We start from the raw sequence: 183,189 nt of genomic DNA on the forward strand, positions 1-183,189 counted from the left end.
CCCAAAATCACCGCGATCATGGGCGGCTTGAATATTTTTTTCAGGATATCTTTTGCGGTAAAACAAACGCCCTTTCCCCCGCACGATAGTTCCATCCCGTCCCGCGCGATTTCCACAAAGCCGAGGCTGTTCATAAAAGTGGTGTTCGCCACGTAGTAGAAAAGCGCGAATATCAGCGCGTCGTCCCCAAAGATCGCCGTGGCCACCGGAAGCCCGATAAACACCGAATTGGAAAATGAAAACAGCGCCGTAAAAACGCCGCGCTGTGTTTTTTCGATTTTTGCAATTTTGATAACCAGCTTTGCAATAAGCCACGTTATCCCGATGGCCAGAAAGGAAGCGAGGATATAAATCCACGAATCCGCAAGGGTTTCCGCAGTGAAGCTTGTCAAAAACGCCGTCACCGCCGTACACGGCAGCGTCACATTCACAATCAGGTTACTGATGAAATTCGTGACGGTTTTGCCCGCCCAGCCCTTCCATGAGACAAAATATCCGACAGCTATGATGATAACCACCATAAGCACTGCCTGTATCGCCTCAAAAATCATTATTTCCTACCCCATCGGAACCGGCGCTTTCGTCGATCCATGAAAAAATTTTTTAAGAACCCGGTTTCTTCTTTTGAATATACCGGCGGGGCTTCCCGCCTTCGGACAGGGCAAACCTCTCTCCATTGATATACAGGAAACAGCAAAACTCCCCCCGTATGAGCGAATGCGCTTTTCCGGCGGCGCTACACGAGCGCGTTATAGATCGCGCGCACCGCCTTCTCAAAGTCGTCGTTCTCCACGCCCACGATGATGTTGATTTCACTCGAACCCTGGTCGATCATGCGCACGTTTACGTGGCTTTGGGCAAGCGCCGCAAACAGCTTTGCCGAAACGCCCACCTGACGGATCATGCCGCGGCCCACCGTCGCGATGATCGCCATGTTAGAGGAAACCTCCACGCTGTCCGGCTGGCAGACCGAGTGGATTTCGTCGATCAGCTCCTCGATGCAGTGGCGGATACGGACGTCTGCCACCACGATGGATATCGTATCGATGGAGGAGGGCATATGCTCGAACGACAGCCCGAATTTTTCAAGGCAGGTAAGCACCTTGCGGCCAAAGCCGATCTCTGTATTCATGCCGTCCTTTTCAATGGTAATGACGGTAAAATTCTTTTTGCCCGCAATTCCCGTAATGCCGTCCGAAGCGCCGTCCCGACCTTCGATGGCGGGTATAATCATGGTGCCGTTGTTTTCCGGGTCGTTGGTGTTTTTCACGTTGATGGGAATCGCCGCCTCGAGCACGGGGAAAATGCTGTCCTCGTGCAGCACGGTCGCGCCCATGTATGCAAGCTCCCGGAGCTCGCGGTAAGTCACTACGTCAATCTTTTTCGGGTTTTCCACAATGCGCGGGTCGGCCATCATGAAGCCGGAAACGTCCGTCCAGTTTTCATACAAATCCGCGTTTGCCGCGCGCGCCACAATGGAGCCCGTGATGTCGCTGCCGCCGCGCGAGAAGGTTTTGATCTTCCCGTCGGGCAGGCTGCCGTAAAAACCCGGGATCACCGCGCGTTCATGCAGCTTTAAAGCCCCCGGCAGTATGGACAGCGTTTTCTTCGCGTCATAGTTCCCGGCCTCGTCAAAAAAGATGACGTCCGCCGCGTCGACAAAATCATACCCCAGCAAATCCGCAATTAAAAGCCCGTTCAGGTATTCCCCGCGGGAAGCCGCATAGTCTTCGTTCGCGCCCGTTTTAATCGCGTTGTACATTTTTTCAAGGTGTTCCTCAATTTTGATGGAAAGACCGAGCTCGTCGCGGATATCCGTATAGCGGCGCACAATCTGGTCATAAATTTCCTGCGTCTCCTCGAAATGCATCGCCGCGTCCTGCAGGGAATACAGCAGGTCCGTCACCTTAACGTCGTCCTTGAACCGTTTCCCCGGCGCGGAAGGAACGACAAATTTCCTTGCCTCGTCCGCCTCCACAATCTGCTTCATTTTCAGGATTTGCTCTGCGGATGCAAGCGAGCTCCCGCCAAACTTCGTAACCTTGACTGCCATGTTCATTCCCCCACCGATTTATTCTCTTCCGGCGCTGCCGGTTCTTCTTCCACTGCATAGGGCGCAATCAGCCGCCCTTCGAGGTAATACCGTTTTTCTTCCGCTTCCCCAAGCGAAAACGTCTTTTTGGGCAATACGCCGCATTTTACGATCAGGTCGAAAAATTCGGATTTTTCCATCGCCTCAAAATAAAAGCCGAGGTTGTCATACTGCCGCGATAGCTCCATAAAGGCTTCGTCGCCGTGGATATAATCCAGCTTTACGGACGGGTTTTCGCGGATATAATCCTCGAACACCTCCTGCACCTCCCCCACCACCAGCGGATGCCCGGGGTTCTCGATGATGATGCGCCCCGCGCCGTCGTGGTACAGGAACGGAATCTGGTAGGTGCCGTCGTGCTCGATTTCGCTGCGCCAGCGTCCGAACACCAGCTTTGCCTTTTTGCCCTTTTCGCGCAGGCGCTCCACAATATACTGCACGCAGCCCGCCGCGTTGACGCCGAACAGCACGCGGTGTATGGGCATAAATTCCACCGCGCGGTCGCGCAGGTTAATGATCTCGCACAGCGCATACCGGAGCGGATGGTCTTCTTGTTCCTCCGCGGAAAGCGTTTCCTTCGTTTCCTCCCAGATGGTCTTGGCCGTGGCGAGCGAATGGTTCCCGTCGCCCACGCAGAACAGCATATTATCCCGGCGCGGAAGGCTTTGCAGCGCATCCGTAAGGTCTTCAAGCATTTTGGGATTGTTCACAAGCCAGCCTTCGATGTGGCCGCCGTCCATCATCAGGTCAAAATCATAAAGCTTCGGAAGCGTATTCCTCTGCATGTGCAGCGGGCCGATCACGCTGTCTTTTTCATCGTCCATCAGCAGCATCACATGCGGCAGCTCCACCGCCGCGCCGCGCCGTATTTCCGCACGCGGGGGAATGCGCGTGAGCACCGTCTGCTCCGTCGCCCGCAGGAGCGGTTTATTCTCAATCCTGTAATCATACTGTTCAAGGTCCATCGCCAGCAGGATGCCCTTGCGCACCTTGCCGCCGATCTGCCGCTCGGTTAAAACCACCCCTTCGGGCAGTTCCTGCAAAATCCCCTCTTCAAGGTATGCGTGCATGGTTTCCTTCATATCCGCAATATGGTCATGGACATTTTCATCCTCGAGATAAATTTCGGGAAGCGTAATATGCAGCGTAGACGGCGCGTTTCCCACGAACCGCTCCACCGCCTTCCAGTAATCCGGCTGGGACGTAAACTGGTCGCATGCGATACAGGCCCATTTTGCAAGGTTGACATTCTCCGCCGGCAAAAGCACGCGCGGTATTTTGAATCCCTGCTCTTTTTTTTCTTCCATGGTTTCCTCCACTTTCCTGTCTCCCCACCGGTCAATTCGGCATAAAGTTACCGATACAATAGTATAATATTTTAAGGCTGCTTTTTCAAGCGGAACACATAAAAAAAGCGCCCGAACGAGCCATTCCGGGCGCTTTTTTACAGATTGTTTACTTCTTCCCGCCTAATTGACGAGCGGTTTCCCGTCCGCATCTGCCGGAATGCTGCCAACAAGGATCATAATTCCTTCCACAAGGCCCCAGATTGCGGAAATCCACGTTGTGATGCCGAATGTCACAATGCCGAGAATCCCGAGGACGAGCTGCGCGATTGCCTTGGACTGGAACCCGAGGTAGAAGTTATGGATACCCAGCCAGCCGAGGAAGATGCCGAGGATGCCCGCCGCAATTTTGGATTTTCCCATCTGCGGCGCGCCCGCCTGCGCCTGCTGGGGCTGCCCGCTCTTCGGGACCACGCCCGCGCCGCAGGTAACGCACACCACGGCCTCCGGGTCCGTTTTCCCGCCGCAGTTCCAACAGTAATCGTGTCCTTTTCCAACGGGAACGCCGCAGCCCATGCACACCGTTTCGCCGGGCTGGAGCTGTCTCCCGCAATTCCTGCAATATTTAAATTCCGCCATTTGAAAAACCTCCTTAACACGCGGGCCTTCCCGCATGCTTTTCCTTTCATGGTTTTAGTATATGGGCGGAAAATCCGCAAGTCAACGGCCTTAAGGTTATCTTCATAAACTCTTAAGGGGTTCGACCTTTTTCACCATAAAACGATGGAAAAAAGCCCGGAACAGTTCTTATTTTCCGGTTTGCATAGAACTAATGTGCTTTTTATCTGAAAATATAGAAATACAACATTTTTGTTTCCGCTATCCCACCGCTGGCGGCGGCCGCCAGCGGAATAAAAAAGCGGCTTTCGCCGCTCAATTCATTTTTGCTTTTTTAGATAGTCTTTTAAAATTGTCTCAATCAAATTAGACAAGTTGCGGTTTTCCTTTTCGGCACAAACGCGCAAATCGCGAATCATTTTTTCGTCTAATCTGATGCTCAATACTTTCTTTTCAACACCCATGACTATCTCCTGTTTACATTCTACATACAAAGTATTACAATAATCAAAGATTACATTGTATTACTTTGTAATTTTAATATTCCTGTAATCGGAGATTAACATGAAAAAATATACCTGCTGTTTCACGGGCCCCGGCCCGGAAAGGCTCCCGTTCTCCATGACGTGCCGCAGCCTGCGGCGCGACTTCCTGTATGAACGCATCCTTTCCGCCATCGTCGAAAAAAGGAAGCACGACCATTGCCGCACCTTCCTGTGCGGCATGGACCAGGGCGCGGATTTGCTCTGCGCGCAGGCCGTCCTTGAATTGAAGGAGGAGTTCTGCGCCTCTATACGGCTTGCCTGCGTCCTTACTTATCCCGGCCAGGCGGAGGACTGGCCCAAAAAGGCGCGGGAGCAATATCAAAGCATCCTTGAACGCGCCGACAGGCGCATTGTGCTCCAGGACGAGGAAACAAACGGCTGTTTACTCGCGCAAAAGCGTTTCATGATAAAGCGTTCCTCCCACCTGATCGCCGTGTCGAACGGCATATACGGCGGCCTGCCCGCCTACGCCGTGGACTATGCCCGCAAACGCGGCCTTTCCATCACGGTCATCGAGCCCGCTCTGCCTTCGGGCCATATACTATGATAATCAAAAATTCCTTTTCCCTGTCCCGCGGTTGTGCTGCAGCGGAAAGGGGCGTTTTCCCATGTTTATCGGGGGAAGATTATTGACATGGAACGTATAAAAAAAACACGCGTATGAAACGCGTGTTTTTTTATTCCTTGCTTAATTTATGGTTTGATATAGGCAAAGCCTTCCTGCTGTTTTTTAATGAGCTCCACCGCCCCCGCCGGAACGACTTCCACAAACGGGATCAACGCGCTCTCCCGGATTCCCGCGCCCGCAAGCGCATTCCTGCACGCCGTGAATTTAACGGTGTCGAGCGCAAGGTCGCGAATCGTGTCATAGCGCCCGTCCTTTTTTGCCTGCTCCTCGCACAGGTCCTTCACCGCTTCGCCGTTGGCCACAACTTCAATGGTGAAATCCGTACCTGTCTGTTCGCCGTATTGCATAATATTCCCCGCGTTTTTAAGCGCAAGGTCCCATTTTTTCGATTCGTCCACATGTATCACTGCTTTCATCACGGTTTCCCTTCCTTTTCAGCGTTCCCCTTCTTAGATACTTATTGATAAGCATTTTGCAGGGGTTTTAACCCGCATGGGAAAAATTTTAATTGTCCCTCCCGGGATGGACAATTAAAAAACGCCCGCCCTTTACGGCGGTCAGGGCCTTCGGCCGAGGTTCTCCAATATCTCGTGGTAACGCTTCGTGGCAAGCGCGCTCGGTTTTCCCTTTTTGCAAAAGGACAGTTTTGCCAGCTTCGGGACGACGCGCTCCACCACCACCTGCCCCTCCGCAAGCTTATCCTCCAGGGCGCAAAGCGCCTCAAGGAAACGTTCGTCCTTTTTGGCGCGGTCATAGAACGAAAGGACATACACATATACGAACAGGTTGTAATTGCGAAACGGATATTCCACCTGCATGAACAGCGTACCCATTCCGTAGTGGCACGGGCCGACGGGCTTTCGGACCGTCCAGTGCCAGAGCAGGAATTCCGCCGCGCGGTCAAGAGCGGGTTCCTTATTCAGGTATTCGCTGAACCGGAACGCGGAGAGTGCGGTAAGCGTAGGAAAGGGATTGGAATACTCCGTCTCCGGGCCACGCCCAAAGCTGTATTTGTTACACTTCCACCCGCCGTCCTCCTGCTGCGTATCCAAAAGGTGCCGGAACGTCTTTTGCATCCGCGGGTCCGCGGCATAGCCCATACGGCACAGCGCCTCCGCAATATGGATGGTCTGGCACGGGTAAATCCCGCCCGTGGGATAGACCTTAAAGCGCCCGTCCTCCTGCCACGCACTGAAAAACAGCTCCGCCATTTGCTTCATCAGCGGGTCTTCGGGCTCCATTCCAAGCTCCAGTAAAAACATAGCGCTCTCGAGGGCCGACCACGGCGCGCCCTTCAAAAGCCGCCTGTCCGGCGTCGTCCAGAGATCGGCCCCGTTATCGTGCCGGTGTGAAAGGATCGCTTCCGCGTCCGGTAAATATTGTTTTTCTATCGCCATGTTTCCTCCTGCCCCGCATCCATATCAAACACGCTCATTTGTCCGGCGCGGTCTGATTTCGCCGCCCGCTGCGCCACCTTATCGCCTTGCAGCAGCGTGCCGCACAGCATGGGCGCATGCGGGTCGTAGCTTTCCATATTCTTTTTCACGGTTTCGTCCGACACATTGGCGTAGCAATACCGGCAGCCGTTGCCGCACGTATCATATGCGCCGACATCCACGCTTTTTACACAATAACAATCGCTGCGCTGGCCGGGGTCTTTTTTCAGGCGGTAGCGGTATCCCGTGATTCTCGAGATCAACGCGTCGTCAATACACTTTGCGGGGGGCACGCCCGCCGCGGCAAGGTCCAGAGTTCCGCATGCCGATACTTCAATGCCGTTTCTCCGCCCGATTTCCGCAAACTCCCGCGCAAGCGCGATTTGTTCTCCCGCCGCAACGGCGGAAACGCCGTGCGCCGCCATGCACTTCCTGATTTTTGGATAGAGGTCAATAAAGCTCAGCTTACACTGCTCCGTATATCCCTGAAGCGCCTCCGCCGTTTTTGTAAAAAATTCAAGGTGCGCCTCCGCCGTGTAGGCTTCGTTCAGCAATACGGGACTGTACCGCCACACCGCCCGCGGCGGGCCAACCTTTTCCGCAAGGTGCCGAAACGTGGTAATAAGCCGTTCCTTGGGCGGAAGCGCGCATTCCATTTCGTTTCCATATGGATTGAGCGTAAATTGCACATAATAGGGATAACTCCCCAAGCAATCGAGTTTTTCGAGCATTGGCTCCGCGTTTTTGGTCCAGAAAACGATACAGTCCACCACTTCCGGCGAAAGGGGCACCCGGCTCACCTGATGGTAATTCATCGGGTTACGCACCAAAACAAAACCGTCCGCAAGGCGGTTCAAAAACCATTCAAAGTAAAAACGCGGGATATCCGTGCGCCTGCTTGCGCTGATAATCATAGGCTTGCGCTCCTTTTCCTTATTATACCAAAAAAGCGCCTGCAAGGCGCCGTTTCGCATATTTTTAATGGTTTTTCCGCAATCGGCTTCGTTTTCCCCCTGGATATCTGAAACAAGGAAGCGCAATGGCTTCCTTGTTGTAAAATACAGCAATGCTATTCTACCTGTTTCACACAGGGCCGATTACCCCCAGTTCCAGCAGGGCGTGGCAAATCCCGTCATGATCGTTATCCAGCGTAGTACGCGCCGCCAGCCGCCTGATCTCTGTCGGGGCGTTGCCCATCGCGACGCCGCAGCCCGCGAATTGCAGCATTTCCAGGTCATTATACTGGTCCCCGAACGCGATCACGTTTTCCACGTCAATGTTCCTCAGCCCGCACAGGGTCTTAATCGCCGTTGCCTTGTTCACGCGGTTTTCCATGATCTCCAGCAGGATCGGGGACGATTTTGCAACCGAACATCCGGGGAACCGTTCCCTGACCTTTTCCTCGATCTGCAAAATTTTCCCTTCGGCGCATATGCAGAGCACCTTATTGATTTCCGCATCTTCCGGCAAATCGCCAAGGCTTCCCTGCCGCGCCTGCGCCTGCACGGCTTCCTCCTCGCGCCGTATGCGGGGGTCCTGTTTATCCCTGACAATCCATTCATCCGAAGTAAACAGGTTCCAGCTCAGGTCGAACCGCTGCTCTTCCAGGTACCGCAAAATTTCTCCTGCCTGGCGCTTGTCCATGCCGCAGTGGTATAACGTCCTCCTGTTTTCGTCGAGGATCAGCCCGCCGCTGTACGCGACGACCGGGCAGCTAAAGCCGTTTTGTTCAAGGATCGGCCAGATCGCCGCCGGGCTTCGCGCGGAAACGATAACAAAGGGAATCCCCCGCCGTCCGAGCGCGCGGATCGCTTCAAGCGTACGGCGTGTGACCTTGTTCTCCGTATTCAGCAGGGTGCCGTCAATGTCGCTGAACACCGCCTTATATTGTTTCATAACGCCTCCCGCGGCATTGCCGCAAATGCAACAATGGCCTCCCGCAGGCGCGGAAGGCCGTTTTGATTCCATAAAACATCCTCAGGCAAACGGATTCACGAAATAATGCCCCGCAGTGAGGGACTCCACAAGCACAATGGTGCCGATAACCGCGGTATAGATCGCGAAGCCGTAAAGCTTATATTTGCTAATCAGCTTGAGCATGAATTTAATGGCGATAAAGCCGCACACCGCCGCAACGATGGTGCCCACAATCACCGCGGGGACGGAAACATCGCCCATACCCGTTTCCGTAAGGTCCTTCACGCCGAACACCACACCGCCAAGGATTGCCGGAATGGACATCAGGAACGCGAACTTCGCGGCCCGCTCGCGGCCCACGCCCGAAAACAGGCCGCCCGCAATCGTCGACCCGGAGCGCGAAAGGCCGGGCAAAATCGCCGCCGCCTGCATCAGGCCCATTGCCATAGCCTGCGGGAGTTCTACCCCGCGTTTATGCTCGATGCGCTGCGCAACCAGCTCGCACGCGACAAGCACGCCCGTCGTCGCGTAAAACCCGAACGCAAGATATTTTCCATCCAGCACATTCGCAAACGTATCGGGGGCCACCTTTTCCGCAATCAGCGTGACCACAACCGCCGGGATGGTCGCAAGGATCAGCATTCCCAGCTTGTTCTTGACGGGATGCGTAATGATCGCCACAATTTCCGGCCAAAGCACGATAAACACCGCCACAAGCGTGCCCACATGCAGCATCACGTCGTAAAAAATCGGCACCTCGCCCACACCGAGCAGCGCCTGCATTAAATTGAGGTGCCCCGAGCTTGAAACGGGCAGGAATTCCGTAAACCCCTGGACTGCCCCTAAAATAATCGTATCCAAAAAACCCATAGTTCTGCTCCTTACATAGTAGCCTCTTTAACCGATAATGAGTTCCTCCAGCCATTTCATTATAACAGGCCTCCCCGGTTTTCACAACCGCGCTTGCGAAAGAATCCATTACAGATTATAATAATATGGTTCTTTATTTATAATGATTATAACGAGGAGTTTTTCATGAAATTAGGGGTTGTCGGACTGCCGAATGTCGGCAAAAGCACACTTTTTAACGCGCTCACGCAGGCGGGCGCGCAAAGCGCGAATTATCCGTTCTGCACCATCGAGCCGAATTACGGCATCGTTTCCGTGCCGGACGCGCGCATGGATTACCTGGCGGAGATTTACCATCCGCAAAAATTCACGCCCGCGCAGATCGAATTTGTGGATATCGCGGGGCTGGTGAAGGGCGCGAGCAAGGGCGAGGGCCTGGGCAATAAATTTTTGTCGCACATCCGCGAGGTGGACGCGATCATCGAGGTGGTGCGCTGTTTCGAGGACGACAACATTACCCATGTGGACGGCAGCATCGACCCGCTGCGCGACGTGACCACCATCAATTACGAGTTGATTTTCGCGGACATGGAAACCGTGCAGAAGCGGCTCGACAAGGCCGTGAAAATGCAAAAAACGGGCGACAAAAAATTCAAACTCGAGGCCGGGGTATGCGAAACGATCCTCGCGGAGCTTGAAAAGGGAAACTTTGCGCGAAACATTGAATTTGACGAGGAACAGGCGGAAATCATGCGTTCCATGTTCCTGTTGACGGACAAGCCCATCATTTACGTAGGCAACATCGCGGAAGACCAGGTGGGCAGGGACGACCTTCCCGTTTTACAGCCGCTGCTTGATTACGCGGCCGAACATAACAGCGAGGTTGTAACCATTTCCGCAAAAATCGAGGAAGACCTCGCCGAAATGGACGATGAGGAAAAAGCCTTGTTCATCGAAGAGCTGGGCATCGGGGAATCCGGTCTTTCCAAATTGATTAAGAAATCCTATTCGCTCCTTAGCCTCATCAGCTACCTCACCGCGGGGGAAAAGGAAGTGCGCGCGTGGACCATCACCAGGGGAACAAAAGCGCCGCAGGCCGCGGGCAAAATCCACAGTGATTTCGAGCGCGGGTTCATCAAGGCCGAGATTATCGCCTTTGACACGCTGAAAAACGAATGCAACGGCGATATGCAGGCCGCCAAGGAAAAGGGACTTGTGCGCCAGGAGGGCAAGGAATACGTCATACAGGACGGCGACGTTGTTCTCTTCCGGTTCAACGTATAACGCGCCGAGGCACGCTTTTTTGCTTCGCTTCCCCATGCAAATCCATTCGCTGGCAGCAGGCTGTTCCCGGAGTAATCCTCCGGGGGCAGCTTTTTTGTTCCTTGCCGCGTCAGGGGCGTTCTGCTATGATAATGTTAAACTGGCTTTATGCCGCCACATCTTCATTCCCATTTTCAAAATTATCTCACGCTTCGCAAAGGAGGCCGGATATGAAAAAAGCCGTATTGATCCCGAATTGTCTGGTAATCGCGCTTTCCCCGCTGCTTTTATTGCTGCTGATGGGCTTCATCAACGCCTCCATGCGCGGGGCCATAGAAAGCGCCGATGCCGATTCTTTTTCCATCGTTTACTTGAATTATGCCCTGGGAATCATTCAATATGTTGTTTTGGGCGTGCTTGCTTATTACATCTGCACGCTCCGGTTCCAAAAGGCGTTCCTGGTTCCCTTCATCGTTGCGGTTGTTTATTTGGTGCTGATCGCCGCCCTCTATCCTGTCGTGCCGTTTGTATGGAGAACCTTTACGGCGACCGGCCTTCCGGCCCTGCTTGCGGCCGTCTATTTCCTCAAGCTTATTTTCTCGCTCCGCAGGCGCCCGTCCGGCGCCTGATCGTCCGACATCAAAAGACCCGTGCGGATTCGGCGGACTGCCCGTATATCGACAGCGGCTGCAAAGGAGAAAGCCATGGAAGAATTGCTGGAAGACGTTTTTATACCTGAACGGGAAATCATCTTAAGCAGGCCCTTTTGCGTACGCGGGCAGGACGCGGTGCTCGCGGCGCTCACCTCGGGCGGCGGCAAAAACAGCCTGTGGCTCTTTTATCACCGTCCCATCCCGCAATGGTTTTTAGACGGCGGCGGGTTTGAAGCGACCACCCACCGCGAGGAACAGGAATACACCTTGCTGGATACGCAGGTAAACAATTTCTGGCCGCAGTCCCTTTGCGTGCAGGGAAAGACTCTTTCTTTCACCTCGAGCGGCACAGTCCCCCTGTTGCCCGACAGCCGCAGGGAACATATGATATTCCAGCATTTCGCGGAAAAGGGCGTTTGTTTCGGGAACCTCGCGCAATATCCGGCGGCCTCCGTCTCCGTTATGCACTGTGAATTTGACGGCGACGGAATATTTTCCGCGTTCGACCCTTCCCGTCCCCTCGGCCTGTCCCTTACCGCAGGGGCGGGAAACAGGGAGCTTCCCATCGGCAAAACGCACGTCATGGCGGTGGACGGGGGCCCGGCGAACGGGCGGTTTTCCTTTCCCGGCGAGGACGGAACGGAATGCGGCTATTACCTGGACGGCCTTTTCCTGTACGAGCCGCCAAAGCCCGACCCGCAGCAGGAACGGGAAGCCAAGGCGCGGATGCGCGCGCAGGGCCTTACGGAAGGACAGATCGCGGATATCCGCAAAATTGAGCTTGACGCCTGCCCCAAGGGGCATAAGCTCCTGGTCCTCGAATACGAAGCGGAAGGGGATACGCAGCTCAACTTTTACACAAAGGCCTTCCTTGACAGTCCGCTGGAAACCGCAAACGGAGCGGCGTCCATCTTCGTCCTCGTTCCCGGCCACGAAAAAGGCATGCACGGCTTAAGGCGGCAGACCTGCACGCTCGGCCCCGTACCGCAGGATTTAACCGGACCCGTGGAAATCGAGCTGTTTTCCCGCTGCGAGTCCTTCCCCGGGGAAACCATTGTAATCAAATAAAAAACAGGGGGATAAGCCTCCTGTTTTTGTTGAACGTAAATCCGCCGTTTTTTTGCAGCGGAAATTTTTATTTCCCCGCGCGCAGCTTGTCGCCCACCGACCCGCCGGGATGCGTCAGGTAAAATTGCTCTTTGGTAAACCCATTATGCCGCATCACGGTAAAGGCGATCGCATCCCACACCGCAATCGTCGCCACAATGCTGCCCGAAGCGATCAGCTTCCACGGGCAGGGCTCGCGCTCCACCACAATTTTCAGCAGGATATCGCAGTTTTTGCCCAATATGGAATTTTCGTCTTCCGTTACGCCGATAATCACCGCGCCCTTTTCCCTGCACACGGGAATATAGTTCACGATCTCGCCCGTATTTCCACCCTTGGTGAACAGCACCACCACGTCGCCCTTTTGGATTGCCCCCATGCCGCCGTGGATGGAATTTGCGGGCGACAGGAAAAAGGACGGCACCTCCACCACGCTCAGGGTATGCGCGATTTTCTGCGCCGCCATCCCCGACGTGCCGCAGCCCGCCGTAATCACCTTTTTGCTGTTCGGTTTTACCGTGCGCAAGAGATCGACGATCCGGTCTAGAACGTCCCTGTCCACCGTTGTCAAAAGGGAATCCAGCGTGTCGCGCTCAATGCGCAGAACCTCTTCGTATGATTGATCGTATTTTGCCATGAAGCCGCTCCTTTCAGGTCACCGCATTTCTTTTTTAATCGTTTTCAGGCGCTTCATCACATCGTTTCCGCCCCTGCCAAAATAATCGTGCAGCGTTTCATATTCCGCATACAGCCGGTCGTACACATCCGCATGGGCAGGATTCGGCGTATATACGGTGTCTTTCAGCTTTCCCATTGCGTCCGCCGCGTCGAATACGTTCCCATACCCGCCCTTTTCCGCGCCTGCCGCAACCGCGCCGTAAATTGCCGCGCCCAGCGCAGGCCCCTGCGGGCTGCCCGAAATCCGTATCCTCTTTTTAATGATGTCGGCGTAAAGCTGCATCATAAAAGCCGATTTTTCCGCAATGCCCCCCGCGGCGTAATATTCGTCTACCCGCACCCCGTGTTTTTCAAAGTTTTCGATAATTTTCCGCGCGCCGAAGGCCGTCGCCTCCACAAGCGCCCGGTACATCTCTTCCGGCTTCGTCTGGAGCGTCATGCCCAGCATCATTCCGGTAAGGTCCACATCCACAAGCACGCTGCGGTTGCCGTTCCACCAGTCGAGCGCCAGCAGGCCGCTTTCCCCCGGCTTCAGCCCGGCGGCAAGCTCCTGCATATAGGTATGGATATTTTTCCCCTGCCGTTCCGCTTCTTCAAAATACCCCGCCGGAACGCAGTTTTCCACAAACCATGCAAAGTGGTCGCCCACGCACGACTGCCCGCCTTCATAGCCATAGAACCCCGGCAGCATGCCGTCCTCCACATATCCGCAGATTCCCGGCACCGCGCACTCCTCTTTGCCGAGCAGCATCATGCACGTCGACGTTCCCATGATCGCCAGCACAATCCCCGGGCCGCCGATCCGTACCGCGGGCATACAGACGTGGGCGTCGGTGTTGGCGACCGCGACCGCCGTGCCTTCCGCAAGCCCCGTCTTTTCCGCCATCTCCTTCGTGAGGTATCCTGCGCACGTATCGTGCGGATAAACCTTCCGCGCCAGCTTTTCATCCACCACATGCTTAAGCCGCGGATCGAGCGCCGCAAAGAAATCATCCGGCGGATAACCGTCCTTTTTGTGCCAGATGGCCTTATATCCGGCAATGCACGCGCTCCGTTTCTCCACGCCCGTCAGCTGCCAGACAATCCAGTCCGCCGCTTCGATAAAGCGGTCCATTTTTTCGTAAATGCGGGGGGCTTCGTCCAGCACCTGCCAAATTTTGGGAAACGTCCATTCCGAGGAGATTTTCCCGCCGTAACGCGCGATCCATTTTTCCTTGCGCGCATGCGCGGTTTCGTTCAGCCGGTTGGCATATTCCTGCGCCGCATGGTGCTTCCACAGCTTGGCGTAGGCGTGCGGCTCGTCCTCGTATTCCGGCAGGAAGCAAAGCGGCGTTCCGTCCGCAAGGGTGGGAAGCACCGTGCAGGCCGTGCAGTCGATCCCGATCCCGATAACGTCCTCTTTTTTCACCCCGCTTTCTGCAAGCACCTCGGGAATCGTGCCGTAAAGCACCTCAAGATAGTCGCGCGGGTGCTGGAGCGCCCAGTCCACGCCCAGTTTTTTCCCGGAGGGAAGCGTATCGTCCATAACGGCGTGGGGATAATCGAGCACGCTCTGCGCGACCTCTTCCCCCGTCGCCGCGTCCACCAGCACAGCCCTTCCCGAAAGCGAGCCGAAATCTATTCCGATTGTGTATTTTGACATCGTTTATCTCCTTTTATGCCGTGCAGCGGAAAATGCAAGGGACCCCTTCCCCTGCATCTTCCACGGTACAATAAAGCCATATTTCAGGGAGGAAACCTGTTTTCCGGTTATTTCCCGGTGGCAACCCATGTGTTGCCGTTTTCCTGGCTGTCCACGCAGGCGTTGAAGAACCTTACGCCGTCCGCGCCCATATCGATCGTCGGATATCCATAGCTGTCCTCGTCGATTGCTTTGCCGTCCATCTTGTCGTAAATCGCGTCGGTAAAGGATTTGTAAATGTTGGCGAACGCCTCTGTCAGCCCTTCCGGATGGCCTTTCGGCGTGCGGACATATTTCAGGGATTCCGGCTGGCAGTATGCGCTCCCGCGCGAGATAACCTGCATCGGCTGGTTGCGCAGGCGCAGGGTCAGGTAGTTGTTGTTCTCCTGCCAGAACTCAATCGAGCCTTTTTCGCCGAGCAGCATCACCTTGAACGCATTGTCGTAGCCAATCGCCACCTGCGATCCCCAGAAAAACCCGGAAGCGCCGTTGTCATATTTCACGATTACCTGGAAATTGTTGTCCAGCATGGTTCCCTTGCCAATCGCCTCGAGGTTTGCGAGCACCTTTTCCACCCGCAGGCCCGTTACAAAGTGAACCCAGTTTTCCATGTGGGAACCGATATCGCCGATGGCCGCCCCGCGCCCAGACAGTTCGGGAACCGACCGCCATGTTTTCGTCTCCTCCGTTTCCTTCTCGAGCGCGTCCACCAGCCAGTCCTGCGGATATTCCACAACCACGGTGCGCAGCTCGCCGATCACGCCCCTGCGGTAAAGCGCCCGCGCCTCGCGCGACACAAGGTGCCCGGTGAAGGTGTGGGTCAGGCAGAAAAGCACGTTGTTTTCCTGCGCGGTCTTTTTCAGGTCTTCCGCTTCCTGCGGCGTAAGGCATAACGGCTTGTCGCACGCCACATTGATTCCTTTTTCCATAAACGCCTTCGCGGCCGGGTAGTGGTACGCGTTCGGCGTGCAGATCACAGCAAAATCGATGCCGTCCGGCCTTCGCGCCTCCTGCTCCGCCATATCCTCATGGGAATGATAGATGCGGTCCGTCGCGACGCCGAATTCCGCGCCCTCTTTTTGGGAGGTTGCGAAATCGTGCGAAAACGCGCCGCACACAAGCTCCGCGTCCCTGTTGAGGCAAAGGGCGTTCCTGTGGATTACGCCGACGCTCGTGGGCGCGCCCCCGCCCACCATGCCATATCTGAGTTTCCGTTTCTTTTCCACCATTTTCGTTGCTCCTTTTCCTTTGTTCGAATCCGCGCCCGCGGCGCGGTTTGTTTATTTGTCCAGCAGCCGCCGGCCGACCGCGCCGCCCGGATGGATCACCGCAAATTTTTCCTTGGAGAAGCCGTTGCGGTCCATCACGCAGATTGCGATTGCGTCCATCACGGCAATCACGGTAAGGGTGCTCGCCGTGGCCAGCATGTTGAATTTATCGGGCTCGCTTTCCACGTGGATTTTCAGCAAAAGGTCGCTGCTGTTCGCAAGCTCCGAATCCTCGTTTTCCGTCACCGCGACGATTTTCGCGCCCCGGCTTTTAAGCCCGGGAACCAGCTGCGTAATCTCCGGCGTGGCCCCGCCCTTGGAAAGCAGGATCGCCACGTCGCCTTCCCGTACGGTTCCCATTCCGCCGTGCACCGCGTCGGCCGGGCTCATAAAAGCGGCCGGGCAATCGACGCAATTCAGCGTATGCGCAATTTTTTTCGCCGCCGCGCCCGATGTGCCGCAGCCCGCGGTCACAACGCGTCCTTCCAGCGCGCACAGCATCTCCACCAGCTGTTCCGCCGCATCCATATCCAGCTTTTCAAAAATATTCCCGACGGATTCGCTTTCCTGCCGGAGCGTACTGCGCATTGATTCTTTCACCGTTGCCATCGTTTCCTCCTTATTGCCCGTAATAGGCGTCCGCGCCAAATTTACGGTTGTAATGTTTTTTTAACAGCTCGTCGTCCACCAGCGGCGCCTGCCCGGGGATTTGCCCGTCGGTCAGGAACGCCATTTTTGCCACGTTTTCCAGCACGACCGCGTTATGCAGCGCATCCAGCGCGGAATTGCCCCACACAAACGGCCCATGGCAGCGCACCAGCACCGCGCGCATGACGTCCGGGTCAAGCTCCCGGAAGGTTTCCACAATCACTTTCCCGGTGTTTTTTTCGTACTCCCGGCCAATCTCTTCCTTTGTCATCTTGCGGGTGCAGGGGATATCTCCTTTAAAATAATCCGCGTGCGTCGTGCCATAGCAGGGAATGGCCCTTCCCATCTGCGCCCACACCGTCGCATAGGTGGAGTGCGTGTGCACGATACCCCGCACGTTTTTGAAATTCCGGTAGATTTCAAGGTGCGTGTCGAGGTCTGTCGAGGGGTTGCATTCCCCCTCCACCACGTTTCCGTCAAGGTCCAGGACCGTCAGGTGCTGGGGTTCCATGATGTTATATTCCACGCCGCTGCCCTTGATGACCACCAGCTTTTTTTCCGGGTCAAACCCCGAAACGTTTCCCCATGTGAGGATCGCCAGGTGCTCCGAGCTCAAAAGCTTATTCGCTTTCAACACTTCTTCTTTCAGTTGCTCTAACATAAGTTTATCCTGTCCTTTGCTGTATTCCCGTTCATACCACGATGTTGTTTGCCTTTACCTTCTGTGAGAACTGCGCAAACGCAACCGCCGCGACGAGTACGATTCCCTTGATGACCTGCTGTACATAATCGTTGATATTGTTCATAACCATGCCCGTTGAAAGCGTACCCATAATGACTACGCCAACGATCACAAGCCAGATGTTGCCCTTGCCGCCCGCGATGCTGACGCCGCCCAGGACGACCGCCGTGATCGCATCCATTTCATAGCCCGTGCCCGCGCTTGGCTGGCCGCTGTTGGTCCGCGCCAGCAGCATGAGGCCCGCGAGGCCGGAGAGCAGTCCGCTCACCGTATAGACAAGGTATTTGATTTTTGTTACGCCTACGCCCGAAAGGCGGCTCGCTTCTTCGTTTCCGCCCACACCGTAGATGTAACGGCCCGTCCGCGTTTTCATAAGGATAAACGCGCCCACAAGGAACACGGCCGCCATCAGGATCACCGGATAGGGAATCGGCCCGACCGACCCCTGCGCAAAATATTTGAATCCCTCGTCGAAGCCATAAACCGGAACGCCGTTTGAAATCAGGTAGGCCACCCCGCGCAGGGAGGTCATGACGCCCAGCGTCCCGATGAGCGGGGGGATGTTGAACACATTGACGCAAATGCCGTTGACGAAACCGAACCCGGCGGCGAGCAGCAGGCAGATGACGACCGCGCCGAAGATCGGGACCCCCGCAACCATCAGCACCGCGCCGAGCACGCTGACCACGCCCGCGATGGAGCCGACCGAGAGGTCGATGCCACCCGTCAGCATAACGAACGTCATGCCGACCGATATAATGCCCGTTACCGCCACCTGCCGCAGGATCGTAAACAGGGTGCTCGCGCTCAGGAATTTATCGGATGCGATGGAAAATATAACCATCAGCGCCACAAGGACGATTACAATGCCATAATCCAGCAAATAGTTGACCATGGTCTTTCTTCTATCATTTATCATTGTTATTCCCCTCCAAAACCAATTTGCTGGAAGCATACTCCAGTATTTTCTCCTGGGAGAATTCCTCCCGGCCGAGCTCGGCCACATGGTACCCGTTGCTCATGACGGCGATGCGGTCCGACATGCCGATCAGCTCCGGCATTTCCGAGCTAATCATGATAATCGCCTTGCCGTCGTCGGCCAGCGCGCGCATCAGGGTATAAATCTCCTGTTTCGCGCCCACGTCGATGCCGCGGGTCGGCTCGTCAAAAATCAGGATATCGCAGTTGATCGCCATCATTTTCGCAAGCACAACCTTTTGCTGGTTCCCGCCCGAAAGGTTTTTGACCAGCTGCGTATCGGCCGGCGTTTTGATTTTCAGTTCGCGGATATACTGATCCGAATATTCCGTTTCCCGCTTTTTGCTGAGATACGGTTTTTTATTTGCTACCTCGTCGAGTACGCCGATGGAAATATTTTGTTTCACGGACATTTCCATAATCAGCCCCTGGTTTTTCCTGTCTTCGGGTATGAGGCCGATTCCGGCCCTGAGGGCCGCGGCGGGCGACTTGGGTTTATATTCTTTTCCTTTTAATGTAATTTTTCCGCCGGTAATTTTATCGGCGCCGAAAATTGCCCGCGCAAGCTCGGTGCGTCCCGCGCCGATCAGGCCGCCAAATCCGAGGATTTCCCCCTTCCGCAGGGAAAAGCTCACATCGTGGAGCCTCGTTCCATTGAGGTTTTCCACCTTTAAAACTTCCTCGCCGGGCCGCTGCGCCGCCCGCGGGTAATTTTCCCCGAGCTCCCGGCCCACCATATATGCAATCAGCTGCTTTTTATCCAGCTCCTCCGTTTTTTTCGTCACGACATATTTTCCGTCGCAGAACACCGTAATGCTGTCGCTCAGTTCAAAAATTTCTTCCAGGCGGTGCGAAATATAAATAATCGTCGCGCCCTCCGCCTTCAGTTTTTCAATAATCCTGAAAAATATCTTCGTTTCCTTCAGCGTAAGCGGCGCCGTCGGTTCATCCATAATAAACAGCTTCGCGCTTTGCGATACCGCCTTCAGGATTTCCACGATCTGCTGCTGGGCGATTCCAAGCGCCTCCACCTTTTCCCTGGGGTTCAGGTCCACGCCGATTTCCTCGCACAATTCGCGCGTCCGTCGGTTCATGGCCTCGCTGTCCCGGACCACGCCCTTCATCAGCTCGTGCCCGTAAAACAGGTTTTCCGCAATAGACAGGTAGGGGATCAGCGTAAATTCCTGGTATATCGCGCGGATTCCCGCCTCCATTGCCTGGTGCGGCGTCATTTTATCATAGGCCTTCCCGTCAAATTCAAAGCCGCCCTTCGTCGGGTGGATCGCCCCGGTCAGCACCTTAATCAGCGTCGATTTTCCCGCCCCGTTTTCCCCGCAGATCGCGTGGATTTCCCCTTTCCGTACGGAAAACGAAATGTCGTCCAGCGCCTTTACGCCGGAATAGTATTTCGACAGGTGGTCGATCTTCAGTAAGTCCATTCTCTTTCTCCCTTCCGGCCGGTCCAATGCCGGCGTCCCGCCCCGCGTCTTTCGCACGGGGCGGTTGATACGCCGGTTTCTGCTTACCCTTCCGCCAAAACCTGGGCCTGGGTGATCGGTTCCATTTCGAGGGGAACCTGTACCTGTTCCGCCGGGAGCCCGTCCTTCAGGTATTCGAGCGCCATCAGCACCGCGTTATAGCCGCTCTCGTAAGGATGCAGGTCCGCCGTGCCGCGGTAAATGCTGTTTTCCTGCTTCATGTAGCCCACCGCCTCGTCGGTCTTGTCGCCCGAAAAGATCGCGCGGTCGTCGCCGGAAATTCCCGCGTTTTCAAACGCCTGGAACGCGCCTACGCCGCCGGAGTCGTTGCAGGCCACGACCACGTTGAGGTCGGGATGCTGGAGCAGCAGGTTTTCCGTAACGCTGAGGCCGAGCTCGGGCGTGTTCGCGTGCTGCCGCGCGACGATTTCAACGTCCGGGCAGCCCTTTTCGATTGTCGCCACAATTGCGTCCCCGCGGGCGATGGAGGACTGGATGTTGTCTTCCGCCAAAACCGCAACCTTGCCTTTTCCGCCGAGGTTTTCATTGATCCAGTCGACCGCGTTCTGCCCGATGACCGCGCCGTATGCGGCATCGTCCAGCACGATCCCCGCCGTCGCTGCGTCTGCCGTCTGGGCGATCGTTACGCTTGCGATTCCTTCGTCCGTCGCCTTGTTCAGTACCGTTTCAAGCGCCGTTCCGTCAATCGGGTTGAAAACCAGCGCGTTATAGCCGCTCTCGATTATGTTTTCCACGTCCGCGACCTGCTGGTCCACGTCGCTGCCCGCGTTTAAGGATACGAATTCAATCCCGTTGTCTTTGCACGCCGCTTCAAAGCCGTCTTTTACCATCGCGACCCACGGGTTGGCGAGCTCCGAGCCGGAGAACGCCATTTTGTATTGCGATTCCCCGCCCCCGTCCGCCGTTTCCGCCGGGGCGCTTTCCGCCGCCGAAGCCGAGGCTTCCGCCGAAGCGCTTTCAGACGGCGCCGCAGGCTGCTGCGCGCAGGCCGTGAACATTAAAATGCCAACCACTAAAATTGCCAGCATACAAACAAACTTCTTTTTCATGTTTACCTCCAATTTTTCCCTTTAAGATTTTTTATATAGACCCGATTCGTACGCAATCGGGGGTATATCGGGCAATAGGAAAGACACCCTGCTTTTCATCAGGGCTTTGCCGTTTTAAAATGATGTTTGGAATTCGGTTAGGGTTCGGTTCTACTTATTTGCAATAATCGCGGAAATCGTCTTTTTGATCCTGGGTTTATATTTTTCCGCATCCCTTGTTATCATACCCATATAGAGGGTTTCAACAATCGCGTGTTCCGCGGCCCTCCGCGCGATTTCATCGTGCCCGGCCGTCATGTCGGTCGTGGCCGTGAAAAGCTTGATGTCCGCATATTTCGCCAGCTTTGATTTTTCAAAGTGCACGATACAAATTGTTTTTGCGCCGTTTTCCCGCGCGATCCTTGTCGCGTCCACAACGACGCGCGTATCGCCCGAAAAGGAAATGCCGACCACTACGTCGTCTTCCCCCAGCAGGCTTGCCGTCGCCAGCATCAAAGCCGTATCGCTGTAGGCCGTGCAGTTGATCCCGATCCGGGCAAACTTCATCTGGGCCGCTTCGCACACGAGGTGCGCGTCCCCTACGCCGAAGAAATGGATTGCCTTTGCATTGCGCATCGCTTCCAGCGCCTTGTCATAATCGTCGTTATATAATGTAAGCGTATCTTTCAGCGTCCGCTCGTAATACCAGATAATTTTCTGGAAAATCGTCCGCAGGTCGTCCTCTTTTGAAATCCGGTATGCGCCGTGGTCGTAGGTGTATGTGGTGACGTCCGCAAGCTGCTGCTTGAGGTCGGCAAAGCCCTCCACCCCCAGCCTCCGGCAGAAACGCAGGATGGAAGCGTCGCTGCATCCCGCCTTCTCGGCATATTCCGCCATGGTATAATTGGTGACGTTTTCCCCTTCGTCCAGCAGGATATCCGCAACGGCTTTTTCCGATTTGGACAGGGAAGGATACAGGAAACGGACCTTTACAAAAATATCATTATCAATCGATGTCATACAGACGTCCACCTTTTTATTGTTATTCTTAATTATATTCGTGAATGGATGGATAATGTCCTTCTTAACTTCGACTTCATAATATCAACTTCTAGTTGAAGTGTCAATACTTTTTTATAATTTTGAAGTTTATTTTGAATTATTTTTGTTTTGCACGTCTCTATATTTCTTGAATTTTTCTTTTATTACAGCCAATTTATCCGTATTTGCTTTCGGTTTCTTCATGGTTTCTCCTCGTCATTTTACTTCATTTTTTATATTTTATTTTGAAGTTTCACTTCATTTTTTTATATAAAATCTGTCGCAAGTCCTTTTGAAATAGCGCGCTTTTTTCTTCCGGCATAACGCGCGCGCGGCGGGTTTCCCCGCCGTTTCCATGCGCCTCATTCCCGCCCCCTTGGGGCGGCATTTCCCTTTTTCGTCCCTTCGTCCGGGAATTCCACGCGGTACGGGTTTAAAACAGAATGTGATATCTTTTCCCAATATACACATTTCCCTTGTTATACAGGCCCATCATGTGTTACTATTGGAAAAAGGGGTGGTGGAAAATATGCCCTTCTGTCCAAATTGCAAAACCGAATACGACGAAGGCTATACCGTGTGCGCCGACTGCGGCGCGCGCCTTACGGATAAACTCCCGCGCGAGGCAGGGAAACCCCCGCATGCGCCGGAGGAAAAAACCGTCCGGTATGCCCCCATGAAGCGCACCTTTCTCGTTTCCACACAGGGGCCGGTTGAAAGCGCCATGATTACCGATATCCTTGGCCAGCATGGCATCCGTGCGTTTGTGCAACAAAAGGAAGCCGGAAATTACCTTAATGTTTATTCCGGATTTTCTATCTATGGCGAAGAAATTTATGTGGACGAGGCGGACTATGAAGCCGCCGCGGCGCTTGCCGGGGAATTTTTGTCCCAGCCGGAAACAGCCGTGGACCTTCCGGAAAAGAATCCGGGTCGGCGGCGCGTGCGCATCCTGATCGGATCGTTCGTTGCTGTCTGGCTTGTTTTTCTTGTCATTACGCTTGTCTTCTTGTCCAAATAATATCCAGCGGAGGCGAAAACAATGCCTTTTTGTCCGAATTGCAGAACCGAATATGATGAGGGCTATACCGTATGCGCCGACTGCGGCGCGCGCCTGGTGGAGCGGCTCCCCGCAAAGCCGGACGAAGGGCCTCCCCCGGCCTATGGCGATGAAGCAAACCGCGTGTTCCTCGTTTCCACATGCAGCCGCGAATCGGGCGCCATGCTCGTCGGCCTGCTGAACGATAACGCCATTCCCGCGTTTGTGCGCGAACCGCAGGGGGTTGCGCAGGAAGAACCGCCGGGGGGATGCGATATTTTTGTGGACCGGATGGATTACGATTCCGCCATAGAGCTTGCCGCTTCCATCCTGGAGGACGGCTGCGCCGGGGCTTCGCAGGAAGAGCCGGAAGAAGAGCAGGCCTCGCCCGACCCGGCCCGGCATATCCGCATCTGGATTACAGCCGCCATTGTCACGGCGCTCATTGTCTGTGCCGTTCTTTTTTCCAATTAACCATTACCCAACCTGAAAGGATGATCTCTTATGGAAAAACGTGTCCTGCTCGCGTCCACAGCGAGCGCTGTTGAAACCGCAATGATCGTAGACGTTCTCGGCCAGAACAAAATCCCCGTCGTCACACAGCCCAGGGACTTCTTCGGCCAGGCGCTCGACGCTTATATGGGTTCGTCCCCGCAGGGGGACGACATCTTTGTTTCCGAAGCAGATTTTCCCGCCGCGCAGGATGCGGTGGAAGGCATGATTTCCGGCGAAAAATAAATATTGCTGTCGAGGTATTTTTGCGGTCCTTTAGGTTAGCATTTGCTAACCTATTATTTTTATACTATGTTTCTTCCCGGAAGCGGCCGGGAGATCACGGAAAACCTCGAGCGGGATGGCCGGGGAAAACGCTTATCCCGCGGCGTCCCTCCTTCACCGGGATTAAATTACGCCGATTTCCCGGGCCTTCGCCACGGCGTCGGCCGCATTCGATACGCCCAACTTCTGGTAGGCGAGGAAAAGATGCGTCTTGACCGTGCGCACGGAAAGACCGGTTTCGTTTGCGATATCCGTATTTTTATAACCCCTGGCCAAATATTCAATCATGCATTTTTGCTGCCTGGATAATTTTTGGAGGGGCTCCGGCGGCGCGGGCAGCCCCTTCCGGCGGCCCGCCTGCTCCTGCGCGGCGATGTATATTTCGTTCACATAACGCGCTGAAAACCCATAGTCTTTTTCGTTTCGTTCCACCTGTGAAAGGCATTTTTTCAAAACGGGAACGACCGCCGCCCCTTCGATGGAAACCGGCCTTAAAAACCCATACGGATGCAGGGCACCGATGACCCCGAGCATCGTTTCGGCGGCCTCGTCCGGCCGGGACGAGCGGTACAGGCAGACGGACAGCAGCACATCGGCCTCGGCTACGTCGATCACCCTGTCAAAATCAACCGCCAGCAGCTTGACGCGGCGGCAGTAATCCATAGCGTCCGCAATCCGGTCGAGGGCAATCAGGGCGCGTATGGTGGCAAGGTATTGGTACATCCGGTACAGCATCAGGTGGTCTTCCCGGTGCACAAAATATTCGTCCAGCCATTCCTCCGCGGCCGCCCGGTTGCCGCTCCAGAGGGCCATGTCCGTTTTAAGCGCCTTGAAATTCGGCGCTAAATAAAGCGCGTCCTTTTGCACCAGTATTTTTTCAATCTTATCGTGCAGGTCCAGGGCTTCCGCGTCCCTTCCCATCGCGTAAAGCGTCGTCCAGCGGTGCGCAAGGGTGGCAAACAGCACCTCGTCAGACGTGGTCTCGTCTATCTCCCGTTCCGCCTTGTCGCAGAAGGGAAGCGCGTCCTTCCATTGGTTTTTCTCATAGGCAAAGCCGGATTGGATCAGGAGCATTGCGGTCTTGAAATATTTCTTGAAAATGGTGCCCACCGACCGTTCGAGCTTCTCTTCAAAGCCGTCGTACAGCGAAAACTCCGAATAGTCCCGCAGGCAGCGGTGCGCAAAGGGCATATTGACCGTAATGGAAGCCCCCTGCTGTCCCCCGTGGCGTATTTTAACCGGCGGCAGCTTGCCGTATTGCCGGATCATGTCCATAAATTTCCTCCGCGGGTCGAGCGTGCACACAAGGATCGTAAGCTCGAGGAATTCGGGATACCGCAGGGCAATCCGTTTGAGGCTGCCGTAAAGCCGGTCCAGCGCTTCCTGCATTTTATCCGCGTAGCCCGTCAGGTAATAATACCAGACAGCGGAAATGTTGAGGTAGGGATATTTTTGGTACGCTTCGAGGGGGATTTTGCTGATATACGACCCCACGCCGCCCACATACGCGCTGATGGAGCGGTTGTTGGCAAACCCCGTATATTGGGATTCGCCGTATATCTGGTAGGAAAGGAATTTGATATGCCCGCCGAGGATCGCATAGTGCCGGGCCGTATACAAATCGCCTTTTTTACTGTAATATTCGGCGGCCGTTTTATAAAGCTTGCGTTTGTCGATCCGGGATTTCTCCTGCTGTTTCCGCAAAAAATCCAGGAACAGGGCGTGGAAACGGTAAAGGTCGTCCCCGATCCTGCTTAAAAACAGGTTCCTGCGCAGTATGCCGGAAATGGCCGCCCGGGGCTCTTTTTTCCCCGTCAGCCGCCGGAACAATTCCGTAGAAAAATCGCTGACGACGCTCACCTTCATCAGCATATCCTTATCCGCTTGCGCAAGGCCTTCCCAGATTTGTTTTTCCATATAGCCGTGCAGGATGTCGCTGCCCTCCCGTTCAAAATCGGGCAGCTGCCTGTTTGCGGCAAGCGTGCTGACGGCAATGGCCCAGCCGCCCGTATGCTCCAGGACAATATCCGCTTCCTCTTGCGTAATTTCGTGCCCCGCAAGGCGGAACAGCTCCAGAATCTCCGTTTTGGTAAACACGAGGCTGTCCGCGCCGAAGAAGCCCGCGCGGTCCCCGAATACGTCGGCAACCTGCGGGGGCATATCGGTCCGGCTAATCATAATAAACCGGTATTCGGCGGGCAGCCGCCTGATGAAATACGGCAGGGATTCAAGGATATCTTCCTGGGTAATGGAATGCAGGTCGTCAAGGACGATATACACGGGCCGCCCCGGCGACGTAATTTGCATCGTCAGGAGCATGGCATACTCCACCGGCGCGCTGGAAAAAGCCCCGCCCGTATCGAACGCTTCCGCGCCGCCGTCCGGCTGCGTATGCGTCACCGCGGAGCAAAGCAGCCTGTAAAACAGCTCCGGGTTGTTGTCGTATTCGTCGAGCGATATCCATACGTGGCGCGCGCCGCTTCTTTGCAGCCATAAATTCGCCGTAACCGTTTTCCCGTACCCGGCCGGCGCCTGGATATAAAGAAGCCGTTCGCGGCACATTTCGTCAATCTTGTCCAGCACCCCGCCCCGGCCGGTACATACCTCCGGCAGCGAGGACGGAATATATTTTTCACTGCTGAAATCCATATGGCTCACCTCTTAAAATCGCTTGGGACTGTGTTTTTGGAATTGTCCTTATTATACCATAAAAATCCGGTTAAATTTCAAAAACCTAATACCGGTTGGATTTACTTTCTCACGGCCAGGCCATAAAATTATACTATCTATCGGAAGCCATATGTAAACGTACTGTTACCTATTTCCAATTTATATTGCTTATATTGCGCGGCATTGGGGACGCATTAAACCGCCTACAACGGAGGATGGAAGAATGAAATGTAAAAAGAGCAGGCTGGGACTTATGATGTTCCTGATACTGGCGCTTGTGTTTGTGGGAACCACGGCGTTTGCCGTAGTCGGGAGCCAGATGTTTACCTGGGAGCCGGAGACGCCTTTCGCCGGGGGAAACCAGGGTTCCCCCGTTGTCCGGCCGGACGGGACAGTTTACCAGGGCGTGGATTTTTCGATCCCCGATGACCTGGAGTTCCACTTTACGACGGGACCGTACTCCCACTGGACAGCCGATCCGGGCCAGCCGGGCTACCAGAGTTGGGGACCCGCGGAGAATTTGGAGGGATATGGCAATTATTTAGATCGCTACCTGACCAAGTCGCAGCTGGACGAGATGCAGGCGACAGACCCGGAGGCACAGTTAGCTTTTAATTGGAGCATCCAGTATGACCCGGACAAAAGTCCGTATGAAGCCCGCCAAAGCGAAGCGCCGGGGGATTTGTCCTTCGGGTTTCCCATACCGACCGAAGCGGAGGTAAAAGTGCATGCCGACTTCGTTTGGAAACTTCCGGAAAAGGTGCCCGGCGAGAAGCAAGACCCGCCCGAGAGGACGCTCGAAAGCGACGTCATCTCGACCACCGTCCCCGTTGGGAAGGGCCGTCCGGCCGTCTGGGGAGAGATGAAGGCAAAGCTTGAGGATAATACCGACTTCACGTTCATTCCAATGAACGACCTTTCCCTCACCGTGGGCGATACGACCGTGAGGAGCCCCTACGCGGACGGGGACCCGGAAGGGCGGATCGACTTCGGCTACGACCGGATGCAGGCGGGCGCTTACGTGTGCACCTACTACAGCCTGGCGGGCCAAAGCGACAGGTCCGTGCCCGAAAACTTTGTCGCAGTGACGGTTTATGTGAAAGACGCGGACGGGGACAGGGTGGACCTTGGCTCCAAAATGTTCACGGCCGTGCCGCTGAACCTGTTCGGCGGCCGGACGAACAGCACGGAGGCCCAGGCCGCGCTTAACGTGGTGCCTTGGAACGAACCGTGCGACCCGCCGACAATCGCGAGCACGACCCCCGCATTGAAGGGAGAACCCAACCTTTCCAAGCTGGAGCCCGGCGTGTATACGCTGTTGGCAGATTCGGCCGCGAACGGTTATAACGAGGCTTCTACGGGCAACGTAATCGGCTCGATCACAGTAATGGGGATCACGGGGGTTTCCGTCGATCCCGCGTCCTCCTCCGTTGAAAAGGGCGGAACACGGCAGTTTACGGCAAACGTGGATGTTTTGGAAACCGATCAGGACAAGCTAGGCGACAAAACCGTCACGTGGTCGGTTTCGGGCCAGAAATCCAGGGATACGAAGATCGACCCCAAAACGGGATTGCTTGCCGTCGGCGAAGATGAAAAGGCCGGTACGGCGCTTACCGTAACGGCGGAAAGCGTTTTCGACAACAACGGCCAGGGCAGGAAACAGGGCGAGGCGCAGGTGACAGTCACCGAGCCCGACCACAGCGTAACCAACGGCACATCGGAAATACAGCCGGGCCATGACGGGCACTGGGAATTTTCCGGTAAATTTGCCAACCTGAGCAGGCTGAGCCTGAACGGCACGGATTTTACGATCATTCCCGAAAGCGCGACGAAGGCGCAGCTGAAATATCCGGGTTATAACGGCGTCGCGGGCATCGCGGAGGAAGGCAGCGTAAAGGTGACGCTGTATAAGGAATTCCTTGCCACCCTGCCCGCCGGGGAATATAAGCTGGAGGCCGCGTTTGACGACGGCGGGGTGCAGAACATCGGTTCCGCACAGTTCACCGTGATAAGGGAAGAAACACAGCCGACCGCAACGGCGACGGCAGCACCAACAGCCACGACGGCGCCAACCGGCGCTCCTAAAACGGGCGACGAAACAAACGTTTGGCTGTGGCTTGTCCTTGCGGCGGCAGGAAGCGCAGGGATCATCTGGTTTGTGCATCGGAACAAAAAAGCGGAAGCGCCGAAATAAAACGAACGCGTCATACAGGCAAAAGGGGCCTTTTGACAGGATCGGCAATCGGCGCGGCCCGAAACGGGCGCGGTAAAAATTTTTCACAGGGGGCTATAAAATGAAAAAGGGAAAGAAGAGCAAAATGACGCTGGGGATTATCCTCATATTGGTCCTTATGTTTGTGGGGAGCACGGTGCTTGCCGCGGGCGAGGACCCGCGTATGTTCACTTGGTCGCCGAACCCGATCATCGCCGGCGGGGACACCTTAAGGAGTGTCGTTTTCAATCCGCCGGAAGAGATGGTATTCTTTAACGACGAATACGTGCCCGTCTACGACACGGACAACACCACCATAATAGACTGGAAACTCGAAAGGACTACGTTCACCAAGTCGCTGAAAGACTTGAGGGATATGTACGCGACGGACGCGGGGGCGGACCCGAGCTTTGTATGGGAATACCCGAACCCGACGTACCCGGGACAGACGCTTAATTTCAAAAACGACAACAAAGACCCGGACGATCCATTTGCCGGCAAGACCTATTTCCTGGTACCGCAGCCGACATTCGAGATGTCCCTGAAGGTCAGGTATTACCTTCCCAGGCCGTCGGTATGGAACAGCGATGACCCCAACCCAACCGACCCGAGCGCCTTGGGGAAGAACCCCGGCCGCAGCAACTTCGCGGCGTTCAACTACGGCGGAGACCTTCCCGACACAGGCGTCGTGACCCAGGTTTCCGTCGATAAGGGGCAGCCCATCCTCTCCGGCACCTGGCCCCAGACAAACGAGCCGCTCCAGAATATGATCGAGATGAACAACCTGGCGATGCCCGCGGGCGCGACGGATATACCCGATCCCAACAGCCCGTATACGCTGAAGGACAAAACATGGTACCGCAACGGCTTTTATGTGTACGCGGCCAAGAGCGTCGCGGGCGAGGGCTCGGGCTCGCAGTACGAAGTTCCGGTGGACGTTACGGTCTATGTGGAAGACGGGGGCCAGCGCGTAGACCTGGGCGCGGAGGAGATGATGCCCGCTGTGATCAACGATATTAACGGGAAGGCTTTTCCCGCTCCCGACCAGTATACAAAGTTTGACCTTCCAACGGTTCCCTTTGACGGGGCGGCGCTCTCCAAGCTGAAGCCCGGCGAGTACACGCTGCTGGCCGATACGGGGGCCAATATGAACAACGAGGCGACGCATGGGCAGGAGATTGGCACGCTTAAGGTGGCGGGCATATCGAAGGTTTCCGTCGATCCCGCGTCCTCGTCCGTTGAAAAGGGAGCGGCGCAGCAGTTTACGGCAAACGTGGACGTTGTGGAGACCGATCAGGACAAGGTGGGCGACAAATCTGTCGTATGGTCGGTTTCCGGCCAGAAATCCAGGGATACGAAGATCGATCCACAGACCGGGCTGCTGACCGTCAGCGCGGACGAACAGGCAGGCACGATTACCGTGACGGCGGAAAGCGTTTTCGACAATAACGGCCAGGACAAGGTGCGCGGCGAGGCGAAGGTGACGGTCATCGAGCCGGACCACAGCGTGACCAACGGCACAACGGAAATACGGCCGGGCCAGGACGGGCATTGGGAATTTTCCGGTACATTCTCCAACTTAAGAAGGCTGAGCCTGAACGGCACGGATTTTACGATCATTCCCGAAAGCGCAACGAAGGCGCAGCTGAAATACCCGGGTTATAACGGCGTCGCGGGGATCGCCGAGGAAGACAGCGTGAAGGTAACGCTGTATAAGCAATTTCTCGCCACCCTGCCCGCGGGAGAATATAAGCTGGAAGCATTTTTTGACGACGGCGGGGTGCAGAACATCGGCTTTGCGCAGTTCACCGTCGTAAAAGAAGAAACACAGCCGACCGCAACGGCGACGGCGGCACCGGCAGCCACGACGGCGCCAACCCCAACGGCGCCAACCGGCGCTCCTAAAACGGGCGACGAAACAAACGTTTGGCTGTGGCTTGTCCTTGCGGCGGCAAGCGCGTGTGCATTGCTTATGGTGGCACAAAAAAAGGCAGTCGTGAATAAAAAATAATTCCGGGCAAGACACGCGCCATAGCGGGAACAGCTTCCGGGGCATATTTCCTGCAACAGAAATCATATCAACAAGGGGGTGTCATCGTATGCCGCCTCTCACGGAATCGGAATAAAGAACCTGCACTGGAGGGACACAAAAATGAAACGCAAAAAGAACAAACTGGGACTTATCTTGATCCTCATCCTGGCGCTAACCTTCGTGGGGACCACGGTGGTCGCCGCGGCGGACGGGGACACGCCCGCGTTTACCTGGGACCCGGAAACGATCATCGCCGGCGACAGGGACGCCATTATTGGCGATAATAAGGACGCCAGGACCGTCATATTCTCCTGCCCGGAAAAAATGGTGTTCGAAGCGAAGTACGACTTGCCAGTCACCAACGGGCAAGGCGAGGTAATAGACTGGCTGCCCGAGGCGACGTCGGCGTTTTTTACCATGACGCCGGATGACGTATATAACAAGCTGCCTGTGGCCGCGGAGCCGAGCACTATATGGCACTATATGTCTGCTCAGCAACCGGAGCCAACGCAGACCATCGGACAATACGGCACCGACGGCAAAGCGTGGCATGCCTTCAGCGTACCGGACTACTACAAGGTCTGGGTGGACGTCCAGTACAAGTGGTCCGGCATGCCGACGGATAGTCAGGAGTATCGGTGGGCGAAGTACCATACGGAGGGCATTATCACCGTCGAAAAAGGGCAGCCGGTCCTCAGCGACCACTTGCACCAGGCGGTCAACAGGGACACGCATGATGAATATAATATGAACCACCTGACCATTCAGGCGGGCGCGCAGCAGATAAACGCCCCCGACAAGTATGAGAGGTTCTACACAACCTGGCACCGCGACCCGCATGGCCTTTATGTGACTGCGAACAAGACCGCCGCGGGCCATGGCGATGATAATTATATTTTGATTATGCAGGGGGGGGGCGCCTCCTCTTGACGTTACGGTTTACGTGGAGGACGAGGACAAAGGCAGGGTGGTGCTGGGCGCCAAATCCTTTGCGATAGACCTGATCAATGGTTACGACGGGGAGAATGTAGGTTTTCAAGAGTATAAGCTTCCCACGGTTGACGTTGACCCTGCGAAGCTCAGCAGCCTCAGGCCCGGCGTGTACGTTCTGAAGGCCGATGCGGCGGCGAATAAGTTCAACGACGCGACGACGAGCGAGATCGGCGAACTGACGGTAGTGGGCGTGTCGAAGGTCACTGTCGAGCCCGCGTCGCTGTCCGTGGAAAAAGGGGAAACACAGCAGCAGAAGTTTACGGCGACCGTGTACGTTGTGGAATCAGACCAGGATAAGGTGGATAAGAAAACCGTCACATGGTCGGTTTCCGGCCAGAAGTCCAGGGATACGAAGATCGATCCACAGACCGGGCTGCTGACCGTCGGCGAGGACGAGAAGGCGGGAACGATCACCGTGACGGCGGAAAGCGTTTTCGACAACTATGGCCAGGGAAAGACAAAAGGCAAGGCGCAGGTGACGGTCACCGAGCCGGACCACAGCGTAACCAATGATACGCCGGAAGTGCAGCCGGGCCAGGACGGGCACTGGGAATTTGCGGGGAAATTTGCCAACCTGAGCAGGCTGAGCCTGAACGGCACGGATTTTACAATCGTGCCGAAAAGCGAAACGAAGGCGCAGCTGAAATACCCGGGCTATAGCGGCGTCGCGGGCATCGCGGAGGAAGGCAGCGTGAAAGTGACGCTGAATAAGGAATTCCTTGCCACCCTGCCCGCCGGGAAATATAAGCTGGAAGCATTTTTCAACGACGGCGGGGTGCAGAACGTTGGTTCCACGCAGTTCACCGTGATCGGGGAAGAAACGCAGCCGACCGCAACGACGACGGCGGCACCGACCGCAACGACAGCACCAACAGCCACGACGGGGCCGACAGTCACGGCAGCACCGACAACCACGACAGCACCGGCAGTTGCGACGGCGGCACCGACCCCAACGGCGCCAACCGGCGCCCCCCAAACGGGCGACGAAACGAACATATGGCCGTGGGTAATACTGGTTGTTGCTGCGGGAGCGGCAATCCTGGCTGTCGTAATCTACCGAAGGAAAAGACATACAAAATAAAGACCTGTCCTTTTCGAATGGATGGCGGGAACCAAAACAGGAGGAAAAAGCATGAGGAAAAAACACATAATCTTGACAGCGGTCCTGATTCTGGCGCTCGCGCTGGCGGCGTGTACGCCGCAGCCCACAGAGGGCGGCGCAGCGCCGTCTGCACCGGCCCCCGCGGAAACGGTGCAGGCAGAAGAAGAAAATACGGCGGCGGAATTCGACGCTTCTTCCAAGCTGCCGACGGAGCAGACCATCGCCGCGCAGGACGGCGTGTACGCGCTGCTTGATTTCACGGACGAGCAGGAAAAGGAATTCGCGCAAAAAGGGCTTTTGGCCGCGCCGGACGAACTGGAACTCAAGGACGATACCGGAAAAGTGGTATGGAGCCAGAAGGCGTACGACTTCCTGGACGCCGAAGCGCCGGATACGGCAAACCCCAGCCTGTGGCGCAACGCGCAGCTCAATCATCTATACGGGCTGTTCGAGGTGGCGGACGGCGTCTACCAGGTGCGCGGGTACGACATGACAAATATCACGTTCATCGAGGGAGATACGGGCTGGATCGTGTTCGATCCGCTGATGAGCACGGAATGTTCGGCGGCGGCGAAAGCGCTGGTAGACGAAACACTGGGCGAGCGGCCGGTTACGGGCATCGTCATGAGCCATCCGCACGTGGACCACTACGGCGGCATCAAGGGCATTATTACGGAAGAGCAGGCGGCGGATATTCCCATCATCGTGCCCGAAGGGTTCCACGAGCACGCGGTCAGCGAAAACGTATATGCGGGCAACGCCATGGGGCGGCGCGCGGGCTACCAATACGGCACCATCCTTGAGCCGGGGGAGGCCGGTTCCCTTTCCATCGGCATCGGCATGGGGCAGTCCAAGGGAACCGTTTCCTATATTACGCCCAACGACACGATCACCAAAACCGGCGAGACGCGCACGGTGGACGGCGTGGAAATGGAATTCCAGATGACGCCGGGCACGGAAGCGCCCGCCGAGATGAACACGTGGTTCCCGCAGAAAAACGCGCTGTGGCTGGCGGAAAACTGCACGGGCACGCTGCACAACCTGTATACGCTGCGCGGCGCGGAGGTGCGCGACGGCAACGCGTGGGCGGAATACATCATGGAAGCCATCACGCGCTACGGCGACAAGGCCGAAGTGGTGTTCCAGGCGCACAACTGGCCGCACTGGGGCAACGATTTTATCAACGAATACATGCAGAACACGGCGGCCATGTACAAGTTCATCAATGACCAGACGCTGATGTATTTAAACCAGGGTTACACGTCGGACGAAATTTCAAATATGATTCAGCTGCCCGAAGCATTGGAAAAGAACTGGTACACGCGGCAGTATTACGGCACGGTGGCGCACAACTCCAAGGCGGTTTATCAGAAATACATGGGTTGGTACGACGCGAACCCGGTAAACTTAAACCCGCTTGCGCCGTCCGACAGCGCCCAAAAGTATGTGGAATACCTTGGCGATACGGAGGAAGTACTGAGGAAGGCAAAGGAGGACTTTGATAACGGGGAATACCAGTGGGTGGCGGAGATCACGAACGTGCTGGTGTTCGCCGACCCGGGAAACGAACAGGCGCGCTACCTTTGCGCCGACGCGCTGGAACAGCTTGCATACCAGGCGGAATCCGGCACGTGGCGAAACGCCTACCTCTCGGGGGCGAAGGAACTGCGGGACGGTACGACGAACGATCCGGACAAAAAGGCCAACGCCAGCGCCGATTTGCAGCGCGCGATGACGCCGGACATGATGTTCGACCAGATGGGCATCCTGCTGGACGCGAACGCCGCGCAGGATTTGAACCTCAAAATCAACTTCAACATCACGGACGAAGAGCCGTACCTTGTGACCGTGGATTCGGGCGTACTCCTGTACCAGAAGGGCGCGCAGGCGGATGACGCGGACGCGACGCTCACGCTGCCGCGCGCGGCGATGTTTGCCATCCTCGCCAAAGACGCGGAGCAGCAAAAGCAGAATATCACCATCGAAGGAGACCGGGACGTGATCGGCAAGCTGACGGAGCACATGGTGACCTACGACTTTTTCTTCAACATCGTGGAGCCGTAATCCGCGGCCTGCGGCGCTCTGCAAGTTGAGGGAGCCAAAATTTTTTCACAATAAAAAAAGAGGAAAGGCATCCCCCTTTCCTCTTTTTCATTGCTTTACTCCACCTTCTTCACGGGGAACTGTATCTCCGTCATCCATTCGGCTTCGGTTTCCTTGTTCCAGATGCCGTCGATATAGCTTTCGCGCGGCTCGCCGCACAGCTCATACCCGTTCTGTGCAATCCATTCCGCAACGAACGCGTGGGCCGGGGCAAAGGTGTCGTAGCCTCCGTAATGCCTGACGCACACCGCCTCCGGCACCTCGGGAATGGTTTTAAAGGTCACGAGGTCCGAATCCTCCTTTGCTTCCACCACCGCCTCGCACATCTCCATATCGATATCCGTTTCGCGGTATTCGCCGTCGCGGCAGATATTGAAGCAGTACGCGGGCTCCGCGCATTCGCAGCCGAGGCGCATCATCTCCGGGCCCATCACGTTCGGCATCAGGTCAAACAGCGCCCCGTGGTCCGGGATCACCCGGCGCATAGACGCGACGGTGCATCCCGGGATTCTTTTGATAACCGGTTCATATTCCTGCATGGCTTCTCCTGTTCCGTACAGCAGGAAATGTTCAAGCCTCGCGGCCTTGCCGTTTTCCTCCGCAATCCGGTCCCCGATTTCCTGCTGCTTGCGCACAATGCGGCGGTAAAGCTCCCCGCTGCCGGGCGCAAGCTCGATCATCCCCAATATTTCCGGCAGGGAAAACCCCATTCGTTTGAACTCGAGGATGCGCCGCAGGCGCACCGCCTGTTCGTGTCCGTAATAGCGGTAGCCTGTTTCGCGGTCCACATAGCCGGGCGCAAGCAGGCCGACCTCGTCGTAATGCCGCAGGGTTTTGGGCGTAACCTGATAAATTTTCGAGAACATCCCGATGCTGTACATTGTTAAAATTCCCTTTCAAACGCGCGTGTTTAACGGGTGATATCAGTGTAAACCTTCCCGCACGGGGAGAGTCAAGCTTTTTTCGTCAAAAAAATCCGGCGCTTTCCCACGCCGGATTCGGGTATCCCTTTTCATTCGTTTGGGGGAAGCGCATTTTTGTTTTTATATGCCCGCCATTCCTTTTGGAATGAAAAGGTTCCCAGCATGCCGCACACAAGCGCATAGCCGAACACCACAATCAAAATCCATTCCATCACGCCAAGCTGTATAAAATAGGCGCTTATCCCGTTTGAAAGTACAAACAGCACCAGCAGGACCAGCGCGCACACGCGGCTCTGCTTAAAATACATGCCCAGCGTAAGGCCGCCCACCAGCGCCACGCTGATCAGCGCCAGCGCGCCGTAAAACGACATGGAAATGAGCGCGTTGAGGCACAGGAACGCCCCGCCCAGCACGCCCCATATAATATAAGATTTCGTTTTCTGCGAGGTCTGTTCCCGCCAAAAGGTTTTCTGGTCCATATGTTTATTCTACCATATTTTTATGGGATAGTCATATAAAAAAACGGCCCCGTCCGCAATGGATGGAGCCGTTCCCCTTTTCCAGGTAATATACTTTGCTATTTCTCGCAATGCCGCCTTTTCCGCACCACTACGGCCGTTCCTGCCACGATCGCCGCTCCCGCAGCCACCGCCAGCAGGATGTACGGCGCCATATCCGCCGTATCGCCCGTCTTTGGCGTGCCCGCCGTTGACGGCGTTTCCGTGCCGCCCGCTTCCGTCATGCTTCCCTTTTCGGCCAGCGCGTATTTACTGAAGTGTTCTGTCTGGATGTAGGCCATGCCCTTATCCTCTGTCACTCCGTATTCCGCCGTGGTCTTATCGTCATTAATACGGTGCACCGCCAGCTTCGCCGTATCATATCCTTCCGGTACCGGGATGCCCACTACCACCGGGCCTTCCGGCTGTATCGCGTTTCCTTCCGCATCCACCAGCGTGATGTCGTACAGCACGAATTTGCCCGCCTTATCCTTCAGCAGTTCCTTTGCGTCCGCATACGCCGCGTCTGTTTCCGCAACCGGTTGCACAACCAGGCGCGCGCCTTCCGGCACCGCCGTGGTGTCCGCGTGCAGCGTTACCCCTGTCGTCGGACACTGGTAATAAACGTCCTTTTCAACGGGCTGGGGTTCGCCCGTCGCCGGGATCACCGTATCGGCAAGGCTGACCTCCTGTGCCAGCGCTTCATCGCTGAAATATTTCCCGCAATCCGGGCAATACCAATATTCAATATTTCCGGGCTCTATTGCCGTCGCTTCTTTTGCATCCACCCTGACGGCATGATGGGTATGCGTAATGATTTCATCTCCCGCCGCAACCGCAGACCCGTTGACCGCCACTTCGCCGCCGCCTTCATTTTTTACGGTAATGCCGTCCGGCATACCGGAAAGGCTTACATCGCCGGACAGGATATTGATTTCATCTCCCGCCGCGGCGGAAGCGGCTTTTTGGCCAATCCCTTCCGCGCCGACAACGTATGCCGTCTCGCCCGTGCCTGCCGCGGTAAATTTCGCTACCGTGTTGTCTTCCCCCGCCGGGACATAATCGGTGGGGTTCGCCTCATGCGTCCCGCCGGTGACCGCCAGGGCAGACGTTTTATCTTCTACGGTGCCCAGCGTTCCAAGGATACTGCCGCCCGTGGACGTTCCTCCGGCCACCGTGATACTCCCGGTTTTCCCGTTTTGGCCCTGCACCACAAAGGGCATTGCCTCCGCGTTCACAGCAGCAGTCGAACCTTCCGGGAATGTAATACTGCCTTCATTTCCGTCGCCGGTTACCTTCGCCACTACGCCGTATTTTCCTTCGAGCGTACCGCCGTTGACGATCGTCTCTCCATACGATATGACCGCCCCGGCAGCGCCGCCGTTGAACGTGCCGCCGTTGATTTCCGTTGTCGCTCCGGCTGTCGTGCTGATTGCCGCATTATACGCCGCGCTGCCCGCGCCGTTGCAGGCAAACGTACCGCCCTCGATGGTCAGGTTATAGCCCGCATTGTTGACCGCCGCCAGATACTGGCCGCCGCTGTAAATAACCGATCCGCTGCCCTTGATGGTCAGGTTCCCCAGGTTCGCGATCACGATGCTCGGCCCCGTGATGGTTTTTCCGTTCAGGTCAAGGATCATGCGGGGCTGCCCCGCGCCCAGGGAATATTCGCCGAAGTTAATATTTTGGCCCTGCCCCATCCCGATATTTTTAAGCAGGGTAACCGTATATGTCCCGTCGCCGTTCGCCGCAATGCTTGCCGCGCCTTCGCCCCATGCGGCTATAATTTCCTCATTTGTGGTTCCGGGCTTAAACGTAAACGTTGCCGCATCCTCCGCCGTATCCCCGCTGTTTGCCGCCAACAAGGGCGCAGGAGCCGCAAACATGGCCGGCCCTGTTGGTATGTCCGCAGACCCCGGCTCAGTTGTCTTATCCGGCTCTGCCGAAGGTTTTTCCTCCGGTTCTTCTCCGTCCATTACAGGCGTGGCGTCACATTCGCCCTCGTGCCCCGCTTCAAGGACGCATCCCTCCGTAAGCGCGCATCCCTCCGGGACGCTTTGGGATTCCTGTGCCGTCGGCGCGCTTTCCGTTTCCTCCCCGGCGAACGCGACGCCGCCGAAAAGCGTCAGCACAATTGCCATGCACAAAACAATACCCAGCCATGCTTTGCATTTATACTTTTTCATACAACACTCACTCCCTATTTATTATTTTATATTCACTGTCTTTTTTACTTTTTCGTTGACCACGTTTCGTTTATCTTTTATACTTTATATATCGGGATATATTTGCCAGCCCGGCCAAACCTTCTTTTCCAATCTAAATTCGCTGTGTCATTTTTTAATTCGCGGCGCAGCGGCGTGTTTATTGCGATAATATACATTTCATAAATAAAAACCGCGCAAGAATCAGGGAAATCTCCCACAAAAATAAATTTTTTTACTGATTTTGCCGATTTTTGTCAAAAAGTGATAATTTTGTCTTGTAATAATTGACAAAAATGGCTTCGAGATGCTATTCTGTCCTAGTAGGGTAATATAATTTTGTACCTTATAAAATTAGTTAATGTATATTATCGCAACAAAAAAGCAGGGGGGAACTTTCGTTCCGGCCTGCTTTTTATATGACCGCAATAATCCAGATTTCTTATACTACCATTTTTCATCCTTTCGTGCAACACGGTTTGTTTTTTGCAAAGCAAAAATCCTTCCCCATACGGAAGGCGCAGGGCTTGGGCGCGGCGTGATTGCCGGATTGCGTGTTTTCCAAAAACGTGCTATGCTTTGCAAAAGGAGGTGCATGCCAATGGGCGAACTCTCAAAATGCATCAACATCGGAAGCGTGCTGGAAGAACAGCTTGAGCAGGCTGGAATCCATACGCCGGAAGAATTGGAAAAGGCCGGAAGCCGCGACGCATGGCTGCGCATCAAGGCGGCCGATCCTTCCGCGTGCCTCAACCGCCTGTACGCGCTGGAAGGCGCAATACGCGGTGTGCGCTGGCACAGCCTTCCGCCCGAAGTAAAAACGGAACTCAAGGATTTTTACCAAAAAATGAAATAAGCGAAACCAAAACAGGATGCCCCGCGAAGCGGCATCCTGTTTTTCGTTCCCGTCTTACATACCCCGCATTGCCGCGTCATACGTGCCTGATGTCCGTATGGTCCGAAATTTCGGAGCTCAGCGTTTCAATATCATCCACGGAAAGCCCGTGGATATCCCCGTGCCCCGTGCACCGCGCAAACACCCGCAGCTCCTCCGCCGAAGCGTTGAGGAAATTTGCCACGCGCTGCGCTCCCTTGTCCACCAAAAGCCGCGCGCGCAGTTCCGGGTCCTGTGTGGCAATGCCCATCGGGCAGGTGCCCTTGTGGCACACGCGGTACCGCTGGCACGCAAGCGCGATCAGCGGCGCCGACGCCATGGCAACCGCGTCCGCGCCCATGGCGAGCGCCTTCACAAAGTCGCGGCTGGTGCGCAGGCCCCCGGTAATCACAAGGTCGATATCGAGTCCGTTTTCCCGCAGGAATTTCTTCGCGCGGTAAAGCGCGTACACCGTCGGCACGCTGCTCGCGTCCTTCAGGAATTTAGGCGAGGACCCCGTCGCCCCGCCGCGCCCGTCCACCGTCACAAAATCGGGGTGTGCGGGCGCAAGGAACGCAAGGTCTTTTTCAATGTGCCCCGCCGCGATTTTCACGCCCACGGGCCGTCCGCCGCTGCGTTCCCGCAGCTCCGACACCAGCCGTTGCAGGTCGTCCGGCGTATTGACCTCTTCAAAGCGGGACGGGCTCACCACGTCCTGCCCCACCGGCTTCCCGCGCAGTGCCGCAATTTCGGGCGTTACCTTGCCGCCGGGTAAATGACCCCCCATTCCCGGCTTGGTCCCCTGCCCGATTTTAATTTCAATTGCATCCGCGCCGCGCAGGTTCTCATCCGTCACGCAATAACGGTTGGGCACATACTCAAAGATATACCGGTACGCCTCCGCCTTTTCCTCCGGAAGGATGCCGCCCTCACCGCTGCATATGGCGGTTTTTGCCATTGCGCTTCCCTTTGCAAGGGCAATCTTGGTCTCCCGCGAAAGCGCGCCAAAACTCATGTGCGAAATATAGACCGGGCTTTCAAGCACCATCGGCTTCCGGGCGTTCCTGCCGATGACGGTGCGCAGGCTGACCGGCGCGCCGTCATCAAGCGGCGGGGTTGCAAGCTGCGCGCCCAGGAGCACGATGTCGTCAAAGCCGGGCACTGCCATTTGCGTATTCATGGGCTCGGTAATCGATTCGCCCGTTTCCGCAAGCGCGTGGATTTCGTCTAAAAGGCCGCCGTCATGATGCACGAACTCCTCCGGCCATGCAAGCGGGTCCGGGGCGCTTTTTTCCGGTTTTTCCGCGGCCGCGGGCGGCGCAGCCGCTTCCCCGTCCCGGCCTTTGTACATCGCCTTCGGCCCCATACACACGGGGCATTCCCAGCTGTCGGGGAGCTCGGAAAATAAAACGCCTTCCGCGTCCTCGTCATAGGTATTGCCGCAAAGCGCGCAAATATATTTTGCCACGATCTTCAATCCTCCCCCGGGTTCAGCCGATTAGTAGTTTTCCGCTTTGATCTGGAAATATGCCTGCGGGTGCGCGCACACCGGGCACATCTGCGGCGCCTTCGGCCCGATCACAATATGGCCGCAGTTTGCGCACTGCCAAATCCTGTCGCCGTCGCGCGAGAACACCAGCCCGTTTTCGAGGTTCTCCACCAGCTTACGGTAACGCTCCTCGTGCTCCTTCTCGATCTTCCCGACCATCTCGAACAGGAACGCAATGCGGTCAAAGCCTTCCTCTTTTGCTTCCTTGGCGAAGGTGGCGTACATATCCGTCCATTCGTAATTTTCACCGTCCGCCGCATCCTTGAGGTTCGCAGCCGTATCCGGGATATCGCCCTCGTGCAAAAGCTTAAACCAGATTTTCGCGTGCTCCTTTTCGTTTCCGGCCGTCTCCTCAAAAATAGAGGCAATTTGGTTCAGGCCCTCTTTCCGCGCCTTGGACGCATAATAGGTATATTTGTTCCTCGCCTGTGATTCCCCCGCAAATGCCGCCTGCAGGTTCGCTTCCGTTTTTGTTCCCTTTAAATTTTCCATTCTGATCGACCCCTTTTCTTTAATTTGTTTTCTTTATCTTGCAGCCGGGGCAGAGCCCGGCAAATACAATCTCATGCCCGTCCACGTCAAACCCGTGCTTATCCGTGATCCTGTCTTCCAGCCCGGAAAAATACGGCATATCCACGTCAAACACCCTGCCGCATTCCCGGCAGCGGATGTGGTAGTGCCTGTGCGTCACGGGATCAAAGCAATCCGCCCCATCCGGTATTTTCACGTGGGCAATTATTCCCTCGTTCGTCATTTTATTGAGGTTCCGGTATACCGTCGCCTTGCTGATTGCCGGGTGCTCCTGCGCAACCATGGCATACACCTCTTCTGCCGTCGGGTGATGCATTTTTTTCAGCTGTTCGAGTATGATGTTTTTCTGTAATGTATTGCGTGTTTTCATTTCCGTTTCCTTATCGATAATTATTATCAATTAATATTATATATCATTAATTTCATCTTGTCAAGCGTGGTTCCATATTATTTTTAAAAAACAAAAAAGGCTGTCCGGCCGTATAGGGCCGGGCAGCCTGGAGCTTTTCTGCCCACAAGGAATTTTTTATTCTTCTCCGCCGTCCATATGCATTGCGTCGCAGAAGGGTTTGTTGGCAGAGTTTCCGCACCGGCAGAGGGTCACGCGGTTCCTGACCTCGTATACCGTTCCGTCCTCGGCTTCGATCTCGATGCCGCCGCGCACCCAAAGCGGGCCGTGCATGCCTTCCGGCTCGTCCTCGACCACCGCAATTTCTTTGGGCAGCTTTGGCTCGATCTTTTTGCCGTCTTTTACGGCCGTAAGCCGCCCGGACGGGCAGTTGCATGCCTGCCTTACGGCGGTCTCCCCGGTTTCCGCATCGTTAATCAGCCGCCACGTGCTTCCCGCCGCGTCGCAGAACCGCGCGACCGCGCACAGGCCCTCCGCGTCCATCAGGTCCATTCCGTCGCCGCGGTAAACGATCGCCGCTTCGTCGTAGCTTATATTATCCGCCGTTTCCGTGCCGTCAAAGCCGTGCATGTGGCTGCCGTCGCAGAAGGGTTTGTTCTTGGAGTTTCCGCACCGGCACAAATGATATGTTTCCTCGGTTTCAAACTCCCTGCCGTCCACCCAGTGCGTGGATTCGCCCGCGCCGTCCGCGCCGATCTTCATTTCCTTCAGGGGCACGTTCCCCGTGACCTCATACGGTCCGTCCTTCAATACTTTGATCCGCATACGCTTTCGCTCTCCATATCGTTTTTATTTTTACCTATAACCGTGGAGAAAGCAAGGTAAACATGGAGTCTTGACGCAGGGCCGCGGACAAAAAAAACAGGAGCCGCGCCCGGTTTCCCGTCCGCAGCCCCCGCAGCTTTGTTTCGTTACTTTTTCGCAATCACTTTTTTAGCCGCCGCGGCGATGTCCTCCGCACGCATGCGGAACTTTTCCATCAGGAAGGGCATCCTGCCCACCTCGCCGAAGTGGTCCTGTATCCCGATATATTCCATGGGCACGGGGTACTCCCGGGCAAACGCCTCCGCAAGCGCGCTTCCCAGCCCGCCCACAACATTGTGGTTTTCACAGCTTACCGCGCAGCCCGTTTTCCGCACGGAAGCGATTGCCGTTTCCGTATCGACCGGTTTTAATGTATGCACATTGATTACCTCGGCGCTGGTTCCCTCTTTTTCAAGCAGCGCCGCCGCCTTCATGGCTTCCCCGGCTTCAATGCCCGTGGCGAACAGTGTCACGTCCGTCCCCGCGCGCATCACGTCCGCTTTCATCAGTTGGAACCGATATTCCGGGTCCGTGAAATAGCTCTGGGCCGGGGCCTTGCGGAACAGCCGGATATAGACGGGGCCTTCGTACGCAAAAATTTCAGGCATGGCCTTGGCCAGCTGGTCCCCGTCTACCGGCTCGAAAATAACCATTCCGGGAATGGAGCGCATCACGCCCACATCCTCCACACTCATGTGCGTGCCTCCGTTAAGCTCCGCGCTGATGCCCGGGTCTGTCCCCACAATTTTCACGTTCCGCTTTGCATAAGCAATGGAGATTGCCGCCTGGTCGCAGATGCGCCGCGTCACAAACGGGCAGAACGAGAAAATAAACGGCTTGAAGCCATAGCTCGAGAGTCCGGCCGCGATACACGCCATATTCGCCTCGGCAATGCCGACGTCAAGCGCGCGTTCGGGAAATTCCTGCTGCAGGCCGAGCGTCCCGTTCGCCCGCGCGAGGTCCGCGTCCAGCACCATCACCGTTTCATCCCTGCGCATTTCTTCTTTCAAAAGCCCGGCGAGTACCGCCCGCATTTCCATTGTTTCATACATGTCAGTGCACCTCCCCGAGTTCTTCGAGCGCCCGCCGGCGCATTTCCGGGCTGATTTCCACATTATGGTTGTTTTCCCATTTTTCTTCCAGGAACGATACGCCCTTGCCCTTCCACGTATGCAGCAAAATCATGCTTGGTTTGCCTTTCTGCGTCTTTGCGAGGGTGATTGCGCTGTCGATCGCCTCCACATCGTGGCCGTCCGCTTCGTATACATTCCAGCCGAACGAGCGCCATTTGTCCGCAAGCGGCTCGAGCGCGTTGACGTCGGCAACCTTCCCGTCAATCTGCATCTTATTGTAGTCCGTAAAGGCAATCAGGCGTTCCAGCTTTTTGTGGGCCGCATACATCGCCGCCTCCCACACAAGCCCTTCGTCTGATTCCCCGTCGCCGATGACCGCGTAGGTATAAGCGCCGTCGCCTTTAATCCGGGAACCGAGCGCCACGCCCACCGCGCAGGAAAACCCCTGCCCGAGCGACCCGGTTGTCATATCCACGCCCGGGGTGCGGTTCATGTCCGCATGGCTCGGGAGGTTCGTATTCGGCTTGTTGAGCGTATACAGCCATTCCCGGTCAAAATATCCCTTATCTGCCAGCACGGCATACAGCGCCGGACCGGCATGCCCCTTGGAAAGCACCAGCCTGTCGCGGCCTTCCATCCGGGGATTTTCGGGGTCCACGTTCATCGCCCTGTAATATAGCACTACCAGCGCATCCACGATCGACATGCTTCCGCCTACGTGTCCCACGCCGAGCTCCCCGATTTCGTCAATCGTCAGGTAGCGTATCTGCCTGCACTTATCCTTCAGCTGTTCCTTTACTTCACGTTCCATTCTCTTTCCCTTTCCGCCATATTATTCCGCTATTTTCAGGAGGACCTTCAGCGCTTCCCTGCGGATCACCATATCCATCGCCTTTTCGATTTCCTCAAGGGGCAGGATATGCGAATAATAATCCTCCGGCCGCACCTTTCCTTCCTGGATATACCTGATGTTTTCATCCATTACGTCGTATTCCCCATAAGGGAAATTCAGCATATGCAGCCGCGTATTGTTTTTGAGCCTGCTTACGTCGACCAGCAGGTCGTTATTTTTCAATACGCCCATCGAGCCGACGACGCCGTACGGCTTCAGGTATTGCGACGCCTGGATCACCACGCTCGAAAGGCCGACGGCGTCGATTGCAACATCGAACAGCTTTCCTGCCAGCGCCCCGGAAACGTCCTGTTTCAGGAAATTGACCGTCCCGCACACCTTCGCCACGCGCACCGCGTTTTCAAGCCGGTCTTCCTGCCCGTCTACCATTACAACGCTTGCCGCGCCCAGCATCCGGCAATAGGTCGCCACCGCGGTTCCCATCGGGCCCGCGCCGAAAATAAGCACGTCCTTGCCCGGGCCCACGCCAAAATTGCGCGCCGCGCTGAGGCTCTCGCTGAGCGAAAGGAGCATTGCCCCATGCTTAAAATCAAAATCGCGCGGCACCTGGTGGAATTTCTTATAGAAAGGCAGTTCCCCTGTCGTAAAGCCGTCCTCAAGCATCGCCTTATGGTCTGCCGCAAGTCCGTATTCCGCCATGCCGCCATAGGTTTTGGAATATCCGTTTCCCACATCCGGGCGGAGGTTGTTGTGGATAAAGCGGTCGCCCTTTTTGATGTAGCGCACCTTTTTTCCCACATCCACCACCTCTCCCGTCCCTTCGTGCCCGAGGATGGTGGGATAGGGCTGCATGCCTTCCTCTTCGGACAGCGTGCCGCGGATAATGTTGAGGTCGCTTCCGTTGCAGAAGCCGCAGTAGTGTATCTTAAGCAGCACTTCATAGTCCGTGCATTCGGGAACGGGCACGTCGTGCACAATTTTCACTTTGTTCGGCCCCGTGACCGCAACCGCCTTCATTGTTTTCGTCATTTCCGGTCTCCTTCCAGTATCCTGCACACGCCTTCCCTGCGCGGCGCGGCCGCGGGCGGCTCCCCGTCGGCATGCCCCACCGCAAGCGCGCCGCACACATCATGGTCCTGCGGGAGTCCAAGCTCTTTTTGTAAAAAGCGTTTCAATCCCGCGTCGCCGTTCAGCCACGTAAGCTGGTTGATCCAGCACGCCCCCAGGCCGAGGGCGTGGGCCGCGAGCAGCATATTTTCGATTGCCGCCGCGCTGTCTGCCATGGCATTTGTGTAACCGATTACATTTGAAACGATAATTAAAACGGGCGCAGAGTAATAAAATACATAATCCTCCTTTGCGCTGTTCCGTTTTGCCGCGAGCTTCGCGGGATACGCATCCCCGGAAAATTCCGTCCGCAGGAACGCTTCCTTCACCCGGCGGTTCAGTTCGGGCAAAAGCCCGCTCCCGCGCAGCGCGGTAAAGCGCCAGCTTTGGCTATTGCTTCCGCTGGGGGCAAAGGAGCCCGCGCGGAGAATCTCTCCAAGCTGTTCCCTTCCAACCTGCTCTTCTGTAAATTTCCGCACGCTCCTGCGCGAGCAGATCAAATCAATCATGGCTCCCATATCGTTTGTTCTTCTCCATCCTGCGGTTGCGCACCGACCTCATGGCAATGGCAATTTCAACCGCCTCCTCCGCTTCCAGCAGGGCTTCGTCCGGCAGCTTTACGCCAAAATGGAATTCCATCATGGCAAGCTGCTGCTGGAACAGCATCCCCCGTCCGTCGATGGTGGGCATTCCGCGCTTCTTCGCCGCCCCGAGGAACGTCGTCATGGGGTAAAGCACGTCCGCCGCGACGCAGCCCTGTGGAAACCGGGAAACGAATTCGAGCGAATCAAAATCCCGTCCATGCCCGCTCCCAAGGGAGGTGCACTGCACCGCAAGGGTAATTTCCGGGGCCACGGCGCAAAGGAAATCGTTTTCCAGGGGGCCGTAGCTGCAATCCACCCCATAAAGCCGCGCCAGCGTATCCGCAATGTATTGCGCTTTTTCAACCGTGCGGTTTACCACGGTGACGCTGCCGATCCCATATTCGCACAGGCTCGCCGCAATCGGCCCGGAAACCGCGCCCGCGCCAATCATCAGCACATTCCTGCCCCGCAGGGTGTCCGCCAGTTCGTTTTTGATGGAAAGCGCCATGCCTTCCCCGTCAAGGCCCTTGCCGACCAGCCTGCCATTCACAATATTGACGTGGTTGACGCAGCGGAACGCCTCGCTTGCGGGGTCGCATTCGTCAAGATAGTCGAGGATGTCCGTCTTGTGCGGCATCGTAATGTCAAACCCTTTTGCGTCAAGCGTTTTCGCCGCCTCAATAAATTTTCCGAGCTCTCCTTTTTTCACAACGGCCGGCATGCACACCGCATTCAGGTTCGCGAATTCATACATCGCGTTGTGCAGGTATGCGGCGCAGCCCTGGTCCAGCGGGTCGCCGATCTGGAAAAAAAGCTGGGTATCTGTGTTGTATTTCACTCTCATCGGTCTTACCTGATTTCCTTATTTAAAATTTTCAGCCTCAATTTCCGCGATCCGGTCAATCTGTTTTTTCAGGTTATTTTTGCGGGTCTCTTCAAAGTTTTCCGCAAATCCTGTGTTGATAAACGTTTCCGCCATTTGCAGCGTCATGTATTCGCCGAGGATATATACGCCGAGGCACAGCACGTTACAATCGTTAATCAGCCGGCAGTGCTGCGCCGAAAAAACGCTTTCACAGACCGCCGCGTATACGCCCTTGAACTTATTTGCCGTAAGGGAAACGCCCATACCCGTGCCGCAGAAGAGTATCCCGCGTTCCGCTTCGCCGCTTTGGATGGCGCGCGCCACCTCGCTGCCCGCCTGGGAATGCGCCTTGGGCTCGTCCGGGTCCTTCGTCCCGTAGTCGATCACCTCATGCCCGTCCCCGCGCAGCTTTTTTACGACCGCTTCCTTCAGCCGGAACCCAAATTTGTCGTTTGAAATTGCAACCTTCATAATTGCCTCCTAAAAATAAAATTGATAAAAGGGGCTTTACGCTCCAATTTTAACCAGTGTTTTCATCACCTGTTCCGCATGGTTTACCGTATAATCGAACGCCTCCTGGATTTGTTCAAATTCAAAAATCCCGGGGTCCACGCCTTCCAGGCTGATCTGCCCCGAATCGAGGGCCTTTATGGCGATGGGAAACATATTCCGGTAACGGTATATCGGGCGGATATCCGCCTCTTTTACCATCAGGCCCATCAAGTCGAGCTCCACAGGTTCCGTCACGTTGCCGACAAGGACAATATGCCCGCCCCGGGCCGCAAGCGCCCCGGCCTGCTGTACGGTTTTCGGGTTCCCGGCGGTTTCCAGCACCGCCTGGGCGCCCATTCCGTCCGTTTCTTCCAGCACAATCCCCGGCACGTCGCATTCCTGCGGATTCAGGGCGTAATCCGCGCCCAGCCCGCGGGCGCGCCGGAGCCGCGAATCGATCAGGTCGGTGATGAAGATTTTTGCCGCCCCCATTGCGCGGCAGGCCAGCATGGCCATGATGCCGATGGGGCCCGCACCGAGAATCACGACATTCTTTCCCAGGGCCACCCTGCCCGTTTTGGCCGCGTGCAGGCCCACCGCAAGCGGCTCGATCATCGCCCCCCCGATATCGGAAATGTTGTCTGTCAGCTTATGGATCATGCGTTCCGGATACCGCAGGTACCGCCGGAAACAACCGTCGTAGGGCGGGGAGGAAATAAACTGCATATCCGGGCAAAGGTTATATTTTCCGTTCCGGCAATACCAGCACTGCCCGCAGGGCACCCCCGGCTCGATCGCCACGCGGTCGCCCACATGGAGGCCGCGGACGCCCGGCCCGGTTTCCACCACCGCCGCCGAGCATTCGTGCCCGAGGACAAACGGCCTGTCGATTACCTTTTTACCAATCTTCCCGTATTGGAAAAAATGGACGTCCGATCCGCAGATGCCGACATACAGCGGCTTTACGACAACCTCTCCTTCTCCCGCCCTGGGCATTTCGCACGGACTGATTTCAATGGTTCCAAGTCCCGTCATTTGCGCCTGTTCGTTTTTCATCCCATGCTCCTTTTCAGCCGATTTTTACGCCGCGCGAATCCGACTTTGTCGTAAGGATCACCACAATCAATATGATCCCGTTGAACACCGCCTCGATCCAGAACGGCAGCCCGAGAAGGCTCAGCCCGTTAAAGCCGATGGCCAGCATCAGGATCGATACCAGCAGTCCGAGCACGTTGAACTGCCCGGCCTTGTGCGTCGTGATGCTGAGGAACACCGCCGCGTATGCGGGCATCAAATAGGATGGGCCGGTGGCCGGTTTTGCGGAGCCGGACTGCCCCAGCAGCATCAGCGCCCCCAGCGAAACGAAGAAGCCCGCCAGCATGAACGACATGATTTTAAGGCCCTTTGTGCGGATGCCCGAAAGGTAGGACGCCCGTGGCGCAAGGCCGGTCGCATACATTTGCTTTCCCATCGGCGTATGCTCCAGGAAATAAAACAGCCCGAACGCGCACGCGACAATAATCCAGATGGAAATATTGATGTTGAGGAATTTTTCCTTGGCGATGAACTGGAGTACCTCGGGGATGTTGCCCGTAATGGTGTGTCCGTCCGAAAGCGCCATGATAAGCCCATACATCACAAGCCCCATGCCCAGCGTAACCACCGTGGAATTCATTTTCAAAAAGATGGACAGCGCGCCGTTCACAAAGCCCATCAAAAGCCCGGAGCCAATGACCGCGAGAATGACGGCCGGGGCCGGCGCGCCCGTCTGCGCGACCACCGCGCCCACCATGGCGCAGAAGCCGAGCATATACCCGAGCGAGAAATCAAATTCGCCCGCAATCAGGGGGGACAGCGCCCCCAGCGCCACGCACAGGACGCCCACCTGCCCGACAATCAGCGCCGACCAGTTCTGCGCCGTCAGGAACGACGGGGACATCAGCCCGAAAAACGCCACAAACGCCGCGATAATAACCAAAAGGCCAAATCTGGAAAAAAAGTTCCATGTTTTATATTGAACGAATTGTTCCTGTCCGAGTTCCTTATTCATGCGTAACACCACCTTGCAATTGCCTGTCTTGTGAGCGTGCCGTCCTCCTGCTTCATTTCATGCACGATCTCTCCCTGCCGCAGCACGACCACCCGCGTGCACAGGCTCGCGAGCTGTTCCGGTTCGGTCGAAAAAATCACGATGGAAACGCCCATCGCGGACGCGTTCCTGATATCGGCAAAAATCTTTTTCCGCGCCGCAGGGTCCACTCCGTAGGTCGGGTCGTCCATAACGAACACGTCGGGGTGCAACTGCAGCCATTTCCCGATGATCGCTTTCTGCTGGTTCCCGCCCGAAAATTTTTCGAACGGCATATCGATAATCCGTGGACGCACGTCGAACTCCAGGATCGCCTCCTGCATCACCTGCCGCGCAAGTTTCCCTTTATGCCAGAACCGTTTTTCATTGGGAAGCAGCATGTTGTCGCGCAGGGATTCCGACATCACGCCGCCCTGCCGGAAACGGTCGGTCGGCTGGAGCATAATGCCCGCGCGGATCGCGCGCTGGGGCGTCATCTTCCGCGGAAGGCTCCGCCCCTTAACGGCGATTTCCCCGCCGCTGCGGCTCAGGCCGCCGCCGAGCACCATCGGCAGCTCGTTGACGCCGCTGCCCTGGATTCCCACAAAGCCCACGATTTCGCCGCGCCCGACCTCAAAACTGATTCCGTTGAGGTTTTGCGCGCAGAGTCCTTTTACGGAAAGGCTCGCGCCCGCATAATCGTCTTCCGCGTCCCGTCCGCAAAGCTCCCACAGCCGCTGCAGGGCTTCCCCGTCCTGCTTTGCGCATGCTTCATCCACAGGCGACTGGTCGCTGCGCAGCATTTTTGAAATAATAAAATCGTCGTCCGTTTCCTGCATCGCGCCCGTATAAATCAGCTCGCCGCCATTGAGGATCGTCACCTTGTCACAGATGGAGCGCACCTCCTTCAAACGGTGCGTAACCATAATCACCGGGATGCCCATATCGGCAACCTTGCGCACATACCCGAGGAATTTTTCCGCGTCCGCTTCCGGAATGGACGCGTCCGCCTCGTCGAGGATCAGCGCCTTCACCTTCTTCAGGTCGTCGCCCTTGCCAAGCGCGATCGCCATGGAAACCATGCCGCGTTCCGCCGCCGACAACTCGGCCACGCGCATCCGCGGCGTGAGTCCTATTTTGTAAAATTCAAACAGTTCTTCCGTATAACGGAAAAGGGCTTTCCAATCAATCCGTCCGCCCGTTTTTTTGGGATAGCCTTTAAAAAGCGCCACCGACTCCGCCACCGACAGCACGTCGATCAGCGGGGATTCCTGGTGCACCACCGTAATCCCTTCCTCGCGCGACATCATGGGCGTATCAAATTTCCCGAAATGCTTCCCGTCCACCAAAATATCCGCGCCTTTTCCCGCGTCGGGCTGGTAAATCCCGGTCAGCACCTTTACCAGCGTGGATTTTCCGCTGCCGTTCGCACCCAGCACCGCATGGACCTCTCCCGGTTCAAAACCGATCGATACATTGTCAAGAGCCGTGACTCCCGGGAATGTAACCGTTACGTTTTTCAGTTCAATAGACACAATCCATCCCCCCTATCTGCTTTCAGGCTGCTTTTGTACCAGCCTTCTTTGTGCCTTGGTGCTTTTGTTCACCAGGAATATCGCAACAATAAGAATGCCGCCGTTATACACAAATTCTGCCCACGACGGCGCGCCGATCATCTGGATTCCATTGGTCCCGACCCCGAGCAAAACAATCGCCAGCAAAAGGCCCGGAACATTGTAGGTTCCGAGCGAAAAAGACGTTGCCGCCAGGAATACGATGGCGTACGCCGGCATCAGCAGCGAAAACCCGAACGACGGGTTCGCCGCGCCCGACTGCCCGAGCTGGAACACCGCCGCAAGGCCGGTAAACGCCGCGGAAAGCACAAACGCCAGGATGCGCACCTTATCCGTATTGATACCCGCCATAAAGGCCACCTTCTGCGAACCGCCCACCGCGTAGAGGCTCCTGCCGAAGGTCGTATGGTTGAGCACAAAATACATGACCACCGCAAGCCCGATCAAAATCCAGAAGGAATACCCGATCCCAAGGAACTTGCCCTGTCCCATCTCCGTAATGAAATCCGGGATGCCGCTCGAGTGCACCTCGCCGTTGCTGATGGCCTGGGTAAGGCCGTTCATCAGCATCCCCACGCCCAGCGTGGAAATGAAAGAGTTGACCTTGAATTTCACGGTGAGGACCCCGCTCACAAGGCCGAACGCCGCGCCTGCCAGCACCATCGCCGCGATGACCACAAAGGCGTTCGCGCCGTTTTCCGAAAGGATAGCGCCCAGCATCATGCAGAACGACACCATATATCCGAGGGAAAGGTCGAATTCCCCCAAAATCAGGATCGACATCGCCCCGAGCGCCATGCATCCCGTCGTCACCTGTACGATCAGCAGGTTCGACCAGTTTTGCCCCGTCAGGAACGTGGGCGACGCAATGCTGAAAATCACGACCAGTGCCGCAAACACGATCAGCATGTAATAATTTTTGACCGAGCCCCTTCCTGAGGCTGCGTGTCCTTTCACGTTCTCATTCATAATCGCTTTCCTCGCAAATTCTCGTGCGGTGTTCCCGCTCTATTTCCGCGCAGGCAGCGCCTGCCTGCGTTTCATTCTTCTTTGCAAAAAAGACCCGGGCAGAAGGCCGCTTTCCGGCCTTCTGCGCAAAAGTCTTCCATATCTGTTTTTATTTCCAAAGCTCCAGGAATTTGTCTTTGTAGTCAAAGCTCGTCGCCCAGTTGCCCGCCTCGTCCGGCAGGTTGCCCGCGTCGATTACGCAGTAGGGTGTGTTTTCACCGTGGGGGGAATACAGCTCCTGGTCGTTCAGGAGACGGATAATCTGGTCCGCAAGGCCCCAGCCCATGTATTCCATGTCGTATGCCGCGGAGGCCGCTGCGCTGCCCGCGCGGATCAGCTCCTGCATCTGCGCCGTACCGAGTACGGAGCAAACCTTTACATCCGTATAGCCTGCTGTGGAGAGGGCCTCCGTCACCTCGATCGCCGCCGGGTCATACGGAAGGAAGATGTATTTGGTGTCCGGATTGGCCTGTAAATAACCGATTACCTGCCTGTTCAGCGTATCGCCGACCTGGCCGCCCGTGAAATACATCACGTCGCTGATTTCCATATCGGATTCATTTAAGGATTCGAGCACGCCCGCCTCCGTCATCATGCAGGACGGATATTCCTTTGCGCCGAATACGGCCACCTTGCCTTCATTGCCCGCATCCGCAACGATCCAGTCCGCGATGGCGACGCCGATTGCCTTATAGTCCACGCCGACGTCCAGCAGGAAGTCAAGCTGGCCTTCCTCAAGCTCTGCGGGTGTGTTCGGGTCGTCCGTGCCGTTTGATCCGCTTACCACCGGGATGCCCGCGTCCGCGGCCGCCTTCAGGCCCTGCTGTACGCTCGCCGCATCCACGGAGAAGCAGCAGATTACATCCGCGCCCCACGAAACCGCATCCATAATGCCCTTGTTCTGGTCAGCCGGATTTCCTTTTCCGTTATACCACTGCACTTCCCAGCCGAAGTTCTTACCGGCGTCTTCCACGCCCTGTGCCGGAACAACCGGCCCGTCGAGGGCGGAATCGCTCGGAACCAGCGCAACCTTAATGCCTTCCGGTGCTTTTGCCGGTTCCGTGGGGCCGCCGAATTCCACCGGGTTCGGCTGTACCGCCGCCGCGCCGCGGGCCGCCCAATCAATCCCGCCCGCCGCTTCCGGTGAGGAACCGGCGCTCTCTTCCGCCGCCTGCGTTTCACTTGGCTGTTCCGAAGCTTCCACGCTTTCGGACGGGCTTGCCGCCGTGCTTTCCTCAGCCTGCGGCGCACCGCAAGCCGCCAGCGAAATCACCAGCGCACACATCAGTACTACTGCCAAAACTTTTTTCATTTCATTCTCTCCTTAACTGGTATTTTGACTTCCGCATTTTCCGCGGAAACTTGATTGTATTGTAGGTTTTATCGGCATTTCTCAATTTTGTAATCGCTTACAAAATTGGGTCTTGTAATACATTTTTAAATTCCCAAGCCGGAATTTTTATTATCTCAAATTACTTTAATAAAGCAACTTCGAGACTGTCGTCCGATCTGTTTTCAGTTTAATAAAATGTAAAGGGTTTCATTTCTTTGGATTAAATGTATTATACACTAGGAATTTTTAAAAATCAATACCTTTTCGTGAAATTTTTCGCAGCCTGAAAAGCCTTTCCTGCCGCGGGAAATTACAGTTCCGGAATAGGGGCGCACGATTCGCGCTCTAAAATTTTCGGTTCAAAGACGACGACCCTTTCGGCGGGCTCGCCCTTTACAATATGCAGGAGGGTATGCGCGGCCGCCTCCCCCATTTCCTGCGCGTACTGCGCCACCGTGGTCAGGGCGGGATAAACGCCGAGGGAAATCGGCGAGCCGCTGAACCCGATCACCGAAATATCGTCCGGGATTTTCAGCTTGCTCGCATGCACCGCGCGGTATACGCCCACGGCGATCTGGTCGCCGGCGGCAAAAATGGCCGTAGGTTTTTCGTTCAGCTGCAGCAGCTGCAGGGCCCCGTCGTAGCCGCCGGAAAAATGGGGTTCCACCGTGATGCGGTACTTGTTCTGCACCGGTATCCCATAATCCCTCATCGCCTGTTCAAAGCCCTTTTTCTTGTAATAATAGGTGGTATACGCTTCGTCCCCGTTCAAAAAGGCGATCCGCGTATGCCCCTTGCGGATCAGGTATTCGGCGGCCAGGTATGCGCCCCTCGCTTCGTCGGCATGGATAGTGTAGAGGCTTTCCCCCTCGATGGGATAGTCGAGCGTAATGATCGGAATCTGCCGCGACGCCCCCCGGATCATATCGTTGCTCGACGCCCCGATCTGCCGCGCGCCCATCAGCACGATTCCTTCCACGCGCTTACGCAACATCATGTTGATATACGAGCGTTCCTTATCCGGGTCGGCGTCCGTAAGGCACACCATGATGTTGTAGGAATATTTTTCGAGCTCCTTGGAAAAGCTGTCCACGATGGACGGCGCAAAGGTATTGGTAATGTCCGGAATCAGAAAACCGAATACATTCGTATTCTTGGTAACGAGTCCCCGCGCGAGCGCGTTGGGCGCATAGTGAAGCTTTTTAATCGCCCGTTCGACCTCCGCTTTCCGTCTTTCGGAGACCTTTTCCGGGTTATTCAGCACCCGCGAGACCGTCGCCGTGGAAACCCCGGCCTCCCTTGCTATATCGTTAATCGTTGCCGCCATTCTTCCGCATCCTTTTATCGTTTACTTTGTCTAGTTATACCATTTTTTCGATTGACTTTCAATATAAAGTGTGCTAAGTTTATAAAAAAATGTAATCGCTTACTTTATTTGATTCAAGGAGAGAAAAATGAATATTCAGGGTGTATTGGGTCCGATTAAAACGGAAGATTTAGGGTATACGTTAATGCACGAGCACATCCTTGCCGCCAACCACACGATGCGCAAGGTGTGGCCCGAATGGTACAACCACGAACAGTTCCTGGAATTTGCGGTCCGCATGATCGCCCGCGCGAAGGCGCAGGGCGTAAAAACGCTTGTGGACATGACTCCGTTCCAGCTTGGCCGGGATATCCACGTAATCCGCGAGGTTGCGGAAAAGGCGGAGATCAATGTAATCGCCTGCACGGGCTACCACTATTTTGAAGACCTTTGCCTGGTCGACAAGGGGTCCGGATTCCTCGCGGAACGCCTGGTCCTCGATATTGAAAAAGGCATCGAGGACACGGACAGCAAGGCGGGCATCATCAAATGCTCGACGGACAGGGCTGGCATCACCGACTTCACCCGCAGGATCATGATGGCGGCGGTCATCGCCCATAAGGCGACGGGCGCGCCCATTTCCACCCACACCGCCTCCATGCAGAACGCAATCGACCAGATGGACTTCTTTGAAGCCGAAGGGGTGGACCTTGGCAAGGTTATCATCGGCCACATCGGCGATATCGACGACGTCGGGTTCCTCGAATCCGTCGCGGACCGCGGGTGCTTTATCGGGCACGACCGGTTCGGCGTGGATACGCGCCATCCGGATATGCTTTCCTCCGCAAAGCGCGCGGAAAACGTCGTGCAGCTGTGGAAGGACGGTTATCTCGGCAAGGTGGTGTTCAGCCACGACGCTTCCTGCTACCTCGATTACTGGGAAGGCCGGGAAAACATGGGCAATCCGTGGGAAACCACGCGCAATACAGACCTTGAAACGTGGCAGTTCCAGTTCGACTACATCAGCCGCCATACGCTTCCCCTGCTGCGCGATGCGGGCATGACCGATGCGGAAATCAATACCATCCTCGTCGATACGCCCCGGCGTATTTTTGAAGGCAGATAAAACAGGCCGACAAAAAAACAGACTGCTTTTGCAGCCTGTTTTTTATTTCCGCTGATTACCGCCGCAGCCGAAGGTCCGTGCCGTCCAGCATCAGCACCGCGCATTCGCGCGATTCGAGCCGCGACGAAATGCGTTCGCCGTACCTTCCCTGCAAATCGTCCACATTGGTCGCGACGGCGGTATGCCGCCCCGCCTCGAGCCTGCGGTTTAAGAGGTCGAACAAATATTCCGTGGTTACGTTCTGCGTCATCGGCTCCGTTCCGAGGTCGTCGACCAGCAGCAGCTGCGCGTCCTGCAAAAAGGAGAGGGGCATTTCCTCGCCCATGCGGTGCCTGAAGAACGCGCCGAACAGCTCGCCCGCACGAATGAGGCACACGTCGATCCCGCGTTTCTTTGCCGCCGATGCCACGCACCGCAGCAAATAGGATTTCCCAAGGCCCGCCTTGCCGCGCAAAAGAAGGTTCAGGCGTGGGGTGTCCGGAAAGGCGTCCACATATTTTTTACAGATTCCGTATGCAAGCTCCGCCAGGGCCCGCTGTGTTTTGCCCATGGCAAGCTCTTTTTCCCCGTCGAACACAGACATATCCGCACGCTCGAAGCTCTCCGTGAGCGCGTCCACGTCGGCCGCGCCATAGATGCTTTGATAGACCTCCCGCAAAAAGCAGGCGCAGTATTTCCTGCCCACAAGGCCCGTATCCCGGCACGCGGGGCACGCATAGGGAATGAGCAGCCCTTTGGCCCGGGCAATTTCATCCTGCCTGCGCCCAAGCTCCGCGATCTCCCCGTCAAATCCGGCGGCGTCCTCCGCCAAAAAAGCGCGTTTCAGCTTTTCCGCAAGCAGCGCGCGCTTCTGTTCCTCGAGCTTCATAATTTCCGCGTCGTTCTTCATCCGGCGCTCGTTTTCCTGGTCTATCTTCGCATGCCGGAAGGAAAAGTCCTCCAGCAGGTCGATCACGGTCTTATTCGCCATACAGCCGCTCCATATCCGCATACGCTTCCTGCTCGCGCTTCTTCTTTTCCTCGTCGGTATATTCGCGTTCCACCGCGACCGGCGTTTTTGCGAACAGGTTGCTCAGGTTTTGCTTCTGCGCCTTTTCCAGCGTATCCACGCCTTCCTCCGCCCAGCGGTTCAGCACCTTCATCATGTATTCAAACGGCCGGTCTTTGAGGGAACTGTATTCCGCCGCGTATAAAAGCACATCGTGCGAGAGCCCCTTTTCCTGGGTCAGCCGCAAATAGGTCCGGCGGTCGGCCTCGCCGATCGTCCGCTCTACCCCCGCGCTCTCATAAACCTGCGCGATCTTGCGGTCGATGGTGTTTTGCTTGCGCAGATATTTTTTGATCTCCTCCTCGGTTCCAAGGCCCTGCTGCTTCCAGTCTTTCAGGAATCCGTCCACAGACTCGAACCGGCGGCTGCCGATCTTCACAGACTGCGCGCACGCAAGCAGGATGATCTGCTGCGGAAATCCCGCCGACCGCCATTCATCGTAAAACTGCTCGTGCTTGGGGGCGACCACGATACGCGAATATTTGAGCGCGGTCAATATCTCCTTGATATTCGCGCGGCGTTCCTTTTGCGCGGTATAAAATTCACTGATTTTGCGGGAGGACGTAATGCCCCTGTCATACAGGGAACGCAGGATCGCATCGAGGTATTTAAAGGGCTGGTCCTTGGAAAATTCCTTGCCCTTCATCACGAACTCAATCGCCTCGTGCGTGAAGCCCCATTTTTCCGTCCATTTGTTGTAAAGGTCCATCTCGGTCTTGCCCGGATATTTGCCATGAAGGCCCATCAGCCGCATCAGCCGGTTTGCGCCGCCCGAAACCGCCTTGTATCCTTCAATTTTCTGCTGCGCCTTTTCGAGGGTATTAATCCCCTCCTCGCTCCAGCCCTCGGCCACCTTGTCGAGGTACGCCACGCTGATACGGTTGCCGCGTTCGGCCACGCAGTATTCCACCAGCGCGAGCACCACTTCCTGCGGCAGGCCGAACACGTCGGTATAATCGTAAATTTTATTCAGCTCCGCGGGCGAAAGATCGCGGTTCAAAACCGTGCGCAGCATGTTGTTGAAATTCTGCATCTCATAAAGGGGCGCGCGCCGCTTTTTCGGCTCGTCCTCCCTTGTGGTGCTGTCGGGCATTACGAACGCGTACTTTGCGCCGCTTTTTGTCATCTGACCCTTGAGGCACCAGTAATTGAGCGCGGCCTCGATCTGCGAAGCCGTCATATGCAATTCCGCTTCGAGCTCCACATCAGAAAGCTGCGTGCCCGCATTCGCAAGGCACAGCCCATACAGGTAGACCTTTACATAATCCGCCGGCGCGTCGCACATATATTTTTTTAAAAATATGGTGGGAACGGGCGTTGTCGCCTGTTCGTCCAGCGTGAATTTAATCATTGCCTGCGCTTCCTTACCCCTGCTTTTTCGGCTTGCAGAATTCTACGACCGCCTCGTTCACCTTGTCCGGCTTTTCCTCGTTTACAAAAAATCCGCAATTCCGAACGGTAAGCGAGCTTGCCGAAGCAAGCGGGAATTGGAGGAATTCGTTTTTCTGGCCGCCCGTAATCTTGTCCTCCGCACCGAGGATCACAAGCATCGGGTTTTTTACGGCATGGATATTTTGTTTGATTTCATCGTCAATAAAATTGCCCACGCACATCTTCGCGATCACCTTGTAGTCGCGGTCCATGAGGCCCATCGCATATTCCTTTGCGACCTCCTCCGTGACGAGCGTGCGGTCGAAATAGCAATCCTCGAGCACGCCGCGGATCGCGTTTTCCGAAAGCATCATTTTTCCCGCCGTCATGCCCAGGATGGAGGGCAGCCCCTTTGTTTTGGCAACGCCTCCGCCGTTTGACGTAAGCATGGGCGAAATAAACACCAGGCGTCCCGCGCGGTTCACATTATGCGCCACAAAATCCAGCACATAGGCCGTCGCTTCCCCAAATGCGCAGAAGTGCGCCGCCGGGAGCTCTTTCACGTTCATGAAGGATTCGAGCGCGAGCGCAAACTCCTCGATACTATAACTCATCTGCGGTTTTCCGGAAAATCCGTGGCCCGGGAGGTCGATTGCGTAAACATGGAAGGATTTCGCGAGTTCCGCAAAATTGTTGCGCCATGCGTAAAGGGACTGGCCGATCCCGTGTACCAGGATCAGCGGTTCGCCTTCCCCCGCCTCAAGATAATGCAAAGGCAGGCGGATATCTTCCACTTCCTCTTTTCCATGGTCGTCAATATATGTATCGAATTCCACTTCGGCGTATTCGCCCACGTGCTCCCTGTTGAGAAATTTTTTGATGCTGATCGGTTCAAACACTACTGCTTCCTCCCAATATTGATGCAGGCATTCCTGTCAATTATTCGTTTCCACGAGTATTTATTATTTTAGCATATCTGATTAGATTTTTGTAGCTATTTTGAGACGGTTTTTTCAAAGCGTACGCGTGCAGTGCAAAAAGGATTTCTCCCACGCGTTTTCCGGGCGGGATATGAAGCTCGCGCATCACGTCGTCTCCGTTCACGGCAAGCTGCCGGAGCGAGAGGGGCGCGTCCTTTTCCCGCAGCTCACGCAGCGTCTCCCGCCACTTCCCGGCGGAAAGCGCAGGGGCCCCCATGCCCGAGCCGCAAAAGTCTGCTTCCCGCACATCCGCGAGACGTAAAAACTGCCCTTCCCCGAGCTTCACGATCATGCGTACCACCGCCTTGCGTTTCGCGCGGTTGTCGAGGTCAAACATATGCGCCCCAACCAGCGCGCATACCTCGTCCACGGTTTCCCTGTCAAAGCGCAGTTCCCGCAGCGCGGCCCCGGCCAGCGCCGCGCCCGCCCGGTCGTGCCCGTACATCTTTCCCGTTTCGCGGAATACAGGCGGTTTGCCGAGGTCGTGCAGCAGGGCCGCGAGCCGCGTGACAAGGTCGGGCGGGGCGCACGCGCACGTGCGCAGCGAATGCTCCATCACGTCATACGCGTGGTATTGCGTATTTTGCCCCATGCCGTCCCCTTCCGTAAGCGCGGGGACAATGTAGGAGAACGCGCCCAGTTCTTTCAGCATATGCAGGCCGCAAAGCACGCCCTCCTTGTTTCCGTATTTCGTATCCGCCATGAGGATTTTCACAAATTCGTCGCGAATCCGCTCTTTGGAAATATCCGCCAGCCCGCGGACGTGCGCCCTTGCGCATTCCCACGTACCCGGTTCCACCGCAAAGCCAAGCTCGGCGGCAAAGCGCACCATGCGCAGGATACGCAGCGCATCCTGCGTGAGCGTCTGCGGCGTTACCTGCTCAATCGTTTTATCCTTTACCGCTTGAAGCCCGCGCCCGGTGGGGTCCGTAATACCGCCGTCCGCGTCCATATAAAGCGCGTTTACCGTAAAATCACGGCGGAGGGCGTCCTCGCGGATGTCATCCGTAAAGCGCACCGTTTCGGGCGTATGCGCGCCCCCGCGGCCATAATTGTCACAGCGGAAGGCAGTATATTCATACACGTAAAGCGCATCCCTAAAACGCTGCTTTACCACCACCGTTCCAAGCCCAAACGCCCGTTCCTCGAGAACCAGCTCGGGCGCGGGCAGCGCGCAGAGCGCCTGCGGCGGCGCGGGAGAGGTAAGGTCGAGGTCCGTCCCCGCAAGCCCGAGCAGGGTGTTGCGGGGATAGCCGCCCACAAGGTAACAGGGGGGCAGGCCCGCTTCGCTCCATATTTCAAAAAAACGTTCAATATGTGCTTCCATTTTTGCGCTCTATTCTTCTCCTTGTGGGCGGAACATTAACGAAGTTCTTTTTTGCGGAACAAAAAAGAACCGCTGGACTATCTCAATTTGCCCGTCGCCTCCGGCTCGGCTAAATTGGATATTCCATGTGCCACAAGGCAACAAGGGGGCAGGCCCGCTTCGCTCCATATTTCAAAAAAACGTTCGATGTGTGTTTCCATAAATTTAAATAACAGATAATAAGTAATAGATAATAGTAAATGTGTCCGCCAAGGGCGGACGAAACATATCTGCTGGCACCTTCCCTATTCCTTATTACTTCTTACTTATTACTTGCCTTTCGTATCCCCCTCGAACACATACTCCGCCGCGCCCGTCATAAAGGCGCGTCCATCCGGCGCAAGCTCAATGTGCAGCGCGCCCGGCTGTACATGCATATCGATCTCGTTTGCGGCAAGCCCCTTTTTGAAAAGAACCGCCGCGCATCCGGTTGCGCCCGTCCCGCAGGCGAGCGTCCTGCCCGCGCCGCGTTCCCATGTGCGCATATGCGCGGTGTGTCCGTCCACAAGCTGCACAAAGTTCACGTTTGTCCCCCGCGGGAAGAGCGGGTCTTTTTCAATCCGCGGCCCGAGGCCGTCGATGTCCGCACCTTCGAGGTCCTCCACCAGCACCAGCGTATGCGGAACGCCGCAGAGCACGCTCGCCGCCCGCAGGCCGCACACCTCAAAATCCAGCGGGTCGTCCGCCAGGACGGGGATATCGCCGCCCGCAAAGGACGGAATTCCCATATCCACGCGCACCGCCGCCACCTCGCCGTTTTCTACGATAAGCTGGGGTTTTACCACGCCCGCAAGCGTCTCGATGGCCATATCCGGCGTTTTTACAATCCCCTTATCATATACATAGCGGGCAAAACAGCGCACGCCGTTCCCGCACATCTCCGCTTCCGATCCGTCTGAATTGATGATGCGCATTTTCACATCCGCAATTTCGCTCGGCTCCACCAAAAGCAGGCCGTCCGCGCCCACCGCAAGGCGCCGCCTGCATAAATCGCGCGCCAGTCCGGCAGGGTCCGCCGCTTGCCCTTCAATCACAATAAAATCATTTCCGAGTCCGTGCATTTTTGTAATATGCATTCTTTACACCTCGCTGACCATTCGCCTGTTTTTTATCTTCCAATCTTTCCCGCCGGAAATATACATTATAAATTCGTTCCCGCGCATCCATCCGCACCCTTCGGGGCCATAAGCTGTGTCCTGCCCTTCGGGGCCATAAGCTGTGTCCTGCCCTTCGGGGCCCCCGGGCGGCTCGAACGCAGTGAGGCGCCCGGGGTGAGGCGGAACCGGCCGCAAGGCGAGTTTTCCCGCTTCGCGGGGAAACGAGGACAAGGCCGTGTTCCGCCGAATGTGAATTCTTCTTTAACTTCTCATATTATATCACATTCCTTTCGCATTTTATGGTACAATAGATTAAAATCAGAAGTTTCTGCTTTACGGGGTAACCATCATATGTACATGAGACCTTCGCGCCGGAAGAAGCGGCGCAGACTCACAAACCTCATCATATTAATTGCAATCATCGCGGCTGCGGCAGTGGGCGTGTTTTTCCTTTTGTCCAATTTTACGGATATCGAGCTGTTCAGCCCACCGCTGAAGGAAATCGAAACCGTTTTGCCTGAAAGCGCTGTGGCAAACGAAAACGGCATCCTTTACGAAGAGGATGGCTCCCTTTATTTAAAAGACCAGAAGGGCGGCGCCCTGTGGGATTTGAAGCTGGAGCCCGCAGACGCAAGGTTTGCCCAGTCTCCTTCCCTGATCTGCACATGGGCGCAGGCCAACCTGCAGGTGCTTTCCTACGCCAGGGAACAGCTTTTCACCGCATCGGTCGCCTCCGACATTATGGATGTGCGCTGCGGGAAAGAAACGGTTGCCGTTTTAACGGGCGCGGCGGACGAAGCAGGCCAGACGCTTTATTACCTTACCCTCTTTAACAGCAAGGGTACGCAGACGGGGCAGATCGAGTTCAAAACGCGCCAGGTGATCGATTTTGGGTTCACCGGGGACAGCGACATGCTTTGGTCGCTTTCGCTCGATACCTCAAGCGTCGTTCCCATTTCCTATATTTCCACCTACAAGGCGGACGGTTCGCCCACCAGCAGCATCGAAAACAACACCCAGGTGATCGAGCGCGTATATGTCACCTCGGATACGATCTTTGCTTCCGGCACCAACAACCTCTTTTCCTACAACTATTTCGGCGAAAAGCAGGGCGAAGCATTGATCTACGGGTGGAAGCCCGAGGTGTCGAGCATCGGAGGCAGCACGCTCGAGCTTGCCTATGTGCCGCGCGGCTCGGCCGTTTCACTGGAGGCGGCAAAGCTGTTCTCCAACGACCTTGCGGAGCGGATATTCTACCTTCCGCAGAACACCTTTGCAGTTGCGGTCACGCAAAATCAATTTTACGCATATACGCCCAACGCGGTCATGACATACCAGCTTTCGGGCGAGCTTGTGAAAACGACAAAATTGGATTATACTTTAACGGCTGCAAAACAGCTTTCCGATACCCTCGCCGCCTGCTGGGACAAGGAAGGCAAATGCTACCTGATGCAGCTGAATTAAACCGGAGGACGCATGGATATCATCAACCTCAATTGGATCATACTATTCCTGATCGCAATCTATATTTTGCAGGGGCTCCACAAGGGCTTCCTGATTTCGGTCGCAAACACGGTGGGAATGGCCGTTTCGTGGCTCGTTGGCTTCCTGTTTTCCCCCCTTATGTCGCAGGCCATTGCAAAGGGCTCTTTTTACAACTTCCTCTTTTATTTCACCAACGGGGTCGACCAATTGCAGGCGTCGGGCAACCTTGCGGTTACCTCCCTCTCGCAAACGCAGATCGGCGATATCGTATCGACTGCGGGGCTCCCCTTCCCCTTCGACCAGCTGGTCTCGAGCAATATGACCAACCAGGTGTTCGAGGCGCAGGGCTTCCATACCGTATCGGAATATTTCGGCTACACCATCACCAATGTCGTGGTGAATATTTTCTCGTTCCTGGTCATCTACCTGATTGCCCGCATCGTGATTTCGCTGCTCGTTAATGCGGTCAATTATGCATCCCCGCTCCCCGTTTTGCGCAAATGCGATTCCCTTGCGGGCGGTGCGGTGGGCGTGCTGCGCGGCTTCCTCGGCATGTTCGCGCTGTTCATGATTATCCCCGTGATCCTGATTTCCATGCCTGCGGATTTCATCACCCCGATCCTGAACGATTCCCCGATGGCCACATTCTTCTATGAATCAAACTTCCTGCTCGGCGGCATTTCAGGCGTGATATAGGCGGATTCCGCTTTTTTCCGGGCCCTGCTGTGGATGCGGGGCCTTTTTTTGCGCCTTCTTCCATGCCGCATGCTTGACAGGGGCTGCTTTTTTCACTAAAATGGTTCACAAATGAACCATTTCTTTTTTTGGGGATAAACCATGAACGAATATGACGAAAAGAATTTACGGCCGCTGCTGTTTTTAAGCCGCAAGCTGAAAAAGCTCTATGAGAAGGAATGCGCGGAGGCGGGAAGCGCCTTCGGGCTTACGCAAAGCGAAATAGACGTGCTTCTTTTCCTTGCGAATAACAAAGGCTTCGATACGGCGATGGACATTGTCCGCTACCGTTCCGTTTCCAAGGCGCTCGTTTCCAAGGCCGTGGATTCCCTCACGGCGCGCGGGTACCTGAAAACGCATATAAACCCGGCGGACAGGCGGTATACGCACCTTGTAATCACGGATAAGGCCGCAGGGGCGGTGCGCGCCCTGCAAGGGGCGCAGGACGCGTTCGCAGGGCTTTTGAAAGACGAAACCACGCCGGAGGAACGAGCCGTAATCGCGGCTGTAATGGGCCGCCTGTACCGAAAATTTGAAAATGACTGAGGAAACAAAAATGGCAAACCAAATTGAAACCGACCTCGGGCAGGGCAGCGTCGGCAGGCTCCTGCTCCGGCTGGCGGTGCCCACGGTAACCGCGCAGGTCGTCAACGTACTGTACAATATGGTGGACCGGATGTATATCGGCCACATTGAGGGAATCGGCGCGCAGGCGCTCACGGGGGTGGGCGTTTGTATGCCGCTGATTATGATTATCTCCGCTTTTGCCGCGCTCGCGGGCATGGGCGGGTCCCCCCGCGCGTCCATTATGATGGGCCGGGGCGACCATCCGGCCGCGGAAAAGATACTCGGCAACTGCACAACCCTGATGCTGGTTATTGCGGGCGTGCTGACGGCGGTGTTCCTTGTGTTCGGGCGGGATATGCTGCTCGCGTTCGGGGCCAGCGGCGACACCATCGGCTATGCGATGCAGTATATGCCCATTTACGCCTGCGGTACGGCGTTTGTGCAGATCGCGCTCGGCCTCAATTCCTTCATCACAGCGCAGGGCTTTGCGAAAACAAGTATGTTCACGGTGCTGATCGGCGCCGTCATCAACATTATCCTCGACCCCATCTTTATTTTTACGCTGGATATGGGCGTCGCGGGCGCGGCCGCCGCAACGGTAATCTCGCAGGCGGTTTCCTGCATCTGGGTGCTGTCCTTCCTTGCGGGCAGGCGCGCGGTGATCCGTTTGCGTCCGAAAAACATGAGGCTCCGGGCTTCCGTAATCCTGCCATGCATCCTGCTTGGCCTGTCGCCCTTCATCATGCAGTCCACGGAAAGCATTATCGCCGTGTGCTTCAATGCGTCCTTGCAGGTATACGGCGGAGACATCGCCGTCGGGGCCATGACCATCCTCACGACGGTGATGCAGTTTTCCATGCTGCCCCTGATGGGGCTTTCGCAGGGTGCGCAGCCCATTATCAGCTTTAATTTCGGCGCGCGCAGCGCACAGCGGGTAAAACAAGCCTTCCGGCTCCTTTTGATTGTCAGCGTCGCCTATTCCGCGGCATTGTGGGCGCTCGCCATGCTCGCGCCGCAGGTGCTCGTCTCCATTTTCACACACGACCCGGCGCTTTCGCAGGCGGCGGTTTACGCCATGCGCATTTATATGGGCGTATCCCTGCTGTTTGGCGTGCAGATCGCGTGCCAGCAGACCTTCATCGCCATCGGCAATGCAAAAACGTCGCTGTTCCTCGCAATCCTGCGCAAGATCATCCTGCTGATCCCGCTCATATACATCATGCCGCACCTCCTCGCGGACCCGGTAACGGCGGTTTTCTCCGCGGAGCCCGTAGCGGACGCAATTGCCGTGGCGACAACCGCCGTCCTGTTTGCCGTCCAGTTCAGGCAGGCAATGAAACGGCTTGGCAGCGAAGCGCCGCAAGACCCGCCGCGCGCAGGCGCTCCCGCACGGCAAAATACATAACAATAAATCACGACGAAAGGTGTTCCCCGACATGGCAATAGCGGAGCAAAGGAGCGAATCTGTTTTTCCAGCTTGTTGCCAAGCGCTACGAGAAAAACTCGACGATCCTGACCTCCAATAAAGCTTTCTCGGCATGGAACGAAACATTTTCGGATATTACGATCGCTTCGGCGATCCTTGACAGGATATTGCATCACTGCCAGGTTGTCAGCATCAAAGGGGAAAGTTACCGTTTGAAGGAGCTCAAAGAAATTATGCGTCAAAGGCAGCAGGTTTTGAATACTTTATTCACCACCGAGTCTTGATTTTTTTGCCTTTTACCTACAATTTTTAACCGCTATAAACTTCATTTTTACTCCGCGATTGACAGTCCGAAAACCATGCAAAAAGCAGCCCTTAAAATGCCAAAAACCCGCTCATAGAGCGGGTTTTCAGACAAATTTTGGCGGAGAAGGAGGGATTTGAACCCTCGCGCCGATTACCTCAGCCTACTCCCTTAGCAGGGGAGCCCCTTCAGCCGTACTTGGGTACTTCTCCAACTGAATTCATGAACCTTTCTTTTGTTTTATTCGACTGCCTCCGCACATTGGCGGAGAGAGTGGGATAGCGCGAACTTCGCCTTCGGCTCGTTCTTGGCCTTCGGCTCGTTCTTGCATGAACCCACGCGGTTTCAAATCCCTAAAATTACCGGGACACAGATGCGCGTTGGTCCATCTTCCCGACGCCCTCCCATAAATGGCGGAGAGAGTGGGATTCGAACCCACGGATGGGGTAAACCATCGCCGGTTTTCAAGACCGGTGCCTTAAACCAACTCGACCATCTCTCCATCCAAATACGCTTTAATAGTATAGCAAACAGGGAGCCGCGTTGTCAAGCAAATCCCCTCCAATTTACTCCCTCTCAATATCCGGAATGCCCAATGTATTCTTCCACATTTTCCTTTGTAATCACCGGGCACTCAAGCTCGATATAATCCGGGATTTTTTCCCCCTCCATCACCTTCACACCCGCAAAAATACCTGCCGGCATGGGAATGGGGTACGCCACCACCGCGTCGATATCCCCCGCCTGCACCGCGCCGAGCGCCGACTCCTGCGCGTCAATGCTCACGATGGGAATATCCCTTCCCGCAGCCTTGAGCGCCTGGATAATTCCCATCGTCATTACGTCCGATTGGCTGAAAATCGCGTCGATATCGCCGTCGTCCGGAAACCTTTGCAGGAGGTCTTCCATTTCCCCGAGCCCGCGGGTCTGCAAAAAATCCGCGTACGGCGCGGCGATCACCTCGATCTCCGTGCCCGCAATTCCCTGTGCAAAGCCGATATGCCTGTCGTTGGTGTTGGAGGCGGCGGGCGCGCCCTGTATTTCCACAACCTTTCCCCTGCCGCCAAGGAGCTCCGTCATGGCTTCCCCCGCTTTTTGGCCGATTTTCATATCGTCCGCCTTAACCACGGATTCATAATCCGCGGGCACATAGCGGTCCACGCACACCACGGGAATTCCCGCCGCCTTCAGGCGTTCAAACGCGGGCACCATCGCCTCTTTTTCCACCGGATCGATCACCAATACGTCAATCCCCCTGGCAATATAATCGTCGATCAGCGCGCTCTGCGTCACCGGGTCTCCGTCCCCGTTGCCGATCAAATAATCCATATTCGGAAAATACTTTTCCAGCGTTTCCTCGGCCATTACCTTCGTGCCGCCGCCATAGGGAAACCGCATAGAGGAAACGATCACTCCCATGGTGCCGGTGTATTCGCCAAGCGCTTTTTCCGGCACAAGGGACCCGGCCGCCGCCTCGCTGCAATAAATACCGAAATCAACGGGCGCCCCGTCCACGGTGTAAAGCACGGTCTCTTCCTCCCCCGCCGGCCTGTTCACCGGCGATTGGGTCATGTGCCCGCAGGATACCAGAAGCAGGACCGCCATGGTAAGAAGTGCGGTTACGGTTCGTTTCATAGCCCCCTCCACGCTTCCTTGATGCGCTGTCTGAGCCCCTTGGTGGAAAGCAGGATTGCAAGGATGATAATGACTCCCTTGACGATCTGCTGGATATAGGTCGGGACGCCCGTAAGGTTCAGCAGGTTGGCGACCGCCGTCATAAGCAGTACGCCTACCACCGTCCCCACGACGCTCCCCTTTCCGCCCGAAAGGCTGGTGCCGCCGATTACGATGGCGGCAATGCTGTCAAGCGCCGCGGTGCTTCCCGCCACCGGATGCCCCACATACAGCCGACACGCCGTTACGATGCCCGCGAGCGCCGCACAGATGCTGCATATGATGTAGGTAAGCATAATGATCCGCGTGGTGCGCACCCCCGCGAGGCGCGCGCCTTCAAAGCTGCTTCCCACGCTGTACACATACCGTCCGAACGGCACATACCGCAGGATCACAGCCGAAAGCACAGCCAATGCGGCAAACAGTACGAACGGGCCGGGAACGGGTCCCACGTTTCCATTTCCGAAAAAGTCGATCACCGGGCTCGATACGGTCGTGAACTCCACGGGAATTCCGTCGCACAAAAGAAGCGCTATTCCCCCGGTAACCGAGGAGGTCGCAAGCGTCATAATAAATGGCTGTATACCGAAAAAGATCGTACCGAAGCCGTTGATAATGCCCACGATCGCGCCGAGGAGCAGGGCGCACAAAACCGCAGCCCACAACTCATAGCCAAATTTTGTGAGGATGGAAAACGCAATACCGGTGGCCGCGAGCACGCCGCCCACCGAAAGATCGATGCCGCCGGTAATAATGACGAACGTCATGCCGATGGCGATAATGCCTGTGGTGGAAGCCTGCCGGGCGACATTCGTAATATTCTGTATGCTGAAAAACTGTGGTGCAAACAGGGCGATCAAAAGCAATACGATGACGAGAAGCGCGATCATCGCGGCATTGTTTTTCAGGAAACCCGCTACATTTTTTTGTATTTCCGCCCCGCTGCCCGGTACGCTGCGCCTGTTCATGATATAGCTACCCCTTTTACGCTCCTTTTTTTGTTATTGTAACAAATAAAACCCATCAAAAAAACTAACATTCTTGCGGACTTATCCGAATCATATGAATCCAGGGGGGACAGGCGGCGGGGCTCCTGGAATTCGCCCCCGGTTCGGGCCTTGTATCGCTAACAGGCCCGTTTTGCGGCGGGGCTTCTTCCCGGCAAACAAAACAGCCGCCAGTCGGCGGCTGTTTTAAGGAAAAAAAGTTTTGTCCTGCTTACGGCTTATAGCTGAACCGCGGGAAGTTTGTGAGCGGTTCCATTCCGTCTTTATGGATGACGATCGGGTCCTCCGTACGTACGCCGGTAAGGTTTTCGTCGATGGCGGACAGCTCATACGCGAACGTCTGCCCTTCCACGAGAATGTCGTCCGAATCCGGCCCGATGATCGGCATTGCCTCCTCGGGGTCCATCCCGGTTCCATGCGGCCCGAGGCGGCCTTCGCTCGGGGATACGATGAACTGGGTAATGCCTTCCTTGTCTGCCGCCGCACGAATAACCGCATCCGCTTCGCGGCCCGTCATGCCCGCGCATATCTGCTCGAGGCCCGTTTCAAATACCCGGTTCAGTTTTTCAAGCAGCTCGACCTTTTCTTTCTGTACATCGCCGAAGACGTATGTCCGTGCGGAATCGGAGCAGTAATCGTTGATCCGGCAGCCGTGATCCATCATCACGATATTTCCGCGGGTGATTTTCGTGTCCGTGGGCCGTTTGAACAGGGAAAGCAGGTTATCGCCCGTCTGTACCATGATGTCAAACGCGATGCTGTGCGCGCCGGAGGCGAACATCGCCGCGTATACGAGGCTCTGCGCCTCTTTTTCCGTAATGCCGTCCTCTATCACGTCGTAAAGCATCTGCGCGCCGATATCCGCAACGCGCCCTGCCCTGCGCATCGTGCGCAGCTCCTTTTCCGTCTTGATGGATTTATAATATTCGATCATCTGGCTTTGTTTTATGTCTGCGTCCGGGATTCCCTTTTTGATTTCGTCCCAGATTTCGAGGTCGCAGTACGTATAGCCGCACAGCGCAACCTTTCTGAGGGGCTTTTTGGAATTGTAGTCCGCGAGGAATTTGCTCAGCTCGCCGCGGATTTCACGGATATCGTCGCCCATATACTTCATCGCGGATTCCTCGTGCGCCGAACGAATCTGGCTGTCGGGCAGGAAGAACACCGGGTCTGCGCCCGGGGCGAGGAACACGATTTCCGGCTGCGGATACACGCCGTCAATGGTGCGGTAGTTAACCAGCCAGCGGATGTTGCTCATGCGGTAGCAGTCGCCGAACACGAGCATCGCGTCCCATCCTTCCTCCTCGATTTTTCCTTTTACCATTTCAACGCGCGCTTTATATTCCGCGCCCGTGATCGTTTCGCCGAAGCCGTCCCAAATGCTTTCATTGATAAGCTGTTCAAACTTCGCGGGTAACATGTCTCTCGTTTTTTTTGCAATCATTTGTTTTCCTCCTTTTGATTTTTTATGATTGTTTGCTGTATGCAAATTGTTTGACAAAAGCTCTGGTTCATTTTATCTCCGGACAGGCCGGAAAATTCGCTGCCGCCGGAATGCGGCGTTCCGGATATCCTGGATTTTTGAGGCGCGCCCGGGTGTATGGAGATGCGTCCGGGCGCGGCCTCCCGTTCACTCAGTTATAGCTTTCCTCTGCCGCAAGCGCCCAGTCCACATACGCCTCGGGGATATCGACGTTTTCCTTGTCCACGAGGATCGTGGGTACGTTGATAACCTTATCGATGCTGTAGCCGAGGAGCTCGTGCATAAAGATCGCCTTAATGGCCTCGCGGCCCTGGTCTACGCTGCCCACGTCCACCGTCGCGGTGAGGCCGCCGCTGCGAATCTGCTCGAAGCCGGATTTCAGGCCGTCCGCGCCGACTACGATAATGCCCTCGTTGCCGTCCCACATTTTAAGGCCCATTGCCTGCACGGCCTGTACGGCGCCCTGCGCCATCTCTTCATTTTCACCATAGATGAAGCTCACGTCCGGATTTGCCTGCAAAAGGTTTTCCGCTGCCGCCATGCCCGAATCGCGCACATACTCGCCGCGCTGTTCGCCCACGATGGTAAGGCCCGGATATTCGGATACCGCTTCCATAAAGCCCTCGCGGCGGGAAGTTGTCCAGTGTCCGTCGTTGCCGGAGATAAAGAGGATTTTTCCTTCCCCATTCAGCTTTTCAGCCGCATACTGGCCGACAAGGTAGCCGGACTGGCGCGCGTTGTCGTAGCTGATAACGGAGGTCGCCTTGATGGTATCGACGTCCCACAGCTCCGCCGGCATATTGAACAGGTAAACCGCCGTGCCCGCCGCCGTCGCTTTTTCATAAACGGCGTTCATGGAGTCGAAGTCGCCCGCCGTGCATACGAGAACCGCGTCGAATTCCTTGGTTGCCCAATTCTCGATCGTCGAAACCTGGGATTCCACCGCGTCGTGCTCGCTCGGAGCCACAAACTCGAATTCAAAATTTACGCCGAACCGGTCGTGCAGCTCGTCCATCATGGTGTACGCGCCGTGCATGATGATGTCGTAAAATTCGGATGCCGCCGGCGGCGTGAAACCGATTTTGAAGGTTTTCCCTTCCACCTTGGCGCGTACCGCCGCTTCCCAGGCCGGGTCGCCCCATTGCCATGTGCCGTCCGCGGCGGAGACCGCCGCCGTTGTTCCCGTATCGCCGACGCCGCCGTCCGATGCCGCCGGGGTCTCCGCCGGGTTATCCACGTTTCCGCAGCCCGCGAGCGCCACGGTCATCACCATGAGCACCGCGAGGACGAGTCCTGCCACTTTAAAATGCCTTTTTTTCATATTTCATTCCTCCTGTTATTTTTATGCATAACGATGTATGCAATTCTTGGTCAGTCCTTCTTGTTGCGGTGGCTCAGAAACTCCACCGCCACTACGATCAGTATGATGATGCCTTTTACAATGGTTTCCCAGTCGGGGTCCACGTTCAAAAGGTTAAGCGCGTTGCTGATGAGGTAGATGATGAACGCGCCGAGCACCGTGCCGATCAGCGTTCCCTTGCCGCCCGAAAGGCTGGTGCCGCCGATAATCGCCGCTGCGATGGCATCAAGCTCATAGCCCTTGCCCATTTCCGGATGCACCGTTTCAAGGCGGGAAGCGAGCGTGATCCCCGCGATTGCCGCCATCAGGCCGGACAGCGCGTATACCTTAATCAGCAGCTTATCCGTGTTGATGCCGGAAACCCGCGCCGATTCCTCGTTGCTGCCATACGCCGTCACATGCCGCCCGAACGCTGTGCACCGGTATACGAACTGCAGGATGACGAACGCCACAATGGCGATTACAATCGGGAACTGGAGCCCGAAAATATCCCCCTGCCCGATGAAGCGGAACCCGCCCACCATGTAGTTGCGGAAGGGGATGGAGTTCGTCCATACATACATTACGCCCCGTCCGATACTCATCGTGGCAAGCGTGGCGATAAAGGGCGTGATGTGGAGCTTGGTAATCATCAGGCCGTTGCCCGCGCCCACAAGCATTCCCACAAGGATTCCCGCAATAACCGCCGGGACGATATTGACGTTCATGGAAAGCAGCCAGCCCGACATGCCGCCCGAAAGCGCCAGCATTACGCCCACCGAAAGGTCGATACCGCCGGTGGTGAGCACGAACGTCATGCCAAAGCCAAGAAGCATGATAAACACCGACTGGCGGAACACATTCGTGAGGTTCGAGACCGAAAGGAAGCTCGGTGACAGGAAGGACATTACGACCATCATGATGATCACAAAGATCAGCAGGCCGAGAAGCTGCCGGTCTATTTTCTTTTTTGCCTTTACCGCGAGAGGCGCGGTCATTTCATTGTTTTTCATATGCCCTCCTTCCTAGACCCGTTCGGTTTTCAGCGATGTAAACCGTTCGAGCGCCACGGCGATGATGATAATTGCGCCGACAATGATCTGGCGGTAGAATTGGTTCACCGACAAAAGGTCGAGTCCGTTTGAAATCATGCCAAGGATCACCGCGCCAATAATCGCGCCGATAATGCTGCCCTTGCCGCCCGCCATGCTGGTGCCGCCGATGACGGCCGCCGCGATTGCGTCCATTTCATAGCCTCCGCCCATTTCAGACTGCACGGCCGTGAGCCGCGCGGCGAGCAAAATTCCTGACAACGCCGCAAGGAGGCCGGACAGCATATACACGCCTACCGTGATCTTGTTGCACGATACGCCCGACAGGAACGCGACCTCGCGGTTGGAGCCGATGGCCGTGACATTGCGTCCGAAGCTCGTGAATTTGAACAGGAACAGCAGGATCACAAATACGATAATGGTGATAAAGACCGGAATGGGCAGGCCGATGATGTAGCCCTGCGCAAGGTAGGTGAACTCCGGCACGGCAAACCCGCTGACCGCCCCGTTGGTGGTGGACAGCAGCAGGATTCCTCGTACCACGCTCGACATGGCGAAGGTCACAAGGAACGGCGCGATCCTAAGCTGCGTAATGAGAAGCCCGTTTATAATGCCGAATGCCGCGCCCGTACCGAGCCCCGCGAGTATACCGAGGAAAACGTTGCCCCCCGCCGCGATGATAATTCCGGTTACCGCGCCGGAGTAGCCGAGGATCGACCCGACCGAAAGGTCGATGCCGCCGATGGTAAGCACAAACATCATGCCAAAGCCGACGAGCATCACGAACACCGACTGCAAAAGCAGGTTCTGGATGTTCTCCACCTTCAGGAAGAAGGGCGACGCGATGGCGAGGAACACGAACAGCGCAATCATCACAATCAGGATGCCCAGTTCATCAAATTTTTTGGTGTGTGCAACTGCCTGCTTTTTCATGATTCATGCCCTCCCGACGCATACAGCGTAATATTTTCCTCCGTCGCCTGCTCGCGGGTGAACTCGTGCACAATCCGGCCCTGGTGCATAACATAAATGCGGTCCGCAAGGCCCATCAGTTCCGGAAGCTCGGAGGACACGAGCAGTATCCCGCCGCCTTCTTTCACGAAATCCGCAATCAGGCTGTATATCTCGTGCTTGGCGCCCACGTCAATTCCCTGCGTCGGTTCGTCGAAAATCAGCACCTTCGGCTTCGTAAACAGCCATTTCGCGAGGATCACCTTCTGCTGGTTGCCGCCCGAAAGGGATTTTACCTTCTGGTAGATGGTCGGCGTTTTGACGCCCAGCCGCTGCACATACTCCTTTGCCGTTTTAACCTCTTTGTTTTTCCGGATCACAAAGTTCCCGGCCAGTACCTCTTTGAGGTTCGCAAGCGTGATGTTGTCTTTTACGTCCTGCTCCACGAGCGCGCCCTGCAGCTTCCTGTTTTCGGGAAGCATGCCGATCCCATGCGCAATCGCGTCCCCCGGGGTCTGTATGCGGCATTTTTTGCCGTCTACGGACACCGTGCCCGACGCCTTGTCCGCGCCCACAATGGCGCGCACGGTTTCGGTGCGTCCCGCGCCCGCGAGGCCCGCAATGCCCACGATTTCGCCCCTGTTCACATGCAGGTTCACGTCGTCGATCACGCCCTTGCGCGTGAGATGCTCCACGCGCAGTATCTCGCCACCCACGGAAACATCCTCTTTTACGATGAAGTTGGTGATGGTACGGCCCACCATGCGCGCCACGAGATCGCCCTCGTCCGTGTCCCCGGGGCCGACCTCCGCCACGTTTTTGCCGTCGCGCATCACGACGATACGGTCCACAAGCCCAAACAACTCGCGCAGGTGGTGCGTGATATAGATTACCGCAATGCCCTGCGATTTCAGCATATGCACAAAGTCGAACAGCACCTGCCGTTCATGCTCCGCGAGGGCCGCGGTCGGCTCGTCCATGATGACGAGCGAGCACTTTATGGACAGCGCCTTCACGATCTCGATGACGCGGTTCTTAAGCGCCCCCAGCTGCCCGACCGGAATGAGCACGTCCTCCACCGTCGGGAAAAATTTCGCATATAATTTCTGTGTTTCCTCGAGCATTGCTTTTTCGTCCAGGCGTTTTACCGCCCTGCCGATAAGTCCCTTCTGCGTTTCTCTGCCGAGATATACGTTTTGCACCGCGTTGAGGTGCGGCGCGAGCGACGGTTCCTGGAAAATCGTGCTGATGCCGAGCGCCTGCGCGCATTTCGGGTCCGTGATCCGGACCGGCCGCCCGTCCACCCTGATCTCCCCTTCGTCGGGATGATAGAGCCCTGACAGCATCTTCATCAGCGTAGATTTCCCCGCGCCGTTTTCGCCCACAAGCGCGACAACCTCGCCCCTGCTTACACTGAGCGAAACATCGTCAAGCGCGACCACGCCGGGAAAACGCTTGGTGATGCCCGTCATTTCAATGAAAGCGTTGCCGCTGTTTCCCATATTCTTCCCCCCTGTTCTGTTTGATCGTTCCTGCGTATCCAATGGAAACTGGATTTTGAATTGAACCCGGCCTGGGCCGATTGATTTTATCTTAGCCGCCTTTCTTTTGCGTCACAAGCAACAAGCTTGTTTGCTTACCTCTCAATTCTTGCGGCGGGCCCGCGGCGGGAAAAATGCAAAAAAAGCGCGGCGCAAAAGGCTTCTCCCTTTGCGGGGGAACGCCCTTTACGCCGCGGCGGCAATATCTCATTCTTGCGGCGGGCCGCAAAAATGTGTAGGTTTTCCTTAAAACTTCCTTTGCTTTTTTTCCTGTATTTTTTAGTCCGGCCTTCCCCCGTCCGCCTTACTATCGTATAATAAAGTAAAGCAGGTATTATTCGATCATACTTGTCTTTTTAACAGAGACGCGAAACAGGAAAACGGGAATTTTCCGCAGGCTGCCTTGTGAAGCCCGCCGATTACCGCGGCATTCCGCGGATTATATCCTTGGGTGGCCAAATCAAAAACAGCCGCCCGGACATGGAGCTCAGGTCATGAAAAAATTTGTTTTTGTGCTTACCGTTGTGCTTTTGCTCTGCTTCGCGTGCCTGCCCGGCAGCGCGGCGGATTCCTATACGCTTGAAGATTACAACATGGTGCTTTCGCTTCCGCAGGGATGGTTTGTGGTTGAGCGCTATATGGCGACCGAAGAAAACGAATCCGCGTTCTTCCAGCCCGATATGGAATACAATACGGCGGATGCGCTTGTCTTTTCCGGCCCCGAAACGCCTGTTTTTTCATTTAACACATTTTTGATAGATTCCCGTTTTTACGGCGTATACAACCTTGCGGACGCCTCGCCCGAACAGCTTGGGCAGGTGTCGGCGCTTTTTGAGGAAGGCTTTTACCAGAACGCGCCCTCCGGCGCGATCCGCTCAACGCCGGTGAAACTCGGCGGCGTGCTTTATATAGAGATGGAATATGAAAAGGACGGCGCCCACGTCGGCTATGCGACCATCCGTGACGGAAAGCCCTTTCTGGTCGCCGCGCTGCCGCAGGAGGACGGCGCGGTTCTCTCGCGGAGTGCGCGGGAGGAATTTCTCGGCAGCATCCGCTATGGTGAAAACCGCTATCCGTTCGGCATATTGGTTACCGCGCTTGTGATGGCGGGCCTGTTTGCGCTGATGACGCTTGGCGCGAAAGGAACGCGCGGGGCCCTGCGCGATATCCGCGTGAGCACAAAGCAGTACAATTCCGGCCAGCATATCAGGGGAGGCATGGTTTACCTCGTCATATTTATGGTACTGATGCTGATTTTCATCATTCCCATGCTCGAGCTCGGCGCCGGATGGATCGTCCTTCCCGCCGTCTATATAGCGGGATTTGTTTTGCTTGGCCTAAAAAAGAGGGCGTTCCTTGCCGTTTATCCGGCTTGTCTTGCGGCGGGGGCTTTCTTCTGCCTGTATTCATTCGACTACCCCCTGCTGATTTTCCTGATTATTTCCGCGGGCTTTACCCTATGGCACCTTTTCTTCTCCCGGCGCGCTCTGGTCTATTTCCGCCGTTATGTGCGTCTTACGGTCACCGATACGGGGCAAACCTATACGCTTCCCGGGAAAAAAACCACGCCCAAGGCGAAGCGTCCCGCGCCCCGGGGCCACCGTGCGGACCGGCCGCGGCAGGCAGCGCCTGCGCCGCCGTATGTGCCGCCTGCTGTGCAGCATGAAACCCCGGCGAAAAAAGTTCCTTTTGCCTTGGAAGAACAACAGGCTGCGCCAATCCCTGGGGAACGCGTTGCGTCCGCGGAGGAGGGGCGGGCTGCGCCTGTTTCGGAAGAACACGCTGCGCCTATGCAGGAGGAACAAATTGTTCCCGCGCCGCAAACCGAAGCCGCTGTGCCGCCCCGGAGTCCGTCCGCGCCGGAAAGGCCTTCCCTTACGCAGGCGCCGCGCTATGCAAAGCCCGACCTGAGCGGCCCCGCCGTCACTCCGCCGCCGGATGAAAAGACTGGCGGCAATGTATAAAAAAACGGATCACGTTTGTGATCCGCCTGCGGATTTATTTTAATTTTTTCCCGCCCTGCCGCGAGCAGCAGGTTGCGGCCCGGGGCCGGGGGGTCGGCTTCCTCTTTTGCCGCTTTTGCGGCCGCGGCAATACGGCGCGGAATAAAGGGCTGTTTTTCTTCATTCCCTTTGGTTTTGGCAGCGGCGTGCTTCCCCGTCTCCCGTCTTTTTCCTTTGATCCCGCTCCGGCGCGCCTAAAGCAACGGAATCAGGCGGCGCTTTTTGCCAAATCCTCGAGGAGCGCTTGCATTTTTTCAATCACCGGGTCTATGGAAAGGCCGTAGGCCCCGGCGATATACGACATGCGCGGAAACGCAAGCCACACCTTTCCCTTTTCGTCCTCCCACACGGAAATACGCAGCGGGAGCTCGATGGAAACGCTTTGGTTCTTCTGCATCAGCCTTGTGCCCGCCTCCGGCGAACCGAACACCAGCACCTGTGTCGGCCGCAGCAGCAACCCCACCCCTTCCGCATTCCTTTCGTGGTCGAATTTCGCGAATATGGGAATATTCCGTCTGTTAAGCTCCTGTTCTATGCGCGCAACCGTTTCCCGGGAATCGAAAGCGCTCTCATAGATACACAGGCGCCCGTTTTCTTTTGTTTCCGTCATGGCCCTGTTCTCCGTTTTCTTTTATAGCATTATAATAACACGGAAAGCACCCGGGGAAACATTTCTGTCCGTTTACATATATTCCGTGAGCCGCGGCAGGTCCTCCTCCGTCAGCTCGGCGACCAGCCGCCCGTTCTTCAGCACAAGGACACGGTCGCATAGCCCGGCGATTTCGTCGATGTCCGAGGAGACGAGGATAATCCCCTTGCCGTCCGCGGCAAGCTCGTTCATCACAATATAAATTTCACTGCGCGATACGATGTCGATTCCCTTGGTTGGCTCGTCAAGGAGCAGGATACTCGCGTTTGAGATCAGCGACCGCCCCACCATTACCTTTTGCTGGTTGCCCCCGCTTAAAAAGCGGATTTCCTGGTGCAGGCTGTCCATCCTGAGGTTAAGCTCGATGGACTGGTCCACCACCTCCTCCATTTCCTGTTTCAGGTCAAGGAAAATTCCCTTGCGGATGTCCTCGAGCGCGGAAATGGTCAGGTTGGCCGCGACTCCCATGTCGGGGAACAGGCCCGCGTCCATGCGGTTTTCATTCACATACCCGAAGCCGTGGTTCACCGCGTCCGTCGCGTTCTTAAGCTCGAGCTCTTCCCCGCGCAGCTTGAGGAGGCCGGAATCCATCTCGAATTCGCCGAAAATGGTTTTGATGAGCGCGGTGCGCCCAGAGCCCGTAAGCCCCGTAATGCCAAGTATTTCCCCGGCGTAAAGCCTCAGGCTGATATCGTGCAGCACAAGGCCCATGTTCATGTGGCTGATTTCAAGCAATATTTTATCCTGCCGCACAGCCTTCGGCGGGTACAGCCGCAGGGATTCGTTCCCCGAAATAAGGTAGCTGAGCCGGCTGGCGGAAAGGCCCTTCGTGCTGCATACGGCGACGTTTTTCCCGTCGCGCAGCGCCGTCACCCGGTCGCACAGCGACAGCACCTCGCCGATGTTGTGCGTAATATAAATGATGGATTTCCCCTGCGCGCGCATTTCCTTCATGAAACGGACAAAGATTTCCTTTTCTGCCGCCGCCAGATTAATCATGGGCTCGTCCATAATAAATACCCGGGCGTCCGAAAGATAGGCCCGGGCGGTGGAAACCATATACCGCTCGCTGATACTGAGCTCCTGCACCTTCCTTGTCACGTCGAGCGCATATCCCATTTTTTCAAGTTGGGCGCGCGCGTTCGCATACATTTTTTTATAGTGAATCATGCCGCCCCGTTTGGGCATGCCGTTTAAAAAAATGTTTTCCGCAACCGTAAGGTCTGGGAGCAGGTTGGTGGCCTGGTATACCGTGAAAATTCCCTCTCCGAGCGCTTCGCGCGGGCTTTCAAACTGCACCTTCCGTCCGCAGAAGGTGATGGTGCCGCTGTCGGCGGGAAACACGCCGGAAAGAATGTTGACCAGGGTGGATTTTCCCGCGCCGTTAAGGCCCACAAGCGCGTGGATTTCCGCATCCGCAAGCTCGAATCCCACATTATTCAGGACCGGGTTCCCCTCAAACGATTTGTTGATGTTGTTCATAGTCAGCAGCATTTTGTATCTCCCTTTATGCGCCGCGATTTTAATGCGCCGTATGCCTGTTTCGTATATACTATAATTATATCCTCCCATGGTCAAGTCTAGCGGGATACCGTGTTTCCAGATATGAACAAACTTGTGGAATCAATGCAAGATTATTGCGCAATTCCCCGGAGTTGTTGTGTTCAGGTATTTTCACATGCTAAATTAAGGATGGTGTAGCAAATAAGAGGTGCAAATAATGAATTTAAGCCATCCCATTTTGGTTAGGCCGCCTCAGATACTTTCAAACCAGGTTACCTTGAAAAACAATTTCGAGATGGAACGCAAAGACCTCACGGAAGCAGAGATTGTTTTGGTGCAGCAGGGAAATGTCAACGCGTGGTTTGACGGTATTTCCTATTCCCTTGGGAGCGGCGACATCGTTCTGATACCCGGGCTTGCGTATCGGCTGTCCTCCTTGGGCGAAAATCCGTGTACGCTGATTACGCTTTATTTGTCGTCCTTTCAATATGCCGGGCAGGAAGAGGGCCGCCTGCCATACGTCCCGCGTGAAACGCTCCTTCCGTGCAGCAATTCCACCGTGCCCATGACGGGCATCATCACGCAGGTCCACGCCGAATTATCGGAAAAACGGCCGGATTATAAAATTGCGGCGGGAAAGCTTACCGAATATCTTTTGATCCTTTTGCAGCGCAAGCTGATGGATAACGACGTAAGCTCGGAGCCTGCGTCCCTCCTGTCCGGAATCAAGGAATATATTGAAAACAATTACGAAAAAAACATCACGCTTTCAAGCCTTTCCGACGTTTTTTTTGTAAGCCCGTTCCACATTGCGCACCTGTTTAAGGAAAAATATGATATTTCCCCGATCCAGTACCTGATCAAAACGCGCATCAAAATCGCTGCCGAGCTGCTCGTGCAGACGAGTTATACCGTATTTGAAATTTCAAACCTCGTCGGATACCCGAACGCCAATTATTTCAATATTATCTTCAAGCGGTTTACGGGCATGAGCCCCGGAAAATACCGTAAAAAAATGCAGAAAAAGCTGTAGCCGGCCGTTCCATCTCCCGCCCTTCCCCTGCGGCAGGGAATAACATTATTCCATATCCGCGAGCAGCTTTTCCAGCAGCACGTCAAGCGTCTTTTTTTCCCCGGCGGAAAGATTGCGCGTCATATAGTCCTCCCACTCCGCCTCAACCGCGCGGATCGCGTGATAGGCTTTCTTCGTTTTCTCCGTGGGATAAAGGCCGTACTGCCTCCTGTCTTTTGGGGAAACAATGCGCGTAATATAGCCGTCCTGTTCAAATTTGCGAACCGCGCGCGCCACCGCGCCCTTGTTAATCCACAATTCCTCCGAGAGCCCTTCCTGGGACATCCCCTCATGGTCGCAAATGCACATCAGGTACACAAGCTGTCCCCGGGTGATTCCAATATCCTTCAGCTTCCTGTCCAGGTTGATTCCCGCCCTCCGCGACAGGATCGAAAGTTTTTTTGCGAGTTCGCGCATATCCCTTCTCCCTTCAATATAGCCGTCCGCACGAAACCGGCGTGCCGACGGTTCCCATTTTAGCCGTCCGCCGCCGCGCTGTCAAATATCGACAAATCACTTGACTTGTCCGGTTTTCCGCATTATAATAGTTGCACAGGCAACCAATTGGTTGCCTGTTATTCTGGATATATAGTTGCCCAGGCAACTTTAAAGGAGTTTAAATAATTATGGAAACAGCATCGGAAACAAAACTTTTGGGAACCGCGCCCATCGGGAAACTGGTGATGAAGTACGCGGTGCCGAGCGTCATTTCCCTTTTGGTAAATGCGCTTTACAATATTGTAGACCAGATTTTTATCGGCCAGGGCGTCGGTTATCTCGGCAATGCCGCCACCAACGTCATCTTCCCCTTAACCGTCATTGTGCTCGCCTTTTCCCTGCTGATCGGCGACGGCGCGGCGGCCTACCTGAGCCTGAAGCTGGGCGAGGGCCGGAAGGACCAGGCGCAAAGGGGCGTGGGCAATGCACTGACGCTGCTGATTGTTTTTGGCGCGGCATTCCTCCTGCTCGGCGTCTTTTTCCTCGAGCCGCTCGCGCACCTCTTTGGCGCAACGGAAAATTCCCTGCCCTATGCGCTCGATTACGGCAGGATTATCGTCCTCGGGTTCCCCTTCGTGATGATCGGCACAGGCCTGAATTCCTGTATCCGTGCCGAGGGAAGCCCCAAGGTCGCCATGCTTTCGATGATCGCCGGCGCGGTCACCAACACCATCCTCGACCCGATTTTTATTTTTGTTTGCGGCTGGGGCGTGGAGGGCGCGGCACTCGCGACCATCCTCGGCCAGATACTCACCTTTGCCGTCAGCACGCTTTACCTGCGCAATCCAAAAATCCTCCGTATTTCCCGCAGGGATATGAAGCTGTCCCTTAATACGTCGAAAACGGTGATGGGCTACGGCGTTTCCAGCTTTATTACACAGATCGCCGTTACGGTTTCCATCCTTGTCGCCAACAATATGATCGTTCAATACGGCGCGGCCTCCGTTTACGGCCCCGATATCCCGCTTGCCGCATTCGGCATCGTGATGAAGGTCTACCAGATATTGCTTTCCTTTATGGTTGGGTTCGGCATCGGCGCACAGCCTATCGTCGGGTTCAACTATGGGGCGCGCAGCTTCCTGCGGGTGAAAAAAGCATACCTGCTTGCCATCGGCTGCGCAACCGCCGTCGCCGCCATAGGCTTTGTGATGTTCCAGTTTTTCCCGCAGGCGATTATCAACCTCTTCGGCTCCGAGGATGCGCTGTACAACGAATTCGCGCAGAAAAGCTTCCGCATTTTCCTGATGCTGTGCATCCTGTCCGGCTTCCAGACCGTAACGGGCATCTTTTTCCAGTCCATCGGCAAACCGGTAAAGGCCGCGGTCGTTACCCTTTCACGCCAAATCCTGGTGCTTGTTCCCGCAACCCTGATCCTGCCCGTCTTTCTCGGCCTCGACGGCGTTTTGTGGGCCGGTCCCGTTGCGGACGGAATTTCTTTCCTGATTGCCCTCATCCTCGCCCTTTTCGAGATAAAACACCTTACAAGCCAGCATGCGCAGGAGCAGGAGGCGGCGCTCTGTGCGGAACAGGGCTAAGCACTACAGCTCAATCGTTTTCGCCTCAGCAGAAATTGGCTTTTAGAAAACACAAGGCGCACATTCTGCGCCTTGTGTTTTTTTGCCGCATAAGATACTGCTAATTTGTAATTTTCAACATTTTGCCAGCGTTTTTATAAAAAATGTTTTCCAGATGCGAGGTTTCATTTTGCCCATATACCGCCTTTGATGCGCGCAAAAGTTCGCGTATTTCTTCATAAATATAGAAGGTGAATTCTTGAATACTGCCTCCCATGGGGCCTAACCCCCACGGTACAGGATGCTCGCTTACATAATAATGCTTATTGTTGATCTCAATATCCTTTCCTCTGCAGAAAGCCAGCGGTGCATCCGACCCAAACAGTATCCGCGTGCTGTCAACCCTGTGCAACAAATATTCCAATACCGGGCCGCTGTTAATAAGCGCGGTATCGAACCATACATTTTCGCGGCCTACCAGGAAATCGATCAGCCCGTCGATATCCTTATAGCAGAATGCACGCCCCACATGTGCAAGGATAAACTTTGCATCGGGATATGTCCGGGTACATTCGTCAAGTTCGCGTCGGTTGTCCGCATCATGCAGCCGTCCTTTCCTGGGAATATGCAGTAAAATAAAAAGCTTATTCTGTTGCGCATACTCCAGCGCGGACTGGTTGAGCATATCATATATGCCGCATTCGCGTCCTTGTACAACCGGTATGTCCGGATAGGGCTTGAGGCCCAGAAATCCTTTTCGCCCAAGGAGGTTATATTTCTTCTCCGTTTCTTCCATATCCTCATACTGCCCCGGAATATAGTAAAATCCCAGGCCGTATTTTTGCGCATGCTCCATGACATATTCGTTCACCATCGTTCGATCTATTTGCGGAAACGGCGATCCGAATACAATCGGAATAACCGTTTTGGGCGGAAACGCACTTTTCGCACAAAACAGATAGTCTTCAATTGTGAACTCCTTCATATAGTCGAAGTCTGTCCACGGCTTATATTGCTTATACTTCCCATATTCTTCTTTGGGAATAGCCACACAGGCGTGCGTCCATACATGCACATGGCTGTCAATAATTCGTGCGGGCAGGCGTACGAGGAATTCCTCAGCAAATTGCTTCCTGTCATCTTCCCGAATTTCAAAATCTGAAATCATTCCTGTTTTCTCCTGTGTTATTCATACCGCTTCATCAATGCGGCATAGGCTTCATAGTCACCAAGCAAATGCTCGTAAACCGAACAAAACAACTGGAAGTAATCCATATACATTTCGTGTGTTTTTGGATCAGGGTCCATGTGGTCCACATATTCCGCCCATTGCTTCGCAACAGAATAATCAGGCAGGTATCCGGTGGAAACTCCTGCCAGGATGGCATTTCCATACGGAGCTCCCGTCCTGTTTTTCAGCATAACGGTTGGATGTCCAAAAACATCGGTAAATATTCTCCGCCACAACCTGCTCTTTGCACCGCCCTCGTTCATCACAATTGCTCCCTTGGTTGTGATTCCCTGCGCGCAAATTGCCCGGTATTGGCGAAAGGCTGAAAAGGCAACGCCTTCCATCATCGACCGTACCAAATGCCCCTTCGTAGTGTTCATCCCCCAGCCAAACACACTGCCACAGGCGTTGACATTAAACTCCGGCGTTCTTGCTCCCATAAAATAAGGCAGCGTAATCAGGCCGTCCGCTCCCGGACGAATATGTTCGGCATCCAGGTTCAGCAGGTCATATGCGTCATATCCGCCGTTCTTTTCTACAAACCGTTCGTAAGTGGAAAAATTGTTCCGCAGGTGCCGCATCACATAGCCGCCGGTTGTCGTGGTAGAAAAAATAACGTAATTATCCTCCGAATGAACGGGATAAATACAGTTCCAGATGTTTTTTAGGAACGTGGGGGCGCCCAAAATCACACCCAGGACGGCCGCCGTACCAAGGTTGATTTGCGTTTCTCCCGGTTCCGTTGCTCCACCGGCCAGCCAGCCGGCAAATGCATCCACAGTGCCTGCGATTACAGGCGTTCCTTCTTTTAGTCCAGTCAGGCGCGCAGCCTCCTGCGTCACTTCCCCAATCACCTGTTCGCACGGATATAGTTCCGGAAGGTGGTCCGGGTTAATTCCAACCCGTTCACACATTTCCATATCAAATTTTTTATTCCGGATGTCAAAAATCGTTCCAAAAAATGTTCCTACGGAATAATTTGCGCACATTTTTCCGCTGAGTTTATAGGTCACGTATCCATCCGGGGAAAGCACCTTATAGATGCGCTTATAGTCATCCGGACGGTTTTTCCGTTCCCACAACAGGCTTGTACAAATTGATTGCTCGTCAATATTATAACCGCTCAAGGCAAAGCAAGCCTCTTCGCCTACCTCTTCCTTCAATTCCCGGACAACCTCTTTCGCGCGGTTATCCAAAAAATTGTAAGCTTTATTAATAACCTTACCGTCCCTGTCCACCATCACAATTGCCGGTACGGCCGAAGAAACGCTTACTCCACGGATTTTCGTTGTATCAAGGTGGTTCTCCGCAATGATTTTCCGGATAATATGATAGATATTGCGCCAGTATTCATCCGGGTCTGTCTCCGACCACGTAGAGGAGTGGGAAACTGTAATCTTATGTTCCGAAAAACCATAGCCAATCGTGGTTCCCTCGTCATCGATGATACATGCTTTTGCTCCACCGCATCCAATATCAATTCCTACAAAATAATTACTCATACCTTATTAATACATAATGCGCCGCATTATGCGAATCCTTTCTCTGTTTGATCGTTATGGATATTGCGCTGAAGCGCAATATCCATAACCTGGCCTGCTCTTGCTGTAACAGGATGGCCGTCCATTGGCCACTATTCTCCCAACATTTGCGCATATGCCTCTTTCGCTGTAATTCCTTTACGGAAAATATCTCCTATCGCCCGCGTCATGCCGATCGGATTTTTTGCTTCGGAAATATTCCGTCCGATCAGGCAGCCTTTTGCACCCCTCCGGGCCACGATTTCGATCATATCCAGGAATTCATTTTCCGGTACTTTCGTCCCTCCGTTAATTAAGACTGGTATCTTGACATAATTGATAATTTTTTCAAAAGAATCCGGATCGTTTGTATAGTTTGTGGAAATGACATCCACTCCCAGTTCGGAACATACCCGGCCGGCAAACATCAGGTACTCCGCGCCGTATTTTTTAACATTATCATCGTTGGTATTATAGAAGGTAGGGAATTCTGCCTCTACGATAAATGCAAGCCCATATTTCGCACATTCCCTGACATAGCCGGCAACGGTTCGCATGGCGGCCCCTGCACTTTCCGAATAGAAGTCTACCGGAAGAACAAGGCCATCCACGCCGTTGGTCACCGCTTCTTCCACCGTACTGGTCACAATCATTTCATAAGGGTTCTCCTGGCTATACGCAGGATATACCGGCAAATAGGTAAGCACTGCCACTTCCGGTTTCAATACATTGATTACCTTTTGCACCATTCCCTTTCCAATATTGATACAGGTCGCTCCGCCTTTCATTGCAAGGTCGCAGGACTGTGCCACGTCAAATTGTCCCGGATAGATTTCTTTGCTCGTCATCTGATGACATCCCGCGAAGATAATGCATGTGTCCGTTTCGTCAAAAATGCGGTTCATACGAACCATTTTTCCTGTAAATGCTGTCATTTTTCTGTTGCCTCCTGATAATAATATGTAATTTTATTTAAAATACGCCTTTTTCCGCATCCTGCACACATTTATCTATGACTTCAAAGGTTTCAAAACCGTTTTCCGCATCGATCATTGGCTTTTCCCCCGTCTGGAGGCAGTGCAGGTAATGTTCCATTTCTTCCCGGTAAACATCATCCCAATCGATCGCCGAATCCATTTCGATCCATTTGTCTTTCTTGCAATCATAGAATTTGATACTTTCGTTATCGCGCCACCGGATTGCTCCTTCCGTTCCATAAATCTCAATGGACCGCCCAAAATAGGGCTGCAGGAAATCCATGTGGATCGCAATGCACAAGTCGTCTTCACATGAAATCAGCAGTTCGGCCGTATCCAATACGTCCCACTCCTTATGAATTGCCCGCGCTCCAAAGCACTTAACATTTTTTACAGGTTTTCCGCCAAACCAGAGTGCATAATCGATTTCATGTGAAAAATCGCTGATGACTCCGCCTCCCAGGGCCCGTTTTGTCCTGTAATCTGTTTTTGCGTCGGTTATTGCCTTTTTGCCCGCGACCGATGCATGGATACCGAATACTTTACCAAGCTTTCCTTCGGTCACCATCTTTTTGATCCGCTGGTATGGCTGCGCGAACCGCAGACAATAGGCGACAAACGCAAACTTGTCATATTTCCGGCACAGCTCCCTCATCTCCCGCGCCGACTCGAGCGTGCTGCTCATTGGTTTTTCCAGCATAACGTTTAATCCCGCTTTGACGCATTTTTCCAAATCGTCTTTGTGCGCAAAATTGGGCGTACAGATCACCACACCGTCAAAGGAGTGCTTTAACGCTTCGTCAAGGGAGGTATAGGTTTCGTCGATTCCATATTTTTCCGCTACCTCCTTGCGCCGCTGTCCGTTCATTTCGCAAAGCGCCACTTCGCATAAATGGTTATTGAGTACCGTTTTCAGGTGTACCTCCCCAATATATCCGCATCCATGAATCAATAGTTTCATTTTTTCTCTCCTTATATCTCTTTCTTGGTCCGGATGGTATCCGCGCCGATTGCCGCCAGCAAGATCAAGCCTTTTGCAAGCTGCTGTGCAAAACTATGCACATTCAGTATCATCATCCCGTTGGATATAACGCCGATAATCAGGCAGCCCAGTACCGTCTTTTGCACCTTTCCACTGCCTCCCGCAATGCTTGCTCCGCCCAAAACAACCGCCGTAACAACATCAAAGTCCATATTTTCTCCAGCCGAGGCAATTCCCACGCCTAACCGTGAAGCGTTGATAAATGCCGCAAGCCCTGTCAGCAGTCCAATAATTATATAGATAATAATCAAGTGCTGCTGGGTTTTTACACCGGATAGATAGGCCGCTTTTTCATTCCCTCCAATTGCATAGGTCTTAAGGGAGAACGCCGTTTTTTGTTGTACGAAAACGAATACAACCACGACTGCTATGGCGATGATAACCGGGAGCGGCACAATTCCCACATAACCGCGGCCAATAACGTCGAATCCTTCCGGCAGTCCAAAAATTGTGGCGCCGTCGCAAATCAGGAATGCCAATCCGCGCATTGCGGTAGACATACCAATCGTTGTCAGCAGGGGAGGAATTTTCACCTTCGTTACCAAAATGCCGTTTGCAAGGCCAACGGTTCCACCGATCAGGATACTGATTACCAGGCCCAGCTCAATCGGTACGCCGCAATATTTAATCAGCATGGCTGCGACAACGCCGCAAAGCCCCATAGACGCGCCCACGGAAAGGTCGATACCGCCGGTGATAATAACCCATGTCATCCCCATGGATATAATAATCATTGTCGAAACCTGGAGCAGGATATTCAGCAGGTTCGCAACCGTCAGGAACGTACTGGAAAGCAAAGAGAATACAACGCATAATCCAACGAATACCAGTATGGTCCCAAATCCCTTGCTTTTCCAAAAAGCTTCTTTTCCACTTATCGCAGTTTCATTTTTCATAATTTTTTCTCCTATTGCGCAAGTAATTCATTGTAAATTAATTCTTCCGACAGTTCTGTTCCAGAATATTCTTTGAATCGTTTCCCACGTTTGAGCATCAGTATCCTGTCGCAAATCTGTACCAGTTCCGGTATTTCCTGCGATATTGCGATCACCGTCTTTCCCTGCCTCGCACAGTCCAGCAATATCTGGTAAATTTCATATTTGGCCCCAACATCGATCCCTTTGGTCGGGCTGCTCAAAATAATGATATCCGTATCGGCCAGCAGAGACCTCGTAAGTAATATCTTCTGTTGGTTCCCGCCGCTTAGGAATTGCACTTTTTGCTCCCGGTTTACAATCTTGATGCCGAAGCGGGTTACATATTCCATAAAGGCTGTGTCGGCGGCTTTGCCGTCAAGCAGGTTTAAGGTTCCTTTCTGAAATTTCTTTACTGCGGTTATAATCGAATTCTGCTCTACGCCGAGTTCCATAAATAAGCCCTGGGCCCGCCGTTCGTCAGTAACATAGGAAATAGAGTTTTTCAGCGCATCCCCGGGCGACCGGAATTTTTGGCTTTTTCCATTTACGATAATATCTCCCGTATAGTTCTCCCGCGTCCCGTAAAGCGTCTTTCCGAGTTCTACGGTGCCCGAGCCAACCAAACCGAGGACGCCATAGATTTCTCCCTTTTTCACAGTGAACGAAACATTCTCCAAATAGCCGGGGAGCGAAAGGCCTTTTACTTCCATAATGGCCGGTGCATCATAGGATTCCCGCATATTCAAACGGCTTCCTGACACCTTTTTGCCCGTCATCAACTCAATAATTTCCTGCTGGCTTGTCTCCGTGACCTTCTTAGTCGCAATCATCATCCCGTCGCGGAGGATTGTGACCGAATCACATACGCCGAATATTTCCTCAAGACGATGCGAGATATAGATGACTGTGATACCTTTTGCTTTTAGCTCGCGGATATGGTCCAGCAGCACGTCCAGCTCGTGGTTTGTAAGCGAAGACGATGGTTCGTCCATAATCAATATTTTTGCATCATGCATCATTGCCTTGCTGATTGCTACCATTTGCTGCGAAGCAATCGGCAGTGCGTCTATCCGGGCGTTTACATCAATTTCCAGCTTCATGCTTTGGAAATATTCCTGCGCCTGCCTTTGCATTTGCTTTTTATCAAGCAGTCCATATTTTGTTTTTATTTCGATTCCAAGAAAAATATTTTCTACGACTGTTAATTCAGGAAGAAGGTCCAGTTCCTGGTAAATGACCGCAATTCCTTTATGAAATCCATCTCTGGGACTTTCTATGTGTACAGGCTCCCCGCTGATATAAATTGTTCCGCCATTCGGTTTGCTGGCTCCTGCAATAATCTTTATCATTGTGCTTTTACCCGCACCGTTTTCTCCAACCAGCGCCCGCACCTCTCCGGCGCTTACCGAGAAATTAACGTCCTTTAATACATGATTTGCGGCAAAAGACTTCGATATGTTTTTTAGTTCCAAAACCGTGTCCGGATTATTTTCCATTTTTAACCCCCACATTTGCCCTGTTTTCCGCTGCTTTGCATGCCTTTGCGGAGTAATGAGCGGCGGTCCTGACATCCGTCCGGCTCCGGGGCCGCCGCCCTGTCTTATTCTCCTGTCCCCGGAAATCAGAAGCTCAGTGTTTCCAATCCCGCCTTTTCCAGCCATTCATTTTTGTCTGCCACATATTCATCCACATTGTCACGTGTAAGTGCGAAAAACCCAAGGTCGATAATGTTATAGTCGGCATTTTCCGGGTCCATAACCAATTGCACCGCACCCGTAAGCATCCTGTAACCCAATTCCACGGGGCTCTTTGCATAGGCGACCTCGAACGCATACCCGCCCTTGTCTTCCGTCAGCGGTTCGTACAAATAAGGAAGAATATTATCTTCACCGCCGCATCCGGCGATCGCGATATCTGTGCGTCCCGCCGCCTCAATCGCCGCCATTGCGCCAATTGCATTGGAATCTACGCCGCAGAATACAAAGTTCATCTCCGGATTGCTTAAAATAAAGGTTGAAACGATATCTGTTGCTTTTTCTACCGCCATTTCCGCATCCTGCTGTCCTACGATTACCGCCTCCGGCATATTCTCTTTCACATATTCCACAAAGGCGTCGGGCTTTCTCTGGAATGCTTCCGAAGTCGGATTATCCAGCACCAGGATATGCGGTGTTTCATCCGGCCGGTTCTCTTTCCACCATTTAACAAACATTTCACCGCCGAGAAGGCCGCCATCCCGCTCATCGGTTATCATCCCCATTGTTTCGTGAGGCATGTTGTTGCCCTCCGTCAGCATATAGATTCCGGCCTCGTCCATCTCCTTTGCCACACTCTCCATAGCGCTGCCATTCAGCGGATACCCTATCCATGCGTCAATTCCCTGTTTCATATACGTTTCCGTAATTTCCAGTTCTTTTTCAATACTTCCCTGGGCATCCTCCGTGCTTACATCGACCAATACTTCTTTTCCATCATACTCGATTGGTAAATTCCACCCGGCTGCCATTTGCTGCTGGAAAGTGTGGTCCATAGACATTACAATTCCAAGAATTTTGATCGGAACATCAACGCCTTTTACTCCTCCCTGCGCATCGGCCTGTGCGCTTTCGGACGAAGCAACTTCCTGTTCTGTAGCGGGAGCGTCTCCTGTTGCCGGGACACTTGCACAGCCTCCAAGAGTAAGCGAAACCAAGAGAGTTACGATAAGAACAAACACGACTACCTTTTTCATGCTTTTTCCCCTTTCGATTCAGTTTTGTTGTTTTTTTTGGAATTTATTGTCTGATTTACTGTGTTAATGCCATAATAATACATAGATTCAGTCAAGTCAACTGCTTTTTTTACAAAAATACACATTTTTTTGCTTTTTAATTTTAATTTACACATATTCGGTCAAATCTTTTCGGCTAATTTGCCCTGTTCGGGAATATTTGTTTTGTATTATTGATATTATCGATATAAGTGTGTACAATAAAACTCATAGCAGAAAAATATAGCATATATAATGGGGTGATTCCTATGTTAGCTCAGGAACGTTACAAAGTCATTTGCGAAATGTTGCAAAAACAGCGTACTGCCAAGGTTACACAGCTTTCAAGCGTCTTAAACGTATCTCGTGAAACGATTCGCAGGGATTTGGAATATTTGGAAAAAGAGGGTTTGCTTGTCCGGGTCCACGGCGGAGCATCCCTTGTGCGGTTTGATACTGCGCAGGCTTCTTTTGATGCAAGATTGCATGAAAAGTATTTACAAAAAGAACAAATTGCCAACACTGCCCTGCAATATATCTCGGAAGGCCAGTCCATTTCTTTGGATTATTCCACAACCAGTCTTGCGCTGGCCACAAAATTAAAACAGCATTTTCAGCAGTTAACTGTCGTAACAAATTCAATAGAGGTGTTCTATACACTATCAGACGTTCCTTCTTTTAACCTCATCTTCTGCGGCGGCATCTTTAATCATATGGAGCGTGGATGCTTTGGCGAACAGGCACACAATGTAATCCGCCAACTGAATATTGATACTGCTTTTATCGGCATCGGCGGTATTTCCCTGCGCGACGGATGCACGGAAACATTTTATGAAGGCGTGCAAATGCTAAAACTGTTTCTGCAGGCCGCACAGCAAAAAATAGTTCTTGCCGACAGCAGTAAGTTTGATATTGTAACGCTTATTAAGGTGTGTGATCTGGATAATATTGATCTTATTATAACAGATTCCCTTGCCAAGAAAAAGATTTTGGAAAAATATACGGGGGAAATTGATATTGTTTTTGGAAACGACCCACCCTTGCCCTGACGTTTTTTCCCTGGGCGGGCTTGTATTTTGTTTTTAAAAGCACAGCGGATTGGTATTATTCCCGGTATACCAAATCCGCTGTGCTTTTTATCCTTTGCCGACTCAGGTTGTTGCCAGGAGATAAGCTGCTTCTTCCAAAATTTCAAACATATACTTTTGGGAATAACGTGTAATCGGAAGCCGCTCTTTCACTTCAACCTCCAGCAGGGACAGTGTATATGCCAAATGTTCCAGACAGCGAATAATTCCGTTCCCTGTCCCGCCTGCAACTGCAAGAATTATTCCCTTTTTTCCTTTGAGCCAATGATTCCCCTCCCTTAAATCGCATCTCCGTATGCGGTCCAGCAGGCTCTTCATTTTTTCCGAAGCGTCATGCCAGTATACCGGGCTCACCACGGCAAGGATATCCGCCCTTTTTATGTCCCGGTAGACCTCCATAAAGTCGTCCTTTTTTATGCATTTTCCCTGCGGGCATAGCCCCCAGCCTTCTCCGCAGGCATCGCATAAATCAATCTCTTTTTCATAAAGATTGATTGTTTTGGCGTCCTGTCCTGCCTGTTCAAAACCTTTTTGCAACTCTTTCGCGCATTTCGCCGATAATCCGTTGACACGCGGACTTCCCATTAAAATTACAGTGCTCATTTTTGCCTCCTTTTTTGGCTTTTTATTGCAATATAGCATATATTTTGTGTAAAGTACACAATTTTTATGTTGATTTATGTTTTTTTGTGTGCTATCTTTAGATTATCCTCATATACAGGTGGTATTGCCATGTATGATTACCATATTCATTCCCGCTTCTCCCCGGACAGCACCTCCCGCTTAAGCGCTATTGCATCCTACGCGCTGGATTCAGGCCTGCGGGGGATTTGCATTACCGACCATCTTGAATTTGATGAATGCTACCGTCCGGACCATGTTTTGGATATTGACGCCTACGCAAAAAGGATTGCTGCACTCCGTCGGGAATATCCTTCCGGACCCGCCATAGGTTTTGGAATTGAAATCGGTTTAAAGGATAAAGCTTCCTTTTCACGCGCCCGGGCGCATATAAAAGGGTATGAGGACAGCCTGGATTTTGTGATTGGTTCCGTACATTATACAAGTGAAGGAGATGCCTATTCCGCGGATTTTTTTAAAAATCGGACCCGGATTGAATCTTATTCAGCATACCTTGAGTGTGCTGTATCCCGGTGCCTTTCTTCTTCGGATTATGATGTCCTGGGTCACTTCGATTATCCGGCAAAATGTGCGCCCTATACTAACCGTGCTATGCGTTATTCGGATAATCCATGGGCTTTTGACCGGATTTTTAAACATTTAATTGATAACGGAATTGGTTTGGAAATCAACACCTCCGTATATCCGACGCAGAAGGAAATGTTATGGGGCAAAGATATTCTGAAGCGGTTTGTCGCTTTGGGAGGAGAATTCGTTACCCTGGGTTCTGATGCGCACATCGTTTCCAAGGTTGGCTGGCGGTCTAAGGATGCGCTTCTTCTGGCTCAGGCCGCCGGCGTTCCCTATTTGGCAACCTTTCATAAGCGCAGGCCCACAATGCATAGATTAACCGGTATTTAATTTCTATTTAAAGGAGGAATATCTGATGTATACAATAGCAATTGGCTGTGATCCAAACGCACAAGAGGTGAAGGCTTTCATCATCTCATCTCTGGAAAAAAAGGGGTATTCTGTAAAGGATTTCGGCAGTACAGACCCTATTTATGCAAATGTAGCAATTCAGGTCGCGGAAGCTGTTGCCCAAAAAGAATATGACCGTGGTATTTTGATCTGCGGTACCGGAATTGGCGTTTGCCTGGCTGCAAATAAAGTAAAAGGAGCATATGCCGCATTGATTTCCGATGTCTATTCCGCGGAACGCGCACAAAAAAGTAATAATGCCAACATTGCCTGTTTTGGTGCTTTTACTTTGGGAAACAGGCTCATGGAGAAACTGATCGACGTTTTCTTATCATCGGAATATACTCCCGGCGGCCCTTCGCAAAAAAAGATTGACCGTATTTATGCCTATGAGTCGCGGAATAATCTATGAGCCTGCTTCGCATAAGGCGGGGCAGACAGCTTCATTCGGATGATATAAATTTAGTCTTCCGGAAAAACACCGCCCTGCGCATCATGAGGGTCAGGGCGTCTGGCAGTCTTTTATTTCCAGGTAGATAGGACCGCCGCACATGAGGCGATGCCGGAAGTTTTAACCTACAGCAAAAAGGGAACGCCTTACGGCGTTCCCTTCTTTTCGCAAATTCCCCGCTACGGCTTCTTTATCACCCGGCACGGATTGCCTACGGCCACGCAGTTTGCGGGAATATCCTTTGTTACCACGCTGCCCGCGCCGATCGTGGTGTTTTCCCCAATGGTCACGCCCGGGCAGATAATCACGCCCGCGCCCAGCCAGACATGGTCGCCGATGCTGACGGGCTTTCCATATTCAAGGCCCCGCGCCCGTTCCGCCGCGTCCACGGGATGCGTCGCCGTAATAATCTGGACCCCCGGCCCGACCAGCACGTCGTCGCCAATGCGCACCTCGCATACGTCGAGCACCATAAGGCCGTAATTGATATAATCGCCGTCGCCAAAATAGGTGTTGCTGCCATAGTCGAAACGAACGGGCTGTTTCACCGTAATTGTTTTTCCTTCTACATTCACGAGCTCCCGGATAATACGGTCAAGGTTCGCGTCGTCCTCCGGATCGGCGTCGTTGTATTCCTTACATAGCCGCAGCGAGCGTTTGTGTTCCGCCGCAAGCTGTGGGTCGCTTGCCCTATAAAGCTCTCCCCGCAGCATTTTTTCCTTCTCGGTCATCGCCTTATTACTCCTTTTTCCTTTTGTATACAGATACAAAAGGCGCGGAAAACCGCGCCTTTGCCTTTGCTTCGTTTATTCCTGTCCCGGCGCTTCCGTTTCCGGCCTTGCCGGCGTTTCGCCGTCTGCCGCGCAGCCGCAGCCTTCCGGGTCTTCCGTCTCGTCGTCCTCCGACTCTACGATCTTCGCCACGCACACCACCTTGGTATCCTCATCCACGCGCATCACGCGCACGCCCTGCGTCGAACGTCCGATCAGCGAAATTTCATCCACGCTCATGCGGATAACAATCCCCGCGTCGTTGATGAGCATGATATCCTCTGTTCCGTCCACGATCAGCAGGCCGCACATCTTACCCGTCTTTTCCGTAATGTTCATGGACTTAAGGCCGATGCCGCCGCGCGTCTGCAAACGGTACTCCGCCGCGTTCGTGCGCTTGCCGTAGCCCTTTTCCGTGATGACAAGCACCTGCTGCTCCTTCTCGCAGATGCATGCGGACACAACCTCGTCGCCCGGCCGGAGCTTGATAGCCCGTACGCCCGTCGAAACGCGGCCCATGGGCCGTACGTTCTCCTCGCTGAAGATGATGGACATGCCGTCCCGCGTTCCCACGATGATATCCTTGCTGCCGTCCGTCTCCATGACGGAAATCAGTTCGTCGTCCTCCCGCAGATTGACCGCTTTAAGGCCGTTCTGCCGGATATTGGAATATTCGCTGAACGGCGTTTTCTTGATGATGCCGCCCTTTGTGACAATCACAAGGTTGGAATTCTTTTCCAGCTCCGACTCAATCGGGAACACCGCCGACACCTTCTCGTCCGGGTCGAGGTTCAGCATGTTCACAATCGCCGTTCCCTTCGCCGTCCTGCCCGCTTCGGGAATCTGGTAACATTTTTTCATATAGACCTTGCCCTTGTTCGTAAAGAACAGCAGCTGGTTATGCGTACACGTAATGAACACCTGCTCCGCAAAGTCTTCCTCGCGCGTGGACATCGCCGTCACGCCCTTCCCGCCGCGCTTCTGCGCGCGATAGGTCTCGAGGCTGATGCGCTTGACATAGCCGTAATGCGTGAGCGTCACCACCATATCCTCGCGCGCGATCAATTCGTCGATATCGATATCGTCCTCGTCAAAGGTAATTTCCGTGCGGCGGGCGTCCGAGAACTTTCCGCGGATTTCCATCAGGTCCGTTTTGATGATATCGATAACCATCTGCGGCGTGGAAAGCACGGAATTGTAATACTCGATGCGTTCCTGCACTTCCTTGTATTCCGCCTCGATTTTGTCGCGTTCGAGGCCGGTCAGGCGCTGCAGACGCATATCGAGGATGGCCTGCGCCTGTATCTCCGTGAGGCCGAAGCGCTCGATCAATGCCACCCGCGCGGAAGCCGCATCCGCCGATTTTTTAATCAGGTCGACGATCTCGTCGATATTGTCAAGCGCAATAATCAGGCCTTCCAAAATGTGGGCGCGCTTTTTCGCTTTTTCCAGCTCGAACTTCGTGCGCCGCACGATTACGTCCTTCTGGTGCTCCACATAATATTCGAGGACCTGTTTTAAATCCAGTACGCGCGGCTCGCCGTCCACCAGGGCCAGCATAATCACGCCGAACGTATCCTGCATCTGCGTATGTTTATAAAGGTGGTTTAACACCACGTTGGCATTGGCGTTGCGCTTGAGTTCAATCACAATGCGCATGCCCGATTTATCCGATTCGTCGCGCAGGTCGGAAATGCCGTCAATGCGCTTGTCGCGCACGAGCTCCGCAATTTTTTCCACCAGCGTCGCCTTGTTGACCTGGTACGGGATTTCCGTCACGATGATGCGCTCGCGGTCCTCCCCGTGCTTTTCAATTTCCGTTTTGGCGCGCACGCGTATCCTGCCGCGCCCCGTTTTATAGGCCTCGCGGATACCCGAGACGCCCATGATAATGCCGCCGGTCGGGAAATCCGGCCCGGGAATAATATCGATCAGCTCCTCGATGGAAATATCCGGGTTATCCATCAGCGCAATCGTCGCGTCGATCGCCTCGCCCATATTGTGCGGGGGAATGTTCGTCGCCATGCCCACCGCAATGCCGCCCGTGCCGTTCACGAGCAGGTTGGGGAAGCGGGCGGGAAGCACCGCGGGCTGTTCCAGCGTTTCGTCAAAGTTCGGATAAAAGTCCACCGTGTCTTTCTCGATATCGCGCAGCAACTCGAGCGTTAATTTCGACATCCTTGATTCCGTATAACGCATGGCGGCCGCGCCGTCGCCGTCCACCGAACCGAAGTTCCCGTGGCCGTCTACCAGCGGATAGCGGATGGAGAAGTCCTGCGCAAGGCGGACCATTGCGTCGTAAACCGCCGTATCGCCGTGTGGATGGTATTTACCAAGAACGTCGCCCACCAGGCGCGCGCTCTTGCGGTACGGCTTGTCCGGATACATATTGAGCTCGCTCATCGAATACAAAATGCGCCGGTGCACCGGCTTGAGGCCGTCGCGCACATCCGGCAGCGCGCGGTTGATAATAACCGCCATCGCATACGCAATGAACGACTTTTGCATCTCCTTGTTTAAGTCAACGGGCACAATGTTGTTGAATGGTGTTTCCAAATTACTCGTCCTCCACGTCGTCGCTTGCCTTTTATGTTCGCTTCCGGCTGATGCCGAAAGCTCACTTTTCAGGCAGCTCCTCCTTTACCCCACGAAACCCATTTCATTGGGCTTCCGCGGGGGCCCCTTTCGCTTCGCTCATTCGATTTCCATGGGGCTCCTTGTCAGGTAGGAATAGGTTATAAGTAAAGGGGAATAATGATTGTGTATTGGCTCCGCCAATCATTTCAATCCATGCGCGTCGGCGCATCCCGCACCTATTCCCTGTTCCCTGCCGTTATATATCCAGGTTCGCGACCAGCTTCGCGTTCTCCTCGATGAACTCCTTGCGCGGTTCCACGCTGTCGCCCATCAGCACGGAGAAGGTTTCCTCCACCTCGATGGCGTTGTCCATATCCACCTGCAAAAGCGTGCGCGTCTCCGGGTCCATAGTGGTTTCCCACAGCTGCTCGGGATTCATTTCCCCAAGTCCTTTATAGCGCTGGATGGCCGCGCCGTCGCCCACTTCCTTCAGGTATTCCTGGAGCGCCTCGTCCGTATACAGGTATTTATCCTCCGTACCCTTTTTGCTCACCTTATAAAGCGGCGGCTGCGCGATATATACATAGCCGTTTTCGATCAGCGGGCGCATATAGCGGTAGAAGAACGTCAGCAGGAGGATGCGGATGTGGCTGCCGTCCACGTCTGCATCCGTCATGCAGATAATCTTATGGTAGCGGAGTTTCTCCACGTCGAAATCCTCGCTCATGCCCGCGCCGAAGGCCGTAATCATGGCCTTGATCTCCGCGTTTGCAAGCGCGCGGTCATGCCGCGCTTTTTCCACATTCAATATTTTCCCGCGCAGGGGCAAAATCGCCTGGAACCGCCTGTCGCGTCCCTGCTTTGCGCTGCCGCCCGCGCTGTCGCCCTCAACGATAAAAATCTCGCATTTGCTCGCGTCCTTTTCCGAGCAGTCCGCCAGCTTTCCGGGCAGCGACGCGGATTCAAGCGCCGTTTTCCGGCGGGTCAACTCCCGCGCTTTTTTCGCCGCCTCGCGCGCGCGTTTTGCCGTCAGGCACTTATCCACAATGACCTTGGCGGTCGCCGGGTTCTCCTCGAGGAAGGTGTTCAGGCCCTCCGCGACAGTGCTGTCCGTAAGCGCCCGCATTTCGCTGTTGCCAAGCTTGGTTTTGGTCTGCCCCTCAAACTGCGGCTCCGTGAGTTTGACGCTGATGATGGCGGTAAGCCCCTCGCGGATATCCTCGCCCGAAAGGGAAGGCTCATTTTCCTTCACCATCTTCATACGCTTCGCATAGTCGTTCACCACGCGCGTCAGCGCGTTCTTAAAGCCGGAAAGGTGCGTGCCGCCTTCATGCGTTGAAATGTTGTTTGCAAACGAAAAGATATTTTCCGCATATCCCTCGTTATACTGCATGGCGACTTCCACGACTGACGTGCCTTTTTCCGCACAGAAATAGACCGGCTCCGGAAAGAGCGGGTTTTTGTTCTTATTGAGGTACTGCACGAAGGACTTGATGCCGCCTTCATAGCAATACACATGCTTTACGGGCTTTTCGCCGCGCAGGTCCTCGAGCGTGATGGAAATGCCTTTATTGAGGAAGGCCATCTCCCGCAGGCGTACGCGCAGCGTATCATAAACGAAATTAACGTCCTCAAAAATTTCCGGGTCCGGCCAAAAACGGATTTCCGTACCCGTTTCCTCTTCCGGGCAGGTATCCACGACTTCAAGGTCCGTCACGCGGTCCCCGCGCGAAAATTCCTGCCGGTGCACCTGTCCCTCGCGGCGGACTGTCGCCACCAGCTTTTCGGAAAGCGCGTTCACCACGGAAACGCCCACGCCGTGCAGGCCGCCCGAAACCTTATAACCGTCGCCGCCGAATTTTCCGCCCGCGTGCAGCATGGTAAGCGCCACCTCGAGCGTGGAAACGCCCGCCTGCGGGTGGATTCCCGTAGGAATCCCACGGCCGTTGTCGCGCACGTAAACGCTGCCGTCCGCCTCGATCCCCACGTAAATATCCGTACAGAAACCGGCCATCGCCTCGTCGATGGAGTTATCCACAATTTCATATACCAGATGGTGCAGGCCGCGAAGGTCCGTGGAACCGATATACATTCCCGGCCGTTTGCGGACCGGCTCGAGCCCCTCGAGAATCTGTATCTGGCTTTCGTCGTAATGTTCGTTTTGGTTGTTCAAATTCATCCCTCTTTTTTCTGTCCAAACTTATCCCTGCGGGTCCTGCCGCAGAAAAGCGTCCTCACCCCCGCTGCTCCGCTTCATCAATGTGCGCGGTGAAATCGGGGACAAGTACGCTTTTTTCATTCCTTGTTCTTCCGTAATAACCACGGCCCGGGGTTCCCCGTCAAGCGCCGTCGTTTTTAGTTTCTTTAAAAAAAGGCTTGTATCTTTGTTGCGCGCCGCCTCTTCGTAATCCAATATCATCAGGATTTCTTTTGTTTTTACAAAGGAATCGCCGCCCAGATGCAAAATCATAAAACACCTCTTTAAAATATGTCTTTATTATACCACAAAAAGACGTGTTTTGGAAGGTTTTTTTCGGTTTTCCGCGATTTAGCGGCAGGGTTAATAGGGGGAATAGGACGAACCCTTAAAAACGGTTTCAGGAGCCGTGAGGATATCAAAAAACGAAAGGCGCCGTTTATTTACGCTGTTTTTGCCGGGGAAAAAGGCGCCACTCCGTCGCCGGTAAATGATTCCCCGGCAGTCGTCAGTAATGCATGCAGGCCTTTTCCATAAAAAACAGGCCGTCGCCGCCTGAAAAACGGCTCCGGCCTGTTTCCTCCAGTCCTGAATAAAATATTTACCGCCCTTATTGCTCCCGGAATATTTACTTTTTCCTCGCAATTCCAAGGTAGGGCAGCGCGACGAATACAATTCCCCCGATCATGTTTCCGATCGTCACCAAAACAAGGTTATACACCTCTCCCCCCAGGGAAACCGCGGCGTCCGCAGCCGGGGAAAGCAGGCTGATTGTCAGCAGCGTCATATTTGCGATGCTGTGTTCAAACCCGGTTGTAATGAACGCCAGCAGGCACCAGAACACCATAATCAGTTTGGCCGCCTCCGATTTACAGCGAAAACCGCACCACACCGCAAGGCATACCAGCATATTGCACAATGCGCCCCTGCAAACCAGCGCAAGGGGGGAAAGCGACATTTTTGTTTCCGCGGCGGAGGACATAAATTCCCCCACGCTTCCCGTTGCCAGTCCGCAGCCTATGAAAATGATTGCAAGCAGGACGGAGCCAACCAGGTTTCCAACATAGCTCATTCCCCATACCTTCAGGCACGCGCCGGGGGAAACCGTCTTTTGGGCCGCGCCCACCATCATAACGAGGTTATTCCCCGTAAAAAGCTCGCCCCCGGCGATCACAACCAGGCTGAGCGCGATCCCAAAGGTGCATCCCATCAATATTTTTGCAATGGGGTCCCCCGTAAGCAATCCGCCGACGGTAAAAGCGAGAAGTACGCCAAACCCGATAAAAACTCCCGCCAGGATGGAGGCAAGGAAATATCCCCCCGGATTCGTTTTTAATAAGTTGTATTTTCCCTTGGCGGCATTTGACGCCGCCATAATATCTTCACCAAACATAATTGCCCCCCTTCTGCCGGAAGGACGGGCGCATCCCTCCGGCGTATTCCCCAAAAAACATGCGGCTTACCACGGATATTCTCCCATTTTGCTGTATTTCAGCAATTTTCCGTTCCATGTAATGACCACCCGGTCTCCATGTTCGTCGGGAACAATGTCAACGTCGATCGCAAAATCAATTGCGCTCATAATCCCGTTCCCGCCTTTTTCATGAATCAATTCCTTGATCGCCGGGCCATAGGTGTCCAGCACCTCGTGCAGGCGGTAAAGGATCGGGTCCGTATTTCCTTTATAGGGATGATTGTTCAAAAACATCGTTTGTTCTTCCGGTATTCCGAGTAATCCCGCGAGTTTCACGCAATATTCCTCGGGAACCCACTGTTGTCCCTGTATCGCGCTCGCCAGCCAAACCTTGTTTGTCCCGAGGTCTTTTGCCAATCCTTCATACGTATACCCGGCGGCTTTCACCGCTTTTTGGAGGCCGGCGATCTCTTCCGCAAACTGTACCCTCGTCAAATACTCCGAATTACTCATAGGTGTCATAATAAACAACCCTCCTGAAAGATTTTTCAAAAACAAAAGGCGCCGTTGATTTTTCAACAGCGCCTTTGCTTTTGTTATCTCTAAAATACTCCTGTTTTACTGTTTAGTCAAGTATTTTTTGCAATTTTACTAATTAAATATTTCTTTATTATTCTAATTTTCTTCTATTTTTCCTGTTTATATGTGATTTTTTGCATTTTTTAATTATAGATAATTCATATTTATAATTTATCTTTTTCCTCTATTTTCCCATTTTCCACATAAAAAAGATGCGCCCGGGCAAGCAGCCTGGCGTCCGCGTCGTCCGCAGTGGTAATAAAGGTCTGTATCCCTTTGAGGGTTTTCAGCAGGTTTTCCTTGCGCGTCCTGTCAAGCTCGGAAAATACGTCGTCCAAAAGCAGCACAGGCATGTGTCCCGTGCTTTCCTCCAATATTTTCAGGCATGCCGTTTTAACGGCGAGCATCAGCGTGCGCAGCTGCCCCTGGGAAGCAAACACGCGGATATCCTTCCCGTTAAGCAGGATTTCAAGGTCGTCCCTGTGCGGGCCGGACGTACAGCTTCCTTCAAACAATTCCTTCTCGCGGAGCTGCCTCAGCGCCTCCGCAATCCCCGTTTCAGGAATCGTCTCCTTATACAAAACGGAAATTTCCTCCGTACCGCCGGAAATCGCGCGGTGGGTCTCCCGCACATATTCCCCCAGCTTATTCACATAGGATTTCCTGTTTTTGAGGATAATGCGGATATATCCTTCAAGCTGCGCGTTATACGCATCGAGGATTCCGCCCACATTCTTATTATCCCGCCGCCGCAGGGCCGCGTTTTTCTGGGCGATAATCTTCGTGTAATTTTTAAGGGCGTCCACATACGAAGGCCTGATCTTTGAAATTTCGCCGTCCAGGAATCCCCGCCGCAGCGAAGGAGCCTCCTTTGCCATTTTCATATCCTCCGGGGAAAACACCACCACAAAGAGGTTTCCCAGCAATTCCCTGAGGCTTTTCGCGGGCGCCCCGTCAATTTTAAGGCTCTTTTTCCGGTCCCTGCCAATCAGCACCTCAATCGAACGGTCCATGTTTTCCACATATTCCGCAAAAAGGTACGCCCCCTCCTTGCCTTCCATCACGGTTTTACTGTCCGCGTTCACGCGGAAGGATTTTCCGTTCCCGCAAATATGGATGGCCTCGAGGATATTCGTCTTTCCCTGCGCATTTTTTCCATAAAGCACGTTCACCCCGGGATAAAAGGAAATATTCAATTGCTCGTAATTCCTGAAATGAATCAGCTTCAGCCTTGTTAAATGCATCGGAACCCTTTCAAAAAAGGCGCCCTGCAAAAGGGCGCCTGGGATTGCCGGTTTTATCGGCAATTCCAGCGGACTGTTCAGAAATCTGCAAGTCGAGGAAGCAGAAAACACGCAAAAGAGCGAATAATATATGCAATATATGAGCGTTTTGCGCGTTCGCTAGCGCTGAAAGCACCGAAGTCTACATCCCTTCGGTGCGGTTGCAGAGAATTTCAACAGCCCGGCGCGCCCTGCATGAGGGCGCTTTTTCCTGCATATGGTCGTTCTCGGTTTTTTATTCCTCCCGCAGCTGCACGGGCAGGATCAGGTATTCATACGCATCCGAATTTTCCTGCTTCACCACGCACGGGCTGACCCCGGTATTATACTGCATCAGTACCTCAGGCTCCTCCACATTTTTCAGCACATCCAGCACATATTTCGCGTTGAACGCGATCTTGAGGTCCTTGCCCTCCGTCAGCACGGGTATCTGCTCGTCAATATTGCCCATTTCGGAATTGGACGTAATTTCCAAATTTTTCTCGCTGATCTCGAACTTAACCACGTTGTTATTACCTTCCCGCGCAAGGATGGATGCGCGCTCGAGGCTGTCCTTCAGCATATTTGTTTCCACCTTCACGCTGGTCGCGCAGTCCGCGGGCAGAAGGTTCCTGTAGTTGATATATTCCCCTTCGAGCAGCCGGGTATAAATTTCCGTATTGCCCGCTTCAAAGAGCGCCATATTGCCGCTGATCGAAATTTTAACGTTTTCCTCCGTATCCGCGACAATCCGCGACACCTCGCGCAGGGTCCGGGCGGGAATCACGCATTTTTTCTCGATATCCGAAATGGCAGGCTGCTTCCTGACCGCCATGCGGTAGCCGTCGAGCCCCACAACTGTCAGGCTGTCCTTTCCAATATCAAACAACAGGCCGGTCAATATCGGTTTATCCTCGTTGACCGCCGCCGCAAACAGCGTCTGGTTAATCATGGTCCGCAGCACGCACTGCGGAATCTTAATCTGTTCCTTATCCTCAAGCTCGGGGAACACCGGAAATTCATCCGCGTTCATTTGCTGGAGCACCACTTTTGAATTCAGGCAGCTGATCTCCACCGAATTTTCCCCGATGCTTTTAAACGTTACGTCGCTTTCGGGAAACCGTCCGATAATCTCATACAGGAGCTTTGCGGGAATCGCCGCGTCTCCCGTTTTTTCAACCTGGGCGTTCATTTCCGTTTTGATGGAAAGGGCGATGTCCGTTGCGCGCAGGGTAATCACATCCTCCCCGCAGGAGAATAGGATACATTCCAGGATGGTCTTTTGCATTTTAGAAGCCGCACGGTTTACCGTACCGATGGCTGTGAGTAAATCTTCTTTCGCACAAGTAAATTGCATGTCGCGTTCCTCCATGTTTTTATTCTAACAGATAGGCAGTAATGGCTGTATTAGGGGTTGTGCATTCTGTGGAAAACCCACTTTTTTGTTAATACGAAGCCATTTTTTTACATTTATCTACGAGGATAACTTCTGTGTAAAACGGCAAAACCGGTTGACGGCCTGTGCCCTTATTGTGCATGGTTTAAAACCGTCCGTTTTTGCCCGTTTTTTTATCCACAGGTTATCCCTTGATTTTCGCCTCGATATCCTCCACCACTTTTTTCAGCTCGGGATCGTCCTTCATCTGCTTCTTTATTTTTTCCTCCGCATGCATGATGGTGGAATGATCCCTGCCGAAGAATTCCGCAATCTTGGAATACGAACTGTCCGTCAGGTCGCGCAGCACAAACATTGAAATCTGGCGGGGGAATACATATTCCCTGTTTCGTTTCTGCCCGCGGATATCCTCTTCGCGGATGGCGAAATATTCGCACACCACGTCGATTACGCTTTTTGGCGTAATGGCCCGTACGGCGGGGGATGCAAAGAAATCCTCGAGGGCCCTCTGCGCGACGGAAGTGTCGATCTCCCCGGAGGGCAGGGAATCCTTATGCAGTTCCGCATACATGATAACCTTTTGCAGAGCGCCTTCCAGCGTACGGATATTTGAATTTTTCTGCTGTGCTATATAATGTAAGGCGTCGTCCCGGATGGGAAGCGCGGATGGATTAACCGACCGCAGCGCCTGCACCTTCTTTAAGAGGATGGCGACCCTCGTTTCATAATCCGGCATTTTGATATCGGCAATCAGGCCCCATTCAAACCGGCAGCGCATTCGTTCCTCCAGCTTTTCCATCTCCTTCGGGGGACGGTCCGAGGAAATAACGATCTGCTTGTTCATATCGCGCAGCGCGTTGAAGGTGTGGAAAAATTCATCCTGTGCCACGTCCTTCCCCGCAATAAACTGGATATCGTCGATCAGCAGCACGTCGATATTGCGGTATTTCCTGCGGAACTGCTCGCGCAGGTCGATGTTTGCCCGGTTGTTGGTAAGCTGGATCATGCGGATCAGCTCGTTCATAAAGGTTTCGCTGGTTACATATACGATTTCAGCCTCCGGGTTTTCCTGCAAAATGTGGTTTCCCACCGCGTGCATCAGATGCGTTTTTCCAAGGCCCACGCCGCCGTAGAGGAACAACGGGTTATAGGCGCGGCCGGGCGCCTGCGCAACGGCAAGGGCCGCGGCGTTGGCAAATTTATTGGCTTCGCCCACCACAAAGGTGTCGAAGGTATAATTCGGGTTCAGGTTCGTCTTATGTTCGCGGGCCGGCTGCGGCTCCACTTTCTTTTCATTGATGTTCAGCTTGGAGGAATCCTGGGGCGTAATGAACTCCGGACGGATTTCCGCGCCCGGCACGCCGTAAAGCTCTTCATAAGCGAGCTGCATGGTAAGGCGGATTTTCTCCGCATATTTTTCTTCCATCAGGCTTTTATGCATCGGGCTTGACACTTCAAAAAAATAAGTCCCGTCTTCCTCGTGCACAGGCTTTAGTTCCTTGATCCATACATTAAACTGAAACATCGGGAGGTCTTCCTCCAGATAATTCAGCGTTTTTTCCCATAAAACATTAAAGACACTCATGTACGCTTTAACCCCGGCTCCGTATTTGATCGATTGTGGATAACTTTTTGCACAGGCCGGAGGCCCGCGCAGAAACCTTTTTAAAAAATAAGTCCGGAATTATCCACAAAGTTATCCACAATATGTGCGAAAATGTGCATAAAATAAGGCTTTCCGCGAGGTTTATTATACCACAGGGAACGCTGAAATGGTAGAAGAAAAAATGGTTTTTTGTTTTCGCAGGGGGCCGGTAAAAAGTGAAAATACTAGATATAGTTGCCAAATTGTGGAAAAAAGGGGAACAAAGGGAAGGGCACCCCAATATCTATGGATAAAAAGGAAAAGAAAACGGCTGGAACGGCGGCCTCATGCGGCATTTGCCTTGACACTTGACAGTAAAAATTATATAATAATAATCGTCTTTTTATCGGGAAAAACGTGGAGCTTCCGGGCTGGAAGCAAGGGGGCGTCCGCACTATATTATATGTAGAAAATGGAGAGATGTAGCTATGAAAATGACGTATCAACCGAAAAAACAGAAACGCAGCCGCGTTCACGGCTTTATGAAGAGAATGAAAACGAAAGCCGGCCGGAACGTTCTCAAAAGAAGGCGCGCAAAAGGCCGGAAAGTCCTGTCCGCGTAAGCGAAAGTGGATTTATGCACGTTAAAAAAGAACAAAGAGTTTAACTTTGTTTACAGGCGGGGGAAACCCGCGGGGTCCCGCGACATGACGCTCGTCGCCGCAAAAAGCAGGTATGGCGGCGTCCGTGTCGGGTTTTCCGTCAGCAAAAAGGTGGGAAACAGCGTGGTGAGGAACCGCGCCCGGCGGCGTATGAAAGAAGCATACCGTACCCTCCTGCCGGAGCTTAAGGGAAACCACAGCCTTGTTTTTGTGGCAAGGGAAAGCATCGCGCGGGCGGAGTTCCATGAAATCTGTTCGCAGATGCGCAAGCTGGCGCAGCGTGCGGGAATCCTTTCAGGCGACCCGGCTTGCCGGGCCTTCCAGGGTAAACCTGTGGGAGGAAAAAAATGAAAAAAGTGATATTGGCGCTGATCCGGTTTTACCAGAAAGCAATTTCGCCGTATACAAGGCCGTGTTGCAGGTTTACGCCGACATGTTCGCAGTATGCCGTTGAGGCAGTTACGAAATATGGGGCGCTCAAAGGGTCATTTTTGGCGATTAAACGTATCTTGCGGTGCAATCCGTTTTTTAAGGGCGGATACGACCCGGTCCCGTAAAGCGGCCGGAGGCGCGGGAACGCGTGCATTGCGTTAGGGGTATTGAGATCGGGAACCGGCGGTCAAACATAAAAGCGGGTAAGAACGAAGAGCCGTGTTCCGACCAGGAGGATGTAAATTTTGGATTTTCTATACAATAACTTTTTATCGGATTTCTTTGTAATCTGCATGAAAGGAATGCACAATATCTTTGCGGATTATGCCCTGGGTATTGTCGTTCTGACCGTGCTGATCCGTCTGTGCCTGCTGCCCCTTGATTTGAAGCAGCGCGGAAACCAGGCCAAGATGGCGGCGCTCGGGCCGGAAATCCAGTCCCTGCAAAAGCGCTATGCGAATAATCCGGGCCAGCTGCAGAAAAAGCAGCAGGCGCTGTACCGCAAGATGCACATTCATCCGATGCTCGGATGCCTTCCCATGCTGATCCAGCTGCCGATCCTGTTCGCCTTCTTCGGCGCGATGCGTGTCATCGCCAGCGAGCAGACAATCGCCCTGATGCTGGATGCGGCGCAGAACGGTGCGGAGACCGTAAGGCTTACGCCGTTCTTCTGGGTGCACAACCTCTGGCAGCCGGATTCGTTCATCGGCGGCAATGCAAGCATCCTTCCGTCGGCGGAAAGCTTCCTTTCCTATGTGCAGTCGAACCAGACGTTCATCCAGCCGCAGACGCTGGAACTCCTGAAAAGCCAGGGGCTGCTCGACTTTTCCTCGGGCGTGATGCAGGTGCCCGCCGATACGTATAATGCGCTGACTACGGAAATCCTGAAAGCAAACGGGTATTGGAATACCGCGACAAACGCCGTAACCAACATGAACGGTTACCTGATCCTTCCGGCGCTTGCGGGCGTTGCGTTGTTCCTGCAGCAGAAGTTTAACCCCGCGGCGGCGCAAAACGCGATGATGGGCGCCACGGCCCAAACGCAGGAGCAACAGGAAGCACAGGGCTGCACCAATAAAATGATGATGTGGATGATGCCGATTTTCTCGGTATTTATCTGCGCCACGTCCAACACGGCTTTTGCTCTCTACTGGTTTGTATCGAGCCTTTACGCGTTCGGCCAGATGAAGGTTGTCGACCTCATTAAGAAAGCAAAAGCGAAAAAGCAGGAAGTGACTGTTTCTTAAAGCAGGAGGAAATAAAAGTGGATTTTGTGGAAGCAAAGGGAAAGACTGTTGACGAGGCAATTTTTAAAGGTCTTGAACAAATGGGGCTTTCGCTTGACGAAGTAGAAATTGAAATTGTGCACGAAGGCGGAAAAGGGCTTTTCGGGCTCGGGAAAAGCGCCGTTGTGCATCTGGTGAAAAAGCAGCCGCAGCAGGCGGAAAAAGGCGCTCCCGAAGAATTTTTGAACGGCCTGTTTGAACGCATGAAGGTTGAAGCGGAATGCACGACGGTTGAAGAAGACGAAAAGGCGCTTAAAATTGAAATAACGGGCAAGGATACGGCCGTACTGATCGGCCGCCGCGGCGATACGCTGGACGCCCTGCAATACCTGACGGGACTTGCGGTCAACAAGGGCCGCGAGGACTATAAGAAAATAATGCTGGATGCGGAAAATTACCGTGAAAAGCGCGAACGCACGCTTGAGAAGCTGGCGAAACGGCTGGCAAATACGGTGGCAAAAACCGGAAAACCGATTACGCTCGAGCCGATGAACCCGTACGAGCGCAGGATTTTGCATGCGACGCTGCAAAACCATCCGCGGGTCGAGACGGTTTCCGAAGGGGAAGAGCCGTACCGCCGCGTGGTCATCCGGAGAAAACGGCGCGAATCATAAAGCGTGGGGAAACAGCGAAAATACCCGGTGGGAAATCCGTCGGGTTTTTTTGAACCGTTTGCGGCGGTTAGGCAGCATCCCGGGGCGGGGCGGCATACGATACGGCGTAAAAACACTTCTTATTGTATTTGAGAGGAAATCCAGCCTCTGGGTAGGAGAAACCCTATGCAAAAAGGGATAGGAACTTTTGCAAAAGCTCCGCTCTTGTAGCTGATGTACTTTTTCTATCTGAAAAAGTACCAAAAATATCTTCCGCGACCGACGTCGCGGATTATTCCGCCGCAAACCGTTTGCGGCGGTTCGGCAGAGGAAGCGTGCAACATAAGTGTGCTGATGGTATTAAATATAAATAATTTTTAGACGATGATTTCTTTTTTGGTTCTTTTTTCTTTTTTCAAAGAAAAAAGAATATGGGAGGAAATATGCAGAGCGACACAATTGCCGCGATTGCGACGCCGCCGGGAACGGGGGGCGTCGCGGTAATCCGCATCAGCGGGCCGGACGCGGAAGCCGTTTTAAAAAGGGTGTTTCCCCGTGATTCGTTTGCGCACGGGCAGATGGTCTATGGAAGCGTCAGGCGGGAAGGCGAACTGCTGGATATGGTGATGGCGGTGATGTTTTATGCGCCAAAGTCTTATACCGGGGAAAACACGGCGGAGCTCCACTGCCACGGAAGCGCCGTGGGCGTGCGGCAGGTGCTTGACTATGTGCTGGAATGCGGCGCGCGTCCCGCAGGGCCGGGTGAATTCACGCGGCGGGCGTTCCTGAATGGAAAGCTGGACCTTTCGCAGGCGGAAGCGGTATGCGATTTTATTTCCGCGTCCTCGCAGGCGGGGGCAAAGGCGTCGCTTGGGCAGCTCGCGGGAAAACTGAAAGAGCGCGTGCTCGCTTACCAGGACCAGCTCACGGATGCCCTCGCGCAGGTGGAAGCCGTAGTGGAATATCCGGAGGAAGACCTGGAAGAGGAAACCGCGGAGAAACTGCTTCCGGTTTTGAAGGAGATGCGGGAAGGGCTGTTTGCCCTTGCCGGGACTTACCGCGCGGGACGGATTGCCAGGGAAGGATTGCGCGTCGCCATTGCGGGCAAGCCGAATGTGGGAAAATCTTCCCTCCTGAATGCGCTCGCGGGCATGGACCGGGCGATTGTCGCGGATGTTCCGGGTACGACGCGCGACACAATCGAGCAAAGCATCAACATTGGTGGAATTGCGATATATTTGACGGATACGGCTGGAATCAGGAATGCGAAGGATAAAATCGAAGCACAAGGCGTAAAACGGTCTGAAAATGCAATAAACGAAAGTAAATTGGCGATTTTCATGCTTGATGGAAGCGGTGAAATTACGGAAGAAGACCACTTAGCCATGAGAGCGCTTAAAAAAAGTGAAGCCGACCTTCTGGTCGTTTTAAATAAATTAGATGCGTGTGAAAGGCTGTCAGAAGAGGACGTAAAAAGGGAGTTCGGCATGTCCCCGCTTCGTATTTCGGCAAAAACGGGAGCGGGAATCGATGCTTTAAAACAGCGGCTGCTTGAATATGCAGAGCAGGATAAAACGGCAGGTGAAATTTTAATTACAAACGAGCGGCATGTGTTTGCGCTCCGGCAGGCTGCCGGGCAAATTGGCGAAGCGATCCGGGCGATGGAAGAGGGAATCGATATGGATTGCGTGACGATCGACCTGAATGCGGCGTGGGCAAGCCTGGGAGAGGTCACCGGAAAGACGGTGAGCGAGGAGATCATCGACAGGATTTTTACAAAATTCTGCTTGGGGAAATAACGCGTCGGAGCACGCCTTTTTGCTCCGTTTCCGCCTCATGGCGAAAACTCGCTCTTTAGGCGGCTCCTCCTTTACCCCACGAAACTCACTGCGTTCGAGTTTCGCGGGGGCCCCGGTTAAGTCCCTGGCGCTGATAGCGTTTGAGATTCGCGGGGGCCCCGGTTAGTCGTCTATGGATTATGCTTCTGTTTCTACGTGGTACCGTGCTTGTCCGGCCCTTGGGTAGGAGTAACCCTAAACAAAATGGATAGGAACTTTTGTTAAGGCCCCTCTCTATTAGTCCATGTACTTTTTCTATCTGAAAAAGTACCAAAAAGATCTTCCGCGACCGACGTCGCGATTTATTCCGCCGCAACCGTTGCGGCGGTTGCACAGAGGAAGAGTGAACGTAAGTATGCTGACGGCAACAGATACATGCTTGACAATGATTTAAGGCGGACAGCTAAGATAGGAGTATAAATGACGGATTATTCGGCAGGAACATACGACATCATTGTTGTGGGCGCGGGGCATGCGGGCGTAGAGGCGGCGCTTGCCTGTGCGCGCATGGGTAAAAAAACGCTGCTCTCGACGATTAATATGGATGGAATTGCGCTGATGGCGTGCAACCCGGCAATCGGCGGCACGGCAAAAGGGCACCTGGTGCGCGAAATCGACGCGCTGGGCGGGCAGATGGGCCTTGCGGCGGACGCGACTTTTATCCAGATCAAGATGCTGAATACGAAAAAAGGCCCGGCGGTTCATTCCCTGCGCGCGCAGCAGGACAAAAAGCTGTACCAGCGCTATATGAAGGAAACGCTTGAGAATACGGATAACCTCCTGCTTGTGCAGGACGAGGTCACGGAGCTTTTGACAGACGATAAAGGCGTGACCGGCGTGCGCGGCGCGATGGGCGCGCGGTACCTTTCCCGCGCGGTAATCCTTGCGACAGGGGTTTACCTCAAAGGCAAGGTCATTGTGGGCGAATATACCAAAAGCGCGGGGCCGAGCGGCCTTTTCCCCGCAGAATATTTGAGCGCGAGCCTTGCGCGGCTCGGCTTTTCCCTGCAGCGCTTTAAAACGGGAACGCCCGCGCGGGTCGACGCGCGCAGTATTGATTTTTCAAAAACACAGCCGCAGTACGGGGATGAAAAGATTGTTCCCTTTTCCTTCCTCAGCGGGAAAATCGAACGCAAGCAGGTTCCCTGCTATCTCACCTATACGAATGAAAAAACGCATGAAATCATCCGGGAGAATATCCACCGCAGTCCCCTCTACAGCGGCATGATCGAGGGAATCGGGCCGCGCTATTGCCCGTCCATTGAAGACAAGGTGGTGAAATTTCCCGATAAGGAGCGGCACCAGCTGTTTTTGGAGCCGGAGGGCCTGCATACGAATGAGGTTTATGTGCAGGGGATGTCCTCAAGCCTTCCGGTAGAGGTGCAGGTGGCGCTGTACCGCACGGTGCCGGGACTGGAAAACGTGCACTTTGTGCGCCCGGCCTACGCAATTGAATATGATTGCATCGATCCGACCCGCCTGCTGCCCTCGCTTGAAACGAAAGAGGTGCCGGGGCTTTTTACCGCCGGACAGATCAACGGGACGTCCGGCTATGAGGAAGCGGGCGCGCAGGGTCTTGTGGCGGGCGTCAACGCATGCCGGTTCCTGGATGGAGAGCCACCCGTCGTTCTCGGGAGGGACCAGGCCTATGCGGGCGTGCTGATTGACGACCTTGTGACCAAGGGAACCAATGAGCCTTACCGCATGATGACCTCGCGGGCGGAATATCGCCTGTTGCTGCGGCAGGATAATGCGGATACGCGCCTCACGCAAATCGGGCGGAACATAGGCCTTGTATCGGACGAACGGTATGACCGTTATATGTATAAAATGGAAAATGTTTCACGTGAAACAAAACGCCTGCAGTCGGTGACGGTGAAGAAGGCGGACGCGGACGCGTTTTTTGCAAAGCGCGGCATGGAAACGCCGGAACGCGGCATGAAGCTTGCGGAAATGCTTGCGCGGCCGGGAATTTCCTATCACGACCTCGCGGAAGCGGACAGCGGAATCATGGAGGCCGACGACGATATTACGCTCCAAATTGAAACGAATATCAAATATGCGGGCTATATCGGGAAACAGCAAAAGCAGGTCGAAGCCGCCGCGGGACTGGAAAAAAAGAAAATCCCCGCGGATATCGATTACCGGGAAATCAGCGGCCTGCGCCTTGAGGCGCGGGCCAAGCTGAATGATATCCGGCCCCAAACCGTAGGCCAAGCGTCACGGATATCGGGGGTATCGCCAGCGGATATTTCGGTGCTTCTGGTGTATCTGGCGGCAAAACGCGAATCGTAGCGCGGCCTACGGTTTGGAAGACATGGGACCCCGCGCAACTCGAACAGCGTGAGTTGCGTGGGGAAAGGAGCAGCCGCGTGAAAAAGCGAAGTTTTCCTGCAGGGAAATGAGCAAAGAGCGCATGCTGCGACGCGGGCCAGGCGTCGCGTATATCAGGGGTATCACCGGCGGATATTTCGGTGCTGCTGGTGTATCTGGCAGGCTGGAAAGGTAAGGAATAAGGAATAAGTAATAAGGAATAGAGAACAGTGAAGGAGTCGGCTGCGCCGACGATCCCTCATGGGGTACGCTTTGCGCAACTCGAACAGCGCCTAGGCAAGGGCCGTCCATGAAAACGAAGGTAACGAAGTTTGAACGGGAACGGCCTACGGTTTGATAAAAGGCCGGGAAATCCATAAGCGTCCGCGATCAAAGGTCTGTCGTCAGGAATAAATCGGTTTTGTGAGCGCCTTTGTGCGCGAAACGAAACAACCTAAAGGAAGGAGAGAACACGGGGGAATGCATTTCCGCCCGTGAAGCGAACCAAGTGGGCGTTCAGGGGAGGCCCCCGCGCAACTCGAACGAAGTGAGTGGCGTGGGGAGAGGAGGAGCAGGGAAGCGAGCGGAGATTTTGCCGCAGGCGAAAACGGAGCAAAGCGTACTTTGCGACGACGTGTTTCACGTGAAACAATAAGGGGGGCGGCTATATGGCTGCGACATGGATCATATCGGCTATTCTGCCTGTGGTGCTGCTGATCATTGGCGCGGTGATGAAAAGGCATATACCACGGGATCGCAATCCAGTGAACGGATACCGAACGGAACGTTCGATGCGTTCGCAGGAAAGCTGGGAATATGCGAACAGGCGCTTCGGCGAACTCTTATTTTCCTGGGGGATTATCGCGCTTGTTCTTGTCGCTCTTTTTAATTTGATTTTACCACTGCACCCGGATATACTGGTTTTAATAGATATGATCCCTCCGGGAATTTGCCTGGTCGTTCCCATTGTATGGGTGGAGCGGGACTTAAAAACTTTTTTTGATGAAAACGGACGTAGAAAGGAAGACGTGTAAGTGGAACAGGTTTTATTTGAAACAGAACGAATGGCGTTTCGCCGGTTTACGCCGGAAGACCGCGGGGAAATAAGCGTATTCCTCAAAGACCCGGAGGTTATGTACGCATGGGAGCACGGCTTTTCCGAGGAAGAGGTAACAGACTGGATGGAGAGGAATTCCGCCCGGTATGACCGGTACGGATACGGCTGGCTGTATGCGGAGGATAAAGAAACGGGCGAAAACGTTGGCGCAATCGGGCTTATTTATACGGAAAACATCAATGGCGAGGACGGCTGGGAGCTGGGATATATCCTCAATAAAAGCTTTTGGGGAAAAGGCTATGCGGCGGAAGGCGCCCGCGGATGTATCGACCATGCGTTCCGCGTCATCGGGGCGGAACGCGTTTTTTCGCAGATGCGCACAAGCAACGAAAGCTCGCGCGCGGTTGCCGAGAAAATCGGCATGGAGTATGTGGCGACCTACGACCGTTTCTATCATGGCAAGATAATGCCGCACCACGTTTATGCAGCAGAAAGGGAAGCCTGGCAATAATCACCCGGAAATATTCCGGGGCGATACAATAAAAAGCGGAAAAAAGAGAGGAAAAGCCGCCCTCACCGGGAAGGCGGACAAATAGGCAAAGAGAAAACAGGAGGGACAAGTAAAATGCATCTGGCAGGAAGAACAGCAAAGTGGCTAAACATGCCCCATCAGGCAACGGTGACGGATAAAAGGATCGTAATCCATGCGGAACCGGGGACGGACCTCTGGCAAAATACCTATTACAACTTTACGAAGAACACCGGCCACGGGCTCCTGGCCGAGGCGGATGAGGAATGCACGTTCACGGTGAAGGCTACGCGCGACGGCAGCAGCCTTTATGACCAGTGCGGAATCCTCGTTTACCTGGACGAAAAAAACTGGGCGAAGGTCTGCATGGAATACGGAAGCGAGACAAACCAGACGCTCGGAAGCGTCGTGACCACCGGGGGCTATTCCGACTGGGCGACGCTGGACATTCCCGGGGACGTCCGGGTGATGTATTACCGCGTGAGCCGGCTCAAAGACAGCTTTTTATTTGAAAATTCGTATGACGGGAAGCGATATGAGCAAATGCGCATATTCCATCTGCGCTGCAAAAATGCGGCGGTGCGCATCGGCGTATTCGCCTGCAGCCCGACGGGCGACGGCATGAAGGCGGTCTTTGAGGAAGCGGCGTTTACGCCCCCGGCATGGAAGCCGTATAAGGGAGAATAAAGGCGTATGTCGGAATTTACGCAGGAACTGAAAGACCTGTCCGGAAAAAGCGGATACGCGTTTACAGACGCGGAGCTTTCCCGGATGGAAGCCTATTATAACGAGCTTATAGAGGTGAATAAGGTGCACAACCTGACCGCGGTCACCGCCCCGCGGGATGCGGCGCTGAGGCACTTTTTCGACAGCATTGCGCCCCTCGGGCTGGTCCCGGAGGGGGCGAGCGTGGCGGATGTGGGAAGCGGCGCGGGTTTTCCCATTGTGCCGCTGAAAATCATGCGCGGGGATATACGCGCGACGGCGGTGGAATCCGCCGGGAAGAAATGCGCGTTCATCGAGCGCGGCAGCAAAGCCGCGGGAATCGGGGTAGAGGTGCTGTGCGCCCGTGCCGAAGAGCTTGCCCGCGGGCCGCGCCGGGAAAGCTTTGACGTATGCGTTTCACGCGCGGTGGCGCAGCTTCGCGTCCTTGCCGAGCTGTGCGCGCCGCTCGTGCGCCAGGGCGGCCTGTTCCTGGCCTATAAAGGGGAATATGAACAGGAGCTTGCGGAGGCCGGGAACGCGGCAAAGGCATTGAACCTCGAGCTCGAAGAGGTAATCAAGCTGCCGTGCGAGGGCTATGCCCACCATGTGCTGGCGTTCCGGAAAACAGGGACGCTTTCGCCAAAATACCCGCGGCGGTATGCGCAGATCGTGAAAGCCCCGCTGTAGGGCGCGGCGCCGGAGCGCGCCCCGGCATAAAAAGCAGCCGCCGCAAACGGGGCTTTTCGCACAGGCTTCCAATAAAAAAAGGATTTTGTTATAATCAGTTCATATTCGGATGGTAAAATAGATTAAAATCCTTAAAAGAGAAGAAGGCTTATCTATGAACGGCTTTAGAAAATTTATGATGGGACGGTACGGCGGCGACCAATTCGGAATGGCCCTGATTATCCTGTCGATTATTTTATGCGTGGTGTTCCTGTTTGTCCCCCTTCCATATGTCAGCCTGCTGAGCTGGATTCCGCTGGTGTTTGCGATTTACCGTATGTTTTCCCGGCAGATTGAGAAGCGGCAGGCGGAAAATTACGCATGGCTGCGCAAATGGGGCGCGGTGCGCACATGGTGGTGGAACCTCAAAAACCGCGTGAGGGACAGCAAAACCCACCGCTTCTACCAATGCCCGGAATGCGGCAGGAAACTGCGTGTTCCAAAGGGGAAGGGCAAAATCAGCATCACCTGCCCGGAGTGCGGAAATAAATTCATCAAAAAGACTTGAGATCAACATTTAGATGGAAAAATGCCAAGAAGCTGCGCAGCGGCACAAAATGTTGTGCCGCCGCGTTTTTTTGCATCCCGCCGGGGCGCAAACAGAACTTTTCAACAGCGCCTTTTTCCGATATAATATTACAGGAACGGACAAACCGGCCGAAAGAAGGGTTTGCCCCGGAAAAACGTATCGCATTCCGGGTGGGAAGTGCATCCCGCCGGGGCGATAGAAAGACGGGCCGCCGGGAATTTTCACATGCGCCGGCCGCCACGTCAAAAAACAGGGAGTGAAACAATTTTGGGCAAAACGATTGCGATTGCAAATCAAAAGGGCGGTGTCGGCAAGACGACGACGGCCATCAATTTAAGCGCGTGTATTGCAAACCGGGGAAAGCGTGTGCTGCTCATTGACATCGACCCGCAGGGCAACAGCACGAGCGGCCTCGGCGTGGAGCGTACCGGGCTGAAAAAATCATCGTACGATGTGCTGGTGGGCGGCGCGTCGGCGGTGGAGGCGATCCGTCCGACGATGATGCAGACCCTCGACCTGATGCCCGCGAATATCGAACTCGTCGGCGCGGAGGTGGAGCTTGTTTCCATGATGGCGCGCGAAACCATTTTAAAACGTGAACTCGAAGAGGTAAAGGGCCTGTACGATTATATTTTTATGGACTGCCCGCCTTCCCTGGGGCTGATTACCCTCAACGCGCTGACGGCGGCGGATAAAATCCTTGTCCCCATCCAGTGCGAATATTACGCGCTCGAAGGGCTCACGCAGCTGATGAGCACGGTGAAACTGGTGCGCCAGAGCCTCAATCCCTCGCTCGAGGTGGAGGGCGTGGTGCTGACCATGTTTGACGGACGCACCAACCTTTCCCTGCAGGTGGTGGAGGAAGTGCGCAAATTCTTTAAAAACAAAGTATATGAAACGGTGATTCCGCGCAATGTGCGCCTCGGTGAAGCGCCGAGCTACGGCCTGCCGATCCTTTTGTACGATGAGAAGTGCCTTGGTACGGAAGCGTATAACGAGCTGGCAGTGGAATTCCTGACAAACGATATGAAGTAGGAAGGGCACGGAAATGAAAAGAGGACTCGGGAAGGGCCTGGGCGCGCTGATGGCGGACGCGCAGGCCGGGACAACGGAAAAAGAAGGGGTCAATGAAATCGATATTTTCCTGCTGGACAACGACACCAACCAGCCGAGGAAAAAATTCGACGAGGCGAAGCTGAAAGAGCTGGCGCAGTCCATTAAGGTGCACGGCATCATGCAGCCGATCATCGTCTATAAAAACGCGGGACGTTACACCATCATTGCGGGGGAACGTCGTTTCCGCGCGGCCAAGCTTGCGGGGCTTTCCAAGGTCCCCGTGATCGTGAAACAGCTTGAAAAACGCGAAATACTCGAGCTTTCCCTGATCGAAAATATCCAGCGCGAGGACCTCAATCCCCTGGAACAGGCCGCCGCACTCCAGCAGCTGATGACGGATTATAATTTAACGCAGGACGAGGTTTCAAAACGCGTGGGCAAAAGCCGCAGCGCAATCGCAAACCTGCTGCGCCTGCTGGCCCTTCCGGAACCGGTGAAAAAGATGGTGACGGGCGGGAAGCTGTCCGCCGGGCATGCGCGCTGCCTGCTGCCGCTCGAGGACAATAAAAAAATCGGCGAGGGCGCAAAATATATCGTGGATAACGACCTTTCCGTGCGCGAAGCGGAGGCGCTGGTGAAGGAATGGATGAGCCCCGCGGCGCCCGCGAAAAAGGCGCAGAAAGCGAAAAAGGCCGTGCCGGTGGAACTCACCGAAGCACAGGACGAGCTTTCCCGCGCGCTCGCGACCAAGGTGCAAATCAAGGGGTCGCTTTTAAAGGGCCGCATTTCCATCGAATATTATACCGCCCAGCAGCTTGAGGAGCTGTACGAATTCCTGAAAAAAATGGAATTGGAATAGTCGCTCCCAGGACGGAACTTCAAAATTGCCCACAAGGCAGCAGGGGACGTATGAAATGCGTTCCCTGAAAAAGCAGGTCGGGGCCAGCCATGAATTCAAAGCAAATCGAAACCGTATACCATTATTGCAGCGTGGAGAGCTTTTACAGCATCATCTCCAATAAAACGCTGCGCCTTTCGGATATCGGGAAAAGCAACGATTATATGGAACGCCGCTGGCTCCAGCAGTTCATCCTCGAGACGACGATGGAGGAGTATGACAAGGACCCTTTTTCCATCCGGTTTGAATACGAAGGGAAAGAATACCGCAGCCACGAAGCGGTGGAAGAATTGATGCGCTACGAGCTCAAAACCATGGGCCAGCACTGGTACGACGACTATATTACCTATGCGATCTGCTTTTCCGAGAAGGGCGACAGCCTGAGCCAGTGGCGCGGCTACGCGGACGACGGCTCGGGCGTGTGCATTGGCTTCCGCGCGGACCGCATCAGCGGCATGTTGGGCAAAAACCGCGAATCGGCAGACCCGGGGCATACCTTTGAATTTGGGCGCATCCGCTATACCCCGGCGGCGCAGAAGGCGCTGATCCGTCCGCACATCCGTAAAATTTTCCGGCACCTGCATACCCTGGTCGACCGGGGACAGCAGCCCTCGGGCGAGATTATCAAACTGCTGCGCGCGGTCAACGGGGAAAGCGCGTTCTGCAAAAATCCCGCGTTCAGCGAAGAGCATGAATGGCGGCTGGCCGTCAATTTTCCCATTCCCACAACGGACGCTTATGCAAAATTCAAGGAGCGGCAGGGCCACGTCGCCCAGAACGACCTTTTCAGCAAGCTGAAAACCGTGGTGGTGGGCAAAGCCATCAAATCCTATGTGGAGCTGAACCTCAAAACGCTCGGCATGGACGCCCTTACGAGCGTGCGCCTTGGGCCAAAATGCCAACTCAGCAAAAACGATATGAAGCTTTTCCTGTTCAGCGCGGGCGTGGGGCTTGCGGAAGAAAGCATCCTGTCCTCCTCCGCGACCTACCGGTAAACGGAGAGGCAGAAATTGCGATGTTCCGGCTTCCGCTTCGCAGCCACCGGCGGCAGCCGCAAGTGAAATAAGACCGACGGCAGCGGGCCGTTTTTTTACGCTTTTTTAGCGGTACTTAAAAAAAGGATGGTTCCACCAAGGCGGGGCGCTGCAAAAAATTTTAGCCGCCCTGCATTGTGTCCCGCCCGGTGCGGAGGCCGGGCGCGTTTTTTCGGCCAAGAGGATGCGTTTGCGGAAGGCGCGGGGCAAAGGCTTGCTTCGCATGACACAGAATAAAAATATTTGTTGACAAAAGATTCTTTTATTACTATAATCATAGTAATAAAACGACAGAAATAGTAACTGCCCGTATTTCTTTGGAACACAGGAGGAAAAAGAGATGAAAACGACACTGACGAACCCCGAATGGGCGGTTATGTCCGCGCTGTGGGGGAAAGAGCCGCAAACGCTTTCTGGGGTGATCCGTTCCATGGGCGACGCGGTCTCGTGGAGCTACACCACCTACGCGACCTACCTTTCCAAGCTGTGCAAAAAGGGGTTTGTGGGCTTTGAGCTCAAAGGGCGGGACAAATTTTATTATCCGCTGGTGGAAATGGACGAATGCATCCGCGCGGAAAGCAAAAACATTTTTGAAAAAATGAGCGGCGCGGGAGCAAAACAGCTTCTTGTGTGCATGATCCGCGAGGGCAGGCTTTCGAAGGACGACCAGCAGGAACTAAAGGCGCTGATCGACGAGCTTTCGGAAGGAAGTGAGTGAGATGACGGCGGTTCTCACAGCCCTGCTTGGCATCTCCGTCTACGCCGCGGTGATCTTCTGCGGCATCATGATCTTCAAAAAGTGCGCCAAAAACAAAATATCGCCGGTGCTGCAATTCGCACTGTGGTTCATCCTCATTGCGCGGCTCGCGCTTCCGTTTACAGCGGAAACGGGCTTTCATTTTGTGAACCTGCCGCAGCAGGAGAATCCCGGAATTACCGCCGCGGCCCCGGCTGCGAAGGGCGGAACCCCGGCGGGCGCGGCGGCCGGGGAAACAGCGGATACCGGAGGCGCGATGCGGGTGCAGGCCGTAAACAATGGCGCCGCGCCGCAGGCCGGGCATCAGGCGGCTGGAAAGGAACGAACCGGACAACCGGCGGCCCCCGTTGCGCCGCAGCCTACGGCCGTGCGGACGCTGCCACCTGCCGCGGCCGCCGTCCTCGGCTGGCTCGCGGGGATTTGCGCGGTGGCGCTCGTCATGGCGGTATGCTGGGGGCGGATGTGCCGCCGGATCAGGAAAGGCGCGCTGCTCCCGGACGAACGGATCAGGGGGATATTCGAGGCCTGCAAAAAGGAGCTTGGCGTTAAGGGAAGGATCAGGCTGCGCCTGAGCGCGGCGCTTTCCACGCCCGCGCTTACGGTGTCGCTGCGCCCGGTGCTGCTTTTGCCGCTCGACCTCTACCGGGAAGACGAGGCAGTGCTGCGCTACGCGGTTTTGCATGAGCTTACCCACTACAAACGCGGGGATTATGCGGTGCGCTTTGTGATGAACATCCTCAAGGCCGTATGGTGGTTTAATCCCGTGGTGTGGCTTGCGGACAGGCAGATTGTAATGGATATGGAGACCGCGTGCGACAGCATGGTTGTGCGGCGGATGGAAAAAGAGGATAAGAAGCGGTATGCAAGCACGATCCTCGCGATGTTTTCGGAGGAACGGGAAGCCCGCTATATCCTCGGGATGGCCCTCGGCAGCTCGAAACAGGTTGCCGAAAAACGAATCAGGGGGATTTATATGAAACGGAAAACAAAACGCGGCGTGAAACTCGCGGCATTGGTACTCACGGGAATCATGGGAATCGCGTGCTTTACAACGGCGTGCGCGCCCGCACAGGCTGCGGATACGGAGCAGCCCGGGGCAGCGGAGTCGCCGTCACTCGAGCCGGTTGGAGCGGTTTCAAGCGAAGCGCAGGAGACAGAACACATTTCAAGGACGCTCGATTCGGGCTATGAGAATATCAAAATCGAGATCGACGCGGACGTTATCAGGCCGGATACGGACGACATTCCGGCGCGCGGCTATGTGACGCGCGAGTTTACCCAGGCGGACGTCGACAACGCGATCGAGGTGCTGATGGGCGGCAAGGAGCTTTACGCGCCGATCCGGACGAAGGCAGACGTCCGGGAAGACCTTGAAAATGCGGAACCGGCGGGAGAGCGGACGATCGCCGCGCTGGAGGAAGAGCTGGAAACCGCGCCGGAAACGGAGACGAAGGAACCGGCAAACACTACGCTCGAAAGGGTATCGTCCGTGGGCGAAGATATTGGAGACGGGATATTGCAGCATAGCTTTACGGTCGAACAGGACGAAGTGCACGTATGGGCAGACGCAGGGAATTCGCACGATACGCTGGATATATCGGCGAATTCAAACCTTTGGAACAGCAATCTTACGTTTCAAAGCGGGCTGAAGACGTTTGACGCGCAAGGCGCTGAAAAGCAGACGTGGTACAACGGCATCGCCTACGAGGGTGAAGCGCGCGGCATGGGTATGTCCCGCGCCGAGGCGGAAGCGCTGGCGACCAAAACAGCGCAGGCGCTCGACCCCGATATGCGGCTCGCCCAGACAAGGCTGGTCCCCATCGTAAACATCCCGGAATATGTCGAAATTTCACAGGAAGAGTACGAGGCGGACCCGGAAGCCGCGCAGGCAAAAATGGAAGCGCCGAGAAAGCAGGCGGACGAGGAAGCCAAAACCGCGCCCCAGGTCTATCAGTTCTACTTCGCGCGGGAAGTCGGCAATATTCCGGTGACGTACACCGATACGGATATTTATATGTATACAAGCAAGACGCCCAATATCGTCGGGGATACGGATGTGTCTGCGCTGTATGAATCCATGGCCGTTACGGTGGACGATAACGGCATCGTGGAATTGAACTGGCGTGCGCCGGGTGAGGCCGGGGACGAAATACGGGAAGGCGGCCTGATATCCCTGGAAGACGCGGTCACGGCCATGCAGGAAAATTTGCTGAAAACAGACGGCATGCTCGCTTCGGCCGGGGATATGCCTGAAGACACCACCATCGACGGGACAGCGCAAATCAGCGAAATCAGGCTTGGATATGCCCGCGTGATGAACGAGGACGAGAGCTTTACGCTTGTTCCGGCATGGGATTTCTTCGGGACCTACCTGATTAATATGAACGGGGAATCTATGGGCGAAGCGAACGGGTATGGGAACATGAATCCGGCGCACAGCCTGTTTACCGTAAACGCGCTGGACGGCTCCATTATCTTCCGCGGGGGCGTGCCATATCACTGGCAGGAAAACGGGGGCGGGGAAGCGCCCGCACAGCCATCCGCAGAAGAAACCGAAGCGCCCGCAGATTCAGGCTCGGAAGAAACCGGGCTGGCGGCAGGAACCGGGGAAACTCCCGTTCCGTCTGCACAGCCGTCGGCGGAGGAGTTTCCGGTGTCCCCGGAACTCCCGTCGGCTGAGGCAGAGTAGATTATTTCATGTTTCAGCCATTCGCAAAGGGGTGATATATAACATAACAACAACTCAACTGAATCTATATAACCGGAAAAAGGGAGCGAAAGCTCCCTTTTTTCGCGGCCTTCGGCCTATGGATAACACTGCGGTTACTTCTTTTTCACAGGAATCCAAATTTCGCTGTAATAATTTTCGTCCTGTGTGCCATTGGGATAAGCGGAAGGATCGTTGTACATTTCGATATTGTATCCCGCTGCAAATTCATAGTCCTTGCAGTTTGGCAGCCATTCGGAAAAAATTTTCCGGTTCACGTCCTGCATGGCGTCCGGCATTTTTCCCGTGCACGGGAATACCGCCCAGGTGAATGCGGGAATTGTTTTTGTCACAAAACCGTCCGGCACCTCCGCGCCTTCCTTATAATCGTCCGCGATCAGGTATTCAAACTCCTTGCCGCCCATGCTCTCGTCGATATTAACGCCGTACATGCCGCATACGGTATCGCCCCCGCCGGATTGGTAATGCCCGGCCCAAAACTTCGGCACCTCTTCCATCGCATTGTCATACGGGAATTTTTTTGCCGCGCCGATCACCGTGAACGCGTCCTTTTCAACAATTTTGTAATCCATTGTAAAACCGCCTTTCAATGTAAATGAGATTTTAAGGGGAGCAAACGATTTAATCATTGCCCCGTCCTTCCGTACAGCCGTCGGCGTGACGCCGTGAAAACGTGTAAAAGCCTTGGTAAAGCTGTCGGGAGAATCATAGCCGTACTTCAGGGCAATGTCGATAATTTTTTCATCGGAGGAAACCAGTTCGCTGCCGGCGAGCGCCAGCCTCCTCTGCCTGATATAATCGGCGACGGTAAAGCCACAGAGCATGGAAAACCCCTTTTGGAAATAAAACGGGGAAATAAGCACTGTGTTTGCAATTTTTTCAATGGTCAGCCCGTTTGTAAGGTTCTCCTCGATGTAGTCGATCGCCTTGCCGATACTTTTAATCCATTCGATAACGTTCACCCCCTGCCTGTTTATCCATTATAACACCGCGAAAGCGCCCGTTCCCGATTTATTGTGCTTTTCCCTGTCCGTGAAACGGTTTTTTATTCTTAAATTCCTATTGACAAACGGATATACGGGCGCTATATTGTATATAGCGTATATATACAATATTTAACCAGGAGGCTTGATGAGTGGATATCATCATCAGCAATTCCAGCGGAAAGCCGATCTATGAGCAGATTACCTCGCAGATTAAAAACATGATTATCGGCGGGGAGCTCCGGGAAGGGGACGCCCTTCCGTCCATGCGGCTGCTGGCAAAAGAATTACGAATCAGCGTTATCACGACGAAGCGCGCGTATGACGACCTTGAACGCGACGGGTTTATCGAAAGCTTTACGGGCCGGGGCAGCTTCGTAGCGCAGAAAAACGTGGAGTTCATCCGGGAGGAACAGCTTAAGGTTGCGGAAGGGCACCTGAAAAATGCGGTTTCCGTGGCAAAGAGCAGCGACATTTCCCTCGAAGAACTGGAAGAAATTTTGCGCGTCCTGTATGAAGAATAAGGGAACGGCGCAAGGGTCGAAAGGAAGCTTATCATGGACAGTATCATACTGAATCATATCACCAAGCAATACAACGATTTTGCCCTGCGGGACGTAAGCTTTGCGGTTCCACAGGGCAGCATCATGGGCCTGATCGGCGAAAACGGGGCAGGCAAGACCACCACCATCAAGCTGATTTTGAACATGATCCGCGCGGACGCGGGCAGCATTCGGGTCTTTGGGCTCGACCATGTGAAGGACGAGCGGGAGATTAAGGAACAGATTGGCGTGGTTATGGACGAAAGCTGCTTTTATGAAGCGCTGAAGCTCCGGGATGTGGCAGCCATCATGCGCAATATGTTCAAAACGTGGGACGACGCCATGTTCTCTTCGCTGGCGAAAAATTTCGGACTGCCGGGAAATAAAAAGCTCAAGGAGTTTTCACGCGGTATGAAGATGAAGCTTTCGATTGCGGCGGCGCTTGCCCACCGCCCGAAGCTGCTGATCCTCGACGAGGCGACGAGCGGGCTCGATCCCATTGTGCGCAGCGAGATACTGGATGTGTTCCTGGATTTCATCCAGGACGAGGAGCATTCCATCCTCATCTCGTCGCATATCACCAGCGACCTCGAGAAGGTGGCGGACTATATTACCTTCATCCACGAGGGCAGGGTGGTCCTTTCCGAAAGCAAGGATAAAATGCTGTATGAATACGGCATTTTAAAATGCGGTGCGGACGATTTCGCAAAAATCGACGCGGGGGACATTGTAAGCTTCCGCAAGTCCGGCTTCGGGTACGAAGCCCTGACCGCGGACAAAAACGCCGCCGCGCATAAATATGGAAACATGGTGATCGACAGCGCATCCCTCGAGGACATCATGCTGTTTACAGTAAAGGGGGAACGGAAATGAAGGGCCTTTTAGTAAAAGAATTCCTCGGAACCAAGAGTTTTTTCCGAATTTATATTTTTATCATTGCCATCTGCCTGATTCCCATGATCGCCACGGGGGACGGCGAATTTTCAGCGGGATTTGCAACCGGGATATGCACGTTCATCGGCGGGATGATGTGCTTCACGTCGTTTGCGTACGACGCTTCGAGCCGCTGGGACAAATTTGTGCTTACCCTGCCCTATACGCGCAGGCAGATCGTCGGCTCCAAATATGCGTTTTCACTGATTATGGTGGGCATTGGAATGGGGATCGGGTTTGCCTTGAACCTCGTTTTCGCGGCGGCGAGGGTCGCGACGATCGACATGGAAGTCGCCGCGGTGATGGCCATGCTCGTAAGCTTTGCGTTCCTGTTTATCAGCATCGTAATCCCGCTTATTTACAAATTTGGGGTGGAAAAAAGCAGGATCGTTGTAATTATTATTTTCCTCGTGCCGTTTATGGCTTTTATCGCCATCTCAAATACCATGGAAAGCGGTGTGGAGGGCGGTTTTGCCGGGTCCCTGCAAAGCATGCTGCCCCTGCTGATGTGGCTCCTGCCCCTGATTGGCGTGGCGGCGCTGGCGGTTTCCTACCAGATCGCGGTGCGCGTTTACCGGAACAAAGAGGTGTAAGGAAAGCAAATGAAAGGCCTGGTTATCAAGGATATCATCGTCATGAAGTATTACCTGCCGGTATGCCTCGCCCTTGCGGCGTGCGCAGCGGCCTTCGTGGCAGGGGCCGCCATCCCGCTGCCGGGCTTTGCCACGATGCTCGGTACGTTTATCGGCGGGATGGCCGGACTTGCGGCATTCGCGTATGACGAAACCTCCCGGTGGGACAGATACGTCCTAGCGCTGCCCTGCACCAAAAAACAGGTGGTGGGGGCAAGATTTTTGTTCCTGCTGCTTACGGCGGGGATCGGCATGGGCGCCGGAGTGCTCGCGGAAGCCTTTTTCGCGCGGCCGGGATGGCCCATTGCTTCGATATCCGGGGGATGCGTGGTGTTCCCGATCTTTGCCCTGATGACGGCGGCGTTCTACCTGCTCGGGCCGGAAAAGGGCCGGATTATAGGCGTACCCGCCGGGGTGGCGCTGGGGATGCTGCTGTTTCCGAGGCTGGGCGTCATTTCCCCCAGGATCGCGGTCCCGGCGGCGTTTATCACGATGCTCGCCTCCTTCCTCGTTTCCTGCCGCGCTTACGCAAGGGAAAAGCGGAAAAAAGGAATTTCGCAGATGAGGCTTTCCTGAGCGGGGGCAAAAGCAGCCAAAATTCTGAAACGTCCTCTTTTTTTCGATTTACTTCAGGGACCGCATATAATGCGGCCCGTAGATTGAATGTCATTGATTTGCCGTGTATTCTTGAAGCATCCTATGCCCAGGGACCACCAGACCTGTGATTCGTCGCGAATGCGACACATTTCTTTTATTATTCATTATTCGCTATTACTTATTCATTTTACCGCAATTCAGCATTTATCGAGTTTGGCCCGGAAGGAAATGGCGCGGGGGGTATCCATTTTGTCAAACTGGACGATATGGGCCGCTTTAACCATGTCAACATCCACGATCACGCCGGGCCCGAAGATGCTGTGCTTCACACGCTGCCCGACGGCAAGGGGCTGCCTTTGGGAATCTTCGGCCAGCCAGCGGCTGCTGAGGGTGATATAATCCCGCGCCTCGGCGACCAGCCCGTCGCGCGGGGGCTGCGTAAAGGAAAGCAGTGCCGGGTCGATATCCAGCACGAACCGGGACGGATAGCGGGGCGAGCCGTCAAAATTCCGGCCGTCGGCACTGGAAAGGTACAGCGCTTTTTCCGCCCGCGTCATGGCGACAAAGGCCAGCCGCCGTTCCTCCTCCATCCCCTGCAGGGTGCTTGTTTTTTTGGAGGGAAAAATGCCCTCGTTCATGGCGCACAGGAACACATAGGGAAATTCCAGACCCTTGGCCGCGTGGACGGTCATCAGCTTCACCTTATCGCCCGCGTCTCCGGCGTCGCCGTTCGAGAACAGCGCCACATGGGCGAGGTAATGCTCGAGGGTGCTTTCCTCCCCGCAGGAGGTTTCGTATTCGTAGACCGACTGCTTCAGCTCCGCCAAATTATCGAGGCGTTCCTGGCTGCCCTCGGTGCGGAGCATTTTTTCATAGCCGCTTTCGTTTAAGATGGCCGACAGGACCTCGGAAATGGGACGCTCGGCATAGTCGGCGGAAAAGGATTCGACCAGGGAAACAAACTGCGCCGCCTTCGTACCCTTGAATATATCGTGCTCGATGTTCCCGCGGAGCGCCGCGTAGAGGGAGCACTGGTTTTGCGCCGCGTATTCCTGTAAAAATTTCATGCGCCGTTCGCCCAGGTTGCGCCTTGGCACATTGGCGATGCGCAGGAAGGAAAGGTCGTCCTGGTAGGCGATCATGCGCAGGTAAGAGAGGGCGTCCTTGATCTCCATCCGTCCGAAAAACTGGACGCCGCTGTATATGGCATAGAGGATTTTTTCCTTTAAAAAGACCTCTTCGACGGTTCGCGTAACGTAATGCGCGCGGTAGAGAACCGTGATCTCGCGGTAGGCGGCGCCCCCGTCGTGCAAAGCCTTGATCTGCCCGGCAATCCACGCGGCTTCGGCCTGCGCGGTTTCGGCGTGGTGGCAAATGACCGGGCCGCCCGGCGGCAGCATGGGAACGAGCTCTTTTTTGATACGGTTCCTGTTTTTGCCGATGAGGGAATTGGCCGCGGCAAGGACCTGCGGCGTCGAACGGTAATTCTGCATCATCAGGATGGTTTTGACGTTTGGGAACGCCTTGTCAAAATCCAGGAGATACCGCACGTCGGCCCCACGCCAGGTGTAGATGGTCTGGTCCGGGTCGCCCACGATGAACAGGTTTTTGTGGTAACCGCACAGCACCTCCATCAGCTGGTATTGCAGCGCGTCAATATCCTGGAATTCGTCGATCATAATATATTCCAGGCGTTTCTGCCACTTGAGCCGGATGGCCTCGTCCTGCCGGAAAATATACAGCGAAAAATTAATCAGGTCGTTATAGTCGAGACCGAAGCATTTCTTTTCCTGGTACAGGTAGCCGTAGAATATGATATCGGAGGCCTCAGTGGCGTCGTCATATTTTTGTTTCAGGGTGTTTATAGACATGTTGATCATGTCAAGGTAATAGTCTTTTTCCGTGAAGGTTTTGCGAATCTCGATCATATCCCGCGCACGGCCGAAGGTCATGTTGCGCAGGGTCAGCCCCCGTTCCTCATAGATGATTTTCAGCATGGCGTCGATATCGGAATTGTCCAGCACCAAAAAGCTTTTCGGATACTGCACCGCATGGCTGTCCTCCTGCAAAACGGAAACGCAGAAGCCGTGGAAGGTGTTGATGTAGCCGGTATCGTTATCGCCGGTCAGGTTGTGGATGCGCTGGCGCATCTCGCCCGCCGATTTGTTGGTGAACGTAACGCAGAGGATATTGCCGGGCAGGATGCCGACCTCGTTTACCAGATAAGCGAACCGCCGCGAAAGGGCGCGGGTCTTGCCGGAACCGGCCCCGGCGATCACGCGCACAAAGCCCTCCGTTGCGGTAACGGCTTCCCGTTGCGCCTCATTGAGACCCTGCAAAATATCTTCCACGCCCTGCCCCTTTCCCTGCGTAATCATTGGTATACTCATTATACTGTATCCCCGTGAGAAATCAAGGGCGGCGGCCCCGGGCGGGCCCATACGGGAGCAAGGGCGGAAAAACCGGACCTTTTTTCGGATTTCCCCCAAAAATTAAACATAGGTTAATAAAAGTAGTATACTATTCCCGTGAACGGAAAAACTAAAAAATTTCAAGGAGGTTATATTATGGAAACAATGAAAGCGATCAACAGAAGAAAGTCGGTCAGGAGCTATACCGGCGAAAAGATTTCCAGGGAAGCGCTGGATACGGTTTTGCAGGCGGCCTATGCGGCGCCCGTGGGCATGGGGAAATATGAAAATTTTCACCTGACCGTAATCGAAAACCGGGAATTTATGCAGGCAATTGAGGAAAAGGCCTCTGCGATGTTCGGAAAGCCGGATTTGCACCTTTTTTACGGCGCGCCTACGTTTATCCTCGTTTCTTCAAAGCCGGACGGCGCGGAAAAGGTCGGCGGCATCGATTACTGCAATACGGCAGCCATTGTGGAAAACATGTCCCTGGCCGCCACAGACCTCGGCGTGGGCCATTGCTATATCTGGGGCGGCGTTGCGGTGCTTAACGCAAACCCGGACCTGGTCGCCCGGCTTAACCTGCCGGAAGGGCACACCCCGTGCAGCGGAATTATTTTGGGCGTGACGACGGAGGAATACACCGACCGCGATATTCCCGGCCAGCGGATCGGGACAAGCTATCTGAGATAAGGAAAAGCCGCAGGGCTTCCTGCGGCAATGATCCCGTCCCCGGTGGGCGGGATTTTTCTTTGCGGGGAAATGCACAATATTTTCCCGCCGCGCGTTTACCCGGCCATCCCGCTGTAGCGGTACACCCGGATGAAACGGGACAGCGCGTCAAACGCGTCCGGTGTCAGCGAATGTTCGAGGGTACAGGCCTGCGAGGCGGCGGATTCACTGCCGATGCAAAGGATTTCCTCAAAAAAACGTTCCACCACGGCAAAGTTTTCCTCCAGGGTATACGCTGTGCACATCCCTTCCTCGGTCAGGAAAACCTTGTGGTCCACACTCCTGGTGGCAAACCCCTTTTTTTCCAGCGCCTTCACCCCGTTGCAGGCGCTGGCCCGGGAAACGCCGAGCGCCTGCGCGATATCGGAAACCCGAGTGCCTGCCGCGCCGCCGCCCAGACGGTAGACGGCCTTTAAATAGTGCTGGTTTGATATGGTAAGCCGCAGCATAATCCCACCTCAACTTCCCCGCCCAGCGGTTTATAATCCGCCAGGGACATATTATAGCCGACTCCGTCAAAACAGACGGTAACCGTGGCGCAGACAGGCCGGACGCCGAAAATCCGGTGCTGTTCCCGGAAGCGGGAACGGTAAATGGTGTGTTCGACGGCTGTCAGCGTGTCCGCGTGGAGCTCGTCAGGACGGAGCCGGAAGGTCTGCACGTCGGTTTCCGGATGCCGGAGCGCGAGCCGGAACAAATAATCGACCAGCGCGCCGGGCAGCGCCGCTTCCACGGATTTCATTGCGTATGTTGTCATAGGATAAATCCTCCTTGTGATTGATTCGATGCTTTCAGGATAACCGTGCGGCTTAAACAAAAGTTCAACGCAATGTAAATGGAAGGTAAACAAAAAGAGGGCCGTACGGCCCGCCCCAGACTGCCTAAAATCCCCGCAACCGTCGTCTGCGGCGACGAATTTTTGAACGGTCTGCTGATCTTATCGGTAAGACCGGGCGGGCATTGCCCGCCCGGAATTTGGCCGGGGGCTTACCCCGGTATGCTTACGGTGAAAGCCGCGCCCTGCCCGGCGGTGCTTTCGGCTTTGATTGTTCCACCGTGGAGCCCGACGATTTTTTTGACGATGGAAAGACCGAGCCCGTTTCCGCCAGCCTTCCTGTCCCGCGCCTTATCGACCTTATAGAACCGCTCGAAAATGCGCGGCAGGTCGGCTTCCGGAATACCGATGCCGTTGTCGCGGATCGTGCACTGCGCGCCGCCGTCCGCGGAACGCAGGCATACCGAAATGGTTCCGCCCCTGTGTGAAAACTTGATTGCATTATTCAGCAGGTTGATCCACACCTGCGAGAGGAGGTCGCGGTCCCCGGATATTGTCAGGGCCTGCAAATCGACGTTGAGCTCAATCTCCTTTGCCGACCACTGCGGCTCCAGCAGCAGGAGGATTTCTTCAAGCTGCTTATCCAGCCGGAAGGGCCGCGGGTCAAAGGGCGCGCGGTCCGCATCGAGGGCGGACAGCTTCAAAAGATTGTCGCTCAGCCCGGAAAGGCGCTTGCTTTCCGCTTCGATGATGTCGAGGTAATGATTCCGTTTTTCTTCCGGCAGCGTTTCGTCGTGCAGCAACGCCGCATATCCGCCGATCGAGGTCAGCGGGGACTGGATTTCGTGGGACACATTGGACACAAAATCCTGGCGCAGCTGTTCCATGGATTTCAGGCCCTGCGCCATGCTGTTGATGCGGGAGACCATCTCGTTATAGTGTTCGTTGTAAGGATTACTGGCGTCCTGGTCGATCAGCACGTCAAAATCACCGGCGGCAATCCGGTCGAGCGCCCCAAACACTTCGTCCAGGAAATTCGGCTTTGGCATATGGCGGCCGCCCGGATGGTGCTTGTGGCGGGCCAAAATCCCAAACAGCCTGAGCAGCGCAAACGCAAGCGCAACCCCGATTGTGGTTACGATAACGAGCCCGGCAAGCAGGGGCGGGCTGCCTACGGCGGAAAAAACAGCCGTGCAGAGGAAATAGGCGGGAACGATGCACAGCAAAACCAGCAGGAGGGTAACAAGGAAGCCCCCGGCCATCTTCCACAGGCTGAAACGGCGGGACGGCTTCTTCATACGGTCACCTCCAGGCGGTAGCCAAGGCCGCGGATCGTGGTGATCTTAAACCCGAACGCTTTTTCGGGAAACCGTTCCCGCAGGCGGCCGATATGCACGTCGAGGGTGCGTTCGTTTCCGTCGAAATCATAGCCCCATACGTCCTCGATCAGGCGGTCGCGCGGCATCGTTTTGCCGGGATAGGAGCCAAGCAAAGCCAAAAGCTCGAATTCCTTGAGCGGGATATCCAGCATACCGCCGTCTATAATGATCGCGTGGCTTGACGTATCGATTTGCAGCCTGCCCACCTGCAGCGTCTGCGAGCAGGCGATCTGGTAACGCTTAAGCAGCGCCTTCACGCGCACGACAAGCTCCTCCGTTTCAAAGGGCTTGGTAAGGTAATCGTCCGCGCCGAGTTCAAAGCCTTTTACCTTCTGGGCGGTTTCGGCTTTCGCCGTAAGCATGAGTATGGGAAAATCATAATACCGCCGTACGGACCGGCAAAATTCGTATCCGTCCATATGGGGCATCATGATATCGAGGATGCAAAGGTCGACCTTCTCCCCGCCGAGCATGGCGAGGGCGTCGCGTCCGTCGCAGGCCTCAAGCACATCGAAGCCTTCATTTTTGATTACCGTGCTGACGAGCTCGCGGATATACGCGTCGTCGTCAACGATCAAAATTTTGTTCATCAGCCGTTTCCCCTGTTTTTTGATGCCTATAGTATACCATCAATGTAAACGGGATATAAATAAAACCGCGTCAAGCGCCGCCGCCTTTTCGGTTTTCGGCGGGCGCAGAATAAAAAATTACCCGGTTTATGCCGCGCGGGACGTATAAAGGCTGTACAAGCGGGCATAAAGTAATATAAAATATTACGGGACGGCAAATAATTCATATGGCGGCGGGAGCTTCAATTGGCCGCGCCGGATAACAAAGGTGGAGCGGGATGAAAGAGACAGGTCGGCTGATAAGGGAACTCGAAAGCGGGGAGCATGACAAAAGGCTCCGGGAGCTGTATGCGGATGCGGAAAAGGCCCGGCGGCGGTATTGCCGGGCGGCCGGGGAGTATGAACGGCTTTTCGGCGGGGGAGAAGCGGAGCTGTACAGCGCGCCGGGCAGGACCGAGGTGAGCGGAAACCACACGGACCACCAGCAGGGCATGGTGCTTGCGGCGGCGGTCAACCTGGACGCGCTCGCTGTCGCGGGATATAACGAAGAAAACAGGATCAGGGTCGTGTCGGAAGGCTATGGAATGATCGATATCGACGCGCGGGACCTTGGAAAAAAAGACGGGGAGGCGGAAACCTCCGCCGCCATCGTCCGGGGAGTGGCTTTTGGCCTCCGGGAAAAGGGATACCGGGTCGGCGGCTTTAACGCCTATATTACGAGCGACGTGCTGATCGGCGCGGGACTTTCTTCCTCGGCGGCGTTCGAGGTGCTCGTGGGGACGGTTATTTCCGGCCTGTTCAACGATATGGAAATAGAGCCGCTTACAATTGCGAAAACGGGCCAATATGCGGAAAATGTTTTTTTTGAAAAGCCGTGCGGCCTGATGGACCAGACGGCGTGCGCCGTGGGCGGCCTTGTGTTCATCGATTTTGAACAGCCGAAGGCCCCCGTGGTGAAAAAGCTGCCCGTGGATTTTAAGGATTTCAATTACAGCCTGTGCATCGCCGACACCAAGGGCTCGCACGACAACCTGACCGCGGACTATGCGGCGCTTCGCTCGGAAATGGAGGACGTTGCGAAATTTTTTGGGGAAAAAGCGCTGCGGAAGGTGGATGAAGCGCTGTTTTATAAAAGCATCCCGGCGCTGAGGGAACGCCTCGGAGACCGGCCCGTGCTGCGCGCCATTCATTTTTTCAATGAGGAAAAACGGGTAGAAAGGCAGGCGGAGGCGCTTACGCGGGGGGATTTCAACGCGTTCCTGCAAATGGTCGGGGAATCGGGCAGCTCGTCGTTCCAGTATTTGCAGAACGTATATACTGCGCGCAACCCGAAAAAGCAGGAGGTTTCCATCGGGCTGGCGGTAAGCGGGAGCATCCTCGGCAAAAACGGCGTGGCCCGCGTGCATGGGGGCGGTTTTGCGGGCTCCGTGCTGGCGTTTGTCAAAAACGGGTTTGTGGAACGCTACCGCGCCGCGATGGACGGCGTGTTCGGGGAAGGGGCGTCCCAGGTGCTCCAGGTGAGGAACGAAGGAGGAATCCGGGTTTTATGAGGGCGGCGCCACGCCAACCCGGATGGGAAGGAAGCGGAATGGAACAGGAAGAGGGCATGGTTTACAGGCGGGTAGAGGCGCTTGTACAATATGGGGTGCATACCGGGCTGGTTGGACGGGACGACGCCGTATACACGCGGAACAGGCTGTATGGCCTGCTTCACCTGGACGGGCCGGAAGGGCCCTGCGCGCCCGCGGAGGAATTCCTCGTGGAGACATTGGACGGGCTGTGCGGCTTCGCGTATGAAAAGGGACTGATCGGCGAGGATACGGTTTCGTGCCGCGACCGCTTTGATACGGCGCTGATGGGCGCGCTTACGCCCCGCCCGTCGGAGGTAATCAGGCGTTTCCGCGAGGAATACCGGAAATCCCCCCGGCAGGCGACGGATTTTTTCTACCGGTTCAGCCAGGATACGAATTATATCCGCCGAGACCGCGCCGCAAGGGATATCAAATGGAAAACGCCGACGAAATACGGGGAGCTTGACATCACGATCAACCTTTCCAAGCCGGAGAAGGACCCCAAGGCCATTGTCGCCGCGAAAAACAGGGTGCAGGCGGGATATCCGAAGTGCCTGCTGTGCCGGGAAAGCGAGGGCTATGCGGGGCGCGCCGATTATCCCGCGCGGCACAACCACAGGATTATTCCAATCGGCCTTGACGGGGAGGAGTGGTTTTTCCAGTATTCCCCCTATTCCTATTACCGGGAGCACTGCATCGTATTAAAAAAAGAGCATGTGCCGATGAAGCTTACAAGGCGCACCTTTTACAGGCTGCTCGGCTTCGTGGAACAGTTCCCGCATTATTTTATCGGCTCGAACGCGGATTTGCCGATTGTGGGCGGCTCGATCCTGACCCACGACCATTTCCAGGGAGGGTGCTTTGCGCTGCCCATCGAACGGGCGGAAAATCTCGCCGGATTTAAAATCAGCGGGTTTGAAGATGTGCAGGCGTGTAAAATCAAATGGCCGATGTATACCCTGCGCCTGCGGGGAAAGGATGAAAAGAGGCTTGCGGAAGCGGGCTTCCACGTGCTTTCCGTATGGCGGGATTATACGGACGCATCCGCCTTTGTTTACGCGCGTACGGAAAACACCCCGCATAACACGGTCACGCCGGTTGCGCGGTTCCGGGACGGGATGTTTGAACTGGACCTGATTTTGCGCAACAACATCACCACGCCGGAGCATCCGCTGGGTGTTTTCCATCCCCACGCGGACAAGCACCACATCAAAAAGGAAAACATCGGGCTGATCGAGGCGATGGGCCTCGCAATTTTGCCGCCCCGCCTGAAGGAGAGCATGGAGCTGATCCGGGACGCGCTGCTTTGCAAAAAAAGCATTTCCGAAATTGGGCCGCTGGCCCCGCACCGGGAATGGATTGATGCCTTCCTGGAAAAATACGGTGAAATTGGTGCGGACAACATCGATGGAATCCTGCGGACGGAAATCGGCCTTGTATTCGAGGCCATCCTCGGGGATGCGGGCGTATTTAAGGATACGCCGGAGGGAAACCGTGCCGGGGAACGCTTTTTGGCCCGCCTTGGGGCGTAAACGAACGGAATTCGGGGGGAGCCGGGCATGAGTTGCCGGGCTCCTTTTTGTTTGCAAAAATGATGCAACTTTTTTTTATGATGGACATAGGATTATAAAGTTTGTGGGTTTTGTTTGCCGAAAGGAGCCGCCGGAATGAAAAGGACAGTTTTAATCCTGCTTATTGTCACGCTTGTTTTTGCGTTTGCCGCCTGCAAGGCCACGCCGGAAAAACAAACTGTGGCGGGGAAGGACACGGAGCGCATGACCCGCAAGGTTTCGGAGGGGGAGGAAGGCGCGCGTTCCCTCGCGGAGCTCGGCGTCCCCGCGGGGCCGTATACCTTTGAAACGGAAGGCGCGGGCGGAAAGCTACGCGTCTCGGTGGACGCGGAAGTGGAAACACCGGATGCGGAAACGCTTCCGGTTGCGCGGGTATCGATGGATATCTTCACGCAGGAACAGGTGACGGGAATGTTCCATTATCTGTTCCCCGGGGAAAAACCGACGGAAATCATGCCGCAGGCGGAAACGAAGCCACAGATCGAAGAAATGATTATAGACCTGCGCAGGCGGATGGAAGAAGCGCGGGCAAACGGGGAAAATACGGCGGATATGGAGGAACAGGCCGCGGCGCTGGAAGCGCTTTACCAGGACGCGCCCGAGGCCGACCCGGTGGGCGGCGCATCGGACGGGACGCTGGCGGCGCCCCCTGGCGATCCCGGCGAACCGTTCCGCAGCCTTACCGTGAACGGCAGGGACGCGTTTTTTACAGTGTCTACCTATGCCGACGCTTCTGCAGTGGGGAAATGGGGCGGCGGGTCATATCTTTTGTATTATGTGGATCAAAGCAAGGGGCGCGTTTACAGCAACAGGGTGGCGGAGCTTGACGGCAATGCAAAGCTGCCGGAGGACGCCGCCCAAGGGCTGGCGGTCAGCTTCGAAGAGGCGCGGCAGATGTGCGAGGGCTTTTTGGAAGCGGCGGGCGCCGGGGATGAGGTATGCCTTGGAAGCGCGTTCCTCCTCGACGGCTACAACTCCAACCTGGAAACGGATTCCGGGAATTTTGCATATGAATTTTACTATACCCGTACCTTAAACGGAATTCCTTTGTTCTATTTCGACGACACCGGGCTTATGACCGATACAAGCGGGGAGGAAGGCTTTGAGGTTCCGTGGAGTTATGAAAGCATTCGTTTCCAGGTCGATAACGATGGGATTGTGAACATCGAATGGAGCGACCCGGTCGCAATTGGGGAAACGGCGCAGGAGGCGCCCGCCCTCCTTCCCTTCGGCGAGGTCATGGACGTGTTCGCGGCGATGGTAAAAATATATTACGAGCCGGTGGTTACGACCATTTATAACGGGGAAGTGGAACTGGACATCACAGTGGACGAAATACGGCTGGTCCCGCTGAGGATTCGCGAACAGGGGGCCGCGCAGACCGAGGGCCTGGTCGTTCCCGCGTGGATATTTTACGGGGAGAACAGGGGAACCAGGGGGGACGAAGTGCGGTATCTGGGCAACGAAGCGTTTTTAAGAAGCCAGACGGACGCCGGCAGGTTTGCGGCTGAGGGATATGAAGATACGGCCCCTACCGCGCTGGAGCAATTCGACTGGGCGTCCGAACAGCCGCGGAAGGCCGCCCTGATGGCGGTCAACGCCATCGACGGAAGCGTGATCGATCTTGGCAGGGGATATTAGGGCCGGAATGAAAAGCGGTTGGTATACCCTGCTGTTATCATCGCCTTGACTGTGCGCGGCGGTTCAGGGACGCCTGCTCCGGGTATAAAAAATATTCCGGAAATTGCTTGACACGATGTAACGATAGCATTACACTTGTAATTATAAGATTACAAGTGTAAGAGGTGCGCTATGGAACAGGTTAAAAAAACGCTGACAGGCTCGGAGTGGATGATTATGTCCGCATTATGGGGCAGGGAGCCGCAGATTTTGTCGGAGATCATCGATTCCCTCAAGGGAAAGGTGAAATGGGGCTACCCAACCTATTCGACCCATCTTAACAGGCTCTCCCAAAAAGGGATGATCGCCTTCCGCCAACGCGGACGCAATAAATATTATTATCCGCTTGTCGGGAAGGACGACTGCATCAGGGCCGAAAGCCGAAGCATTATGGAGCGGCTGGATGAGGAAGGCGCGAAAAAACTTTTGCTCTGCATGATCCGTGAAACCAAATTAAGCAAAAGCGACCAGGAAGAGCTGAAAAGCCTGATCGATACGCTCTCCGATGCGGCGGAGGACGAATAAATGGACGCCGTCATAGGGCTGATGCTGGAAGTGGTAATCTATTCGGGAATCCTGTTTGGCGCGGTCATGCTGGTGAAACGGCTGTTGGGTAAAAAAATATCGCCTGTATTGCAGGCGGCGCTGTGGCTGGTCCTGGTGGCGCGCCTGTGCGTCCCCGTGACGATCAACAGCGGGATTCATTTCTTTGTGGTCCCGGCGCAGGAATACCGGGTACCGGCGGCGGAAACGCCCGAACAGCCCCTTTACCCGGAGTTTGGGCAAGCACTGGAACCCGGGGAACCGGCGGCTCCCGGGAAACCGGAACCGCAGGCGCAGTCCGCAGTCCGCGCACCGGAGGGGAACGCGCAGCCTGCGCACCGGCCGGTCCGGATCGATTGGGACGTTGTGGTCCCGGCGGTATGGATCGCCGGAGCCTGCGCGATTGGGGCATGGTTTTTCCGGTCGGCCCGCCGTTTAAGCCGTCTTTTACGCCGGACGGGAAAGAAGCCTGACGAGCGGACAAACGCCATCCTCGGGCGCTGCCAAAGGGAGCTTGGGATCAAAAGAGGGCTCTCCGCCGTGCTGGCGGACGATATCAGCACCCCGGCGATGACGGTTTCCCTGCGGCCCGCTATTGTCCTTCCGGCCGACATGGCCGGCGGCATGAGCGACGAAACGCTGTATTATGCGCTCCGGCACGAATTGATGCATTATAAGCGGAAAGACCATATGCTTTGCACGATTTTGCGCGTGCTCGAGGCTGTCTGGTGGTTTAATCCGTTCGTGTGGCTTGCGTCCCGTGAAATGAGGCTCGATATCGAAAGCGCGTGCGACAGCATGGTGGTGCGCGGGATGGCAAAGGAAAGAAAGGCGGGCTACGCAAGGACCATCGTTTCCCTGTTTTCCCAACAGGAACGGGCGCGTTTCATGCTCGGTATGGCGCCCGGAGCCACAAAAAAAATCGCGGAGCGCAGGGTGCGCGGGATTTTTCGCCGCGCGAAAACAAAGGGCGGCGTCAAAACGGCCGTTGTGCTCCTGGTCGCGGTCCTGGCGGTAAGCTGTTTTACCACGGCGTGCCAGCCTACCCCGGAAAAAGCGGCGGTGGTGGAAAAGGGAAACGCGGAAGAGCAGCTTAAGGATTCCTCGGAAAACATGGATTCGGGCCGCAAGGCCAGCGATATGCAGTTCCCGGCCGGAAATTACACGTACGATACCACGGCGGCGGACGGCGACCTGCGGATTCACGTGGACGCGCCCGTCCTTGTGCCGGAGACGGGGAAGGTACCGTCCGCGGAGGCCGTGCCGATGGATTTTACGCAGGAAATGGTGACGGGAATGTTTAACTACCTGTTCCCGGGCGAAAAACCGGTCGTCAATGACGAGACCGTGACGAAGGGCGATATTGAAACCCATATACTGAACCTTAAGGAAGCCCTGGCCAAGGGCGAAATCGGCGGGGAGGAAATGACGGAGGAAGACGCCGCCGCGACCGAGGAGGAAATCGGGCGGTTGGAGGCGGAATATGAGGACGCGCCCGAGACCAAAAACGAGCCGTACGCGTCGGACGGAACGATGACGCATGACGACCGGCTTGGATGCTATACGCTGTACGCGCAAAGTGCGGATTACAGCACGTATTTTTCCGTTATGACCGGGTTCGACAGGGAAAACGGCAGCGAACCGGAAGCGGCGCCGTCGGACCGGCCGGACGGGAGCAAGGTCCCGCCAATCATGGACAGCACCCTGACCTATAGCCGGACGAAACGGGAATCCTACCAGCCCTTTACGATGGAGGGCGCGGTGCGCGTAAAGGAAGGCGGCCCGCTTCCCGACGCGGCGCAGGGCAAGCTGGCCCTTTCCTTTGAAGAGGCGAAGGAAACCGCGGACGGGTTGTTCGCGGCGGGCGGCATCACCGACGTGCAGCTGTTCGACGCATATGTGGTGGACAACCACGGGACGGGACACGTGGATTACAGCTATGACCCGGCGTCGGATTATGCCTACCGGTTTTTCTATACCCGCACGCTCTGCGGCGCTCCGCTGGCCTATGCGGCAACAGACGGCTATTCGTCCGGCGGCGATGCATACGATGTGCCATGGATGCAGGAAAAAATTGAAATTACAGTCGCCGGCGACGGCATCACGGATATCGAATGGAGCTCGCCCTGCAAGGCGGCGGATATCCTTACGGAGGATGCGGATATCATCGATTTCGATACGGCGGTCGGCGCGTTCGAGCAGGCGGCGGTCAATACCTACGCGCCGCTCACGAACATGGGAAACGAGCAGCACCCGCAATATAACACGATAGACGTGGAGATCGACAGCATCCGGCTTGCGCCCCTCCGTATAAAGCAAAAGGACCGCCCGGGGGAATATGCCGGGGTCTACGTGCCCGCGTATGTGTTTTACGGCTCTGTAAAAAAACACGACAAAGCCGATGAAAACGGGGAGTTTGATACCTATGTGACCACGGAGGGAACGGGAAGCGACTTTTATCCCGGCCCGTTCGCGGTGTTCGCCGTCAATGCGGTGGACGGTTCCGTGATCGACCTCCTGCATTCCTATTAAACGGACGGGACGGAGACCGGCTTTGCCCGGCGAAAAACGGACCCTCGCCGGAGCAATAAAATTACCCGGTATAAGTAAAAACCGTTTGGAAACGCCCCATTATCATATGGGGCGTTTCCATTGGCGCCGTAAATTGTGCCTGCCGCGAAACAAAAATGATACAAACCCTTTTTATGATAAGACCAAAAGAAAAAACATGGATGTTTACCCAGCGAAAGGAACCGGTCAAATGAAAAAGAGTTTGAATATGATCCTGATTTGTATTTTATGCGCGGTGTTTTTACTGGCGGGCTGCCAGCCTACGCCGGAAAAACAGGCGGTCGTGAACCGCGCGGAGGGAATCCCGCAGGAGGCCCTGAAGGAAACGGGAGCCGCGCCCACGGCGGACGGCGGGGAAGGCGCGGAGCGTTACGAGCCGGTGGCCTATAAGGTTTCCGAACACTGGAAAGAAGAAATTCCCAAAAGCGATTATTTTACCGTACAGGCGGATGTGGACGTGATGGTGCCGGAGGTGGATGCATACCCTGTGCAAAAGCTGGAAAAGAACGACCTTACGCAGGAACGTGTGGACGAGCTGGTCGCATACCTCACGGAGCCGGGGGCAAAATTTTACCAGATGCCGCTGCCGCTGACCAAGGAGTATTACGAGGGCGAGATTTTAAGGCTGAAGGAGGAGCTTGCCAAGGTAGAGGCGGGCGGCGACGGGGAAACGCCGGAGTCCATCCGCAGCTATATCGCGGAAACGGAGGAGAAATGGGCGGAGGCGCCGGAAGAGGTAACGCCCGTGGAAACGGATACGAATTTTACCTATATGTACGATTATGAAACAGGCGTGCCGGACGAGACCTCGGGCAAGAACTATATTTACGTTTCCGTCGAGGATGGAAGCGGCCTCAATAAACGGATCAGCGCCACGCGCCCGGACGATAACGGATACGGTTCCTACTTCTCCTACGGCGACTGCTCTTACGACAACGAATCCATGCTGAAAAGCCAGGAGCAATGGCACGCGGAAGACCAGGCGCGCCTGCAATATTTTGAGGACGAGCCGTATAAGTCGGAGGAAGCGGCGCGTCTTGCGGAGGAGGCCGAACGGATCAGCACCCAGAAAGAGCTGTATGCCCAAAACAATATCGACCTCGACGCGATGCGGGAAAAGGCCATCGGCATGCTCGAGGAACTGAAAATATCGGGGGTGCAGGTTACGACGTGCGAGAAAGCGGTTTTGGGGCCGCTTTCGGAGGAGTTCAGCAGCGATATCCCGGTGAACGACCAGCCGGGCGTCTATATCGAATTTGCCCGGCAGTGCGGCGGCGTGCCCTGCTTTAACCAGACGAGCGGGGGCTGGTCGGACAATATGTCGATCGAGGGAATGTATTCCGCGCCCTTCTATCCGGAACAGGGAACGATTATTTTCGACGCGGACGGAAACGTGCGGGCCTTTTCGTGGAGCGACGCTTCAAAGGTTGTGGAAACCGTCGCCGGGGACAGCGATATCCTTTCCTTTGGCGAGGCCAAACAGAAGGCGGCCGACCACCTGTATTGGAGCAATATCTCACAATATTCGGACGATTACACGGAGGAGGACGCGAACATGAAGCTGCGCTTCGAGGTCGAACAGGCAGACCTTGTGATGTCGTATATCAACGTCGCCAACGAGCCCGAGCAGGTTATGGCCGTGCCCGCGTGGCGCTTTAAGGCGCAGGGCTATGGCACATACCTCGGGGAGGACAGCATAATGAAGGGGCAGGAGACCCTGTATAACAGGGAGGAAGTGTTTATCAACGCGCTCGACGGTTCGCCGATCCTGATGCCGGGAATGGAACGGATGATGCAGAAATCGGCGGAAGAAGGCGCGTAACAAGAAAGGATAAAACGGCGGGAAAAGGCGCAAGCATGACGCTAGGCCATTATGTGACAGGCCCGGGCAGGGATTTTGCGGCCCCGTTTTGCCGGAAAGGGCAGCTGGAATGAGAAAATATTTGAGCATCGTATGCGCCTGCATCCTGAGTGCGGCATTTTTACTGGCGGGCTGCCAGCCTACGCCGGAAAAGCGGGCGGTTGTACAGAAAAATGACGGGTCGTTTGAAAAGGCGGTCGGTGAAACCGCGGATACGCCCTATGAAACGCCCGCGCGGTATGAAAACGAGCTTTCGGGGGCGGCGGGCGTTTCGATCCGCTTTGCGGCGGACGTGGAACCGTCCGGGCTGGCGGCCTATCCGGTGTATTCCGTGCGGCCCGCCCCTTTTACGCAGGAACAAGTAGACAGCGTGCTCGACGTGCTCCTCGGTGGGGAAACGCTGTACGAAAACAATACGGAGCAGCGCAGCAGGGACGAAATCCAGCGCGATATCGACTATTATACCGAAGAGCTTGCCGCCTGCGGGGACAATCCCGAATTCGCGGACGCGGCGGCTACCTACAAGCAATGGCTGAAGGATTTTATGGTCGAATATGAAAACGCGCCCGAACAGGTGGACCTCAAAGAAGCGGAACGCACGCTGAAATTCAACGAAAACGATCTTTCCCTCCAGGCGCACTATGGTGAAGAACAACCCACGGAAAACGAAGGGGAAACCAGGATTGCGCTAACGGAGGAAGGGAAACGGCGCGCGGAAGCGGATGGAAACACCTGCGTTACGGGCGTGTTCTGGAAAGAGCTGGGCGGTAAAACAACCAAGATGCAGTTTGTTGCCACAAACCATATGGGCGAGCTTGGAAACGGGATGGACTCCAGCCTGTATTGCGAGCCGTATGAAAGCGGCATCCCGCAGGTCCCGACCAGCCTCACGCAGGAGGAAGCGGAAAAGATTGCGCGGGACGCCCTTGCGCAAATGGAAATCGACGCGGTGCCGGTCTCCACGCAGCGGGAGGCGGTGATCGACTGGGAAGACAACGAGGACGGGACGGCGGACCCCATCGACCGCGGCGCGGCATGCTATGCGGTCACCTTCAGGCACAACGTGCCGGGCACGGTGCAAAGAAGCATTTTTCCTGCAAATATGCATGGGGAAGAGGAAGATTTTGCCGCACACGTTCCCAATGAAACGATTGTGGTACGCGTAAACGGGGATGGCATCGTCGGGTTCTCGTGGGATAACCCGATGGAAGTCGCGGAGGTGGAAAATGAAAACACGCCGCTCCTGCCCTTTGAAGAGGTTGTGCAGCGTATGGAGGAACAGGTCAGGAACGTCACGGCAAACCTTTCCATGGGCGATCCGGAATCGGACGGGCAGCGCGTACAGGTCGACCGGCTTACCCTTTCCTACCTGATGACCCGCAAGCCGGACAGCACGGACGAATATTACTTTATTCCCGTATGGGATGCGGTCGGCAATATATTTTACCATTACGCGGACGATTATCCAGACAATACGAGCAACCATTATGTTGTGGACGAAAACCGGGAACGGGCGGAATACAACATGGACGAGCTCTGGGGACAGCAGCCCGTTTCGCTCGTCACGCTGAACGCAATCGACGGCAGCGTGGTCAAACGGTCATATTACTGATTTTACAGGAGGGATTGGGATGCGGGGGAAAATCAATAAACGGATATTGGCGGCGGCTGCGCTTTTGCTGTGCGGCTCGCTGCTGGCGGGCTGCCAGCCCACGCCGGAAAAGCAGGCGGTTGTACAGAAAAAAGAGGATATCCCGGTTGAAGCCGTACCGCAGCCGGACGGGCCGACGGAACACGAAGCGCATTATGCGCCGATGCAGTACCAGGTATCGGAACACTGGAAAGAGGATATCACAAAGGACGAAAATTTCACTGTGAATGCGGATGTGGACGTGGAAATGCCGGAAGCGGCGGTTTATCCGGTGCAGGAGCTTTCCATGCTGGAGCTGACACAGGAACGCGCCGACGGCCTGATCGCATATTTTGCAGGCGGGGACGCGGAATTTTACCAGATGCCCCTTCCCATGACCAAGGCCGACTGGGAAGAACGGATTCTGGAACTCAGGCAAAGCCTCGCGGAGGAAGAAGCAAACGGGCACAGCGAAAGCGCGGAAGAGCTTCGCAATTATATCGATGAAGCGGAAAAAAGCTGGGCAAACGCGCCCGAAGAAAACAAGATGGAACCCGCCGACACCAAATTCACCTACCAGCTCGATTATGATACGGGCGAGCCGATGACGGAGGAAGGCGAAAATTATATCAACCTCGCGGTGAAAAGCGGCGATGGAATCAACCGGGTGATCTCGGCGTCGCGCGCCAACGCCGCCGACGGCACGACCTATTTTTCTTACCGTGAATGCATGGAGTTTGAGCGGGAATCCACAACGCTGATGCAGGAGGAAGCCAACGCGCAGGACCGCGCGGCGGCGGTGAATTATGAGGAACCTTCCCGCTCAGAGGAATTGGAGCGGATTGATAAAGAGGACGCCCGCATCGCCTCGCTCAAGGAAAAATACGCACAGAACGATCTCGATATGGAGGCTATGCAGCAAAAGGCCGTCGGTATCCTGGAAGAGATGGGCGTCACGGGAGTGCAGATCGAAAATTGTGAAAAGGCCCTTTACGAGCTGAATACGCAGGAGCTGACCAGTGCGTGGGGGCGCGAATACACCGAGCCTGCGCAGGAAGGCTGCTTTATCGAATTCGGGCGCGAATGCGGCGGCATCCCCTGTGTCGCACAAAGCGGCGGGCATTGGGGCCCCGGGATGTCTGTGGACGGGATGTATTCCGCGCCCTTTTACCCGGAAAGCGGCTATATGCTGCTCGATGCGGATGGAAAGATACGGGAATTTTCCTGGGCCAATGCGGCGCAGGTCGATGAAACAAGGGCGCAGGACAGCAGCATTATACCGTTTGACGAAGCCAAGGAGCGCCTTGTCGATCACCTGTATTGGTACAATATGCCGCAGGAATCGGACCTGGCGGACCCGGACGCCCCGAAGTACAAATTCCGCTTTGAAGTGGAAGAAGCAAAGCTTGTGATGGCCTACGTCAATGTGAAGGACGAGCCGGACAAGGTATTGGCGGTGCCCGCCTGGTATATCCGGGTGCAGGGGTATGTAAGGAATATGGACAGGGATACGATGGAGTACGGCGATGAAATAGAATCCAACGGCGACGAGGTTATGGTCAACGCGCTCGACGGTTCGCCGATCCTGATGCCGGGAGTACAGCAAATGATAAACGATTGGAATGCAATCGCAAATTAAGGAGAACAATGAAGTGCAAGCGCTGAGGACAGACTTAAAACGTTCCCTTACCTCGTGGGGGTTTCTCGTAGGGATCATCGGCATGGCGGTGGCGGCATTTTTCGGCGTGTTCGAGCAGATGCTCCCCGTTTTCCAGGGACAGGCGGAGGGCGGGCTTGCGGCCGGGTATTCCATCCAGCTTTCCATCGATTCGCTGAAAACGGACGTGGTGCTGCTGGTGCTGCCCATCCTTGCCGCCCTGCCCTTCACGACCGCCTTTGTGGACGACCATAAAAGCCGTTACCTGCGCGAATACCTTCCGCGCGCGGGCAAACGGCCCTATCTTGTTTCGCGGGTGGCGGCAACCGCGCTTTCGGGCGGGCTGGCGCTCTTTTTGGGCGTGCTCCTCGTCTGTTTCGTGTTTGCCCTGCTCTTCACGCCCATGGAGCTCGTGCCGCAGGAGGCGGAGGAAGCGCTGGGCGGCGCGGCCATGATAGGGGAGCCGGGCGGGGAGGTCGACGTTGCCGCCCAGCTGACCTTTACGGACCTGATGGGGCGGGCGCTTTTGTTTTTCCTGTCCGGGGCGCTGTGGTCCCTTGTGGGCGGGCTGTTCGCAACGCTTACCCAAAGCCGCTATATGGCGTACGCGTCGCCGTTCATCTTTTATTATGTGCTGGTGATCCTCTCGCAGCGGTATTTCAGGGACGCATATGTGTTAAGCCCGCAGGAGTGGCTGAACCCGTCCGGACTATGGAACGCGGGCATTTGGGGCGCGGCCCTCCTGGTGGGCGAGCTCGCGGTTCTTACGGGGATCGGGTATGGGCTTTTGATGCAAAGGAGAATGCAGGATGTCTAAGGTAAAGCAGTCGTGGTCCGTGGCAATGTATAATTTCCGGCAGTGGAAAAAGAACCCGCGCATCGTAGTGACCTTTGCGCTGGCTTTTATCCTCTGTTTCCTGCTCTCGAACAGGGCGGTGCAGTTCGCGCAGGAGCAGGGCACGATCATGCAGCTCGTGGAGGCGTTCGTGTGGACGTTCGGGGACGCGAACAATATCCTCATTTCCTCCCTGCTGCTGGTGCTGCTGTTTGCCGATATGCCCTTCATCTGCGAGGGAACGCCCTTTTACCTGATGCGCACCACGCGCGCGTCGTGGCTTATGGGCCAGATCATCTATATTTGCATGGCGACGGTTCTTTATATGGCGTTTATCCTGCTCGCGACCTCCGCGCTGTGCGCGCACAATTCGTTCATTGGCGACCAGTGGAGCGAAACGGCGGCGATGCTGGGATATTCGGGCGCGGGGGAAGCCGTCGCCCTGCCCGCGTTTGTAAAAACGCTGGAGATGAGCACGCCCTATGCGTGCATGGGGACCATCTTCCTGCTGATGCTGCTGTATACGCTGCTGATGGTGTCCGTCATGCTGGCGGTCAACATCCGCAAGGGGCAGTTTTGGGGCGTAATCAGCGCGTTTTTATTCAGCCTGTACGGGCTGCTCCTAAACCCGCAGGTGTTCGGGCAGATGTTCGGCCTGCCGCAGGAGCTGATGTACAAGGCCAATGTGGCGGTGGGGTGGATGTCGCCCCTGAACCAGGCGACGTACCACATGCATAATTTCGGGTACGACCTGCTGCCCCGGCTGTGGCAGACCTACCTGATTTTCGGCGCGGCGACCGTCCTGTTGTTCCTGACGGCGCTGCGGGGCATGAAGAAATACAATTTCAATTTTACGGGGAGCGGCGTATGAAGGATATTTCAATCAGCGTACAGCATGTGTATAAGGATTTTAACGGCGAAGAGGTGCTGCGGGACGTGCACCATGATTTTGAGTCGGGAAAAATCCACGGCATTGTGGGCAACAACGGCTCGGGGAAAACGGTGCTTTTCAAGTGCATCTGCGGGTTCCTGTTTCCCTCGAAGGGAAGGATTATGGTGGACTACGAGCAGGTGGGGAAAGACATGGATTTTCCGGAGGACATGGGCATTATCATCGAAACGCCGGGCTTTTTGCCCACGCTTACGGGCATGAAGAACCTGCAACTCCTGGCTTCCCTCAAGCGGAAGATCGGGGATAAGGAAATCCGGGAGACGATTAAAAAGGTGGGACTTGACCCGAATCTTAAAAAGCATGTGGCCAAATATTCCCTTGGAATGCGGCAGCGCCTCGGCATCGCGCAGGCGATCATGGAAGACCCGTCCCTGCTGATCCTCGACGAGCCGTTCAACGGACTCGACAAAAAGGGCGTGCGGGATATGCGCGAACTCATCAAGGAGCTGCGCAGCAAGGGCAAGACAATCCTGCTGGCAAGCCATAACGCGGGCGATATTGAAGAGCTGTGCGATACCGTGTGCGAAATGGACGCGGGCATATTGACGACGGTGCGGTAAAAAGGGGTCCCCGCGCAAGCCCAATAAAGCGAAGCGAATGCCTGACGTTCCAAGAGCCGGAGGCGATTGGCAAACGGAAGGTATGCAAAGCGATGGGTTGCGTGGTGAAAAGGAGCGTATGCGTGTGAATACGGGAGGGCAGATGGAGCTTTACGGGGAACAAAAAACGGAACATAGCGGCCTTGGCGGCGGCGCGGAACCTATCATCAGCATCAGGAACCTGGTTAAGATATACAAAACGAAAAAGGTGCGCTTCCGGGCGCTCGGGGGCGTTGACCTCGATATCTGGCCGGGCGAGTTTGTGGCGGTGGTGGGGACGTCGGGCAGCGGAAAATCCACGCTTTTAAACCTTGCCGCGGGCCTCGAAAAGCCGACGGCGGGGAAAATTTTTATCCGGGAAAAACCGATCCATAAAATGAAGGAGGACGACCTGGTGGAATTCCGGCTTAACCACGTGGGCTTCATTTTCCAGAATTTCAACCTGATGGATACGCTCACCACCCTTGAAAACGCGGCGTTCCCGCTGATGCTGCGCGGGATGCCGCCGCTTAAGCGGGAAAAGCAAGCAAAGGCGGTGCTTTCGGGGCTGGGGCTTTCGGGACATCTTGCGCACGACCCGGACGAGCTTTCGGGCGGTCAGCAGCAGCGCGTTTCCATCGCGCGGGCCATTATCACCAAGCCGGAAATTTTGTTTGCGGACGAACCGACGGGAAACCTGGACAGCGAAACGGCGGAGCAGATCATGGAGGTGCTGCGCGAAATTGTGCGGGAAAACGGCACCACCCTGCTGATGGTTACGCACGATATGGAAAAGGCGCGGTACGCGGACCGTATCGTGCATATCGCGGACGGGGAAATTACAAGAATCGAGGAGCGAGGAGAATGGCAATGAAAAGAGGACTTTTGATACTGCTTGCGGCAATCATGGTATTTACGGCGGGAGGAACGGCGCTTGCGGCGGATACGCCCGGTTCGGCAGGCGTGCAGGGGCAGGAAGCGGGCACCGTGCTTTCAATCGACAACAACAACCTGTACCCGGGGATGGACAAACCGTACAGCAGCGGATATATGCCCGCTGTGGCGAATGGCAGCGCGTCCATCGTCCTTCCGCTGATATCGGCGCAGGAGCTGCAGGGCGGCAGCATCAACATGACGGTTGATTTGGGCGACGCGGCCTCCTCGCCTTTTATATTCCAGAATTACGACAAAACGGTGCCGCTGAAGGAACACGCGGTAAATAACGGGGCGGGCAAGGCAAAGGCCTACCTTGTGGACCTTTCCCTGCCGCTCGCGGAGGGCAGGACGAACGGGCGCTATCCCGTGACGGTAAACGTGCAGGGAAAAGCGCTGGACGGGACGCAGTTTGCGCAGGCCTTCACCCTCTATGTGACGGTTGCGGACGGGATTGACCCGAATGCCCCGGCGCCGCAGGACCCGGGCGGTACGGATGTGCCTGCGGGCGATACGGGCGGCGGCGATGCCGGAGGCGGAGACACCGGCGGCGGGGGTTCCGGCGGCGGGGGCGGCGAGGAAGCCAAGCCAAAGCCCAAAATCATGATCGGCAGCTATTCGGTGAATCCGTCCCCCGTGCTTGCGGGGCAGGAGTTCGACCTGTCCGTTACCCTGCAAAACACGAACGACAGCCAGCCGATTAAAAACATGAAGGTTACGGTCAGCGGGGAAACGGCGGATATTATCCCCATGGGTGAAACCAATTCCTTCTACTTTAAAAAGGTGGCGAAAAAGGAAAGCGCCGCCGTGAATACCAAGCTGATGGTGCAGCAGACGGCGGAGCCCAAACCGCAGAAAATATTGCTGCATATTGAATACGAGGGAGACGGGGCGACGGAAATTACCGCGGACGAATCCATTGTGATCCAGGTGAAGCAGCCCGTGCGCATCGAATACGACGAGCCGGAAATCCCGCAGGAGGTCAACGCGGGGGATACGATGTCCGTTTCCATGAACGTGATGAACATGGGCAAGGGGACGGTCTATAATGTGCGCGCGGAGCTTGAAGCGCCGGGCCTTGTGCCCGAGGGCAGCCTGTTCCTCGGCAACCTCGAGAGCGGGGCCTCGAAAAAGGGCGACCTGTATGTATTTGTGGGCACGCTCGATTCCGGAGGGGACGCGGACGCAAAATATGGCTATACGGGCGGGAAGATGACGCTTTCCTACGAGGACGAGTTCGGGGAGGTTGCCACGCAGGAATTCGATTTTTCAACCAACATCAATCCGCCCGTGATTAACGCCCCGCAGGAGGAGGAAGAGGAAGAAAAGCCGGAAACGCAAAGCCAGTGGTGGATTTCCGTCATCATCCTCGGCGCGGTGATCGGCGGCATCTTCGGCATCCGGTACGCCCTGAAACGCAGGAAGCAGAAAGCGGAAGAAAATGAGGACGCCTGATTTATTCAAGCTGGCGCTGATTAATTTAAGCAGGCGCAAATCGCGCACCTTCCTCACCGTCCTCGGGGTGATCGTGGGAACGGCGTGCATCGTTTTGATGCTGTCAATCGGGTATTCCAATTATAAGCAGTTTGAAGGGATGCTGACGGACAACACGGCGCTCACGCGGATCGAAATCGACGATTATTCCCAGTCCGCCATGTCCGGGCGCGGCGGCATCACGGACAGCACGGTGCAGTCCATTGCGGCGATGGAGCATGTGGAGGCGGCGTCCCCCGCGGTCCAGATTCCCGTTACCATCCGTACGGGCGCTTACGAGGCCAATACGCAGGTGACGGGAATCGACCCCGCCGTGCTGGACCTCGAATTCGAGGAGGGTGGAATGTTCGGACAGGGGGGAACCATGCCGGTGCTGGTGGTGGGCGGCGACGCGGTGCAGAATTTCGTCGACCCCAAGAATCCGCCCAATTATGCGGACTGGGAGGAGTTCAGCAAATATTCGCCGGAGATCGACTGGCTGGGGACGGAGATGGAAATGCAGTTCGGGTTTACAAGCGAAGACCCGGAGGTGCCGAAGGGCAGCCTTTACCGCGCGTCGGTTTCCGGGCTGACGAAAAAGGCGCAGTCGCAGGAAAGCGGCAGCATTTACATGGACCTTGCCGTCGCAAGGCGCATGCTGATGGATAACCGGGAGCTTGCGGATTATATGGGCGTGCCGCTGAATTCCTACCAGCAGGTGATCGTGCGCGTGGACGACATGGACAATGTGCAAAGCGTCATGGACGAAATCAAGAAGCTCGGGTACCAGACGTACAGCGAAACGGAATACATTTCGCAGATGCAGGAGGAGCAGGGCCGCCAGCAGGGGCAGCTGTTCGCCATCGGCCTCATTTCCCTGTTTGTATCGGCCATCGGCATTGCCAACACCATGTATGCGAGCATCCTCGAACGGCGGCGGGATATCGGCATCATGAAGGTCGTGGGCATGAAGATCAAAAAAATCCGGCAGCTCTTTTTGGCGGAATCCGCGATGATCGGCCTTTTGGGCGGGCTCGTCGGGCTGGGGGTAAGCTATATCGTGGTGCTTGCGATCAACACGGGAACCGAGCAGACGAGCTTCCTCGGGATGGTTTTTTCCGAAGGGATGAAGGTGGAAATACCCGCATGGGTGGCGCTCGGCGCGGTTGGCATTGCGGTGCTGGTGGGGATTGTGTCGGGCGTTTACCCGGCGCGCAAGGCGACGAAAATGAGCCCGCTCGAGGCGATGCGCAGCGGGAATTAGGCGAAATTCAACAGGAAAACCCAAGGGATATGCGCCCGCGGGCGGGATTCGTTCCGCTTCGGGCGCATATTTCGTTCCGCCGTCCGTTTTCATTCCTGCTTTTGGAAAGGGAGGGAAACCCGCGGAATGACAAAGCGTTCCGTGTCCGCTATAATATAACCAAACGGTACAAGGAGCTGCTTTGAAATGGGCAAGATGATGAAGGCGGTTGTTTTTCAGGAAAAGGGAAGATTTGCGCTGGAAGAGCGCCCGCGCCCGGTATTGCGCGGGCCTGCGGACGCAATCGTCCGGGTGACGCTGGCATCCATCTGCTCGAGCGACCTGCATATAAAGCACGGGAGCGTGCCCCGCGCGAAACCCGGGGTGGTCGTGGGGCATGAAATGGTGGGCGTGGTGGAGCAAATTGGCGACGGCGTGCGCACGGTCCGCGTGGGGGACCGGGTGACGGTCAATGTGGAAACCTTCTGCGGCGACTGCTATTTCTGCCGCCGCGGATTTGTCAACAACTGTACGCACGAGTATGGCGGCTGGGCGCTGGGCTGCCGGATTGACGGCGGGCAGGCGGAGTATGTGCGCGTGCCCCTGGCGGACAACGGGCTCGATGTGATCCCGGAAGGGGCTACGGACGAGCAGGCGCTTTTCACCGGGGATATCCTCGCCACCGGCTATTGGGGCGCGGAGATCGGCGGAATCCGGGAGGGGGACACGGTGCTGGTGATTGGCGCGGGTCCTACGGGCCTGTGCACGATGGCCTGCGCGCGGCTGTACCGCCCGGCCTGCATCATTGCTGCGGACATATGTGAAGAACGGCTTTCCCTCGCGCGGCGCATGGGAATCGCGGATTTGACGGTGAACCCCGCGCGGGAGGACCCGGGAGAAACGGCGCGCAGGCTTACGCAGGGCCGCGGCGCGGACGTCGTATTCGAGGTTGCGGGCGGCGCGGACACCTTTGAGATGGCGTGGAAAGCGGCGCGCCCGAACGGGACGGTGTGCGTGGTTGCCATGTACGGACAGCCGCAGGCATTGCCGCTTCCGGATATGTACGGGAAAAACCTGACCTTTAAAACCGGGGGCGTGGACGCCAATTCCTGCGGGAAAATTTTGGAACTGATCCGGCAGGGCAGGCTCGACACCACGCCGCTGGTGACGCATCGGTTTCCGCTCGGCCGCGCAATGGAGGCGTATACGCTTTTTGAAAGCAAGGCGGACGGCGTCATAAAAGTCGCGCTGGAACCGTAAGATGCTTTCCAGGTATGGAGAAAAATAGAATATAGGGATTAGACCTTAAAAAGCATACCTCTTATCCTTGGGATAGGGGGTATTTTTTATGGGACAGGATATGAATAATTTGTAAACAGCAAAAAGAAGGCCTTGACTTGGAGTTTACTCCAAGGGGTAGAGTTTTTATATAGAGACAAAACCACAAGAAAAAAAACGGGAGGAAAATAATATGAAATACCAGATGTATATACCGACAAGGACATTATTCGGCGCGGGCGAGCTCAACAACCTGAACATCCAGGAAATGCCGGGCAGGAAGGCGATGGTCGTTATTTCAAACGGCAAATCCGTCCGGGAGAACGGCGCGCTTGCGCGTACGGAGGAACAGCTGCACCTGGCCGGGGTGGAAACGGCGGTATTTGGCAAGGTGGAAGCCAATCCGCTTAAATCCACCGTGATGGAGGGGGCGGCGTTCGCAAGGGAAAACGGCTGCGATTTCGTGGTGGCGCTCGGCGGCGGGAGCGTGATGGACGCGGCCAAGATCATGGCGATGATGGCAACCAACCCCGGAGACCTGTGGGACTACGTGGCGGGAGGAACGGGAAAGAACAAGCCGCTTGAAAACAGGCCGCTGCCTGTGGTCTGCATTACCACCACGGCGGGAACCGGTTCGGAGGTGGATGCGTGGGGCGTGGTGACCAACCCGGAAACGCAGGAAAAGATCGGCTGCGGCGGGATGGACAGTCTGTTCCCGGTGCTTGCCGTCGTCGACCCGGAGCTGATGACAACCGTGCCGCCGAAATTTACCGCATACCAGGGCTTTGACGCGCTGTTCCACAGCACGGAATGCTATATTTCCAAAGCCGCGAATCCTATGAGCGACATGGTGGCGCTGACCGCGATCGAAAATATCGCCAAATACCTGCCGGTGGCGGTGATGAACGGCGCGGACCTCAAAGCGCGCGAACGGGTGGCCTTTGGCAACACCCTGTCCGGGTATGTGATGAGCCTCTCGTCCTGCACGAGCGAGCACTCCATGGAACACGCGCTGAGCGCTTTCCACCAGGAGCTTCCGCACGGCGCGGGCCTCATTATGCTTTCCCGCGCATATTACGAATACTTTATTGAAAAAGGCGTTTGCGGCGACAGGTTCGTCCGCATGGCAAGGGCGATGGGCATGGAAGCGGCAAAAAAGCCGGGGGATTTCCTCACCGCCCTCGTAAAGCTGCAGCAGGACTGCGGCGTGGCGGACCTTAAAATGTCCGACTACGGGATTACGCGCGGCGAGCTTGAAGGCCTTGCCGTGAACGCGCGCGAAACGATGGGCGGGCTGTTTGCCGCCGATCCCTGCGAAATGCCGCACGCAGACTGCACGGCAATCTATGAAAGGGCCTACCGGTAAGGAAGGGAGGATAAAAAATGAGCGATCTTTCAAATAGTGTAATTTTTCCAAGGGGCGGGAAGCTGCCCGAAGCGGTCGGTAAAAATTTTACGGGACAGGCGTACCTTGAAATGCTTGCGGAGGGCGGCGGCGAATTTAATTGCCCGATCGGCAACGTGACCTTTGAGCCGGGCTGCCGCAACAACTGGCACAGGCATCCGGGCGGCCAGATATTGCTGGTGACCGGCGGACGGGGCTGGTACAAGGAGGAAGGAAAGCCCGCGCGGGAACTTCGCCCGGGAGACGTGGTTAAAATCCCGCCGGATGTGAAGCACTGGCACGGCGCGGCCAGGGACAGCTGGTTTGTGCACCTTTCCATCGAGACCAACAGCAGCAGGGGCCCGGCGCAGTGGCTGGAGCCGGTGACGGACAGCGAATACGACAGGCTGGACCGGGAGAAATAGACGCCGCACATCCGGCCGCGATGCTTCCGGGACGGGATGGGGCGGCAAAGCCGGCATAGTAGTGCGGGAGGTTCAAAAGAACCCGGCATCGGAACACATCGAAAAGGGGAGAAAATGAATATGAAAAATATATTGATCGCATACTATTCCCATTCGGGGAATACGGAAGAGCTTGCGGAGCTGATCCGCACGGAAACGGGAGGGACCCTGTTTGAAATCAGGCCGAAGGTTCCCTATCCCGCCGCATACCAGGCGGTGGTCAGCCAGGCAAAAGAGGAAATACACGCCGGGTTCCGCCCGGAAATCGGGGAGCCCGTCGATACGGGCGCGTATGACGTTGTGCTCGTCGGCTCGCCGAACTGGTGGAGCACGATAGCGCCCCCGGTCGCGTCGTTCCTCGAAGGCTGCGACCTTGCCGGGAAAACTGTCGTTCCGTTTTGTACGCACGGCGGGGGCGGTATGGCCGGGCTGGCGCGCGCGATGGAGGAACTCTGCCCGGACAGCGAAATGGCGGAGGGCTTTGCCGCCTATGGCAACAGCGGCCCGCGCGCCCGGGACGAAGTGGACGCATGGCTGCGTGCAATCGGCCTGAAGGGCTAAGGGGGATGCGAATGAACCGCGCGGAGAAAGGCAGGCGGAAGAAAAATGAATTATTTGGCGAAGCCCTTTCCGGCGCGGGCGGGCCAGACCCGGAATTGGTCTCGGCCATTATGCGGTGCCTGCCGTATATGGGCTTCCCGAGGACGCTGAACGCGCTTTCCTGCATCAACGAAATCCTGCCGGAGGCAGAGTAGGCCGTTATGCTGTTACCGAAAAGAAGGAAACTACAAAATCCGCATATACTTGTCGCATATTTTTCCCGTTCGGGAAATACGCGCAGGCTGGCGGAGGTCATCTGCCGCCAGACCGGGGGAAGGCTGTTTGAAATACAGCCGCAAAATTCCTACCCGGCGTCATATGAAAAAACGGTGGTTCAGGCCCGCGAAGAAATACAAAAGGGGTTCCTGCCCGCGCTCCTGAAACAGGCGGAAGGCTTTGATCAATATAAAACGGTGTTTATCGGCTCGCCGAACTGGTGGGGCACGCTTGCGCCCCCCGTTGCCTCTTTTCTGGCGGGGCGCGCCGCGGCGGGGAAGATACTCGTACCCTTCTGTACGCACGGCGGCAGCGGCGGCGAAGAAATTGGCGGGGAAATTGCCCGCCTGTGCCCGCAGGCCCGCGTTTTAAGCGCGTTTGAGGCATACGGTCCAAGGGTGAAAACAGGCGCGGTTAAAAAACAGCTGGGCAAATGGCTTCGCCGGATCGGTATGGTACGCTGAACGACTTGGAGGAAACCGATGGATTTTGCAAAGATAAAAAACGGAAGGGCCTACCAGGCGCTGCGCGATCTGTGGATGAAGCGCGGAAAAAAGGAGGACGAACGGCTGGGGGTGGATTTTTCCCTTTGGGAGGAGCCGGAGCAAGCAGGGTTTGATCCAGCCCGCGGAAACCGCTACCAGCCTTCTACGGACGGCCTTACGGAGGTGCTGGGAAGGCTGCCGGTCAGGGAGACAGATGCGATCATCGATATCGGCTGCGGCAAGGGAAGGGCAATGCACCTGATGAGCGCCTTCCCGTTCCGGAGGATAGACGGGATAGACCTGTCGGAGGAGTTGTGCAGGACGGCGCACAAAAATTTCAGCGCGCTCGGCCTTCGGCACTGCCGGGTATGCTGCCGGAACGCGGCGGCATTCGAGCAGTATGACGATTACAATTATTTCTACCTGTTTAATTCCTTTCCGGCGGCGGTGTTCCGCAAGATGCTCAACCACATCCTGTACAGCATCGCAAGGAGGCCGCGGAAGGTATACTTTATTTACCTGAACCCGGTATGCCACGAGGTATTAACGGAAACCGGCGTTTTCCGGCTGCTGTTCCGGAAAGGGCACCCGGTGAAGTGGTTCCGCTATCATTGCTATACCAATGAAATATAAATGCGGCGCGTAATAAATAGTAATATATGCAGGAACAAAAAGAGGATATGCGGGGCAGGCTGTCGGGTGAATGCCGGATGTATGTCATGGTAAAGGCCGGGAATGAAATGCTACACTTTGATTCCGCGGAGATGTATAATGATAAGAAAACGGACTGGGCTTATGCGTGCCAACAGTGGGATGCGCCGCCCGCGCGTATCGACGGCGAAATCCGCGGGGACGATCCGGCTGTCCTCCAGGCAATCGCAAACGGGCAATCGCGGGACGGGATCGCCTATGGGACAGTCAAAAAGAAGGGGATCGGGCAGTATACCCTCGCGTGGAGCTATGCGCCGCAGGAAGGAAAATGAAATGGAACGGGAAACGCCGACACCCGAGCAAAAGAAGTTTATTAAAATCAAGCTGGTGGCGATATGGCTGCCGATTGTGTGGGGTTTGGGCTATTGTTTCACGGCCGTTAATTTTCCCTTTATGTGGCTATGGCTGCCGGACATTGCGTTTGCCGTTATCCAGATGGTTTGCTGCGCAACGGCAATCGCGCTCAGCATCTACTACCTGGCAAATTACAGCAGGACGGATGGGCGGATGATGGCGGCCGTATTATGTATTGCGTTTAACCTGCTTGTATTTACATCCTTTTTGATCGGATGTCTTACGTAAAGGAATGGGGCATTCTGAAACATAAAAACCCGTGGCGGATGAAACCATCCGCCACGGGTTTGCGTTTCCGCGGTTTATGCGTTTTCACAGCTTACGAGCGTATAGCCCGCGTCCGCGATGGCGTCCGCAAACACCTGCCCGGGCACGTCCTTTGAAAGGGTAACGACGGCCTGCTTTTTTTCAAGGTCCACCTCCGCGCCTGTAACGCCGTCAAGCGCCAGGAGCGTTTTTTGCACGTTCATCCGGCAGTGCGCGCACATCATTCCGTCAATCGTCAATATTTTTTTCATCACAGTTTGTCCTTTCGCGTTTTCCGCCGCTTTTGCGGCGGTATTTTGTTCCGCGCCCGAAAGCGCTTTGGACGCGGGAGTTACCGTTTTGTTTTTATCCTTAAAGAACCGGAGCCGCAGCGCGTTCAAGACGACGCAGACGGAGCTCAGGCTCATGGCGGCGGAGCCGATCATCGGGCTTAAACGGATGCCGAACGCCGGGAACAGCACGCCCGCCGCAAGCGGGATGCCGAGCACGTTATAGAAGAAGGCCCAAAACAGGTTCTGGTGGATGTTGCGCACCACCGCCTTGCTGAGGTCGATGGCCGTCGCCACGTCGAACAGGGAATCCTTCATCAGCACCACGTCCGCCGATTCGATGGCGATATCCGTACCCGCGCCGATGGCAATGCCGATATCCGCACGGGTGAGCGCGGGCGCGTCGTTCACGCCGTCGCCCACCATGGCGACCTTGTGGCCCTTCTCCTGGAGCGCGCGCACGCTTGCCTCCTTATCCGCGGGCAGCACGTCCGCAATGGCTTCCTCCACGCCGACCTCCTTGCGGATGGCTTCCGCGGTCACGCGGTTGTCGCCCGTCAGCATCACGACGTGCAGGCCCATCCTGCGGAACCGCTCGATAGCCGCGCGGCTGTCCTCGCGGATGGTGTCCGCCACGGCGATCACGCCGAGGAGGCTTCCGTCCGCCGCAAACAGCAGGGGCGTCTTGCCCTCGCCCGCAAGGCGTTCCGCAATTGCTTTTGCTTCCGTGTTTTCGCGGAGGCCGGATTCTTCCATAAAAGCAAGGTTGCCCGCCACATACCGCCGTCCGTTTACGAGCGCGCGGATGCCGCGGCCCGCCTGTGCCTCGAAGTCCCCGGCGCGGGGCACGCTAAGCCCCTGCGCCTGCGCTTTTTCCACCACCGCCTGCGCGAGCGGATGCTCGCTTCCAGCTTCCGCCGCCGCCGCTTCCGCGAGGAATTCGTTTTCCGTCAGGGAAGAATCCAGCAGCACGATATCCGTGACCGACGGATGGCCGGAGGTAATGGTTCCGGTTTTATCGAGCACAATGGTGTCCACGGAGTGCAGGTTCTCGAGGCTTTCCGCCGATTTAATCAGGATGCCCTGCTCGGCGGCCTTCCCGGTGCCCACCATGATGGCGACCGGCGTCGCCAGCCCAAGAGCGCACGGGCACGAGATGACCAGTACGGAAATGGCGTTTCCGAAGGCGAATTCAAAGCCTTGCCCCGCCACCAGCCACACGATGACCGTCGCGATGGCGATGGCGATCACGACGGGCACGAAGACGCCGCTGACACGGTCCGCAAGGCGCGCGATCGGCGCCTTGGAATTCCCGGCCTCGTCCACCAGCCGTATGATCTGCGCGAGCGTCGTATCCTCGCCCACACGGGAGGCCTCGAACCGGAAGGTTCCGTTTTTGTTGATGGTCGCGGAAATCACGGTGTCGCCGGGGTTTTTCTCCACAGGGACGCTTTCGCCGGTGATGGCCGCCTGGTCCACATAGCCGTAGCCCTCGGTGATGACGCCGTCCACGGGAATGCTTTCCCCCGGACGGATGACAACGATGTCGCCCGCCTGGACCTGCTCGGCGGGAATTACGAGCTCCTCGCCGCCGCGGACAACGGACGCCGTTTTGGGCGCGAGGTCAACAAGCTTGCCGAGCGCGTCCGAGGTCTTGGATTTGGAACGTGCCTCGAGGTATTTTCCTACGGTGACCAGCGTCAAAATCATGGCGGCGGATTCAAAATACAGCGCGTGCGCATATTCGTGCACCAGCGCCATATCGCCGTGCCCGAGGCCGTACGCCATGCGGTACATGGCAAAAATACCATATACCAGCGACGCGCCCGCGCCGACGGCAACCAGCGAATCCATATTGGGGGCGCGGGAAGCGAGCGCCTTGAATCCGTTTTTAAAGAAATGCCCGTTGATAACGATGATCGGGATTGTGATAAGCAGCTGTGTCAGCGCCGAAATCAGCGAGTTTTCCATGCCCACAAGGAACCCGGGCGCCGGAAGCCCCATCATCGGCCCCATCGCCACATACATCAGGGGAATCAAAAGGATAACGGAAGAGATAAGCCGCCGCTTCATTGCCTCGCGGCCGTCGTCCGCGAGCTTTTGCCGGGCTTCCCACTCGCTGCGGAAGCCGCCCTGCCGGGCGCTTTCCGTTTCGCTGCCGTGGAGGGAAGCGCCGTAACCGATTCCCTCCACGGCTTCTATAATTTTTTCCGGGGTCAGCTTCGCCTCGTCATAGGTAACCGTCATGCGGTTGGCGAGCAGGCTGACGTCCACATCGCTCACGCCGGGAAGCTTTTGCACAATGCGGGTAATGTTGGCCTGGCATGCCGCGCAGGTCATCCCGGTGATGTTGAATTTTTCTGTTTTCAAGCTTACCGCCTCCTTACTTCAACTTTTTGACCAGCTCTACCGCTTCATCCACAATGCCGGTGTTTCCCTTGCGGATTTCCTCCACCACGCACGTCTCCATGTGGTCCTGCAAAACCAGGTAGCCAAACGACTGGAGCGCGCTTTCAACAGCTGCGACCTGCGTGAGGATATCCCCGCAGTAGCGGTTTTCATCCAGCATTTTGCCGATGCCGGAAAGCTGGCCTGCCATCCGGTTCAAGCGGTTCTTTAAAAGGCGCAGCTCTTCCCCGCTGCGCGGTGTGGTTTTCTGGTGGCATGCGCACTGCGCGTCCATATTGTTTTGTTTGTTTTCCATCGGCGTCCTCCGCACTGCACAATATTTGATACCGTATCAATACCCCGTACAGGTATTAAATAACAACAATTATAATATACCCCCATGGGGTATATGTCAAACAGGAATGCAGCAAAAAAGAAGCGCGCCTTGGCCTGCGGATAAAGAGGATTCTTGAAATTGTGCGGCGGGGACGGTATAGTAGTATAAAAAGGATTAATAGGCGGCCTTGCCGCAATCAACGGCAAAAGAACGGGTGTCAACCGGCTGCCCGGGGCAATTTTTACCGATCATGCCTTATTTCGTCCCGTTTGTTCCGGAAACGGGACATTTGGGGAACCTCCGGCGTATAATAAGTAAAGCAAACGGCTGTCCGGCACAGGGGCCGGCGGCTGTTTCAGATAACAAGTAAAAAAGATATTGACTCGGGAGGAAAAATAATGAAACGGAAATTAACGGCGGTTATTTTGGCGACGCTCCTTGTGCTTACGCTGTTCCCCGCGGTAGCGGGGGCGGAGGAGGAACCGGTACAGCCCCTTGCTGCGACCTATGCCCTCGATGTAACAGTGAACGGCACAGGCTCGCTGGACGTGAAAATCGGGGAGGCGGCGCCTGTAACGGTGGACGGCAGCCAGCAATTTGATGTGGACGAAGGCGCGCAGGTAACGCTTATGTGGAACGCGGAGGAAGGATCGTACCTTGACGTCCTTTCGGTCGGCGGCACGGACGTCCCGGCGGGCGAAGGGGAATACGCGGATTCCTACACGTTCACCATGGATCAGGCAAAGAGCGTTACGGCTACGTTTACGGAGTATGCCATGGTCAGCTTCGATGTCAGCATCAAAGGGCCGGGCGTACTGCATATGCTCGAAAATGGGGTATGGGGCGGCGTGGCCCCGATGGAGGATTCCATCGAGGTGCAGGAGGGCAGTACGCTGACCTTCCGGGCTTCCGCTAAGGAAAACGGGGTCTTTGCGGGCGCGTACGTGAACGGGCAGCCGGTGGAGGCGACTCCGGCGGAGGACGGCGGATACCAATTTGAGGTTGAAAACGTACGGGAGCACGGCAGCATCGAGGTCGTATTTACGGAGATGGCCAGCATCGACGTAGACATCGAAGGGCCGGGCAGCCTGTTCATGCTGGAAAACGGAAAATGGTTCGGCGTTGCCGGGGGAGAAGGTTCTATTTCGGTACCGGTGGGAAGCACCGCCACCTTCCGGGCTTATCCGGACGAGGACGCGTCCTTCCTGCTCGCGGTTGTCAACGGGCAGCCGGTGAACGCGACGGAAACAGGGGACGGCGGCTATGAATTCCAGGCTGCGGACCTCAGGGAGAACGGCAAGGTAGAGGTTGCGTTCCTGGGAGCAATCGATATCGGCGTATTGAACCAGGACGAGGCGACGGGCATCAAATATTTCCTGCCGAGCGCGATGGTAACGCCGGGCAGCAATATTACCCCCGATTCCCTGCTCCAGATCGGCGCGGTGACGGGCGGCGACGCATATGAGGCGGTGAAAGCCGCCGTCGCGAGGTTCGGGACCGTGTTCACGGCGTATGATATCACGCTGGTGAACAGCAGCGGGGCGTACCAGCCGAATGTTCCCGTGTTCCTTGGGTTCCCGCTGCCGGACGGCTACAGCACAAACCCGGAAAACCTCCATGTCGTCCATGTTGCGGCGGACGGCTCCGGGGAAGAAATGCCCTTTGAGCTTGAAACAGGCGAGGATGGCAAAAACTACCTGACGGTGGAAGCGACAAGCTTCAGCGTCTATGCAATCGTGGATTCTTCACAGGCCGCGGCGGCGGATACTCCCGGAAATAAAGCGCCCAAAACAGGGGACACGGAAAACATGATGCTTTTCCTTGTGCTTGCGGCGGTTTCGGCGGGGCTGATCGGCTGCACGGTTTACCGTAAGGTAAAGAACGGGAAAGCGCAATAGCGCAGGCCCGGCGGTAAACAGACCGCCTTGCCCGTAGGGTGAAAAATGCAGGGAAACGGCGGCTCCGCAAAGGCCGCCGTTTCACGTATCGGAAATATTCGGAGGGAAAACCATGAAAAAAGTATTGAGGAATGTTGCCGTGCTCGCTGTTTTGCTGGCAATCCTGCTGCTTCCGTCTTTTGCATTCGCGCAGGCGGAACCGGATTATGTAATAAGGAGCGAAGATATTGCGGTCAAGGTGAACAAGGACAATACGTATGATATCTCAAAAAAGGTAACGGCGGATTTTTCAGGCAGCATAGGGGAGACGCACGGAATCACGGAAACGGTTCCCGTTGATATGCAGCTGAAGCGCATGGTGAACGGGAATTTTGTGGAAAACGGGGCGCATGCGGTTCTTTCGGACCTGACCGCCAACGTACCGGCCGATATGGAGAAGGACGGCAACAATATGGTCGTCCGCCTGGGCGACCCGGATACGGCGGTTACCGGGGTGCAGGAATATGAGTACGGTTACCGCTACGACCTCGGCGCGGATACCCTTCCGGGCGCGGATGAATTTTATTACAACCTCGTCAGCCCGGAAAATACAATTCCCATTGAACACCTTACCTTCACCATCGAAATGCCGGAGGAATTCAATGCGGAAAAGATCGGCTTTACCACCGGGGATTCCGGCAGCGGGACGTATGATACGGAAGCGCTCCGCTATACGGTGGAGGGAAACACCATCCGGGGCGAGGTGGTAAAAACAATTGAAGGCGGCTATGGCGTGGGCGTGCGGATCGAATTGCCGGAGGGCTACTATGTGGGCGCGCGCACCGCGTTTTCCTCCTTCCTCCCGGCGTTGGCTGCGGGCGCCGCGGCGCTTGTGGCAACCATTATCCTGCTTGCGGCGGCCGGAAGCAGGCGCAGGGAAGTGGAAACGGTTGAATTTGAAGCGCCGGAGGGCATGAACAGCGCGGACGTGGGTTATATTATCGACGGGGAATCAAGCGATAAGGACGTCGTTTCCCTGCTGATTTGCTGGGCCGACCGGGGATATATCGAAATCCACCAGCCGGACGAAAAAAACATGGTCTTTAAAAAAGTACAGGATTTGCCTGCGGACGCCAACGACTATGAAAAAATCATTTTCAGCAAGATGTTCGTACTCTCGGACAGCATCGGCATCAAGGAAATGAAATACGAATTTGCCGATACGATCCGTTCCGCCAAAAAGCGGATCAAGGCAAAGTATAATACGGCGCAAAACCGCGTGTATACCAAAAAATCGGTTGCGTTTGAATATTTGTCCACCGTTCTGGCGGCGGTTCCGCTGGCGGCAATTGCCATCGTTGCGTCTTACCTCGACAGCATGGATGTGTTTAACTCCGTGCTGATGGGCGTGATCTTCGGGCTGGTCTGCTGGTTCGGCGCGCTGCTGGTGTGCGACGCCGTCAGCAAACGGAAATCGGATAAAAAATCGGCAAGCATCGGCAAGACGATCGGCGGGATTGTGCTGATCGCCGCATGCTATGCCGCCGTTTACCTGTTCTTCCCGCTGATCGCCGGGCTGTGGCTGTGTATTCCGGCGGTGGCGTCCTTCCTGATGGCGCTTATGGCGGGATCGATGCCCCGGCGCACAGAGCAAGGCGCGCAGTGGGCGGGGCGCATTCTTGGCCTGAAGCGCTTTATCGAAACGGTGGAAGCCGATAAACTGAAAACAATGGTGAACGACGATCCGTCCTATTTTTACCACATCCTGCCCTATGCCTATGTGCTGGGCGTTTCGGACGTATGGGCAAAACGGTTTGAAAGCATCGCCCTCGAGCCGCCGCATTGGTATTATGGCTATTACGGAGGCGTTTACTCCACCGTATGGTTCACGCGCTCCATAGACCGGGGCATGCGGGACGCGCTTGCCAGCATGACGGCAACCAGAAACTCCGGCGGCAGCGGTTCCGGCGGCGGGGGCTTCTCCGGCGGCGGCGCGGGCGGCAGCAGCTTTGGCAGGTGGTAAGGGCAAACATTTGAAAAACGGAAAAAGCTGCAAGGCTGCGGCCTGCGGCGGATAAAACAGATCATTCTTTAAACGGGAAGCCAGCCTTATTATCGGCCTGCTTCCCGTTTTTTATTGGAGGACGCGCGCCCCGGCCGCAAAAAAGAATACGGAACGAGACCCCTGCTGCGGGATTGAAGCGGCAGGGGCCTTTTTTTTTGCAAATAAATTTCCGGTTTTTGAGGGCAGGGCCAAAACGGGCGGAACAACAGCCTACTGTTCCGGCAGGGCGGGCGGCATGCGGGCGGAGGCATGGCCGCCGTGCCGGATGCTGCACAAATAAAAGACTCGAAAAATAATTATTGCAAGATTAATTAAAAAACTTGCATAAATCACACATGTGTCACACAACGCGCGTGAGTACTCAATATTCGTCTTAAAATGAATAATACTTTACCTTATGATAAAAATATAAGTTTTTCGAGAGTGAAAGCAGGGAAATATAAGAGCTGCTTTTGAACGAAAAAATGAAATATGAATCTACGGAATTGCATGAAGGAGAAGAAATTGCCGGTTTGAAAGAATCAGGACATAGAACGGACTGTGGAAGACAAAACACATTCGGGAGAATGTGTTTTAAAAAGTCCCAAACGAATATAAGCAGTGGGTTATATCCGTTCCCGCAGACGGGGCGGACGCTGGGCAAGGGCTCTCATATAAAGAGGAAAAAACGATGCAGCTGACAATAACAACCGATTATGCGATCCGCGTCATTATGTATCTTTCCAAAACCAGGCGCGTTACGTCTGCCGGGGAAATATCCGAGCAGGTCGGAATTGCCAAAAAATCCTTGCTGGCGACGGCAAACAAGCTGCGCAGCGCGAAGCTGATTGCCGGACATATGGGCGTATCGGGGGGCTACAGCCTGATGCGGCGCCCGGAGGACATTACCCTCCTCGACATTATGAAGGTGACGGAAGGGTCGATCAAGATAAACCATTGTCTCGAGCACGGAAAGAACAACCCGTGCTTTCGTTCGGAATATTGCCCGGTCCACGAGTTTTACTGCGGCCTGCAGGAAAAGCTGGAGGGATACTTTACCAGTGTGACCATCCAGCAGCTGCTGGACAGGGCGGCCAAGCTGCCCAAAGAAACCTTCAAGGAGAAAACCAGTGAACATAGCGCTTTGTGACGATTGCAGGGAAAACATCATGCTGTACACCGACCTGTTAAGCTCTATCTGCGAGAAACACCGGATTGAACTTAAGATCGACCCATATTTAAGCGGAAAGCAACTATTGTTTGAACTGGGCGACCCGCAAAGGCAGCCGGACCTGATTTACCTCGACATCGACATGCCGGGGCTGGACGGGATTGAAACAGCCGGAAGGCTGCGCGAAAGCGGGGTTGAAAGCGAAATTATCTTCCTTACGGCGAGCACGGCGGTAAATGTTATTTTAAGGGCGTTTGATGTGGATGCATTCCACTATGTGGTTAAAGAGGAGACCCCCCGGGAACGGTTTGAACAAATTTTTCTCCGGGTGCAGGAGAAATGCGAAAAGAAAAAGCGGGAAACGCTTATCTTCTCCTGCGCGGGGGAAAGCCGCAAGGTGTTTGTAAAAGACATTCATTATTTCGAAGTGCAGGGTCATTGTATCAATGTATATTACAAGGACACGAGCTTCGCATTTTATTCTACCTTCAGGAAAATCGAGAACATGCTCTCGAACCAGGGATTCATACGGACTCACCGCTCTTATATCGTGGCGGTGGAAAAAATCGCACAATTTAATGCGGGTCACAAACAGATTGCACTTGTAAACGGAGCGATGGTGCCGGTCGGAAGGGCCTATATGAAGGCCGTACGGGCGGTGTGCACCCTGTAGCCGGATGTGTCGTTTAAGGGAAAAAAATGTCGTTTGCGTGCCGAAACAGGTTGTCTGCGTCATGTTTTCTCTCAAACGGACCCCTTTGCTGTAAAACTATACTACGAAAGAATAGCAGGATTTTGACGTTTTACAGAGAGGAGCGGTTACGACGAAAAAGCAAAGGCATTACAAATTCATTGCAATATGCATCGCGTTTCTGTTATGCCTGTGCTTTCCGTTTTATGCCATGGCGGCACAGCAGGACGGATACCACCATGTCGACTGGCCGGATTTCTGCCTCCAGGCGTGGGATGTTACCATGACCGGCCGCGAAGCGTATGAGCTGAACGGACAGGGAGTGCTGGAACATGAGGTAATCAGGCGGTCGGGAGCGATCATCCGGCATATGCCGGGGCTGGCGCCGTATGAAGGAACCTTTGAAGCGGCTGACCTCGGTGAATTAACGGACCGGCAGCAGCCGGGGGATTACCCGGTGACGCTGTACCTGCACGCCGAAGACACGCGGCAGAATTATATTGAGATCACGGTGCATGTAACAGAGCCGGGGCCGGAACCGACGCCGACGCCAACGCCGACGCCAACGGCGGGGCCGACAGCAAAACCAACGCCGACTCCAACGGCAGGGCCGACAGAAACGCCCGAACCGACGCCGTCGCAAACAATAATGCCGTCGCCGGTTCCCGAACCGGCAGGGGAACCCTCGGCCGATCCGATACCCGAACCGACAGAAGAACCCCCGGCAGAACCGACGCCCAAGCCGACTGCGGAAAGGGCGGGCGCCGCGGGCGGCAGCATAAAGCAGCAGGGCGGTCCGCCCCCGGACGGGGAGGCGCCTTTGGAAACACAGGAACCGGCCCCGGACACGGAACCGGAACCGGAGGAGACGGCCGACGCCAAAGCGGCAGAAGCGCCCGCGGCATCGGAGGAACCGGCGGAACCTGCCGGTGAAGAAGAAAAGGACGGCGGGACCCACGGCGAATGGACGCCTCTTGCAGTCACACTGTTCGGCGGCGCCGGAGCGCTCGGGCTGTTGTTCGGAATCAGTATCGCAAAAGATATCGGAGCAATCCGTTGGTATAACAGCAGGAAGAAATAAAAGGAGAAAAGGGATGAATCATCTGGAACTGATCGGACTATTACTGCTCGTGGGCATCGCGGCGGCAGGTACGGTTATAAAATGCATCACCCGCAGGCAGCTCGGGGATATGGATGGAATCAGCGGCGTTTTTACCAGCAGGCATGATGAAAACGTCGTAGGGAAATTCTGATGGGCAGCCGGGGCAGGCTGGCACAGCTGCCGCAGGAACCGGGAACGTACCCGGAGATCGCGCAATATTTCAGGATGCTCGTCCTTCCAACGGCACTGTTTGGATATAACAAGAAACGCGTGATCGACGCGTTGCAATGCCTGGATGGACTGTATAAAAGTAAAATTGCCGAATTAAAGGAAGAATTTGCACGGAAAATTGCGTGGGAAATCAGCGGCAGGAAAGAAGACACGCAATCCTCCGTAACAATAGATCAATCAGGAAAGGGACTTGGTATGAAAGAGCGTATGGAATTTCAACAATTAAGAAAAATGGGGAAGAACGATTTACTCCGTCTTTTGCAGGAATGCGATGATGAAAACCGCGGGCTGAAATTGGAAAACGAAAACAGCGAAAGAAAAATACGGGAGCTCAGAAGCCTGATTGAAGAGATGGAAAAAGAAAAGGACAAACAGAGGATCGGCCATATCGAGCCGGGCTCGCTGGCGGAATCCATGATCCAGGTGAACGGCGTGATGGAAGCGGCGCAAAAGGCCGCGGACCAATATATCGCCCGCATCCGGGAGCTTGAGGCGGTGAAGCAGCAGGAAGCGGATAAAATCGTGGAGACGGCGCGCGGGCGGGCCGAGCAAATCCTTGCCCAGGCCAAGGCGGGCGCACAGCGGATGAAGGCCGCGAGCACAAACGTGCTGCAAACGCTGCAGGAGGAAATCGACCATATGCTGGTGGGCGCGCGGGGCGCGTTCGAGCAAAAGGGCGAAGTGGAAGACCTGCATGAAGAGGCCGCGCCCATACAGCGGCAGGCGGAAGAAAGCGAACGGGTTCCCCACCTGAATGAAATATTGGGTTCCGGCGAGGGCGCGCCGAAAACGCACACACCGGACGAAACGGATTCGTGGAAGAAGGATTCGGCCGCGGCGGACCCGCAGGGCGGGGGGCAGGAATATGAACAATATGAAGCGTTTCTGGACGAGGTCGATAAATTTACTGCAAATTTGAACGACGAGATCAAAAATGCGATGGACGATATCACAAATAAAACACAACAGCCCGGGCAATAAGCGAAGGGTCCTGAAGGGAGGCTCCCATGCCGGAGACCACGCGTGAAATGAAAAAACTCCAAAAGCTGAACCGGGGAGACCTGGTTATCCTGCTTGGGCAGCTCGAAGAGGAATTGGGAAAAACAGAACAGGAAAACGAACGCCTGCGGAGCAGGATCGGCGACCTCACGGCAAAGAACAGTGCGCTGGAACAGGAAAAAAACGGGCTTGCCCGCCGGAACGGCGAAATCGTCGATGTACTCCGGGAGGTGAACAAACAGCTCCTCGAGCGGGAGAAACAGGAAAGACAGGAAACCCGCCCCGCGAACTGGCAGGCGATTGAAAATTTTGCCCGGCAGCTGAGCGAGGCGTCGCACCAGGCAAAGGAACACGTAACGGCCTTAAAACAGCTGGAACAAATGCGCCGGGAAGAGGTTGAAGCCGCAAAGGAAACCGCGCGGCGCGAAGCGGCAGGAATCGTGGAAGCGGCGCGGCAGGAAGCGGTTGTGATTATGCAGCGGGTGAAGGCGAAAAACATGGAGATGCTTTCCAACATACAGGAAGCCGTAAACAAGGCGCAGCAGGGATACGACAACGCGGAAAAGGCCAAACCCGCGCCCACGCCGCCGCAGGAAGCGGCGCCGGAGGGCAGCGAAGGAACACGGTCGGCCTTCAGTACGGACCAGGTAAAAAAGTTGCTGAAGGTATTGAAGCGGCTGGATAAGGATGAAGCGGAAGAAGTGCAATAATCCGGCCGCAGGGAAGGAAATTACGAAGGGATACTTAACATTTGGCTCAGACGAGAAGCGGAAGGCGGCCAAGCCTTGAGGCGATACATGCTGAAATCAAGCGGATTGAACAACGCCGGGAGCGGCAAAAAGAGGTGGGTGGAATCATCGGGCGCATCCTTTTTGTCGTCATGGCGGTTATGCTGCTCAACATTTACGTCCTGCGCATCGCAACCGTTTCCGGCGCGTCCATGGAGCCGACCCTCCGGGGCGGGGACGTGGTACTGTGCTCCCCCCTTGGATATAAACCGGACTACGGCGATATCGTCGTTACGGAGCTGGACATCGGGGAGGGCGACCTGGCGAAGCGGGTAATCGCGCTCGCGGGAGACACGGTGGATATCGATCCCGGCACGGGCGCGGTAAGCGTCAACGGAAAAGTGATCGACGAGCCCTATATCGCGGAGCCCATACATGAAAAGCCCGACATGGAGTTTCCGGCGGTGGTGCCCCGCGGCAGGGTGTTTATCCTGGGGGATAACCGCAACAATTCGGTAGACAGCCGCAAGGAAATCGTGGGGATGGTGCCGGAATCGACAATCCTCGGGAAAGTGGTTTTCCGGATATGGCCGCTGGGCGGCTTCGGGCCAATATAAATAGAGAGAGCAACAGGCGAAGGGGCCTGATGATTAATAGAAACGCAGGACGGGCAAAGCCCGCCATGAGAATGTTTGATAGATTTGCAGAGAAACAAAGGAGAAAAGCGATGAACGGGAACTGGCAATCAAAGAAAGAAGAGTATCTCCAGAAAAGCAATAAGATTTCCGCCAAGAAACGGGTGCGGAATATAATTTTGCTTATTCTGGCTGTCGTTATTGCGGCCAGCAGCGTAATCACGGTATTCGCGCAGACGGATACCGGGATGTTCGGCGCGCCTGCTGCGCAGGAAAACGGCGGTGAAGCTCCCACGCAGGACGGCGGAGAGGGCGAGGCGCAGCAAACGCCTTCGTCAGACGAAACGCCGCCCCCGGCAGAACCGGAGGCTTCCGCGTCCACGGACGCAGCGGAGGAAGCGGCGGAGGCCGGAGGGCTGTGGATTTACAACACCATCACAGGAGAAAACATCGCGGAGGATGAGGCGGCGGAATATGTGCTCAGCGTTGGCGGAGCGATATACGCAAACCAGCCGTACCGCCTGTTTGACGTGACGAAAAACCCTGCCGAAGAATTGGACATTGCCTACGCGACGGACGCGGAAGGCAAGTTCATGCTGAAAACAGGCCAAACGGCGCTGTTTGAGGGAATTGAGCCGGGAACCGAATATATGGTGGAAGGAAGCGCGAAAGAGGGCTTCTCCTTTGTTGCCCCGGAAACGGGCGTGCCGGTCGAAAACACGGCGGCGCTGGCCATTGGAACGGAAGGCGGAGCCTCCGCAATCGGAACCATGACGGAAGCGGGCAGCGCGGCGCAGTTTGAGCTTGCGCAGGACCCGGCGGAAGAAACCGAGCCGGAACCAACCCCGAGTGAGGAACCGGGCGAAGAGCCGGAGCCAACCCCGAGCGAGGAACCAAGCGAAGAACCGAGCGAGGAACCGACGGCAAGTGAAGAGCCTGCGGCTCCGAGCGAGCAGCCGCAGGCAACGCCTACCCCTGCCCCGACGCAGGATGTGCCGCAAAATGACGCTGATTCGGACAACCTTGTCACGCCGTTTGCGGACGAGGAGACGGAGCCCTATAAATTTGAATTAAAGTGGATCGCGTACGACAGCCTGCCGGGCACCAAGTCGGACAGCGACCTTTCGCTTACCGGTTGGAACAGCCGGACGGCAAGGACAATCAAGGCCCAGGTGACGTTTTCCAACAACGTGGATTACGCCATCGGCGAGGTACAGATACGCATCCCCGCGGCCCTGCTGAAATACCGCGACGGAAAGCCAATGAACGGCGCGGACTGCAAATTTGTGGATATCGGCGTAAAGATGGCGCCGGAAATGGTCACCAAGTCCGATTTCTGGTATACCATCGACCCGGAAACGGGCGACATTATCCTCACCAACTGCAAGCCCATCAAGGCGGGCGGCAACAACCTGATCCAGGTTGCCTGGGGCGTGGACGCCATGGGCGTTGAAGACGAAACCGATTTTGGCTTCGCGGCGGGCCTTACCACCAAGGGCGAAGAACAGCCGCCGAGCAACACCATCACGGGCAGCATCGATACGTCCGCGACGGTAACGTCCGCGACGAAGGAAGCGATCAACGGCGGTAAGGTTGCGAACTGGACCACGGTCCAGAGCTATGCGCCGAACCTCAAGGGCGAGGAAAAACCGGCGGACTTTGACGACTACTGGTATCTGGTTTACCGGATGAGTTATAATACCAGCTTTACGCAGCCCTACAATATCAAGGTGACGGAGATTCCCGGAACGGGCGGCGAGCTCGTTGGCGGCTACACCGAAAGGCTCGGCTCGGGGACGTCGGCAAGCGCGCTTGCGGGCCGGTGGGACCTCGATACGAACACCATCGACTTTTCGATCGACCAGACGCTGTACAGCAGTAGCAGCTCCTATTACGATAATATCGCTTACCCGGGCAGCAGCAGGTATTATATCTATTCCGTGGTGCGCTTCCCCAAGGACCAGTACGATACGGGAACCAGCGCCGAAAATACGTTCCAGGTGGACCTCACCGGGGTAGATGACAACATCACGAGCACGCAGTCGAAGACCATCGCGACGCCCATCGTGGAATGGACGCCGCCGCGGCCGACGGGCAGCCTGTATGCCAACTATAAATACCGTTCGGGCAACAACGGCCTCGTTCCCGTGCTGCAGACGGCGATGAAAAACGGCAAGGATTATTCGATGCCTTCGAGCAATGTCAGCCTCGGGGACGGGACATACCAGCCGTACAGCTTTTATATGTATACGTACGGCCGGAAGTACCTGAACGAAACCAATATCCCCACGCCGGAAAACAGCCAGATGAACTTAATTGTCGAGGACGGGCGGTTCCTTGCGGACAATATTGAGCTCGGGCCGGAGGATTACTATATTTCGAACTGGGTTATTACCCTCGATGATAAGCTGTGGATCATCGACCCATCAATCGAGATGTCGGATTATTCCAATTTTAGTTCCCCCACGGGCAAGCCGGTGAAGCTTTACGTGCAGACGGCGGCGGCCCCCAATGCATGGCAGGCTGCGGGCGAAATCCCGTACGAGGATACGGTTAAGAAAGCCGCCGATTACAACGGGCACGAACGGTACGTTCCCGTAGGCGGAGTCGACGCGATGTCTTATGTACCGGCTTCCCTGAAAGCGGAAGGCATCTATAAGGTGAGGGCCGAGCACCTGTCGGATTCGTCCAACGGATGGTCGTCGCAGATGTATATGTATATCAACCCGACGATCCGGCACGATTCGCCTGTCTTTAAGGCGCGGATCGAGAGTTCCATTGAAACCGGAAACCGGATCGCGTTCCAGAACTATGAAACGGGCCGGATCGAGCTGAACGGTTCGCAGGTGTATACAAACGAATATTACCAATATAAAGAGTTTGTGCCTATGTACACGGTGAATGGCTTCAGCAAATCCGTGGCGTTGACGGACGACAGGACAAACAGCCAGGTCAAGGCGGCGGTAACGCTTACCGGCACGCAGTCGCTGCTGTACAATTATAGGGAAAGCAATTCCTACCGGAGCAACGTGACCTTCCAGATGCTCAAGGATGCAGGCGATAACGTAACGCTCGACGAGATGGGATGGACGCAGAAGGACTGGGTGTTTTACGACCTGCTGCCGGAGGGCTACGCGTTCGACCCGAACGTGCCCATCCGGGCGTACAGCAACTATAACAACACCGATAACCGGACCTACTTCCTGGCCAACCAGGACGTGACGGTCACCTCGTACGACGTCATCGAGGATTACCGGGGCAGTGGGCGCACGATGGTTAAGGTGAACGTACATACGGAATTCAACCCGACCCCGACCAGCTACGGCGAGCCGTACTTAAGCGACTCCATATACGCCAGTATCTATGTGAGCATGGGGGCCTATTTCCGCTACACGGATTACAAGACGGCAAACGGGAAGGAAAACGACGCGGCGTGGCAGCCGCTCGAAGGAGAATTCCTCGGCATAGGCAACCAGTACTCCAGCAATGAATATGTGCGCCCGGACAGCGGCGCGAACGCGCCTTCCGGCGTGGGCAAGGACGACGAGGGAAAATCGTATTTCTACGACCTGAACGAAGACGGCGACGCGGATTCCATGAATACGCAGTATAACTCCGCCTCGAGGACGATCGACATCACGGTGGCGACGGCGACGGGCATCGACAAGGCGGTCAAGGAGGATGCGGACAAGTTTGCGTCCTATGACGAGGAAGCGCGCGTCGCGACGAGCGAAACATACAGCTACCGCCTGCAGGTGCAGAACACGGACGGCGGCACGATGAAGAACGTCGTGATTTACGACCGGCTGGAGCGCGCGGCCATCGATCGCGCGGGCATGGAAGATTTTACGTTCGACAGCACCTATTGGCAGGGTATCCTGCAGGATGTGGACACCATCCAGGCGCGGCGCAAGGGCATCGAACCGGTGGTGTATTATTCCACCAACCCGACGGCGGCATACGACCTCACGGACGCGGCGTCCGGCTGGACAACGACGAAGCCGGCGGATATGAGCACGGTCAAAGCGGTCGCGGTGGACCTTTCCAAGAAAACGGACGGCACGGATTATGTGTTCGCGCCGCTCGAGGGCACCTATGTAATGCTGAAAATGAAGGCGCCGGCCCTTCTTACCGAGCCGACGATCCACGCCTACAACAACCCGGCGTGGGTAAACGAGTTTACGGCGGCGACGGGCGAAACCAAAACAGAGACCACGCTCGGAAACAGCGTTATCGTGGAACTGTTCGAGCCGGCGGAGCTGCGCGTCACCAAGCAGGCGACGGGCGTAGACCTCGACGCGATCGATTTCAGCTATACGCTTTTGCAGGACGGTGAGCCCTACGGCCCGGCGGAATATACATTATATGATATCAGCGACCCGGCGAACCCGACGGAAATTCCGGGCACATGGGCGACGGACGCAAACGGGAAATTCACGCTGAAGTCAGGCCAGATGGCGGTGTTCTCCCGCATGGAAAACAAGCTGACCTACACCGTGACGGAAGCGGAGATGACGGGCAACACCATAGTATCGCCGGAAGGCGGCGTGGCGACGGGAACGCTCGACAAGAATAACCCGCAGACGGCGGCGTTTGTCAACGATTATAAAGGCAACCTCGCGAGGCTGAGGCTTACCAAGACGGTAAACACCGTTTCGGGCAGCGTGGCCGCGCCGGCGGACGACGAGTTTGAGTTTACCATCAAGATGGGCAAAACGGCGACCACGCTTGCGCCGTACGCAAACCAGGAATACAAGCTGTATTTGTCGAACGGCACGGAAATCACGGAAGGCGGCCCGTTCAAGACGGACGGCGAAGGCAAGTTTACGATCAAGGGGGGCCAGTATATCGAGTTCCCGCAGGTGGTCAAGGGCTGGCGGTATGAGATTACCGAAACGCCGAAGGACGATTATACGGTAACCAGCCCGAGCTCGGGCGTATACAGCGGCGCGATCACAACCAGCAGCGCCCTCCTGCCCCTTACGTCCGTCGGATTTACCAACCGCTATGCGGCATACCGTCCGCTGAACATTGAAAAAACGGTGACGGCGGCGCAGGGCTTTACCGCGCCGGAAGACGCAGAATTCAGGTTCAGGGTTTTGGTACGCGGCAGTTATTATGCAAATAAGCCGTACAGGCTTTACGATATTTCCAACCCGGCCAGCCCGGTGGAACTGATCGGCAGCTATGAGACGGACGCAAACGGGTACCTGACGCTGAAAGATAAACAGCGCGCGGTATTTGAAGACCTCATCGCGGGCTATACCTACACGGTGACCGAGGATGCGAAGGAAAACTTTATTACCACGAAGACGGGCGATACGGGCGCCATTTCCAACGGCGCAAACGGATCGACGGCGGCGTTTACGAACCGTTTCGAGCCGAGGAACAAGCTGACGGTGGAAAAGAAGGTCGAATCCGTATCCGGGCTGACGGCTCCCACGGGCGACACCTTTGAATTTACGGTCAAGCTGGGCGGGCAGCCGCTTGCGGATACTCCGTATATCCTTTACGGAACGGACGGAAACCCGGTCAGCGGAAACTACAAGACGGACGCAAACGGCAAACTGACGCTTGCGGCGGGCCAGAAAGCGGAGTTTTCGGTGCTGCGCGGCGCCGCCTATACGGTGGAGGAAACGAAAAAAGCGGATTACACCACCACGAAGACGGGCGACACGGGTAACATCGCGGACGACGACAGCTCGAAGGCGGTCTTTACGAACAAATACGACCCGAAGCGCAACATCGGCCTCACAAAGCTGGTAACCGCTTCCGCGTCGCTGCCCGCGCCGCTGGACGATGAATTTACGTTCACGGTAAGGGTGAACGCGCAGACGTATATACTGAAAACCTATAAGCTGTATTATGCGGAAAACGCGGCGGACGGCCCGGGTGCGGCAACCTGGATCGAAGTGCCGGGCACACACATGACGAACGAGCGCGGCGAGTTGAAACTCAAGGCAAACCAGCGCGCGGTATTCGAGGACATTCCGGTGGGCAGCACGTATGAATTTGTGGAATCCGCAAAGGACGGCTATACGTCGCAGTATCTAACGGGCAACGGGCTGAGCCCGGCGAGCGGGACGGTCAGCCTCAGCAACATCGAGGTGTATGCGAACAACACGTACGAGCCCAGGCAGGGCCTTACGGTAAAGAAAGTCGTATCGGGCACGGATGCGCCGGCGGGCGATGCGTTCTCCTTCACGGTGAAGGTAGGCGGGCAGGCTTATGCAGGCCAGGAATATAAGCTCTATGGCGCGGACGGCGTGGAAATCACGGCGGGCGGCCCGTTCAAGACGGACGGCGAAGGCAAGTTCACGCTTACGGCCGGACAGTCTGCGGTATTCGGCGGTATCCTGCTGAATTCGACCTACGAAGTCAGCGAGGATACGAAGGCGGATTACACGCAGGACAAAGCGAGCGCGAGCGGGACTATTTCATCCACGGGAAGCACGGTGCAGTTTGCGAACAATTATGAACCGAAACGCACGCTGACCGTACAAAAGACGGTTACGGCAAGCGCGGGACTTCCCGCCCCCACGGACGCGGAGTTTGAGTTTACGGTCAAAATCGGGGACGTTCCCTATGCAAACAAGGATTACACGCTGGTTGAAACAAACGGAAACGTGGCCAACGGGAGCCACCAGACGGACGCAAACGGCAAGCTGACCTTAAAAGCGGGCGAGAAAGCGGTCTTTGACGGAATTTCCGCGGGGCTGAAATACGAAGTGACGGAAACGCCGAACCCGGATTACCAGACCACGTCGGCAGGAACGGAAGGCCATATCGCTGTGGACGGCAGCTCGACGGCGGCGTTTACGAACCACTATGCGCCGGAGCGCGACCTTGAAATCAGCAAGACGGTCACGGCCAGCCAGGGCTTCATTGCCCCGGACGGAGATACGTTCACGTTTACGGTCAAGATCGACGGCGTGCTGTATAAGTATAAACCATATAAGCTGTACGACATCGCAGACCCGGCGAATCCGGTCCCGATACCCGGCGACCGCATGACGGACAAGGACGGCAAGCTGACGCTGGAAGCGGGCCAGAAGGCGGTCTTTGAGAAAATCGCCGTAAACAGCGTATATGAAGTGACGGAAGACCCGAAGGACAATTACACGTCCTCGGCGTCATCGATATCAGGGCCGGTCACCATAGACGGCGGCGAGGCTTCGTTTACCAACAATTACGAGCCGAAGCAGGGCCTTACGGTCAAAAAGACGGTAACAGGAAACAATGCGCCGCAGAGCGACGAATTCACGTTCACCGTGAAGGTAGGCGGCGAGGCTTACGCAAATAAGTCCTATAGGCTGTATGAAAACGGCGTGGAGCAGATCGGCGTATACCAGACGGACGCGGACGGCAAGCTGACGCTCAAAAACGGCCAGGAAGCGGTATTCAGTAAGGATATCACCGTAAATACGCCGTACGAAGTGACGGAGGATGCAAAGGAAGACTACGAAACGACGAGCACGGGCGCGGCGGGAAACATCGCGGCGGCAGGCTCGACGGCGTCCTTTGTAAACAACTATGCCCCGCTTCGCGGACTGATGATCGCAAAAGAAGTGACGGGCACGGACGTTCCGGCAGACGCGACGTTTGAATTCACGGTCAACGTAGGCGGCAGCGCGTATGCGAATAAGGAATACAAGCTTTATGACGCGAGCAATAACGAAATTTTGGACAACGCTCCCTATTGGACGGACGGAAGCGGCAAGCTGACCCTGCAGGCGGGCCAGAAGGCAATCTTTAACGGAATCCTTGCGGGGACGCCCTACGAAGTGGTAGAAACGCCGAATGCGGATTATGTGACAAGCGCGACAGACGCAACAGGCCAGCTTGCCACAAACGGCAGCGCGGCAATGTTCACAAACAGCTACGAGCCCAAACGCAGCCTGCAGATCACCAAAATGGTGACGGCCGCGCAGGGGCTGACCGCACCTGACGGCGACGAATTTACGTTTACGCTCAGGATCGGCGGCGCGGAATACCAGTATAAACCATACAAGCTGTACGATGTTTCCGGCTCGCTGGGCCCGGTGGAAATCCCGAACGCCAGCGGTTATATGACGGACGGCAAGGGACAGTTCAAGCTCAAAGCCAGCCAGATGGCGGTATTTGCGGATATCCCGGTCGGCACGACATACAATGTTGTGGAAAGCGGCAGGAATGGTTATGTAGCGGACGACCCGACGCACGAAGGAGCAATCGCAGACGGAGAAAACAGCATCGTAGTAACGAACAACTACGAACCGAAGCAGGGCCTGACCGTTGCCAAAACGGTGACGGGCGAAAGCGCTCCCGCGGGCGACGTATTCACGTTTACCGTGAAGGTCGGCGGTGCGCCGTATGCAAGCCAGCCGTATACGCTCATTGGCGCGGACGGCAATGAAATCACGGCGGGCGGCCCGTTCTCAACGGACGCGGACGGCAAGCTGACGCTGCAGGCGGACCAGAAGGCAGTGTTTGAAGGCATCCTGCAGGGCACGGCTTATGAAGTCATCGAGGAAGCGAAGGAAGATTATACGGCGGATAAAACGAGCGAAGGCGGAAGGATTTCCTCTGAAGGCAACCTTGCGCAGTTCAACAATAACTATGCGCCCCTGCGCGACCTTACCATTACCAAAACGGTAACGGGCGAGGGCGTTCCGGCGGACGCGACGTTTGAATTCACGGTCAAGGTGGCCGGGCAGGCGTATGCGGCAAAGACCTATCGGCTCTATGGCGCGGACGGCAATGAAATCACGACGGGCGGCCCGTTCGCGACGACGGCGGAAGGCAAGCTGAACCTTAAGGCGGGGCAGAAAGCAGTGTTTGAGAACCTTTCCGCAAGCTGGCAGTATGAAGTGACGGAGACGGCGAACGCGGATTATGTAACAAGCGCGACCGGAGCGACGGGCACGGTTTCAACAGACGGCTCGGAAGCGGCGTTCACGAACAGCTACGAGCCCAAACGGAACCTCGAAGTGAGCAAAAAAGTGACGGCTTCCGCGGGCTTCACGGCCCCGGACGGCGACAAGTTCACGTTTACGGTCAAGGTGAACGGCACGCCGTATGTGTTCAGGCAGTACCGCCTGTATTATGCACCGGAAGGCATGCCCGAGACGGAGATTTTGGCAGGCCCGTATACGACGGACAAGAACGGCCAGCTGACGCTGGAAGCAGACCAGAAAGCGGTATTTGTCGACGGCATCGCGGTCAATACGCCTTATGAGGTTACCGAGAGCGTGGCGAACGGCTACGTTGCGGACGGCCTGGTGAAGGACGGGAACATTGTGGACGGCGCGAACAGCGTGGTATTCACAAATAATTATGAACCCAAGCAGGGCCTGACCGTACAAAAGACGGTTGTGGGCGAAAACGCCCCGGCGGGCGACACGTTCACGTTTGTTGTCAAGGTCGGCGGCGTACCGTACGCAGAGCAGGAATATAAGCTTTACAGCGCGGACGGCACGGAAATCACAGCGGGCGGCCCGTTCAAGACGGATACGGACGGCAAGCTGAGCCTCACGGCAGGCCAGTACGCGACCTTTGGCAGCATCCTCCAGGGGACTGCATGGGAAGTAACGGAAGAAACAAAGACGGACTACAGGACGGATAACGCAACGCAGAGCGGCGCAATCGCTGCGGACGGCTCTATGGCGGCATTCACGAATACCTATGAGCCGAAGCGCGGCCTTACCATTACCAAAACGGTGACGGGCGACGCCCCGGCAGGCGCGGCGTTCGAATTCACGGTGAACGTGGCGGGCGCTCCGTATGCGGACAAAGAATATAAGCTCTATGGTTCGGACGGAAACGAGATCACGGCAGGCGGGCCGTTCAAGACGGACGCAAGCGGCAAGCTGAGCCTTACGGCAGGCCAGAAAGCGCTGTTTGAAGGCATCACGGCGGGCACATCCTATGAAGTGGTGGAGACGCCGAATGCGGATTATGTGACAAGCGCGACGGGCGACAAGAGTACGATTGCGGCGGACGGCAGTTCGACGGCGGCGTTTAGCAATGCTTATACGCCGAAACGCAGCCTCGAGATCAGCAAAACGGTAACGGCTTCCCCGGGCTTCACGGCCCCGGCGGGCGACGTGTTCGAGTTCACGGTTACCGTGGAGGGTGCCGTATACCGCTATCGGGAATATAAACTGTACGACATCAGCGACCCGGCGGCCCCGATTGAAATCCTGGGCAACACCTACCAGACGGATATAGGCGGCAGGCTGGCGCTTGAGGCAAACCAGAAAGCAGTGTTCATCGACGGCATCGCGGTGGGCGCATCCTATAAGGTGGAAGAGACCGCCAAAGGCGGCAGCTATGTCCAGACCTCGCCTTCCGGCGCGGCCACGGGCAGCATTGTGGACGGCGAAAACGTTGTGGCGTTCACGAACAACTACGAGCCGAAGCAGGGCCTGACGGTCAAAAAGACGGTAACGGGGGCAAACGCCCCGGCGGGCGACACGTTCGAGTTCACGGTGAACGTGGCGGGCGCTCCGTACGCAGGCCAGGAATACAAGCTGTATCGTTCGGACGATACGGAAATCACAGCGGGCGGGCCGTTCAAGACGGACGCAAGCGGCAAGCTGACGCTTACGGCAGGCCAGTACGCGGTATTCGGCGGCATCCTGCAGGGAACGGCGTACGAGGTTGTGGAAACGCCGAAGGCGGACTATGTACAGGCGGCGACGGGCGATACCGGAACGGTATCCGAAGCGGGCTCGACGGCAAGCTTTACAAACAGCTATGAGCCGCTGCGGACCCTCGCGGTTGAAAAGCAGGTGACGGGCGACGCCCCGGCAGGCGCGGCGTTCGAGTTCACGGTCAGCGTAGGCGGCAGCGCGTATGCGGACAAGGAATACAGGCTCTACGGCTCCGACGGGATCGAGATCACGGCGGGCGGGCCGTTCAAGACGGACACAAGCGGCAAGCTGAGCCTTACGGCAGGCCAGAAGGCAGTGTTTGAAGGCATTGTGGCGGGCACGGCGTACGAAGTGAAGGAGACCGCGAACGCGGACTACGAAACGACGAGTACGGGCGATACGGGCAGCGTTGCGGAAGACAACAGCAGCGCGGCGGTGTTCACGAACAACTATGCGCCGAAGCGCAACCTGGAAGTGAGCAAAACGGTAACGGCTTCCCCGGGCTTCACGGCCCCGGACGGCGACACGTTCACCTTCACGGTAAGGATTGACGGTGCGTTATACCGCTATGCGAAGTATACGCTGTACGACATCAGCGACCCGGCGGCGCCGGTTGTAATTCCGGGCGACAACTATATGACGAACGGAAGCGGCAGGCTGACGCTCACCGCAAACCAGAAAGCGGTGTTTGAAGGCATCGCGGTTGGCCGGAATTTCGATGTTTCGGAAAACGCGAAAGATGGTTACGTCCAGACGCAGCCACAAGGCGGCTTATCCGCAAACGGCGAGATCACCACGGACGGCGGCAGCGCGGAATTCGTGAATAATTACGAACCGAAGCAGGGCCTCCTGGTACAGAAAACGGTATCGGGCGACGGCGCCCCGGCGGGCGATACGTTCGAGTTCACGGTGAACGTGGCGGGCGCTCCGTACGCGGACGAAGAATACAGGCTCTATGGCGCGGACGGCAATGAGATCACGGCGGGCGGACCGTTCTATACGGACGCAAGCGGCAAGCTGACGCTCAAAGCGGGACAAGCCGCACTGTTCGAGGAAATTCCTGTCGGCACGGCATACGAGGTAACAGAGACGGCGAAGGACGATTATGTCCAGACCCAGCCGGAAAACGGCGGCCCGGCAACGGGGAACCTTGCTCCTTCCGGCAGCACGGCGGGCTTTACAAACAACTATGAACCGCAGCGCACCCTGACGCTTGAAAAACAGGTGACGGGTGAAAACGTCCCGGGAGACGCGACGTTCCGCTTTACGGTAAGGGTAGGCGGCAGCGCGTATGCAAATAAGGAGTACAAACTCTATGGCGCGGACGGCGTGGAAATCACGGTGGGCGCTCCCTATAAAACGGGGCCGCTCGGCAGGCTGAACCTTAAGGCGGGCGAAAAAGCGGTCTTTGAAGGAATTACGGCAGGCCTTGGCTATGAAATAACAGAGGATACATACGCGGACTACGAGACGACGAGCACAGGCGATACGGGCAGCATTGCGGAAGACAACAGCAGCGCGGCGGTGTTCACGAACAACTATGCGCCGAAGCGCAGCCTGGAAGTGAGCAAAACGGTAACGGCATCCCCGGGCTTCACGGCCCCGGACGGCGACGCGTTTACCTTCACGGTGAAGGTGGGCGGCACGGTATACCGCTACGCGGAGTACAAGCTGTACGACATCAGCGACCCGGCGGCCCCGGTCGAGATTCCGGGCGGCAGCAGCGGCTACATGACGGACAAGGACGGCAGGCTGACGCTTACGGCGAACCAGAAGGCAGTGTTTGAAGGCATCGCAGTCGGCACGACCTATGAAGTGACGGAAAGCGCGAAGGACGGTTATGCGGCGGACCATACGTCGCAGGACGGCAGCATTGCGGACGGCGAAAACAGCGTGGTATTCACGAACAACTACGAGCCGAAGCAGGGCCTGACGGTCAAAAAGACGGTAACAGGGGCAAACGCCCCGGCGGGCGACACGTTCGAGTTTACGGTGAACGTGGCGGGCGCACCGTATGCGGACAAGGAATACGACCTGTATGAAGGCGGCGTACAGCAGATCGGCGTGTACAAGACGGACGCGGACGGGAAGCTGACGCTGAAGGATAACCAGGAAGCGGTATTCGGCGGCATCCTGCAGGGAACGGCGTACGAGGTTGTGGAAACGCCGAAGACGGACTATGTACAGACGGCGACGGGCGATACCGGAACGGTATCCGAAGCGGGCTCGACGGCAAGCTTTGAGAACGCCTACAAGCCGCTGCGGACCCTCACGGTTGAAAAGCAGGTGACGGGCGACGCCCCGGCAGGCGCGGCGTTCGAGTTCACGGTCAGCGTAGGCGGCAGCGCGTATGCAGATAAAGAATACAAGCTCTACGGCTCCGACGGAAACGAGATCACGGCGGGCGGGCCGTTCAAGACGGACGCAAGCGGCAAGCTGAGCC

The 183,189-nt window shown here is 55.4% G+C and carries 158 protein-coding genes, 2 tRNA genes and 2 pseudogenes (1 of these 162 cut by a window edge); 81 read left to right on the forward strand and 81 right to left on the reverse strand.

Features of this window, described 5'->3' with window-relative positions:
* The 5 genes from BBD38_RS05630 to BBD38_RS14270 form a co-directional block, all read right to left on the reverse strand.
* Positions 1-551 carry the 5' portion of an AEC family transporter gene (locus BBD38_RS05630; RefSeq protein WP_066685638.1) on the reverse strand. 409 nt of this gene lie to the left of the window's left edge, so 551 of the gene's 960 nt are visible here — the first part of the coding sequence; it begins with the start codon at positions 549-551; the stop codon falls past the left edge of the window.
* Between the two features lie 185 nt (positions 552-736).
* Entirely contained in the window at positions 737-2,053 is a 1,317-nt protein-coding gene (locus BBD38_RS05635) for an aspartate kinase (RefSeq protein ID WP_328585603.1), read from the reverse strand.
* A 2-nt stretch (positions 2,054-2,055) separates the two neighbouring features.
* A complete protein-coding gene (locus tag BBD38_RS05640; protein WP_066685641.1) occupies positions 2,056-3,399 on the reverse strand; it encodes a DUF1015 domain-containing protein in 1,344 nt (447 codons plus the stop codon).
* A 162-nt stretch (positions 3,400-3,561) separates the two neighbouring features.
* The gene (locus tag BBD38_RS05645) at positions 3,562-4,017 is read right to left on the reverse strand and encodes a TM2 domain-containing protein (protein WP_172807772.1); all 456 of its coding nucleotides are present in this window, start codon (positions 4,015-4,017) and stop codon (positions 3,562-3,564) included.
* Between the two features lie 299 nt (positions 4,018-4,316).
* Positions 4,317-4,460, reverse strand: a complete 144-nt coding sequence (locus BBD38_RS14270; RefSeq protein ID WP_082989510.1) for a ribbon-helix-helix protein, CopG family — start codon at positions 4,458-4,460, stop codon at positions 4,317-4,319.
* A gap of 100 nt (positions 4,461-4,560) precedes the next feature.
* Between BBD38_RS14270 and BBD38_RS05650 the strand changes: the two genes are divergently transcribed.
* Positions 4,561-5,088 carry an SLOG family protein gene (locus BBD38_RS05650; RefSeq protein WP_066685642.1) on the forward strand — a complete coding sequence of 176 codons (528 nt, stop codon included), beginning with the start codon at positions 4,561-4,563 and terminating at the stop codon, positions 5,086-5,088.
* Positions 5,089-5,234: 146 nt separating this feature from the next.
* Here the strand turns inward: BBD38_RS05650 and BBD38_RS05655 are convergent, their stop codons facing one another.
* From BBD38_RS05655 to BBD38_RS05675, 5 genes are all read right to left on the reverse strand, one after another.
* Entirely contained in the window at positions 5,235-5,585 is a 351-nt protein-coding gene (locus tag BBD38_RS05655; protein ID WP_066685646.1) for a DsrE family protein, read from the reverse strand.
* 141 nt (positions 5,586-5,726) lie between these two features.
* Positions 5,727-6,566: a prenyltransferase/squalene oxidase repeat-containing protein gene (locus BBD38_RS05660; RefSeq protein WP_066685648.1), complete on the reverse strand. Its 840-nt coding sequence runs from the start codon at positions 6,564-6,566 to the stop codon at positions 5,727-5,729.
* Positions 6,557-7,519, reverse strand: a complete 963-nt coding sequence (locus BBD38_RS05665) for a DUF1848 domain-containing protein (protein ID WP_066685946.1) — start codon at positions 7,517-7,519, stop codon at positions 6,557-6,559. Before BBD38_RS05665 ends, BBD38_RS05660 begins: the two co-directional genes overlap by 10 nt.
* A 169-nt stretch (positions 7,520-7,688) precedes the next feature.
* On the reverse strand, positions 7,689-8,501 hold the full coding sequence (locus BBD38_RS05670; RefSeq protein WP_066685948.1) for a Cof-type HAD-IIB family hydrolase: 813 nt from the start codon (positions 8,499-8,501) through the stop codon (positions 7,689-7,691).
* An 81-nt stretch (positions 8,502-8,582) separates the two neighbouring features.
* The gene (locus tag BBD38_RS05675) at positions 8,583-9,392 is read right to left on the reverse strand and encodes an undecaprenyl-diphosphate phosphatase (protein WP_066685650.1); all 810 of its coding nucleotides are present in this window, start codon (positions 9,390-9,392) and stop codon (positions 8,583-8,585) included.
* A gap of 165 nt (positions 9,393-9,557) precedes the next feature.
* On the opposite strand from BBD38_RS05675, the gene ychF reads away from it, so the two are divergent.
* The 3 genes from ychF (at position 9,558) to BBD38_RS05690 (ending at position 12,355) form a co-directional block, all read left to right on the forward strand.
* The gene (gene ychF / locus BBD38_RS05680; RefSeq protein ID WP_066685652.1) at positions 9,558-10,655 is read left to right on the forward strand and encodes a redox-regulated ATPase YchF; all 1,098 of its coding nucleotides are present in this window, start codon (positions 9,558-9,560) and stop codon (positions 10,653-10,655) included.
* Between the two features lie 209 nt (positions 10,656-10,864).
* Positions 10,865-11,263, forward strand: a complete 399-nt coding sequence (locus BBD38_RS05685; protein WP_066685655.1) for a hypothetical protein — start codon at positions 10,865-10,867, stop codon at positions 11,261-11,263.
* A 75-nt stretch (positions 11,264-11,338) separates the two neighbouring features.
* Positions 11,339-12,355, forward strand: a complete 1,017-nt coding sequence (locus tag BBD38_RS05690; RefSeq protein ID WP_066685657.1) for a hypothetical protein — start codon at positions 11,339-11,341, stop codon at positions 12,353-12,355.
* Positions 12,356-12,422: 67 nt separating this feature from the next.
* On the opposite strand, the gene BBD38_RS05695 is transcribed toward BBD38_RS05690, so the two are convergent.
* The 9 genes from BBD38_RS05695 to BBD38_RS05735 all read right to left on the reverse strand — a co-directional run bounded on the left by BBD38_RS05695 (position 12,423) and on the right by BBD38_RS05735 (position 21,936).
* Positions 12,423-13,031, reverse strand: a complete 609-nt coding sequence (locus BBD38_RS05695; protein ID WP_066685659.1) for a KpsF/GutQ family sugar-phosphate isomerase — start codon at positions 13,029-13,031, stop codon at positions 12,423-12,425.
* Between the two features lie 18 nt (positions 13,032-13,049).
* The gene (locus BBD38_RS05700; protein WP_066685661.1) at positions 13,050-14,714 is read right to left on the reverse strand and encodes a ribulokinase; all 1,665 of its coding nucleotides are present in this window, start codon (positions 14,712-14,714) and stop codon (positions 13,050-13,052) included.
* Between the two features lie 107 nt (positions 14,715-14,821).
* Complete coding sequence (locus BBD38_RS05705; protein WP_066685663.1) at positions 14,822-15,982, reverse strand: Gfo/Idh/MocA family protein; 1,161 nt, start codon at positions 15,980-15,982, stop codon at positions 14,822-14,824.
* Positions 15,983-16,033: 51 nt separating this feature from the next.
* A complete protein-coding gene (locus BBD38_RS05710) occupies positions 16,034-16,630 on the reverse strand; it encodes a KpsF/GutQ family sugar-phosphate isomerase (RefSeq protein ID WP_066685665.1) in 597 nt (198 codons plus the stop codon).
* Positions 16,631-16,640: 10 nt separating this feature from the next.
* Positions 16,641-17,330 carry an L-ribulose-5-phosphate 4-epimerase AraD gene (araD, locus tag BBD38_RS05715; protein ID WP_066685666.1) on the reverse strand — a complete coding sequence of 230 codons (690 nt, stop codon included), beginning with the start codon at positions 17,328-17,330 and terminating at the stop codon, positions 16,641-16,643.
* Between the two features lie 31 nt (positions 17,331-17,361).
* Entirely contained in the window at positions 17,362-18,330 is a 969-nt protein-coding gene (locus BBD38_RS05720) for an ABC transporter permease (protein ID WP_066685668.1), read from the reverse strand.
* On the reverse strand, positions 18,320-19,828 hold the full coding sequence (locus BBD38_RS05725) for a sugar ABC transporter ATP-binding protein (protein WP_066685669.1): 1,509 nt from the start codon (positions 19,826-19,828) through the stop codon (positions 18,320-18,322). Before BBD38_RS05725 ends, BBD38_RS05720 begins: the two co-directional genes overlap by 11 nt.
* A gap of 83 nt (positions 19,829-19,911) precedes the next feature.
* Positions 19,912-20,937, reverse strand: a complete 1,026-nt coding sequence (locus BBD38_RS05730; protein WP_066685670.1) for a sugar ABC transporter substrate-binding protein — start codon at positions 20,935-20,937, stop codon at positions 19,912-19,914.
* Positions 20,938-21,087: 150 nt separating this feature from the next.
* Positions 21,088-21,936: a MurR/RpiR family transcriptional regulator gene (locus tag BBD38_RS05735; protein WP_066685671.1), complete on the reverse strand. Its 849-nt coding sequence runs from the start codon at positions 21,934-21,936 to the stop codon at positions 21,088-21,090.
* Positions 21,937-22,462: 526 nt separating this feature from the next.
* On the opposite strand from BBD38_RS05735, the gene BBD38_RS05745 reads away from it, so the two are divergent.
* From BBD38_RS05745 to BBD38_RS05755, 3 genes are read left to right on the forward strand one after another with little or no spacing between them, the layout of a single operon-like run.
* Positions 22,463-22,978: a putative signal transducing protein gene (locus tag BBD38_RS05745; protein WP_172807773.1), complete on the forward strand. Its 516-nt coding sequence runs from the start codon at positions 22,463-22,465 to the stop codon at positions 22,976-22,978.
* A 21-nt stretch (positions 22,979-22,999) separates the two neighbouring features.
* On the forward strand, positions 23,000-23,470 hold the full coding sequence (locus BBD38_RS05750) for a hypothetical protein (protein ID WP_066685679.1): 471 nt from the start codon (positions 23,000-23,002) through the stop codon (positions 23,468-23,470).
* A 30-nt stretch (positions 23,471-23,500) separates the two neighbouring features.
* Positions 23,501-23,734: a hypothetical protein gene (locus BBD38_RS05755; protein ID WP_066685682.1), complete on the forward strand. Its 234-nt coding sequence runs from the start codon at positions 23,501-23,503 to the stop codon at positions 23,732-23,734.
* A gap of 162 nt (positions 23,735-23,896) precedes the next feature.
* On the opposite strand, the gene BBD38_RS05760 is transcribed toward BBD38_RS05755, so the two are convergent.
* Positions 23,897-26,422, reverse strand: a complete 2,526-nt coding sequence (locus tag BBD38_RS05760; protein WP_066685685.1) for a LuxR C-terminal-related transcriptional regulator — start codon at positions 26,420-26,422, stop codon at positions 23,897-23,899.
* Between the two features lie 244 nt (positions 26,423-26,666).
* Between BBD38_RS05760 and BBD38_RS05765 the strand changes: the two genes are divergently transcribed.
* The 5 genes from BBD38_RS05765 (at position 26,667) to BBD38_RS05785 (ending at position 34,846) form a co-directional block, all read left to right on the forward strand.
* Complete coding sequence (locus BBD38_RS05765; protein WP_066685689.1) at positions 26,667-28,637, forward strand: Ig-like domain-containing protein; 1,971 nt, start codon at positions 26,667-26,669, stop codon at positions 28,635-28,637.
* 100 nt (positions 28,638-28,737) lie between these two features.
* Positions 28,738-30,666: an Ig-like domain-containing protein gene (locus BBD38_RS05770; protein WP_066685691.1), complete on the forward strand. Its 1,929-nt coding sequence runs from the start codon at positions 28,738-28,740 to the stop codon at positions 30,664-30,666.
* A gap of 141 nt (positions 30,667-30,807) precedes the next feature.
* The gene (locus BBD38_RS05775) at positions 30,808-31,617 is read left to right on the forward strand and encodes a hypothetical protein (RefSeq protein ID WP_066685694.1); all 810 of its coding nucleotides are present in this window, start codon (positions 30,808-30,810) and stop codon (positions 31,615-31,617) included.
* Positions 31,618-31,630: 13 nt separating this feature from the next.
* On the forward strand, positions 31,631-32,761 hold the full coding sequence (locus BBD38_RS05780; protein ID WP_066685699.1) for an LPXTG cell wall anchor domain-containing protein: 1,131 nt from the start codon (positions 31,631-31,633) through the stop codon (positions 32,759-32,761).
* Between the two features lie 51 nt (positions 32,762-32,812).
* Positions 32,813-34,846, forward strand: coding sequence for an alkyl/aryl-sulfatase (locus BBD38_RS05785; protein ID WP_082989514.1), 2,034 nt, complete (start codon positions 32,813-32,815; stop codon positions 34,844-34,846).
* A 95-nt stretch (positions 34,847-34,941) separates the two neighbouring features.
* Here BBD38_RS05785 and BBD38_RS05790 read toward each other — a convergent pair whose 3' ends face one another.
* The 3 genes from BBD38_RS05790 to BBD38_RS05800 all read right to left on the reverse strand — a co-directional run bounded on the left by BBD38_RS05790 (position 34,942) and on the right by BBD38_RS05800 (position 38,491).
* The gene (locus BBD38_RS05790; protein WP_066685702.1) at positions 34,942-35,766 is read right to left on the reverse strand and encodes a MerR family transcriptional regulator; all 825 of its coding nucleotides are present in this window, start codon (positions 35,764-35,766) and stop codon (positions 34,942-34,944) included.
* Between the two features lie 131 nt (positions 35,767-35,897).
* Complete coding sequence (locus BBD38_RS05795; protein ID WP_066685703.1) at positions 35,898-36,287, reverse strand: hypothetical protein; 390 nt, start codon at positions 36,285-36,287, stop codon at positions 35,898-35,900.
* Between the two features lie 98 nt (positions 36,288-36,385).
* Positions 36,386-38,491 (reverse strand): hypothetical protein, encoded by a 2,106-nt coding sequence (locus BBD38_RS05800; RefSeq protein ID WP_066685704.1) that lies wholly within the window; start codon positions 38,489-38,491, stop codon positions 36,386-36,388.
* Positions 38,492-39,110: 619 nt separating this feature from the next.
* Between BBD38_RS05800 and BBD38_RS05805 the strand changes: the two genes are divergently transcribed.
* Complete coding sequence (locus BBD38_RS05805) at positions 39,111-39,365, forward strand: TfoX/Sxy family protein (RefSeq protein ID WP_066685950.1); 255 nt, start codon at positions 39,111-39,113, stop codon at positions 39,363-39,365.
* Positions 39,366-39,441: 76 nt separating this feature from the next.
* On the opposite strand, the gene BBD38_RS05810 is transcribed toward BBD38_RS05805, so the two are convergent.
* The 16 genes from BBD38_RS05810 to BBD38_RS05885 form a co-directional block, all read right to left on the reverse strand.
* Positions 39,442-40,851: a glutamate synthase-related protein gene (locus BBD38_RS05810; RefSeq protein ID WP_066685952.1), complete on the reverse strand. Its 1,410-nt coding sequence runs from the start codon at positions 40,849-40,851 to the stop codon at positions 39,442-39,444.
* 30 nt (positions 40,852-40,881) lie between these two features.
* Positions 40,882-41,424 carry a rubrerythrin gene (rbr, locus tag BBD38_RS05815; RefSeq protein ID WP_066685705.1) on the reverse strand — a complete coding sequence of 181 codons (543 nt, stop codon included), beginning with the start codon at positions 41,422-41,424 and terminating at the stop codon, positions 40,882-40,884.
* 19 nt (positions 41,425-41,443) lie between these two features.
* Entirely contained in the window at positions 41,444-41,833 is a 390-nt protein-coding gene (locus BBD38_RS05820; RefSeq protein WP_066685707.1) for a Fur family transcriptional regulator, read from the reverse strand.
* Between the two features lie 156 nt (positions 41,834-41,989).
* Positions 41,990-42,637 (reverse strand): CDGSH iron-sulfur domain-containing protein, encoded by a 648-nt coding sequence (locus BBD38_RS05825; RefSeq protein WP_066685709.1) that lies wholly within the window; start codon positions 42,635-42,637, stop codon positions 41,990-41,992.
* A 146-nt stretch (positions 42,638-42,783) separates the two neighbouring features.
* On the reverse strand, positions 42,784-43,728 hold the full coding sequence (locus BBD38_RS05830; RefSeq protein ID WP_066685711.1) for a transketolase family protein: 945 nt from the start codon (positions 43,726-43,728) through the stop codon (positions 42,784-42,786).
* Position 43,729: 1 nt separating this feature from the next.
* A complete protein-coding gene (locus BBD38_RS05835; protein ID WP_066685713.1) occupies positions 43,730-44,560 on the reverse strand; it encodes a transketolase in 831 nt (276 codons plus the stop codon).
* Positions 44,561-44,581: 21 nt separating this feature from the next.
* Entirely contained in the window at positions 44,582-45,631 is a 1,050-nt protein-coding gene (locus BBD38_RS05840; protein WP_066685715.1) for a zinc-dependent alcohol dehydrogenase, read from the reverse strand.
* Positions 45,628-46,227 carry a nitroreductase family protein gene (locus BBD38_RS05845; protein WP_066685717.1) on the reverse strand — a complete coding sequence of 200 codons (600 nt, stop codon included), beginning with the start codon at positions 46,225-46,227 and terminating at the stop codon, positions 45,628-45,630. The genes BBD38_RS05840 and BBD38_RS05845 overlap by 4 nt, the downstream gene beginning before the upstream one ends.
* The gene (locus BBD38_RS05850) at positions 46,211-47,137 is read right to left on the reverse strand and encodes a shikimate dehydrogenase family protein (RefSeq protein ID WP_066685719.1); all 927 of its coding nucleotides are present in this window, start codon (positions 47,135-47,137) and stop codon (positions 46,211-46,213) included. Before BBD38_RS05850 ends, BBD38_RS05845 begins: the two co-directional genes overlap by 17 nt.
* An 18-nt stretch (positions 47,138-47,155) precedes the next feature.
* On the reverse strand, positions 47,156-47,629 hold the full coding sequence (locus BBD38_RS05855; RefSeq protein ID WP_082989515.1) for an RpiB/LacA/LacB family sugar-phosphate isomerase: 474 nt from the start codon (positions 47,627-47,629) through the stop codon (positions 47,156-47,158).
* 36 nt (positions 47,630-47,665) lie between these two features.
* The gene (locus BBD38_RS05860; protein ID WP_066685724.1) at positions 47,666-48,706 is read right to left on the reverse strand and encodes an NAD(P)-dependent alcohol dehydrogenase; all 1,041 of its coding nucleotides are present in this window, start codon (positions 48,704-48,706) and stop codon (positions 47,666-47,668) included.
* Between the two features lie 13 nt (positions 48,707-48,719).
* Positions 48,720-49,700, reverse strand: a complete 981-nt coding sequence (locus BBD38_RS05865) for an ABC transporter permease (RefSeq protein ID WP_066685729.1) — start codon at positions 49,698-49,700, stop codon at positions 48,720-48,722.
* On the reverse strand, positions 49,697-51,253 hold the full coding sequence (locus BBD38_RS05870; protein WP_066685730.1) for a sugar ABC transporter ATP-binding protein: 1,557 nt from the start codon (positions 51,251-51,253) through the stop codon (positions 49,697-49,699). The genes BBD38_RS05865 and BBD38_RS05870 overlap by 4 nt, the downstream gene beginning before the upstream one ends.
* 12 nt (positions 51,254-51,265) lie before the next feature.
* A complete protein-coding gene (locus BBD38_RS05875) occupies positions 51,266-52,261 on the reverse strand; it encodes an ABC transporter permease (RefSeq protein WP_066685731.1) in 996 nt (331 codons plus the stop codon).
* Between the two features lie 148 nt (positions 52,262-52,409).
* On the reverse strand, positions 52,410-53,612 hold the full coding sequence (locus tag BBD38_RS05880) for a sugar ABC transporter substrate-binding protein (protein WP_066685732.1): 1,203 nt from the start codon (positions 53,610-53,612) through the stop codon (positions 52,410-52,412).
* Positions 53,613-53,943: 331 nt separating this feature from the next.
* Positions 53,944-54,960, reverse strand: coding sequence for a LacI family DNA-binding transcriptional regulator (locus BBD38_RS05885; RefSeq protein WP_066685734.1), 1,017 nt, complete (start codon positions 54,958-54,960; stop codon positions 53,944-53,946).
* Between the two features lie 127 nt (positions 54,961-55,087).
* Here BBD38_RS05885 and BBD38_RS05890 point away from each other — a divergent pair, with 127 nt between their 5' ends.
* Positions 55,088-56,065 (forward strand): phosphotriesterase family protein, encoded by a 978-nt coding sequence (locus BBD38_RS05890; protein ID WP_066685736.1) that lies wholly within the window; start codon positions 55,088-55,090, stop codon positions 56,063-56,065.
* A 55-nt stretch (positions 56,066-56,120) separates the two neighbouring features.
* Here BBD38_RS05890 and BBD38_RS05895 read toward each other — a convergent pair whose 3' ends face one another.
* The 5 genes from BBD38_RS05895 to dapF all read right to left on the reverse strand — a co-directional run bounded on the left by BBD38_RS05895 (position 56,121) and on the right by dapF (position 61,906).
* Positions 56,121-57,035 (reverse strand): ATP-binding protein, encoded by a 915-nt coding sequence (locus BBD38_RS05895; RefSeq protein ID WP_066685737.1) that lies wholly within the window; start codon positions 57,033-57,035, stop codon positions 56,121-56,123.
* Entirely contained in the window at positions 57,025-58,464 is a 1,440-nt protein-coding gene (locus BBD38_RS05900; RefSeq protein WP_066685738.1) for a DnaD domain protein, read from the reverse strand. The genes BBD38_RS05895 and BBD38_RS05900 overlap by 11 nt, the downstream gene beginning before the upstream one ends.
* Positions 58,465-58,477: 13 nt before the next feature.
* The gene (locus tag BBD38_RS05905) at positions 58,478-59,383 is read right to left on the reverse strand and encodes an alpha/beta fold hydrolase (RefSeq protein WP_066685740.1); all 906 of its coding nucleotides are present in this window, start codon (positions 59,381-59,383) and stop codon (positions 58,478-58,480) included.
* A gap of 40 nt (positions 59,384-59,423) precedes the next feature.
* Positions 59,424-60,791, reverse strand: a complete 1,368-nt coding sequence (locus BBD38_RS05910; protein ID WP_066685742.1) for a CCA tRNA nucleotidyltransferase — start codon at positions 60,789-60,791, stop codon at positions 59,424-59,426.
* Positions 60,792-61,099: 308 nt separating this feature from the next.
* Entirely contained in the window at positions 61,100-61,906 is an 807-nt protein-coding gene (gene dapF / locus BBD38_RS05915) for a diaminopimelate epimerase (protein WP_066685744.1), read from the reverse strand.
* A 372-nt stretch (positions 61,907-62,278) separates the two neighbouring features.
* Here dapF and BBD38_RS05925 point away from each other — a divergent pair, with 372 nt between their 5' ends.
* The 5 genes and pseudogenes from BBD38_RS05925 to BBD38_RS14275 all read left to right on the forward strand — a co-directional run.
* On the forward strand, positions 62,279-63,391 hold the full coding sequence (locus tag BBD38_RS05925) for a hypothetical protein (RefSeq protein WP_066685746.1): 1,113 nt from the start codon (positions 62,279-62,281) through the stop codon (positions 63,389-63,391).
* A gap of 12 nt (positions 63,392-63,403) precedes the next feature.
* Entirely contained in the window at positions 63,404-64,108 is a 705-nt protein-coding gene (locus tag BBD38_RS05930) for a CvpA family protein (protein ID WP_066685748.1), read from the forward strand.
* A gap of 141 nt (positions 64,109-64,249) precedes the next feature.
* Positions 64,250-64,693, forward strand: coding sequence for a MarR family winged helix-turn-helix transcriptional regulator (locus tag BBD38_RS05935; RefSeq protein WP_066685749.1), 444 nt, complete (start codon positions 64,250-64,252; stop codon positions 64,691-64,693).
* Between the two features lie 10 nt (positions 64,694-64,703).
* Positions 64,704-66,119: an MATE family efflux transporter gene (locus tag BBD38_RS05940; RefSeq protein WP_082989518.1), complete on the forward strand. Its 1,416-nt coding sequence runs from the start codon at positions 64,704-64,706 to the stop codon at positions 66,117-66,119.
* A 47-nt stretch (positions 66,120-66,166) separates the two neighbouring features.
* Positions 66,167-66,424: pseudogene (locus tag BBD38_RS14275) on the forward strand (ATP-binding protein); the annotation flags it as partial.
* 138 nt (positions 66,425-66,562) lie between these two features.
* Here BBD38_RS14275 and BBD38_RS05945 read toward each other — a convergent pair.
* The 9 genes from BBD38_RS05945 to BBD38_RS05985 form a co-directional block, all read right to left on the reverse strand.
* Positions 66,563-66,656, reverse strand: a tRNA-Ser gene (locus BBD38_RS05945).
* Between the two features lie 199 nt (positions 66,657-66,855).
* Positions 66,856-66,946, reverse strand: a tRNA-Ser gene (locus BBD38_RS05950).
* Between the two features lie 74 nt (positions 66,947-67,020).
* Entirely contained in the window at positions 67,021-68,079 is a 1,059-nt protein-coding gene (locus tag BBD38_RS05955) for a substrate-binding domain-containing protein (protein WP_066685751.1), read from the reverse strand.
* Entirely contained in the window at positions 68,076-69,086 is a 1,011-nt protein-coding gene (locus BBD38_RS05960; protein ID WP_066685752.1) for an ABC transporter permease, read from the reverse strand. Before BBD38_RS05960 ends, BBD38_RS05955 begins: the two co-directional genes overlap by 4 nt.
* A gap of 250 nt (positions 69,087-69,336) precedes the next feature.
* Positions 69,337-70,569 (reverse strand): M24 family metallopeptidase, encoded by a 1,233-nt coding sequence (locus BBD38_RS05965; RefSeq protein WP_066685754.1) that lies wholly within the window; start codon positions 70,567-70,569, stop codon positions 69,337-69,339.
* A 190-nt stretch (positions 70,570-70,759) separates the two neighbouring features.
* Positions 70,760-71,929 carry a sugar ABC transporter substrate-binding protein gene (locus tag BBD38_RS05970; protein ID WP_066685755.1) on the reverse strand — a complete coding sequence of 390 codons (1,170 nt, stop codon included), beginning with the start codon at positions 71,927-71,929 and terminating at the stop codon, positions 70,760-70,762.
* A 50-nt stretch (positions 71,930-71,979) separates the two neighbouring features.
* On the reverse strand, positions 71,980-72,960 hold the full coding sequence (locus BBD38_RS05975) for an ABC transporter permease (protein ID WP_066685756.1): 981 nt from the start codon (positions 72,958-72,960) through the stop codon (positions 71,980-71,982).
* Between the two features lie 12 nt (positions 72,961-72,972).
* Positions 72,973-73,932, reverse strand: a complete 960-nt coding sequence (locus BBD38_RS05980; protein WP_066685758.1) for an ABC transporter permease — start codon at positions 73,930-73,932, stop codon at positions 72,973-72,975.
* On the reverse strand, positions 73,929-75,452 hold the full coding sequence (locus BBD38_RS05985) for a sugar ABC transporter ATP-binding protein (protein ID WP_066685760.1): 1,524 nt from the start codon (positions 75,450-75,452) through the stop codon (positions 73,929-73,931). The genes BBD38_RS05980 and BBD38_RS05985 overlap by 4 nt, the downstream gene beginning before the upstream one ends.
* Before the next feature lie 533 nt (positions 75,453-75,985).
* Here BBD38_RS05985 and BBD38_RS05990 point away from each other — a divergent pair.
* Positions 75,986-77,455, forward strand: a complete 1,470-nt coding sequence (locus BBD38_RS05990) for a hypothetical protein (RefSeq protein WP_066685761.1) — start codon at positions 75,986-75,988, stop codon at positions 77,453-77,455.
* A 247-nt stretch (positions 77,456-77,702) separates the two neighbouring features.
* On the opposite strand, the gene BBD38_RS05995 is transcribed toward BBD38_RS05990, so the two are convergent.
* Positions 77,703-78,104, reverse strand: a complete 402-nt coding sequence (locus BBD38_RS05995) for a DUF302 domain-containing protein (RefSeq protein WP_082989519.1) — start codon at positions 78,102-78,104, stop codon at positions 77,703-77,705.
* 72 nt (positions 78,105-78,176) lie between these two features.
* Positions 78,177-79,637: a sugar ABC transporter ATP-binding protein gene (locus BBD38_RS06000; protein WP_066685762.1), complete on the reverse strand. Its 1,461-nt coding sequence runs from the start codon at positions 79,635-79,637 to the stop codon at positions 78,177-78,179.
* Positions 79,638-79,863: 226 nt separating this feature from the next.
* On the opposite strand from BBD38_RS06000, the gene BBD38_RS06005 reads away from it, so the two are divergent.
* The gene (locus BBD38_RS06005; RefSeq protein ID WP_066685764.1) at positions 79,864-80,679 is read left to right on the forward strand and encodes an AraC family transcriptional regulator; all 816 of its coding nucleotides are present in this window, start codon (positions 79,864-79,866) and stop codon (positions 80,677-80,679) included.
* A gap of 45 nt (positions 80,680-80,724) precedes the next feature.
* On the opposite strand, the gene BBD38_RS06010 is transcribed toward BBD38_RS06005, so the two are convergent.
* On the reverse strand, positions 80,725-81,135 hold the full coding sequence (locus BBD38_RS06010; RefSeq protein ID WP_066685765.1) for a MarR family winged helix-turn-helix transcriptional regulator: 411 nt from the start codon (positions 81,133-81,135) through the stop codon (positions 80,725-80,727).
* 209 nt (positions 81,136-81,344) lie between these two features.
* Between BBD38_RS06010 and BBD38_RS06015 the strand changes: the two genes are divergently transcribed.
* On the forward strand, positions 81,345-82,751 hold the full coding sequence (locus BBD38_RS06015) for an MATE family efflux transporter (protein WP_066685767.1): 1,407 nt from the start codon (positions 81,345-81,347) through the stop codon (positions 82,749-82,751).
* A gap of 100 nt (positions 82,752-82,851) precedes the next feature.
* On the opposite strand, the gene BBD38_RS06020 is transcribed toward BBD38_RS06015, so the two are convergent.
* The 7 genes from BBD38_RS06020 to BBD38_RS06050 form a co-directional block, all read right to left on the reverse strand.
* Positions 82,852-83,898, reverse strand: coding sequence for an amidohydrolase family protein (locus BBD38_RS06020; RefSeq protein WP_066685773.1), 1,047 nt, complete (start codon positions 83,896-83,898; stop codon positions 82,852-82,854).
* 17 nt (positions 83,899-83,915) lie between these two features.
* Complete coding sequence (locus tag BBD38_RS06025; protein ID WP_066685775.1) at positions 83,916-85,463, reverse strand: FGGY-family carbohydrate kinase; 1,548 nt, start codon at positions 85,461-85,463, stop codon at positions 83,916-83,918.
* Positions 85,464-85,594: 131 nt separating this feature from the next.
* The gene (locus BBD38_RS06030; RefSeq protein WP_066685777.1) at positions 85,595-86,416 is read right to left on the reverse strand and encodes a class I fructose-bisphosphate aldolase; all 822 of its coding nucleotides are present in this window, start codon (positions 86,414-86,416) and stop codon (positions 85,595-85,597) included.
* A gap of 37 nt (positions 86,417-86,453) precedes the next feature.
* Positions 86,454-87,419 carry a Gfo/Idh/MocA family protein gene (locus tag BBD38_RS06035; protein ID WP_066685779.1) on the reverse strand — a complete coding sequence of 322 codons (966 nt, stop codon included), beginning with the start codon at positions 87,417-87,419 and terminating at the stop codon, positions 86,454-86,456.
* Between the two features lie 11 nt (positions 87,420-87,430).
* Positions 87,431-88,396, reverse strand: coding sequence for an ABC transporter permease (locus tag BBD38_RS06040; RefSeq protein WP_066685784.1), 966 nt, complete (start codon positions 88,394-88,396; stop codon positions 87,431-87,433).
* A gap of 11 nt (positions 88,397-88,407) precedes the next feature.
* Complete coding sequence (locus BBD38_RS06045; RefSeq protein WP_066685957.1) at positions 88,408-89,913, reverse strand: sugar ABC transporter ATP-binding protein; 1,506 nt, start codon at positions 89,911-89,913, stop codon at positions 88,408-88,410.
* Between the two features lie 125 nt (positions 89,914-90,038).
* Positions 90,039-91,148 carry a sugar ABC transporter substrate-binding protein gene (locus BBD38_RS06050; protein WP_066685786.1) on the reverse strand — a complete coding sequence of 370 codons (1,110 nt, stop codon included), beginning with the start codon at positions 91,146-91,148 and terminating at the stop codon, positions 90,039-90,041.
* Positions 91,149-91,435: 287 nt separating this feature from the next.
* On the opposite strand from BBD38_RS06050, the gene BBD38_RS06055 reads away from it, so the two are divergent.
* Complete coding sequence (locus BBD38_RS06055) at positions 91,436-92,215, forward strand: DeoR/GlpR family DNA-binding transcription regulator (protein WP_066685788.1); 780 nt, start codon at positions 91,436-91,438, stop codon at positions 92,213-92,215.
* Between the two features lie 102 nt (positions 92,216-92,317).
* Here BBD38_RS06055 and BBD38_RS06060 read toward each other — a convergent pair whose 3' ends face one another.
* Positions 92,318-92,857: a flavodoxin family protein gene (locus BBD38_RS06060; RefSeq protein ID WP_066685790.1), complete on the reverse strand. Its 540-nt coding sequence runs from the start codon at positions 92,855-92,857 to the stop codon at positions 92,318-92,320.
* A 66-nt stretch (positions 92,858-92,923) separates the two neighbouring features.
* Here BBD38_RS06060 and BBD38_RS06065 point away from each other — a divergent pair, with 66 nt between their 5' ends.
* Positions 92,924-93,796, forward strand: a complete 873-nt coding sequence (locus tag BBD38_RS06065) for a histidinol-phosphatase HisJ family protein (RefSeq protein ID WP_082989523.1) — start codon at positions 92,924-92,926, stop codon at positions 93,794-93,796.
* Positions 93,797-93,821: 25 nt separating this feature from the next.
* A complete protein-coding gene (locus tag BBD38_RS06070) occupies positions 93,822-94,268 on the forward strand; it encodes an RpiB/LacA/LacB family sugar-phosphate isomerase (protein WP_066685794.1) in 447 nt (148 codons plus the stop codon).
* A 218-nt stretch (positions 94,269-94,486) separates the two neighbouring features.
* On the opposite strand, the gene BBD38_RS06075 is transcribed toward BBD38_RS06070, so the two are convergent.
* The 9 genes from BBD38_RS06075 to dnaA form a co-directional block, all read right to left on the reverse strand.
* Complete coding sequence (locus tag BBD38_RS06075) at positions 94,487-95,038, reverse strand: sugar O-acetyltransferase (RefSeq protein WP_066685796.1); 552 nt, start codon at positions 95,036-95,038, stop codon at positions 94,487-94,489.
* 75 nt (positions 95,039-95,113) lie between these two features.
* The gene (gene gyrA, locus BBD38_RS06080; protein ID WP_066685798.1) at positions 95,114-97,633 is read right to left on the reverse strand and encodes a DNA gyrase subunit A; all 2,520 of its coding nucleotides are present in this window, start codon (positions 97,631-97,633) and stop codon (positions 95,114-95,116) included.
* Between the two features lie 277 nt (positions 97,634-97,910).
* Positions 97,911-99,833 carry a DNA topoisomerase (ATP-hydrolyzing) subunit B gene (gyrB, locus tag BBD38_RS06085; protein ID WP_066685802.1) on the reverse strand — a complete coding sequence of 641 codons (1,923 nt, stop codon included), beginning with the start codon at positions 99,831-99,833 and terminating at the stop codon, positions 97,911-97,913.
* Between the two features lie 21 nt (positions 99,834-99,854).
* On the reverse strand, positions 99,855-100,124 hold the full coding sequence (gene remB / locus BBD38_RS06090; protein ID WP_066685803.1) for an extracellular matrix regulator RemB: 270 nt from the start codon (positions 100,122-100,124) through the stop codon (positions 99,855-99,857).
* A 355-nt stretch (positions 100,125-100,479) separates the two neighbouring features.
* Entirely contained in the window at positions 100,480-101,244 is a 765-nt protein-coding gene (locus tag BBD38_RS06100) for a formate/nitrite transporter family protein (protein ID WP_066685808.1), read from the reverse strand.
* A gap of 66 nt (positions 101,245-101,310) precedes the next feature.
* Complete coding sequence (gene cynS, locus BBD38_RS06105) at positions 101,311-101,787, reverse strand: cyanase (protein ID WP_066685812.1); 477 nt, start codon at positions 101,785-101,787, stop codon at positions 101,311-101,313.
* Positions 101,788-102,008: 221 nt separating this feature from the next.
* Positions 102,009-103,088 (reverse strand): DNA replication/repair protein RecF, encoded by a 1,080-nt coding sequence (gene recF, locus BBD38_RS06110; protein WP_066685959.1) that lies wholly within the window; start codon positions 103,086-103,088, stop codon positions 102,009-102,011.
* A gap of 274 nt (positions 103,089-103,362) precedes the next feature.
* Entirely contained in the window at positions 103,363-104,463 is a 1,101-nt protein-coding gene (gene dnaN / locus BBD38_RS06115; protein ID WP_066685814.1) for a DNA polymerase III subunit beta, read from the reverse strand.
* Between the two features lie 223 nt (positions 104,464-104,686).
* Positions 104,687-106,087, reverse strand: coding sequence for a chromosomal replication initiator protein DnaA (dnaA, locus tag BBD38_RS06120; protein WP_066685816.1), 1,401 nt, complete (start codon positions 106,085-106,087; stop codon positions 104,687-104,689).
* Positions 106,088-106,575: 488 nt separating this feature from the next.
* On the opposite strand from dnaA, the gene rpmH reads away from it, so the two are divergent.
* The 18 genes and pseudogenes from rpmH (at position 106,576) to BBD38_RS06215 (ending at position 123,191) form a co-directional block, all read left to right on the forward strand.
* Positions 106,576-106,710 carry a 50S ribosomal protein L34 gene (gene rpmH / locus BBD38_RS06130; protein WP_046443427.1) on the forward strand — a complete coding sequence of 45 codons (135 nt, stop codon included), beginning with the start codon at positions 106,576-106,578 and terminating at the stop codon, positions 106,708-106,710.
* 6 nt (positions 106,711-106,716) lie between these two features.
* A complete protein-coding gene (rnpA, locus tag BBD38_RS06135) occupies positions 106,717-107,100 on the forward strand; it encodes a ribonuclease P protein component (protein ID WP_066685820.1) in 384 nt (127 codons plus the stop codon).
* Positions 107,097-107,306, forward strand: coding sequence for a membrane protein insertion efficiency factor YidD (yidD, locus tag BBD38_RS06140; protein ID WP_066685821.1), 210 nt, complete (start codon positions 107,097-107,099; stop codon positions 107,304-107,306). Before rnpA ends, yidD begins: the two co-directional genes overlap by 4 nt.
* Positions 107,307-107,474: 168 nt before the next feature.
* Complete coding sequence (locus BBD38_RS06145) at positions 107,475-108,428, forward strand: YidC/Oxa1 family membrane protein insertase (protein WP_172807775.1); 954 nt, start codon at positions 107,475-107,477, stop codon at positions 108,426-108,428.
* Positions 108,429-108,445: 17 nt separating this feature from the next.
* Entirely contained in the window at positions 108,446-109,081 is a 636-nt protein-coding gene (gene jag, locus BBD38_RS06150) for an RNA-binding cell elongation regulator Jag/EloR (RefSeq protein WP_066685826.1), read from the forward strand.
* A gap of 410 nt (positions 109,082-109,491) precedes the next feature.
* Positions 109,492-110,859: a tRNA uridine-5-carboxymethylaminomethyl(34) synthesis GTPase MnmE gene (gene mnmE / locus BBD38_RS06155; protein WP_082989526.1), complete on the forward strand. Its 1,368-nt coding sequence runs from the start codon at positions 109,492-109,494 to the stop codon at positions 110,857-110,859.
* Positions 110,860-111,318: 459 nt separating this feature from the next.
* Complete coding sequence (gene mnmG / locus BBD38_RS06160; protein WP_066685828.1) at positions 111,319-113,193, forward strand: tRNA uridine-5-carboxymethylaminomethyl(34) synthesis enzyme MnmG; 1,875 nt, start codon at positions 111,319-111,321, stop codon at positions 113,191-113,193.
* Between the two features lie 134 nt (positions 113,194-113,327).
* Positions 113,328-113,414 (forward strand): annotated as a pseudogene (locus tag BBD38_RS15185) (hypothetical protein); the annotation flags it as partial.
* A gap of 465 nt (positions 113,415-113,879) precedes the next feature.
* Positions 113,880-114,245 (forward strand): SdpI family protein, encoded by a 366-nt coding sequence (locus BBD38_RS06165; protein WP_066685829.1) that lies wholly within the window; start codon positions 113,880-113,882, stop codon positions 114,243-114,245.
* Complete coding sequence (locus BBD38_RS06170; RefSeq protein ID WP_082989527.1) at positions 114,246-114,779, forward strand: GNAT family N-acetyltransferase; 534 nt, start codon at positions 114,246-114,248, stop codon at positions 114,777-114,779.
* A gap of 150 nt (positions 114,780-114,929) precedes the next feature.
* Positions 114,930-115,484: a DUF1349 domain-containing protein gene (locus BBD38_RS06175; protein ID WP_172807776.1), complete on the forward strand. Its 555-nt coding sequence runs from the start codon at positions 114,930-114,932 to the stop codon at positions 115,482-115,484.
* Between the two features lie 6 nt (positions 115,485-115,490).
* Entirely contained in the window at positions 115,491-116,189 is a 699-nt protein-coding gene (gene rsmG, locus BBD38_RS06180; protein ID WP_066685833.1) for a 16S rRNA (guanine(527)-N(7))-methyltransferase RsmG, read from the forward strand.
* A 154-nt stretch (positions 116,190-116,343) separates the two neighbouring features.
* Positions 116,344-116,736 carry a hypothetical protein gene (locus BBD38_RS06185; RefSeq protein WP_066685834.1) on the forward strand — a complete coding sequence of 131 codons (393 nt, stop codon included), beginning with the start codon at positions 116,344-116,346 and terminating at the stop codon, positions 116,734-116,736.
* 288 nt (positions 116,737-117,024) lie between these two features.
* A complete protein-coding gene (locus BBD38_RS06195) occupies positions 117,025-117,792 on the forward strand; it encodes a ParA family protein (protein WP_066685838.1) in 768 nt (255 codons plus the stop codon).
* A 13-nt stretch (positions 117,793-117,805) separates the two neighbouring features.
* A complete protein-coding gene (locus tag BBD38_RS06200) occupies positions 117,806-118,672 on the forward strand; it encodes a ParB/RepB/Spo0J family partition protein (RefSeq protein ID WP_066685839.1) in 867 nt (288 codons plus the stop codon).
* An 89-nt stretch (positions 118,673-118,761) separates the two neighbouring features.
* Positions 118,762-119,706: a DUF2971 domain-containing protein gene (locus tag BBD38_RS06205; protein ID WP_066685840.1), complete on the forward strand. Its 945-nt coding sequence runs from the start codon at positions 118,762-118,764 to the stop codon at positions 119,704-119,706.
* 379 nt (positions 119,707-120,085) lie between these two features.
* Positions 120,086-120,463, forward strand: a complete 378-nt coding sequence (locus tag BBD38_RS06210; RefSeq protein WP_066685841.1) for a BlaI/MecI/CopY family transcriptional regulator — start codon at positions 120,086-120,088, stop codon at positions 120,461-120,463.
* 1 nt (position 120,464) lies between these two features.
* Positions 120,465-123,191, forward strand: a complete 2,727-nt coding sequence (locus BBD38_RS06215; protein ID WP_066685842.1) for a DUF6034 family protein — start codon at positions 120,465-120,467, stop codon at positions 123,189-123,191.
* A gap of 134 nt (positions 123,192-123,325) precedes the next feature.
* On the opposite strand, the gene BBD38_RS06220 is transcribed toward BBD38_RS06215, so the two are convergent.
* Entirely contained in the window at positions 123,326-124,183 is an 858-nt protein-coding gene (locus BBD38_RS06220; RefSeq protein ID WP_066685965.1) for an AraC family transcriptional regulator, read from the reverse strand.
* Between the two features lie 182 nt (positions 124,184-124,365).
* Here BBD38_RS06220 and BBD38_RS06225 point away from each other — a divergent pair, with 182 nt between their 5' ends.
* Genes BBD38_RS06225 through BBD38_RS06240 form a run of 4 tightly spaced genes read left to right on the forward strand, consistent with a single transcriptional unit; the run spans position 124,366 to position 126,896 of the window.
* On the forward strand, positions 124,366-124,737 hold the full coding sequence (locus BBD38_RS06225; RefSeq protein WP_066685843.1) for a GntR family transcriptional regulator: 372 nt from the start codon (positions 124,366-124,368) through the stop codon (positions 124,735-124,737).
* A gap of 33 nt (positions 124,738-124,770) precedes the next feature.
* Positions 124,771-125,628, forward strand: a complete 858-nt coding sequence (locus BBD38_RS06230; RefSeq protein ID WP_066685845.1) for an ABC transporter ATP-binding protein — start codon at positions 124,771-124,773, stop codon at positions 125,626-125,628.
* Positions 125,625-126,281 (forward strand): ABC-2 transporter permease, encoded by a 657-nt coding sequence (locus BBD38_RS06235; protein WP_066685847.1) that lies wholly within the window; start codon positions 125,625-125,627, stop codon positions 126,279-126,281. Before BBD38_RS06230 ends, BBD38_RS06235 begins: the two co-directional genes overlap by 4 nt.
* Positions 126,282-126,290: 9 nt before the next feature.
* Positions 126,291-126,896, forward strand: a complete 606-nt coding sequence (locus BBD38_RS06240; RefSeq protein ID WP_066685848.1) for an ABC-2 transporter permease — start codon at positions 126,291-126,293, stop codon at positions 126,894-126,896.
* A 218-nt stretch (positions 126,897-127,114) separates the two neighbouring features.
* Here BBD38_RS06240 and BBD38_RS06245 read toward each other — a convergent pair whose 3' ends face one another.
* Positions 127,115-129,307, reverse strand: coding sequence for an ATP-dependent helicase (locus BBD38_RS06245; RefSeq protein WP_235829103.1), 2,193 nt, complete (start codon positions 129,305-129,307; stop codon positions 127,115-127,117).
* 177 nt (positions 129,308-129,484) lie between these two features.
* Between BBD38_RS06245 and BBD38_RS06250 the strand changes: the two genes are divergently transcribed.
* Positions 129,485-130,021, forward strand: coding sequence for a nitroreductase family protein (locus BBD38_RS06250; RefSeq protein WP_066685854.1), 537 nt, complete (start codon positions 129,485-129,487; stop codon positions 130,019-130,021).
* A gap of 95 nt (positions 130,022-130,116) precedes the next feature.
* On the opposite strand, the gene BBD38_RS06255 is transcribed toward BBD38_RS06250, so the two are convergent.
* From BBD38_RS06255 to BBD38_RS06270, 4 genes are all read right to left on the reverse strand, one after another.
* Entirely contained in the window at positions 130,117-130,509 is a 393-nt protein-coding gene (locus BBD38_RS06255) for a metal-dependent transcriptional regulator (protein WP_066685861.1), read from the reverse strand.
* Positions 130,473-130,817 (reverse strand): hypothetical protein, encoded by a 345-nt coding sequence (locus BBD38_RS06260; protein ID WP_066685864.1) that lies wholly within the window; start codon positions 130,815-130,817, stop codon positions 130,473-130,475. The genes BBD38_RS06255 and BBD38_RS06260 overlap by 37 nt, the downstream gene beginning before the upstream one ends.
* Before the next feature lie 230 nt (positions 130,818-131,047).
* Positions 131,048-132,133, reverse strand: a complete 1,086-nt coding sequence (locus BBD38_RS06265; RefSeq protein WP_066685868.1) for a sensor histidine kinase — start codon at positions 132,131-132,133, stop codon at positions 131,048-131,050.
* Positions 132,130-132,804: a response regulator transcription factor gene (locus BBD38_RS06270; protein WP_066685869.1), complete on the reverse strand. Its 675-nt coding sequence runs from the start codon at positions 132,802-132,804 to the stop codon at positions 132,130-132,132. Before BBD38_RS06270 ends, BBD38_RS06265 begins: the two co-directional genes overlap by 4 nt.
* A 257-nt stretch (positions 132,805-133,061) precedes the next feature.
* On the opposite strand from BBD38_RS06270, the gene BBD38_RS06275 reads away from it, so the two are divergent.
* The 23 genes from BBD38_RS06275 (at position 133,062) to BBD38_RS06385 (ending at position 157,601) form a co-directional block, all read left to right on the forward strand.
* Positions 133,062-134,333 (forward strand): galactokinase, encoded by a 1,272-nt coding sequence (locus BBD38_RS06275; RefSeq protein WP_066685873.1) that lies wholly within the window; start codon positions 133,062-133,064, stop codon positions 134,331-134,333.
* Positions 134,334-134,371: 38 nt separating this feature from the next.
* Positions 134,372-135,886 (forward strand): UDP-glucose--hexose-1-phosphate uridylyltransferase, encoded by a 1,515-nt coding sequence (locus BBD38_RS06280; RefSeq protein ID WP_328585604.1) that lies wholly within the window; start codon positions 134,372-134,374, stop codon positions 135,884-135,886.
* A 135-nt stretch (positions 135,887-136,021) separates the two neighbouring features.
* Positions 136,022-137,566 carry a DUF6034 family protein gene (locus BBD38_RS06285; protein ID WP_066685878.1) on the forward strand — a complete coding sequence of 515 codons (1,545 nt, stop codon included), beginning with the start codon at positions 136,022-136,024 and terminating at the stop codon, positions 137,564-137,566.
* Between the two features lie 171 nt (positions 137,567-137,737).
* Positions 137,738-138,130, forward strand: coding sequence for a BlaI/MecI/CopY family transcriptional regulator (locus BBD38_RS06290; protein WP_066685879.1), 393 nt, complete (start codon positions 137,738-137,740; stop codon positions 138,128-138,130).
* A complete protein-coding gene (locus tag BBD38_RS06295; protein WP_066685882.1) occupies positions 138,131-140,680 on the forward strand; it encodes a DUF6034 family protein in 2,550 nt (849 codons plus the stop codon).
* A gap of 229 nt (positions 140,681-140,909) precedes the next feature.
* The gene (locus BBD38_RS06300) at positions 140,910-142,541 is read left to right on the forward strand and encodes a DUF6034 family protein (RefSeq protein ID WP_147568103.1); all 1,632 of its coding nucleotides are present in this window, start codon (positions 140,910-140,912) and stop codon (positions 142,539-142,541) included.
* 109 nt (positions 142,542-142,650) lie between these two features.
* The gene (locus BBD38_RS06305; RefSeq protein WP_066685888.1) at positions 142,651-144,192 is read left to right on the forward strand and encodes a DUF6034 family protein; all 1,542 of its coding nucleotides are present in this window, start codon (positions 142,651-142,653) and stop codon (positions 144,190-144,192) included.
* Between the two features lie 19 nt (positions 144,193-144,211).
* Positions 144,212-145,849: a DUF6034 family protein gene (locus BBD38_RS06310; protein ID WP_066685889.1), complete on the forward strand. Its 1,638-nt coding sequence runs from the start codon at positions 144,212-144,214 to the stop codon at positions 145,847-145,849.
* A 13-nt stretch (positions 145,850-145,862) separates the two neighbouring features.
* A complete protein-coding gene (locus BBD38_RS06315) occupies positions 145,863-146,684 on the forward strand; it encodes a hypothetical protein (protein ID WP_066685891.1) in 822 nt (273 codons plus the stop codon).
* Positions 146,677-147,573, forward strand: coding sequence for a hypothetical protein (locus tag BBD38_RS06320; RefSeq protein ID WP_066685893.1), 897 nt, complete (start codon positions 146,677-146,679; stop codon positions 147,571-147,573). The genes BBD38_RS06315 and BBD38_RS06320 overlap by 8 nt, the downstream gene beginning before the upstream one ends.
* Positions 147,570-148,214, forward strand: a complete 645-nt coding sequence (locus tag BBD38_RS06325) for an ATP-binding cassette domain-containing protein (RefSeq protein ID WP_066685895.1) — start codon at positions 147,570-147,572, stop codon at positions 148,212-148,214. The genes BBD38_RS06320 and BBD38_RS06325 overlap by 4 nt, the downstream gene beginning before the upstream one ends.
* Positions 148,215-148,338: 124 nt before the next feature.
* Positions 148,339-149,106 carry an ABC transporter ATP-binding protein gene (locus tag BBD38_RS06330; protein WP_235829104.1) on the forward strand — a complete coding sequence of 256 codons (768 nt, stop codon included), beginning with the start codon at positions 148,339-148,341 and terminating at the stop codon, positions 149,104-149,106.
* Complete coding sequence (locus tag BBD38_RS06335; protein WP_147568104.1) at positions 149,097-150,620, forward strand: COG1361 S-layer family protein; 1,524 nt, start codon at positions 149,097-149,099, stop codon at positions 150,618-150,620. The genes BBD38_RS06330 and BBD38_RS06335 overlap by 10 nt, the downstream gene beginning before the upstream one ends.
* Positions 150,607-151,902: an ABC transporter permease gene (locus BBD38_RS06340; protein ID WP_066685897.1), complete on the forward strand. Its 1,296-nt coding sequence runs from the start codon at positions 150,607-150,609 to the stop codon at positions 151,900-151,902. Before BBD38_RS06335 ends, BBD38_RS06340 begins: the two co-directional genes overlap by 14 nt.
* 198 nt (positions 151,903-152,100) lie before the next feature.
* The gene (locus tag BBD38_RS06345; protein ID WP_066685971.1) at positions 152,101-153,141 is read left to right on the forward strand and encodes an alcohol dehydrogenase; all 1,041 of its coding nucleotides are present in this window, start codon (positions 152,101-152,103) and stop codon (positions 153,139-153,141) included.
* Between the two features lie 211 nt (positions 153,142-153,352).
* Entirely contained in the window at positions 153,353-154,525 is a 1,173-nt protein-coding gene (locus tag BBD38_RS06350; protein WP_066685899.1) for an iron-containing alcohol dehydrogenase, read from the forward strand.
* 17 nt (positions 154,526-154,542) lie between these two features.
* Positions 154,543-154,968, forward strand: coding sequence for a cupin domain-containing protein (locus BBD38_RS06355; RefSeq protein WP_066685901.1), 426 nt, complete (start codon positions 154,543-154,545; stop codon positions 154,966-154,968).
* A gap of 120 nt (positions 154,969-155,088) precedes the next feature.
* Positions 155,089-155,568 carry a flavodoxin gene (locus BBD38_RS06360; RefSeq protein WP_066685906.1) on the forward strand — a complete coding sequence of 160 codons (480 nt, stop codon included), beginning with the start codon at positions 155,089-155,091 and terminating at the stop codon, positions 155,566-155,568.
* Between the two features lie 11 nt (positions 155,569-155,579).
* Entirely contained in the window at positions 155,580-155,762 is a 183-nt protein-coding gene (locus tag BBD38_RS14815; RefSeq protein WP_066685908.1) for a hypothetical protein, read from the forward strand.
* 6 nt (positions 155,763-155,768) lie between these two features.
* Entirely contained in the window at positions 155,769-156,287 is a 519-nt protein-coding gene (locus BBD38_RS06370) for a flavodoxin (protein WP_066685910.1), read from the forward strand.
* A gap of 18 nt (positions 156,288-156,305) precedes the next feature.
* Positions 156,306-156,941: a class I SAM-dependent methyltransferase gene (locus BBD38_RS06375; protein ID WP_066685912.1), complete on the forward strand. Its 636-nt coding sequence runs from the start codon at positions 156,306-156,308 to the stop codon at positions 156,939-156,941.
* 26 nt (positions 156,942-156,967) lie between these two features.
* On the forward strand, positions 156,968-157,291 hold the full coding sequence (locus tag BBD38_RS06380; protein ID WP_066685914.1) for a hypothetical protein: 324 nt from the start codon (positions 156,968-156,970) through the stop codon (positions 157,289-157,291).
* 1 nt (position 157,292) lies between these two features.
* Positions 157,293-157,601 carry a hypothetical protein gene (locus BBD38_RS06385; protein ID WP_066685916.1) on the forward strand — a complete coding sequence of 103 codons (309 nt, stop codon included), beginning with the start codon at positions 157,293-157,295 and terminating at the stop codon, positions 157,599-157,601.
* 74 nt (positions 157,602-157,675) lie between these two features.
* Here BBD38_RS06385 and BBD38_RS06390 read toward each other — a convergent pair whose 3' ends face one another.
* Together BBD38_RS06390 and BBD38_RS06395 are read right to left on the reverse strand one after the other, a co-directional pair.
* Positions 157,676-160,279: a heavy metal translocating P-type ATPase gene (locus BBD38_RS06390; protein WP_082989528.1), complete on the reverse strand. Its 2,604-nt coding sequence runs from the start codon at positions 160,277-160,279 to the stop codon at positions 157,676-157,678.
* A gap of 13 nt (positions 160,280-160,292) precedes the next feature.
* Positions 160,293-160,613 carry a metal-sensing transcriptional repressor gene (locus BBD38_RS06395; protein ID WP_066685918.1) on the reverse strand — a complete coding sequence of 107 codons (321 nt, stop codon included), beginning with the start codon at positions 160,611-160,613 and terminating at the stop codon, positions 160,293-160,295.
* Positions 160,614-161,032: 419 nt separating this feature from the next.
* Between BBD38_RS06395 and BBD38_RS06400 the strand changes: the two genes are divergently transcribed.
* The 10 genes from BBD38_RS06400 to BBD38_RS06440 all read left to right on the forward strand — a co-directional run.
* On the forward strand, positions 161,033-162,532 hold the full coding sequence (locus BBD38_RS06400) for a hypothetical protein (RefSeq protein ID WP_066685920.1): 1,500 nt from the start codon (positions 161,033-161,035) through the stop codon (positions 162,530-162,532).
* A 112-nt stretch (positions 162,533-162,644) separates the two neighbouring features.
* Positions 162,645-164,534, forward strand: a complete 1,890-nt coding sequence (locus tag BBD38_RS06405; RefSeq protein WP_066685922.1) for a DUF2207 domain-containing protein — start codon at positions 162,645-162,647, stop codon at positions 164,532-164,534.
* Positions 164,535-165,246: 712 nt separating this feature from the next.
* Positions 165,247-165,705: an RrF2 family transcriptional regulator gene (locus BBD38_RS06410; protein WP_066685924.1), complete on the forward strand. Its 459-nt coding sequence runs from the start codon at positions 165,247-165,249 to the stop codon at positions 165,703-165,705.
* Complete coding sequence (locus BBD38_RS06415) at positions 165,686-166,399, forward strand: LytR/AlgR family response regulator transcription factor (protein ID WP_066685926.1); 714 nt, start codon at positions 165,686-165,688, stop codon at positions 166,397-166,399. Before BBD38_RS06410 ends, BBD38_RS06415 begins: the two co-directional genes overlap by 20 nt.
* Positions 166,400-166,628: 229 nt before the next feature.
* Positions 166,629-167,498, forward strand: coding sequence for a hypothetical protein (locus BBD38_RS06420; protein WP_147568105.1), 870 nt, complete (start codon positions 166,629-166,631; stop codon positions 167,496-167,498).
* A 13-nt stretch (positions 167,499-167,511) separates the two neighbouring features.
* On the forward strand, positions 167,512-167,670 hold the full coding sequence (locus BBD38_RS14470; RefSeq protein ID WP_156738174.1) for a hypothetical protein: 159 nt from the start codon (positions 167,512-167,514) through the stop codon (positions 167,668-167,670).
* Entirely contained in the window at positions 167,670-168,731 is a 1,062-nt protein-coding gene (locus BBD38_RS06425) for a hypothetical protein (RefSeq protein WP_066685929.1), read from the forward strand. Before BBD38_RS14470 ends, BBD38_RS06425 begins: the two co-directional genes overlap by 1 nt.
* Positions 168,732-168,757: 26 nt before the next feature.
* On the forward strand, positions 168,758-169,459 hold the full coding sequence (locus tag BBD38_RS06430) for a hypothetical protein (RefSeq protein WP_066685930.1): 702 nt from the start codon (positions 168,758-168,760) through the stop codon (positions 169,457-169,459).
* 41 nt (positions 169,460-169,500) lie between these two features.
* On the forward strand, positions 169,501-170,094 hold the full coding sequence (lepB, locus tag BBD38_RS06435) for a signal peptidase I (protein WP_082989529.1): 594 nt from the start codon (positions 169,501-169,503) through the stop codon (positions 170,092-170,094).
* Between the two features lie 29 nt (positions 170,095-170,123).
* A partial coding sequence (locus BBD38_RS06440) for a DUF7601 domain-containing protein (RefSeq protein ID WP_147568106.1) occupies positions 170,124-183,189 on the forward strand: 13,066 nt, incomplete at its 3' end.

The sequence above is a fragment of the Christensenella intestinihominis genome (assembly GCF_001678845.1).
Classification (GTDB): domain Bacteria; phylum Bacillota; class Clostridia; order Christensenellales; family Christensenellaceae; genus Christensenella; species Christensenella intestinihominis.

Excerpts from the sequence above, each read along its gene's own strand:
- BBD38_RS05635 (WP_328585603.1), bottom strand. The coding sequence starts at position 2,053 with ATGGCAGTCAAGGTTACGAAGTTTGGCGGGAGCTCGCTTGCATCCGCA.
- BBD38_RS05640 (WP_066685641.1), bottom strand. The coding sequence starts at position 3,399 with ATGGAAGAAAAAAAAGAGCAGGGATTCAAAATACCGCGCGTGCTTTTG.
- BBD38_RS05645 (WP_172807772.1), bottom strand. The coding sequence starts at position 4,017 with ATGGCGGAATTTAAATATTGCAGGAATTGCGGGAGACAGCTCCAGCCC.
- BBD38_RS14270 (WP_082989510.1), bottom strand. The coding sequence starts at position 4,460 with ATGGGTGTTGAAAAGAAAGTATTGAGCATCAGATTAGACGAAAAAATG.
- BBD38_RS05650 (WP_066685642.1), top strand. The coding sequence starts at position 4,561 with ATGAAAAAATATACCTGCTGTTTCACGGGCCCCGGCCCGGAAAGGCTC.
- BBD38_RS05655 (WP_066685646.1), bottom strand. The coding sequence starts at position 5,585 with ATGAAAGCAGTGATACATGTGGACGAATCGAAAAAATGGGACCTTGCG.
- BBD38_RS05660 (WP_066685648.1), bottom strand. The coding sequence starts at position 6,566 with ATGGCGATAGAAAAACAATATTTACCGGACGCGGAAGCGATCCTTTCA.
- BBD38_RS05665 (WP_066685946.1), bottom strand. The coding sequence starts at position 7,519 with ATGATTATCAGCGCAAGCAGGCGCACGGATATCCCGCGTTTTTACTTT.
- BBD38_RS05670 (WP_066685948.1), bottom strand. The coding sequence starts at position 8,501 with ATGAAACAATATAAGGCGGTGTTCAGCGACATTGACGGCACCCTGCTG.
- BBD38_RS05675 (WP_066685650.1), bottom strand. The coding sequence starts at position 9,392 with ATGGGTTTTTTGGATACGATTATTTTAGGGGCAGTCCAGGGGTTTACG.
- ychF (WP_066685652.1), top strand. The coding sequence starts at position 9,558 with ATGAAATTAGGGGTTGTCGGACTGCCGAATGTCGGCAAAAGCACACTT.
- BBD38_RS05685 (WP_066685655.1), top strand. The coding sequence starts at position 10,865 with ATGAAAAAAGCCGTATTGATCCCGAATTGTCTGGTAATCGCGCTTTCC.
- BBD38_RS05690 (WP_066685657.1), top strand. The coding sequence starts at position 11,339 with ATGGAAGAATTGCTGGAAGACGTTTTTATACCTGAACGGGAAATCATC.
- BBD38_RS05695 (WP_066685659.1), bottom strand. The coding sequence starts at position 13,031 with ATGGCAAAATACGATCAATCATACGAAGAGGTTCTGCGCATTGAGCGC.
- BBD38_RS05700 (WP_066685661.1), bottom strand. The coding sequence starts at position 14,714 with ATGTCAAAATACACAATCGGAATAGATTTCGGCTCGCTTTCGGGAAGG.
- BBD38_RS05705 (WP_066685663.1), bottom strand. The coding sequence starts at position 15,982 with ATGGTGGAAAAGAAACGGAAACTCAGATATGGCATGGTGGGCGGGGGC.
- BBD38_RS05710 (WP_066685665.1), bottom strand. The coding sequence starts at position 16,630 with ATGGCAACGGTGAAAGAATCAATGCGCAGTACGCTCCGGCAGGAAAGC.
- araD (WP_066685666.1), bottom strand. The coding sequence starts at position 17,330 with ATGTTAGAGCAACTGAAAGAAGAAGTGTTGAAAGCGAATAAGCTTTTG.
- BBD38_RS05720 (WP_066685668.1), bottom strand. The coding sequence starts at position 18,330 with ATGATAAATGATAGAAGAAAGACCATGGTCAACTATTTGCTGGATTAT.
- BBD38_RS05725 (WP_066685669.1), bottom strand. The coding sequence starts at position 19,828 with ATGGACTTACTGAAGATCGACCACCTGTCGAAATACTATTCCGGCGTA.
- BBD38_RS05730 (WP_066685670.1), bottom strand. The coding sequence starts at position 20,937 with ATGAAAAAGAAGTTTGTTTGTATGCTGGCAATTTTAGTGGTTGGCATT.
- BBD38_RS05735 (WP_066685671.1), bottom strand. The coding sequence starts at position 21,936 with ATGACATCGATTGATAATGATATTTTTGTAAAGGTCCGTTTCCTGTAT.
- BBD38_RS05750 (WP_066685679.1), top strand. The coding sequence starts at position 23,000 with ATGCCTTTTTGTCCGAATTGCAGAACCGAATATGATGAGGGCTATACC.
- BBD38_RS05755 (WP_066685682.1), top strand. The coding sequence starts at position 23,501 with ATGGAAAAACGTGTCCTGCTCGCGTCCACAGCGAGCGCTGTTGAAACC.
- BBD38_RS05760 (WP_066685685.1), bottom strand. The coding sequence starts at position 26,422 with ATGGATTTCAGCAGTGAAAAATATATTCCGTCCTCGCTGCCGGAGGTA.
- BBD38_RS05765 (WP_066685689.1), top strand. The coding sequence starts at position 26,667 with ATGAAATGTAAAAAGAGCAGGCTGGGACTTATGATGTTCCTGATACTG.
- BBD38_RS05770 (WP_066685691.1), top strand. The coding sequence starts at position 28,738 with ATGAAAAAGGGAAAGAAGAGCAAAATGACGCTGGGGATTATCCTCATA.
- BBD38_RS05775 (WP_066685694.1), top strand. The coding sequence starts at position 30,808 with ATGAAACGCAAAAAGAACAAACTGGGACTTATCTTGATCCTCATCCTG.
- BBD38_RS05785 (WP_082989514.1), top strand. The coding sequence starts at position 32,813 with ATGAGGAAAAAACACATAATCTTGACAGCGGTCCTGATTCTGGCGCTC.
- BBD38_RS05790 (WP_066685702.1), bottom strand. The coding sequence starts at position 35,766 with ATGTACAGCATCGGGATGTTCTCGAAAATTTATCAGGTTACGCCCAAA.
- BBD38_RS05795 (WP_066685703.1), bottom strand. The coding sequence starts at position 36,287 with ATGGACCAGAAAACCTTTTGGCGGGAACAGACCTCGCAGAAAACGAAA.
- BBD38_RS05800 (WP_066685704.1), bottom strand. The coding sequence starts at position 38,491 with ATGAAAAAGTATAAATGCAAAGCATGGCTGGGTATTGTTTTGTGCATG.
- BBD38_RS05805 (WP_066685950.1), top strand. The coding sequence starts at position 39,111 with ATGGGCGAACTCTCAAAATGCATCAACATCGGAAGCGTGCTGGAAGAA.
- rbr (WP_066685705.1), bottom strand. The coding sequence starts at position 41,424 with ATGGAAAATTTAAAGGGAACAAAAACGGAAGCGAACCTGCAGGCGGCA.
- BBD38_RS05820 (WP_066685707.1), bottom strand. The coding sequence starts at position 41,833 with ATGAAAACACGCAATACATTACAGAAAAACATCATACTCGAACAGCTG.
- BBD38_RS05825 (WP_066685709.1), bottom strand. The coding sequence starts at position 42,637 with ATGCGGATCAAAGTATTGAAGGACGGACCGTATGAGGTCACGGGGAAC.
- BBD38_RS05830 (WP_066685711.1), bottom strand. The coding sequence starts at position 43,728 with ATGTATGAAACAATGGAAATGCGGGCGGTACTCGCCGGGCTTTTGAAA.
- BBD38_RS05835 (WP_066685713.1), bottom strand. The coding sequence starts at position 44,560 with ATGGAACGTGAAGTAAAGGAACAGCTGAAGGATAAGTGCAGGCAGATA.
- BBD38_RS05840 (WP_066685715.1), bottom strand. The coding sequence starts at position 45,631 with ATGACGAAAACAATGAAGGCGGTTGCGGTCACGGGGCCGAACAAAGTG.
- BBD38_RS05845 (WP_066685717.1), bottom strand. The coding sequence starts at position 46,227 with ATGGGAGCCATGATTGATTTGATCTGCTCGCGCAGGAGCGTGCGGAAA.
- BBD38_RS05850 (WP_066685719.1), bottom strand. The coding sequence starts at position 47,137 with ATGAGAGTGAAATACAACACAGATACCCAGCTTTTTTTCCAGATCGGC.
- BBD38_RS05855 (WP_082989515.1), bottom strand. The coding sequence starts at position 47,629 with ATGAAGGTTGCAATTTCAAACGACAAATTTGGGTTCCGGCTGAAGGAA.
- BBD38_RS05860 (WP_066685724.1), bottom strand. The coding sequence starts at position 48,706 with ATGAAAAACGAACAGGCGCAAATGACGGGACTTGGAACCATTGAAATC.
- BBD38_RS05865 (WP_066685729.1), bottom strand. The coding sequence starts at position 49,700 with ATGAATAAGGAACTCGGACAGGAACAATTCGTTCAATATAAAACATGG.
- BBD38_RS05875 (WP_066685731.1), bottom strand. The coding sequence starts at position 52,261 with ATGAATGAGAACGTGAAAGGACACGCAGCCTCAGGAAGGGGCTCGGTC.
- BBD38_RS05880 (WP_066685732.1), bottom strand. The coding sequence starts at position 53,612 with ATGAAAAAAGTTTTGGCAGTAGTACTGATGTGTGCGCTGGTGATTTCG.
- BBD38_RS05885 (WP_066685734.1), bottom strand. The coding sequence starts at position 54,960 with ATGGCGGCAACGATTAACGATATAGCAAGGGAGGCCGGGGTTTCCACG.
- BBD38_RS05890 (WP_066685736.1), top strand. The coding sequence starts at position 55,088 with ATGAATATTCAGGGTGTATTGGGTCCGATTAAAACGGAAGATTTAGGG.
- BBD38_RS05895 (WP_066685737.1), bottom strand. The coding sequence starts at position 57,035 with ATGGCGAATAAGACCGTGATCGACCTGCTGGAGGACTTTTCCTTCCGG.
- BBD38_RS05900 (WP_066685738.1), bottom strand. The coding sequence starts at position 58,464 with ATGATTAAATTCACGCTGGACGAACAGGCGACAACGCCCGTTCCCACC.
- BBD38_RS05910 (WP_066685742.1), bottom strand. The coding sequence starts at position 60,791 with ATGGAAGCACATATTGAACGTTTTTTTGAAATATGGAGCGAAGCGGGC.
- dapF (WP_066685744.1), bottom strand. The coding sequence starts at position 61,906 with ATGCATATTACAAAAATGCACGGACTCGGAAATGATTTTATTGTGATT.
- BBD38_RS05925 (WP_066685746.1), top strand. The coding sequence starts at position 62,279 with ATGTACATGAGACCTTCGCGCCGGAAGAAGCGGCGCAGACTCACAAAC.
- BBD38_RS05930 (WP_066685748.1), top strand. The coding sequence starts at position 63,404 with ATGGATATCATCAACCTCAATTGGATCATACTATTCCTGATCGCAATC.
- BBD38_RS05935 (WP_066685749.1), top strand. The coding sequence starts at position 64,250 with ATGAACGAATATGACGAAAAGAATTTACGGCCGCTGCTGTTTTTAAGC.
- BBD38_RS05940 (WP_082989518.1), top strand. The coding sequence starts at position 64,704 with ATGGCAAACCAAATTGAAACCGACCTCGGGCAGGGCAGCGTCGGCAGG.
- BBD38_RS05955 (WP_066685751.1), bottom strand. The coding sequence starts at position 68,079 with ATGAAACGAACCGTAACCGCACTTCTTACCATGGCGGTCCTGCTTCTG.
- BBD38_RS05960 (WP_066685752.1), bottom strand. The coding sequence starts at position 69,086 with ATGAACAGGCGCAGCGTACCGGGCAGCGGGGCGGAAATACAAAAAAAT.
- BBD38_RS05965 (WP_066685754.1), bottom strand. The coding sequence starts at position 70,569 with ATGATTGCAAAAAAAACGAGAGACATGTTACCCGCGAAGTTTGAACAG.
- BBD38_RS05970 (WP_066685755.1), bottom strand. The coding sequence starts at position 71,929 with ATGAAAAAAAGGCATTTTAAAGTGGCAGGACTCGTCCTCGCGGTGCTC.
- BBD38_RS05975 (WP_066685756.1), bottom strand. The coding sequence starts at position 72,960 with ATGAAAAACAATGAAATGACCGCGCCTCTCGCGGTAAAGGCAAAAAAG.
- BBD38_RS05980 (WP_066685758.1), bottom strand. The coding sequence starts at position 73,932 with ATGAAAAAGCAGGCAGTTGCACACACCAAAAAATTTGATGAACTGGGC.
- BBD38_RS05985 (WP_066685760.1), bottom strand. The coding sequence starts at position 75,452 with ATGGGAAACAGCGGCAACGCTTTCATTGAAATGACGGGCATCACCAAG.
- BBD38_RS05990 (WP_066685761.1), top strand. The coding sequence starts at position 75,986 with ATGAAAAAATTTGTTTTTGTGCTTACCGTTGTGCTTTTGCTCTGCTTC.
- BBD38_RS05995 (WP_082989519.1), bottom strand. The coding sequence starts at position 78,104 with ATGACGGAAACAAAAGAAAACGGGCGCCTGTGTATCTATGAGAGCGCT.
- BBD38_RS06000 (WP_066685762.1), bottom strand. The coding sequence starts at position 79,637 with ATGCTGCTGACTATGAACAACATCAACAAATCGTTTGAGGGGAACCCG.
- BBD38_RS06005 (WP_066685764.1), top strand. The coding sequence starts at position 79,864 with ATGAATTTAAGCCATCCCATTTTGGTTAGGCCGCCTCAGATACTTTCA.
- BBD38_RS06010 (WP_066685765.1), bottom strand. The coding sequence starts at position 81,135 with ATGCGCGAACTCGCAAAAAAACTTTCGATCCTGTCGCGGAGGGCGGGA.
- BBD38_RS06015 (WP_066685767.1), top strand. The coding sequence starts at position 81,345 with ATGGAAACAGCATCGGAAACAAAACTTTTGGGAACCGCGCCCATCGGG.
- BBD38_RS06020 (WP_066685773.1), bottom strand. The coding sequence starts at position 83,898 with ATGATTTCAGATTTTGAAATTCGGGAAGATGACAGGAAGCAATTTGCT.
- BBD38_RS06025 (WP_066685775.1), bottom strand. The coding sequence starts at position 85,463 with ATGAGTAATTATTTTGTAGGAATTGATATTGGATGCGGTGGAGCAAAA.
- BBD38_RS06030 (WP_066685777.1), bottom strand. The coding sequence starts at position 86,416 with ATGACAGCATTTACAGGAAAAATGGTTCGTATGAACCGCATTTTTGAC.
- BBD38_RS06035 (WP_066685779.1), bottom strand. The coding sequence starts at position 87,419 with ATGAAACTATTGATTCATGGATGCGGATATATTGGGGAGGTACACCTG.
- BBD38_RS06040 (WP_066685784.1), bottom strand. The coding sequence starts at position 88,396 with ATGAAAAATGAAACTGCGATAAGTGGAAAAGAAGCTTTTTGGAAAAGC.
- BBD38_RS06045 (WP_066685957.1), bottom strand. The coding sequence starts at position 89,913 with ATGGAAAATAATCCGGACACGGTTTTGGAACTAAAAAACATATCGAAG.
- BBD38_RS06050 (WP_066685786.1), bottom strand. The coding sequence starts at position 91,148 with ATGAAAAAGGTAGTCGTGTTTGTTCTTATCGTAACTCTCTTGGTTTCG.
- BBD38_RS06055 (WP_066685788.1), top strand. The coding sequence starts at position 91,436 with ATGTTAGCTCAGGAACGTTACAAAGTCATTTGCGAAATGTTGCAAAAA.
- BBD38_RS06060 (WP_066685790.1), bottom strand. The coding sequence starts at position 92,857 with ATGAGCACTGTAATTTTAATGGGAAGTCCGCGTGTCAACGGATTATCG.
- BBD38_RS06065 (WP_082989523.1), top strand. The coding sequence starts at position 92,924 with ATGTTGATTTATGTTTTTTTGTGTGCTATCTTTAGATTATCCTCATAT.
- BBD38_RS06070 (WP_066685794.1), top strand. The coding sequence starts at position 93,822 with ATGTATACAATAGCAATTGGCTGTGATCCAAACGCACAAGAGGTGAAG.
- BBD38_RS06075 (WP_066685796.1), bottom strand. The coding sequence starts at position 95,038 with ATGACCGAGAAGGAAAAAATGCTGCGGGGAGAGCTTTATAGGGCAAGC.
- gyrB (WP_066685802.1), bottom strand. The coding sequence starts at position 99,833 with ATGAATTTGAACAACCAAAACGAACATTACGACGAAAGCCAGATACAG.
- remB (WP_066685803.1), bottom strand. The coding sequence starts at position 100,124 with ATGATTTTGCATCTGGGCGGCGATTCCTTTGTAAAAACAAAAGAAATC.
- BBD38_RS06100 (WP_066685808.1), bottom strand. The coding sequence starts at position 101,244 with ATGTTTGGTGAAGATATTATGGCGGCGTCAAATGCCGCCAAGGGAAAA.
- cynS (WP_066685812.1), bottom strand. The coding sequence starts at position 101,787 with ATGACACCTATGAGTAATTCGGAGTATTTGACGAGGGTACAGTTTGCG.
- recF (WP_066685959.1), bottom strand. The coding sequence starts at position 103,088 with ATGCATTTAACAAGGCTGAAGCTGATTCATTTCAGGAATTACGAGCAA.
- dnaN (WP_066685814.1), bottom strand. The coding sequence starts at position 104,463 with ATGCAATTTACTTGTGCGAAAGAAGATTTACTCACAGCCATCGGTACG.
- dnaA (WP_066685816.1), bottom strand. The coding sequence starts at position 106,087 with ATGAGTGTCTTTAATGTTTTATGGGAAAAAACGCTGAATTATCTGGAG.
- rpmH (WP_046443427.1), top strand. The coding sequence starts at position 106,576 with ATGAAAATGACGTATCAACCGAAAAAACAGAAACGCAGCCGCGTTCAC.
- yidD (WP_066685821.1), top strand. The coding sequence starts at position 107,097 with ATGAAAAAAGTGATATTGGCGCTGATCCGGTTTTACCAGAAAGCAATT.
- BBD38_RS06145 (WP_172807775.1), top strand. The coding sequence starts at position 107,475 with ATGAAAGGAATGCACAATATCTTTGCGGATTATGCCCTGGGTATTGTC.
- mnmE (WP_082989526.1), top strand. The coding sequence starts at position 109,492 with ATGGGAGGAAATATGCAGAGCGACACAATTGCCGCGATTGCGACGCCG.
- mnmG (WP_066685828.1), top strand. The coding sequence starts at position 111,319 with ATGACGGATTATTCGGCAGGAACATACGACATCATTGTTGTGGGCGCG.
- BBD38_RS06165 (WP_066685829.1), top strand. The coding sequence starts at position 113,880 with ATGGCTGCGACATGGATCATATCGGCTATTCTGCCTGTGGTGCTGCTG.
- BBD38_RS06175 (WP_172807776.1), top strand. The coding sequence starts at position 114,930 with ATGCCCCATCAGGCAACGGTGACGGATAAAAGGATCGTAATCCATGCG.
- rsmG (WP_066685833.1), top strand. The coding sequence starts at position 115,491 with ATGTCGGAATTTACGCAGGAACTGAAAGACCTGTCCGGAAAAAGCGGA.
- BBD38_RS06185 (WP_066685834.1), top strand. The coding sequence starts at position 116,344 with ATGAACGGCTTTAGAAAATTTATGATGGGACGGTACGGCGGCGACCAA.
- BBD38_RS06200 (WP_066685839.1), top strand. The coding sequence starts at position 117,806 with ATGAAAAGAGGACTCGGGAAGGGCCTGGGCGCGCTGATGGCGGACGCG.
- BBD38_RS06205 (WP_066685840.1), top strand. The coding sequence starts at position 118,762 with ATGAATTCAAAGCAAATCGAAACCGTATACCATTATTGCAGCGTGGAG.
- BBD38_RS06210 (WP_066685841.1), top strand. The coding sequence starts at position 120,086 with ATGAAAACGACACTGACGAACCCCGAATGGGCGGTTATGTCCGCGCTG.
- BBD38_RS06215 (WP_066685842.1), top strand. The coding sequence starts at position 120,465 with ATGACGGCGGTTCTCACAGCCCTGCTTGGCATCTCCGTCTACGCCGCG.
- BBD38_RS06230 (WP_066685845.1), top strand. The coding sequence starts at position 124,771 with ATGGACAGTATCATACTGAATCATATCACCAAGCAATACAACGATTTT.
- BBD38_RS06235 (WP_066685847.1), top strand. The coding sequence starts at position 125,625 with ATGAAGGGCCTTTTAGTAAAAGAATTCCTCGGAACCAAGAGTTTTTTC.
- BBD38_RS06240 (WP_066685848.1), top strand. The coding sequence starts at position 126,291 with ATGAAAGGCCTGGTTATCAAGGATATCATCGTCATGAAGTATTACCTG.
- BBD38_RS06245 (WP_235829103.1), bottom strand. The coding sequence starts at position 129,307 with ATGAGTATACCAATGATTACGCAGGGAAAGGGGCAGGGCGTGGAAGAT.
- BBD38_RS06250 (WP_066685854.1), top strand. The coding sequence starts at position 129,485 with ATGGAAACAATGAAAGCGATCAACAGAAGAAAGTCGGTCAGGAGCTAT.
- BBD38_RS06255 (WP_066685861.1), bottom strand. The coding sequence starts at position 130,509 with ATGCTGCGGCTTACCATATCAAACCAGCACTATTTAAAGGCCGTCTAC.
- BBD38_RS06260 (WP_066685864.1), bottom strand. The coding sequence starts at position 130,817 with ATGACAACATACGCAATGAAATCCGTGGAAGCGGCGCTGCCCGGCGCG.
- BBD38_RS06265 (WP_066685868.1), bottom strand. The coding sequence starts at position 132,133 with ATGAAGAAGCCGTCCCGCCGTTTCAGCCTGTGGAAGATGGCCGGGGGC.
- BBD38_RS06270 (WP_066685869.1), bottom strand. The coding sequence starts at position 132,804 with ATGAACAAAATTTTGATCGTTGACGACGACGCGTATATCCGCGAGCTC.
- BBD38_RS06275 (WP_066685873.1), top strand. The coding sequence starts at position 133,062 with ATGAAAGAGACAGGTCGGCTGATAAGGGAACTCGAAAGCGGGGAGCAT.
- BBD38_RS06280 (WP_328585604.1), top strand. The coding sequence starts at position 134,372 with ATGGAACAGGAAGAGGGCATGGTTTACAGGCGGGTAGAGGCGCTTGTA.
- BBD38_RS06285 (WP_066685878.1), top strand. The coding sequence starts at position 136,022 with ATGAAAAGGACAGTTTTAATCCTGCTTATTGTCACGCTTGTTTTTGCG.
- BBD38_RS06290 (WP_066685879.1), top strand. The coding sequence starts at position 137,738 with ATGGAACAGGTTAAAAAAACGCTGACAGGCTCGGAGTGGATGATTATG.
- BBD38_RS06295 (WP_066685882.1), top strand. The coding sequence starts at position 138,131 with ATGGACGCCGTCATAGGGCTGATGCTGGAAGTGGTAATCTATTCGGGA.
- BBD38_RS06300 (WP_147568103.1), top strand. The coding sequence starts at position 140,910 with ATGAAAAAGAGTTTGAATATGATCCTGATTTGTATTTTATGCGCGGTG.
- BBD38_RS06305 (WP_066685888.1), top strand. The coding sequence starts at position 142,651 with ATGAGAAAATATTTGAGCATCGTATGCGCCTGCATCCTGAGTGCGGCA.
- BBD38_RS06310 (WP_066685889.1), top strand. The coding sequence starts at position 144,212 with ATGCGGGGGAAAATCAATAAACGGATATTGGCGGCGGCTGCGCTTTTG.
- BBD38_RS06320 (WP_066685893.1), top strand. The coding sequence starts at position 146,677 with ATGTCTAAGGTAAAGCAGTCGTGGTCCGTGGCAATGTATAATTTCCGG.
- BBD38_RS06325 (WP_066685895.1), top strand. The coding sequence starts at position 147,570 with ATGAAGGATATTTCAATCAGCGTACAGCATGTGTATAAGGATTTTAAC.
- BBD38_RS06335 (WP_147568104.1), top strand. The coding sequence starts at position 149,097 with ATGGCAATGAAAAGAGGACTTTTGATACTGCTTGCGGCAATCATGGTA.
- BBD38_RS06340 (WP_066685897.1), top strand. The coding sequence starts at position 150,607 with ATGAGGACGCCTGATTTATTCAAGCTGGCGCTGATTAATTTAAGCAGG.
- BBD38_RS06345 (WP_066685971.1), top strand. The coding sequence starts at position 152,101 with ATGAAGGCGGTTGTTTTTCAGGAAAAGGGAAGATTTGCGCTGGAAGAG.
- BBD38_RS06350 (WP_066685899.1), top strand. The coding sequence starts at position 153,353 with ATGAAATACCAGATGTATATACCGACAAGGACATTATTCGGCGCGGGC.
- BBD38_RS06355 (WP_066685901.1), top strand. The coding sequence starts at position 154,543 with ATGAGCGATCTTTCAAATAGTGTAATTTTTCCAAGGGGCGGGAAGCTG.
- BBD38_RS06360 (WP_066685906.1), top strand. The coding sequence starts at position 155,089 with ATGAAAAATATATTGATCGCATACTATTCCCATTCGGGGAATACGGAA.
- BBD38_RS14815 (WP_066685908.1), top strand. The coding sequence starts at position 155,580 with ATGAACCGCGCGGAGAAAGGCAGGCGGAAGAAAAATGAATTATTTGGC.
- BBD38_RS06370 (WP_066685910.1), top strand. The coding sequence starts at position 155,769 with ATGCTGTTACCGAAAAGAAGGAAACTACAAAATCCGCATATACTTGTC.
- BBD38_RS06375 (WP_066685912.1), top strand. The coding sequence starts at position 156,306 with ATGGATTTTGCAAAGATAAAAAACGGAAGGGCCTACCAGGCGCTGCGC.
- BBD38_RS06380 (WP_066685914.1), top strand. The coding sequence starts at position 156,968 with ATGCAGGAACAAAAAGAGGATATGCGGGGCAGGCTGTCGGGTGAATGC.
- BBD38_RS06385 (WP_066685916.1), top strand. The coding sequence starts at position 157,293 with ATGGAACGGGAAACGCCGACACCCGAGCAAAAGAAGTTTATTAAAATC.
- BBD38_RS06395 (WP_066685918.1), bottom strand. The coding sequence starts at position 160,613 with ATGGAAAACAAACAAAACAATATGGACGCGCAGTGCGCATGCCACCAG.
- BBD38_RS06400 (WP_066685920.1), top strand. The coding sequence starts at position 161,033 with ATGAAACGGAAATTAACGGCGGTTATTTTGGCGACGCTCCTTGTGCTT.
- BBD38_RS06405 (WP_066685922.1), top strand. The coding sequence starts at position 162,645 with ATGAAAAAAGTATTGAGGAATGTTGCCGTGCTCGCTGTTTTGCTGGCA.
- BBD38_RS06410 (WP_066685924.1), top strand. The coding sequence starts at position 165,247 with ATGCAGCTGACAATAACAACCGATTATGCGATCCGCGTCATTATGTAT.
- BBD38_RS06420 (WP_147568105.1), top strand. The coding sequence starts at position 166,629 with ATGGCGGCACAGCAGGACGGATACCACCATGTCGACTGGCCGGATTTC.
- BBD38_RS14470 (WP_156738174.1), top strand. The coding sequence starts at position 167,512 with ATGAATCATCTGGAACTGATCGGACTATTACTGCTCGTGGGCATCGCG.
- BBD38_RS06425 (WP_066685929.1), top strand. The coding sequence starts at position 167,670 with ATGGGCAGCCGGGGCAGGCTGGCACAGCTGCCGCAGGAACCGGGAACG.
- BBD38_RS06430 (WP_066685930.1), top strand. The coding sequence starts at position 168,758 with ATGCCGGAGACCACGCGTGAAATGAAAAAACTCCAAAAGCTGAACCGG.